General features: G+C 66.9%; 239 protein-coding genes, 3 tRNA genes and 2 pseudogenes (1 of these 244 running past the window's edge). 147 read left to right on the top strand and 97 right to left on the bottom strand.

The features are described 5' to 3' along the window. Together ACMGER_RS00250 and ACMGER_RS00255 are read left to right on the top strand one after the other, a co-directional pair. A partial coding sequence (locus ACMGER_RS00250; RefSeq protein WP_436810124.1) for a calcium-binding protein occupies positions 1–1,305 on the top strand: 1,305 nt, incomplete at its 5' end. A 488-nt stretch (positions 1,306–1,793) separates the two neighbouring features. Further along, entirely contained in the window at positions 1,794–1,970 is a 177-nt protein-coding gene (locus tag ACMGER_RS00255) for a Flp family type IVb pilin (protein ID WP_436810125.1), read from the top strand. Positions 1,971–2,198: 228 nt separating this feature from the next. Here ACMGER_RS00255 and traA read toward each other — a convergent pair whose 3' ends face one another. Next, positions 2,199–5,030 (bottom strand): Ti-type conjugative transfer relaxase TraA, encoded by a 2,832-nt coding sequence (traA, locus tag ACMGER_RS00260; protein WP_436810126.1) that lies wholly within the window; start codon positions 5,028–5,030, stop codon positions 2,199–2,201. Between the two features lie 171 nt (positions 5,031–5,201). Between traA and traD the strand changes: the two genes are divergently transcribed. The 11 genes from traD to ACMGER_RS00315 all read left to right on the top strand — a co-directional run bounded on the left by traD (position 5,202) and on the right by ACMGER_RS00315 (position 11,280). Further along, positions 5,202–5,507, top strand: coding sequence for a conjugal transfer protein TraD (gene traD, locus ACMGER_RS00265; protein ID WP_436810127.1), 306 nt, complete (start codon positions 5,202–5,204; stop codon positions 5,505–5,507). Between the two features lie 22 nt (positions 5,508–5,529). Next, positions 5,530–5,772: a conjugal transfer protein TraD gene (locus ACMGER_RS00270; protein ID WP_436810128.1), complete on the top strand. Its 243-nt coding sequence runs from the start codon at positions 5,530–5,532 to the stop codon at positions 5,770–5,772. An 81-nt stretch (positions 5,773–5,853) separates the two neighbouring features. Beyond that, the gene (locus tag ACMGER_RS00275) at positions 5,854–6,189 is read left to right on the top strand and encodes a ParB N-terminal domain-containing protein (RefSeq protein ID WP_436810129.1); all 336 of its coding nucleotides are present in this window, start codon (positions 5,854–5,856) and stop codon (positions 6,187–6,189) included. Between the two features lie 262 nt (positions 6,190–6,451). Next, positions 6,452–6,691: a helix-turn-helix transcriptional regulator gene (locus ACMGER_RS00280; RefSeq protein WP_436810130.1), complete on the top strand. Its 240-nt coding sequence runs from the start codon at positions 6,452–6,454 to the stop codon at positions 6,689–6,691. Positions 6,692–6,934: 243 nt separating this feature from the next. Continuing rightward, positions 6,935–7,204, top strand: coding sequence for a type II toxin-antitoxin system Phd/YefM family antitoxin (locus ACMGER_RS00285; protein WP_436810131.1), 270 nt, complete (start codon positions 6,935–6,937; stop codon positions 7,202–7,204). Continuing rightward, positions 7,201–7,635, top strand: a complete 435-nt coding sequence (locus tag ACMGER_RS00290) for a type II toxin-antitoxin system VapC family toxin (RefSeq protein WP_436810132.1) — start codon at positions 7,201–7,203, stop codon at positions 7,633–7,635. The genes ACMGER_RS00285 and ACMGER_RS00290 overlap by 4 nt, the downstream gene beginning before the upstream one ends. Continuing rightward, on the top strand, positions 7,632–8,996 hold the full coding sequence (locus ACMGER_RS00295) for a recombinase family protein (RefSeq protein WP_436810133.1): 1,365 nt from the start codon (positions 7,632–7,634) through the stop codon (positions 8,994–8,996). The genes ACMGER_RS00290 and ACMGER_RS00295 overlap by 4 nt, the downstream gene beginning before the upstream one ends. Positions 8,997–9,008: 12 nt before the next feature. Next, positions 9,009–9,266 carry a hypothetical protein gene (locus tag ACMGER_RS00300; RefSeq protein WP_436810134.1) on the top strand — a complete coding sequence of 86 codons (258 nt, stop codon included), beginning with the start codon at positions 9,009–9,011 and terminating at the stop codon, positions 9,264–9,266. A gap of 69 nt (positions 9,267–9,335) precedes the next feature. After that, a tRNA-Leu gene (locus ACMGER_RS00305) sits at positions 9,336–9,422 on the top strand. A gap of 80 nt (positions 9,423–9,502) precedes the next feature. Next, entirely contained in the window at positions 9,503–10,867 is a 1,365-nt protein-coding gene (locus ACMGER_RS00310; RefSeq protein ID WP_436810135.1) for an ABC transporter substrate-binding protein, read from the top strand. A 5-nt stretch (positions 10,868–10,872) separates the two neighbouring features. After that, entirely contained in the window at positions 10,873–11,280 is a 408-nt protein-coding gene (locus tag ACMGER_RS00315) for a DUF4112 domain-containing protein (protein ID WP_436810136.1), read from the top strand. A 57-nt stretch (positions 11,281–11,337) separates the two neighbouring features. On the opposite strand, the gene ACMGER_RS00320 is transcribed toward ACMGER_RS00315, so the two are convergent. From ACMGER_RS00320 to nadC, 3 genes are read right to left on the bottom strand one after another with little or no spacing between them, the layout of a single operon-like run. After that, positions 11,338–12,048 carry a ribonuclease T2 family protein gene (locus tag ACMGER_RS00320; RefSeq protein ID WP_436811632.1) on the bottom strand — a complete coding sequence of 237 codons (711 nt, stop codon included), beginning with the start codon at positions 12,046–12,048 and terminating at the stop codon, positions 11,338–11,340. Beyond that, positions 12,048–12,494, bottom strand: coding sequence for a hypothetical protein (locus ACMGER_RS00325; protein ID WP_436810137.1), 447 nt, complete (start codon positions 12,492–12,494; stop codon positions 12,048–12,050). The genes ACMGER_RS00320 and ACMGER_RS00325 overlap by 1 nt, the downstream gene beginning before the upstream one ends. Positions 12,495–12,531: 37 nt before the next feature. After that, the gene (gene nadC / locus ACMGER_RS00330; RefSeq protein WP_436810138.1) at positions 12,532–13,386 is read right to left on the bottom strand and encodes a carboxylating nicotinate-nucleotide diphosphorylase; all 855 of its coding nucleotides are present in this window, start codon (positions 13,384–13,386) and stop codon (positions 12,532–12,534) included. A gap of 82 nt (positions 13,387–13,468) precedes the next feature. On the opposite strand from nadC, the gene ppk2 reads away from it, so the two are divergent. Together ppk2 and ACMGER_RS00340 are read left to right on the top strand one after the other, a co-directional pair. Beyond that, positions 13,469–14,233: a polyphosphate kinase 2 gene (gene ppk2 / locus ACMGER_RS00335; RefSeq protein WP_436810139.1), complete on the top strand. Its 765-nt coding sequence runs from the start codon at positions 13,469–13,471 to the stop codon at positions 14,231–14,233. A 245-nt stretch (positions 14,234–14,478) separates the two neighbouring features. Beyond that, positions 14,479–15,717 (top strand): DUF2853 family protein, encoded by a 1,239-nt coding sequence (locus tag ACMGER_RS00340; protein ID WP_436810140.1) that lies wholly within the window; start codon positions 14,479–14,481, stop codon positions 15,715–15,717. A gap of 60 nt (positions 15,718–15,777) precedes the next feature. On the opposite strand, the gene nadA is transcribed toward ACMGER_RS00340, so the two are convergent. From nadA to ACMGER_RS00385, 9 genes are all read right to left on the bottom strand, one after another. Continuing rightward, positions 15,778–16,788: a quinolinate synthase NadA gene (gene nadA, locus ACMGER_RS00345; RefSeq protein ID WP_436810141.1), complete on the bottom strand. Its 1,011-nt coding sequence runs from the start codon at positions 16,786–16,788 to the stop codon at positions 15,778–15,780. A 205-nt stretch (positions 16,789–16,993) separates the two neighbouring features. Continuing rightward, the gene (locus tag ACMGER_RS00350; RefSeq protein WP_436810142.1) at positions 16,994–17,581 is read right to left on the bottom strand and encodes a F0F1 ATP synthase subunit B family protein; all 588 of its coding nucleotides are present in this window, start codon (positions 17,579–17,581) and stop codon (positions 16,994–16,996) included. Further along, positions 17,574–18,065: a F0F1 ATP synthase subunit B family protein gene (locus tag ACMGER_RS00355; protein ID WP_436810143.1), complete on the bottom strand. Its 492-nt coding sequence runs from the start codon at positions 18,063–18,065 to the stop codon at positions 17,574–17,576. Before ACMGER_RS00355 ends, ACMGER_RS00350 begins: the two co-directional genes overlap by 8 nt. A 52-nt stretch (positions 18,066–18,117) precedes the next feature. Continuing rightward, the gene (locus ACMGER_RS00360) at positions 18,118–18,345 is read right to left on the bottom strand and encodes a F0F1 ATP synthase subunit C (RefSeq protein WP_055984318.1); all 228 of its coding nucleotides are present in this window, start codon (positions 18,343–18,345) and stop codon (positions 18,118–18,120) included. Positions 18,346–18,394: 49 nt separating this feature from the next. Next, positions 18,395–19,177, bottom strand: coding sequence for a F0F1 ATP synthase subunit A (locus ACMGER_RS00365; RefSeq protein ID WP_496047865.1), 783 nt, complete (start codon positions 19,175–19,177; stop codon positions 18,395–18,397). 39 nt (positions 19,178–19,216) lie between these two features. Further along, the gene (locus ACMGER_RS00370; protein WP_436810145.1) at positions 19,217–19,534 is read right to left on the bottom strand and encodes an AtpZ/AtpI family protein; all 318 of its coding nucleotides are present in this window, start codon (positions 19,532–19,534) and stop codon (positions 19,217–19,219) included. A gap of 502 nt (positions 19,535–20,036) precedes the next feature. After that, the gene (locus tag ACMGER_RS00375; protein ID WP_233783568.1) at positions 20,037–20,405 is read right to left on the bottom strand and encodes a YdbL family probable chaperone protein; all 369 of its coding nucleotides are present in this window, start codon (positions 20,403–20,405) and stop codon (positions 20,037–20,039) included. After that, entirely contained in the window at positions 20,405–20,590 is a 186-nt protein-coding gene (locus ACMGER_RS00380) for a YnbE family lipoprotein (protein ID WP_436810146.1), read from the bottom strand. The genes ACMGER_RS00375 and ACMGER_RS00380 overlap by 1 nt, the downstream gene beginning before the upstream one ends. Positions 20,591–20,637: 47 nt before the next feature. Beyond that, the gene (locus ACMGER_RS00385; protein WP_436810147.1) at positions 20,638–23,766 is read right to left on the bottom strand and encodes an intermembrane phospholipid transport YdbH family protein; all 3,129 of its coding nucleotides are present in this window, start codon (positions 23,764–23,766) and stop codon (positions 20,638–20,640) included. 57 nt (positions 23,767–23,823) lie between these two features. Between ACMGER_RS00385 and radC the strand changes: the two genes are divergently transcribed. Then, positions 23,824–24,534: a RadC family protein gene (gene radC / locus ACMGER_RS00390; protein WP_436810148.1), complete on the top strand. Its 711-nt coding sequence runs from the start codon at positions 23,824–23,826 to the stop codon at positions 24,532–24,534. On the opposite strand, the gene ACMGER_RS00395 is transcribed toward radC, so the two are convergent. The 3 genes from ACMGER_RS00395 to ACMGER_RS00405 form a co-directional block, all read right to left on the bottom strand. Next, complete coding sequence (locus ACMGER_RS00395) at positions 24,531–25,346, bottom strand: phytanoyl-CoA dioxygenase family protein (protein ID WP_436810149.1); 816 nt, start codon at positions 25,344–25,346, stop codon at positions 24,531–24,533. The genes radC and ACMGER_RS00395 overlap by 4 nt on opposite strands. Positions 25,347–25,527: 181 nt before the next feature. Next, positions 25,528–26,097 carry a septal ring lytic transglycosylase RlpA family protein gene (locus ACMGER_RS00400; protein ID WP_436810150.1) on the bottom strand — a complete coding sequence of 190 codons (570 nt, stop codon included), beginning with the start codon at positions 26,095–26,097 and terminating at the stop codon, positions 25,528–25,530. Between the two features lie 130 nt (positions 26,098–26,227). Next, on the bottom strand, positions 26,228–26,719 hold the full coding sequence (locus ACMGER_RS00405; protein WP_436810151.1) for an EF-hand domain-containing protein: 492 nt from the start codon (positions 26,717–26,719) through the stop codon (positions 26,228–26,230). Positions 26,720–26,928: 209 nt separating this feature from the next. Between ACMGER_RS00405 and purB the strand changes: the two genes are divergently transcribed. Further along, on the top strand, positions 26,929–28,242 hold the full coding sequence (gene purB, locus ACMGER_RS00410; RefSeq protein ID WP_436810152.1) for an adenylosuccinate lyase: 1,314 nt from the start codon (positions 26,929–26,931) through the stop codon (positions 28,240–28,242). 142 nt (positions 28,243–28,384) lie between these two features. On the opposite strand, the gene ACMGER_RS00415 is transcribed toward purB, so the two are convergent. After that, positions 28,385–28,759: a winged helix-turn-helix transcriptional regulator gene (locus tag ACMGER_RS00415; RefSeq protein ID WP_436810153.1), complete on the bottom strand. Its 375-nt coding sequence runs from the start codon at positions 28,757–28,759 to the stop codon at positions 28,385–28,387. Positions 28,760–28,839: 80 nt separating this feature from the next. On the opposite strand from ACMGER_RS00415, the gene ACMGER_RS00420 reads away from it, so the two are divergent. After that, positions 28,840–29,415 (top strand): NADPH-dependent FMN reductase, encoded by a 576-nt coding sequence (locus tag ACMGER_RS00420; RefSeq protein WP_436810154.1) that lies wholly within the window; start codon positions 28,840–28,842, stop codon positions 29,413–29,415. 602 nt (positions 29,416–30,017) lie between these two features. Here ACMGER_RS00420 and dnaJ read toward each other — a convergent pair. Next, the gene (dnaJ, locus tag ACMGER_RS00425; protein ID WP_436810155.1) at positions 30,018–31,127 is read right to left on the bottom strand and encodes a molecular chaperone DnaJ; all 1,110 of its coding nucleotides are present in this window, start codon (positions 31,125–31,127) and stop codon (positions 30,018–30,020) included. Positions 31,128–31,254: 127 nt separating this feature from the next. Beyond that, positions 31,255–33,159 carry a molecular chaperone DnaK gene (dnaK, locus tag ACMGER_RS00430; protein WP_436810156.1) on the bottom strand — a complete coding sequence of 635 codons (1,905 nt, stop codon included), beginning with the start codon at positions 33,157–33,159 and terminating at the stop codon, positions 31,255–31,257. A gap of 166 nt (positions 33,160–33,325) precedes the next feature. Here dnaK and ACMGER_RS00435 point away from each other — a divergent pair, with 166 nt between their 5' ends. From ACMGER_RS00435 to ACMGER_RS00445, 3 genes are all read left to right on the top strand, one after another. Continuing rightward, on the top strand, positions 33,326–33,757 hold the full coding sequence (locus ACMGER_RS00435) for a copper chaperone PCu(A)C (protein WP_436810157.1): 432 nt from the start codon (positions 33,326–33,328) through the stop codon (positions 33,755–33,757). 12 nt (positions 33,758–33,769) lie between these two features. Continuing rightward, a complete protein-coding gene (locus tag ACMGER_RS00440) occupies positions 33,770–34,288 on the top strand; it encodes a PH domain-containing protein (RefSeq protein ID WP_436810158.1) in 519 nt (172 codons plus the stop codon). Between the two features lie 146 nt (positions 34,289–34,434). Beyond that, entirely contained in the window at positions 34,435–34,911 is a 477-nt protein-coding gene (locus tag ACMGER_RS00445; protein ID WP_436810159.1) for a vgr related protein, read from the top strand. A gap of 3 nt (positions 34,912–34,914) precedes the next feature. Here ACMGER_RS00445 and ACMGER_RS00450 read toward each other — a convergent pair whose 3' ends face one another. From ACMGER_RS00450 to ACMGER_RS00465, 4 genes are all read right to left on the bottom strand, one after another. Beyond that, positions 34,915–35,436 (bottom strand): homogentisate 1,2-dioxygenase, encoded by a 522-nt coding sequence (locus ACMGER_RS00450; protein WP_436810160.1) that lies wholly within the window; start codon positions 35,434–35,436, stop codon positions 34,915–34,917. A 76-nt stretch (positions 35,437–35,512) separates the two neighbouring features. Next, the gene (locus tag ACMGER_RS00455) at positions 35,513–35,734 is read right to left on the bottom strand and encodes a hypothetical protein (protein WP_436810161.1); all 222 of its coding nucleotides are present in this window, start codon (positions 35,732–35,734) and stop codon (positions 35,513–35,515) included. Positions 35,735–35,809: 75 nt separating this feature from the next. Next, positions 35,810–36,022: a cold-shock protein gene (locus ACMGER_RS00460; RefSeq protein ID WP_436810162.1), complete on the bottom strand. Its 213-nt coding sequence runs from the start codon at positions 36,020–36,022 to the stop codon at positions 35,810–35,812. A 104-nt stretch (positions 36,023–36,126) separates the two neighbouring features. Beyond that, complete coding sequence (locus ACMGER_RS00465) at positions 36,127–37,464, bottom strand: hypothetical protein (RefSeq protein ID WP_436810163.1); 1,338 nt, start codon at positions 37,462–37,464, stop codon at positions 36,127–36,129. Between the two features lie 153 nt (positions 37,465–37,617). On the opposite strand from ACMGER_RS00465, the gene ACMGER_RS00470 reads away from it, so the two are divergent. From ACMGER_RS00470 to ACMGER_RS00485, 4 genes are all read left to right on the top strand, one after another. Then, positions 37,618–37,851: a DUF433 domain-containing protein gene (locus ACMGER_RS00470; protein WP_436810164.1), complete on the top strand. Its 234-nt coding sequence runs from the start codon at positions 37,618–37,620 to the stop codon at positions 37,849–37,851. Further along, a complete protein-coding gene (locus ACMGER_RS00475; RefSeq protein ID WP_436810165.1) occupies positions 37,848–37,967 on the top strand; it encodes a DUF5615 family PIN-like protein in 120 nt (39 codons plus the stop codon). The genes ACMGER_RS00470 and ACMGER_RS00475 overlap by 4 nt, the downstream gene beginning before the upstream one ends. Positions 37,968–38,060: 93 nt before the next feature. Beyond that, positions 38,061–38,300 carry a helix-turn-helix domain-containing protein gene (locus ACMGER_RS00480; protein ID WP_436810166.1) on the top strand — a complete coding sequence of 80 codons (240 nt, stop codon included), beginning with the start codon at positions 38,061–38,063 and terminating at the stop codon, positions 38,298–38,300. After that, positions 38,293–39,036, top strand: a complete 744-nt coding sequence (locus tag ACMGER_RS00485) for a helix-turn-helix domain-containing protein (RefSeq protein WP_436810167.1) — start codon at positions 38,293–38,295, stop codon at positions 39,034–39,036. The genes ACMGER_RS00480 and ACMGER_RS00485 overlap by 8 nt, the downstream gene beginning before the upstream one ends. Here ACMGER_RS00485 and ACMGER_RS00490 read toward each other — a convergent pair. The 6 genes from ACMGER_RS00490 to ACMGER_RS00515 all read right to left on the bottom strand — a co-directional run bounded on the left by ACMGER_RS00490 (position 39,025) and on the right by ACMGER_RS00515 (position 45,239). Further along, positions 39,025–39,930: a DNA adenine methylase gene (locus ACMGER_RS00490; RefSeq protein ID WP_436810168.1), complete on the bottom strand. Its 906-nt coding sequence runs from the start codon at positions 39,928–39,930 to the stop codon at positions 39,025–39,027. The two genes, ACMGER_RS00485 and ACMGER_RS00490, sit on opposite strands and share 12 nt — an antisense overlap. Before the next feature lie 135 nt (positions 39,931–40,065). Next, on the bottom strand, positions 40,066–40,263 hold the full coding sequence (locus tag ACMGER_RS00495) for a hypothetical protein (RefSeq protein ID WP_436810169.1): 198 nt from the start codon (positions 40,261–40,263) through the stop codon (positions 40,066–40,068). Next, entirely contained in the window at positions 40,235–40,390 is a 156-nt protein-coding gene (locus ACMGER_RS00500) for a hypothetical protein (protein WP_436810170.1), read from the bottom strand. Before ACMGER_RS00500 ends, ACMGER_RS00495 begins: the two co-directional genes overlap by 29 nt. Before the next feature lie 11 nt (positions 40,391–40,401). After that, complete coding sequence (locus ACMGER_RS00505; RefSeq protein WP_436810171.1) at positions 40,402–40,788, bottom strand: hypothetical protein; 387 nt, start codon at positions 40,786–40,788, stop codon at positions 40,402–40,404. Between the two features lie 67 nt (positions 40,789–40,855). Further along, positions 40,856–43,876, bottom strand: a complete 3,021-nt coding sequence (gene uvrA, locus ACMGER_RS00510) for an excinuclease ABC subunit UvrA (protein WP_436810172.1) — start codon at positions 43,874–43,876, stop codon at positions 40,856–40,858. Between the two features lie 250 nt (positions 43,877–44,126). After that, positions 44,127–45,239 carry a Gfo/Idh/MocA family protein gene (locus tag ACMGER_RS00515; protein ID WP_436810173.1) on the bottom strand — a complete coding sequence of 371 codons (1,113 nt, stop codon included), beginning with the start codon at positions 45,237–45,239 and terminating at the stop codon, positions 44,127–44,129. Between the two features lie 475 nt (positions 45,240–45,714). Here ACMGER_RS00515 and ACMGER_RS00520 point away from each other — a divergent pair, with 475 nt between their 5' ends. Continuing rightward, positions 45,715–46,902 (top strand): Fic family protein, encoded by a 1,188-nt coding sequence (locus ACMGER_RS00520; protein ID WP_436810174.1) that lies wholly within the window; start codon positions 45,715–45,717, stop codon positions 46,900–46,902. Between the two features lie 78 nt (positions 46,903–46,980). On the opposite strand, the gene ACMGER_RS00525 is transcribed toward ACMGER_RS00520, so the two are convergent. Genes ACMGER_RS00525 through yghU form a run of 4 tightly spaced genes read right to left on the bottom strand, consistent with a single transcriptional unit; the run spans position 46,981 to position 50,369 of the window. Next, positions 46,981–47,781: a MetQ/NlpA family ABC transporter substrate-binding protein gene (locus tag ACMGER_RS00525; protein ID WP_436810175.1), complete on the bottom strand. Its 801-nt coding sequence runs from the start codon at positions 47,779–47,781 to the stop codon at positions 46,981–46,983. A gap of 16 nt (positions 47,782–47,797) precedes the next feature. Further along, positions 47,798–48,463 (bottom strand): methionine ABC transporter permease, encoded by a 666-nt coding sequence (locus ACMGER_RS00530; RefSeq protein ID WP_436810176.1) that lies wholly within the window; start codon positions 48,461–48,463, stop codon positions 47,798–47,800. Next, positions 48,460–49,458: a methionine ABC transporter ATP-binding protein gene (locus tag ACMGER_RS00535; protein WP_436810177.1), complete on the bottom strand. Its 999-nt coding sequence runs from the start codon at positions 49,456–49,458 to the stop codon at positions 48,460–48,462. The genes ACMGER_RS00530 and ACMGER_RS00535 overlap by 4 nt, the downstream gene beginning before the upstream one ends. An 8-nt stretch (positions 49,459–49,466) precedes the next feature. Further along, the gene (gene yghU, locus ACMGER_RS00540) at positions 49,467–50,369 is read right to left on the bottom strand and encodes a glutathione-dependent disulfide-bond oxidoreductase (protein ID WP_436810178.1); all 903 of its coding nucleotides are present in this window, start codon (positions 50,367–50,369) and stop codon (positions 49,467–49,469) included. A 339-nt stretch (positions 50,370–50,708) separates the two neighbouring features. On the opposite strand from yghU, the gene ACMGER_RS00545 reads away from it, so the two are divergent. From ACMGER_RS00545 to ACMGER_RS00590, 10 genes are all read left to right on the top strand, one after another. Continuing rightward, entirely contained in the window at positions 50,709–50,963 is a 255-nt protein-coding gene (locus tag ACMGER_RS00545; protein WP_436810179.1) for a YdeI/OmpD-associated family protein, read from the top strand. Further along, positions 50,944–51,618: an imm11 family protein gene (locus tag ACMGER_RS00550; protein ID WP_436810180.1), complete on the top strand. Its 675-nt coding sequence runs from the start codon at positions 50,944–50,946 to the stop codon at positions 51,616–51,618. The genes ACMGER_RS00545 and ACMGER_RS00550 overlap by 20 nt, the downstream gene beginning before the upstream one ends. A gap of 141 nt (positions 51,619–51,759) precedes the next feature. Next, a complete protein-coding gene (locus ACMGER_RS00555; protein ID WP_436810181.1) occupies positions 51,760–52,209 on the top strand; it encodes a nuclear transport factor 2 family protein in 450 nt (149 codons plus the stop codon). Between the two features lie 658 nt (positions 52,210–52,867). After that, a complete protein-coding gene (locus ACMGER_RS00560) occupies positions 52,868–53,242 on the top strand; it encodes a nuclear transport factor 2 family protein (RefSeq protein ID WP_436810182.1) in 375 nt (124 codons plus the stop codon). Between the two features lie 347 nt (positions 53,243–53,589). Further along, positions 53,590–54,441, top strand: a complete 852-nt coding sequence (locus ACMGER_RS00565) for a hypothetical protein (protein ID WP_436810183.1) — start codon at positions 53,590–53,592, stop codon at positions 54,439–54,441. Between the two features lie 39 nt (positions 54,442–54,480). Then, on the top strand, positions 54,481–55,131 hold the full coding sequence (locus ACMGER_RS00570; protein ID WP_436810184.1) for a DJ-1/PfpI family protein: 651 nt from the start codon (positions 54,481–54,483) through the stop codon (positions 55,129–55,131). A gap of 216 nt (positions 55,132–55,347) precedes the next feature. Beyond that, positions 55,348–55,803 carry an alpha/beta fold hydrolase gene (locus ACMGER_RS00575; RefSeq protein WP_436810185.1) on the top strand — a complete coding sequence of 152 codons (456 nt, stop codon included), beginning with the start codon at positions 55,348–55,350 and terminating at the stop codon, positions 55,801–55,803. 170 nt (positions 55,804–55,973) lie between these two features. Next, positions 55,974–56,729, top strand: coding sequence for a DUF899 family protein (locus tag ACMGER_RS00580; RefSeq protein ID WP_436810186.1), 756 nt, complete (start codon positions 55,974–55,976; stop codon positions 56,727–56,729). Between the two features lie 49 nt (positions 56,730–56,778). Next, entirely contained in the window at positions 56,779–57,510 is a 732-nt protein-coding gene (locus tag ACMGER_RS00585) for a DUF899 domain-containing protein (protein ID WP_436810187.1), read from the top strand. Between the two features lie 73 nt (positions 57,511–57,583). Beyond that, the gene (locus tag ACMGER_RS00590) at positions 57,584–57,892 is read left to right on the top strand and encodes a hypothetical protein (RefSeq protein WP_436810188.1); all 309 of its coding nucleotides are present in this window, start codon (positions 57,584–57,586) and stop codon (positions 57,890–57,892) included. Positions 57,893–57,898: 6 nt separating this feature from the next. Here ACMGER_RS00590 and ACMGER_RS00595 read toward each other — a convergent pair whose 3' ends face one another. After that, a complete protein-coding gene (locus ACMGER_RS00595) occupies positions 57,899–58,813 on the bottom strand; it encodes a LysR substrate-binding domain-containing protein (protein ID WP_436810189.1) in 915 nt (304 codons plus the stop codon). A gap of 65 nt (positions 58,814–58,878) precedes the next feature. On the opposite strand from ACMGER_RS00595, the gene ACMGER_RS00600 reads away from it, so the two are divergent. Together ACMGER_RS00600 and ACMGER_RS00605 are read left to right on the top strand one after the other, a co-directional pair. Beyond that, positions 58,879–60,795: a TonB-dependent receptor domain-containing protein gene (locus tag ACMGER_RS00600; protein WP_436810190.1), complete on the top strand. Its 1,917-nt coding sequence runs from the start codon at positions 58,879–58,881 to the stop codon at positions 60,793–60,795. A gap of 512 nt (positions 60,796–61,307) precedes the next feature. Continuing rightward, a complete protein-coding gene (locus tag ACMGER_RS00605; RefSeq protein ID WP_436810191.1) occupies positions 61,308–62,630 on the top strand; it encodes a hypothetical protein in 1,323 nt (440 codons plus the stop codon). 354 nt (positions 62,631–62,984) lie between these two features. Here ACMGER_RS00605 and ACMGER_RS00610 read toward each other — a convergent pair whose 3' ends face one another. Next, positions 62,985–64,367: a glycoside hydrolase family 43 protein gene (locus ACMGER_RS00610; protein WP_436810192.1), complete on the bottom strand. Its 1,383-nt coding sequence runs from the start codon at positions 64,365–64,367 to the stop codon at positions 62,985–62,987. A 484-nt stretch (positions 64,368–64,851) separates the two neighbouring features. Between ACMGER_RS00610 and ACMGER_RS00615 the strand changes: the two genes are divergently transcribed. Next, positions 64,852–65,865, top strand: a complete 1,014-nt coding sequence (locus tag ACMGER_RS00615; RefSeq protein ID WP_436810193.1) for a glycoside hydrolase family 43 protein — start codon at positions 64,852–64,854, stop codon at positions 65,863–65,865. 124 nt (positions 65,866–65,989) lie between these two features. On the opposite strand, the gene ACMGER_RS00620 is transcribed toward ACMGER_RS00615, so the two are convergent. From ACMGER_RS00620 to ACMGER_RS00660, 9 genes and pseudogenes are all read right to left on the bottom strand, one after another. Next, a complete protein-coding gene (locus ACMGER_RS00620) occupies positions 65,990–68,251 on the bottom strand; it encodes a xanthine dehydrogenase family protein molybdopterin-binding subunit (RefSeq protein WP_436810194.1) in 2,262 nt (753 codons plus the stop codon). 1 nt (position 68,252) lies between these two features. Beyond that, positions 68,253–69,188 (bottom strand): FAD binding domain-containing protein, encoded by a 936-nt coding sequence (locus ACMGER_RS00625; RefSeq protein ID WP_436810195.1) that lies wholly within the window; start codon positions 69,186–69,188, stop codon positions 68,253–68,255. Then, positions 69,185–69,805, bottom strand: a complete 621-nt coding sequence (locus ACMGER_RS00630; protein WP_436811633.1) for a 2Fe-2S iron-sulfur cluster-binding protein — start codon at positions 69,803–69,805, stop codon at positions 69,185–69,187. Before ACMGER_RS00630 ends, ACMGER_RS00625 begins: the two co-directional genes overlap by 4 nt. 147 nt (positions 69,806–69,952) lie before the next feature. Beyond that, positions 69,953–70,072 (bottom strand): annotated as a pseudogene (locus tag ACMGER_RS00635) (IS110 family transposase); the annotation flags it as partial. Positions 70,073–70,148: 76 nt separating this feature from the next. Continuing rightward, positions 70,149–70,469, bottom strand: coding sequence for a hypothetical protein (locus ACMGER_RS00640; protein WP_436810196.1), 321 nt, complete (start codon positions 70,467–70,469; stop codon positions 70,149–70,151). A 488-nt stretch (positions 70,470–70,957) separates the two neighbouring features. Continuing rightward, positions 70,958–71,848 (bottom strand): alpha/beta fold hydrolase, encoded by an 891-nt coding sequence (locus ACMGER_RS00645; RefSeq protein ID WP_436810197.1) that lies wholly within the window; start codon positions 71,846–71,848, stop codon positions 70,958–70,960. Positions 71,849–71,911: 63 nt separating this feature from the next. Continuing rightward, positions 71,912–72,226 carry a hypothetical protein gene (locus ACMGER_RS00650; RefSeq protein ID WP_436810198.1) on the bottom strand — a complete coding sequence of 105 codons (315 nt, stop codon included), beginning with the start codon at positions 72,224–72,226 and terminating at the stop codon, positions 71,912–71,914. Further along, entirely contained in the window at positions 72,226–72,738 is a 513-nt protein-coding gene (locus tag ACMGER_RS00655; protein WP_436810199.1) for an RNA polymerase sigma factor, read from the bottom strand. Before ACMGER_RS00655 ends, ACMGER_RS00650 begins: the two co-directional genes overlap by 1 nt. Further along, complete coding sequence (locus tag ACMGER_RS00660) at positions 72,731–73,120, bottom strand: hypothetical protein (protein WP_436810200.1); 390 nt, start codon at positions 73,118–73,120, stop codon at positions 72,731–72,733. The genes ACMGER_RS00655 and ACMGER_RS00660 overlap by 8 nt, the downstream gene beginning before the upstream one ends. A gap of 571 nt (positions 73,121–73,691) precedes the next feature. Between ACMGER_RS00660 and ACMGER_RS00665 the strand changes: the two genes are divergently transcribed. The 4 genes and pseudogenes from ACMGER_RS00665 to ACMGER_RS00680 all read left to right on the top strand — a co-directional run. Beyond that, the gene (locus tag ACMGER_RS00665; RefSeq protein ID WP_436810201.1) at positions 73,692–74,858 is read left to right on the top strand and encodes a GmrSD restriction endonuclease domain-containing protein; all 1,167 of its coding nucleotides are present in this window, start codon (positions 73,692–73,694) and stop codon (positions 74,856–74,858) included. Then, positions 74,851–75,966, top strand: coding sequence for a DUF3696 domain-containing protein (locus ACMGER_RS00670; protein ID WP_436810202.1), 1,116 nt, complete (start codon positions 74,851–74,853; stop codon positions 75,964–75,966). Before ACMGER_RS00665 ends, ACMGER_RS00670 begins: the two co-directional genes overlap by 8 nt. A gap of 6 nt (positions 75,967–75,972) precedes the next feature. Continuing rightward, positions 75,973–76,926 carry a hypothetical protein gene (locus tag ACMGER_RS00675; RefSeq protein WP_436810203.1) on the top strand — a complete coding sequence of 318 codons (954 nt, stop codon included), beginning with the start codon at positions 75,973–75,975 and terminating at the stop codon, positions 76,924–76,926. 484 nt (positions 76,927–77,410) lie between these two features. After that, positions 77,411–77,524 (top strand): annotated as a pseudogene (locus ACMGER_RS00680) (biopolymer transporter ExbD); the annotation flags it as partial. Between the two features lie 306 nt (positions 77,525–77,830). Here ACMGER_RS00680 and ACMGER_RS00685 read toward each other — a convergent pair. Next, the gene (locus tag ACMGER_RS00685) at positions 77,831–78,307 is read right to left on the bottom strand and encodes a hypothetical protein (RefSeq protein WP_436810204.1); all 477 of its coding nucleotides are present in this window, start codon (positions 78,305–78,307) and stop codon (positions 77,831–77,833) included. A gap of 147 nt (positions 78,308–78,454) precedes the next feature. Between ACMGER_RS00685 and ACMGER_RS00690 the strand changes: the two genes are divergently transcribed. The 3 genes from ACMGER_RS00690 (at position 78,455) to ACMGER_RS00700 (ending at position 84,021) form a co-directional block, all read left to right on the top strand. Then, positions 78,455–79,411 (top strand): toll/interleukin-1 receptor domain-containing protein, encoded by a 957-nt coding sequence (locus ACMGER_RS00690; protein ID WP_436810205.1) that lies wholly within the window; start codon positions 78,455–78,457, stop codon positions 79,409–79,411. 374 nt (positions 79,412–79,785) lie between these two features. Beyond that, positions 79,786–82,053 (top strand): AAA family ATPase, encoded by a 2,268-nt coding sequence (locus ACMGER_RS00695; RefSeq protein WP_436810206.1) that lies wholly within the window; start codon positions 79,786–79,788, stop codon positions 82,051–82,053. A gap of 621 nt (positions 82,054–82,674) precedes the next feature. Beyond that, positions 82,675–84,021, top strand: coding sequence for an MFS transporter (locus ACMGER_RS00700; protein WP_436810207.1), 1,347 nt, complete (start codon positions 82,675–82,677; stop codon positions 84,019–84,021). On the opposite strand, the gene ACMGER_RS00705 is transcribed toward ACMGER_RS00700, so the two are convergent. Both ACMGER_RS00705 and ACMGER_RS00710 read right to left on the bottom strand, forming a co-directional pair. Then, positions 83,994–84,752, bottom strand: a complete 759-nt coding sequence (locus tag ACMGER_RS00705) for a DeoR/GlpR family DNA-binding transcription regulator (RefSeq protein ID WP_436811634.1) — start codon at positions 84,750–84,752, stop codon at positions 83,994–83,996. The genes ACMGER_RS00700 and ACMGER_RS00705 overlap by 28 nt on opposite strands. A gap of 106 nt (positions 84,753–84,858) precedes the next feature. Then, complete coding sequence (locus tag ACMGER_RS00710) at positions 84,859–87,870, bottom strand: TonB-dependent receptor (protein ID WP_436810208.1); 3,012 nt, start codon at positions 87,868–87,870, stop codon at positions 84,859–84,861. Positions 87,871–88,268: 398 nt separating this feature from the next. Here ACMGER_RS00710 and ACMGER_RS00715 point away from each other — a divergent pair, with 398 nt between their 5' ends. Next, positions 88,269–90,305: a calcineurin-like phosphoesterase C-terminal domain-containing protein gene (locus ACMGER_RS00715; protein ID WP_436810209.1), complete on the top strand. Its 2,037-nt coding sequence runs from the start codon at positions 88,269–88,271 to the stop codon at positions 90,303–90,305. 322 nt (positions 90,306–90,627) lie between these two features. Here the strand turns inward: ACMGER_RS00715 and ACMGER_RS00720 are convergent, their stop codons facing one another. The 3 genes from ACMGER_RS00720 to ACMGER_RS00730 are packed head-to-tail and all read right to left on the bottom strand — an operon-like array spanning position 90,628 to position 93,535. Beyond that, the gene (locus ACMGER_RS00720) at positions 90,628–91,632 is read right to left on the bottom strand and encodes a zinc-dependent alcohol dehydrogenase family protein (RefSeq protein ID WP_436810210.1); all 1,005 of its coding nucleotides are present in this window, start codon (positions 91,630–91,632) and stop codon (positions 90,628–90,630) included. A gap of 59 nt (positions 91,633–91,691) precedes the next feature. Then, complete coding sequence (locus ACMGER_RS00725) at positions 91,692–92,648, bottom strand: zinc-binding dehydrogenase (RefSeq protein WP_436810211.1); 957 nt, start codon at positions 92,646–92,648, stop codon at positions 91,692–91,694. Between the two features lie 26 nt (positions 92,649–92,674). Continuing rightward, the gene (locus tag ACMGER_RS00730; RefSeq protein WP_436810212.1) at positions 92,675–93,535 is read right to left on the bottom strand and encodes a pirin family protein; all 861 of its coding nucleotides are present in this window, start codon (positions 93,533–93,535) and stop codon (positions 92,675–92,677) included. Positions 93,536–93,752: 217 nt separating this feature from the next. On the opposite strand from ACMGER_RS00730, the gene ACMGER_RS00735 reads away from it, so the two are divergent. Beyond that, positions 93,753–95,393, top strand: coding sequence for an MFS transporter (locus tag ACMGER_RS00735; protein ID WP_436810213.1), 1,641 nt, complete (start codon positions 93,753–93,755; stop codon positions 95,391–95,393). 8 nt (positions 95,394–95,401) lie between these two features. On the opposite strand, the gene ACMGER_RS00740 is transcribed toward ACMGER_RS00735, so the two are convergent. Further along, positions 95,402–96,301: a LysR family transcriptional regulator gene (locus tag ACMGER_RS00740; RefSeq protein WP_436810214.1), complete on the bottom strand. Its 900-nt coding sequence runs from the start codon at positions 96,299–96,301 to the stop codon at positions 95,402–95,404. Between the two features lie 105 nt (positions 96,302–96,406). Here ACMGER_RS00740 and ACMGER_RS00745 point away from each other — a divergent pair, with 105 nt between their 5' ends. From ACMGER_RS00745 to ACMGER_RS00780, 8 genes are all read left to right on the top strand, one after another. After that, positions 96,407–97,567: an NAD(P)-dependent alcohol dehydrogenase gene (locus ACMGER_RS00745; RefSeq protein ID WP_436810215.1), complete on the top strand. Its 1,161-nt coding sequence runs from the start codon at positions 96,407–96,409 to the stop codon at positions 97,565–97,567. Positions 97,568–97,594: 27 nt separating this feature from the next. Beyond that, positions 97,595–98,674 (top strand): MBL fold metallo-hydrolase, encoded by a 1,080-nt coding sequence (locus ACMGER_RS00750; RefSeq protein ID WP_436810216.1) that lies wholly within the window; start codon positions 97,595–97,597, stop codon positions 98,672–98,674. A 116-nt stretch (positions 98,675–98,790) separates the two neighbouring features. Beyond that, entirely contained in the window at positions 98,791–100,263 is a 1,473-nt protein-coding gene (locus tag ACMGER_RS00755) for an aldehyde dehydrogenase family protein (protein WP_436810217.1), read from the top strand. A 427-nt stretch (positions 100,264–100,690) separates the two neighbouring features. Further along, entirely contained in the window at positions 100,691–100,999 is a 309-nt protein-coding gene (locus ACMGER_RS00760; protein ID WP_436810218.1) for a hypothetical protein, read from the top strand. 2 nt (positions 101,000–101,001) lie between these two features. Then, positions 101,002–101,322 (top strand): MFS transporter, encoded by a 321-nt coding sequence (locus tag ACMGER_RS00765; RefSeq protein WP_436810219.1) that lies wholly within the window; start codon positions 101,002–101,004, stop codon positions 101,320–101,322. A gap of 24 nt (positions 101,323–101,346) precedes the next feature. Next, the gene (locus ACMGER_RS00770) at positions 101,347–102,021 is read left to right on the top strand and encodes a response regulator transcription factor (RefSeq protein WP_436810220.1); all 675 of its coding nucleotides are present in this window, start codon (positions 101,347–101,349) and stop codon (positions 102,019–102,021) included. Then, positions 102,018–103,334 (top strand): sensor histidine kinase, encoded by a 1,317-nt coding sequence (locus tag ACMGER_RS00775; protein ID WP_436810221.1) that lies wholly within the window; start codon positions 102,018–102,020, stop codon positions 103,332–103,334. Before ACMGER_RS00770 ends, ACMGER_RS00775 begins: the two co-directional genes overlap by 4 nt. A gap of 135 nt (positions 103,335–103,469) precedes the next feature. Then, positions 103,470–103,811 carry a hypothetical protein gene (locus ACMGER_RS00780; RefSeq protein ID WP_436810222.1) on the top strand — a complete coding sequence of 114 codons (342 nt, stop codon included), beginning with the start codon at positions 103,470–103,472 and terminating at the stop codon, positions 103,809–103,811. A gap of 116 nt (positions 103,812–103,927) precedes the next feature. Here ACMGER_RS00780 and ACMGER_RS00785 read toward each other — a convergent pair whose 3' ends face one another. After that, complete coding sequence (locus tag ACMGER_RS00785; RefSeq protein ID WP_436810223.1) at positions 103,928–104,608, bottom strand: CPBP family intramembrane glutamic endopeptidase; 681 nt, start codon at positions 104,606–104,608, stop codon at positions 103,928–103,930. 312 nt (positions 104,609–104,920) lie between these two features. Here ACMGER_RS00785 and ACMGER_RS00790 point away from each other — a divergent pair, with 312 nt between their 5' ends. From ACMGER_RS00790 to ACMGER_RS00810, 5 genes are all read left to right on the top strand, one after another. Next, a complete protein-coding gene (locus ACMGER_RS00790; RefSeq protein ID WP_436810224.1) occupies positions 104,921–105,877 on the top strand; it encodes a LysR family transcriptional regulator in 957 nt (318 codons plus the stop codon). Positions 105,878–105,962: 85 nt separating this feature from the next. Beyond that, complete coding sequence (locus ACMGER_RS00795; RefSeq protein ID WP_436810225.1) at positions 105,963–107,111, top strand: Gfo/Idh/MocA family protein; 1,149 nt, start codon at positions 105,963–105,965, stop codon at positions 107,109–107,111. 16 nt (positions 107,112–107,127) lie between these two features. Beyond that, entirely contained in the window at positions 107,128–108,144 is a 1,017-nt protein-coding gene (locus tag ACMGER_RS00800) for an aldo/keto reductase (RefSeq protein ID WP_436810226.1), read from the top strand. Between the two features lie 136 nt (positions 108,145–108,280). Then, a complete protein-coding gene (locus tag ACMGER_RS00805) occupies positions 108,281–109,003 on the top strand; it encodes an alpha/beta fold hydrolase (RefSeq protein ID WP_436810227.1) in 723 nt (240 codons plus the stop codon). A 162-nt stretch (positions 109,004–109,165) separates the two neighbouring features. After that, positions 109,166–110,290: a Gfo/Idh/MocA family protein gene (locus ACMGER_RS00810; protein WP_436810228.1), complete on the top strand. Its 1,125-nt coding sequence runs from the start codon at positions 109,166–109,168 to the stop codon at positions 110,288–110,290. 191 nt (positions 110,291–110,481) lie between these two features. On the opposite strand, the gene ACMGER_RS00815 is transcribed toward ACMGER_RS00810, so the two are convergent. Continuing rightward, positions 110,482–111,093, bottom strand: a complete 612-nt coding sequence (locus tag ACMGER_RS00815; protein ID WP_436810229.1) for an NADPH-dependent F420 reductase — start codon at positions 111,091–111,093, stop codon at positions 110,482–110,484. Between the two features lie 100 nt (positions 111,094–111,193). On the opposite strand from ACMGER_RS00815, the gene ACMGER_RS00820 reads away from it, so the two are divergent. Further along, the gene (locus ACMGER_RS00820; RefSeq protein WP_436810230.1) at positions 111,194–112,123 is read left to right on the top strand and encodes a LysR family transcriptional regulator; all 930 of its coding nucleotides are present in this window, start codon (positions 111,194–111,196) and stop codon (positions 112,121–112,123) included. Between the two features lie 297 nt (positions 112,124–112,420). Here the strand turns inward: ACMGER_RS00820 and ACMGER_RS00825 are convergent, their stop codons facing one another. Next, positions 112,421–113,158: an SDR family NAD(P)-dependent oxidoreductase gene (locus tag ACMGER_RS00825; RefSeq protein ID WP_436810231.1), complete on the bottom strand. Its 738-nt coding sequence runs from the start codon at positions 113,156–113,158 to the stop codon at positions 112,421–112,423. 408 nt (positions 113,159–113,566) lie between these two features. Between ACMGER_RS00825 and ACMGER_RS00830 the strand changes: the two genes are divergently transcribed. The 4 genes from ACMGER_RS00830 (at position 113,567) to ACMGER_RS00845 (ending at position 115,764) form a co-directional block, all read left to right on the top strand. After that, positions 113,567–113,950, top strand: coding sequence for a hypothetical protein (locus tag ACMGER_RS00830; RefSeq protein WP_436810232.1), 384 nt, complete (start codon positions 113,567–113,569; stop codon positions 113,948–113,950). 221 nt (positions 113,951–114,171) lie between these two features. Continuing rightward, complete coding sequence (locus ACMGER_RS00835) at positions 114,172–114,639, top strand: hypothetical protein (protein WP_436810233.1); 468 nt, start codon at positions 114,172–114,174, stop codon at positions 114,637–114,639. Between the two features lie 353 nt (positions 114,640–114,992). Then, entirely contained in the window at positions 114,993–115,436 is a 444-nt protein-coding gene (locus ACMGER_RS00840; protein ID WP_436810234.1) for an SRPBCC family protein, read from the top strand. Continuing rightward, on the top strand, positions 115,423–115,764 hold the full coding sequence (locus ACMGER_RS00845) for an ArsR/SmtB family transcription factor (protein ID WP_436810235.1): 342 nt from the start codon (positions 115,423–115,425) through the stop codon (positions 115,762–115,764). The genes ACMGER_RS00840 and ACMGER_RS00845 overlap by 14 nt, the downstream gene beginning before the upstream one ends. A 405-nt stretch (positions 115,765–116,169) precedes the next feature. On the opposite strand, the gene ACMGER_RS00850 is transcribed toward ACMGER_RS00845, so the two are convergent. Then, positions 116,170–116,245, bottom strand: a tRNA-Thr gene (locus ACMGER_RS00850). A gap of 171 nt (positions 116,246–116,416) precedes the next feature. Between ACMGER_RS00850 and ACMGER_RS00855 the strand changes: the two genes are divergently transcribed. Both ACMGER_RS00855 and ACMGER_RS00860 read left to right on the top strand, forming a co-directional pair. Next, entirely contained in the window at positions 116,417–117,694 is a 1,278-nt protein-coding gene (locus ACMGER_RS00855; RefSeq protein ID WP_436810236.1) for a PAS domain-containing protein, read from the top strand. Between the two features lie 56 nt (positions 117,695–117,750). Beyond that, positions 117,751–122,376, top strand: coding sequence for an NAD-glutamate dehydrogenase (locus ACMGER_RS00860; protein WP_436810237.1), 4,626 nt, complete (start codon positions 117,751–117,753; stop codon positions 122,374–122,376). 120 nt (positions 122,377–122,496) lie between these two features. Here the strand turns inward: ACMGER_RS00860 and ACMGER_RS00865 are convergent, their stop codons facing one another. The 6 genes from ACMGER_RS00865 to ACMGER_RS00890 form a co-directional block, all read right to left on the bottom strand. Then, on the bottom strand, positions 122,497–122,757 hold the full coding sequence (locus tag ACMGER_RS00865) for a ribbon-helix-helix domain-containing protein (RefSeq protein ID WP_436810238.1): 261 nt from the start codon (positions 122,755–122,757) through the stop codon (positions 122,497–122,499). A gap of 121 nt (positions 122,758–122,878) precedes the next feature. Next, the gene (cobT, locus tag ACMGER_RS00870) at positions 122,879–124,708 is read right to left on the bottom strand and encodes a cobaltochelatase subunit CobT (protein WP_436810239.1); all 1,830 of its coding nucleotides are present in this window, start codon (positions 124,706–124,708) and stop codon (positions 122,879–122,881) included. After that, positions 124,708–125,094 carry a type II toxin-antitoxin system VapC family toxin gene (locus tag ACMGER_RS00875; RefSeq protein ID WP_436810240.1) on the bottom strand — a complete coding sequence of 129 codons (387 nt, stop codon included), beginning with the start codon at positions 125,092–125,094 and terminating at the stop codon, positions 124,708–124,710. The genes cobT and ACMGER_RS00875 overlap by 1 nt, the downstream gene beginning before the upstream one ends. A 4-nt stretch (positions 125,095–125,098) precedes the next feature. Further along, entirely contained in the window at positions 125,099–125,377 is a 279-nt protein-coding gene (locus ACMGER_RS00880) for a type II toxin-antitoxin system Phd/YefM family antitoxin (RefSeq protein ID WP_436810241.1), read from the bottom strand. A gap of 43 nt (positions 125,378–125,420) precedes the next feature. Further along, a complete protein-coding gene (gene cobS, locus ACMGER_RS00885) occupies positions 125,421–126,425 on the bottom strand; it encodes a cobaltochelatase subunit CobS (protein ID WP_436810242.1) in 1,005 nt (334 codons plus the stop codon). Positions 126,426–126,531: 106 nt separating this feature from the next. Further along, positions 126,532–127,224 (bottom strand): winged helix-turn-helix transcriptional regulator, encoded by a 693-nt coding sequence (locus ACMGER_RS00890; RefSeq protein ID WP_436810243.1) that lies wholly within the window; start codon positions 127,222–127,224, stop codon positions 126,532–126,534. An 81-nt stretch (positions 127,225–127,305) separates the two neighbouring features. Here ACMGER_RS00890 and ACMGER_RS00895 point away from each other — a divergent pair, with 81 nt between their 5' ends. From ACMGER_RS00895 to ACMGER_RS00915, 5 genes are all read left to right on the top strand, one after another. Then, positions 127,306–127,737, top strand: a complete 432-nt coding sequence (locus tag ACMGER_RS00895) for a VOC family protein (protein WP_436810244.1) — start codon at positions 127,306–127,308, stop codon at positions 127,735–127,737. Between the two features lie 194 nt (positions 127,738–127,931). Then, on the top strand, positions 127,932–128,648 hold the full coding sequence (locus tag ACMGER_RS00900) for a DUF1428 domain-containing protein (RefSeq protein ID WP_436810245.1): 717 nt from the start codon (positions 127,932–127,934) through the stop codon (positions 128,646–128,648). Between the two features lie 79 nt (positions 128,649–128,727). Then, the gene (locus tag ACMGER_RS00905) at positions 128,728–129,486 is read left to right on the top strand and encodes a VOC family protein (RefSeq protein ID WP_436810246.1); all 759 of its coding nucleotides are present in this window, start codon (positions 128,728–128,730) and stop codon (positions 129,484–129,486) included. A gap of 24 nt (positions 129,487–129,510) precedes the next feature. Next, positions 129,511–130,011, top strand: coding sequence for a VOC family protein (locus ACMGER_RS00910; protein ID WP_436810247.1), 501 nt, complete (start codon positions 129,511–129,513; stop codon positions 130,009–130,011). 81 nt (positions 130,012–130,092) lie between these two features. Beyond that, a complete protein-coding gene (locus tag ACMGER_RS00915) occupies positions 130,093–130,764 on the top strand; it encodes a dihydrofolate reductase family protein (RefSeq protein ID WP_436810248.1) in 672 nt (223 codons plus the stop codon). 43 nt (positions 130,765–130,807) lie between these two features. Here ACMGER_RS00915 and ACMGER_RS00920 read toward each other — a convergent pair whose 3' ends face one another. Continuing rightward, on the bottom strand, positions 130,808–131,350 hold the full coding sequence (locus tag ACMGER_RS00920) for a J domain-containing protein (RefSeq protein ID WP_436810249.1): 543 nt from the start codon (positions 131,348–131,350) through the stop codon (positions 130,808–130,810). A 106-nt stretch (positions 131,351–131,456) separates the two neighbouring features. On the opposite strand from ACMGER_RS00920, the gene ACMGER_RS00925 reads away from it, so the two are divergent. From ACMGER_RS00925 to ACMGER_RS00940, 4 genes are all read left to right on the top strand, one after another. Next, positions 131,457–131,744, top strand: coding sequence for a BolA family protein (locus tag ACMGER_RS00925; RefSeq protein WP_436810250.1), 288 nt, complete (start codon positions 131,457–131,459; stop codon positions 131,742–131,744). After that, complete coding sequence (locus ACMGER_RS00930; protein ID WP_436810251.1) at positions 131,744–132,454, top strand: glutathione S-transferase; 711 nt, start codon at positions 131,744–131,746, stop codon at positions 132,452–132,454. The genes ACMGER_RS00925 and ACMGER_RS00930 overlap by 1 nt, the downstream gene beginning before the upstream one ends. Then, on the top strand, positions 132,451–133,353 hold the full coding sequence (locus ACMGER_RS00935; protein ID WP_436810252.1) for a pirin family protein: 903 nt from the start codon (positions 132,451–132,453) through the stop codon (positions 133,351–133,353). The genes ACMGER_RS00930 and ACMGER_RS00935 overlap by 4 nt, the downstream gene beginning before the upstream one ends. Positions 133,354–133,474: 121 nt before the next feature. Further along, the gene (locus tag ACMGER_RS00940; RefSeq protein ID WP_436810253.1) at positions 133,475–134,359 is read left to right on the top strand and encodes an alpha/beta fold hydrolase; all 885 of its coding nucleotides are present in this window, start codon (positions 133,475–133,477) and stop codon (positions 134,357–134,359) included. Between the two features lie 118 nt (positions 134,360–134,477). Here the strand turns inward: ACMGER_RS00940 and ACMGER_RS00945 are convergent, their stop codons facing one another. Then, entirely contained in the window at positions 134,478–135,578 is a 1,101-nt protein-coding gene (locus tag ACMGER_RS00945; RefSeq protein ID WP_436810254.1) for a DUF2332 domain-containing protein, read from the bottom strand. A gap of 54 nt (positions 135,579–135,632) precedes the next feature. Here ACMGER_RS00945 and hisG point away from each other — a divergent pair, with 54 nt between their 5' ends. The 4 genes from hisG (at position 135,633) to ACMGER_RS00965 (ending at position 138,387) form a co-directional block, all read left to right on the top strand. Beyond that, positions 135,633–136,292 carry an ATP phosphoribosyltransferase gene (gene hisG / locus ACMGER_RS00950; protein ID WP_436810255.1) on the top strand — a complete coding sequence of 220 codons (660 nt, stop codon included), beginning with the start codon at positions 135,633–135,635 and terminating at the stop codon, positions 136,290–136,292. Beyond that, a complete protein-coding gene (hisD, locus tag ACMGER_RS00955; RefSeq protein ID WP_436810256.1) occupies positions 136,289–137,581 on the top strand; it encodes a histidinol dehydrogenase in 1,293 nt (430 codons plus the stop codon). The genes hisG and hisD overlap by 4 nt, the downstream gene beginning before the upstream one ends. 156 nt (positions 137,582–137,737) lie before the next feature. Beyond that, complete coding sequence (gene nusB / locus ACMGER_RS00960; protein WP_436810257.1) at positions 137,738–138,208, top strand: transcription antitermination factor NusB; 471 nt, start codon at positions 137,738–137,740, stop codon at positions 138,206–138,208. A 2-nt stretch (positions 138,209–138,210) separates the two neighbouring features. Next, positions 138,211–138,387 carry a DUF4169 family protein gene (locus tag ACMGER_RS00965; protein WP_436810258.1) on the top strand — a complete coding sequence of 59 codons (177 nt, stop codon included), beginning with the start codon at positions 138,211–138,213 and terminating at the stop codon, positions 138,385–138,387. A 2-nt stretch (positions 138,388–138,389) separates the two neighbouring features. Here the strand turns inward: ACMGER_RS00965 and ACMGER_RS00970 are convergent, their stop codons facing one another. Further along, positions 138,390–138,983, bottom strand: a complete 594-nt coding sequence (locus ACMGER_RS00970; RefSeq protein WP_436810259.1) for a DUF308 domain-containing protein — start codon at positions 138,981–138,983, stop codon at positions 138,390–138,392. Between the two features lie 91 nt (positions 138,984–139,074). Between ACMGER_RS00970 and ACMGER_RS00975 the strand changes: the two genes are divergently transcribed. The 3 genes from ACMGER_RS00975 to ACMGER_RS00985 all read left to right on the top strand — a co-directional run bounded on the left by ACMGER_RS00975 (position 139,075) and on the right by ACMGER_RS00985 (position 142,821). Further along, the gene (locus ACMGER_RS00975; protein WP_436810260.1) at positions 139,075–139,659 is read left to right on the top strand and encodes a TetR/AcrR family transcriptional regulator; all 585 of its coding nucleotides are present in this window, start codon (positions 139,075–139,077) and stop codon (positions 139,657–139,659) included. A gap of 11 nt (positions 139,660–139,670) precedes the next feature. Further along, positions 139,671–140,540: a thiamine-phosphate kinase gene (thiL, locus tag ACMGER_RS00980; RefSeq protein WP_436810261.1), complete on the top strand. Its 870-nt coding sequence runs from the start codon at positions 139,671–139,673 to the stop codon at positions 140,538–140,540. Between the two features lie 112 nt (positions 140,541–140,652). Beyond that, positions 140,653–142,821: a sodium-translocating pyrophosphatase gene (locus ACMGER_RS00985; RefSeq protein WP_436810262.1), complete on the top strand. Its 2,169-nt coding sequence runs from the start codon at positions 140,653–140,655 to the stop codon at positions 142,819–142,821. A 178-nt stretch (positions 142,822–142,999) separates the two neighbouring features. Here ACMGER_RS00985 and ACMGER_RS00990 read toward each other — a convergent pair whose 3' ends face one another. Continuing rightward, entirely contained in the window at positions 143,000–143,284 is a 285-nt protein-coding gene (locus ACMGER_RS00990; protein ID WP_436810263.1) for a hypothetical protein, read from the bottom strand. 292 nt (positions 143,285–143,576) lie between these two features. Between ACMGER_RS00990 and infA the strand changes: the two genes are divergently transcribed. From infA to ACMGER_RS01020, 6 genes are all read left to right on the top strand, one after another. Then, on the top strand, positions 143,577–143,825 hold the full coding sequence (gene infA / locus ACMGER_RS00995; protein ID WP_325489830.1) for a translation initiation factor IF-1: 249 nt from the start codon (positions 143,577–143,579) through the stop codon (positions 143,823–143,825). Between the two features lie 8 nt (positions 143,826–143,833). Beyond that, entirely contained in the window at positions 143,834–144,415 is a 582-nt protein-coding gene (locus tag ACMGER_RS01000) for a Maf family protein (RefSeq protein ID WP_436811635.1), read from the top strand. Then, positions 144,408–145,370, top strand: a complete 963-nt coding sequence (locus tag ACMGER_RS01005) for a ribonuclease (RefSeq protein ID WP_436810264.1) — start codon at positions 144,408–144,410, stop codon at positions 145,368–145,370. Before ACMGER_RS01000 ends, ACMGER_RS01005 begins: the two co-directional genes overlap by 8 nt. Then, positions 145,348–145,530, top strand: coding sequence for a DNA gyrase inhibitor YacG (locus ACMGER_RS01010; RefSeq protein ID WP_436810265.1), 183 nt, complete (start codon positions 145,348–145,350; stop codon positions 145,528–145,530). Before ACMGER_RS01005 ends, ACMGER_RS01010 begins: the two co-directional genes overlap by 23 nt. A 32-nt stretch (positions 145,531–145,562) precedes the next feature. Continuing rightward, a tRNA-Phe gene (locus ACMGER_RS01015) sits at positions 145,563–145,638 on the top strand. Between the two features lie 243 nt (positions 145,639–145,881). Beyond that, positions 145,882–146,697: a 3-keto-disaccharide hydrolase gene (locus tag ACMGER_RS01020; RefSeq protein ID WP_436810266.1), complete on the top strand. Its 816-nt coding sequence runs from the start codon at positions 145,882–145,884 to the stop codon at positions 146,695–146,697. Between the two features lie 199 nt (positions 146,698–146,896). Here ACMGER_RS01020 and ACMGER_RS01025 read toward each other — a convergent pair whose 3' ends face one another. The 9 genes from ACMGER_RS01025 to ACMGER_RS01065 form a co-directional block, all read right to left on the bottom strand. After that, on the bottom strand, positions 146,897–147,793 hold the full coding sequence (locus tag ACMGER_RS01025; protein ID WP_436810267.1) for a DUF6683 family protein: 897 nt from the start codon (positions 147,791–147,793) through the stop codon (positions 146,897–146,899). Positions 147,794–147,886: 93 nt separating this feature from the next. After that, positions 147,887–148,525, bottom strand: a complete 639-nt coding sequence (locus ACMGER_RS01030; RefSeq protein WP_436810268.1) for a hypothetical protein — start codon at positions 148,523–148,525, stop codon at positions 147,887–147,889. A gap of 154 nt (positions 148,526–148,679) precedes the next feature. Continuing rightward, positions 148,680–149,078: a helix-turn-helix transcriptional regulator gene (locus tag ACMGER_RS01035; RefSeq protein WP_436810269.1), complete on the bottom strand. Its 399-nt coding sequence runs from the start codon at positions 149,076–149,078 to the stop codon at positions 148,680–148,682. Then, positions 149,075–149,902: a type III secretion system export apparatus subunit SctT gene (gene sctT, locus ACMGER_RS01040; protein ID WP_436810270.1), complete on the bottom strand. Its 828-nt coding sequence runs from the start codon at positions 149,900–149,902 to the stop codon at positions 149,075–149,077. Before sctT ends, ACMGER_RS01035 begins: the two co-directional genes overlap by 4 nt. Next, positions 149,899–150,165: a type III secretion system export apparatus subunit SctS gene (sctS, locus tag ACMGER_RS01045; RefSeq protein ID WP_436810271.1), complete on the bottom strand. Its 267-nt coding sequence runs from the start codon at positions 150,163–150,165 to the stop codon at positions 149,899–149,901. Before sctS ends, sctT begins: the two co-directional genes overlap by 4 nt. A gap of 216 nt (positions 150,166–150,381) precedes the next feature. Continuing rightward, complete coding sequence (gene sctR / locus ACMGER_RS01050; protein ID WP_436810272.1) at positions 150,382–151,080, bottom strand: type III secretion system export apparatus subunit SctR; 699 nt, start codon at positions 151,078–151,080, stop codon at positions 150,382–150,384. Next, complete coding sequence (locus tag ACMGER_RS01055; RefSeq protein ID WP_436810273.1) at positions 151,077–152,021, bottom strand: FliM/FliN family flagellar motor switch protein; 945 nt, start codon at positions 152,019–152,021, stop codon at positions 151,077–151,079. Before ACMGER_RS01055 ends, sctR begins: the two co-directional genes overlap by 4 nt. After that, positions 152,021–152,332: a flagellar biosynthetic protein FliO gene (gene fliO / locus ACMGER_RS01060; RefSeq protein WP_436810274.1), complete on the bottom strand. Its 312-nt coding sequence runs from the start codon at positions 152,330–152,332 to the stop codon at positions 152,021–152,023. Before fliO ends, ACMGER_RS01055 begins: the two co-directional genes overlap by 1 nt. 35 nt (positions 152,333–152,367) lie before the next feature. Next, a complete protein-coding gene (locus ACMGER_RS01065; RefSeq protein WP_436810275.1) occupies positions 152,368–153,531 on the bottom strand; it encodes an EscU/YscU/HrcU family type III secretion system export apparatus switch protein in 1,164 nt (387 codons plus the stop codon). Between the two features lie 550 nt (positions 153,532–154,081). Between ACMGER_RS01065 and ACMGER_RS01070 the strand changes: the two genes are divergently transcribed. From ACMGER_RS01070 to ACMGER_RS01125, 12 genes are all read left to right on the top strand, one after another. After that, complete coding sequence (locus ACMGER_RS01070) at positions 154,082–154,927, top strand: lytic transglycosylase domain-containing protein (protein WP_436810276.1); 846 nt, start codon at positions 154,082–154,084, stop codon at positions 154,925–154,927. A gap of 1 nt (position 154,928) precedes the next feature. Next, on the top strand, positions 154,929–156,896 hold the full coding sequence (locus ACMGER_RS01075; RefSeq protein ID WP_436810277.1) for an FHIPEP family type III secretion protein: 1,968 nt from the start codon (positions 154,929–154,931) through the stop codon (positions 156,894–156,896). 41 nt (positions 156,897–156,937) lie between these two features. Further along, positions 156,938–158,737, top strand: a complete 1,800-nt coding sequence (sctC, locus tag ACMGER_RS01080) for a type III secretion system outer membrane ring subunit SctC (RefSeq protein WP_436810278.1) — start codon at positions 156,938–156,940, stop codon at positions 158,735–158,737. Further along, positions 158,734–159,954 carry a SctD/MshK family protein gene (locus ACMGER_RS01085; protein ID WP_436810279.1) on the top strand — a complete coding sequence of 407 codons (1,221 nt, stop codon included), beginning with the start codon at positions 158,734–158,736 and terminating at the stop codon, positions 159,952–159,954. Before sctC ends, ACMGER_RS01085 begins: the two co-directional genes overlap by 4 nt. Continuing rightward, a complete protein-coding gene (locus ACMGER_RS01090; RefSeq protein WP_436810280.1) occupies positions 159,951–160,262 on the top strand; it encodes a hypothetical protein in 312 nt (103 codons plus the stop codon). Before ACMGER_RS01085 ends, ACMGER_RS01090 begins: the two co-directional genes overlap by 4 nt. 2 nt (positions 160,263–160,264) lie before the next feature. Further along, positions 160,265–160,684: a hypothetical protein gene (locus tag ACMGER_RS01095; protein ID WP_436810281.1), complete on the top strand. Its 420-nt coding sequence runs from the start codon at positions 160,265–160,267 to the stop codon at positions 160,682–160,684. Then, positions 160,681–161,421, top strand: a complete 741-nt coding sequence (gene sctJ / locus ACMGER_RS01100) for a type III secretion system inner membrane ring lipoprotein SctJ (protein ID WP_436810282.1) — start codon at positions 160,681–160,683, stop codon at positions 161,419–161,421. Before ACMGER_RS01095 ends, sctJ begins: the two co-directional genes overlap by 4 nt. Beyond that, positions 161,418–161,894 (top strand): hypothetical protein, encoded by a 477-nt coding sequence (locus tag ACMGER_RS01105; RefSeq protein WP_436810283.1) that lies wholly within the window; start codon positions 161,418–161,420, stop codon positions 161,892–161,894. Before sctJ ends, ACMGER_RS01105 begins: the two co-directional genes overlap by 4 nt. A 118-nt stretch (positions 161,895–162,012) precedes the next feature. After that, a complete protein-coding gene (locus tag ACMGER_RS01110; RefSeq protein ID WP_436810284.1) occupies positions 162,013–162,606 on the top strand; it encodes a FliH/SctL family protein in 594 nt (197 codons plus the stop codon). Continuing rightward, positions 162,603–163,931 (top strand): FliI/YscN family ATPase, encoded by a 1,329-nt coding sequence (locus ACMGER_RS01115; RefSeq protein ID WP_436810285.1) that lies wholly within the window; start codon positions 162,603–162,605, stop codon positions 163,929–163,931. Before ACMGER_RS01110 ends, ACMGER_RS01115 begins: the two co-directional genes overlap by 4 nt. Then, entirely contained in the window at positions 163,921–164,376 is a 456-nt protein-coding gene (locus tag ACMGER_RS01120) for a hypothetical protein (protein WP_436810286.1), read from the top strand. Before ACMGER_RS01115 ends, ACMGER_RS01120 begins: the two co-directional genes overlap by 11 nt. Next, the gene (locus ACMGER_RS01125) at positions 164,373–164,927 is read left to right on the top strand and encodes a hypothetical protein (RefSeq protein WP_436810287.1); all 555 of its coding nucleotides are present in this window, start codon (positions 164,373–164,375) and stop codon (positions 164,925–164,927) included. The genes ACMGER_RS01120 and ACMGER_RS01125 overlap by 4 nt, the downstream gene beginning before the upstream one ends. Here ACMGER_RS01125 and ACMGER_RS01130 read toward each other — a convergent pair. Both ACMGER_RS01130 and ACMGER_RS01135 read right to left on the bottom strand, forming a co-directional pair. Further along, a complete protein-coding gene (locus ACMGER_RS01130; protein WP_436810288.1) occupies positions 164,891–165,784 on the bottom strand; it encodes a DUF1521 domain-containing protein in 894 nt (297 codons plus the stop codon). The genes ACMGER_RS01125 and ACMGER_RS01130 overlap by 37 nt on opposite strands. After that, a complete protein-coding gene (locus ACMGER_RS01135) occupies positions 165,781–166,239 on the bottom strand; it encodes a hypothetical protein (RefSeq protein ID WP_436810289.1) in 459 nt (152 codons plus the stop codon). The genes ACMGER_RS01130 and ACMGER_RS01135 overlap by 4 nt, the downstream gene beginning before the upstream one ends. A gap of 102 nt (positions 166,240–166,341) precedes the next feature. Between ACMGER_RS01135 and ACMGER_RS01140 the strand changes: the two genes are divergently transcribed. Continuing rightward, complete coding sequence (locus ACMGER_RS01140) at positions 166,342–166,737, top strand: hypothetical protein (RefSeq protein ID WP_436810290.1); 396 nt, start codon at positions 166,342–166,344, stop codon at positions 166,735–166,737. A gap of 9 nt (positions 166,738–166,746) precedes the next feature. Here the strand turns inward: ACMGER_RS01140 and ACMGER_RS01145 are convergent, their stop codons facing one another. Both ACMGER_RS01145 and ACMGER_RS01150 read right to left on the bottom strand, forming a co-directional pair. Continuing rightward, entirely contained in the window at positions 166,747–167,079 is a 333-nt protein-coding gene (locus tag ACMGER_RS01145) for a hypothetical protein (protein ID WP_436810291.1), read from the bottom strand. Between the two features lie 5 nt (positions 167,080–167,084). Further along, on the bottom strand, positions 167,085–168,404 hold the full coding sequence (locus ACMGER_RS01150; protein ID WP_436810292.1) for a phage tail tip lysozyme: 1,320 nt from the start codon (positions 168,402–168,404) through the stop codon (positions 167,085–167,087). 117 nt (positions 168,405–168,521) lie between these two features. On the opposite strand from ACMGER_RS01150, the gene ACMGER_RS01155 reads away from it, so the two are divergent. Next, positions 168,522–169,844, top strand: a complete 1,323-nt coding sequence (locus tag ACMGER_RS01155; RefSeq protein ID WP_436810293.1) for a pentapeptide repeat-containing protein — start codon at positions 168,522–168,524, stop codon at positions 169,842–169,844. Here ACMGER_RS01155 and ACMGER_RS01160 read toward each other — a convergent pair. Both ACMGER_RS01160 and ACMGER_RS01165 read right to left on the bottom strand, forming a co-directional pair. Further along, positions 169,841–170,764: an ankyrin repeat domain-containing protein gene (locus ACMGER_RS01160; RefSeq protein ID WP_436810294.1), complete on the bottom strand. Its 924-nt coding sequence runs from the start codon at positions 170,762–170,764 to the stop codon at positions 169,841–169,843. The two genes, ACMGER_RS01155 and ACMGER_RS01160, sit on opposite strands and share 4 nt — an antisense overlap. Before the next feature lie 31 nt (positions 170,765–170,795). Next, positions 170,796–171,731: a Tle-like phospholipase domain-containing protein gene (locus ACMGER_RS01165; RefSeq protein WP_436810295.1), complete on the bottom strand. Its 936-nt coding sequence runs from the start codon at positions 171,729–171,731 to the stop codon at positions 170,796–170,798. 186 nt (positions 171,732–171,917) lie between these two features. Between ACMGER_RS01165 and ACMGER_RS01170 the strand changes: the two genes are divergently transcribed. The 3 genes from ACMGER_RS01170 to ACMGER_RS01180 are packed head-to-tail and all read left to right on the top strand — an operon-like array spanning position 171,918 to position 174,478. Beyond that, positions 171,918–172,790, top strand: a complete 873-nt coding sequence (locus ACMGER_RS01170; RefSeq protein ID WP_436810296.1) for a DUF1521 domain-containing protein — start codon at positions 171,918–171,920, stop codon at positions 172,788–172,790. Between the two features lie 39 nt (positions 172,791–172,829). Further along, positions 172,830–174,050, top strand: coding sequence for a DNA/RNA non-specific endonuclease (locus ACMGER_RS01175; protein WP_436810297.1), 1,221 nt, complete (start codon positions 172,830–172,832; stop codon positions 174,048–174,050). Continuing rightward, positions 174,047–174,478 carry a hypothetical protein gene (locus ACMGER_RS01180; RefSeq protein ID WP_436810298.1) on the top strand — a complete coding sequence of 144 codons (432 nt, stop codon included), beginning with the start codon at positions 174,047–174,049 and terminating at the stop codon, positions 174,476–174,478. Before ACMGER_RS01175 ends, ACMGER_RS01180 begins: the two co-directional genes overlap by 4 nt. A 124-nt stretch (positions 174,479–174,602) precedes the next feature. Here ACMGER_RS01180 and ACMGER_RS01185 read toward each other — a convergent pair whose 3' ends face one another. From ACMGER_RS01185 to ACMGER_RS01195, 3 genes are all read right to left on the bottom strand, one after another. Then, positions 174,603–175,628 (bottom strand): glycosyltransferase family 4 protein, encoded by a 1,026-nt coding sequence (locus ACMGER_RS01185; protein WP_436810299.1) that lies wholly within the window; start codon positions 175,626–175,628, stop codon positions 174,603–174,605. Positions 175,629–175,633: 5 nt separating this feature from the next. Next, positions 175,634–176,512, bottom strand: a complete 879-nt coding sequence (locus ACMGER_RS01190; protein WP_436810300.1) for a UDP-2,3-diacylglucosamine diphosphatase — start codon at positions 176,510–176,512, stop codon at positions 175,634–175,636. 103 nt (positions 176,513–176,615) lie between these two features. Then, the gene (locus tag ACMGER_RS01195; protein WP_436810301.1) at positions 176,616–177,236 is read right to left on the bottom strand and encodes a glutathione S-transferase family protein; all 621 of its coding nucleotides are present in this window, start codon (positions 177,234–177,236) and stop codon (positions 176,616–176,618) included. A gap of 252 nt (positions 177,237–177,488) precedes the next feature. Here ACMGER_RS01195 and yjbE point away from each other — a divergent pair, with 252 nt between their 5' ends. Then, entirely contained in the window at positions 177,489–177,746 is a 258-nt protein-coding gene (gene yjbE, locus ACMGER_RS01200) for an exopolysaccharide production protein YjbE (RefSeq protein ID WP_436810302.1), read from the top strand. A 61-nt stretch (positions 177,747–177,807) separates the two neighbouring features. Here the strand turns inward: yjbE and ACMGER_RS01205 are convergent, their stop codons facing one another. Next, on the bottom strand, positions 177,808–178,806 hold the full coding sequence (locus tag ACMGER_RS01205) for an NAD(P)H-quinone oxidoreductase (RefSeq protein WP_436811636.1): 999 nt from the start codon (positions 178,804–178,806) through the stop codon (positions 177,808–177,810). 94 nt (positions 178,807–178,900) lie between these two features. Here ACMGER_RS01205 and ACMGER_RS01210 point away from each other — a divergent pair, with 94 nt between their 5' ends. The 15 genes from ACMGER_RS01210 (at position 178,901) to ACMGER_RS01280 (ending at position 192,070) form a co-directional block, all read left to right on the top strand. Next, positions 178,901–179,098, top strand: a complete 198-nt coding sequence (locus ACMGER_RS01210) for a DUF1192 domain-containing protein (RefSeq protein ID WP_436810303.1) — start codon at positions 178,901–178,903, stop codon at positions 179,096–179,098. 129 nt (positions 179,099–179,227) lie between these two features. Then, on the top strand, positions 179,228–181,540 hold the full coding sequence (gene clpA, locus ACMGER_RS01215; RefSeq protein WP_436810304.1) for an ATP-dependent Clp protease ATP-binding subunit ClpA: 2,313 nt from the start codon (positions 179,228–179,230) through the stop codon (positions 181,538–181,540). A gap of 2 nt (positions 181,541–181,542) precedes the next feature. Then, a complete protein-coding gene (locus ACMGER_RS01220; protein ID WP_436810305.1) occupies positions 181,543–181,764 on the top strand; it encodes a hypothetical protein in 222 nt (73 codons plus the stop codon). Further along, the gene (locus ACMGER_RS01225; protein WP_436810306.1) at positions 181,752–182,018 is read left to right on the top strand and encodes a type II toxin-antitoxin system RelE/ParE family toxin; all 267 of its coding nucleotides are present in this window, start codon (positions 181,752–181,754) and stop codon (positions 182,016–182,018) included. The genes ACMGER_RS01220 and ACMGER_RS01225 overlap by 13 nt, the downstream gene beginning before the upstream one ends. A 169-nt stretch (positions 182,019–182,187) precedes the next feature. Beyond that, on the top strand, positions 182,188–183,888 hold the full coding sequence (locus ACMGER_RS01230; RefSeq protein WP_436810307.1) for a GGDEF domain-containing protein: 1,701 nt from the start codon (positions 182,188–182,190) through the stop codon (positions 183,886–183,888). A gap of 38 nt (positions 183,889–183,926) precedes the next feature. Continuing rightward, positions 183,927–184,127, top strand: coding sequence for a hypothetical protein (locus ACMGER_RS01235; protein WP_436810308.1), 201 nt, complete (start codon positions 183,927–183,929; stop codon positions 184,125–184,127). Positions 184,128–184,215: 88 nt separating this feature from the next. Beyond that, positions 184,216–185,943: a long-chain-fatty-acid--CoA ligase gene (locus ACMGER_RS01240; protein ID WP_436810309.1), complete on the top strand. Its 1,728-nt coding sequence runs from the start codon at positions 184,216–184,218 to the stop codon at positions 185,941–185,943. Between the two features lie 145 nt (positions 185,944–186,088). Further along, positions 186,089–186,334, top strand: a complete 246-nt coding sequence (locus ACMGER_RS01245) for an exodeoxyribonuclease VII small subunit (protein WP_436810310.1) — start codon at positions 186,089–186,091, stop codon at positions 186,332–186,334. An 8-nt stretch (positions 186,335–186,342) separates the two neighbouring features. Then, the gene (locus ACMGER_RS01250) at positions 186,343–187,242 is read left to right on the top strand and encodes a polyprenyl synthetase family protein (protein ID WP_436810311.1); all 900 of its coding nucleotides are present in this window, start codon (positions 186,343–186,345) and stop codon (positions 187,240–187,242) included. After that, a complete protein-coding gene (gene coaD, locus ACMGER_RS01255) occupies positions 187,243–187,752 on the top strand; it encodes a pantetheine-phosphate adenylyltransferase (RefSeq protein ID WP_436810312.1) in 510 nt (169 codons plus the stop codon). A 233-nt stretch (positions 187,753–187,985) separates the two neighbouring features. Continuing rightward, the gene (locus ACMGER_RS01260) at positions 187,986–188,672 is read left to right on the top strand and encodes a peptidylprolyl isomerase (RefSeq protein ID WP_436810313.1); all 687 of its coding nucleotides are present in this window, start codon (positions 187,986–187,988) and stop codon (positions 188,670–188,672) included. Between the two features lie 26 nt (positions 188,673–188,698). After that, on the top strand, positions 188,699–189,724 hold the full coding sequence (queA, locus tag ACMGER_RS01265; protein ID WP_436810314.1) for a tRNA preQ1(34) S-adenosylmethionine ribosyltransferase-isomerase QueA: 1,026 nt from the start codon (positions 188,699–188,701) through the stop codon (positions 189,722–189,724). Positions 189,725–189,737: 13 nt separating this feature from the next. Further along, positions 189,738–190,250 (top strand): EF-hand domain-containing protein, encoded by a 513-nt coding sequence (locus ACMGER_RS01270; RefSeq protein WP_436810315.1) that lies wholly within the window; start codon positions 189,738–189,740, stop codon positions 190,248–190,250. Between the two features lie 232 nt (positions 190,251–190,482). After that, positions 190,483–191,424: a cation diffusion facilitator family transporter gene (locus tag ACMGER_RS01275; protein ID WP_436810316.1), complete on the top strand. Its 942-nt coding sequence runs from the start codon at positions 190,483–190,485 to the stop codon at positions 191,422–191,424. Further along, the gene (locus ACMGER_RS01280; protein WP_436810317.1) at positions 191,417–192,070 is read left to right on the top strand and encodes an HAD hydrolase-like protein; all 654 of its coding nucleotides are present in this window, start codon (positions 191,417–191,419) and stop codon (positions 192,068–192,070) included. Before ACMGER_RS01275 ends, ACMGER_RS01280 begins: the two co-directional genes overlap by 8 nt. A 129-nt stretch (positions 192,071–192,199) precedes the next feature. Here ACMGER_RS01280 and ACMGER_RS01285 read toward each other — a convergent pair whose 3' ends face one another. Then, on the bottom strand, positions 192,200–192,814 hold the full coding sequence (locus ACMGER_RS01285; protein WP_436810318.1) for a cupin domain-containing protein: 615 nt from the start codon (positions 192,812–192,814) through the stop codon (positions 192,200–192,202). Between the two features lie 229 nt (positions 192,815–193,043). On the opposite strand from ACMGER_RS01285, the gene tgt reads away from it, so the two are divergent. The 3 genes from tgt to ACMGER_RS01300 all read left to right on the top strand — a co-directional run bounded on the left by tgt (position 193,044) and on the right by ACMGER_RS01300 (position 195,468). Then, the gene (tgt, locus tag ACMGER_RS01290; RefSeq protein WP_436810319.1) at positions 193,044–194,180 is read left to right on the top strand and encodes a tRNA guanosine(34) transglycosylase Tgt; all 1,137 of its coding nucleotides are present in this window, start codon (positions 193,044–193,046) and stop codon (positions 194,178–194,180) included. Between the two features lie 2 nt (positions 194,181–194,182). Continuing rightward, positions 194,183–194,389 (top strand): hypothetical protein, encoded by a 207-nt coding sequence (locus ACMGER_RS01295; protein WP_436810320.1) that lies wholly within the window; start codon positions 194,183–194,185, stop codon positions 194,387–194,389. A gap of 95 nt (positions 194,390–194,484) precedes the next feature. Continuing rightward, on the top strand, positions 194,485–195,468 hold the full coding sequence (locus tag ACMGER_RS01300) for a cell wall hydrolase (protein WP_436810321.1): 984 nt from the start codon (positions 194,485–194,487) through the stop codon (positions 195,466–195,468). An 87-nt stretch (positions 195,469–195,555) separates the two neighbouring features. Here ACMGER_RS01300 and ACMGER_RS01305 read toward each other — a convergent pair whose 3' ends face one another. The 4 genes from ACMGER_RS01305 to ACMGER_RS01320 form a co-directional block, all read right to left on the bottom strand. Continuing rightward, entirely contained in the window at positions 195,556–195,882 is a 327-nt protein-coding gene (locus ACMGER_RS01305; protein ID WP_436810322.1) for a hypothetical protein, read from the bottom strand. A 124-nt stretch (positions 195,883–196,006) separates the two neighbouring features. Continuing rightward, entirely contained in the window at positions 196,007–196,420 is a 414-nt protein-coding gene (locus ACMGER_RS01310) for a hypothetical protein (protein ID WP_436810323.1), read from the bottom strand. 6 nt (positions 196,421–196,426) lie between these two features. Beyond that, positions 196,427–198,085, bottom strand: coding sequence for a DNA repair protein RecN (recN, locus tag ACMGER_RS01315; RefSeq protein ID WP_436810324.1), 1,659 nt, complete (start codon positions 198,083–198,085; stop codon positions 196,427–196,429). 37 nt (positions 198,086–198,122) lie between these two features. Continuing rightward, the gene (locus tag ACMGER_RS01320; RefSeq protein WP_436810325.1) at positions 198,123–198,983 is read right to left on the bottom strand and encodes an outer membrane protein assembly factor BamD; all 861 of its coding nucleotides are present in this window, start codon (positions 198,981–198,983) and stop codon (positions 198,123–198,125) included. Positions 198,984–199,108: 125 nt separating this feature from the next. Between ACMGER_RS01320 and ACMGER_RS01325 the strand changes: the two genes are divergently transcribed. Together ACMGER_RS01325 and ACMGER_RS01330 are read left to right on the top strand one after the other, a co-directional pair. Then, complete coding sequence (locus tag ACMGER_RS01325; RefSeq protein ID WP_436810326.1) at positions 199,109–199,948, top strand: class I mannose-6-phosphate isomerase; 840 nt, start codon at positions 199,109–199,111, stop codon at positions 199,946–199,948. Positions 199,949–200,028: 80 nt separating this feature from the next. Continuing rightward, positions 200,029–200,538 carry a glycine zipper 2TM domain-containing protein gene (locus tag ACMGER_RS01330; protein WP_436810327.1) on the top strand — a complete coding sequence of 170 codons (510 nt, stop codon included), beginning with the start codon at positions 200,029–200,031 and terminating at the stop codon, positions 200,536–200,538. 243 nt (positions 200,539–200,781) lie between these two features. On the opposite strand, the gene ACMGER_RS01335 is transcribed toward ACMGER_RS01330, so the two are convergent. Then, on the bottom strand, positions 200,782–201,003 hold the full coding sequence (locus tag ACMGER_RS01335; RefSeq protein ID WP_436810328.1) for a hypothetical protein: 222 nt from the start codon (positions 201,001–201,003) through the stop codon (positions 200,782–200,784). A gap of 94 nt (positions 201,004–201,097) precedes the next feature. Between ACMGER_RS01335 and ACMGER_RS01340 the strand changes: the two genes are divergently transcribed. The 6 genes from ACMGER_RS01340 (at position 201,098) to ACMGER_RS01365 (ending at position 205,279) form a co-directional block, all read left to right on the top strand. Then, positions 201,098–201,841 carry a hypothetical protein gene (locus tag ACMGER_RS01340; protein WP_436810329.1) on the top strand — a complete coding sequence of 248 codons (744 nt, stop codon included), beginning with the start codon at positions 201,098–201,100 and terminating at the stop codon, positions 201,839–201,841. 89 nt (positions 201,842–201,930) lie between these two features. Further along, positions 201,931–202,302: a fluoride efflux transporter CrcB gene (crcB, locus tag ACMGER_RS01345; protein WP_436810330.1), complete on the top strand. Its 372-nt coding sequence runs from the start codon at positions 201,931–201,933 to the stop codon at positions 202,300–202,302. Next, complete coding sequence (locus tag ACMGER_RS01350) at positions 202,299–203,387, top strand: RluA family pseudouridine synthase (RefSeq protein WP_436810331.1); 1,089 nt, start codon at positions 202,299–202,301, stop codon at positions 203,385–203,387. Before crcB ends, ACMGER_RS01350 begins: the two co-directional genes overlap by 4 nt. A 301-nt stretch (positions 203,388–203,688) precedes the next feature. Beyond that, entirely contained in the window at positions 203,689–204,375 is a 687-nt protein-coding gene (locus tag ACMGER_RS01355) for an HAD-IA family hydrolase (RefSeq protein WP_436811637.1), read from the top strand. Then, positions 204,372–204,590 (top strand): hypothetical protein, encoded by a 219-nt coding sequence (locus ACMGER_RS01360; RefSeq protein ID WP_436810332.1) that lies wholly within the window; start codon positions 204,372–204,374, stop codon positions 204,588–204,590. The genes ACMGER_RS01355 and ACMGER_RS01360 overlap by 4 nt, the downstream gene beginning before the upstream one ends. Then, positions 204,587–205,279 (top strand): ATP12 family chaperone protein, encoded by a 693-nt coding sequence (locus ACMGER_RS01365; RefSeq protein ID WP_436810333.1) that lies wholly within the window; start codon positions 204,587–204,589, stop codon positions 205,277–205,279. Before ACMGER_RS01360 ends, ACMGER_RS01365 begins: the two co-directional genes overlap by 4 nt. Here ACMGER_RS01365 and ACMGER_RS01370 read toward each other — a convergent pair. The 5 genes from ACMGER_RS01370 to ACMGER_RS01390 all read right to left on the bottom strand — a co-directional run bounded on the left by ACMGER_RS01370 (position 205,268) and on the right by ACMGER_RS01390 (position 208,780). Further along, entirely contained in the window at positions 205,268–205,834 is a 567-nt protein-coding gene (locus ACMGER_RS01370) for a hypothetical protein (RefSeq protein WP_436810334.1), read from the bottom strand. The two genes, ACMGER_RS01365 and ACMGER_RS01370, sit on opposite strands and share 12 nt — an antisense overlap. 15 nt (positions 205,835–205,849) lie before the next feature. Further along, positions 205,850–206,506 (bottom strand): guanylate kinase, encoded by a 657-nt coding sequence (gmk, locus tag ACMGER_RS01375; RefSeq protein ID WP_436810335.1) that lies wholly within the window; start codon positions 206,504–206,506, stop codon positions 205,850–205,852. 31 nt (positions 206,507–206,537) lie between these two features. Then, positions 206,538–206,753 carry a hypothetical protein gene (locus tag ACMGER_RS01380; protein ID WP_436810336.1) on the bottom strand — a complete coding sequence of 72 codons (216 nt, stop codon included), beginning with the start codon at positions 206,751–206,753 and terminating at the stop codon, positions 206,538–206,540. A 50-nt stretch (positions 206,754–206,803) separates the two neighbouring features. Then, a complete protein-coding gene (gene fumC, locus ACMGER_RS01385; protein ID WP_436810337.1) occupies positions 206,804–208,195 on the bottom strand; it encodes a class II fumarate hydratase in 1,392 nt (463 codons plus the stop codon). Positions 208,196–208,300: 105 nt separating this feature from the next. Further along, the gene (locus ACMGER_RS01390) at positions 208,301–208,780 is read right to left on the bottom strand and encodes an SspB family protein (RefSeq protein WP_436811638.1); all 480 of its coding nucleotides are present in this window, start codon (positions 208,778–208,780) and stop codon (positions 208,301–208,303) included. Between the two features lie 73 nt (positions 208,781–208,853). Between ACMGER_RS01390 and hisB the strand changes: the two genes are divergently transcribed. From hisB to ACMGER_RS01435, 9 genes are all read left to right on the top strand, one after another. Then, positions 208,854–209,441, top strand: a complete 588-nt coding sequence (gene hisB / locus ACMGER_RS01395; protein WP_436811639.1) for an imidazoleglycerol-phosphate dehydratase HisB — start codon at positions 208,854–208,856, stop codon at positions 209,439–209,441. A gap of 2 nt (positions 209,442–209,443) precedes the next feature. Beyond that, positions 209,444–209,752 (top strand): YciI family protein, encoded by a 309-nt coding sequence (locus ACMGER_RS01400; RefSeq protein ID WP_436810338.1) that lies wholly within the window; start codon positions 209,444–209,446, stop codon positions 209,750–209,752. After that, positions 209,749–210,351 carry an imidazole glycerol phosphate synthase subunit HisH gene (gene hisH / locus ACMGER_RS01405; protein ID WP_436810339.1) on the top strand — a complete coding sequence of 201 codons (603 nt, stop codon included), beginning with the start codon at positions 209,749–209,751 and terminating at the stop codon, positions 210,349–210,351. Before ACMGER_RS01400 ends, hisH begins: the two co-directional genes overlap by 4 nt. Continuing rightward, the gene (gene hisA / locus ACMGER_RS01410; RefSeq protein WP_436810340.1) at positions 210,348–211,067 is read left to right on the top strand and encodes a 1-(5-phosphoribosyl)-5-[(5-phosphoribosylamino)methylideneamino]imidazole-4-carboxamide isomerase; all 720 of its coding nucleotides are present in this window, start codon (positions 210,348–210,350) and stop codon (positions 211,065–211,067) included. Before hisH ends, hisA begins: the two co-directional genes overlap by 4 nt. Then, entirely contained in the window at positions 211,064–211,822 is a 759-nt protein-coding gene (gene hisF / locus ACMGER_RS01415; protein ID WP_436810341.1) for an imidazole glycerol phosphate synthase subunit HisF, read from the top strand. The genes hisA and hisF overlap by 4 nt, the downstream gene beginning before the upstream one ends. A 112-nt stretch (positions 211,823–211,934) precedes the next feature. Beyond that, positions 211,935–212,126, top strand: coding sequence for a hypothetical protein (locus ACMGER_RS01420; protein WP_436810342.1), 192 nt, complete (start codon positions 211,935–211,937; stop codon positions 212,124–212,126). 33 nt (positions 212,127–212,159) lie between these two features. After that, complete coding sequence (locus ACMGER_RS01425) at positions 212,160–212,474, top strand: phosphoribosyl-ATP diphosphatase (protein WP_436810343.1); 315 nt, start codon at positions 212,160–212,162, stop codon at positions 212,472–212,474. Between the two features lie 110 nt (positions 212,475–212,584). Next, positions 212,585–212,962, top strand: coding sequence for a histidine triad nucleotide-binding protein (locus ACMGER_RS01430; protein ID WP_436811640.1), 378 nt, complete (start codon positions 212,585–212,587; stop codon positions 212,960–212,962). Positions 212,963–213,070: 108 nt separating this feature from the next. Continuing rightward, positions 213,071–214,624, top strand: a complete 1,554-nt coding sequence (locus ACMGER_RS01435; protein WP_436810344.1) for an amino acid permease — start codon at positions 213,071–213,073, stop codon at positions 214,622–214,624. A gap of 67 nt (positions 214,625–214,691) precedes the next feature. Here ACMGER_RS01435 and ACMGER_RS01440 read toward each other — a convergent pair whose 3' ends face one another. After that, the gene (locus ACMGER_RS01440) at positions 214,692–215,690 is read right to left on the bottom strand and encodes an adenosine kinase (protein ID WP_436810345.1); all 999 of its coding nucleotides are present in this window, start codon (positions 215,688–215,690) and stop codon (positions 214,692–214,694) included. A 99-nt stretch (positions 215,691–215,789) separates the two neighbouring features. Here ACMGER_RS01440 and ACMGER_RS01445 point away from each other — a divergent pair, with 99 nt between their 5' ends. Further along, positions 215,790–216,467 (top strand): EI24 domain-containing protein, encoded by a 678-nt coding sequence (locus tag ACMGER_RS01445; RefSeq protein WP_436810346.1) that lies wholly within the window; start codon positions 215,790–215,792, stop codon positions 216,465–216,467. Beyond that, positions 216,464–216,835, top strand: coding sequence for a hypothetical protein (locus tag ACMGER_RS01450; RefSeq protein WP_436810347.1), 372 nt, complete (start codon positions 216,464–216,466; stop codon positions 216,833–216,835). Before ACMGER_RS01445 ends, ACMGER_RS01450 begins: the two co-directional genes overlap by 4 nt. On the opposite strand, the gene queG is transcribed toward ACMGER_RS01450, so the two are convergent. Next, positions 216,810–217,877 (bottom strand): tRNA epoxyqueuosine(34) reductase QueG, encoded by a 1,068-nt coding sequence (gene queG, locus ACMGER_RS01455; RefSeq protein ID WP_436810348.1) that lies wholly within the window; start codon positions 217,875–217,877, stop codon positions 216,810–216,812. The genes ACMGER_RS01450 and queG overlap by 26 nt on opposite strands. A gap of 43 nt (positions 217,878–217,920) precedes the next feature. Between queG and ACMGER_RS01460 the strand changes: the two genes are divergently transcribed. Together ACMGER_RS01460 and ACMGER_RS01465 are read left to right on the top strand one after the other, a co-directional pair. Further along, positions 217,921–218,838: an ABC transporter ATP-binding protein gene (locus ACMGER_RS01460; protein WP_436810349.1), complete on the top strand. Its 918-nt coding sequence runs from the start codon at positions 217,921–217,923 to the stop codon at positions 218,836–218,838. After that, positions 218,835–219,135, top strand: partial view of an ABC transporter permease gene (locus ACMGER_RS01465; protein WP_436810350.1) — the 5' portion only. It continues 935 nt past the right edge of the window; 301 of the gene's 1,236 nt are visible here — the first part of the coding sequence; its start codon is at positions 218,835–218,837; the stop codon falls past the right edge of the window. Before ACMGER_RS01460 ends, ACMGER_RS01465 begins: the two co-directional genes overlap by 4 nt.

Consider the following 219,135-nt stretch of genomic DNA (forward strand, 5'->3'; position numbering starts at 1 on the left):
CAGGAAGCCTGGTTCCGCGGCAGTGCCGGCTACGACAATATCCGGGCGACAGGCCTTGACGACACGATTGTCGGCAATGGCGGTGACGATTATCTGCAGGGTTACGGGGGCAGTGACACGTACCGATATGCATCGGGTGACGGCGCCGACGAGATCGTCGACAATGGCAACGCCAGCGACGTTGACCTACTGAAGCTGACGAACCTCAACGCGGCTGACGTGGCGCTGCGCCGCGACGGAGATTCCCTGCTCATCAAGGACAATACGACCGGCCAGGAAATTCGGGTCACTTCCCAATTTGCCTCCGACGAGTCGGTGGGTATCGAGCAGATTGCCTTCACCGACGGCACCACCTGGGATCGCGATCGGATTCGGCAGGAAGCCTGGTTCCGCGGCAGTGCCGGCTACGACAATATCCGGGCGACAGGCCTTGACGACACGATTGTCGGCAACGGCGGTGACGATTATCTGCAGGGTTACGGGGGCACCGACACCTATCTCTATGCATCGGGTGACGGCGCCGATCAGATCGTCGACCAGGGCAATTCCAGCGATATCGATGTACTGAAGCTGACGAACCTCAACGCGGCCGACGTGGCGCTGCGCCGCGACGGAGATTCCCTGTTCGTGAAGGACAATACGACCGGCCAGGAGATCTGGGTCGCTTCCCAGTTCGCCTCCGACGGGACCTTCGGCGTCGAACAGATTGCCTTCGCCGACGGCACCACCTGGGATCGCGCTCAGATGTGGCAGGAGGCTTGGATTCAAGGCAGCGCCGGCTACGACAATATCCGGGGGACGGGCTTGGACGACACGATTGTCGGCAACGGCGGTGACGATTATCTGCAGGGTTACGGGGGCAGCGACACCTATCGCTATGCATCGGGTGACGGCGCCGATCAGATCGTCGACCAAGGCAACGCCAGCGACATCGACGTACTGAAGCTGACAAACCTCAATGCGACCGACGTGGCGTTGCGCCGTGAGGGCGAGTCCCTGTTCGTGAAGGACAATGCGACCGGTCAGGAGATCTGGGTCGCTTCCCAGTTTGCTTCCGACGGGACCTTCGGTATCGAGCAGATTGCCTTCGCCGACGGCACCGTCTGGGATGGATCCGATATAGCGGTACGGGTCTCGTCTCCGGGAACATTTTCCCAAGAGCAGTATGAGGCGCTAATTAGTGCCGATCGCCTGATCCAAGCCAGTTCGGCCTTTGGCACGCAGGCGAGCAGTGAGATTACTCTCTCGAGCGACGCGAACAGAGCATCTGAACTTCATCAATGGGCGTTTGTTTCGCACGGATAAATAAGCGGAGAAGGTAAGTTTGCCTCCGTCAGCGACGGAGGCAAAAGATTAGAAATTATGTCGGGCAAGGCAGATCGTCTATTGAACCTCTGTCTGGCAGCTGTCTTTATGTTATCCATCTATCACTGCTAAACACCCATTGCCTCTCGTCATTTAACGACGCGAGGCTAAGATCGAGGCGTGGTGGATGGACTTCAACGAGAGCCGCCCTCACACGCTCCGGGGCAGATGCCAGCCGAATTTTACTTCATCGGCCGGGGTTAACCTAGGCCGATAAAGCGCCAGATTTCCTTCTAGCCGGGCACAATCGGGACCAGGATCGCCCTTTGGCTCCCCGGTATACTACAACCAGATCGACACCGGAGAACGAGGCGCGCAGCGTGCTCCGACGCAAACTTCTTATTAACCATGCACGACTACGTAGATTTAAGTCGGTGCGATTTAGAAAACTAGTCGCCGCTCGGGGCAAATGGATTCGGAGACATCCAATGACTGCCATTCGTAAGTTTCTGCGCAACAAGCGCGGCGCGACCGCCATCGAATATGGCCTGATTGCCGCCCTCATCGCCGTCGCCGCCATTGCCGCGATGCAGGGTCTGGGCAACTCGCTCAACAAGACTTTCAACAATGTCGCGGGCACGCTGAACAGCAAGACCGGCTCGTAGCCGGGGACGGACCATCCCTAAGAGTTGAACCCAAGGTACCCCTTGGTGCTTCAGGCGGGCGGAGTCGGCTTGACTCCGCCCGTCACCCGTTTCAGCCGTTTTCTCTCAGTAAGCCACTGAGATATGACCGTTTTTGGCTATAAGTCCGATACGGAGTGAACTGTACTCCATTTCTGGACTATGTAGTCAGCTGCCATCCAGTCTCTGTTGGGCAGGGGCGAACGTCACCTACATGCCGATATTTAGTCCCCTACCGCGCCCGAGCCCCAGCATATCGGTGAGGCTCTGGCCGAGGCTCTTCTCGCGCATCGGCGGCAGTCCGAGTTGCTGCTTGCGATTGCGCAGGATCGATTCGAGCTGCGGATCGCGTTCCAGGCTCTTGACCATGCCCGCCATAATATCGGCAACGCGTCCAGCACGAGTGTCCTCATGATCGCACAGCAGCAACCGGCGCTGGCGATCTAGCGCCTGCCAGCGCTGGATGAACACATCGGCGCGCAGCTGCGGGTCGACATGCATCTGCGTTTCCAGCTGCATGGCGCGGATCGCCGCCTGGGTACGGCCTTCGGCTGCTTCGCGGATCAGCCCAAGATCAGCTGCAAAGGCGGATTCAAGATCTCGCGCTCCATGAGGCTGCATTGCGTTCAGCGCAGCGCGGCTGCTCGCTACCTCAGCACGTTGCTCCGGTGTGTAGAGCTCACTGACCGAGCGATAGAACCGCACTTCCTTGACGATCTTTGCATGACGGATCACCGCCGCCGGGAGATCGGGCACCTGGCGTGACGTGCGCACGAAGGCGGTGTCGGCAATCGATCTATCCCGGCCTGGCGGCGCCTCCGGCATGATGATCGCCCGCCGATCGGCAAAATCGCGGGCATAATCGGACGCCATGTCCTTTACTCGTTCGCGCGAGAGCGTGCGCGTCAATCTATCCCGATCGGCAAAATCTTCACGAGCATAGTGGAGCTGGACACTTGCCCGATGGCGCGACAGCGCCACGTAAGTCGCGTGCCGGTCGAGCCCTGGCGTCGCCAGCACATGCGCCCGATCCACCGACACGCCCTGTGCCTTGTGAATGGTCGCGGCATAGCCGTGATCGAGGTCGGCATAATCCTTGGCGTCAAATGCGACTTGCCGTCCACCGTCGAGCATCACCGTCATACATGCCGATGTGACGGTCTCGGCCTTGCCCAATGATCCGTTCTTGACGCCCAATCCGCGTTCGTTGCGCAAGAACATGATCCGATCGCCGGCAGCGAACATGCGGTTGCCGCGAGTGGTCGCAATGTTCACATCCTCGCCAAGCTCGCCGCCTTCGCGCACGCGCTCGCGTGCCAGCTCATTGAGCTGCTTCACCTCGTCACGGGTGTGGGCGAGGATGATCCGGCTGGCCTGCGGATCGGCCAGGCGCCCCTCATCCCAGCGATCGATCAGCTCGTCACGGGCGATATCGCGCAGCAGCGAGGCATGGACCATGCCGTGCTCGCAATAGGCGGCAAGCGCTTCACCGATCCTACCGGTGGCAAGTTGGCGTGTGGCATCACGCTGCCAGCCTTCCCGCTGACGGCGGATATCGGTGATCTCCACGCAGCTGTGCCGTTCGGCAATCGAGCGGAATGCGGCGCCGGCCTCGATTGCCTGGAGTTGCTCGGGATCGCCGACCAACACTACCTTGGCGCCGCGCTTCTCCGCTTCGGCAATCATCCGCTCCATCTGACGCGTGCCGATCATCCCAGCTTCGTCGATCACCAGCACATCATTGGCGGAGAGCAGTTCGCGTCCCTGCGCCCATTGATGCTCCAGGCTGGCGATGGTGCGCGAGGCAATGCCTGAGCCTACCTCAAGGTTCTCGGCGGCGATGCCCGAGAGCGCTGCGCCCTGGACATGATAGCCGCCGCGCTCCCATGCATCGCGGGCAACCTTCAGCATAGCTGATTTGCCGGTGCCGGCGTAGCCGGCGACTAGCGCCAGATCACCAGCCTGGGTTACACGCTCGAACGCCGCCTGCTGCTCGCCCGTGAGCACCAGACGGCCTCTCTCGGCGGCGGCAACAGCAGCCCTCGTTGCTGCCGCCGAGAGACCATGGCTGCTCCGTCCTGCCAATATATTGCTTGCCTGCTCCAGCCGCTGCTCGGTTACTAGCATATCGCGAGAGGTGAACCGCTCGCTGCCGCGGCCGTCACGCCCCAGCCTCACCAGCTCGGGTGATGCCTTCACCGCCGCCATCACCCGATCGAACTGGTCCTTGCCGTCGCTATGCCGGTGCACGAACATGGCGAGATCGCGATTGGTGAACGTTGCCTGCCCATGCGTGATCGCATCCAGTGCCAGTGCAGGATTGGCGAGCAGCTTCTCGCCGTTGGCGCGGGCGATCGCACGATGCTCGTCGACGCGCTCTAGCTCCAGGCCCTGCGACGCCACGCGCGCGGTAGCAGGGCCGATCTTGTGCTGCGGCTCGAGATCGATGCCCTGCGCTTCCAGCGAACGGTGATCGACCCGAACGTCAATATCGAGTTCGGCGAGGCGCCGGTTGACGTGCTCGGCCCAGGCCTCGCGCCAGTGCTCCAGCAGCTCGGTATGGTTCCAGTCGCGCACCTTGGCGCCGAACCCGTCCTCGCCGACTTCGCGCATCGTCAGCATGACATGCACGTGCGGCTTGCGCTGCCCATCGGCGCCGATATCCCAATGCACATTGAGATCGGCGATCATGCCGCGGCGGACGAACTCGCGTTCGACAAACTCATGCGCGAGCCGGATACCCTCAGCCTGGTCCAGCTCGCGCGGGAGCGCGAACTCGATCTCACGCGCCAACTGCGCGTCCTTGCGCAGTTCGGCCGCCTCGATCGCATTCCAGAGCTTTTCGCGGTCGGCGAGATGCTCGGGCGCACCGTCCGGCAGCATCACCTCGGAGTGGATGACACCGGCCTTGTTGGAGAAGTCGTGATGGCGATCGAGGCGCTGGTCGTAGAGCCGGGACGCCGAGCGGTACGCAGCCGCCGCTACGGCGCTGCGTCCGGCAGCACGGCTGATGACCTTCGCGGAGAAATGGTAGATCGCCATAGCGATCACGCCATCTACACTGCAAAGCGCACGTCGGCACGACGTATAAGCGCGCCCTCACACGAAAAATTCCTGTGATGGACCGAGTAGTATCAGCCGGTCTCGGCGGCACTACAGAATTACGGTCGCCGTTCTATTATCATGCCCGCATTCCCAGCAATGGAGACTGTGATGCGCAAGCCACGCGACTTCGATTCGGAACTTAAGGCGCTCGCCGACAAAGCGAAGCAACTCAAGGAACGCCGCGTGCGCCAACTCGGCGAATTGGTCGCGGCAACCGGCGCCGACGCGCTCGATGCCGATCTGCTCGCCGGCGCGCTGCTCGATGCGACCGGCACGAAGGACGCAGGCGTGAAGGAGGGCTGGCGCAAACGCGGTACGGCCTTCTTTCAGAGCAAAGAGCGCAAACCTGCACAAGGAACTGAACGCCAGCCGGGCAGCGCTCCGTCGCGCGACGACGGCACGGCATCGGGTTGAGGCACGAAAGGCGCGAACCGACATGCGCGAGTGGGTCGTGAAGCGCCGCGAGCGCACGCGGCATCTGATTGAGCTGGGCGGGCTCGTTGTGAAAGCAGGACTCGTCGAATTGGCCGACGATGATCGCGCGGTTCTATACGGCGCGTTTCTCGATGCGGCGACCAAGCTGCGCGACGACGAGCGCGAGCAAACGCTTACCCTCTGGCGCAGGCGTGGCAAGCGAGCATTCGAAACCAAGCATCTTGCTCCATCGGAGATCACATAGCGCGCCAGCGCCTGATCCTCGGAAAGCCCTTCTTGCGATACGGAAAACGCCCCTATACTTGTTCGGCCGGAGGGGGATAAGATGCAACCGACCTTTCGGCCCGCGGCCGTTCTCGATCTCCTGCTCAATCGCGACAACCCGCGGCATGTGAGCAAGGAAAACCAGGAGCAGGTTATCGAATATCTGCTCGCCGATGAAGAGGTATATAACCTCGCGCGGCACATGAGCCAGAATGGCATCAACCCTCTGGAGGTTGTGGCCGTCTTCCCCGACGAAGATGGCAATCTCATCGTTGCCGAAGGCAATCGCCGCATTTGCGCGGCTCAACTGCTCACTGATCCCCAAGCGCAGCTTGGGGTTGCGGCGCACCGCGGCGGGACCAGGATGGACGACGCTCGCCCAAACCTGCTGCGTTGACTGCGAATCACCCCACAAGAGTCACCTCTGAATTTTGGGACGAGATGGCCACACCTGCGGCCTCAGGCAGCCAATCGCTCTCTCCCGAGACCGCATGAGAAAAATTGTTCTCGTACCTTTTGGACGCCTACGGCCGACAGGGGACGACATAGGCCGCCACAGCATACCGGCACTGTTTTCGGCACTCTTGCGCAGCGCATCGTGACCGCCATTCTGCGCTCAGGGGAGCACATCAACCACCAGACGATCGAAGAGTGTCCCCATGTCCAACCCTGAAAGGATCATCCGCCTCAAGACCGTGCTCGACCGTACCGGGCTTTCACGAGCCACCCTCTACCGCAAGATCGGCGAGGGCACCTTCCCGCGCCAGGTGCGGATCAGCATTCACGGCGCCGGCTGGTATGAGTCCGCCGTCAACCGCTGGATTGCCGATCCCCGCTCATACCGGGAGAATAACGACAGCACCTCGTCTCACGGGAAGATCGGCCGTGAACAAGGATGATGACGCTCCTCGGTCCGATCGCCTGACCGCTGCCAACGATAACGGGCCTTCCGACAATCCCGCCTATGTGGACGCGGCGCTAATTCGTATTGCCGAGGCGATCGGCCGCCATATCGCGCGCAAGCACATTCGGGCGCGAAGAGCGGCAAACGACAATGGGTCAGACGGAAATTCGTCGCCGGCTGATTCTTGACTTCTGGAATAAAATTGACCATAATAACCATTGAAACTGGAGATATGGTTATGACGGTCGAAGCGCAGTCGGATAGCTGGACCGTGGCGCAGGCCAAGGCTCGGCTTAGCGAGGTGATCGAGAAGGCGCGGCGCGAGCCCCAGGCGATTACACGTCACGGCAAGAGCGCCGTCGTCGTGGTCGATGCGGAGCTATGGGAGCACGTCAAGCGCCGTGAGCAGCGCGGCAGCTTCGCCGATTTCCTGCTGACCTCGCCGCTGCGCGGCTCGGGTCTGGAGGTCGAGCGCCTCAAGGGCGGCATTCGCGAGATCGAACTGTGAGCTTCCTCCTCGATACCAATGTTATCTCCGAAGGCGCCAAGCCTCGGCCCGATCCAGGCGTGATGGACTGGCTGGCATCGATGGATGAAGAGCAACTGTTCCTCAGCGTCATATCGCTGGCTGAACTGCGCCACGGGATCGATCGCTTGGAAAACGGTCGCCGCAAAGCAGCACTCGATGTGTGGCTGACAGAACAACTGACCCCTCGCTTTGAGGATCGCTTGTTGCTGGTCGATCCGGGCACGGCCGACCAATGGGGCCGGATCGTCGCCCGGACACAAGCCGCTGGCCGGTCAGTCGGCGCGATGGATGCTTTTCTCGCCGCGCACGCGCAACAGCACCAGCTTACGCTGGTGACGCGTAACGTCTCCGACTTCGATGCGACCGGTGTTCACCTCTTCAATCCCTGGACCGAAGGGAAGGAACCATGATCCGCGTTGCACTCTATGCTCGCTACTCTTCCGACAATCAGAGCGTCGCGTCGATCGAGGATCAGCTCCGCGTCTGCCGCGAGCGCGCCGAACGAGAAGGCTGGCATGTCGTCCGCACCTATGAGGATGCCGCCATTTCTGGCTCTAGTATGATCATGCGTCCCGACGTGCAGGCCATGGTGCAGGACGCCAGGGCGGGTGAGTTCGACTTGGTGCTGGCTGAAGCATTGGATCGCGTGTCGCGCGATCAAGCTGATACGGCGACACTCTACAAGCATTTACAGTTCGCGCGCGTGCCGCTGGTGACGCTCGCCGAGGGGGAGATCACTGAGCTGCACGTCGGCCTCAAGGGCACGATGAACGCGCTGTTCCTGAAAGACCTTGCGAAGAAGACCCATCGCGGCCTGCGCGGAAGGGTCGAGAAGGGTTTCTCGGCTGGCGCGGTTGGCTACGGCTACCGCATGGCCCGGCGCCTCACCAGCGAAGGCGAGCTGGTGCGCGGCGAGCGGGAGATCGATCAAGCAGAGGCGCTGATCGTCAATCGCATCTTCCGTGAGTTCGCTGCCGGCAAGAGTCCGCGCGCAATCGCACGTGACCTCAACGCCGATGGGATTGCCGGTCCTTCTGGGAAGGCGTGGCGCGACACTACCATTCGCGGCGACGCGCGTCGCGGCATCGGCATCCTCAACAATGAACTTTATATCGGCGTGCGTGTCTGGAACCACAAGCACTCGGTCAAGGACCCACGCACCGGCCGAACGGTGAGCCGCGCCAATCCCGAGTCCGAATGGGTTCGGGCCGAGGTGCCGCATCTACGCATCGTCAGCGACAATCTGTGGCAGGCGGTGAAGCAGCGGCAGGACGAGCTTGCCGAGCAATATAAGCCGACTATCGATGGCGTTCATGCCGCTCAGGCGAGCCGAATGCACCTGGCTCGCCGCCCGGTCCATCTGCTGTCCGGCCTCGTCGAATGCGGCGTATGCGGCGGCAAGGTCGGGGTGGTCGTCCATGATCGCTATGGCTGCCTCAACCATCATCGCCGCCATATCTGCGACAACAGCAAGACCATCCGCCGCGAGATACTGGAGCATCGGGCGTTGGCCGGCCTTAGCGAACGCCTCGTGTCGCCAGAAAAGGTGCAGGCAGCCGTTGCCGCCTATGCAGAATATATCAATCGCGAGAACGAGCAGCGAGCGCAACTAGAAGCCGATCGCCTTGCCCTGGAGAAGATCGGACGTGCCATTGCGGGGATTATGACAGCGATCGAGGACGGGTTGTATCAGCCGACGATGAAAGCCCGCATGGCGGAGCTGGAGCGGCAGAAAGCCGAAATCGTCGTCCGTATGGCGCGGGCGCCGTAGGCGATCCCTGATGTGCATTCCGGCATTGCCGAAATTTACCGACGCGAGATGGAGCGGCTCACCGAAGCACTCGAAGACCCGGAAACCCGGCTCGACGCATCGGAAGCCATCCGCTCACTCATCGATCGGATCGTCCTGCATCCTGGCAACAAACGCGGCGAAATCCATGCCACGCTCCACGGTGCCCTCATGGGCATCCTTGACTTCGTTCAGGACACCTCTCGACCCGCCGTTGTTACGACAAAGGTGGTCTCGGGTTCGCGGGAATGACGATGCGATCTGAGGGACCCCAATCCGGGTTGACGCGGGCGCCGCCACGCGCTCCGGTCATCGACATGCGCGGACGTGGCGAAATTGGTAGACGCACGGGACTTAAAATCCCTTTCCGGTCACGGAGTGCGGGTTCGAGTCCCGCCGTCCGCACCATTGCCGGTGCGCTGGCGCTGGCGCTGACGCTCACCGGCTGCGGGTCGCGGCGCAGCGACGACCAGCCGGTCGAGGTGAGCGTGATCGGCGGTCCCGCCGCGCTCGGCAATCCGAACCGTGAGCTGCTCAGCCCCGCCAGCCGGATGCTGCTCGATTCGACTGCGCAGGGCTTGGTCCGCTTCGATGCCACGGGCGGGATCGAGCCGGGGCTCGCCGAGCGCTGGATCGTGATCGACGACGGCAAGAGCGTGATCTTCCGCCTGCGCGACGCCGAGTGGCCGAACGGGGAGACGGTCACCGCCGACGACGTCGTGACAATCCTCCGCCGCACGATCGCGCGCGGCAGCCGCAATCCCCTCCTCCCCTATCTCACCGCGATCGACGAGATCGTCGCGATGACGCCGCAGGTGATCGAGGTGCGGCTGTCACGGCCTAGGCCCGACATCCTCAAGCTGTTCGCACAGCCGGAGCTCGCGATCCTCGCGCGGCGCCGCGGCGGCAGCGGTCCGTTCCGCATCGAGCGCAACCAGGGGCCCGGCATCCTGCTCCGTCCCGCCTTCGATCCTGTGCGCAGCCCCGATGAGGAGCCAGAAGAGCCCAAGCCGGAAGAGCTCGTGCGGCTGCGCGGCGAGCGCGCGGCGCTGGCAATCGCCCGCTTCGCGGCCAGGCGGCTCGACCTGGTCGAGGGCGGCACCATCGCCGACTGGCCGATCCTGGCTCAGGCGCCGGTCGAGCCGATCAATCTGCGCATCGATTCGCCAAGCGGCCTGTTCGGGCTGGCGGTGGCGAACCGCACCGGCTTCCTCGCCGACCCCTTGGGCCGCGGCGCGGTGGCGATGGCGATCGACCGGGCGGCGGTGACCGCGGCGTTCCGGGAGAATTGGCCGGCGGCCGAGGCGGTGCTGCCCGCGCAACTCGATTCGGCCACGCCGCCGACGGTGCCTGGCTGGGCGACCGTGGCGCCCCAGGACCGCCTGACCACCGCTCGGGTGCGGGTGGCGCTCCATCAGCAAGCGCACGGTCCTATCATGCTCCGCATCGCCGTGCCGCAAGGCCCCGGCGGCACGCTGCTCTACCGGGCGCTGGCGTTGTCGCTGAGGCGCATCGGCATCGACGCCGTGCGAGTCGGGATGCGCGATCCGGCGGATCTGCGCCTCGTCGATGCGGTTGCACCCTATGACAGCGCGCGCTGGTATCTGCGCACCGCCTGCCAGCCCTGCGCCGAGGATACGGCGACGCTGATCGAGGCCGCGCGCGACGCCCCCACGCTGCGCGCGCGCGCCGACCGGCTCGCGGAGGCCGACGCGGCGCTCGCGGCCGACGTCGCCTTCATCCCGCTCGCCCAGCCGCTGCGCTGGTCGCTGGTGGCGGAGCGGCTGCGCGCCTGGACGCCCAACGCACGCGCCTTCCATCCATTGAACCATCTGCGCGGCGTTCCCAACTGAAGGTGATGGCCAAGCCGACTCGCATGACACCGACCTTCCCGCTCGGCACCGATCCCGCCTCGGTGCGCCAGCGCGTGGAGGCGCTCGAGAAGCTGCTCGAACGCAGCATCCGGATTCCGGGCCTCAAGGCGACGTTCGGGCTCGACGTGATCCTGGACCTGCTGCCGTTCGGCGGCACAACCATCGCGGCGGCGATGGGTGCCTATATGGTGTGGGAAGCGCGCAACCTCGGCATGTCCAAGGGGCAGATCGCGCGCATGGCGGGGAACATCGGCTTCGACTGGGCGCTCGGAATGATCCCCTGGGTCGGCGCGATCCCCGACTTCTTCTTCCGCTCGAACACGCGCAACCTCAGGATCATCCGCAAGCACCTCGACCGGCATTATCCGTCAAGCGTCGTGATCGACGGGTAGAGCGGACGGCAATCCCCGCCGTCATCCCGGACTCGTTCCGAGGGTGACGATCGCTGGTCAGGCTCCGCCACCCCGCCAGATCCTGAGCCGCGCCGACGGCTTGAGACCACCTTGATGCGCCGGACAGGCGGTGAAGGCGAAGCGCTTGTCGAGGCACAGCCACACTTCCTCGAGCCAGCCCTGCCGGTTTGCGGTGATCCGCATCATGTTCGCGCGCAACCCGCGATTGGCACGGGCGAAGGTCGTCGCGAACTGGCCTGCGGTGAGGTTTCGTCGCCGCGACAGCGCGCTCATGTCGGGATAGCGCAGCCGCCCGTAGAGGCCGGTCGAGCGCGCGAAATATTGCGCCGGCGGCAACCCCATGCAGGTGCCGTGCTTGGCATATTCATGCTGGAGAAGCTGGACGGACGGCGTCGCGCACAGGCTCCGGCGCAGCACATCCTCGCCAAGCAGCGGCGCCGGTCGGCAATATTGCGGCCATTTGGCGCCGGTGCCGTCCGGCCACAGCCCGTGCAACGTGAAGCCGAAGCGATTGCCGCTCGCGCATTGGAAGCGCGCCGCCGCCTCGCGCGCATTGTCGTGACAATATTGCGCCGCCCAGGTGATCGCGAGCGTATAGCCACCGATCGGCACCACACGCCTCGGCTCGCGCGCATCCGGCCCATCGGCGCGCGGGCGGGGCAGATCGCCGGGGATGGCGCAGCGATAGGCCTGCGCCGCAGCGGCGACCGGCGTCAGCAGCGCGATCGCTGCGAGCGTCAGGCGGATCACGCGTCGGCCTCGGGTTCGCGCTCTTCCGCCTCGGAATCGCTATCGCCGAACCAGGTGCGGGTGTCCGGCCGGAACAGCATCGCGACCGCGGCCGCCTGCAGCACCAACGCGATCAGCGCCAGCGCGCCGGAAAAGCCGGTCGGGAACCGCCCGCCCATGAAGGTGAACAGGAGCGCGACCAACCCGATCGCGAACAGCACCACCAGAATCCATTTGGCGATCGTACTCCCGCGCCGCGCGATGAAGAACCACAGCAGCGCCGGAATCGCCAGGCCCACCGCGGTGGTGGCGTAAAGGAATCCCGGCCCCATCGCGGCCACCGCAGGACTGCGCATCGCGACGCTCAGCGAACGATCCCAGGACATTACGGTGTTGACGAGGCCGACGAGCCAATAGGCGATATAGAATTGCTCGAAGCGCACGATCGAAAGCGGTCGCGACATCTCTCTTCCCCCTCTGCTGTGCCGACGATAGCGCCCCTTACGCGGCGGGCAAGCGCGGCGCGAAGTCGAGGCCGATGTCGGCAGCGGGCGCCGACTGGGTGAGGCGGCCGACGCTGACGTAGGTGACGCCGGTCTCGGCGATCGTACGGATCGTTTCCAGCCTTACGCCGCCGGACGCCTCCGTCGGCACCCGCCCCCTCACCAGCGTCACCGCGCCGCGCAGGGTCGGCGGGTCCATGTTGTCGAGCAGGAGGTGCGTCGCACCGGCGCCGAGCGCAGGCTCGATCTGGTCGATGCGGTCGACCTCGACGATGATCTCGCCGATGCCGGCGGCGACGGCGCGGCGCACCGCCTCCTCTACCGATCCCGCGACGGCGACGTGATTGTCCTTGATCATCGCCGCGTCCCACAATCCCATGCGATGGTTCTGCGCGCCGCCCATGCGGGTCGCATATTTCTCGAGGAGGCGGAGGCCCGGGATGGTCTTGCGCGTGTCGAGCAGCACCGCGCCGGTGCCGGCGATGCGATCGACATAGCTGCGGGTGAGCGTGGCGATACCCGACAGATGCTGGACGGTGTTGAGCGCTGATCGCTCGGCGGTGAGCAGCGCGCGCGCCTTGCCGGAAAGGCGCATGAGGTCGGTGCCGGCGGCAACCCTGTCGCCATCGGCGACGAGCGGTTGCACGGTGACGTCGGGGTCCAGCGCGCGGAAGAAGGCGGCGGCGATCTCCAGCCCGGCGACGACGATCGCATCGCGGCTGTCCATCACGCCGTCGAACAGCGCCCCCTCCGGGATCACCGCGGCGGAGGTGATGTCGCCCCGCTCGCCGAGGTCCTCGGCCAGCGTCGCGCGCACGAAGGCGTCGACATCGAAGTCCGCCAGCCCCGTCATTGCCTGCCCTCCCCGCCCGTTGCTGGTCAGCCGGCGCGCTTGTGGCATAAACGCGTCGTCAGAACAGCAGGAATCCGATCGCATGACCAAGCATCACGACGACGATCTCGACGAGCTGGAGACGCTGCAGCTCGGGCTGGTGAGGATGCAGCAGGCGGCGGCCGAGAGCGGCGACCGCGTGGTGATCGTGATGGAAGGGCGCGACACCGCGGGCAAGGACGGCTCGATCAAGCGGATCATCGAGCATCTCTCGATCCGCAACACGCGCGTGGTGGCGCTGCCCAAGCCGAGCGACCGCGAGCGCAGCCAATGGTATTTCCAGCGTTACGCGGCGCAGCTCCCCGCCGCGGGCGAGCTCGTGATCTTCAACCGCAGCTGGTACAACCGCGCCGGGGTCGAGGTGGTCAATGGCTTCTCGACCCCCGAGGAACAGGCGCAGTTCCTGCGCGACGCCCCCGATTTCGAGCGGATGCTGGTCGAGAGCGGGATCCGGCTGATCAAGTTCTGGCTCGACATCGGCAAGGACGAGCAGGCCCGGCGCCTCAAGGAGCGGCGCAGCGATCCGCTGAAGGCGCTCAAGGTCTCGTCGCTCGATGCGGTCGCGCAGAAGAAATGGGCCGAATATTCGGCGGCGCGCGACGCGATGCTGCTGCACACCCACACGCCGGTCGCGCCTTGGACCTGCGTGCTCGCCGACGACAAGAAGGCGGCGCGCAAGGCGATCATCCGCCATATCCTGCGCACCGCCGCGCCGGCGAAGGTCGCGAAAAAGGTGGCGGCGCCCGACCCGAAGCTGCTGTTCGCGTTCGAACCGGCGGCGATCGAGGACGGGCGGCTGGCGCGATAACTGCTATCATCACCGAAACATCGCCAAGCACCGACAGTTTCCCTGCCTGCGCCTGTCGCAGAATCGGGCAGAATTTCTACTCCGTTGCAGGCTCAGCCCCCGAAATGGATCGATCCGGGAAACCAACGATTCATGACAATCGCAGCAATGACTTGATTCCGTCATAAGATGTTTTCGGCAATCGATTGCCAGCGAGCAGCAGGTGTATTACGATCCACTTTCTCCGAGCGTGAGAGGAGGTCGTAATGGCGGAAGAATGGATTGCAGACGTCAGACGATATGTTGCCGATCTTGACGAGGCGGCCGCCGCCGGAATCATCCGATACTGCGGCATCGCCCTACGCAATCGTGATTCGTCGCTGGTATCGTTCGGCGACGCGGTCGAGACGGCGCGGGTACGCGAGAATTTCCTCAGGAAGAAGCTCGCGCTGACCGATCCGGACGACGTGCTCGACAATGCGATCGCCGCCGTCGGCGACCGGATGAAAGAGGATCGGACCAAGAACCGCGTCACCGTCTATTATCTGCTCGCCGAGCACTTCGGTAAGCTCGGCCTGTTCGGCGGCGGTGCGACGAACAGTATCGGAAGCGGCGCGGGCACTGCAGCCGCTGGTGCGGCGGGCCTGGCGACGCCGCCGGCGGCAAGCAACGATACGGCCGGCGCGAGCGACATCGGCCGCGACGCAACCGGTGCGGCCGCTGCGGGCGCCGCCGGACTCGCGGCACTTGGCGGCGGCGTCGCCTCGGCGGCGACCGGTGGCGGCGCTTCGGGCGGAGGCAGTGGGGCCTCCATCGGCGGAGGATCGGGCAGCGGTGGCGGCAGCCAGCCGGCCAGCGATCCGTCCGACGGCGGCGGCAGCGGCTCCTGGCTCGGCAAATGGTGGCCCTGGCTGTTGCTGGCGCTGGCCCTGATCCTGCTCGTCCTGCTGCTCCGGTCCTGCCAGAACAACGAATCCGGCCTTGTGGCCTCGAATGCATCGCTCGAGAACGTGACTGGCAACGACGCCGGGATCGTCTCCGACGCCGACCTCGCCAATGTCACCGACGAGAGCCTGGGCAACGCCACCGGCGAAGACCTTGGCAATGTCAGCGGCAACGCGGCCGGCGCGGCTGCAGCGGCGGCGGTACCTGCGGGCGCCGCGGTCGTGACGGAGACGCGCAACGACCTGCCCGCGCTGACCGTCTATTTCGACACGGGCAAGTCGAACGTCGCGAGCGGCTTCGCGGAGAAGGCGGCGGACGTGAAGGCTTATGTCACCGCGCATCCGGGCACCAAGCTGGCGGTATCCGGCTTCAACGATGCCACCGGCAACGCCGCGCTGAACGCCGAGCTTTCCAAGACCCGCGCGCAAGCAGTCGCGGCCGCGCTCAAGGCGGCAGGCATTCCCGACGAGGCGGTCGTGCTCGAGAAGCCGGCCGAGACGACCGCCGCCGCCGGCAGCAGCGCCGCTGCCCGCCGGGTCGAGGTGACGGTCAAGCAATAAGTGTGAACGACGGCTGCGAGGACCCATGTCCTCGCAGCCGCCCTTTCGACCGTACCGGCCTCAGTCGCCGGTCACCGGGACCGGCCCGAGATCGCCCATCCCCACCGTGCCGCTCGCCAGCGCGAGCATACGGTCGAGGCTTGTCTTGGCGCGGATGCGCAGGCCTTCCTCGATCTCGATGCGCGGCTCGAGGTCGCGCAGCGCCACGTAGAGCTTCTCCATCGTGTTGAGCGCCATGTACGGGCAGATGTTGCAGTTGCAGTTGCCGTCCGCACCGGGCGCGCCGATGAAGCTCTTCTCCGGCACCGCCTTTTCCATCTGGTGGATGATGTGCGGCTCGGTGGCGACGATCAGCATGTCGCCGGGAAAGGTCTTGGCGAAATTGAGGATGCCGCTGGTCGAGCCGACGTAATCGGCATGGTCGAGCACGTGCGGCGGGCATTCCGGATGCGCCGCCACCGGGGCGCCCGGGTACTGCGCCTTGAGCTTCAGCAGCTCGGTCTCGCTGAACGCCTCGTGCACGATGCACACGCCGGGCCACAGCAGCATGTCGCGCCCGCTCTTGCGGTTCATGTAGCCGCCGAGGTGCTTGTCGGGCCCGAAGATGATCTTCTGATCCGCAGGGAGCTGCGCGAGGATCTTCTCGGCCGAAGACGAGGTGACGATGATGTCGCTGAGCGCCTTCACCTCGATCGAGCTGTTGATGTAGGTGAGCGCGATATGGTCCGGGTGCTGGGCGCGGAACGCCGCGAACTGCTCGGGCGGGCAGCTGTCCTCCAGACTGCAGCCGGCGTCCATGTCGGGCAGCACCACGATCTTGTCCGGCGACAGGATCTTGGCGACTTCGGCCATGAAGCGCACGCCGCAGAAGGCGATGACGTCGGCATCGGTCTCCGCCGCCTTCTTCGACAGATCGAGGCTGTCGCCGACGAAGTCCGCCAGGTCCTGAAGCTCCGGCTTCTGATAGTAATGCGCGAGGATGACGGCGTTGCGCTCCTTGCGCAGACGATCGATCTCGGCGCGCAGGTCGACCCCCGTCAGCGTGCCGCCGATGCCGTTCCTTGCGTCCATCATCCGTTCCCGTGCCGTTCGGCCGTCACATGGCCCGGCGGAGCGCTTCGTTCAAGGGAGCGGCGGCATCGTCGGGTAGGCGAAAGGCGCGATCGCCCCCGCCCACGGGATCATGAACGGCAGCGCAGCAGCCCCAACGCCGGCTCCATCAGCACCGACATGCCGCAAGAGTGGCGCCGCCGGTGCCACACGGAGGGGACAAGCTTCAGTTGAGCCGGCCGATGCCCGCGATCGTCTTGTCGACCAGCGTCTTGTCGGCCTCGGCGCCATGCTTGTCGGCGATCAGCGCGCGTGCGGCCTGCGCGGCGGCATCGGCCGCCTTGGCGCGGACCTCGGCCAGTGCCGCGCGCTCGGCGGCGGCGATCTTGTCCTCGGCCATCTTGGCGCGGCGCTTGACGAGCTCCGCCGCGTCCGCCTCGGCCTTGGCGACCAGCGCCTTGGCCTCGTCCTCGGCATGGGCGACGATCGCCCTGGTCTGGTTCTCGACGTCGGCGATCTTGCGCGCATATTCGTCGCGCAGCGCCTCGGCCTCGGCGCGGAGCTGCTTGGCCTCTTCGAGCCGCTGGCGGATCGCCGCGATCTGCTTGTCGAGCCCGGCGGCCAGCAGCGCCGGCACCTTCTTCCACAGCAGGATCGCGAGGAAGGCGAGCATCGCGATCGATACCCACACCGTCGCGTCGAGCACGCCGAACAGCGCCGGCTCGGCGTGATGCGCGGGAGCGCCGCCATGCGCCTCGGTCGTGGCGGGGCCGGCGTCGTGGCCTTCCGCGGGCGTGCTGTGCGAATTAGCCATGGAGCGCCGCCTTCACTGCCTTCTTGGCGTCGGTCTTGGTCACCTTCGCGCCGGACAGCCGCTGGACGATGTCCTGCGCGGCCTCGGCGGCGACCTCCTCGATTTCCTTCATCGCCTCGGCGCTGACTGCCGCGATGCGCGCCTCCGCCTCGGCGATCCGGGCGTTGGATGCCTCGCCCGCCTTGGCAAGCGTCGCCTCGGTCGAGGCCGACGCCTTGGCGCGCGCCTCTGCGAGGGTGCGCTGGGCACGCTCGCGCGCGGCATTCTCCTCGGCGCGCCAGCGTTCCTCCTGGGCGTCGGCTTCGGCGCGGGCCGCCTCCGCTGCCTTGAGGTCGGCCGCGACCGACGCGTCGCGCGCGTCGATCGTCGCCTGCACCTTGGGCACCATGCCGCGGCCGACGACCACGAACACGATGCCGAAGGTGACGATCAGCCAGAAGAGCTGCGAGGCCCAGGTGGCCCCCAATTGCGCGATCTGAGGCATTTCGGTCTCCAGACGGGCGCGCGACGAACGCGCCCGCCCGAACTCCCAATCGTTACGCGACGAAGATCAGGATCATCGCCACGACGAACGCGAGCAGACCCAGCAGCTCGGCCGCGGCGAAGCCGATGAACAGGCGGCCCTGCTGGCCGTCGGCGGCACCCGGGTTGCGCAGCGCGCCCTCGAGGAACGAGCCGAACACGTTGCCCACACCGATCGCGGCCATGCCCGCACCGATGGCGGCGAGACCGGCACCGACGAGCTTTGCTGCTTCTGCGTCCATTTGAAAAACTCCTGCGTGAAACTTTTTGGGTTGGATACGAACGGAAAACTCAGTGCAGATGCTCGGCGTCGTTGATGTACAGCGACGTGAGCAGCGCGAACACATAGGCCTGGATGCCGGCGACCAGCAGCTCCAGCGCCGAGATGCCGACCATCAGCGCGAAGCTGGGCAGTCCGACGAGCACGCCGTAGCCGATGCCGGCATTGGCCGAGTTGATCACGAAGCCCGCCAGCACCTTCAGCAGGACATGCCCCGCGGTCATCGCCACGAACAGTCGCAGGCCCAAGCTGAACGGGCGCACCATGAACGACACGAACTCGATCGGCGCGATGATCGGGATCATCACCAGCGGCGTGCCGTGCGGCACGAACAGGCTGAAGAAATGCAGGCCGTGCTTCCAGAAGCCGACCACCAGCACGATCGAGAAGGACAGGATCGCGAGGATGCCGGTGATGGTGAAATGGCTGGTGAACGTGAAGGGGTGGATGCCGAACACGCCGAGCGGCAGCAGGCCGAGGATGTTGGCGAACAGGATGAACATGAACAGCGAGAAGACGTAGGGCAGGTACTTCCGCCCCGCCTTGCCGATGTTCTGCGCCAGCATCGAATCGATGAAGCCGACGAAATTCTCGACCAGCATCTGGCTGCGCCCCGGCACCAGCTGGCGCCGCATCCCCATCAGCATGAACGCCCACAGCGCCACCACCGCCACGCACATCCATGCGGCCGAATTGGTGAAGGCGATCTGGTGTCCGCCGATGGTGAAGCCGTCCCAGATCGTCTGCACCTCGAACTGGTGCATCGGATCGATCCTGCCAGAACCTGCCGCCACGCCTTTTGAGCCCCAATCGTTACGACAAGCGCTCGAAAATCACTTCGAGCGCCTGGATGAAATCCGAATGATGTTCCTGAACGCCGCCGCGATCCCGAGGAACAGGAGGCCGAGCAGGAACCATGGGGAGGTGCCGAGCAACCGATCGAGCACCCAGCCGATCAGCGCCCCTCCGACCATTCCGCCGATCAGCTCGGCGAGCACGCGATTGCCGAGGCGATAGCCGTCCTCGCCCGTCTCGCGTCCTTCGCCGGACCTGATCGCCTCCTCGGATTTCGCCTTCGCCAACCGCTCATCGAGCGATGTCAGGCGCGCGTCCTCTGGGAGGGGGTCCAGTCCGGGCTCGTTCTCCGCCAATGCGTTACTCCGTTTCCAACGGGCAGCACAAAAGCCGAGCGGCGAGCCCGCCAAGGCAAGCGCGCTTTAGGAAGGGGGGCGGCCCGAGTCAACAATTGCAGACTCTGCAAGCTCCGACCGCTCGCGAACCGGGGATCGGCGAAGGTCAAATTACAAATTTGAAAATGGTAGGCGCTCGGCGGTCATAGCTATCCTCCCGCCGCCCACGGCATTCGGACTTCGGGTGCAAATCAATGGGCAGAGGGAGGTGACGCTATGTGAACAATGATACCGCCGTGGTCATCATCGGCGCCGGTGCGCTGATGGTGGCCTTTGCCACCTTGGTGTTGAAGATCATCGAGGTGGCCCGCTCCAAATAGCGGCGGGATGGGGTCGAGCTGGCACTCGGCCCCTGAACGTGAAGACCCCGGCCGCTGGCACGACCGGTCTGGAGGTGATCTATGTGAATATCTTCAACCGCCACAGCCAGTATAGCGTGGAACTGCCCGAAATTCAATTCCGCTCACACGCAGCGCGGGTCGCGCTCCGGCGGGCCGGCGTCGCGTTTCTTCCATGCGCCCGAGGGGGTCTGGTACATCTCCCCCGGCTTGGTCTGGGCGATCAGGTTGCAGCCCGAGACGAAGGCGAACTGCTCCACCGTCGCGCCGTTGGCTGCGCCCTTGGTATAGGCGGCCTTGCGCTGGATGTTGATGTTGTTGACCAGCGCGCGCAGCTCCGGCGTCGCCGCGCCGACCACGCCGATATAGCCGTCGGGCTGCTCGCCTACCTTGCCCGCCGCGCGGGCGGCGGCATAGGCCGGATCGCGCTGCGCCAGCGCCGTGCCCGACACGGCGCCGAGCGCCACTGCCGCCAGGATGATCGTTCGTTTCATCAGAAAATCCCCGGATTCTGCTGGATCAGCGACTTCGCCTCGCCGTCGAGGCGATAGACCACTTCCTGCGTGATCGAGATGTTGAGATTGATGACGATCGGCTTGTCCGGCGCGGTCACGTTCACGCAACCGCCCGTCATCATCACCGTCGCCGCAGCCGCGCCTGCCATCATCCGTCTCGTCATCGTTCCCATGCTCGCGCGGAAAGTCCGCGCACTCAATCTTATTTCGCTCATGGCGCTTTCCCGCTTTCGGAGGGCTGAATGGGTGGAGGCACTTGTTGCTGCCCCTGCCGCCGCCGCTGCTCCTCCAGCAGCGCGGGCAGGTTGCGCTGGATAAGCAGCGACGGATCGTAATAGGACCGCACCGAATCGACGAGCTGGCGGAAGGGCGCGCGCACCGTCACGTTGAACACCAAAGGCAGCCGCGCCAGCCGGCGGATCAGGAAGTTGCTCTTCGTCCCTTTGCCCTGGCCGAGGCCGGCGAAGCGGATCTCGGTGATCATCTCGCCCGCCAGCGGCCCGTTCATCGTCAGCTCGAGATTGCGGTAATCGAGCGACTTCAGCGCCTGGAAGGCGAGGTTGCCCCAGGTGCCGAGGTCCTTCTGGCTGACCTCCCCGACATAGGCGAGGTTCCCACCCGTGCGGGCTGCCAAATGACCGTTCTCGATCCGGCCGCCGCTTTCGTCGAACACCATCGGCAGGACGCCATCGAAGACACCGGTAGCGTTCAAATTCTTGAACTCGAACTGCTGGAGGAACTGCCCGGCATCGATGCCGGTCACGCGGAAGGTCATCCGCCGCACCTGCCTAGCGGAGAAGTCGAGCACGGTCGGCTCCAGCACCAGCTCGCCGCCCGCGAAGGGCCAGCGCCCGCCCTCGATCGCCACCTTCGCTGGGCCGAGGAGATGGTAGCGCACCGTGCCGTTCTCGACCGCCACGCCGGGGTTGACGGTGGCGATCGTCGCCACCTGACCCGGCGGCGTTACCATGCCGAGCAGGTCTCTGAACGCGACCTCTCCCTTGAGCCCCGTCACCGGCCCGAATGCGGCGGCGAGGTCGGTCCCGTCGGTCGCGAACCGTCCGCTGCTGGTCACGCCCTCGCCGCTCCAGGCGATGTCGCCACGCCCGGAGACGCGGCCGTTCACCGCGGCGATCACGCCGAAGGTGAGCGCCGTGAGGTCGTCGGGCTGCAGCCCCTTCTCCGCGAAGGCGATCCCCGGCACCACCAGTGCCGCCTGCCCCGTTCCGCCCGACAGATCGTGGCCGAGCGTCACGTCGGCGACCTTGCTGCCGTCCTTCGGCGTGTAGAGCGAGCCGGCGGCTTCGATCCGGCCGTCGACCAGCGTGAGCGCGACGTCGTCGCTCCGCAGCGGCTTGAACCGCGGCTGCGGCGCGGCGTCGGCGACCTGGAGTCCGCCGCCGAGCGTCAGCCGGCCGCCCGCCAGCCGCCATGTGCCCGCTCCGTCGGACAGCAGCAGCGGCACGTTCCCGATCTGCCCGCTCGCGCCCTCGAAGCGGCCGGCGACGTCGGTGCCCTCGAGACGGCCGGTGAGCCGCGCCGCATCGATCCGTGTCAGCCGCTCCGGCGTGCCGAGCCGCGCCGCGACATCGGCGAGCACGAAGTCGCGCTCTCCGAACGCCAGGTCTGCGCCGGCGGCAGCGAGGGTCAGCGGCGTACCTCCGATCCGGCCGGCGAGCCGCGGCGCGGCGATGCGCGTCGCCCCGCCGATCCGGCCGCCTGCGACGGTCAGCAGCGCCGGCCCGCGCGGGCATAATGTCAGCCGCGCCGGATCGAGCGCCAGCCCCGCCACCGCGAACCGCTCCCACGACAAGGGCACGCAGTGCGGGTTGAGCGCGAGCGCGCTCCCGCGCCAGCGTACCTCGATCGGCAGCCGCAGACCGTCGACGCGGCCATCGCCGAGCGGCCCGGACAGCGTCGCGACGGTCGCTACTTCGGTCACACCTGCGCTCCCTGCGCGAAAAGTGACCGGCGCCAGCGCCAGCCGGGCGCCGAGCGCCTCATAGGGCGCGGCGACCACCCGGCCGGCGAGGGCGCCGCCTTCCTGCCGGAGCGCGGCGTCGAGCGTGGGCAGGCCGCCGCCGCGCACCGCCAGGCTGCCGCCGAGCGAGATCGTGCCGAACCGCAACGCGTTGCCGCTCAACGTCGCCTGCGCACCGCTTGCGGAGGTGGCGCCGAGACGTTCGACCGCCACTTCGCGGCCCCGGACACGCACCTGCGCCACGACGTCGAAGTTCCGCCCCGCCGCGCCGAGTGCCGAGGCCAGCCGCGCCACGAGCGGGCCGATCGGCGTTCCCGCTCCGGCATCGCGATAGCCGGCGATCACCCCCAGTATTCGCCGGTCCGCGGCAGCGCCGGCGGCGCGGAGCGTCCCCGCGAACCGCAGCCCCGCCCCGCCCAGCTCGTAGCGCCCGCTCGCCCGCGCCTCCCGGCCGGCTATGCCGGGAACGGCGAAGCCGCCGCTGCCGATGTCGAGTGTCCCCGCGGTCCGCCGCGCGTCGCCCGCGAACCTGACCGTACCGCGCAGTTGCTCGACGCCCTGCCCCGGCGCGCCCACCGTCGCAGCGCCGATCGCCTTCGCCTCGCCCTGCCAGCGATCGAGCCGCTCGCCTAGCGTCACCGCCACGTCCGCGCCGGGCGCCATCACCTTCGGCATCCCGTTGCAAGCCAGCGCATCGGCGGCGACCGGTCCGGTCAGCGTCGGCTTGCCGCCACGGATGCGGACCGCCGCCGCCATATGCGGCCGCACCGCTCGGCATCCGCCGCCGCCGAGAGCATAAGCGAAAGCGGCGACGCGCCCGTCGAACCCGTCGTCGAGCCGCCCGCGCCCGGCGATCTTGAATCCGACCTGCCCGTAATCGGTGGTGAGCCGCACACGCAGATCGTCGATCCGCGCGCCGAGCCGCGGCAGCGCGAAGGGCTTGCCGGAGGGCGGCGGCAGCAGCCGGTCGATCGCGCCGAGCGACACGCTTCCGCCCAGCAGCCGCGCCTTGAGGAAGGCATGGCCGACCGCGATCCCCGTCACCTCGGGGCCGCCGAGACCGACGCGGGTAAAGACCTCGACCCAATCAGCGGTGAGATCGGGATCGCGCGGATCGCCGATCACGATATCGGTGAGCCGTTGCATACCGAATCCCACGTCGGCGACGCGGTAGCGGGCGGGGACGCCGCGCTTCGCCAGCTCGCGCGTCACCAGATCCTCGGCGATCCCGCGCCGCTGCCACCAGGCGAGCGCCGCCGCGACCGCGACCACCGCCAGCACCACGCCGAACCCGCGCAGCCGCCGGCGCCAGCGCAGCCGCCGCTTCGTCCCCGTCGCCGCCTCTTCGTCCTCGCTCACCCACGCTCCCGCGCCCGCATTGCGCGGGGCTCATGCTCCCCCTAACCTTGCCCGGCGATGGACGTTCCCGCAACCGAGCCGACCCCGATCCCGCCGAACGGCGACGCCACCGGCCATCGCGCGCGGCTGAGGCGCCGGCTGTTCGAGGGGGGCGGCGACGCGCTGCTCGATCACGAGCTGATCGAATATCTCCTCGCCCTCGCCATCCCGCGCCGCGACACCAAGCCGCTCGCCAAGGCGCTGCTGCGCGAGTTCGGCGGCATCGGCGGCCTGCTCGCCGCCGACGGCGAGGCGCTGGCGCGCGTGCCCGGCATGGGCGAGACCTCCGCCGCCGCGATCAAGATCGCCCATGCCGCAGCGCTCCGCCTGCTCCGTGCCGAGGTGATGGAGCGGCCGGTGCTGTCCAACTGGCAGGCGCTGCTCGACTATCTGCGCGCCGACATGGCCCACCACGGCGTCGAGCGGGTGCGCGTGCTGCATCTCGACAGCCGCAACCGGCTGCTGCGCGACGAGCTGATGAGCGAAGGCACGATCGACGAGGCCGCACTCTACGCCCGCGAGGTGATCCGCCGCGCGATCGACCTCAAGTCGACCGGCATCATCCTGGTGCACAACCACCCCTCCGGCGACGCCAGCCCCAGCCGCGCCGACATCGACGTGACCCGCGCCATCGCCGATGCCGGCAGGCGGCTCGGCATCGCGCTCCACGACCACATCATCATCGCCGCCGACGGGCATACGAGCCTTAGGGCGCAGGGGCTGATCTAGGACGTGCTGGCCTCGACCGTGCCTTCGATCGCGATCCGGATCGCCTGCTCGACCGGGGAATAGTCGCCATCCGGCCGATCGATGCGGACGGGCTCGCGCGGGAGCAACGGAGGCTGCGCGAGGAATCGTGGCTCCATCCCCCGGTGCCGCTGCGCCGCGTGCACGAGAAAGGGATGACAGAGATACACCGTACCCGCCTCGCCCACCGCAAGCACCTCCGGCCGATAGGCCGATCCCGCGAAGCCGTCGGCCGCCAGTTCCCGCAGGGTCAGCCCCGCTTCGCCGGCCGGCGCGAGCCGGCGCGCGATGTCGATGTGCGACCCCGCCCGGATGCGCGTCGGCGCGTCGTCGGGTCCGACGTCGGAGAACAGGAACAGCATCAGCAGTGCGCGACCCTTGCTGACGACGTTGGCGCGCCATTCCATGAAATCCGGATCGTCGTCGCCGAAGCTCACGTCGATGTGCCAGCCGTCATCGCCCGGATCGGCGGACGAGGGGAAACGAACCGGAAAGGTGCCGAGCGCGCCGGGCGGCAACCACCGTCCAGACCCGACGAGCTGGTCGATGGCGGCGTGAAGCAACGGCCCGTTCGCCGCTGCCCGGAAGGGCGGCTGGCCATAGTGTCCGAGCCGTACGACCGGGCGGTTCCAGCTCGAGGGGTCGTGCGGGTCGCAGCCGGTGTCGCGCCACAGGATCGCGCGCGCTTCCTCGGCCAGCGTCCTCGGAAAGGCTTCGTCGATACGGACGAAGCCGTCGTTGATGAATGACGTGATGGCGGCAGCGTCCAGCGTGCGCCCGGTTTCAGGTCCCATGATCTGCTCCAATCGAACGTGCAGGCGTTCACGGCAGCACGCGAAGCGCCGCCGTCCCAAGCTTTTCGTCATCCGCTCAGGTGAGCGGGAACGCTGCCGCGCGATTGAAAGCGATGAACGTCATGGTGCCGCCAGCATAGGAACGGCTTCCGTCGATGCAAGCGGTTGAAGCCTCCGCTGCCTAATATCCCGCCGCCGCGAGCTGGCCCCTGAGGTTCTGCAGCACCGGCTCCGGCACCGGCGGCAGGTCGCGGGCCGGCTTGCCGTGGCGCAGGCGTTCGCGATCCTTCTCCGAGGGTTCGACCCGCCGCACCCGCACCGCTGCATGGCCTTGCGCCCTGATGCCGAGCTGCTCGGCCGCACCGCGCGACAGGTCGATGATGCGCGCCCCGCGCACGAACGGACCCCGGTCGTTGACCCTGACGATGATCCGCCGGCCGGTCGCCAGCGCCGTCACCTCGACATAGGTCGGCAACGGCAAGGTGGTGTGCGCCGCGGTGATCCAGCCGGGACGGAAGCGCTCGCCGCGCGCGGTGCGGTTGCCGGATTCGCTCCCGTACCAGCTCGCATAGCCCAGCATGTCGTAGGTCGGATCGGCGGCCGGCACATAGGTCGTGCCGCGGATCGTATAAGGCCGTCCGATCACCACCGGCGCGTCGCTCACCGGCCGGAAATCGCCGCCCGCACATGCGGACAGCCCCAGAATCGCCGCCGCCGCGCCGCCGATCCGCGCCCTTGCCAGTCCCCGCATGGCGAAACCCTAGACGCAGCCCGCGGCGGCATAAAGTCCTATCGCATCGCCCAGGCGACCGCACAAAAAACAACCGCCGGGTTCCCGAGGAGCCCGGCGGCCGCTCCAGGGAGGAGCTGGTGAGGTCGGCTTAGCCCGACACGCTCTTCGACAGATAGGTCGTGAGCTCGTCCTTCGAGACCAGCGCCGACTTGTCGGTGTCGGCCGAGGCGAAGGCACCGCTCACCCAGCTCCGGGTAGCGGGATCGTCCGCCTTGGTGGCCGGATCGCTCGCGGTCTTGAGCGCGACCATCCAGCTGCCGAACTCGGTCTTGTCGAGGTTGCCGTCCGCATTCTTGTCGTAGCTCGGGAACTCCTGGTTCACGATCTGGGCGACCTGCGCGGCGGCACTGGCAGGCTGACCCGCCGCCGGCTGCGCCGGTGCGGTCTGCGCCTGATCCGCGGTGGTCGGCTGCTGCGTCTGCGCGGCGGCCGGATCCTGCGCGTCAGGCGTGGCCGTCTGCGGCGTCGAGCTATCCTGCGACAGGGCAGGCCGCTGGACGCTCTGCTCGGTCGGCGGGGTCGTCTGCTGAGTGCTGGTTGAAGGCACCTGATCCTGGGCCAGCGCAGGCACAGAAATCATCACCACACTCGCAAGCAAAACACTCTTCAACACTATGAATCTCCTTAAGATAGATCAGCACTCTTCTTCTGAATAAGAGATAGGAATGCTTCCCTGGACAGCAAATGAACAACGAAGAATTTCGTCTTGCAGTTCCTTCGCTTCGCCGTTTGGCGCAGGCATTCGCCGATGCTAGGAGCCGATTCGTCGCTTGTCCTGAAAGGAGTCCCATGGTCCCCCGCTACTCGCGGCCTGAAATGGCTGCGATCTGGTCCCCCGAGGCCCGCTACCGCATCTGGTTCGAGATCGAGGCGCACGCCACCGACGCGCTCGCCGATCTGGGCGTGGTGCCGAAGTCGGCCGCCAAGGCTCTGTGGGACTGGTGGGCGACCAACCCGGCGATCGACGTCGCCGCGATCGACGCGATCGAGGCGGTGACCAAGCACGACGTCATCGCCTTCCTGACCTGGGTCGCCGAGAATGTCGGCGAGGACGCCCGCTTCATGCACCAGGGCATGACCAGCTCGGACGTGCTCGACACCTGCCTCGCCGTCCAGCTCGCGCGGGCGAGCGACATCCTGCTCGCGGACCTGGATGCGCTGCTCGCGGTGCTGAAGCGCCGCGCCGAGGAGCACAAGCTCACCCCCACCATCGGCCGCAGCCACGGCATCCATGCCGAGCCGGTCACCTTCGGCCTCAAGCTCGCCGAGGCCTATGCCGAGTTCTCCCGCGCCAGGACCCGCCTCCAAGCGGCGCGCGCGGACATCGCGACCTGCGCCATCTCGGGTGCGGTCGGCACCTTCGCCAACATCGACCCGCGCGTGGAGGAGCATGTCGCGGCCAGGCTCGGCCTCACGGTCGAGCCGGTGTCGACCCAGGTGATCCCGCGCGACCGCCACGCGATGTTCTTCGCGACGCTCGGCGTGATCGCCAGCTCGATCGAGCGGCTCGCGACCGAGGTCCGCCACCTCCAGCGTACCGAGGTGCTGGAGGCCGAGGAATATTTCTCGCCGGGCCAGAAGGGCTCGTCGGCGATGCCGCACAAGCGCAACCCGGTGCTGACCGAGAACCTGACCGGCCTCGCCCGCATGGTCCGCTCGGCGGCGATCCCGGCGATGGAGAATGTCGCGCTGTGGCACGAGCGCGACATCTCGCATTCCTCGGTCGAGCGCTTCATCGGCCCCGACGCGACCATCACGCTCGACTTCGCGCTGGCGCGGCTCACCGGCGTGATCGACAAGCTACTGGTCTATCCCGAGCGGATGCGGAAGAACCTCGACCGCATGGGCGGGCTGATCCACTCGCAGCGCGTGCTGCTGGCGCTGACCCAGGCCGCCGTCAGCCGCGAGGACGCCTATCGCCTCGTCCAGCGCAACGCGATGAAGGTGTGGGAATCGGACGGCCAGCTCTCGCTGATCGAGCTGCTCAAGGCCGACCCGGAGGTGACCGCGGCGCTGTCGGCGGAGGAGATCGAGGACAGGTTCGACCTCGGCTACCACCTCAAGCACGTCGACACGATCTTCGCCCGGGTGTTCGGGGACTAAACCCCTCTCCCGTTGGGAGAGGGAGGGGCCCGCTCGGCGATAGCCGAGTGGGAGGGTGAGGGTGGCTACGGCCAGCGAGGTCACCCTCATCCTCCCGCAGCTTCGCTGCTCCTTCCCTCTCCCGATGGGAGAGGGACTGTCGCTAGGTCTCCCCCTCCTGCATCGCATCGAACCGGCGCCGCGCCGCGTCGATCTCGGCGACGTTCGCCTGCACCCATTGGCCGAGCGCGGTGACCGGCTCGCACAGCGACCGCCCGAGCGGCGTCAGCGCATATTCCACCTTGGGCGGGATCGTGGGGTAAACGGTGCGCGTGACGAAGCCGTCGCGCTCCAGGCCGCGCAGCGTCAGCGTCAGCATCCGCTGCGAGATGCCCTCGATCGACCGCTGCAGCTCGCTGAACCGCCTGGTCCCGTCGCGCAGCAGCATCACGGTGAGGATGCTCCACTTGTCCCCCACCCGCGCCAGGATCTGGCGCACGGGGGTGCAGCGCTCATGCGTGTGCGTCGGTTCCGTCAATGTGCCTTCTTGTGTCGCCATCGCCACCACACCATTGCAGCCCTTGTTACTCAACGTAACCATGAAAGGCTGAACATTCCATGCTCGACATCGCCCTCATCATCGGCAGCACGCGCCCCAACCGTTTCGCCGACACGCCGGCCAACTGGATCGTCGAAGGCGCCAAGGACCGGAACGATCTCAAGCTGACGGTGCTCGACCTGCGCGACCAGGGCCTGCCGCTGTTCGAGGAGCCCGCCTCGCCGCTGTTCACCGGCGGCGCCTATTCCAACCCCGCCGCCGAGGCATGGCGGCACCGGATCGGCCGGTTCGACGGCTATATCGCCACCGCCGCCGAATATAACCACGGCCCCACCGGCGCGCTCAAGAACGCGCTCGATTCCGCCTTCCTTGAATGGCGGCGCAAGCCGATCGCCTTCGTCGGCTACGGCGGCGTCGGCGGCGTGCGCGCGATCGAGCAGCTCCGCACCGTCGCGATCGAGCTGCACATGGCGCCGATCAAGGCCGAGGTGAACATCACCATGGAGCCCTTCGTCGGTGTGATGGTGCACGGCAAGACGCTCGACGACTACGACCATCTCCTCACCGCCCGCGCCACGCTGTTCGACGAGCTCGCCTGGTGGGGCAATGCGCTGAAGACGGCGCGCGAGAAGTAACGCCTCCGCACGCGGCGATTGCGTTTCATGCAATCGTAATAATCCTGTTTGCCATTGAAATTTTGTTACGGAGGCGTATTTATGCTGCACCGCAACAAAGCGGTTACCGGGCCACTTCCCGCGGCCCGGCGCAAAACAGGAGACCCACCATGCGCAACTTCGAAGCGTCGGCGTTCGGCGCCGCCGTGATGGTTGCCCAGGCGTTGGTCGTCGCCGCGATCTTCGTGGCCTAAGTCAGCCCTGGGCGATCCCGCCTGTCCCGCCCATGAGGGGCGCGGACGGGCGGAACGATCGGGGTCCTGCATTCGGGTTTTAGCGACGGCATCCGGTGGTACGGCAAGCCACGCCGCTTGCCGGCTCAGGTTGACCAAAAAGTTGACTAAATTGACTCTGCTGCGCCTGTGCAAGCCGACGCGACACGGAGGAAATCGACGGGATCAAAGAGCGGGCCGATGCCTGCACATCGAGCCATACGAGCCAAGCAAACGAAATCCTACATTGCAAGGGCGCTGGGTCGTCGACATTCGAGGGTTTCACGCGAGCCTGTTTTAAAGCCCCTCCCCTGAAGGGGAGGGGCTTAATGTGCCGAACGTCGATCCGCCCTACCCCCCCACAACCTTGCGCACCTTGGCGAAGAAGCCGGTCGCTTCCGGGCATTCCTCGCCAGTCTCGGTCTCGCGGAACGCCTCCAGCAATTCCCGCTGGCGCGCGGTGAGCTTGGTCGGCGTCTCGACCTCGATGCGCACTACCAGGTCGCCGCGGCCACGCCCTTGCAGCACCGGCATACCGGCGCCGCGCTGGCGGACCTCGCGGCCCCACTGCGTGCCGGGCTGGATGCGGATCGCGTGCGCGACGCCGTCCGGCCCCGGAATCTCGATCGTCCCGCCGAGCGCCGCGGTGGTGAAGCTGATCGGCGCGCGGGCATAGAGCGTGGTGCCCTCGCGCTCGAAGATCGGGTGCTGGCGCACGTGGAGGAAGATGTAGAGGTCGCCGGCCGGCGCGCCGCGCGGCCCCGCCTCGCCCTCGCCGGCCAGGCGGATGCGCGTGCCGTCGTCGACGCCGGGCGGCACGTTCACTGCCAGCGTCTTGGTCTTCTCGATCCGGCCCTCGCCGCGGCAGCGGCTGCACGGATCGGAGATGACCTGCCCGGCGCCGTCGCAGCTCGGGCAGGTGCGCTCGAACACGAACGGCCCCTGCTGCGCACGCACCTTGCCGATGCCGTGGCAAAGCGAGCAGGCGCGGCTGCCGGTGCCGGGCGAGGCGCCCGAGCCGTGGCAATGGTCGCAGGGCGCGGAGACGTCGACGGTGATCTCGGTCGCCTTGCCGTGGAACGCATCCTCGAGCGTGATCTCCATGTCGTAGCGCAGGTCCGCGCCGCGGCGCGGCTGGCGCGTGCGCGCGCCGCCCATGAACTCGCCGAACACGCTCTCGAAGATGTCGGAGAAGCCCGCGAAATCCGCGCCCGGCCCCGCGCCGCCGCCGTTCCGGAACGCGGCATGGCCGAAGCGGTCGTAGGCGGCGCGCTTCTGCGGGTCCTTGAGGCAGTCATAGGCCTCGCTGACCGCCTTGAACTTGGCCTCGTGGTCCTTGCAGCCCCCGTTCTTGTCGGGGTGGTATTTCATCGCGAGCTTGCGATACGCCGATTTCAGCGTCGCCTCGTCGGCGGTGCGATCGACCCCCAGCAGCTCGTAATAGTCGACTTCGGTGCTCATTCGGACCTCTTAGCCCTCTCCCCTCCGGGGAGAGGGTTGGGAGAGGGGTGGAGTCTCATCGAGACCGTCGCCTGCTGCACTGCCCCTCTCCCCAGCCCTCTCCCCGGAGGGGAGAGGGAGCAAGATGTTACGCCTTCTGGTTGTCGTCCACTTCCGAGAATTCGGCGTCGACGACGTCCTCCTGCGGGCCCTCGGCAGCGTCGGCCGACGGCGAAGCCTCGGCCTGCTGCTGCTTCTCGTAGATCGCCTGGCCGAGCTTCATCGCGACCTGCGCCAGCGCCTGCGCCTTGGCGGTCATCGCCTCGGCGTCGCCGCTCTCGACCGCCGACTTGGCCTCGGCGATCGCACCCTCGATCTCCGACTTGAGGCTCGCATCGACCTTGTCGCCATTCTCCGCGAGCTGGCGCTCGGTGGTGTGGATCAGGCTCTCGGCGTTGTTCTTGGCCTCGGCCGCCTCGCGCCGCTTCTTGTCCTCGTCGGCGAAGCGCTCGGCGTCCTTGACCATCTGCTCGATGTCGTTGTCGCTGAGCCCGCCCGAGGCCTGGATGCGGATCTGCTGCTCCTTGCCGGTGCCCTTGTCCTTGGCCGACACGTTGACGATGCCGTTGGCGTCGATGTCGAAGGTGACCTCGATCTGCGGCACGCCGCGCGGCGCCGGAGGGATGCCGACCAGGTCGAACTGGCCGAGCAGCTTGTTGTCCGCCGCCATCTCGCGCTCGCCCTGGAACACGCGGATCGTCACCGCCTGCTGATTGTCGTCGGCGGTCGAATAGGTCTGCGACTTCTTGGTCGGAATCGTGGTGTTGCGGTCGATCATGCGGGTGAACACCCCGCCCAGCGTCTCGATGCCGAGGCTCAGCGGCGTGACGTCGAGCAGCAGCACGTCCTTGACGTCGCCCTGCAGCACGCCTGCCTGGATCGCCGCACCGATCGCCACCACCTCGTCGGGGTTGACGCCGGTATGCGGGTCCTTGCCGAAGAACGACTTCACGACCTCGCGCACCTTGGGCATCCGGGTCATGCCGCCGACCAGCACCACCTCGTCGATCGCGCTCGCCTTGACGCCGGCGTCGGCCAGCGCCTTCCTGCACGGCTCCAGCGTGCGCTGGATGAGGTCCTCGACCAGCCGCTCGAGATCGGCGCGGGTGATCGACTTGACCAGGTGCTTGGGCCCGTTCTGGTCGGCGGTGATGAAGGGCAGGTTGACCTCGGTGGTCGCGGCCGAGCTGAGCTCGATCTTGGCCTTCTCGGCGGCCTCCTTGAGCCGCTGGAGGGCCAGCTTGTCCTTGGTGAGGTCGATCCCTTCCGCCTTCTTGAAGTCGTCGGCCAGGAACTGCACGATCTTGGCGTCGAAGTCCTCGCCGCCCAAGAAGGTGTCGCCGTTGGTCGCCTTCACCTCGAACACGCCGTCGCCGATCTCGAGGATCGAGATGTCGAAGGTGCCGCCGCCGAGGTCGTAGACCGCGATCGTCTTGTTGTTGTCCTTGTCCAGGCCATAGGCGAGCGCCGCGGCGGTCGGCTCGTTGATGATGCGCAGCACCTCGAGCCCGGCGATCTTGCCGGCATCCTTGGTCGCCTGGCGCTGGGCGTCGTTGAAATAGGCCGGCACGGTGATCACCGCCTGCGTCACCGTCTCGCCGAGATACGCTTCCGCCGTCTCCTTCATCTTCTGCAGGATGAAGGCGCTGATCTGCGACGGCGAATAATCCTCGCCACCCGCCTTGACCCACGCATCGCCGTTCGAGCCGCGCACGATCGTGTAGGGCACCAGCTCGGTGTCCTTCTTGGTCACGGGGTCGTCGAAGCGGCGGCCGATCAGGCGCTTCACCGCGAAGATGGTGTTGTCCGGGTTGGTCACCGCCTGCCGCTTCGCCGGCTGACCGATCAGTCGCTCCCCATCCTTGGCGAAGGCGACGATCGACGGCGTGGTGCGCGCGCCTTCCGCATTCTCGATCACCTTGGGCTTGCCGCCTTCCATCACTGCGACGCAGCTGTTGGTGGTGCCGAGGTCGATGCCGATCACTTTAGCCATAGTCTTTGCCTGTACCCCCAGGTCTCAGAAATGAACGCTCCGCCGCACCCCACAAGCGGCGATGCGGCGTCTTGCAACCTTGGCGATATAGGTGGGCCTTCTATTGCCGCAAGATTGCTGGGCACGCTAAGGCACGCTTGATTATCTCGCTTCGGGAGTGGGTTGCATGAGGCCACTGATCGCGATCGGCCTGGCGCTGGCACTGGCGGCGTGCGGCCGGCCGCCCGAGCTCCATGCCGACAAGGCCTGGATCCGCCTCCCCGCCGTGCCGGGGAGGCCCGCAGCCGCCTATTTCACGCTGACCGGCGGCACGTCCAAGGCAACGCTGCTCGCCGTCTCGACCCCGGCGGCGCTCAAGGCCGAGCTTCATGAGAGCATGGAGCACCAGGGCATGATGCAGATGGCGCCCCTGCGGCAGGTCGATGTCGGCCCCGGCGCGACGGTCAGCTTCGCGCCGGGCGGCAGGCACGCCATGCTGTTCGGCGTCAATCCTAAGCTCAAGCCGGGCGACGTCACGCCGATGACGCTCCAGTTCGCCGAGGGCCGCAACCTCGAGGTCGAGGCCAAGGTGGTCGGCGCGGCCGACCCCGCACCATGAGAGGGCCCGCAGATGCCGCAGATGATCGACCGTTTCCGCTCCTCGACCGTCGGCTGGCTCAAGGGCTCGCTCGCGGGCTGGGGGACGGTGCTGCTCGCGCTGGCGGGGCTGGTCGGCATGGTGCTGGCCGGTGGCGGCGTGCTGCCGGTGCCGCCCGCCGCTCCGCTGCTGCTGACCGTCCTCGCGGCGGGGATCGTGCTGGTCAAGTGGGTCGGCAACGCCGCCGCCACCTACGAGGTCACCGCCGACCGGCTGATCCTGCACCGCGGCATCCTCAACAAGTCGATCGACGAGATCGAGCTCTACCGCGTCAAGGACGTCCGTATCCAGTTCAGCATCGTCAACCAGCTCGCCGATCTCGGCACCATCACTATCGGCTCGTCGGACGAGACCACCCGCGCCACCCCGCTGGTGATGCGCGACATCGAACATGCCCGCGCCCGCCGCGAGAAGCTGCGCGAGCTGGTCAACGCCGCCCGCCTCAGCCGCGGCGTGCGCGAGATCGACGTGGCGCCGGAGACGTTCGTTTAGGGTCCGTCCGGATGGAATGGACTCGTGCTCCTGCGAAGGCAGGAGCCCCGGATCATAGGGGCGTCGCTTGCGGCCAAGGCTCCTGCCCTCGCAGGAGCACTGACGCAGCTTCGATCTGAACAGGACAGACTCTAGGTCAGCCATTCATGAGCCTCAACGTCACCCGTCCCCTCACCCCCGGCGAGATCGACCTCGCCCGCAGCGTGTTCGGCGACGCCATCGACTATGCCCGCGCCGCGGTCGCCAACCGGAAATGGGCGTTCTTCCAGCCCAGGAAGATCGCCATGGCGCCGACCGGCTGCATCCACTTCAACCCCAAGGGCGACCTCTACCACGACGACTTCGCCTGCGCCGACCTCGGCCACCAGGCGCTGTTCATCCATGAGATGACGCACGTCTGGCAATATCAGTCCGGCATCTTCCTGCCGCTGCGCCGCCATCCCTTCTGCCGCTATGGCTACACCATCCAGCCGGGGCGGCGGTTCGAGCGCTACGGCATCGAGCAGCAGGCCGAGATCGCCCGCCATGCCTTCCTGCTCCGCCGCGGCGCGATCGTGCCAGGAGCACCGAGCCTGGGGCAGTATGAGACGATCCTGCCGTTCCGGCCTTCTTCCTCCTCCTGACCTTTACCGCGGGCCCGCTACCATCAGCACGACCTCTGCCGCCGGCGCTCCCGACAGCTGGAGGACGTGGCGGCCGGGCTGGAGGTCGAAGTCGACGATCTTGCGGATGCCGGTGCAGGCCGGGCCGTGGCCGTGGGCGACCGATTTCTCGACGCCGCCGTCGCGGACCAGGTCGATCCAGGCGGGCGCGCCGAGGGCGACGCGGTAGCGGCCCGCCTTCGCCACGTCGAGCGCGACCAGGCCCGCATAGCCGCCGGGCTGGGCGGCCTTCTCGGGCGGGTGGGCGAAGCCGACCTTGTCGGCGGCCGCCAGCTCGAGCCGCGCCGCCTGCCCCACCGCGACCGGCGCCACCGTGTCGAGCGACGCCGCCGCGTTCGCCGCCGCCGGAGCGGCCCAGCCGGCGAACTCGGCGGGCGGCGGTGCCGGGGTGGCGGGGCAGGCCGGTCGGCTCTGCGCCGCGGCGGCGGGGGGCACCGTCGCAACTGCGGCCGCCACGGCCGCAAGGATCCTGCTCAGGTCACGCATCGGGCTTCTCCCTCCAGCGAAAAGGCTCCGGGCGGTGGATTATCCGATCGAGGGGCGAACGCAATCGCCGCGGGCGCTAGCTCTCGCGCTCGCGGGTGAACGAAGGGCGCAGCGAAACCCCGCCGTTCGCCTCGCGCTCGGCGCGGCGGCGGGCGACGCGCTCGAGATTGGCGGCCATCGTCTCGAAGGCGGCGACCGAGCGAAGCGCGCGCTCGCGGACGTTGGCGAGCGTCGCGGCGTCGGCCTCGGCCTGCGCGCGGGCTGCCTGACCACGATAGTAGGCGGCGTCATAGGCCATGGCTCGGCCCTTTCGCTGGAGGAACGGGGAAGCGCGGACGAGGCAGGGGGACCGCCCCGCCCGCGCCCACGCCGGTCAGTCCTGCAGCTGCAGGTTGACCGCGCTCGTCTTGCCGCGCCGATCCTGTTCCAGCTCGTAGCTGACGCGCTGGTTCTGGGTGAGGGTGCGCAGGCCCGCGCGCTCGACGGCGGTGATGTGGACGAATGCGTCCTGACCGCCGCTCTCGGGCGCGATGAAGCCATAGCCCTTGTCGGCGTTGAAGAACTTGACGGTACCGGTGATGCTCATGCGAGCCATTCCTTCTGTTGTCGGGATCCCGGACGTCGGGAGCCCTCGAGTTGCTCAAGGGGCAGGGAAAGAAGGAATGAGGAGCCGCAAAGCGCCAAACACCGTCAATTTGCGACTGTAGCCCGGCCATTATGGGCGTCCGGGGGCGAAATTGCAACCGATGGCCCCGGCGCGGCACCGGCCGCCGCATCCCGATCCGCCTCCGCGTCCGGGGCCGGAATGGGAGAGTCCGCACCATCCGCGACACGCTCCGGCATGGCCGACGCGCCCGCGTGCGCGTCGGGGGCATCGCCGCGATCCTCCTCGCCTTCCGCGGGCAGCGGCACGGCGCAGGCGGCGAACCAGGCGTCGCGCTCGCACGCCTCCCGGCTGCGGCGGGCCTCGGTCTCGGCGCGCCAGCTCAGCTCGATCGCCGCGACCTCGTCCTCGTCGAGCGTGCGGCTGTAGCCCTCCTCGCCATATTCGCCGTCCTCCTCGCCGTAGAAGCCTTCGGGCGGCGGGAAGCGGGTGCGCCATTGCTCCTCGACGTCGTCCCACCACACGGGCTCGGCCCGATCCTCCGGCGCGGCGAAGGGAGAGCCGCAAAAATGTTGACCAAATTGACTCGACTCGTCGTGCGCGTCCGCCGCCTCCCCCTCCGCAAGCCCGGCCTCGGGCGCAGCCGGCGGCGTCGGGGCGAGCTGGACCAGCCCGGCGGCCTCGGCGCGGGCCCATTGCTCGCCGGTCCAGCCGGCGCGGGCGGCGGGATCGAGATCGGCGGTGTCGACACCCTCGGCGAGGTCGGTGTGGGTCCGGAGCCAGCGGTCGGCGCGGGCGAGCACGCGGATCGGGGCGAGATCGTCCTCGGTGGCGGGCTCGGCTCCTGCCCCTCCCAGCCGCGCACCCAGGAACAGGCCGGCGCGGGCCGGGCCGCCGTCGCGCCCGACGAGGTCGAGATACTGATCGAACTCGGCCGCGATCAGCCGCGCGGCGGCCTGGCCGGCCGCGCCGGTGGCGCTGTCGGCCATGCGGTCGAGGCGGTTCAGGAGCTGCATGGCGAGGCGGTTGTCGAAGCGCTCGCGCTCGATCGTCACCGTCGTGTCGCCGTTGGAGCGGGTGACGACCTCGACGGTGCCCTCGATCACGCGCTCCATCAGCGTCTCGGCGAGCGTGTCGCGCGCGAGCAGCGCCGCCGCCTGCCAGCCGAGCGCGAACCCGGCCCCGCGCGCCGAGGTGCGGAAGGCATAGGCGGATTGTTTGGTGAGGCCCACCGAACGGGCGGCGTCGGTGACCGTGGCGCCCTCGGCGATCGCCTGGAGGAAGGTGCGCTGGCGCTCGGCCGTCCAGCCGGCGGTGCGCTGGGATTGCGGGGCGGAATAGTGCTTGAGGTTGACCGGGATGTAGGTGGCGGGGTCCGCCGGGGTTTCCTCCTCGGGCGGGGTGATGGTGGTGGGTGCCGACATGGACAGGATTCCTCTCGTGTGAACAAAAGAGGAACGACCAGTTATACGGATTTGGTGATGTAGGAAAGGGTTTTGTTCCTATTTGGTTTGTTTAGTCGTGCGGGTCGCCGTGCTCGCCTTGATCTATAAGCTCGTAGGACACATCCTACCCACATGACGCTCGCTGGATTCCCTCGCATCTCGGTTGATCCGGCGGTTTGTGGTGGCCGGCCGGTCGTGGCCGGTACACGGGTGCGTGTCACCGACGTGCTGGAGATGCTGGCCGGCGGCGCCAGTCCGGCCGAGATCGCGGCTGGCTTTCCCTATCTCAGCGAGGACGATGTTCGCGCCGTGCTGGCCTATGCGGCAGCGCAGGCGGATCATCCCGTGGTGCTCGCCGCCGAATGAGATTCCTCATTGACGCGCAATTGCCGCCTGCCCTGTGCGGATGGCTGCGGGAGCGTGGGCATGAGGCGATCCATGTTTCGAGATCGGCATGGTGGGCGCCAGCGATGCAGAGATAGCCGCACGCGCCGAAACGATCCCTGATAGTGCACCCGCAGAACTCTACTCAAAGTGTGTAGACCCAAAGTGTTCAAAGCCGGACACAGGCGGATGTGAGCGGGGACAAGTCCAAGCCTTATGCATTGCAGGCCATAGTCGCGGCGAATGTCAGGGACAGGCGTTTGCGGCTTGGTTGGTCGCAAGAGCAGCTCGCAGATCTCAGCGGCTTTCATCGCACCTATGTCGGATCGGTGGAGCGTGGCGAACGCAATATCACCCTGACCACGCTCGAAGCCTTGGCGAGGGTGCTGGAGACTACGCCGGAAGCCCTTCTGAAGGCGAAGGATGGCTGACTTCGCCCATATCAGGCGGACGCCCGCCGCGTCGCTGGACGAAGCCATGCTCGCCTTGTGCCGCAGCGTGGAAGCCAAACGCGCTCGTACGGTGATCGACCATATCCTGAAGCACGGGATCATCACGAACGAGGAATTGAGCGAGCTTTACGGCTATGATCACCCGCCTCGCGCCATCCGCGATGTGCGAGAGAACGGGATTCCGCTCATCACCCACAGCGTCACCAGTCCCAGGACCGGCCGTCGCATGGGCGCCTATACCTTCGATGACATTTCAAGGATCAAGGCGGGGCGCGTTGGAGGTCGAAAAGCCTTCTCCAAACCGTTCAAGCAGCAGCTGATCGCCCTGTATGGAGCGCGCGACACGATCACGGGCGAGGCGCTCGACGAGCGATATTTGCAGATCGATCACCGCGTCCCCTATGAGGTTGCAGGCGATGACGGCGGCCCGCTCGACCCCCAAGACTTCATGCTGCTGGACGCGTCGTCGAACCGCGCGAAGAGCTGGTCGTGCGAGCATTGCGACAACTTTCGCGCGAAGCGCGACCCGGCCATCTGCACGACCTGTTTTTGGGCCTCCCCGGAGAGCTATTCGCACATTGCCGAAACGCCGTCCCGTCGCATCGAACTGGTCTGGACCGGTGAGGAGGTCGCAAGTTTCGAGCGTGTGAAGCGACAGGCCGAGATGAGGGGTATCGATCTTGCGGCCTATATCAAGCTGCGCTTAGGCGAATAGCCGTTCCTGCATCGGCCGGCGCAAATAGATGTTGGCGTCACGCGCGTTCAAGGATCGCGAAACATACAGGCTTTCGATCGTCACGGCGTCGCGTCCGCTTATCGTCGCTTGCGACGATCGGCCGGCGTGGATGGCCAGATGATCTGCGTCTATCGTACCGGGCAGCGGCTCGCCGTAGATTTTCTCGCCCGTCTGCCCGTCATAGGATAATATGTAAGGTACGGCCCCTTCGTCGAGGCCATGGAGGGCCTCGACCAGTCGTCCGCGGTCAAGCCCTTCTGCATATCGCTTGTCTGTTCCGTATGTCGTGCCCTGATAGGGCGGGTCCATGTAGACCAGATCATCAGGCGTGGCGTCCCGGACGCATTCCCGGAAATCGCCACGGAAGAGCCGGACGCGTCCTTTGAGCAGGCGGCTAACCGCATGAGCCGTGCGCGTGACGCGATCCGGCTTCATGCCGTTGCGGCGCTTGTCGACGGATTGCGTGAATTGGCCGTGCCGGTTGAAGCGCACGGCGTTCTTGACGCAGCGGGCAATCAGATAGAGTAGCAAAACGGGGTCGTTGCTCTCGTTGAACTCGGCACGCACGTCGTTGAAGTGCGATGCGCCGCGGGCGAATTGCGCATGCCACACGGCGGCGTAGCGATCGGATAGCGCGCCAGGGTCGTCGACGATCAGCGCCCACAGATCAACCAGCGGCGCATATATGTCCCCGATCACGAACCGCTCGGCCAAATCGTGCGTTGCCGCAAAGAGCGTGACCGCTGCCGAGCCCGCAAATGGTTCGTAGAGCGTGGTGACCTCTCTGGGGAACAGGCTGCAGATGCGGGGCGCCAGCGCTCGTTTGCTGCCCTGATAAGGGATCGGCTGAATCGATAGCGGCTCGCTGTTCATAGTAACGATGTGCTACTTTTAGTCATCATCGGTCAAGCCCTGCATCGCGTGTTGCCGGTGGCGCAGTGGCTCGGCTCCTTCACCGGCTCGACGCGCTGCGTCTCGCCGCCCGGCGTCGCCGCCTGCCGGACGATGCTACCACTTCCCTCCAGCCGCCTCGATCGCCGCGAGCAGCGCCTTCTTGGCGGGAGTCCGACGCTTCCCGCTATTCCGCGGCATCTCCGGTTCACCCGCAGCGACGCGCCGTTCGGCGAGCGTGGCGGCAAAGGCGTCGTGGCGCAGTACGCGGCCGGGCCAGCGGCGATCATCGTCCGTCGAGCGCTTCGATGCCATGGTCGCCTCCAGTCTCCTCGCGAATGCGGCGCTCAAGATAGGGCATGTCGAGGTCGGGATGAAGGCGGAACAGGACTTGCGCCTGTCCCAGCATCTCCGGCGCGGTGTCCGAGGCGTATTGGCCCATGCGGTCGGCGATCAGGTCCTCGATCGGGATGACGGCGAAGGCGGCGGCGCCAGGCCCTCGACCAGCAGCAGGCGCTGCGGATCGACCGTGCCGTCCAGCGGCGTCGACGCCACCACCTCGAAGCCGAGGCGCAGGTCCGGGTGGACCCAGCCCAGCGGCGTGTGGCCGAGTCCCTCCGGCTTCTCGAAGCCGAGGCGGGCGAGTTCCTGCTCCAGTTCCGGCTGGACGGGCGAGGTGATGTCGACGTCGCCGGTCATCACCGCGCTGCCGGAGAAATACTCGGCCGCGGCGCCGCCGACCAGGATCGGGCGCGGCAGGCCGCGGCGGTGCATTGCCTCGCTGACTTGGGCGAGGAGCGTGAGGGCATTCAGCAGTTCCGGTCGGTGTGTGCTTGCCATCCCCCTCACCCTTCCCACCGCCTCCGGCGGCGGGCCCCTTCCCTCTCCCAAAGGGAGAGGGAGATTCTTACTCCGCCGCTACCGCTTCGGCCTTCCCCTTCTCCAGCAGCGGCGCGAGATAGCGCCCCGTGAAGCTCCGCGGTTCCCGCGCCACCTCTTCCGGGGTGCCCTCGGCGACCACTTCGCCGCCCTTCACGCCGCCTTCGGGCCCCAGGTCCAGCACCCAGTCCGCGGTCTTGATGACGTCGAGGTTGTGCTCGATCACCACCACCGTGTTGCCCTGCTCGACCAGCGCGTGGAGCACCTCGAGCAGCTTGCGGACGTCCTCGAAGTGGAGGCCGGTCGTCGGCTCGTCCAGGATGTAGAGCGTGTTGCCCGTTGCGCGGCGGCTCAGCTCCTTCGCCAGCTTGACGCGCTGCGCCTCGCCGCCCGACAGCGTCGTCGCCTGCTGGCCGACCTTGACGTAGCCGAGGCCGACCTCCGCCAGCATCGCCATCTTCTCGCGGATCGGCGGCACCGCCTTGAAGAACTCGACCGCGTCCTCGACCGTCATGTCGAGCACGTCGGCGATGCTGCGCCCCTTGAACTTCACCTCCAGCGTCTCGCGGTTGTAGCGGGCGCCGTGGCAGACGTCGCAGGTGACGTAGACGTCGGGGAGGAAGTGCATCTCGATCTTGAGCACGCCGTCGCCCTGGCACGCCTCGCACCGGCCGCCCTTGACGTTGAAGCTGAAGCGGCCGGGCTTGTAGCCGCGGGCCTGGCTCTCCGGCAGGCCGGCGAACCAGTCGCGGATCTGGGTGAAGGCGCCGGTGTAGGTCGCCGGGTTCGAGCGGGGGGTGCGGCCGATCGGCGACTGGTCGATGTCGATCACCTTGTCGAGGTGCTGGAGGCCGGTGATCCTGTCATGCCTGCCGGCGAGCAGGCGGGCGCCGTTCAGCTGACGCGCGGCGGCGGCGTAGAGCGTGTCGATGGTGAAGCTCGACTTGCCCGAGCCGGAGACGCCGGTGACGCAGGTGAAGGTGCCGAGCGGGATGCTCGCGGTGACGCCCCGCAGGTTGTTGGCGGTGGCGTTGTGAACGGTCAGCTTCTTGCCCGAACCCTTGCGGCGGCGGGCGGGGACCGGGACCTCGCGCGTGCCGTTGAGATAGTCGGCGGTGATGCTGCCGGGGGTGGCGAGCACCTCGTCGAGCGTGCCGTGCGCGACCACCTCGCCGCCATGGACGCCGGCGCCGGGGCCCATGTCGATGACATAGTCGGCGGTGCGGATCGCGTCCTCGTCATGCTCGACGACGAGGACGGTGTTGCCGAGGTCGCGCAGGCGCCTGAGCGTGGCGAGCAGCATGTCGTTGTCGCGCTGGTGGAGGCCGATCGACGGCTCGTCGAGGACGTAAAGCACGCCCGACAGGCCGCTGCCGATCTGCGACGCGAGACGGATGCGCTGGCTCTCGCCGCCCGACAGGGTGCCGGAGGTGCGGTCGAGGTTGAGATAGTCGAGGCCGACGTTGTTGAGGAAGCCGAGGCGCTCGAGGATCTCCTTGAGGATGCGCTCGGCGATCTGGCGCTGCTGGTCGGTGAGCGCGGTGGGGAGCGCGGCGAACCAGGCGAGCGCGTCGACCACCGACAGGCGGGTGGCGTGGCTGATGTCCTCGCCGGCGATCTTGACCGCCAGCGCCTCGGGCTTGAGGCGGGCGCCGTGGCAGACCTCGCAGGGCTGGCTGCTCTGATACTTGGACAACTCCTCGCGCATCCAGGCGCTCTCGGTGGAGAGCATCCGGCGGTTGAGGTTGCCGATCACGCCTTCGAAGGGCTTCCTGACGTCGTAGCTCTTGCGGCCGTCGACGAAGGTGAGGGTGACGGGCCTGCCCTGGGTGCCGTGGAGGATGACGTCGCGGTGCTCCTCCGCCAGCGCCTCCCAAGGGGTGTCGAGGCTGAAGCCGAACTCGCGGGCGAGGCTGCCCAGCACCTGCATGTAATAGGGTGACGGCGGATTGGACTTGGCCCAGGGGACGATCGCGCCCTTCTTGATGCTGAGCGCGTGGTTGGGGACGACGAGGTCCTCGTCGAACACCAGCTTCTCGCCCAAGCCGTCGCACGCCGGGCAGGCGCCCTGGGGGGCGTTGAAGCTGAACAGGCGGGGCTCGATCTCCGGGATGGTGAAGCCGCTGACGGGGCAGGCGAACTTCTCGCTGAAGACGATGCGGTTGGGGGGGATGCCGGCGCCTTTCATGCCGCCTTTAAGCCCCTCCCCTTCAGGGGAGGGGTTGGGGTGGGGCGTATCGGCAATGAACTGCTGTCGGGATTCGCGGACAGGCCCCACCCCCAACCCCTCCCCTGAAGGGGAGGGGCTTTGGAGAGCCTCGACCGTCGTATCCACCAGGTCGACATAGGCCAGCCCCTCCGCCAACTTGAGCGCCGTCTCGAAGCTGTCGGCCAGGCGCGAGGCGATCTCCGCGTTCACCACCAGGCGGTCGACCACCACCTCGATGTCGTGCTTGTACTTCTTGTCGAGCGCGGGCGCGTCCTCGATCGCGTAGAGCTCGCCGTCGATGCGGACGCGCTGGAAGCCGGCCTTCTGCCATTCGGCCAGCTCCTTGCGGTACTCGCCCTTGCGGCCGCGGACGACGGGGGCGAGGAGGAGCAGGCGGGTGCCCTCGGGCAGCGCCATCACGCGGTCGACCATCTGGCTGACGGTCTGCGCGGCGATCGGCAGGCCGGTCGCGGGCGAATAAGGCACACCGACGCGCGCCCACAGCAGGCGCATGTAATCATAGATCTCGGTGACCGTCGCCACCGTCGAGCGCGGGTTGCGGCTGGTGGTCTTCTGCTCGATCGAGATCGCGGGGGAGAGGCCCTCGATATGGTCGACGTCGGGCTTCTGCATCAGCTCGAGGAACTGGCGGGCATAGGCCGACAGCGACTCGACGTAGCGGCGCTGGCCCTCGGCATAGATGGTGTCGAAGGCGAGGCTCGACTTGCCCGAGCCCGACAGGCCGGTGATCACCGTCAGCGTGTCCCGGGGAATGTCGACCGAGACGTCCTTGAGATTGTGCTCGCGCGCGCCGCGGACGGAGATCGTGGTGAGGGCCATGCTCTACGTTCTATCTTCGTTCTGGAGGGGATTCCACCCCGGAGATAGGAAGCGGCGCGGGATGTTGCCAGGATGGTGTCAGCAGTGGGGTCCTGGAACGGATCGACGTTCAGTAATTTAGCCCCTCCCCTTCAGGGGAGGGGTTGGGGTGGGGATTCGCCCCAAGCGAGCCGCCCGCTGCACTGCCCCACCCCCAACCCCTCCCCTGAAGGGGAGGGGCTTAGGGCATAACCGTGCGACATGCCCGACCCTACGCCGCCCCCATCCGCACGGTGCGCCCTTCGCGTGCGGCGCGGTAGATCGCCTCGATCAGGCGCATGTCGCGCAGGCCCTCCTCGCCGGGGACGATCGGGTCGCGGCCGGTCAGCACGCATTCGGCGAAATGGTCGAGCTGGCCCACGAACTGGTTCTTGGCCGGCGCCGGCAGCACGCGCGGCTCCATCTTGCCGCCCTTGCGCACCCACATCTGCTGGCCCTCGTAGACGGTGGCGGGCTCCATCCACACCCAGCCCTCGGTGCCGGTCACGCGATGGGCATTGTGGTTGGAGCTGTAGCTCGACACGCAGTTCGCGATCAGGCCGGAGGGGAATTTGAGCTGGAAGTCGATGCGGTCCTCGACCGTCTTGAAGCGCGGGTCGCTGCGGTCGGTCGATTCCATCGCGTTGACCTCGACCGGCTCCTCGCCCGAGAGGTAGCGCGCCGCCTGGAGGCTGTAGATGCCGATGTCCATCAGCGACCCGCCGCCCGACAGCGGCTTGTCGAGCCGCCATTGGTTGGGCTGGATGCTGAAGCCCGATTCGGCGGTGATCAGCCGCGGCTTGCCGACGAAGCCCGAGCGGACCAGCTCGATCGCGTGGCGGTTGTAGGGCTCGAAGCGCGAGCGGTAGCCGATCATCAGCTTCTTGCCGGCCTTGCGGCTGGCGGCGACCATCGCCTCGGCCTCGGCGGCGGAGACCGCCATCGGCTTCTCACAGAGGACATGCTTGCCCGCCTGGGCCGCACGGATCGTGTATTCCGCGTGCAGCGCGTTGGGCAGGATGACGTAGACGATGTCGATGTCGGGATTGTCGCGGATGCTGTCGTAGTTGGCGTAGCTGTAGCGGTGCGTCCTGGGGATGCCGTATTCGGTGCCGTAGCGCTCGAGCTTCTCCGGCGTACCGCTGACCAGCGCCGTCAGCCTGGCGAACTCGCAGTCGCGCAGCCGCGGCATGATCTGGCGCGTGGCGTAGCTGCCGAGCCCGACGACGGCGTAGCCGAGCTTGCGACCAGGTGTTCCCTGCCGCAGCGTGACCGCGGCGGCGGCGCCCGCCACCAGCGCTCCGCCCATGCCGACGAGGAGTCCGCGACGCGTGCCGTCCAACATCCCCTCTCTCCCGCAACGCCCGCCGATGTGCGGGTCCGGAAACTGGTAGCGCTATCGGTAGCGGGAAAGTGGGGCTCGCAAAAGGTGGATTTTTGCCATTAACGGAATGGCAGCTTCAGGCGAAAAGCTTGGAAAGCTCTGTTTCAAGCCGATCAACCATCGAACCAACCACTCATCGCGACGACACGTCCCGCGGCGATCGCCACCTTGATCTGCTCGGCAATAGACCGGCTTCATCGCTAATGCGCATACGCAAGCCGCGGCGTGCGCTTTGCTCCCCGATCGAGAGGTTTTGTAACGCAAAACGCCGCCTGCTTCTCAAAGGAGGCTTTGCGTAACGCCCGGCTTTCGATTCCCGATTCGTGGAAAGTCATCCGCTGAATCAGGAATCAATAGGAGCTCAGTGTAAAGTTCGCTTTTCACAAAGTCGATTATGAAAGGCAATTTGGCTCTTCGCTTTTCATAAGCGATAAAAATGCCTAAGCCTACCCGTCCTGACTACCTTGAGGCGGACATGGCGAAGCAACCTTGCATACCACATGATCTACCCATCGCCGATCTCAAGTGGCGTGAGATACTACCCTTTGTAGGCAAGGCGAATGCGGCGCTCGCCCGATATGATGGCATGTTGCAGACGCTGCCCAACCCCGCCGTGCTGCTGTCGCCGATTACGGCCAACGAAGCGGTGCTGTCATCGCGCATCGAGGGAACGCAGGCCACCCTCGACGAAGTCCTGGAAGCCGATGCCGGTCTGATGACCTCGGAAACGCGCCGCGAGGACATCGAGGAGATTACCAATTATCGTGTAGCAGTAGGCATTGCCGAAGCCGCACTAGATGATCGGGGCATCAGCCTGTCTCTCGTTCGTGAAGTTCACCAGCGGCTACTTGATGGCGTGCGCGGCAGAGACAAGGCGCCGGGCCGTTTCAGAGAAGATCAAAACTGGATCGGGCGTCGGGGTGACCCAATCGAACGCGCTCGCTTCATTCCCCCCAGTCCCATGATTCTCCCCACCGAACTTGAGAAATGGGAAGCCTACATCGCTTCGACCGATGAAGACCCAACGCTACAGACAGCGGTCGCACATGCTCAGTTCGAGATCCTGCATCCGTTCAAAGATGGCAATGGACGCATCGGTCGAATGCTCATTCCACTCATCCTCTACCGCCGCCAAGCCTTGTCACGGCCAATGTTCTATATGTCAGAGTTCCTGGAGACGAACCGGACCGAATACTACGACCGCCTGCTGGCAATCACCGACAAGAATGATTGGCACGGTTGGCTAGAATTTTTCCTCAATGCGATGATCAACCAAGCTGAATCTAACCTGCGCAAGGTGAAAGGGATTCGCGACCTCTACGAAGCCACGAAAACGCGCGTGGTCGACATAACCCATTCGCAATATGCGATGGCCGCTGTCGACGCGTTCTTCAAACGACCGGTGCTATCAGGAACTACGTTCGCGAAGGTCGCGGGGTTCAATAATCGAGTAACGGCGAACAACATGCTACGTCAGCTCGAAATGGAAGGTGTCATCACTCGCCTTCGTGAAGGTGGTGGCCGCACTCCGTCGATCTATGCGCTGCCGACACTCATCAATATCGCCGAAGGGAAAACGGTGTTCACCGAAGGGCCTGTCGATGAAGAAAACCCGCTGATCTAGGCCGGCAGGGGCACGTAGTTGTCGCAGCGCGAAAACAACAACTTAGGTCATTCCCGACCTCCGCTTACGAGCAGTCCCCTAAAACACCGGAACCACCGCCCCGCCGTACTTCCGCGCCATGAACCCCTTCACCTCCGGACTGCGCAGCGCCGTGACAAGCTTCGTCACCCGCGGATCGTTCCGCTCGCTCTCCAGCCCCACCACATAGTTCACGTAAGGACTGTCCTTCCCCTCGATCGCGAGCGCGTCGCGGGTCGGGTTGAGGCCGGCGTCGAGCGCATAGTTGGTGTTGATCAGCGCCAGGTCGACCTGGTCGAGCACGCGGGGCAGCGTCGCCGCCTCGATCTCGCGGAACTTGAGCTGCTTGCGGTTCCGAACGACGTCCTTGGGCGTGGCGGTGATGTCGTCCGGGTCGCGCAGCGTGATCAGCCCCTCCCCGGCGAGCAGCCGCAGCGCGCGGCCGCTGTTGCTCGGCTCGTTGGGGATGGCGACGGTGGCGCCGTCGGGCAGCTCGCCGAGCGCCTTCCACTTGCGCGAATAGGCGCCGAGCGGCTCGATGTGGACGCCGGCGATCTTCACCAGATGCGTGCCCTTGGCCTTGTTGAACTCGTCGAGATAGGGGCCGGTCTGGAAATAGTTGACCGCGATCCGGCCCTCGGAGACCTGGACGTTGGGCTGGACATAGTCGTTGAACACCCGGACGTCGAGCTTGACGCCCTCGCGCGCCAGCATCGGCTTCACGAACTCGAGGATCTCGGCATGGGGAACCGCGGTCGCGGCGACGGTGAGCGTGTCGTGGTCGCCCGCGCCGGGCTTGCCGCCGCCGCAGCCGGCGAGCGCAAGGGCGCCGAGCGCCGCCAGCAGGATGCGTCGGTTCATGGGAGCGGGCTTTCTCTTATCGATGGCTGACATGGCGGACGAACCGGTCGCCCGCCATCTGGAGAAGCTGGACGATGACCAGCAGCAGCACGACGGTGACGAGCATCACGTCGGTCTGGAAACGCTGATAGCCGAAGCGGATGGCGAGGTCGCCGAGCCCGCCCGCGCCGACCGCGCCGGCCATCGCGGTGAAGGAGACCAGGGCGATCGCGGTGACGGTGATGCCGGCGACGATCCCCGGCAGCGCCTCCGGCAGCAGCGCGCGGAGCACGAGGTCGCGGGTGGTCGCCCCCATCGCCTGCACCGCCTCGACCGTGTTGCGGTCGACCTCGCGCAGCGCCGTCTCGACCAGCCGGGCGAAGAAGGGCGCGGCGCCGACCACCAGCGGCGGGATCGCGCCGACCACGCCGAGCGAGGTGCCGACGAGCAGCACCGTGAGCGGGATCATCACGATCAGCAGGATGATGAAGGGCACCGAGCGCAGCAGGTTGACGGCGAGCGCGAGCACGCCGTTGCCGAGCCGGCTCTCCCAGACCTGGCCGGGCCCGGTCAGGAACAGCGCGATGCCGAGCGGCAGGCCGAGCAGCACCGTCAGCACCAGCGAGCCGCCGAGCATCGCCAGCGTGTCGAGGCTGGCCTGGCCGATGTCGGCCCAATCGATGTTGACGAACCAGTCGTTCATGCCGCCCCTTCGCCCCCGGCGCGGAGCGCGTCAACGTCGCCGTGCGCGCGCAAGGCGTCGATCGCCGCGGCGACGTCGCCGCCGGTGAGGCCCAGCGTGAGCTGGCCGAAGCTCAGGTCCTTGAGCCGGCCGATGCGGCCGTCGAGGATCGCGAAGTCGGTGCCGGTCTCGCGCGCGATCCGCGTCAGCACCGGCTGCCACACCGCCTCGCCGCGCAGGGTGAGCCGGATCACCTGGCCGGTGACGCCGGTCGGCTCGGGATGGTCGTCGGTCTCGGCGAGCAGCGCGCGCGTCTCGGGCGCCTGGGGATCGAGGAAGACGTCGGCGACGCTGCCGCTCTCGACGACGCGGCCGGCGTGGAGCACCGCGACGCGGTCGCAGACCTGGCGCACCACCTCCATCTCGTGGGTGATCAGCACGATCGTCAGGCCGAGCTCGCGGTTGAGGTCGGCGATCAGGGCGAGGATGCTGCGCGTCGTCTCGGGATCGAGCGCGCTGGTCGCCTCGTCGCACAGCAGGATGTCGGGGCCGGTGGCGAGCGCACGGGCGACGCCGACGCGCTGCTTCTGCCCGCCGGACAGCTGCGCGGGATATTTGTCGCCGTGGTCGGCGAGGCCGACGCGGGCGAGCAGCTCGGGCACGCGCGCGGCGATGGTGGCGGCGTCGGCGCCGGCGATCCTGAGCGGCAGCGCGACGTTGGCGGACACGGTGCGCGAGGCGAGCAGGCCGAAGTTCTGGAAGATCATGCCGACGCGGCGGCGCAGCGTGCGGATCCCCTCCCCGTCCAGCGCGGCGACGTCGGTGCCGTCGATCGACACCGTACCCGCGCTCGGCCGCTCGAGGCCGTTGAGCAGCCGCACCAGCGTCGACTTGCCCGCGCCCGAGCGGCCGATGATGCCGAACACCTCGCCGCGCGCGACCTCGAGGTCGACGGCCGCCAGGGCTGCATGGCGGCCGCCGGCGAAGGTCTTGTGGATGGCTTCCAGCCGGATCACGGGCGCGGTCAGACCCGCTCGCCCGCGGACGCGCCGATCCGGTCGAAGTCGCTCGCGGCGTGGCGCTCGCGCAGCTTGCCCTCGGCGGTGCGGTTGACGACGCGGCCGCGCTGCACCGCCTCGCGCGACGCGACCCGCTCGGCCCAGCGCTGGACGTTTTCGTATTCGCCAGCGTTGAGGAACCGCTGCGCGTCATAGCCGTCGCCGCGATAGGCGTCGCCACGGACGAGCCCGCCGTACCAGGGCCAGATCGCGATGTCGGCGATCGTATAGTCGTCGCCGGCGACATATTCGTGGTCCGCGAGCTGGGTGTCGAGGACGTGGAGCTGGCGCTTGGCCTCCATCGCGTACCGGTTGATGGCATATTCGATCTTGAACGGCGCATAGGCGTAGAAATGCCCGAAGCCGCCGCCGACGAAGGGCGCCGAGCCCATCTGCCACATCAGCCAGTTCATCGTCTCGGCGCGCCTGTGGTGCTCGGTCGGCAGGAAGGCGCCGAACTTCTCGGCGAGGTAGAAGAGGATCGAGCCGCTCTCGAACAGGCGCGTCGGCGGGGTGGTGGAATGGTCCATCAGCGCCGGGATCTTGGAGTTGGGATTGACCGCGACGAAGCCGCTGCCGAACTGGTCGCCCTCGTTGATGTCGATCAGCCAGGCGTCGTACTCCGCGCCCGCATGGCCGGCGGCGAGCAGCTCCTCGAGCATGATGGTGACCTTCTGCCCGTTGGGCGTGCCCATCGAGTAGAGCTGGATCGGATGGCTGCCGACCGGCAGCTCCGCCTCGTGCGTCGCGCCGGAGATCGGGCGGTTGATGCTGGCCCACTGGCCGCCGCTCGGCTGGTCCCAGGTCCAGACGCGGGGCGGGACATAGCCCGCCGGCTGGTTGTTCGCGCTGTCGGCGGCGTCGGTCATGCTGTCCCTCCGGTCATGGTGATGGCGGCAGCTGATTTAGGGCCGAAAACCGGATGCGCCAGCGCGCCGGCGCGTCTTTCTTCCCGTCGCTGGACGCAAAGGGACGATCGCGATCCGTGAAGCCGCAGGGCCTTGCCGAAACACCGAGGATCGGAAATGGTGCCCCACACGGGATAAACATAACGAATAGTGTCGCCGTTTGCGCTACTATAGAACCGCACGGATGGTGGACATTGATCGACCCGGCAAGCAAAGTCGGAAGTCACCCCACCTTGCAACGGCAGCCAACTCGGCTGCCCGGAGGCTTCGTGACGAACGCTTTTCCGCAAGGCACTGCCCATGAGGCATGGCGAAGACCTTGAGGCAGCGGTGCGAGCAAATCCTGAGACCCTGACCCTATGGGAAAACCTCACTCCGCTCGGCCGAGATGAATTCATTTGCTGGGTCGAAGACCCCAAGCAGCCGGCCACACGCCAACGTCGCATTGGCCGAACCTGTGAGGAACTGCTGGAGGGAAAGAAGCGACCTTGCTGCTGGTCGGTTGCATCCACCGCATCGATAAGGCGCCTAGTCGATGGCAGCAGGCCGTCCTGATCGATACGAAGGGAAAGAAGCGCTGATAGGCCGGCGTGTCACGAACGTCGACATTCCCCCTCGCCCCTTGAATAATTCCCGCTGCACAAAGGAAGAGTCCTTGGCGATCGAGATATTCGTTTTTGCGGTGCCGGGCGGTTTTGAATGGATTCTCCCGACAAGAGACGCCGCCTTCGAGACCTTCTTCTCTCTCGATGGGCGGCGACAATCCGGTTGGCAGCCGCCAGAGATGAAGATCCTAAGCGTCGGCGACGACGGCCAGCCGCTGCACTATTCAGATTTCCCGTGGCTTGGGTCGGACACGCCTATTCTGAGAGAGCGCGCGGTAGAGCTCCTCAAGTCCGACCTCGAGCGATATGGCGAGCTCCTGCCGCTCGACTGCACCGAACCCGTCTGGCTTTTCAACGTCACCGAAGTTGTAGACGCGCTCGATCTAGATAAATCCACAATTGTACCGTTCGATGACGGAACAATCATGACAATCGAACAGCATGTGTTCAATCCGCACGCGATTGGCGATATCGAGATCTTCAAACTGCCGATCCGAGCTTCGTCCGTCTATGTCAGCCGACGTATTGTTGACCGTATCCGCGAATTGGGTCTGGAAGGTGTGGATTTCGAACCGGTTTGGCCCGGTCTTCGGGGCGTATATTAGGGCAGGGAAATGGCGTCAGACGTATCCGAGGCAGGCCAAATCCTCCGCGCTTGGACGCGCCGTGGGGCGGTTGTCCTGCTAGGTTCCGTGGCGTGCGCCACAGGTTTCGCCGGTCGAAGGCTGGAAGAGAGAGGTCGTGGTATGTCGATGTCGCTCCAGGAAATTTCCGACCGGCTTGAGATCGAGGACCTTCTGGCCCGATACTGCTACGCAGTCGACGATCGCGACTGGGCAGCCTACCGGCGCGTCTTCACGCCGGACGCGACCATTGATGATACGGTGACCGGCGGTGTCCGCGGCGGTGTCGAAGATCATATTGTCTATCTTCAGAAGGCCCTCGCCAGGATTGCTATCTCGCAACATGCCATCTCCACAATTCTGATAGAGGTGGACGGTGACACGGCTCGGGCCCGCGTCCATTGCTCATGTCCCATGGTAGTGGACCTTGGCGGCGGGAAGACTCACGTGTTTTTTCAAGGGCTTTGGTATCGCAACGGCCTCGTCCGTACTGCAGGCGGCTGGCGCATTTCCGAACTGCTGGAGGAGGGATATTGGACTCACAACCTTCCTGAAGGCTTCAGTTTTCAGTGACAGACAGTGCGTCGCGTACTGAACAGGAAGATCGTTGAGCGCCGGATGAAACATTCCGCCGACCCGCAGGAGGCGAAATCCGACCTGCGGCACGCCAAAGGTTGGGGCTCGTCGTCAATGTCCGCAATGGGGAGCTGAGTTGTCGTAGACGGCGGCGGGTGGCGATATTTGGCACTCCAAGCTGGATAAACGTAATGTACTACCGAAGGCCGCCGTCACGGCCATCAGCGCTATGCTTACCAGCGCGGATATCGGCAGCGCTAGTGAACGAGCCAGCTTCAGCCGCTGCGAACAGTTCGTTTAGACTATCTAGCGGCAGCAACTCGGAGTTGTGCATCATATGCACAGGAGCAAACCGAATGGTGCTCTATGCCAAGAGCGTGCGCTGTGGCATCCGGCGCGGCATAGCCTGTTTTACACACTTCAAGTCGCCGCCTGCTGACCTAAGTCGGCCCAGTTGGCATTCCCGCAACCAAGTCGAATACTCCGACAGGCCGCGGATCGTGTGGCTCAGCGCGGACTGTGTGGGCCCGAGCCGCGCCGCAATCTGTATGGCACCCGGGCGAGAATGCCCCAGTGCCAAAGAGTGGATGTGCGACCCGCGCTCTTGCAGCAATCTCCGACACCACCCAGAGTAATAAGACTATGAGTAAAGACTATGGAAGACGCTGAACATTCCTTGCGAGCTTTGGCTCAAGTTTATTTCGATGCCGCGTACAATATGGATGCGGAGCAGTTCCAGACGATATTTCACCCCCTCAGTGCTGTAACCAGAATCGGCGATGACGGCGACGTCAGCGTGATGCCAATCGAGGCTTGGCTGGCCGGCGTGCGCGATGCGACCGCGCCGCGTAAGCTCAAACTCGAGCGCAGGGACGAGGTCGCTGCGATCGATGTTTCGGACAATCTCGCCCTGGTAAAGCTGAGGCTTCAGATGCCGCCGCGTTACTTCACCGACCTCCTGTCATGCCTGAAGGTGCGAGGTAACTGGAAGATCGTTCAAAAGGTGATGTCAGTCGACGTCCGCCAATAAGTTCGCCTAGTCGATCGTGGTACAGTCGTCCTGCGAGCCCCATTGCGCCGTTGCTGATCGTAGGGGCCCAATGAAACACTTTCAGCAGAGCGCCCTTCGCTTGAGCTTGACCTCGCCGTGGACGACTCCGACTGGCGCGCGTTTGCGGCGGAGCTCCACACGAAGACGGTCACGGGGCGTTACGTGCCGAAAGCGAACGCGTTTCAAGCAAGGAACAGCTGTGCGCCGAATGCACAGAACTTCGCCGAACAACGCACATGTCAACGATTTGACGGGTGGTATCCTGAAGGGGTGAAGGCGGGAGGCTCGTTAGAAGATCGACGCGGCGGAGGAGAAAGGCGTGCAACATGAAATCGACGACATCCCACGAGATGCGCGTTTCGGCACTGATGTCGGCCATGATCGTGCTCGCGGCCTGTCTGCCGCAGACAGCTCGGGAGGAAAACGCACGCGAGAATAAGGAGGCAACGGAAATGACATCAGCCCAGCCGCGATCCGGCACGCCAATCGATTCATTTCACCTGCCCCGGGATTTGGAAATTGAGTTGGCCATGAGCGCCTTGCCGCCGCACCTGAGAGAACAGGCGACGATCTACCTCAATCCAGCGAAGGGGTTCGAGGTCGAACGGCAGGGGACCAATGGTTTTCATGCGTTTGTCACCCGCACCGGTGACGACGCGATGCGAGGATCCTGGCCCCTGACAGAATATCCGACCGATCTTCTTTATCCGATTTCGTTCGATGCCGCCGGCGCCAAGGCCCACATGCGCGTTTTCTTTGATATCGCCGAGATGCAGGCCAAGAGCATGCCTGCGCCCGAACTCAAGCCGCTCATCCAGGAGCGCTACCGATCCGGATATTACAAGCCTCCGGAACGTGCCGGGCTCTCGTACATGCTGTCGCCCATTCTGAGGACTTACGACAATCCCGAAAAAAGCGATCGGGTGTCAACGGGCAACATGCCGCACGTGATGCATTACGCGCCGAATATATCCAGCGAAGACATTGGCGGTGTGGACCCGGAGGTCGGACCGTACCCCATGCTTACCATTCAGGGCCCGCATGGCTTTGTCGTTCAGCATCTCGGCACGCGTGAAGTCAAAGCGATAACCAAGGAATACGCGCCCATGCTGAAGAGGCTGTGTGAACTGAACCCAGTTTGGTGCTTGCCCAAATCCGCCAACGGCCACTCGATGTAATTTTCGCCTGGAGGGAGCGGTGAATACTAGGAGAGCGCCATGAAAGTACTATCCATGGTTTATCCGGGCATGACTCTGTTGGATTTAGTGGGTCCAATTCAAGCGTGGAGTCTCTTGCCAGACTACGAAGTGCAATATGTTTGGCATCGCCCCGGTACGGTGCTTACGGACTGCGGCCTTGGCGTACAAGCCACGCATGGCTTTGAGGAGGCTTGGACGGAACCAGACGTCCTCATTGTTGGCGGCGGCGCGAAACCCACGATGGATCTTATGAATGATTCTGCCGCAATCGGTTTCTTGGCTGATCGCGGGGCGCGAGCGGGTTGGGTGTGCAGTGTTTGCACCGGTTCGCTGTTATTGGGGGCCGCCGGACTGCTGCGAGGCTACCGCGCTGCAGGGCGTTGGGGAGCGCGAGAAACTCTAAGCCAATTTGGCGCGGAGCCCAGCAGTGAACGGGTTTGCATTGACCGCAATCGGGCCACTGGTGGCGGCGTGACGGCGGGACTCGACTTCGGTATCGCATTGGCCGGACGTTGGGCCGGAGACGATTTAGGCGGACAGATCGAACTCCTACTGGAGTATGCGCCGCAGCCCCCGTACGGATCGGGTCGCCCTGAACTGGCAGATCCGCAGATTCTTGCGGCGGCGCGGGCGAAACTGCAGCAGGCCATGACCGGGGCAGGCGCATAGGTGCGCCCTGATGGCTTCCTCGCGTGGCTACGCCCATGAATTTCAGGGCAAAGTCTCTTCTCTGCCATCGAGGCCTCGAGGCCTCGAGGTTCACTGATTACGTGCTGGCCGACGATCCTGAAGCGGTCGCGGAGCTCATCGAGCGCAGCGCCGGGAATTAGCCCGAGCAGCAGCGGCACGCGGATATTGCGGGCGGACGTCGATAGGAGACGGATCATGAGCCAACAGAACCGTGTCTGGCCAACGGATCAGCGTCTCGCAGGTGGTTTCTCTCGTCGGCAAGCGATCCTTTCGGGAGCTGCTGCAGCGACGATGTCTACGCTGAGCGTCGGCAATGTCAGAGCGCAAGTCGCATCCGCGACCACCATCGCTCCTTTCCGCGTTGCTGTGCCTCAGCTCCGCGCCGCGTTCGAAATCTACCGCGCCTTCCCGCAGGATGCCCGGTGGAACGCTGCGCAGACGGCACCGAATTCCACCCCGCTCGTGGTCACTGTCGGCGAGAAATCCTTCTCTACTGCCCTCCTGTCCACCTTCGTCGAAGGCTACCGCGCCAGGGGTATGAGCCGTGTCAAAAGCGCGCAGATACCGGACGCCGGTCATTATCTGCTCGCCGACAATCCTGAGGCGGTTGCGCGGCTCATCGAGGAGCACGCCGGGAGCGACGCGCGATGAGCCGACGTCCACTCCCTGCAGGAAGATTGAAACCCGCCATTGGACCGGCCGCCCGCGGGCAAAGAAGTTTGAAAATGCAGAACAAGACCCGCTCGCTCGAGGAGAGACCGAAGGCGCGGGTCGTGCTTCGGTCGATCGAACACCGGCAAGCCGACTAAGGGAGAAGAACGATGAAAGACCTCGCGAACAACGAACTTGCAGCGCCCAGGCTCGCCGATCGGGCGACGTTCCAGGCCGAGCTGGACGCCCTTCGGGTTCGTGAAAAGGCTCACACGAGGGAAGGCGACGCCATCGCCGCTGCCCGCCGGCGGCTGCCGATGGTCGCGGTGGACGGCGCGACACCGCTCATCGGAGAACATGGGCCGACAACGCTCCTGGACGCGTTCGAGGGGCGGCGGATGCTCATCGCCTATTACCACATGTGGTTCGGGGGCCGCCCGGCGCCGAGGCAGTGCGAGGGCTGCACGTTCTTTACGACGCAGGTCCGCGATCTGGCCATTATCCATTCGCGTGACGTTACCTATGCCACGTTCTGCCAAGGCTCATACGAGGAGAGCGTCCGCTACCGCGCGTTCATGGGCTGGACGATGCCGTGGTATTCCGCCGAGGGTTCGCTCGACGGGCTCCTGATTGGACGGCGGATCGGGATGATGCACCTCGTCTGCTATCTGCGGCAGGGATCCGATGTGTTCGAGACCTACTGGACCTGGACGCGCGGCGTCGAGGCAATGGACAACAGCTACCGGCTGCTCGACCTGACCGCCTATGGGCGTCAGGAACCGTGGGAGGACTCGCCCGCCGGCTGGCCGCAGGGTTGGCGCAATGACGACGGCGAGCACCCGTTTCGCATCGGTGGCCGTCCGATCGCGCAGTGGCCTCGCCTCGCTGCCGGCCATTCGGATGACTTGAGCACTGGCGGCGGCTGACTTCGGCTCCGCATCCCGACCCGCAAATAGCGATGGAGGCCTGAGAGCCATGACCACATCATCTGAAAGCAACCCGAAAAGCGAACTGCTCGGAATGCAGACGCCGCCGATCGTCTCGGCGGAGGAGTGGAAAGCCGCGTCGAAACGGTTTCTCGCGAAGGAAAAAGCGCACAGCAAGGCCCGCGATGCGTTGGTCGCCGAGCGCCGGCGGTTACCTTGGATGGAGATCGAGAAGGACTATGCGTTCATCGGCCCCCAAGGCAATCTGAGCCTGCTCGATCTGTTCCAAGGCCGCCGTCAACTGATCCTGTACCGTGCCTTCTTCGAGCCCGGCGTATCCGGCTGGCCGGAACGTGCCTGCATCGGCTGCTCCATGGTCGCCGATCAGGTTGCGCATCCCGCCCATCTGAACGCCCGCGACACAAGCCTCGCGTTCGTCTCGCGCGCGCCTCAGTCGGACATTCATCGCCTGAAGGCCCAGATGGTCTGGGAGCATATCCCCTGGTACACGCTGACCGATGATTTCGACGCCAACTTCGGCGTGGATGAATGGCACGCCACACTCGCCTTCATTCGTGACGGCAACCGCGTGTTCCTAACCTACTCGACCAACGGCGGCCGTGGCGACGAGCAAATGGGGAACACCTGGAACTACCTCGATATCACCGCACTCGGACGCCAGGAGGAGTGGGAGGACTCTCCAAAGGGCTATCCTCAGACCCCGCCGTACGAGTGGTGGGTCTGGCATAATGACGGGGCGACGGATCCTGATCGAGACTAAATCGGTCGAGGTGTCGGATGTCGGAGCGGACGCGCTCCGGACCCGCGTCGACGCGTAAGTGGAGAATAATGACATGAGCGAGGCTCGTGACGACGGATCCACCTCCGGCGCGATCCGTCGCGAATCTGTTGGCGCCGCCGCACTCGGCGCAGCCGACTGGCTGAGCCTGGCGGCTGCGCCCGCCTTCGCGATCATGGCGCTGCTGACCGCGGCTCACGGCGGCCCGGCGGACATTCTCTGCTCGGCCGCGCATGGGGGGTCGCCGCTGAGCGGAATGACGCTGATGTACGTGTTGATGAGCGTTTTCCACTCGGCGCCTTGGCTCAAGCTGATCGCCAGCGTACGCTCGGCGGGATCGCGGCGATCAGCTTCCGAGAGGTAACGGTGATCAGGATTTGCCGCCAGCGGTCAGCATCGCTGCTTCCGCGCCGCACAGGCGTCGCAGCCGGTCCGCGACCTCCAAGACCGCTGCGCGGCTTTCGTTCTCCCGAGTGCAGATGAAGTGCTTCGCGGGGTTCACGGTGCTCCGCGTGCTAATCGGACGAAGTCCACCCTGATCTACCACCTCCTGGACCAGCGGCAGACGCAGCAGCGCAACTCCAAGACCCGCCTGTGCAGCGACGACGACTGTGTCATAGTCTTCGAAACGGCGATCCTGCCAGCGCGGTCGATATCGGATATTCGCAGCGGCTAACCATGCGCGCCATTGGCTGGTGTCGGAATCATGAATGAGCGGTGCCGATAGCAAGGTCTTGACGGGGACATCTCCTCCCAGTTGGTCGGCGAGCGCGGGCGCCGCTGCTGGTACGAGCGTTTCCGCGAACAGCTCAGAAACATGGACCCCTTCCCAGTTGCCGAGACCATAGCGGACCGCCAGGTCAGCCTCACGCGCATCCAGATCGCTTGGCCGATGATCCAAGATCAGTTCGATACGGATGTCGGCCAATTCGATCTGTGCGAGACGCGGCAACATCCATAGCCGTGCAAAAGACGGCACCACGCTCAATCGAACCGTCTGGCGGCCCTGCCATGGCCGCCATTGCTCCGTGCTGCGGTGCAGCCCACCCAACGCTGCTCTCGCGTCGTTTGTGAAACGCTGACCTGCCGGCGTCAGCCGCACTCCGCGCCCATGCCTTTCGAACAAGCGGGTGCCGAGCCAGGCTTCGAGGACGCTGATCCGACGGCTGACTGACCCGTGGGTGAGGCCGAGCATCTGGGCGGCTGCAGTAAAGGACCCGCCGTCCGCAGCGGCGAGGAGGGCACTGAGACCATCGAGCGGTGGTAAGTCCGGCGACGCGTGCATAGCACGCACACCTCTTCGCCGAACGGCGCTCTATGTCAATATCGTTCGCGCCTTATCTGGAGAGAATGAGCATCGAGTATGTCGCACTGGCCTGCGGAGTTTCTCTTTGTGCGGTATCTCCGGCATGCGCCCAAAGGGTTGACGACAATGCGGTTGCGGACGCCGAAGATGCCTTCGGTTCCAATGACGGAGGTGAGGATCTGGGCGTCTATGGACCCGGCGATGTTCGTGGCTTCTCGCCGATCGATGCCGGCAATGTGCGGATCGAAGGATTGTTCATTGATCGGCAGGCAGATCTCTCGCCGCGACTGGTAGAGGGCAATCGGATTCGCGTTGGACCTTCGGCAATTGGCTACGCGTTTCCCGCACCGTCGGGCATCGTTGATTATCGGTTGCGTAAACCCGGTGCGGAAGCCGTTTTGAGTCTGGTGTCTCAAGCGAATAGCTTTGGAGGTATGCTCATCGAGGTCGATGCCATGATGCCGATCGCTGGGCGGACTCTGGGAATTGGTGCCGCTGCAAGCTTCAGTCGGAGTGAATATGCATCGGGCAACAACGCCGATGTCTTCAGCATGATGGCGACGGCGGCGTGGCGGCCAAACGATTTAACCGAGATACAGCCCTTCTGGAGCCGGGTCCGCATCACGGATGAGGATATTTTTCCCATCATCATAGGGAACGGACAGGGGGTTCCGCCCCGGATGACACGGCGCCAATTTGTCGGCCAGCGCTGGGCTGATGTCGAGACCGAGCGATTCAACTATGGCGCTATCAGCCGGACCCGGTTGGGCGGGTTCGGCATTCGTGCGGGAGCCTTCCGTTCGGTCAATGTCGTGCGTGAGGGGCATAGCGTTCTCCTCGACGCCGCAGAACCCGGTGTCTTGGCCGGGCGCACGGTGATCGCCCGGCCGCGCCGCTCGAACGTCTCGACCAGCGGTGAGATCGGCATCAGCCGCCAGTTCGGCCAAGGGGGTGTTCGGCACGAGTTTCAATTGATCGCGCGGGCCCGATCACAGAATCGCATTTACGGCGGGGCCGACAGTATCTCGCTACGTCCGGCCCCTTTCGACGAGCCGGATTACGTTGCCAGGCCGGACTTTGTCTTTTCCGCCAAAAGCGATGATCGCGTGCGTCAGTGGACCGCCGGGTTGGCTTATCAAGGACGCGTTGCGGGCGTTGGTCAGATCAATCTCGGAGTCCAACGGAGCGATTATACCAAGACCGTGCGAACGCCCGCTGGCGCCCTCCCCGCCTCCCGCGACAAGCCGTGGCTATTCAATGCGGGAGCAACGCTCGACGTTACGCGATCGCTCGCACTCTATGGGAGCATAACGCGAGGCCTGGAAGAGAGCGAGGTCGCACCCGAGATCGCTCTTAACCGCGATGAAGCGCCCTCGGCGATCCGAACGAAACAGATCGACGCCGGGTTGCGCCTGCGTGTCGGCCCTATGGCTGTGATCGCTGGGGGGTTCGAAATCGAGAAGCCCTACTATGGGCTCGACACTGGCAATATCTTCCGCACGCTGGGTACAATCCGGCATCGCGGCCTCGAAGGGTCGCTGGCGGGCTCACCTGTCAACGGGTGGACCCTGGTCGCCGGTGGAGTCTTACTAGACGCAAGATTGGCGGGGGATGAGGTAGCCTCGGGGGCAATCGGACGGCGCCCGGTGGGAACGCCATCGCACACGCTCAGCGGCAACATCGAATGGCGTCCGCCGCAATGGGACGCCTTCTCAGCGGATCTGGCGGCCGAGCACCGTGGGCCAACTTATTCCGACGTCGCAAATGCCCTCCGCGTAGGCAGCTATACGACGATAGACTTAGGTGTTCGCTATCGCTTTGCACTTCAGGGCGCGCCCGCCGTCCTGCGGCTTCAAGCGACGAACCTGTTCAACACTTATGGCTGGGAAGTGTTCGGCAACAATGCCTTTACCTACATCCAGTCGCGCCAGCTGATTGCGAGACTCACCGTTGACCTGTGAAAGGCGGCAAATGCCGTATGAAGCGCCGTTACCCGGAGCGACTCGAACGATCAGCTGGACCATGCGATCGAGCTGTTCCGGCTGCGCGGCGGCGGCGACCGGCAGGCGGCGGCGCAAGGCATCATCAGAGGGCGCCGCGTGCGCGCCTCGCCATCCTTCCCGCCACGTCGCATTTCGGCCTCACGTCCGAAGCACAGCTGATCGCCGACCTGGCCGTGCCTTTCCTCGACGATCGCGCGCCGCCCGCCTCACCGGCTTCGTCGAGGGAATGGACGCGCCGCCGGCGCGGGCGCCGGGCGAAACCAACCGGCAGTAGGCGGCGGCCACGCCAGGCGTCGCCGGCGGCGCGCGACCTACAGCGAGGCCCTGCCCCAACCTACGGCTCCTCGGCAGGGATTTGATCGTCCACTCAGTTATGTGAGCAACTTTGAGTACACCATGAAAGCGCTGTCGCCCGGCCTGTTAACGAACTTAAGTATCGCGCCAAAGCCGCGCGTGCTTAGACTGATCGCATGATCACACGGCGTGATTTCTCCCTTCTGCTGTCCGGCAGCCTGGCGGCCCCGGCAGCGCTGGCGGCGGCTCCGGTCCCTGCACTCCGCCGCGCGGAGGCTCGTCGATTGCAAAAGTACGCCGAGACGACCCACCCGCGCGGTTGGGAAGCCGCCGCGGATCCGGCGTGGCGGTCGGGTTGGGACCGGCTCGCCGCCGAAGCGGATGACCTGACGACGGAGGTCTGGGTCATGGGCCTCATGGCTCGGTTGGCTTGGTTCCGCGACGGGCACACGACCATCTACACGTATATGGTCAAGCTCCCCGGCTTCGACCTTGACCTGCCGATCACAGCCAGCCCTTTCTTCGACGGCCTCTACGTCACCGCCGCCAAGGCGGAGGGCACGCCGTTGCTGGGCGGCCGGATTGTGCGGGTCGACGGGGTCGCTGTCGAGCAGGTCCTGCGCGCCTTCGCAGCCGTATGGCCTGCCAACAACGCCGCCTGGGCCTATCACGACGCGGGCCTCGCCCTGAAGCCTGCGGTCCTGCGCGGGGCGCGACTGGCCGGGCCGGCTGCCGTGTCAGCGCCAGTCACCCTCGAAGCGGAGGTCGACGGGTCAGCCGTCGAGGTCGCGCTGACGCCGCGTCCGGGTGGCGGCGACGCGCTGGTCGCACTGTCACGCAAGCCCTGGCCGGTCGAGACCTGGCGGCCGGGCGCCCAGGCCAACTTCGTCCATACGGACGGCAAGGTGCTGGTCATCGCCTTCGATCGCCTGAGCGACAAGCGCGACTCGATCCTGGCTTTCGTCCGCGACGCCTTTGCGGCAATGGAAACCCCCGAAATCGAACGTGTCGTGCTGGACCTGCGCCGCAACGACGGCGGCAGCAACCTCATGGGCGAGGGTCTGAGGAGGTACCTCGAGCGGTCCCGGTTCAACCGGCCCGGCGGCCTTTACGTGCTCACCAGCGGGAAGACCTTTTCCGCAGCCCAGAACCTGACCTCGCGGATTGAGCGGGAGACCTGGGCGGTATTCGTGGGCGAACCCAGCGGCGGCGCGCCTAACCACTACGGCGATGCCATGCCGTTCCAGGCCGACGGGTTTCCGGCGTATGTCTCGACCCTCCCCTGGTTCGATTCCCACCCCTTGGACAAGCGCATCTGGACCATGCCCGACCTCCTGGTCCCGCTCCGATTCGCCGACTGGGCGGCAGGCCGGGATGCGGCGATGGAGGCCGCATTCGCCCATGTCGACAATCGGACGCTTGATGACCTGAGCGAAGCCCGCACCATGTATTCCGACCGCCCCAGCCAGAAGGTTGAGTGGAAGCCATTCTGGATGTGAACCTCCGGCCCTTGCCGGTGCAAAAGCGCCAACGGCGTTTCACGACGCGGCAAGCCGAAATGGTACCTGGCGGCCGATAATTCCGTCTCCAGGGTCAGGCACTTGCTGCCGACCTCGCGGTGATGGCAGCCGACTTCCGCAAGGCGGCGCGTTTCCTATCCTGGCGGTGCCGCAGCTGCGCTGGGCGTGGTAGGCCGGGCAACCAACGGCGGAACGTGAGTTCGAATCATCCGACGCGGCCGCCGCATCGCGCTCACTCTCGGTCGGTCGACCGCTTCTGGCAAATGGCCACAAGCGGATACGACCGCCTCGCCGCCGTCTCGGAGCGTCCATCTCGCCGCTGCCATCCTTTGGTTATAAAGCCCCACCCTGGTCCGACAACGCGGGCGCGCGCGTGAAGCGCCAATAGTCGACATTGACCAGCGATGGCTCCCAGCCGCCCTTGAACAGGAGGTAGAGGTCGCGGGTGCCGGTCGCGCCGGATACGGGCGTGCTTACCTCCCGCCACTGCTTGCCCGTCGCGGCGCCGTCCAGCTGCAACGTGCCGATGACCGGACCGTCGACACGGTCGAGGCGAAGCTCGATCCGCGATTTCGGCAGCGCGTTGGCGACGCTTGCGACGAAGCTGCTCGCACCGGCCTTGCCGAAATCGACGCCGGCGACCTTGATATAGCTGCGGTCGCCGGTGCGGGTCACATAGACGCCGGTTTGCGCGTCGCTGGCCGTCGTTACCCCGGGCGCCCAATCGTACGGGCGATCGCGGTCCCGCTTGGTCCGCGACGTCCAGGCGATCGTCTCGGCCTCGACCCGCTGGAACGGGTCAATGGGCTTCAGCTGTTGGACGCCCTTGTCGTCCCACCATGGCTGCTTCGGGATGGTGCCGTCGGGATTGTAGCTGATGCGGGTGACGGTGATCGACCGCCGCTCGTGATGGATCGGCGTGATCCCGAAATTGAGCCGATAGTTGAAGCCGAAGAGGTAGGTCGCGCCCATATAGTCGACGATGCCGGGGTGGTTGCCGGTCGACCCTTGGTTGGGATCCATGATCTTGCCCTTGTGCACCCAGGGGCCCGTGGGCTTGTCGCTCATCGCATAACCGATGCCTTCCGGGCAGCACGTCGAGGCGTAGGCCATGTAGTATCGCTTGTTCCGCTTATAGAACCAGGGACCTTCCTGGTAATCGGCCGGCTTGGAATCGACCTTCACGATCGGCCCGGAATAGGAAACCATGTCCGGATTGAGCTTCACGTACCAAAGATGCGGGTTGCCCCAGTAGAGATAGGCCTGCCCATCGTCATCGACCCACACGGTGGGATCGAAGAAGCCGTCCTGGGGCCCTAGCAACGGCTTGCCCAGGGCGTCCCTGAACGGCCCCTCCGGCTTGTCGGCCACGGCGACTGCGATGACGTTCTTGGGCGAGCCGGCAATGCTAACCGGCGCATAAAGGTAGAACTTGCCTCCGCGTTCGACCACCTGGGGCGCCCAGGCGTCGTTGTCCTGAACCGCCCACGGGAAGGTCTTCAGCGAAGCCACGACCCCGCGATCGGTCCAGTTGACCATGTCGGTCGAACTGTAGAGCCGCCAATCGAGCATCTTGAAGCCTTCGGCGTCATCCTCGTCATGACCGGCATAAAGATAGACGACGCCATCGTGCACCAGCGGCGACGGGTCCGCGGTGAAGCGGGTCTGGATGACGGGATTGTCCGCGCCGGCCGCGGCAGGCCATGCGATCGCCATCGAGCACGCAATCCGAAAACCCGATGAAGCCCTGTGACGCATTCGGTCCTCCCGCAAATCGACTTACCCGTGTCGCACGATCAATGCTGCCGCCAAGCCTGACAAGCCGCCTCATTCCCCTCCCGCTCCCGCTGGCAACATTTTCCTGTTGCGGCCGCCGGTCCGCTTGCCAAGCGGAGCCTTGCGATATGATAACGCTACTATAGTCGCGGGATCGCTCTGCCCGGAGGGCGCCGCCTTGCGTGGGTCCCGGGAAGCGCGCGGGGGCAATGACGGGCCGGTTCTCTACCGCCTCGCGATTCTCGGCATGACCGAAGAGACAATGGCTCAATCTGGCCTGCGCAGTACAGAGCGGGCACCGCAAGCCGCTGTTCGTCCGATGCGGGCGGTCCGCGTGCCACATGCGTCCAGCGGCCGACCAGCTGAAATATTGACCAACATATTAGTCTGACTAATCTACACGCTGAACAGCCTGGAGAGCGATGTGGTGAATGGCATTCAGCGGGCGCTGCTCGCACCGCTGATTATGGTAGCGATACCAATTTCTCCGGCGGTGGGGCAGACGCCACCCCGGTCGCCGGCTGGCGCCAATCCGGTTGTGCGCGACAAGTTCACCGCAGATCCTGCCCCGCTCGTCGTCGGCGATCGTCTGTATCTCTACGTGGGACACGACGAGGCGCAGCGCGACGAGATGTTCGATATGCGCGAGTGGCTCGTCTATTCCACCACCGACATGAAGCATTGGACCGATCATGGTCCAATCATGAAGGTCGCCGATTTCAAATGGGCGAAGCAGGATGCCTGGGCAGCGCAAGCGATCCGGAAGAACGGGAAGTTCTGGTTCTATGCCACGGTCGAGCACGACGACACACATCCCGGCAAGGCTATCGCCGTCGCGGTGTCGGATTCGCCCACCGGCCCGTTCGTCGACGCCAAGGGCTCTGCGCTCATCACCAATGACATGACGCCCAAGGGTACGCACAGCTGGGAAGACATCGATCCGACGGTGTTCACCGACGATGACGGAACCACGTGGATCGCGTGGGGCAACCGCCAATGCTACATCGCCAAGCTCAAGCCCAACATGATCGAGATCGAGGGTCCGATCACCGAGATCACCCCTCCGCATTTCGAGGAAGGGCCCTGGCTGCACAAGCGCGGCGGGCTCTACTATCTGACCTATGCCTCACTCGACCGGTCGAAGCACCGCGACGAGAAGATTTCATACGCGACTGCAACCTCGCTCAACGGGCCCTGGACATATCGCGGCGAGCTGACCGGCTCCGGTAGAAACAGCTTCACGATCCACGCGGGCATCGCCGAGTTCAAGGGGAACTGGTACCTGTTCCTGCACAACGCCGCGCTGACGATCGGCAACCTCAACGGCGCGGTCGGGCGGCGGGCAGTGACCGTCGAATATCTCCGGTACAATTCCGACGGCACGATGAAGCCGGTCGTGCAAACCGACGCCGGGGTGTCGGTCCCCCCGGCCCGCTGAGCCTTGCGGCGGCTTTGAAGCGTCAGCCCAGAATGCTGGAACGGCCGATATGCGGGCGCAAAGCTGACGCGCAGACTCGCGCGTTGCTATTTGTCGACTCTCAGATCAAACACGCTGGTTGGACCTAGGTTTCCTTCAGCCCTGACAACAGTTTGTCGAGCGTGATCGGCGCTTCGCGTACGCGCGTTCCCGTTGCGTTGAACACCGCATTTGCGATCGCTGCCGACACCCCCACGATGCCGATCTCGCCCAGGCCTTTGGTGCCCAAGGGATTCAGCACCTCCTCGCGTTCGGGAATGAACAGCACGTCGAGGTTCCGGATGTCGGCATGGACGGGTATGTGATATTCGGCCAGATCGCGGTTGACGAACTGGCCGTGGCGCGGATCGACCACCGATTCCTCGTGCAGCCCCGATCCGATTCCCATGATCATCCCGCCGAGCAGCTGCGAACGCGCGAGCCGCTCGTTGATGATCCGTCCCGCGGCGAACGCGCCGAGCGCGCGGCGGATGCGCAGCTCGAAGGTGACGCGGTGCACTCCGATCTCGATGAACTGCGCGCCATAGCTATGCGCCGAAACCGGCAGCTTCTCGGGCGGCGGCAGCCCGCCCTGCCTTCCCTGCGCCGACAGACCCTTCGGTGCGTATCGCCGCATGAACTCGGCGAGTGGCTGCGACTGGCCGTCCCAGTGCACGCGCCCCTCCGCCAGCCTCACCGCGCCGCCGGCGCCGGCGAGTTTCCCCATTTCCGCGCGCAGGTTCTCGCACGCGCGGTGGACGCCAGCGCCTGCGCTGGTCATGCCGAACGACCCGCCTGAGCCGGCCGTGCGGGGAAAGCGCGAGTCACCGATCTCGAACTTGACGCGGTTGACCGGCAGCCCGGTTTCCTGCGCCAGGATCTGCGCCATGCTCGTCCAGCTTCCCGTGCCAAGATCGGTGAAGTCGGCCCGGCCGATCGCGGTGCCGTCGGGCGTCAGCTCGACCATCGCCGATGCGGGGCGCACAAAGGCGGGGAAGGTCGCTGCCGCCACGCCGAAGCCGACCAGCCAGTCGCCCTGCCGCAGCGATCCGGGCGCGCTCGGCCGCTGGACCCAGCCGAACTTGGCTGCGCCCTCCTTCAGGCACGCCACTAGGCTGCGGCTCGAGAAGGGCTTGTCGCCCTCGGGATCGCGTGCCGGCTCGTTGAGCAGGCGCAGCTCTATCGGGTCCATCTTCAGCACGTGCGCCAGCTCGTCTATCGCGCTTTCGAGCGCGAAGCTGCCCGGCTGCTCGCCCGGCGCGCGCATGATGTCGCCGCTCGGCATGTCGAGCATCACTCCCCGGCTGGTCGTCAGCCGGTTGGGCGCCTGGTACATGCCACGCCCGAAGGTCGCGGTCTGTTCGATGAACTCGTCATAGGGCGTCGTTTGCTGGATCACGTCATGCGCGAAGGCGGTGAGCCGCCCGTCGCGCTCCGCGCCCAGCCGCACCCGCTGGTGATTGAGCGGCCGGTGGGCGGTGTTGGCGAACATCTGCTGGCGGGTCTGCGCGATCTTGACCGGGCGGGCGAGCCGCTTCGCCGCCATCGCCGCGAGGATCGCATTGGGCGTCACCGGCACCTTGGAGCCGAAACCGCCGCCGATGAACGGGCTCAGCACGTGGATATTCTCGGGCGGTATCAGCAACGTCTTGGCGATCGTGCCGACGGCGGTGCCCAGATTCTGCTGCGCCGACCAGAGCGTCAGCCGATCGCCCTGCCACTCGGCGATCGCGGCATGGGGCTCCATCGGCATGTTGTGTTCGTACGAGGTCACATAGATCGCATCGACCTTGACCGGAGCCACCGCGAACGCGTCGGCGAAGTCGCCTTCGCTGGTATCGGGTTGCGCAAAGGCATTGATGCGGTTGGCGGGCTTGTAGGCCTTGTCCCGGTTGCGCTCGAAATCGACCGCAGCGCGCTCGGGAGCATAACGAACCGCGACCAGCGCTGCTGCGGCGCGCGCTGCCTCGAGCGTTTCGGCGACTACCAGCGCCACCGGCTCACCATGATAGCGCACCGTCGGCTGGAACAGCACCGGCATCGGCCGATCGAAGCGATTGGGCTGGGTCGGGCGCGGAGGTGGACCGCCCTGCCTCGGCGCATTGGCATGAGTCATCACCATAAGCACGCCAGGCGCGCGCTCGGCGGCCTTCGTATCGATCGCGACAATCCGGCCCCTGGCGATCGTCGCCTCCACGATCCAGCCATAGGCCGCGGCGCCGGCGCCGCGATACTCATAGGCATATTTCGCCTGGCCGCGCACCTTGGCCGGCCCGTCGAGCCGGTGGACGGGATCGCCCACCATCTTGGCGTCGCGCCAGGTATCGGAAAGCGGAATGACCTCGGGCGTCGGCTGCTGCTGAGTCATCTCAGACCTCCTCGCCCAGGGCCGAGGCGATCACCCGCTTCGCGAGCGGCACCTTGAAGGCGTTATGCGGATAGGTCCGTGCCGGCGCGAGCTCGGCATCGATCGCCTGCGCGACCGGCGCTCCCCCGGCGGTCGCGGCTTCCAGCCGGCTCGCCCGCCAGGGCTTGTGCGCGACGCCGCCGAGCGCCACCGCCCGCCCCGCTACCGCCACCGAGACCAATGCGAAGGCGTAGGAGGCGCGGTCGCGCACCTTCACATATTTCTGCCGCCCCGGCGGCGCGGGCGGCAAGGTCACGTGGGTGATCAGTTCGCCGCGGTCGATCACCGTCTCGACCTCGGGCGTGCTGCCGGGCAGGCGATGGAACTCGCCGATCGGGATACGTCGCGTGCCGCCGTCGGGCTTCACCGTCTCGACTGTTGCGTCGAGGGCGGCCATGGCCACCGCCATGTCGGAAGGATGGGTGGCGATGCAGTGCGCACTCGCGCCGAGGATCGCATGGATGCGGTTGAACCCGCCGATCGCCGAGCAGCCTGAGCCCGGCTCGCGCTTGTTGCAAGGCTTGGAAGGGTCGTAGAAATAATAGCATCGCGTCCGCTGGAGCAGGTTGCCGCCCGTAGTCGCCCGATTGCGGAGCTGTCCCGAGGCGCCCGCGAGCAGCGCCTCGGCGAGCACCGGATAGCGTTCGCGCACCGTCCGGTTGGCGGCGAGGTCGCTGTTACGCACCTCGGCGCCGATGCGCAGCCCGCCGTCCACCCGTTCGATCCGGTCAAGGTCGAGCCGACTGACATCGACCAGATGCCCAGGCGCCTCGATCTGCAGCTTCATCAGGTCAAGAAGATTGGTTCCGCCGGCGATGAACTTGGCGTCGGGCCGCGCCGCGACTGCGCGCGCAGCGGAGACCGGATCGGGAGCGCGCTCGTAGGTGAAGGATTTCATGCCACGCCTCCAGCGTCCCTGATCGCGGCGACGATGCCGATATAGCAAGAGCAGCGGCAGAGATTGCCGCTCATCCGCTCGCGGATCTCGTCATCATCGAGTCTGGGCCGAGAGGCGACGTCAGCGGTGACATGGCTCGGCCAGCCCGCCTTCGCTTCCTCGAGCATCGCGATCGCCGAGCAAATCTGCCCCGGCGTGCAATAACCACACTGGAAGCCGTCATGCTTGATGAAGGCCTCCTGCATCGGATGGAGCCGGTCGTCGCTGCCGAGCCCTTCGATCGTGGTGACCTCGTCGCCATCGGCCATTACCGCCAATGTCAGACAGGCATTCGCGCGACGGCCGTTGAGGATCACCGTGCACGCGCCGCACTGACCATGGTCGCAGCCTTTCTTGCTGCCGGTCAGCCCAAGATGCTCGCGCAGGAAATCGAGCACCGTAGTTCGCGTGTCGACATCGCGCGTTTCGCGTCGGCCGTTGACCGTGAGCGTCACGCTCGCCGTCGAAACTCCCGCGTCTCGCGCTTGCGCGGCCCCTTCGCTCGCCGCCAACAGTGCGGGAGCGACCGCGCCCGCTTCGATCAGCTCACGACGCGTAATCCTGATTTCGTCTGTCATGGCTGGAAACCTGCTCCGCCGGGATCCCAAGGGGACCGAACCACTGCCATCGGCTTCCGTTCCAAATGACGTCGGTTGTGAACCGAAGGCCGTATTTTGGGCATGGTTGATCGCTCAGCAAGTCGAAGGTCATGAAGGTGTCCCGACCGGTAGCAGCTTGGCCCGGCTCAGCCGCTGGCGCAGCACCACCTGGCCCTGCGCATCGATCCCGTGAACCTGAAACACCGACTTCGCCAGATCGACGCCGATTACAGAAACATCCTCCATCGTGTCCTGCTCTCCACACTAACCAGCAAATCTGCCGGTCGGGTGGAGCGCCGTCCACGACATCAATTGCGGTCGTCTAAGTGGTGCGGGTCAGGACGGTAAAGTCCGGCATCTCACCCACAGTGACGACGGGCAGCTCACTCGCATGCGCCAGAATATTTGGGTCAGTCTCGATCCAATGAGCGAAATTCCCGTCCACCCATGAATAGGCGTCCTTGTCAGCGCGTTCGAACAAGAACGATACGAAACTCTCGGCAACTGATCGCCCCCAAGTCAGTACCGCTTCGTCTGACGCCGCTTTGATCCAGACGGCGGCGCTATCCTCGTCGCTCCAACCTTGTCTGGCGTTGTTCTCGAACTGTGTTGGGGTTTCATATCCAAAACAGAAGAGGCGCATTTTCAATATCGACGACAAGCTAACGTCGGCGGAATTGGCGTCAAGGGCAGCTAACCACTCGATAGCGGACGCGACTGTCGGCTGAACGAACGGCAGATTTCGGGATTATCTGTTCGGCGGCCGAACGGCTGGAATGAGGGCGCGAAGCCGCCGTCCCAGATGAGGAACAGAGTGTTGCAAACGCCCGCATTCCGCCGCTGCGTACCGCCGGGCCTGCGATTTTGAAATTTGGTGCCCCAAGCAGGACCAAGCTGACGAATACGAGCTGCCGTTAGCACTACGCTAAAGCTGCAAGCAAACGCCGACTGCTACGCACCCGCCGTCTCGCATCGACTCTAGTGATACGACTCTGGACCGCTCCTGGGCCGATTGCGGAACGGCGGCTTTTCGGTGCAGATCCCCGGGGAAAGCGGACGCTCGAGCCGGCGTTCCAAGAGCCTAATGCACAAAGCGGCGAGCGGCGCTGAAGCAGTTCGTCGAGACGATCGCTACGGCCGAACAGGGGTGCTGCGGACGAGCGCAACGCCCTGCATGATGTTTTCGACAACGAAGGCAGGATCCTCATGGGGGAGTCCATGCCCGGCAGTCGCCGCGACGTTCTGCCTCGCATTCGATGAGAGAGCGAGGAACTGCTTCTGCAGTTGTTGGGTCGCCGTCTCCAGCTTGATCGCCATCGGCTCGGACAAGCCGGGCACCATGCGATAGCGCGAACTGTGCGAGGCAACGACCACCGGCCTAGCGCCGAGTGTCGTCAGACGGCGCGCCTGCGCCGCGCTCGGCATGAAGGCGAGCATCTCTTCGTTCTTCGTCGGATCCTCAGCCATGCCAGTCAGGAGGGCGCGTGTTTCGGTAATTGCCTTCTCCTCGTCGGGCGCGGCGGGCGGCAGCAGTGTCAGCCAGGCCCTGATCTGGTCGGGATGTGTCGAGGAGATCAGAACCAGGCCGGCGGTATCGGCGGGATAGCGCGTGGCGAAGACCTGCGCGTGCAGCCCGCCGATCGAATGGCCGACGAGCAGATAGGGACCCGCGACACCGGCTTTGCGCAGCGCGCTATGCAGGTCGGCCGCAGCGTCCATGCTGGTGCGCGGCCCTTTGGGGGCAGGATCGCTGCCGCCCAGCCCGGCCCGGTCATAGAGGCAGATGCGGGTGCTTGCTGCGATCCGGCTGGCGATACGTCGCCACCCTTCATCTTCCGCGGGGGCCGTTCCCAAACCCGCGTCGACAACGACCGTCGGATAGCCCTCCCCCTGGCATGCGACGCGAATGGACCGGCCACCGATGTCAAATCTGTCGGTGCCGGAGGCTGCGGCACTGGTTCCAGACGCCGACAACGCGAGCGTCACGACAAAGGATAGCGGACCGGACATAAGGCAGCGCATTCTCCATCTCCTTGGCTGAGCGAGATTCTGAAACTTGACTGAGGCTTGTGCGGACCGGGCCGATCAGGTGGGTGCAGTCGCAGATCGGGCGAGCAGCCAGAGGACCGGAACGGCAGTCGCTGCCAGCAAGGGAGCGGAGAACATCATCGATAGTGCTCCAAGTTCGGCGGGAGCGTTGTTGGCCAGGACGTAGGCGACACATCCCACGGCACCGGCAGAGCCGAGGTCGACCGCCCACCGCCGGAGTGTCGACCGGCGCCGACGTTCGAAGGCAAGGTCGAGTTCGATCAGCCATTCCACGTCGCTGACAAATGCGTCGTCGGCCGGTCGCTCCTCTTCGCGGAGCAGTGCGACCAGGTCGGAAAGATCTTCGTCCATCATTTTGCGTCCAGCATCGCACGGCATTTCGCCGTTGCACGGGCAACCCGGGATTTCAGCGTGCCGAGCGGGATTCCAAGGATCTCGGCAGCCTCGCCGTGTGACCACCCCTGCCCGAGGCACAGCGCGAGGCTGGCGCGCTCTTCGGGTTGGAGGGCTGCCATCAGTTTTTCGACATCCATTTTGGCCGACAAGTCCGCGAATGACTGATCTTGAGATGAAGCGACCTCGTTGCGCCGGTCGAGCTCGAGGCGTTGCCGCTTGCTGGCGTCGAGGAACACCCGCCATCCAATAGCGAGGAGCCAGCCTGCATAGCTGCCGGTACCGCGGTATTTTCCGGCGTTTCGCCAGGCGCGCAGGAACGTCTCCTGCGCAAGATCATCAGCCGCCTGTGCGCCCGCCGTGCGGGTGAGGAAAGCCCGCACTCTCGCCTCATGTCGACGGACCAGAGCAGAGAATGCGCGCCTGTCGCCCTGAGCTGCCTTCGAGGAGAGCTCGAAGTCATCAGTCACCGCCGACATTCTTCTTCGCGGTCGCGCGCTTGTGCGCCGCATGGCGCAGCAGAAGCGCCGCACCGACGAATAGCGGAAACAGCGCAGCGCCCAGCATCGTCCTGATCGACGCGTCGTCCAGGATCAACCCGTATCCCGCCGTCGCCAGTCCGATCGCCACGAGCACCAGGCCAGCCCGATCATCACCACGCGGCTCCGTCCGTTGCCCGACAATGTCGAGCTTGGCCGCAAGATCCTCGGCCAGTTTGCGATCCGTGGCCATCGCCGCTCTCAGCGACTTGTGGATCATCCGCGCCTGAATGATCCGGCCCAGATTCATCGCCGTCACGGCAACGCCCAGGATGAAGAGGATCACGATCGAAAGCATCACAGCGGGCGGCATCAACGTCCTCCAAAGCAGTTCTACAACCACTAGACCGATGCTGGACGACGTTTGGATGATGAGGCGATAAATTTTTGTCGGCCGGGCCCAAAGTGAGGGGCAGCTTGTTCGGCTTGGCTGGCTGCGCGGCGGCTTCGGGTTTCATCGACAATGTCAGCACTAACAGCATAGATCCCCTATTGGGCCGTTTGAAGGCGGACTGCTTCTAGAGCGCCGAAGCCGAATAGCGGCCGTTTATCCGGTGCTCTCGGGCGCGTTTAGGATCGGTGCGCTTAGGCATGACCCAGACGGGAAGATCCATAGCCAGTCATTCGGCGGTAGAGGATTTCTTGCTGGACCGAGTCGGCAAAGACCGGGATCTCGCGCGTGTCGAGCAGTTCGGCCAGGCGCAGGGAGGCGATAGAACATTAGGTTGTCGAAGACCGAGAAGGGGTAGGCAACCACGTCAAGCGCAGCGTCATTTGGGCGATATGCGCTGAAAATCGCGGCGGTTGTGCGCCGCGTAGCCCTTTCTCTCGTGATCGCATATGGTGAGCCCGACCGGAGCTTGAGAGGCGTTTGGGATCGAATGATGGAGGGAGCGTCGGCGATCGTCGAGCAACTTGATATGTTGGGTTACGCCACTGGCGTTGAAGTCGAACAATCATCCTCGGACGAAGGGGAAAAGATCGCCGAACCGTTCGATCCGGACGACATCGACGTCGTCACACGGTCGATGACGGTCGACCTTCTTTTGTCTCGCACCGAATCAGAGATGATCGATCTCCAGCCTGACTTTCAGCGACGCTGGGGCGTGTGGGACGCGCGGCGCCAAAGCCGCTTGATCGAGTCATTGTTGCTTCGAATCCCTTTGCCAGTCCTGTACGCTGCCGAGGACGAAGACGAACGTTGGGAAATCGTCGACGGGATTCAACGGCTCTCTACGATTGCTCGCTTCATCAAGCCCCAGATCATCGGGGGTCAACCACTCATCCTTACTGGGCTCGAATACCTCCACGATTATGAGGGCAAGGACTTCGAGGGGCTCAGTTCGCGGCTCAAGATGCGGCTCCGCGAAACCGAGCTGATCATCCACTTGATCCGCAAGGGCACGCCACCCGAAGTCAAATTTAACATCTTCGCCCGGATCAACACCGGCGGTATGGCGCTGTCCGCGCAGGAACTGCGGCACGCCATCACCCCGGGCAAGGCGCGCGATCTTCTGGAGACCTGGGCAAGCCTGCCCTCGTTCATCCGCGCTACCGATGGTAGCGTTCAGCCCATTCGCATGGACGATCGCGAACTCGTGCTGCGCTTCGCCGCTTTCTACCTACTCGGACTGGAAAGCTACAAACAACCGGACATGGACGGCTTCCTGATCACGGCGATGAAGACGATCAACGAAACCGACGACAATGACCTCGCGGTCATGCAGTTCAACTTCGTCAGCGCGATGGAGAACGCCTATAAAATTTTCGGCCGCGACGCCTTCCGTAAGCGGTTCGACAAGGAGGCCGGCCGGCTGCCGATCAACAAAGCGATCTTCGAAGCGCTCTCGGTTAATCTGGCGCGGCTCACTCACGCGCAGCTCGCGATCCTCGGCCAGCGCGCCGAGGTGCTTCGGGAGGGCTTCATGGCGCTCTGCCATGATCGCTCCTTCGAGAGCGCGATCTCGCAAGGCACGGGCGATATCCGAAAAGTCAACCGGCGCTTTTCCGCAATCAGCGAGCTGATCACCGGGGTTCTCGCTGATGCTTGACTATATCGGTCTCGAAAACTTCAAGGCGTTCGACGACATCGAACTAAGCCTTGGCAACTTAACTCTCCTGTCAGGGCTCAACGGCAGCGGCAAGAGCACCGTCCTGCAGGCGATAGGCGTGCTGCGCCAATCGTTCGACGGGAGTTTTCTGCTCAATGGCGATCTCGCGCTCAATGGCGAGCTGGTCGACATCGGCACCGGCCGCGACGTCCTGTACCAAGGCTTCGACGCCGCCGAGATTGCAATCTCGCTCGGCGAAACAAGGCAGGGTCAGTCCGTCTCCTACCGCTGGCAGGCAGCGGCCGATCCCGATGCCGACGTGCTCACCTGCTCGGCAAAGCCAGCTCCGGGCGAACTTCCGCTGCTCGACGTGTTCGCTCAAGGCTTTCAGTTCCTGCGGGCTGACCGGATCACCCCGTCGGTGACTTCGCCGAAATCGCAGAACGCGGTTCGGCAGCACCGGTTTCTTGGACCCAAAGGCGAATATACCGCGCACTTCCTGCTCGAGTTCGGCGAGCAGATCACCACTGCGGAGATCGTCCGGTCGCCCCACGAGCAGCGCGCAGGCAGCCTCATTGCGCAGGTCAACGCCTGGATGCAGGAATTCAGTCCAGGCGTCCGGGTCGAACCGGTCCCGGTCCCGATGACCGATCTCGTTCGTCTGGTTTTCTCCTACAAAGGCGAGGGCGCCGCGTACGGCGAGCCGCTGCGCCCGACCAATGTGGGTTTCGGTCTCACCCACGCGCTTCCCGTCGTCGTCGCCTGCCTCGCCGCAGCACCCAACACGCTGCTGGTCGTCGAAAATCCTGAGGCGCAGCTCCATCCGCGTGGACAGGCGTCGATCGGACGATTGCTTGCGCTAACGGCGGCCAACAACGTGCAGGTGATCATCGAAAGCCATAGCGACCACGTGCTTAACGGCGTTCGCCTCGCTGTGAAGGAGGGTTTGCTCGCGCCGCGCCAGGCCAAGCTGCATTTCTTCACGCGCAATCCCGGCGAAGCGAGCAGCTACGAAACCCCCGCGTTGAGTTCGGAGGGCCGGTTGTCCTATTGGCCCGCCGGCTTCTTCGACCAATGGGAGAAGAGCCTGGACCGGTTACTCGATTAAGCCGCAATGCCGCTCCAGCTCTTCCTCAATGACCTGTCAGCGCCGGTCGCCGGCGTGCCGCGTGCAGAATCGATTGCCTACCTCAAAGGGATGATCAAAACGATCCGCGCAGCGCGTGGCATAGACGATCGTCTTATCTTGAATTGCGATCAGCCGCTCAACGAACTGGTGCTCGGTCCCGGCCTTACGATCGCAACGATCCGCAACGATGGAGAATGCGTCGAAGAGAGCCAGTATCTAAAGACGCTCAACAATCGCGCGCCGCTCAGTCGGGTGCTGGCGGAGGCCGATGGCCCGGATCCTGAGGGCTTCGAATACAGGATGCCAGCCGCTGCTCCAATCTCAGCCGGTAGCCCAGCCAAGGCGCTCGGCCTTGCCCATCTGCTCAAAGGTCTCGGCGTCAGCCTTGCCTCCGACGCGCTCTGGCAGTCTCGCGAACTGGCGCTCGATCTGCTCGAACTCGATGCCAATGGCGACATTGCCGAATCCTCGGTTGTCGCTCGCAATGCGAGTGCCGCCGACGACGTCGCAGCGCACGAAGCCGGCCTGCGCGACGATCTGCGGCCGCCGATCCATAATGGCGCCGATCTCTGGGCGCATCGGGCCGAGCTCTTGCCCAATCTTGAATTCATTCCGAGGACGCGCGTGCAAATCGAAGGAATCCTCGCCGGCGACCCGTTGCTCGATCAAGTCTGGATCAAGCTGTCGGGGCTCGACCAAGCGATCGCGACGTGGCGCGTCGCGCAGACGGCGCATCCGATGTTTCCCTTCAACGTCAGGCCAGAAAGCCGCCGGCGTATGCATCTCGTCAGGTTCAACGATGCCGATGGCGTCGAGCGCACCTTCAGCGACCATACCGATCTCGCGCCCATTGAGGGGCGCGTGCATTTTATCGTCGAGAGCGAACCGCATCGTCACGCCCTGGTCGGGCATGTCGGCCGCAAGCTCGGTATTGGCTGACGCTGGAGGCAGGCTCCAGCTCAGTCGATGAGAAGCGTCGGGCTGTCGCTCACGCCCCGAGCTTCCGCCGTCGGCAGCCAGTGCTAATCGGCATCTAGCAAAATCCTCGATTTTTGGAGATCCAACTCTTGCTCGAAGCAAAATGTACGAACGGCAGGTTCCAGGATCGAGCCTGCTTAGGCTGAACGGCTGAATTGAGGGCGCGTTGCAGCCGACCAGTGTCAGGTCGAATTGCCAGTTCACGCCGCCTCGCAGACCATTGCCGTCGCTCATTGGCTGAGGCACTCTGATGACTATGAAAGCAGTGGCATTGATGTTCGTGATTGTCGCTGGCTGCAGCTCGACGACACAGGGGGCACCCTTCCTAGTCAGCGTCAAGGGCCCGGCTAAACCGTGCTCACTCGCAGTAGGCGGGCAGGTTATGACCACCGACCAACTTCTCGATATTGCCCGGCGTGAAGTTTCGAAAAGAAGAGCTGCGCAGATAATAGGCGACAACGAAACGCCCTACCGGTGCATTGGAGGCGTTATATACACCTTGCAAAGAGCGGGATTTACCAAGGTTGAGTTCGTGTCTGATGCGCCCGCGACGCGCTAGTGCCGGCTCCAACGCTTAGTCTGGGTCCATCAGTGCGGATGCCAAACTATGCCAAAACAGACGGCTGGTTTCGAGAGCGCGCCCGAGTCCGCTGAACGTCCAGATTGCGGGCGCGTAGCTGCCTAGCCGCTATTGCAAGACCGGCCCATCAGTTTGCGGGCCGATTGCGGCCAAGCGGCTTTCAGGCTGAGGTAGTGCGAAAGCGGACGATCTATCCGTTCGATCAGGGATGGGCCATGAGCTGACTCACGGCTTTCGGGCGCAACGATATAGCACTCGAAACCGATGATCATGCTCGCCAGCCAGCTATGCTGTTGAAGGCGCGATCTCGAACAGCGTGCGTTTGTCGCGTCCAAGGCCCAAGGTCACCGACCATGCGCGAAATGCGACCTCCATTCCTTCGGCGCAGCTGCTCAAGCCGTCAACGACGGTGAGCCGGTCGTAGCCGCCATAGGAATAACGCTCTTGCTTTAGGGCGGTCAACACAAGCCGGGTATCGCGCCGGACAAGGCATCCTTCAGATAAATTGCCTTCTTCAGGATTGAACATGCTGGCTTGGTCCACTTCGATGGCAACGTTCGGGACAATCACCCCCTTCCAGTGCGTGTTACCGGCGCACGGCATGGCGTGGAAGCGATGCTCGGTGCCGATAAATACCGCCATTGCCTCTTCCTCCCGCCGGACAATTAGGAAAGGCTGTTCGTATTTTCCGCGCGGCAGCATCAAGCTCAGTGGCCGGGCGTCGGCCACAAAGCCGACGGAAAATTCAGACGCTTGAAGCATGCGTCCTCCCCTCAGCGTATCCGCAAAGACCCATTTAGCATTTCCCCTCAGCGCGAAGGCAGAGCCTTTCTCCGAGGTTGGGAGCACGATTGCGGGTCTCGATTGTTCCCGGTATGATCCGGGAATATAGCTAGCAAAGAGGCCGTTTTGGACGCCTTCATTTCGTACTCGCACCACGATACCTCGGCGCTGGAGCGCCTTCACGTGCATCTCGCAGTCCTGCGGCGTGACGGTCTGATCCGCGAGTGGTTCGACCGCGACATTCTCGCAGGCGACGATTTGGACGGCCGGATCGCCGATAGGCTGGAGTCCAGCTCCCTCTTCCTGCTGATCATCACGCCCGACTTTCTTAACTCCGACTACTGTGTCGAGCGGGAAATGGCCCGGGCGCTGGAGAGGCAAAAGGCTGGCGAGGCCCGCGTCATCGGCATCATCGTCGAACCCTGCGACTGGCAGTCAACGCCCCTACGCGCCATCAAGGTACTTCCGCGCGACGGCAAGCCCGTTGCGGAGTGGACCAATGCGAACAGTGCATGGCTAAACGTCGTCCAAGAGATCAGGCGCGCGATCCAAGAGGACCGCCAGGTTGGTTCGGCGGCACAGGCAAGGGATGCCGCGTCCGCCTCGGTCTCTCGGCCACCCGCGACCGCCAGCCGATATCGAGCGAAGCGCGACTTCGACGACATCGACAGAAGCGAGTTCCGAGAGCGGGCCTTTGAAGAGATCAAGGGATATTTCAAGGAGGCTTCGTCGGAACTCGACTCCCTCGACGATTTCCGAGCACGCGTGGTCGACATCTCACCCACTGCGTTCGGCTGCACAATCGTCAACCGCGCGCTGAACCGCGGCACTGCCCACCTGACGGTCCATCGCCAAACCAGCAGCCGCTCCGGGATGGGCGATATCTACTGGTCGTTCGAGGAGAATGCGGCTTCTAATACGGCCAACGGTTGGCTTTCGATAGAAAACGACGAGTTCGAACTCTTCCTGAAGGCGCAGTCCTTCAGCTTCGGCTCGGACGAGGGTCGGAAGATGAGCTGGCGGGAAGCCGCTTCCTCTATGTGGAACGACATGCTCCAAAGGGCTGGGATCGCACATGACTGAGCGGGTTCGTCTCAGGTGCCTGAACTGCGGGCACCGGTTCGAACAGGACGTGCTCACGCAGGAGGAGAGGCTGAAAGCGCGTCGCGAGGACCGTCCCACATCTCCGATCGCGTGTCCGATGTGCCGCCGGACCGACACGCGGCGAGGTTGGGACTAGCGAGCTTTCTAGACACACACCTTCGACGAAACCGTTGCTGGCGAGAAACTGACACTTGCCAACTCCTACAGAAAAGAGGGCGTTAGCAGACTGGTAGGTATCGAGACCGAAAACTGGTAGCGCGGTCTTAGTTACCCTTGCCGATCAATACATTCTGAAGGTATTCCCATTATTGCTACCAAACCAAATCATTGACGCGGCAAAGAGGGGGGCAGCGTTGATTGAAGGACTAAAAATCGCGGGATGCGCTAGCTACAGCGCGGAAGGCCAGAATCTTACCGAGCTCCGAAAGATCAACTTCATTTACGGCGCGAACGGTTCGGGCAAGACCAGCATCTCGCGCGTGATCGCCGCTCCGGCCGATCACCCCGCCTGCGCGATCCGCTGGGCCAACCAACGGCCTCTTGAGTGCCTCGTTTACAACGCCGATTTCGTGGAGCGGAATTTCCGATCCAGCCTCCCCGGTATCTTCACTCTGGGCGAGCATGATGCTGCGGTGCTTGACCAGATCGAGCAGGCACGGAAGGACGTTGCGGACATCGAGCGTGATATCAGCGCGCGCAATATCGTGTTGAACGGGAAGGATGGCGCTCCCGGCAAGCTGGGTGAGCGTGCCGCTCTGCGCGAGAATATCGAGAACGAATGCTGGAAACTCAAGAACCACCACGACGCTGATTTCCAGTCCGCCTTCACAGGCGCGCGCGGCTCCAAGGCGAACTTCTGCGATAAAATCCTCAGCGAGTGGGCTTCCAACCAGGCCGCGATTCATCCGCTCGATGATCTGAAAAAGCGTGCGGCCGTCATCTTCGAAAAGGGCCTGACGCGAGAAAGCACGGTCCGGGTGCCCGACAGTGCCGAGCTGACGCAGCTAGAAGCGTCGCCGATCCTCGCAAAAAAGGTCGTCGGTCAAGGCGATGTCGATATTGCCGGTCTAATCGATCGGCTCGGCAACAGTGACTGGGTGAAGCAGGGCATCGGCTACTTCGCGCAGAGCACACCGCAATGCCCGTTCTGCCAGCAGAATGTCGAAGCCGATCTCGCCAAGCGCATCGGCGATTATTTCGATGAAGCCTATGATCGCGACATCGCGGATATCGCGCGTCTCGTTGCCGGATACGAGGCGGCGGGCGCAGCTTACCTTCAGTCCCTCGCCGGCATCTCGCAGGCCGGCTCACGCTATATCGAAGCGGACGAGTTGACCGGACTGATCGAGCGCGTGACCGCGCGGCTGGCCCTCAACGGACAGCACATCGCGCAGAAGCAGAAGGAGCCGAGCGCCGTCGTTATGCTCGAGGACAACACCGAGTTGTTCACGGAGGTGCGGGATTTCCTCACGGCTGCGAACGCGGCCGTGGCCGAACACAACGGGGCCGTTGACGATATAGGCAATCAGCGAGCGAACCTTACGGCCGAAATCTGGAAGTGCCTGCTGGAAGAGGCCAAAGGCATCCTTGATGCCTACCATACCAGCAAGATAGCGGTGGACGCCGCAATCAGCAGCATTGAGGCAGGTCTGGCGACAAAGCGGGGCGACCTCAGCACGGCGCAGCAGACGCTACGCGATCTTGAGAAGGGCATCACGAGCGTTCAGCCCACCGTGACCGAGATCAATGCGCTGCTCGCCTCATTCGGCTTTCGCGGCTTCAAGCTCGCAACGGCGGGCGATCAGGGCAATCTGTATGAGATCGTCCGCCTCGATGGGAGCAATGCTGTCAGGAGTTTGAGCGAGGGTGAGAAGACGTTCGTCACCTTCCTGTATTTCTACCACCTGATCCGTGGCAGCGTTTCTGAGTCTGGCATGACAGCCAACCGTGTCATCGTGTTCGACGATCCGGTTTCGAGCCTCGACAGCGATATCCTGTTCATCGTTTCCAGCCTGATCAAACGCGTGTTCGAGCTGAGCCACGCGCAGAACAGCCTGATCCGGCAGGTGTTCGTGCTCACCCACAACATCTATTTCCACAAGGAGGTGTCATTCGACCCTGACCGGAAAAGGGAACTTCGCGCGCACGAGACGTTCTGGATCGTGAAGAAGATCGACGATGTCTCGACACTGGAATCCTTCGATCACAACCCGATCAGGACATCCTACGAACTACTCTGGTCCGAGGTGCGTAACGAGAACCGATCCAACCTTACCATCCAGAACACGCTGCGTCGCATTCTGGAGAACTATTTCAAAATCCTTGGTAACATGGACAAGGACAAGATCACCGCGAAATTCGAGGGCCGCGAGAAGGTGATCTGCGCCTCGCTCTTTTCATGGGTGAACGACGGCTCGCACAGCGCGCATGACGATCTCTATGTCTCCAGCGATGCCGCCACGGTGGGAGCCTATCTTGGGGTCTTCAGGCGCATTTTCGAGGAAACTGGGCACACCCAGCATTATCACATGATGATGGGCACAGAGGCTGTGCCCACAGCCGGTGTGGCCCCGATGGAGATTGCATCTCCGATGCCGGATAATGGCCAAGATGCGGCATGAACGAATGGCCGCTTTCGAGATCGCCGGGATTGTTCTCGAATGGCCGAAATTGAGGCGCTAAGCGGCCTTACCACCGCATAGGACTCGAACACTCTATGCCGAATTGGGCCGCCGCACCTACGACTCTGAAATCGCACGAACTTTTCTAAACGGCTGAAATGCGCCGTTCGGGCCGTGGCGTAGTAGCCACGGCGGTGCTGGTGCCCCAAGCAGGACGAAAGCGATGAATATGAATTGCCGCTTTTGCTACTCTAGCGCCGCATTCCGCCGCATCCGATCCTCGAATTCCGCCATTGAGCACTTAGGGCGCTATGACTTGAACTGGGCCGATTGCTGGCGGGTTCTGGGACTACTATCTTCCGAAGCGGACATTCTGTTCGCCAGCACCGAGCCGTGTCCGGTGTTGCAGCCTGATCGGAATGAGAGGCGTCTTCGTGCTGCCCTTTAGCGGCCGCCGCAACCGCCTCAGGCAGTCACATCAGCAACAGCCTCCGGAACATTCTCAAGGCATTTATGTCCCATTCCCGCAGTCTATCGCGGGAGCGATCGCGTCCGAGCTGTCATCAGGCTGTTAACAACCTCCCTATGATCCGCGGCCGGCGCAGGAGGCAGGGCGGGACGATGGGCGAGGCGGAGGGCTCGAAACGGCCCTGGAGCGGCTTGCCGCGCGGGTTCCTGCCGCTCGCCCTCACCGAATATTGGGAGCGTCTCTCGCTCGCCGGGCTCAAGTCCCTGCTGACGCTCGTGCTGATCGACCATATCCTTGCGCAGGACCGCGCCAATGTCGCCGGCGCCGGTGCGATCGAGCGCACGCTCGAGACGCTGTTCGGCCCGCTCAGCACGATCGGTCTCGCCTCGCAGATCTACGGGCTCACCAACGCGCTGCTGTACCTCTCGATACCGCTCGGCGGGTTGCTCGGCGACCGGATCTCCGGGCGGCGCGGCGCGGTCTATATCGGCGGCGGCGCGATGTTCGTGGCGCTGGCGCTGATGATCGGAGAGCGATATTTCCTCCTCGCGTTGCCGCTGTTCGCCTTCGGCGCGGGCACGATCAAAGGCAATCTTTCGGTAGTCGTCGGACGTCTTTTCGTCGACGATGCCGAACGGCGTCGTGGTTTCGCCGTCTATCTCGGTTTCCTCAATGCGGGGGTGATCTGCGGACCGCTGCTGTGCGGCGCGCTTGCTCTATGGGGCGGATGGCGGTTCGGGCTGGGCGCAGCGGCGGCGGCGATCGCGCTGGGTGTGGTCGGATTCCATATCGCTATGACGCGATCCTTGCCCGCGATAACGGCCGCCGTTCCAGCATCGGGCAACCCGGGCACTCAAGAGAAGACTGAGGGCGATATCGTGCTGATCGTCGCGACCCTGCTCGCGCTCTATCTGTGCTTCGCCGCCTATGAGCAGGTCGGCAACATCTTCCTCGTCTGGGCGCGCGCTAGGGCAGCGCTGGATTTTCCCGTGGCGTGGCTGGTGTCGCTCGACGGACTGTTCACGCTGGCGCTGATCCCCTTGTCGCAACTCGGCCTCAAGCTGCTCGCGCGCCGCGGCATCGCGATCGGCGCGCCGGCGCAGATAGCGCTTGGCTGCTGCGCCTGCGTGCTCGGCAATCTGGTGCTGGCGGCGGCCGATTGGATCTACGGCGATCAGGTGCCGCTCGCCGCGCCGCTGGCCTATCTGCTGCTGGTCGACTTCGCGATCGTGCTGACCTGGCCGGCGGGACTCAGCCTCATCATGGACGCCGCGCCGGCGCGGCTGACCGGCTTCTGGGTCGGGCTGTTCTACCTGCACGGCTTCTTCGCCAACCTATGGGTCGGCTTCGGCGGTGCGCTGTACGAGCGGATGGCGCCCGCCAGCTTCTGGTCGCTCCATGCCGCGCTCGCCGCCGCTGGCGCGCTCGTCGCCGCGGCGAGCGGGGCGCTGCGGACGCGCGACCGCTTGCCTCAGGCGGCGATCACCACCTCGGCATGAGCAAAGGCGCGGGCATATTCCTCCTCGAGCGGTGATTCGGTGACGAGGATGTCGACGTCGGCGAGCGCCGCGGTCTGCATCAGCCCGTAGCGGCCGAATTTGGAAGAATCGGCGCCGAGCAGCACTTTCTCCGCAGTCGCATAGGCGATCCGGCTCATCGCCGCCTCACCCGGATGGAAGTCCATCAGCCCGCGATCGCTGCTGATCGCCCCCACCGAGAGGATTGCGAGATGCGGCGTGAAGCCGGCGACATATTGCTGGGCGACATGATCGGAAAAGGCGCGATAGTCATAGTCCATCTGCCCAGCGGCGAGGAACAGCCGGTTGTTGTTGATCCCGCCGAGATCGCTGGCGACCTGCAGCGAGTTGGTGATCACCGTGAGCGAGCGCCGCTCGACCAGCTGGCGCGCCACGAAGCACGAGGTTGTGCCCGAATCGATGAACACGATCGCCCCATCGGCGACGAATTCCGCCGCGGCGCGCGCGATGCGCAGCTTGGCGTCGGCATGCTCCTCCATCCGCTGGACCAGCGGCCCTTCGAACACCTGCGTCGCCAGCCGCGCCCCGCCATGCTCGCGAATGATCGCGCCCTGCTCCTCGAGCGCGCGCAGCTCGCGCCGGATCGTCTCGTCGGAAACGTTGAGGTCGGCGGCCAGCCCCATCACCGACAGGGTCATGCCGCCGCGCAGCCGCGCAACGATCTCGCGCTGACGTGCCGATCGCTTGAAGATGGTCGTCCTCCCCTGTTCCTTGTCGTGCGACGGTGCAGTCGCCCGGCCGTCGGGTCAACCGCCTCGAGGCGCGGGCCGGCCGCGAACGGCCGGCCCGCGCCCGTGATCAGAAGCCGAGGCGGAACTGCAACCGCACATAGCGCGGCGACTGATAAGTGGTCGGCGTGCGGTACAGCGGATTGGCCGAGCCGTCGCTCAGCTCGCCCGCCTGGTTGTACACGGTCACCGCCTTCATGTTGAACAAGTTGAACACGTCGAAGCGCAGCGAGCCTTCCAGCCCTGCGGGCAGCGGCAGCCGTGCCACCGCGCTCGCGTCGATCTGGGTGAGCCAGTCCCCCTTGAACGCCGTGCCGCGCGGGATCAGCTCGCCGCGGCAATAATAGCTGTAGCCGTGATAGCCGTAGGCGGCCTCGTCGACCGACTGCGGCACGGTGCCGATGCAGCTGTAGTTCTGCGGCGACTGGACCAGCGTGTTGGCGCCGAGATCGAGGAACTCGAACGGACGCCAGCTGCCGAACAGCTTGAGCGTATGGCGGCGGTCGTTGGGCAGATAGCCATAGGATCCGTTGGTGAAGCCGGGCGAGTCGAAGTCGGCCGAGCGGTTGACCGCGAGCTGGCCGTTTTCCGAGCGGACGCCGCCCTCATAATTGCCCTTGTCCATTGCCCAGGTGTACGAGCCAGAAAGCCCCCAGACGCCGTCGAACTTGCGATCGAAGGTAAAGGTGAGCGAATTGTAGTTCCGCTTCGGCGTCGGGTAGCGGAGATCCTCGGCGCGCAGCGTGACCACCGGCGTGGTACCATCGGGCAGCGGGTTGATGCGCAGCACCACGTCTCGGCCCGGATTGGCGATCGTCCAGTTGCTGCCGCCGCGATAGGCCGCGGTGCACGCCGCCTCGGTGAAGCCAGCGCTGATGCAATAAGCGCGCGCACCATAGTCGACCGAGATGTCCTCGATCGCGTTCTTGAGCTCGCGATGCGTGAAATAGGCGCCGACGCTGATGTTGTCGCTGAACTTGTGCTCGCCGCCGAGGATGAACTCGTTCACCGATTGCGGCTTGAGGTTGTGCGCGATCGCGCCCGAATAGTCAGCGGGCGTGCCGTCGGCCGAGACTTCGCAATTGACGATCCCCGTGTCCGGGCAGGCGCGGAAATTCGACGGGCCGAGGATCGCCGCGCCGGCGACCGGCGTGTTGTCTCCCGCATTCAACCCGTTGAACAGGTTGTAGCGCGTATAAGTGATGAGACCGCCGGCGATGTTGAGGTTGATGTCGCCTGCCATCGGCAGCGCATATTTACCGAAGAAGCCATAGGCCTTGGTGCGCCCGTCGCCGAACACGTCGACCGAGGCGCCGATGCGCGGCGCCCATTGGTTGCCCGATTCATAGTAGGACTTGCCGTCGACACCCTGGTTGCTGAAGCGATCGTTGCGCAGGCCGAGCTGCAGCTTCACCCGATCGTCGAGCAACGACCAATCGTCCTCGATATAGAAGGCTTCGTTCTTGACCGTGGTCTCGCCGTTGTTCCGGTAGACGCGGGTCGTGTAGTAATCGGTGCCCACCGGGATGCCGAGCCGCGTCGCGGTCTCCGCATTGGCGGTGAAGATCTTGTAGAAGCCGTCGCCCATCGTCTGGTGGATCTGGGACGACAGGTTGGTCTCGTGATCATAACCAATGCGCAGATGGTGCGCGCCGAACAGCTGGAAGTTGAAGTCGAGATCGGCGCGATAGAAGTCGCGCTTGTCGTCGGTCTGGCCCCAGGCGTCGCTGACGCGGTTCAGGCCGATATCGGTGCCCGCCGGGTTCTGGCGATAATCGAGCACCTTTTCGTTGGTGATGTCGAGGGGCAGCGAGCCGTCGCGGAGCTTGTTGACGCCGTATGCCGCCGAGACGGTCAGCCATGGGGCGAAGGTGCCGGTGTAGCGGCCGACATAGTTGATGCCGCCCGCGCGCTGGTTGGTACCGCCCACCACGTCGCCGCGCTCGCCGCTGCCGCGGTCATAGTACATGCTGCGCGTGCGGGTGTCATTGGTGCTGTCGAAATAAGTGAACTCGATGTGATGATCGTCGGTGATGTAGCCGTCGATCTTGACGCCCCAGAAAGGGCTGCGGTTCTTGACCTCGGTGGCGTTGTCCTGATCGGCGTCGGGGGTGAATGAGGTGAAATCGCGGAAATTGTAGAGGCCGTAAAAGAACAGCCGATCCTTGATGATCGGGCCGCTCGCCTGGAGGATCAGTTCGCGCCGCGTCGCGGTGGCGTCTTCATTGTCGGTCTCGATCGTACCTGGCGAGGTCGAGCGCAGGCCGTTCGGCTCCCAGGTGCCGAGCACGCTGGCGTGGAACTCGTTGCTGCCCGATTTGGTCACTGCGTTGATCACGCCGCCCGTCGCGCGGCCGAACTCGGCCGCGAAACCGCCTGTCTTGACCTCGACGGTCTTGTAGAAGTCGTACGGCACCTCGACCGGTGTCAGCCCCATGCGGAAATTGGTGATGTTGAGGCCGTTAACGAAAAAGGCGTTCTCGGTGATCGACGAACCGCTGATCGCGACCGAATTGGCGAAGGCGCCGTTGCCCGAGGAACCGCGCACCACGCCCGGCGAGAGCAGCACCACGTCCTGCAGCGAGCGCGCGACCGGCACGCGCTGATCGATATCGGCGAGCTCGATCACCGCGCCGGTGGTGGTGTCGTTGAAGTCGGCGGTGCGCACGCGCGAGCCGCGCACCACGATCTCCTCGCCGGCGCCTTCGGCGGCGAGGCGGAAGCTGTTGCTCGCGCCGGTGGGCGCGGTCAGTTCGACGCGCGCTTCCTGATAGGGCGCGCGACCTTCGGCGGTGATACGGAAGTCGTACGCGCCGGGCGCGAGCTGGGCGATGCTGTACGCGCCGGCCTCGTTGGTCTGCACCGATCGCGAGACGCCGCGATCCGACGAGGTGATCGTCACCGTCGCGCCTGCGATCGGCGCGCCGGCCTCGTCGGTCACACGGCCCGAGGCGGTGATGTTGGTATAGTCCTGCGCATGTGCGACGGGGGCGACGATCGCCGCCGCCGGGATCGCCGCGCCAAGCAGCAACGCAGCACGGATCAGCGCGGCAGGCCGCGCGGTTCGCGAAAAGCACTTCACGATAAGTCCCCCTAGGATCGGATTGAGCCTTGTGTCCGCGAGACCGGGTTTGCGACTGGAGCGCCTCCGGCTTCGAGGTGGCGCCTAGATATGCTGCGTGGAAGATTTGTGACAAACGGTCAGAAAAACAACATTTCATCACAAAAGCAGAAAAGCCGCGAGACTGTCACGACAACGCAACATACCGCGGCTTGATGGCGCGCAGCAGCAATTTGCGTGTTGCTTCGTATCATTGTCAGAGTGTTATAGTTGCACTGGCAAGGGTTTGCCGAGACATTCTCAGACAATCCAGGCCCAAATCGCCGCATCGGGCCTTGAGGAGAAGCATGGGAGATTGTGTGGATTTTATGTTGAATTTTCCTCGTCCCGGATCGGGCGAAGAGCGGAAGGGTCTATCGATGACGAAATGGGTTTGGCTCGCAGCGGCAGCCGCTGCCATGCTGACGGGTGCGCCGGCGCGGGCGCAGGTCCCCGAGCCGATCGACGCGCCGTGGTTCGCTGGAATCGAAGTGGTGCGAAGCGGCGCCGCGCGGACGGACCAGCTCGGCGGCACGGTGTTCGATGACCGCAATCGCAACGGCCGCCTCGATGCGGGCGAACGCGGCATCGCCGGAGCCAAGGTCTCGAACGGCCGCGAAGTGGTGAAGACCGGCAGCGACGGGCGCTACACGCTGCCCGTGCGCAGCGACATGAGCGTCTTTGTGATCCAGCCCGGTGGTTGGCGCGTGCCCACCAACCGCAACTTCGTCCCCCAGTTCGCCTACACCCACAAGCCCGCCGGCTCGCCGCGCAAGATGCGCTTTGGCGGCCTGCAGCCCACCGGGCCGCTGCCGGCTGCGATCAATTTCCCGCTCGCGCCGAGCAAGGTGGCGGGCGACTTCAATTGCGCCGTGCTCGGCGACGTCCAGGTCTATTCGGGCGACGAGATCGGCTATGCGCGTGATTCGCTGGTGCGCGAGCTCGCCGATCGTGGCGGCACGCCGCCCGCCTGCCTGTTCGCGCTGGGCGACCTCGTCGGCGACGACCTCGGGCTGATCCCGCGGCTCGCGGAGGTGCTCGGCGCGCTCAAGGTCCCGCAATGGTGGGTGCAGGGCAATCATGATTATGATTCGGACGCCGACCGCGACGCCGACAGCTCGGACACATGGCGCCGCGACTACGGGCCTGCGACCTATGCGTTCGAGATCGGCGATGTGCTGTTCATCGGCCTCGACAACGTCTCCTATCCGTGCGGTGAGGCCGACAACCGCGCGGGCACTCGCCCCTTCTGCGTCGAATATCCGCGGAAGAGCTACAATGGCCGCTTCACCGACGATCAGATGGTGTTCTTGGCAAATCTGATCGCGGCGACCGATCCGGCGAAACTGATCGTGCTCGGGCATCACATCCCCCTGGTCGGCTTCGACAACCGCAAGGAATGGGCACACCAGACCCAAAACGCGCCCGAGGTCCATGCGATGCTGCATGGCCGCAAGGCGCTCGACCTGTCGGGGCACAGCCACACGCTCGAGAACCTCGCTCCTGGCGATTCGTTCGAAGGGTGGAAGGCGGCGGTCGGTGTCACCGCGATCCCGTTCCGTCACGTCGTCGCCGGTGCGGTGGCGGGCGACTGGTGGGGCGGCGACTATGACGTCGCTGGGATCCCGATGAGCCTGCAGGGCGATGGCTCGCCGCGCGGCTATATCGACATGCGCGTCCGCGGCACCGACTACGTGCTCGATTATCGCGCGATCGACGAGCGCCCGGAAAAGGCGATGTGGCTGTCGGTCAACACCCCGGCCTTTCGCGATTGGGCGGACAAGCTGCTCGAATGGCGCAACGCCGATCGCAAGACCCGGTCGCCGGTGCCGCCGCTCAGCGTCCAGGACCTGCCCGACGAGAAGCTGCTCACCCCCGCCGATCTCGCCGCGGGCAGCTTCCTCACCGCCAATATCTGGCTCGGCGACACCCAGACCAGCGCCACCGTGTCGATCGACGGCGGCGCGCCCGCGCCGATGACTCGCACGCAGGAGGCGCGCGGCGAGGCGAGCCGCAACGGGCCCGACTATGCCGATCCCTTTGCGCTTCAGCGCCAGCTCACCGTTGCGCGCACGGCGATCGCGAGCGGCTCGGGCATTGCCGAGAACCAAGGCTTCATTCAGGGCCGGCAGGAGCGACATCCGCCCGCGCCGCCGCAGCCGCAGGGCTCGGTCGCCGATCACAACTCGCATCTCTGGCGCTATCGCCTGCCGGACACGCTCGCGCCCGGGCTTCACACCGCGACCGTCAGCGTGCGCCGCCCGCAGGGTTCGCCATCACGAGAAACGCTGATCTTCGAGGTACGCACCGCACGCCCGGCGCGCACCTTCCGCTTCGATGTCTGGAACGGTTATGAGGATGGACCACGAGTCGCGGAACGGTCGGACGCGCGGCGACCATCCGCGCCCTCGAGGTGAATCCTGCCTCAAGCAGATTCGTTCGACCTCGTACGTCCCACCTTGCAGCCTCGACTAGAGCTCCACTGACGACCGGCTTTGGGCCGCTAGTGGCCAGTCCGCTTCGCGCCAACGACACGCGATAGCTGCCACTGTCGCGTCATATACTCAAACTTCGGTTCACGACCAATTGTCATATCAACACCTTACCGATGACGTCCACGCGCCGATGCGGCAGCGTTATCGCTGACGCATCGGACACTTGGCCGCACACGAGAACACCGTGAAGGTTGCGCGAACGTTGCGATCATCGTCCAAGAAATGGCAGCCGAGCCGACGGCGGTCAGCGGCGCGGCGGAAGTGAAACCGTGTCCCCCACCACGTCGATCGCCACCTTTCCGCGAAGCGCGTACGCGCTTCTGCCCTCCAGGAGCCCGTGCGCTTCTCCCATCCGGGCCAGCGGCAGGATCGCACCGACGACAGGCCGGACGAGGCTGCGCTCCACGAGGTCGGTGAGCAGGTCGAGCTTGCCTCGGTTCTGCCGTGTGAAGACGAAGTGATATGCGGCGTTTTTGCCCCATGCCTCGATAAGGTTTTGCGGCTGTGGAATGTCAACGATGCTGACGACACGTCCCATGTCCGCGAGCGCCAACGGACTGCGCGTCAGCGTATCGCCGCCGATCGTGTCGAACACGACGTCGACGCCGCGACCGCCCGTCAGCCGCGTTGCGGCGCCGACATAATCCTCCGTGCTATGGTCGATGGCCTCGTCGGCGCCGAGCGACCGCACGAACTCGTGATCCGCAGCACGCGCGGTGGTCAGCACGCGGGCACCGATCGCCTTGGCGACCTGGATCGCGATCGTTCCTACGCCGCCGGCACCGCCGTGTATGAGGACGGTTTCGCCCAAGGCAAGACGCGCGCGCGTCACGAATGCCTCCACGACGGTGCCCCCGACCAGCGTCAGGCTGGCTGCCTCGATATGGCTAAGGTTCGCGGGCTTGCGGCCCACCAGATCGACATCGACGACGTGCCGTTCCGCATAGGATCCGGGGCCCCCGAAGATCCGGGGCGTGTAATAGACCTCGTCGCCTGCGGCGAACTCCGTCACGTCTTCGCCCGTTTCCTCGACGACGCCGGAGACATCGTGCCCGATGATTGCAGGCAAGGTTACCAGATCTGCATAGTCGCCGCGACGGATCTGATAGTCGAGCGGATTGACAGCCGACGCATGCACCCGGACGCGTAGCTGCCGGGGGCCGACCGGCGGCACGGGAACGTCGCGCAATTCGAATGCGTCACGCCCACCAAAGCGAGTTAAAACGACGGCCTTCATGGTCTCGGTCATTGGATTATCCTAGAAGAGCGATATTGGGCGCGCACCAAGCGCGCATCCCGGCATGGGGGTCAGACGGTGATGACTGGAAGGCCGGCGAGGCGCCGCGCCTCCATGTCCTCGTGCGCCACGGCAATCCGGTCGAACGGATAACGGGCGATGGGGAGGTCGCCGAACAGGCCGGCTCGAATCGCGTCCCAGAGCTGGGCAGTAGCCGAGACCACGGTTTCGCCCCGGACATATTGCGGCGTGCCGCCGCCCCGGAGTTGGACGGCGCGGGAGCGGAGCTGATCGGCCGCGGGAGGCGCCTGTCCCGACGCGGCCCCGATCGTGGCGATCACGCCGCCATCCCGCACACAAGCGACCGCCAACGGAAAGGTCGCACGTCCGACGAAGTCGTAGACCACGTCCACGCCGGCGGGTGCGAGCGCCCGAATCTTGTCAGAAAGCGCGGGATCGTCGGCGACGAATGCATGGTCGGCGCCGGCCGCGACCGACGCCAGTTTGCCGGCCGATCCTGCCACACCGATCACCGTTGCTCCAAGCGATCGCGCCCAGCGTGACATGATCGACCCGACACTACCCGATGCTCCGAGCACGAGGGCGACCTCACCCGCCTTCAACGGGTGCAGGGCGTACAATCCCATCCAGGCCGTCAGTCCCTTCGCAAGGAAGGTCGCCGCCACCTCGTCGGAAATGTCGTCCGGCAGACGAACGAGCGCCTCGGAAGGGACGAGCAAGGCGGTGGCGTATGCTCCCTCGACGAAGAAATAGGCGACGCGGTCTCCCGGTGCAAAGCCGATCACCCCCGGGCCGACGGCGTCGACCACACCCGCCGCCTCGAAGCCCGGCGTGGCGGGAAGACGCATCGGATATAGGCCCTTGCGGACCATGACATCGACATAGTTGATGCCGATCGCTGTTTGCACCAGCCGTACCTGCCCGGCGCCAGGCAATCCGACCTCCGTCTCCACCACTCTCAGGACCGCAGGCGTGCCGGTCGTCCGTATCTCGATTTTCCTGGCCATGCTCGGCTCCTCCGGATTTGACCGCGTCATGCGAGGGCGACCGGCCGCATCGTGCCGGCGTGCGGGAACCTGCCGTGGCGATAAGCGGCGTAATATTCCGCCAGCTCGTCGCGGGAGCCGGCGATGAACGGCCCCTGCGCCACGACCTCAATGTTCTGGGGCTGTCCGGCGTACAGCAATATCCGGGCGCCTTTCGCGCCGGCTCGTAGTGCAAGCGTGCTGGAACCGCCGCCTGCGGGACCGGTCCACCCGACCATGTTTTCCGACAGCACTTCGTCGCCGGCACCGGCCGCCGCCTCACCATCGATCACCACCGTGAAGGCGTTGTAGGCGGCGGGCAGTTCCGGCGCGAAGGTAGCACCCGGCTCCAGCCGGATGTCCGCCAGCGTGACGGGCACCGCATTCTTCGTCGGCGCCGCCGCGTCACCCAACCGGCCGCTGTAGACCGTCGCCTCGACCCCTGGTTCGACATGGACCGGCATCGCCGCGCGCTGCAGGATCTGCACCCGCGGCGGCATGTTGCGCTGTTCCTCGGGCAGGATCAGCCACAGCTGGAACAGTCGCATACCGGTTGACACCACCGCATCCTCCGAGTGGACGATGCCGCTGCCCGCCGTCATCCATTCGACGTCGCCTTCCGCCAGCCGGCCGCCGGTATCCTCCATCGTGCCGTTCAGCATGAAGGTTACGGTTTCCAGCCCGGCATGGGGATGCGCCTCGCCGAAGCGCCCTTCCAGCGTGATGTGGTCGTCCGCCATCAGGAAGAACGGGTCGGTGGCATGGAAATTTCCCGGAGCCACCACCAGCGCCGCCTTGTGACGCTCGCCATCGAAGCCGGGTCCGAGCGGCGGTATGACGGTGACGCGATCGATCGATCTCTGAAGCATGTTCCATCCCTTCGGGGTGAGGCCCGACTATCGCCGACACAGTCATCGTGTCGATTTGTGCCCCATCATCTCGAAATGCCCTCGCCACAATCAAGACGGGGATCGAAGCAACTCAGCGTTGCTGGACGCGCAACCCGAACATGGAAGAAGTTTCGCCATCGATCCTCTACTGAGGAGCGATGCCGGAACACTTGGCTGGCGCAGCAGGAGCAAAGCCGTGACGTCGCTGCGTGCGTTCTTCGATGACGAAGCCCACGACTTTCCAGCGCACGAGCGGCCAGCGGCCGTCGGCTCGCCCGCGTCCCCATCGCACAAGGCCAGGACCCGATTGGCCCACATGGCGGTGGGCGTACTGGTCGGAACGACGGCAGGTCTCGGCGGAGCGCTGGTGAGCGCCGATCTGGTGCATGTGCGACAAGTGTTGGGCTTGAGCCCGTCCCAGACGGCATGGCTATCGACCAGCTATGTCGCCGCTGCCGTCCCGGCGAACCTGCTGCTGATCAAGGTACGGCAGCAATATGGCCTGCGGCGCTTCGCGCTGGTAGCCCTCGGCCTCTACGCCGCCGCGGCGCTCGCGACGGCTTGGGTGACCGACATCGCGGAGATGCTGCTGCTGCGTGCGATCGCCGGCTTCGTTTCCGTGACGTTGATCCCGCTGTGCCTGTTCCACACGATGCAGGCGTTTCCGACAAAGTGGCGCCTTCGAGGGCTGGTTCTGGGGATCGGCATAACGCAATGCGCCGTGCCGATGGCGCGGCTCCTGTCACCCTCGCTGCTTGGCATCGATGGGTGGCGTTCGCTGTTCCTGCTCGAAGCCGGCCTTGCGCTGCTGTCTCTCGCCGCGGTCGGCGTGCTGCGCCTTCCACCCGCCGAGCGAGCGCGCGTGTTCGAGCCGCTGGATCTCTTGACGTTCGCCCTCCTAGGCGGCGCTCTGGCCGCGATCGCCGCCGCGTTGGGCCTGGGGCGTTTTGAAGGGTGGCTGCACACCCGATGGATCGTCGTGACGCTGCTCGCCGCTCCGCCGGCTCTGCTGGCGGCCGGCGTCATCGAGCTGCGCCGCGCGACACCGCTGATCGACCTGCGCTGGCTGACCCACGGAGACGTCTGGCGCTTCGCTGCGGCGGTGTTCCTGATCCGGCTGGTGCTGGCCGAACAGGAGATGGCGCTGGGCGCAGTGCGCGGGCTCGGCGCACGTCCGTACGAATTTGAATCGCTAGCGGCGGTGATGCTCGCAAGCGCGGTCACCGGCGTTCTCGCCAGCACGATGTGCGTAAACGTCGAGAAGATCGCACGACCGATGATGCTGGCCATCGGCATCGTTGCCGTCGCGGCGTTGGTCGACAGTGCCGCGACGGAACCGCATCATCTAGCGCGCCTCTACGCGTCTCAAGCCGCGATCGCGTTCGCCGGCACCTTTTTCCTGGGGCCGGCGCTGCTGCTCGGCATCACGAGCGCCTTAGGGCATGGCGGCGGCGCACTCATCAGCTTCATCGTCCTGTTTGGGGTCGTCAATGCGTTGGGGGCGCTTGCCGGCCCGGCGCTGCTCGGCAGTTACATGGATTGGCGGCTCGCGGCGGGCGCGGCCGAGCAGGCGGCTCGATCCGACACGATGCGGCTCGCAGCGGCGCTTGGCCTTGCCACGACCCTGTACCTGGCGGTGCTCCTCCTGTTGCGCGTACGGCGGCGCCTCGCCGAGCTACGGACCGAAGTGGGTGCCGGTGCGGCAAGTAAGGAGGAAGCGCCTGCCGCCGGTTCGGGATGGACACAGCCGCGTGTCGTTCCGGCGATCGGAGCGATCATGGCGGCGCTGGCGATCGGGGGCGTCATGCTGATTTTGGCAGCGTTCGGACGGGTCTGACGCGTACATCAGATTTCGCGGTCGAACTTCTCGTGCAGAAAGTCGACGAGTGCCCGCACCCGTGCGATACCGGCGCGTGCCGGCGGCATGAAAATCTGCAGGTCGCCGCCCTCGTGCGGGAAGTCCGGCAGCACCGCCTCGAACTCGCCGCGTGCCAGCGGCTCCTCAACCATGAACATGGGGACGAGCACGATGCCGAGACCCGCGCGCGCCGCGGCCAACAGCATCTGCCCGTTGTCCGTGCAGAAGCGCGACTTCATCCGCACTTGCTCCCAGCCGTTTGGCCCCCGAAACCGCCACCGGCCGGGATCTAGGGCATACAGGACGGTATCATGATCGGCCATGTCCGCCGGCCGGGCGGGACGCCCCCGCGCATCGAGATAGGCCGGGCTCGCCACCATCGCCCATCGCACCTTGGCCAGTTTGCGCGTGATGAGGATCGAGTCCGGCACGGCGCCCGGCCAGATCGCCAGATCATAGGCCTCCGCGATCATGTCCACCTGGCGATCGGTGAACCGGACGTCGAACTCGATGCGCGGATAGCGCGCCGCGAACTCGGCAAGGATCGGTGCCAGCAGGAACTCGCCGAAGGCGGCGGGCACCTGGATGCGAAGCTGCCCGAAGACCTCGCTGGTCGACTTGGTGACCACCTCGCGTGCCGATTCCAGCTCCAACAGGCCGGCGGCGGCCCGCTCGTGATACTCGCGGCCGATATCGGTCAGCGTCGTACCGCGCGGGGTGCGCGTCAGCAACTGGGCACCGAGCACCCCCTCCAGGCGGCTCACGCGGCGGCTGACGATCGACTTGGCGATGCCCAGGCGCGTCGCGGCATTGGCGATGCTCCCCGTCTCCACCACGCGGACGAACGCAATGACATCGAGCAGATCGACCGGCGCGGGTTCCGGCATGCGCAACTCCAGGTTCCTGCCTTGGCGGCTATTGCAACAGGGTACGAGGGGTAAACCAGACGGCGACGCAGCGGAAGACCGCTTACGAACCTCATGGAGGCCCCGATGAAACAGCCAGCACTTTCCAGTGCCGCACAGCAAGAAGCCACGATCACCCATGCCCGCGCGGCCGTGGTCGAGCAAAAGGATGGACCGTTCATCATGCAGGACATCGCTCTCGAAGCGCCGCGAGCCGACGAAGTTCTAATTCGCATGGTCGCGACCGGCATCTGCGCAACCGACTCGCATGTCCGCCAACAACTGATGCCGTCGCCGTTGCCCGCAATTCTCGGTCACGAAGGCGCCGGCGTCGTCATGCGGACCGGCGCATCGGTCACCCATCTAAAGCCGGGCGACCATGTCGTGCTGTCCTATCATTCCTGCGGGCAGTGCAAGCCGTGCCTGTCCTCTCACGCCGCCTATTGCGAGAAGGTCTGGGAGGCGAACTTTGCGGGGGCGCGGCTGGACGGCACCATCGGCGTCGAGCGACACGGCGCCGACGACCTCCACGCGCATTTCTTCGGACAGTCGTCCTTCGCGACCTATGCGCTGGCACACCAGCGCAACACCATCAAAGTGCCGGATGATCTCCCGCTGGAGATTATGGGGCCACTCGGCTGCGGCTTCCAGACGGGCGCGGGTGCGATCCTCAAGGCGATGAAGGTGCCAGTGGGCGCGAGCGTCGCAGTCTTCGGCGTCGGCGCGGTCGGCCTGGCCGCCATAATGGCGGCGAAGGTCGCGGATGCTGCGACCGTCATCGCTATCGACGTGAATGCCGAACGACTCGAGCTCGCAAGAGAACTCGGCGCGACACACACCGTGAACGTCTCCGACGAGCCGGATGTGACGGCCGCGATCCGCGCGATCTCGCCACGCGGGGTCGAATTCGTCCTCGATACCAGCGGGCGGGCCGCCAACCTCAATGCCGGGATCGGCGCGCTGGCGCCGATGGGGCATTTCGGCTTCGTTGCCTTCAACGCACATTCGGGCGCGTTCGTCGACGCATCGCGCCTGACCGTAGGGCAGACGCTGCAGGGCATCATCCAGGGCGACGCAATTTCCGCGTTGATGATCCCCGAGCTGATCGGCCTCTACCGCACCGGTCGCTTCCCCTTCGACCGGCTCATCACCTTCTACGGCTTCGCGGACATCAACCGGGCATTCGACGACGTAGCCGCCGGCCGCGTCATCAAGGCGGTTCTGCGGTTCGATGCCGCGCACGCCTGAACCACTCAGCAGAAAGGAAACAGACCCATGTGCAACAATCATCAAAAGCACATCACCGCCAGCGATACGCCGGCATTCTTCGCGATCGACAATTACGGCTTCCCCGAAGCCGGCGAGCATCCGGCCGATCCGCCGCACTACTATCCACCCTATTTCAGCAGCGAGAAATTTCGGACCCTCGGCTATCATGTCGAGGAGCTTCGCGACGGCTTCTACTGGGTGACCAGCGGCGGGTACGACGCGGCCTTCGTCGTGACGAACGATGGCGTAATCGCAATCGACGCACCTCCGACGATCGGCGAAAACATGCTGGCGGCGATCGAGGAGGTCACCGACAAGCCTGTCACGCACGTCATCTACAGCCATTGGCACACCGACCATATCGGCGCCGCATCGGTGTTCGGCTCCGGCGTGGAGATCGTCGCGCACGCGATCACCAAGGAATTGCTCGAACGCTTTCCCGACCCGAACCGCCCGATTCCGACTTTGACGTTCGACAAGGATTACACGCTGAATGTCGGCGGCGTGACTCTGGAGTTGTCGTACAAGGGCGAGAACCATTGCCCCGGCAACATCTTCATCTATGCGCCGGCCCAACGAGTGCTGACCGTCATCGACATCATCAGCCCCGGCAGCGCCACCTTCATGCATTGCGATGCGTCGCAGAACATCATGGGCTGGTATCAGGCGCAACAGCAGCTGACTGAGTTCGACTTCGACTTCCTGGTCGCCGGTCACCACATGTCTTACGGCACACCTGAGACGGTGAAAGCCTCCATCGAATACTTCGCCGATGTCCTCGACGGCGCACAGGCCGCGGTCGACCGCTTCTCCCGCTCCGACGCGCTGATCGGCATCCTCGACGGTGCGGGCTGGGACAAAGTATTCGTGGGAACAGAGAACTGGATCAACTCGATGGCGAACTACGCCACGAAGTATGTGCTCGAGAAGCGCAGCAGCAACGGGCAGCTGTGGTCGGAACGGCTGGCCGGGGTGACCACCCAGACGAAGTATCACGCCTACACGGTGCTGGAGTCGATCAGGCTCGAGCGCCCGCGGCCGAACTATCGCCTGCGCGGTGAGAACGCGCCGCCCTTCCTGACCTGATCCCCCGCGGTCTCGCGGCAGCCGAAACCACCGCAGGCCGTCTCCTTCCGGACACGCGCCATGGCGCGCGTGCCACGGATCGGCACGCCCGCTCCCCCTTCGCAAAGGACGATGCGATGACGAACTCTCCGGCCCGAAACTGGATCAACGGCGCCTTCGCCGCGCCTATGGCGCTCTCCCCGTCGATCAACCCGGCGACCTACGAGACCATCGGCAGCTATGCCGACGACGGGGCTACCGCCGCGCGCGATGCGGTCAACGCGGCCGCGACGGCATTCCGCCGGACGCCATGGGCGCATGATGCCGAGTTGCGCGCCCGAGTGCTCGACCAGATGGCGGACGCGATGGAACGCCATCGCGAGCGGCTGATCGCCGTCCTCTCGCTCGAGAACGGCAAGATCGGGAGCGAGGCAGCGCTCGAAGCCAACGGTTCGCCAAGCAAGCTGCGCTACTGGGCGGCAATGGCCCGTACCGAGGCTGGGCGCGCCCTGCAGCCACGGCCGGGAAGCATCTCGATCGTGCTCCGCCAACCGATAGGGGTGGCGGGAGTCATCGTACCTTGGAACTCCCCGGTCATCCTCGCAGTCCGGTCGTTCGCACCGGCGCTGGCCGCCGGTTGTACGGTGGTCGTCAAGTTGCCGGGTCAGGCGGCGCAGGTCGCCTCTGTGATGTCCGAGATACTTGCCGAAGCGCCCGACCTGCCCGCAGGCGTCGTCAACATCTTTGCCGAGAGCGGCTCGGAGGGCGCCGCGCACCTCGTCGAGAGCGAGGGTGTGCCAACGATCAGCTTCACCGGCAGCACGAGGACCGGCGCGGCGATCGGCGCGGTCGGGGCGCGGCGAATGAAGCGCTTCGGCCTCGAACTCGGCGGAAAGGCGCCGATGATGGTGTTCGACGACGCCGATGTCGCATCCATGATCCCCGTCCTCGAAAAGGCGCTGACGGTGTTCGCCGGTCAGTTCTGCATGACCGGATCGCGCCTCCTGGTGCAGGACAACCTCTACGAGGGCGTGCGCGACCGCCTCGCCGATCGGCTGCGTAACGTCAGGGTCGGTCCGGCAGCCGATCCTGCGAGCGACATGGGACCGCTGATCGACAAGGCCAATGTCGCACGGGTCGACAAGGTCGTGACAGACGCGATCGCGGCCGGCGCAAGGACGATCGTGCGCGGCGGCCCCGTAACCGACGGCCCCCTCGCCGCGGGGGCGTTCTTCCGACCTGCGATGCTCGAGGTCGACAACAACCGGCTCGCGATCGTGCAGGAGGAAACGTTCGGACCGGTCATCACCATCCAGCGCTTCAGCGACGAAACACAGGCAGTCGCACTCGCCAACGACAGCGAATTCGGGTTGTCCGCCAGCGTCTGGACTCGCGACCTCGACCGTGCGCTGCGCGTCGCGCAGGCGCTGGAGGTGGGCAGCGTTTTCGTCAACGACTGGGCCAAGGTCTATGACAGCACGGAAGAAGGCGGGTTCAAGCTTTCGGGTCTCGGCAGGCTGAACGGCGTCGCGGCGATCGAGGATTTTGTCGAGTACAAGCATATCGCGCTGCGCCCCGGGCAAACAACCATGACCGGAGCCACCCAATGACATCCCCCGGTTGCCGGGCAGCGACGCCGGTGCAGGTCCGGGATTATGTCAGGACTTTCCTCCTCGATCTAATCGATGACCACAGCGGGCCTGCGTCCGCAGATGGTCTTCCCGCTCGGACGCGGTTGGAGGCCCGTTTGCGCGATGCGATGCTCGCGGAAGAATTGCCTGGGCTTGCAGATGTCGTAGGACTCGCCATGTGGGCGGACACTCTCAGGCTCGGTCTGTCGTCGCTCGTGAACGACGGGATGACACCGGCGGATGCGGCAGCCGTAATCGACATTGCGATCCGCTGCCTTGATCAAAGCAACTGCTCGCCCGTCTATTCGCGCCATCCCGTGCGAACGACCACGCTGCGATCGGTCCAGGCTCCTACACTGTCGTCCATTTGGCGTACGCACACAGTCCTCGGTGGGGAGTACGCACGTTGACCGGAGAACCTCTCCTCGCGTGTGACACGGGGGCTCACCAGGCGATCCGTCAGCAGCAGCCGAACGCAGCTTGGCTGGCGATCTTCTCGCTCGCCTTCGGCGTATTCGGACTAGTGACGGCGGAACTTCTGCCTGTGAGTATCCTGACGCCCATGGCGAACGATTTGGGCGCGTCCAAGGGGGCGGTCGGACAGGCGGTGACGACGACGGGGCTCGTCGCGGCCATCTCGGGTCCGATCATTGTGACCGGTATGGGCACGCTCGACCGCCGCTCCTCCTCACCACCCTCGCTGGGACCATTCTGATCATGTTCGGCCGCTCGACCGGCGGCGCCTTAGCGGCGACGGCGTTGTGGGGCTTCGCCTTTGGTGGCGTACCCGTCGCAGCGTCGCTCTGGAATGCCCGCGTCGCATCCGACATCGCGGAGCCGGCAGGCGCCCTGCTCGCGAGTGCGTTTCAGATCGCCATCGCCGGCGGCGCGCTCGTCGGCGGTATTTTGATCGACACCGTTGAACCGAGCGGTCCGGTCGCCTTCGCAGCCGCCGCTACACTCGTCGGCGGCATCTTCATGCTCGTAAACGGCCGTGCGCTTGAGACGTCCCACACCCTCGAGGAGGACACCGTCTGACGGCATGCAAAGGACGAAGCCATCATGAGAATACTCCTGATTGAGGACGAGCCAGAACTTGCCGGTGCTCTCCGCACCGCGCTTGAGCGGGAACGGTTCGTTGTGGATCATCTCGACCGGCTGGCAGATGCGGTGGAGGGAGCGCGGATGAACGCTTTCGACCTGGTGCTTCTGGACCGGACCTTGCCGGACGGCGACGGACTTTCGATCGTGCCGCAATTGCGTGCCAGCCGGCCCGGCCTTTCGATCATCGTGCTAAGTGCGCGCGGCGAAATCGCCGACCGGATCGCCGGACTGGACGAAGGCGCTGACGACTACCTCATCAAGCCGTTTTCGATCGACGAGATGCTGGCGCGTATCCGTGCGGTACGCCGACGCCCCGTCGAGCTGGCGGACGAGCAGATCCACGCCGGCTCTCTGATATATGACGTCTCCAACGACAACATATCGGTCGGTGACCTGCGGCTCGATCTGCCGCGCCGCGAACTGCGCGTGCTGGAGACGCTGATCCGGCGGCGGGGGCGGACGGTGCTACGGGAGACCTTGGAACAGGCGGTCTACGGCTTCGACGACGAGGTGCAGTCCAACGCGCTAGACTCTCATGTTTCCCGCCTGCGCCGTAAGTTGGCCGAGGCGGATGCGGGCGTCGAAATCCATGCGATTCGCGGCATCGGCTACCTGCTGCGCGAGGCCCCGTGATCCGATATCGCTCGCTCAAACGGCCGCTGATCGTCTTCCCGTTGCTGTTCAATCTATTGATGCTGCTCGTGGCGTTCACCGTCCTGATATCGGTGGCGGTGCGCGTCGACAGCGGCGGCCCGTATGCGGACGAGCAAATCACGCGCGTCATCGCAGCCGCCGTCATCCGCCATGACGATGGCAGCCTAACGATCCGACAAACGCCGCAGCTGATGGCGTTGCGCGCCGAGACAGCCGATCTGTGGTTCGTCGTCGAGGACGATGCGGGCCGTGGCGTATCCCTCGGGCAGGTGCCCGAACCCTATCGCGCGTTCGCGGGCCGGCTTGCGGACCTGTCCTACGCGCAACTTCGCGACCGGCGTGCACCCTATGACCTTGCGGCCGTCGTCCGGCGCGAGACCGGCCCCGCAGGACCGCTCACCATCCTGGCACACGGCAAGCTGACGGAGCTGGGCTTCATCGTCCTGATGGGGTCCAACCTCATGGTAGCCCCAACCTTCCTGCTGCTGGTACTGACCTCGCTGATCGTGACGCCGTGGATCGTCCGCCGGTCGCTGGCCGGCGTTTCCCGCATCGCCCAGGAAGCCGAGCAAATCGACGCCCACCGGCGCGGGCGGCGGCTGAACGAGACGCACGTTCCTAAGGAGATCGTACCACTGGTCAGCGCCGTGAACGATGCGCTGCGCCGTCTGGACGAAGGCTATGAGCGGCAGCGCCGCTTCATCGCGTCTGCGGCGCACGAATTGAGGACGCCGATCGCCATCCTCGCAACCAAGGTCGAAGTCGACTCCAGCGCAGCGGTGCGCAACCTGGGCGGCGATGTGCAGCGGTTGGCGACGCTGGCGGAGCAGCTGCTCGACATCCAGCGGCTCGACACTGACCGGCATGATGAGAAATTGGATCTCGGCGCGCTGGTGCGAGGGGTCGTCGCCGAACTCGTGCCGCTGCTGATCGCCGCCGGGCGAACGATCGAGGTGGAGGTGCAGCAGGGCGCGTGTTGCCGCGGCGACGCCGCCGCACTCGAGCGGGTGGTGACGAACCTGATCCAGAACGCGGTCGAACATGGCGGGCACCACATCCTCGTGCGGGTCGCAGGTGCAGCGTTTGAAGTGGAGGACGACGGTCCCGGCATCCCACCGGAAGAACGCGAGCGTGTCTTCGAGCCATTCCACCGCCTGCGTCCACGCTCCACGGGAAGCGGACTGGGCCTCAATCTGGTCCAACAGGTTGTGGAGCGGCACGGCGGCCGCGCCACCATCCTGGCCGGGGATCACCGCGGCACGATCGCGCGGGTCGAATTGCGCAGTTGTTGAGTGCTCGGATGGGTTCGCCTTCGGTGCCGGGGCCATGTTCACGCAATCTTCGGCGGCGATTCAGCGCTCCATGGGCTCAGGCGATGCGCCGGCCCCGCAGGAAATCCCGCTTGGTCGGGGAAAGGAAGACACGATATGATCCGCTACGGTTTTACCCGCATCCGCCCGGCGCTGCTGTCGGTTTGTGCGGTTGCCGTCGTCACGATTGGCATGGCCGGTGCCGAGGCGAACGCGCAGAGCCGCCGGCAGCAACGTGACGATGCACGCACCTGCGCCGGCTTCGGCAACAGCTACGGCACGCGTGCCTACAGCGAGTGCATGCTCGACCAGCAACGCCGGCGCGACTTCAAGGAACGCGATACGCTAGAGAAGATGGCGCTTACCTCGCAGATCGCGAAGGACGGCCAGATCATGGCGGAGCGCGCTCGCCGGCAACGTTGTGACCGGAACCCGGATCGCCGGGAGTGTCGGCGCTAAGCCTCAACACGGTGATACGTCATTGGTCGCCGCCCCTTTCTTTGTGTTCAGCCGAACTGCGGGCGGCGATCGGCCATCACTGCCCGATCTAACGGGCGGTGATGCGCGGCCGGACGTCACATCGGCGTCACGTGGAGAGCAGATGCGACACTGTTCGCGCCGTTGTAGACGCCATGAAGGACGACGCACGGCCAGATGGACCCGGTGCGATGGAACATGACCGCGCTGAAGATGCCTACCATGATCGCAATCGGCAGGATGATGCTGATGCCGTGTGCGATGCCGAACACCACGGAACTGGCGCCGACCGATGCCCAAGCACCGTAACGGCGCCATGCGTTGGCGACAACGCCGCGGAAGAGCACCTCTTCTCCGAACGGCGTGAGAACCGCCCCGCCGGCGAGCGATGCCAGGAAGGGGATTACACCGCCACGGGCGGCTGCATGGAGGATCGATTGCGGATCGCCATGCCCGAACCACATTCCGTGGATGGTCTGAATGAGGTAGGTGATACCGTAGGCAGCTACGCCCAGCATCGCAGCGATCAGCAGCCATCGTGACGGCACCGGCCGAAAGCCAAACGGGCGCAGCGCGCGTATCCGGATGGCGGTTGCTGCCGCAAAGGCCCCGGTGCCGGCGATGCCCCCGGCAGTGGATCCTACGACACCCTGGAGAACTGGTTGATCGGCCGGGAGCAAGCTAAATCCAAGCGCAAAAACAAGCATGAGCACGGCGAACGTCGAAAGGCCGGTGAGGACCTCGGGCCATGCCGGCTGCGGCGGGCTGATGGACACCATCGTTTTTCTCCAGTTTGATTCAGAAGCAGCCCTACGGCCGTCCTGGCAGCGATTCTCTTCCTGCCAAACGTTGCGTGAGCCTGACCCCGAGCGACACACTTCAATCAGCTTGCGCCTCCCGCATCCGCTGGCTCGATGTGGGGGTAGCGAAAGCGGTGCAGTCGATCGGTCCGGATGCGCGGGCGCCTGACGAAGATATGGAGATGGACGCATGTTAAATCTTACGCTCGGTCGCCGCGATCTCACTCTAGGTCTTGGGGCGGTGCGGCGGTCGCTTGCCGGCGTTGGCTTCTGCGACGATAGGGTCGCGTGATGGACTTGCATGGCATCGACCTGAACTTGCTGGTGGCATTCGACGCGTTGATTGCCGAACGAAACGTCACGCGCGCCGGCCTGCGAATTGGCCGCACCCAGCCGGCGATGAGCGCGGCGTTGGGTCGCCTGCGCGATCTGCTTCGGGACGAACTGTTCGTCCGGGGACCCAAAGGCCTGCAACCTACGCCGCGTGCGCTCGAGCTGGCGGAACCGATTTCGCGCGCGCTACGCGATATCCAGCGCACGCTGGTCTTCACGCAGGCGTTCGAGCCGAGCGCGGCGTCGATGACTTTCTCGCTCGGCTTGTCGGGCCACGCCGAGAGCGTCGTGTTGCCGCGGCTGCTGCAGATTCTCGCGGCCCGTGCGCCGCTCATCGACCTCCGCGTCCGCGACTATGCAACGCGGGACGAGGCAACGCGGATGCTCGATGCCGGCGAGGTCGACGTGGCGGTCGGCCTGCCGCCCGTCGATTGGGGGCGTATCTTGTCCGCCCGCCTGTTTCAGGAACGGTTCGTCTGTATCCTGCGGAGGGACCATCCCGCCGCGAACCGGGCACCCGACCTCGAACGTTTCCTGTCGCTCCCGCACATCCTCGTCTCGCCGGAGAACGAAGGGCTGGACGTGGCCGACGCGGCGCTCGCCAGCAAGGGTTTGAAGCGTCGGGTGGCGCTGACCATACAGCATATGGCGAGCGCGCCCGCACTGGTCGCCGCCTCCGACATGGTCGCCACGGTTCTTGAAAGTGTCGTGCGACGGTCGGGCTGCGCAGAGCAGCTGAATGTCAGCGACTTCCCGCTGCGCCTGAACCCCGTACCCTTCGTCCTCAACTGGCACCGCCGGAACGACCAACACCCCGCCCAGCGTTGGTTCCGCGCCTGCCTGTCCGGCGCTTTTCCCCAGGTTTGGCAGAGCTCGGAGCAGGTCTGTGCGGATCTCCGACAGCAATATTATTGATTGGGCGCAAGCGGCGCCACCATCCATGCGGTGGATGATGATGCATACTGGATATCGATTTAGATTGATCATCCCTGTCACCTAAATGTCCGGCAACGGCGCGACTTCATGCGCCAATGGCTGGAGCATCATCATCATGACGGACGGTAAGTTTCGGGTCGGCATTATCGGCGCGGACACACAGGCAAGCTGGGCGGGCGCATCCCACATTCCTGCCCTCGCGGCGCAACCCTCGCTCGTCCTCGCTGGCGTTGCCACACGTCGCGAGGAAAGCGCCAAGGCAGCCGCCGAGGCGTTCGGTGCCGAACGCTGGTATGCCGACCCTTTCAAGCTCATCGAGGACGAGGGGATCGACGTCGTCACCGTCGCCGTGAAGGTGCCGGCGCACCACGATCTGGTGATGGCTGCGCTGGCTGCGGGCAAGGCGGTCTACGCAGAGTCTCCCCTAGGAGTGACGCTCGCAGAAACCGAGGCGATGGCGGCAGCGGGCAGATCTCTTCACACCGCGATCGGATTGCAAGGCCGGCACAATCCCGCGGTCCGCCGCGCGGCCGAACTGGTCGCCTCGGGCAAGCTCGGCCGCCTGTTGTCGGCGCGCGTCGATGCGACGACGTTCGGCTATGGACCGCAAGTGACGAGCAACTACGACTATTTCAACAAGGCCGCGAGCGGCGCCAGCTTCATGACGATCACCGTCGGCCACGTCCTCGACGTGATCGAAACCGTGCTGGGCGACATCACGCAGGTGGATGCGCGCACCGCGTTGCACTGGCCGCAGATCGAGGTGGTCGACACCGGCGAAACTTCCACTCGCGAGATCCCGGACCATCTGGACCTGATCGCCGCGACGGCGACAGGCACCTCGGTATCGGTCCAGGTGCTGGCCGGCGTGCCCGCCGACGAAGCGCGGTTCCGCTTGGACATCCGCGGCACGGAAGGACGCCTGACGCTGACCGGCGACCACCTCGCAGGCGTGCAGGTCGGCGATCTCCGCCTGACGGCCTCCGTCGATTTTGCCGCTCCCGACGCGCCGATCGCAACCGGCGTCGGCCCTACCGCGGCCGCCTTCTGGGCCGGCGCGGCGATCAATGTCGGCGAGCTCTATGCCTCGCTCGCGCGCGATCTGGTGGCAGGCACTTACCACACGCCCGGCTTCGACCACGCGCTCCATAACAGCCGCCTCGTCGCTGCCGTCGAGCGTGCGGCGCAATCGGGCGAGCGGCAGTCAATCTGATCCGAGGAGGCATGTCATGCGCTTGCGCAAACTTGGCAGCAGTGGATTGTTCGTGTCCGAACTTTGCTTTGGTGCGATGACCTTCGGCGGCACGGACGGCCTGTGGGGACAGGTCGGCAAACTGGGACAGGAGGATGCCGATGCGCTGGTCGGCGCTGCGCTCGACGCGGGCGTGAACCTGTTCGACACGGCGAATGTCTACGCGCACGGCCGGAGCGAGGAGATTCTCGGCCGCTCGCTGAGGAACATCGGCGTCGCCCGGGATCACGTGATCGTTGCCACGAAGGTTGCCTCGTCGATGGGCGAAGGGCCGAACCAGGGCGGCGCATCGCGCCGACACATCCTGAGCGAATGCCATGCCAGCCTGCGCCGGTTAGCGCTCGACCATATCGACCTCTACCAGGTTCACGCCTTCGATCCCGCGACTCCGATCGAGGAGACGCTGGAGGCGCTCGACACACTCGTGCGTGCCGGTGACGTTCGATACATCGGGCTTTCGAACTGGGCTGCCTGGCAGATCATGAAGGCGATCGGCATCGCGCGGGTGCGTAACCTGGCGCCGATCACCTCGCTCCAGGCCTATTACACGCTCGTCGGCCGGGACGTGGAGCGCGAGATCGTGCCGCTGCTGACCGCCGAACAGGTCGGCATGATGGTCTGGAGCCCGCTTGCCGGTGGTTATCTCAGCGGCAAATATGCCGATGGCGGCAATCTTGAGGCGGCGCGCCAGACCACGCTCGACTTTCCACCGATCGATCGCGTCCGTGGAGAACCGCTGATCGGCGTGTTGAAGGAAGTCGCGATCAAGCATGGCCGCCGGCTCGCGCAGATCGCTATAGCATGGCTGCTAGAACAGCCCGTGGTGTCCACCGTCATCATAGGGGCAAAGCGCGTCGAGCAGTTGCACGAGAATCTACAGGCAGCGGAGGTCGATCTCGATACGGACGCCATGCGCCGCCTGGGCGCAGCCAGCCGCCTTCCGATAGAGTATCCGGGCTGGCTGCTGAACCGGGCGGCAGAGCAAGATATGTAGTCTAGTTGCCAGCGTTCGCACAGAGCGCACGGCGGCGAGGGTTCCACTAATGGCAACGCCGGGTTTCTCCAACGCCGGCTTCCGCAACGCTCCCACCTCCCTATTCTCCTGATAACAATCATCAGGAGATAGCGACATGCCTGCAGTCCTCGTCCACGGCGTACCCGACACCCACCGGCTCTGGGACACCGTCCGCTCTCATCTTGAGCGCAATGACATTATCACGGTCGATCTCCCCGGCTTTGGCAATCCGTTGCCGTCGGACTTCAGGTCAACAAAGGAAGAGTATCTCGAGTGGCTCATCAACCGGATCGCTGAGATCGGCGAACCCGTAGATCTCGTCGGTCATGACTGGGGCTGCCTGCTCACGGGTCGCCTCGCGTCGATCCGACCGGATCTGGTGCGGACCTGGACCGGCATCAGCGGTCCGATCGATCCGGAATATCCGTGGCACTATCTCGCCAAGATCTGGCAGACGCCAGGTGAGGGCGAGCAATGGATGAAGGATCTCGACCTCGAGGAATTTGCGGCGAAACTCGTCGAGGCACAGATGCCGAAAGATGCGGCGGATGAATCGGTTCGGCATCTCGATGCCACTATGCGGGCAAGTATTCTCGCACTTTACCGCTCCGCAATCGAGGTCGGTGCGGAGTGGAAACCGGGTTTGAGCAGCATGACCGCGCCAGCGCTGGTGATCTGGGGCCTGGACGATCCGTTTCTGCCGCACCGCTTCGCCGATGAGCTGGGCAATGCCACACACGCACGCGCCGTCGTGAAGCTGCGCGCCTCGCATTGGCCGATGATCGAGCGTCCGGCCGATGTCGCGCGCGAACTCGAGGCCCATTGGGCTCACGTTTAACTCCCTGCGCTTGCGTCACTTGGGCTCAAACCCACGCAGCCGCAACGCGAACGGCAATGCTTGGTCACTCGCTATGCGCCCCAGCACTCGTCCGGAAACGAACCATGGTGAAGCAGCACGGGCGAGCATTGCCTGGGCTGCACCAGACAGGAGCGCGCCTACATGACCAATTCAGCAAACACCCGGATCGGCGTCGGCATCGTCGGCGCCAGCGCCGATCGAGGCTGGGGCGGAACTGCTCACGTCCCGGCGCTGCGGGCGCTCGAGGCGTTCCAGATCCGCGCCGTCAGCACGACCCGTATGGAGAGTGCGAACGCAACCGCTAGCCGACTGGGCGCCGATCTCGCCTTTGACACACATCAGGCGCTGGTCCTGCGGCCGGAGGTCGACTTGGTGGTGGTTGCGGTCAAGGTGCCGGATCACAAGCAGATCGTTTCTGACGCGCTCGCCGCGGGCAAGATGGTCTATTGCGAATGGCCGCTCGCGCGAAACCTATCGGAAGCCGAAGCTCTGGAGGGGTTTGCCCGCGAACGTCGGCTGAAGACGGTTATTGGGTTGCAGGGCGGCCTGCACCCGCCGATCCGCTACCTTCGCGACCTCATTCAGCAGGGCGTGATCGGCATGCCGCTCAGCACGAGCATCCGAGCGCATCTGAACGAAGACATGTGGGTCGGCCGATATGACCCGCCGTTCGAGTACATGGCTCGCGCAGAGAATGGCGCCACGCTTCAAAGCATCATGCTCGGCCACGCGCTCCAACCGCTCGCGCACGTACTCGGCGCATTCAAGAGCCTGTCCGCCATCGTCGCCAATCAGCGCGGCGACGGCGTCCGCCTCTCGGATGGCACGTCCCTCCCGAAGGACGCACCGGACGAGATCGTCGTCGCCGGCGTTCTCGAAGGCGGGATTGTCACTTCGCTGCACTACAGTGCCAGCCAGCCCGCCGGCTCGGCGATGGTGTGGGAGATCCAGGGCACCGAAGGCAGCCTCCACGTGGAGACGGCGTCGGGCTACATCCACTTCGGCGATGTCAATATCACGTTGCGCAGCGGCAGCGAGCCTGTCCAGCGGCTACAGGTCCCACCCGCATATGCGGCTCCCGACCTGCAACTCGACGCGCCCGCGGCGGGTGTCGCCCGCCTCTACGCCCAGCTCGCCGCCGACCTCCGCGACGGAACCGCAGATGCGCCGGACTTCGCGGTCGCGCTCGATCGTCACCGGGTGCTCGAGGCGATCACACATGCCGCTGAAACGGGTCATCGCCAGCATCTGTCCCCCTCGGCGTAGTCAACTCCGATCCCTGAAACCCGGGAAGCGCCCTGATCCGCCCCGCCGTCGCCTATCTCTACGCGCCCGACCGAAAGGCTGAGCGACCGTGTAAGCAGCTGGCCGGCTTTCGCGGTAAAGTCTTCGAAAGGGAAAGCGCTTCGTGAGATGCTACTGCGCATCCTTGATGAAGGTCTTGGTCAGAAGGCGAGTCAGCCGAACTTGACGAGATTCAGCGCCGGCAGGGGGCCACCGGGGAATTGTACGAGTTGACCGCCGATTGAAATCGAGCCGAGATCGATGCCGAAAAAGCCGATCTGGTCGATCATGGCGGCGACCTCTGCCTTGGCCCGCCGATCGTCACCCGAATAAAAGAGGACGCGCTTGCCGCCTTCCGATTGCGGATCGCCCGACAATTGGGCCGGGGTAAGATGGTTGAACGCCTTCACGACCCGCGCACCGGGAACGAGGTCCGCAAATACATCCGACGAGATGCGGCCACCCAGATCGATCGGGCGATAGAGCGGCGCCTCAATGGGGTTATTGGCATCGATCACGACCTTGCCGCCGAAATCCAGATCCGCGAGCGCGCCGGGAATTTTCGACCACTGGACAGCCACAAGAACGATGTCCTGTGCTGCCGCTTCCTTGACCGTCCCAGCCCGAATTGGCCCTCCGAACGTGGAGACGAGCTCCGCAATGCTGTCAGGTCCGCGGCTGTTCGCGATGACAGCCTCGATGCCCGCCTTGCCTAACGCCTTCGCGAACGCACCGCCGATGTTGCCTGCGCCGATAATACCAATCGTCACGAGCCAGTCCTTCAACCACGTGGTTCCGTTGACCAGAAAATGGACCGCAGATAGGCATATCAAAAGTCGTAGATGGATTGTTTGAGTTTCAATTCTTGCTTGAAGGTTGATTCACATGGAGACACTCGCCAACTTGGAAGCGTTCGTCCGTAGCGCGGAGGCAAACAGCTTCTCAGGCGCGGCTCGCCGACTTTCCCTCACGCCGGCGGCAATCAGCCGGAACGTCGGCATGCTCGAACGAAATCTGGGCGTGCGGCTATTCCATCGCTCGACACGCAAGTTGGCCCTGACGGAAGAGGGTGAAGCCTTCTTGCAAAGCATCGGCGACAGCCTTGCCGATCTTCAAAGCGCGATCGACGGCGCCTCGCAGATCAAGGGCGAGCCAGTCGGCGTCCTGAAAGTGAGCATGAGCCTCTCCTTCGCCATGGGCTACGTCCTTCCCGCGCTGCCAGAATTTCTCAGCAGGTATCCGGGCATCCGGCCCGATTGGCATTTCGACAGCCGCCAGGTCGACTTGGTTGCGGAGGGCTTCGACGTCGCGATCGGCGGAGGCTTTGATCTAAATCCCGGAATTGTCGCCAAGGCACTAGCGCCCGTTCACGTCGTCGCCGTCTGCGCGCCGAGCTATTTCGGCAGAAAAGCTCTACCGACGAGCCCGGCCGATCTCGCTGAATACGATGGGATTCTCATGCGCTTCTCGACATCGGGCCGTATCCGACAATGGATGATGCGGAATGCTCAGGGTGATGAGGAGCGCGCGCTGTTGAAGGAGACAATCGTTATGAGCGATTCCGCCCCCATGATCCAAGCGGCCCTTGCGGGGCTTGGTATCGCAATGGTGGCTATGCCGGACGCGCTTCCGCATTTGGAGAGCGGCGCGCTGAAACGCATCCTACCGAAATGGTATGCCGATGCGGGATCGATATCGCTCTACTACTCAGGTCGCTCCTTACAACCGCTCAAGACCAGAGCATTCATCGACTTCTACACGGAGCACTTTCGTCGAGAGCGCATCAGCGCACGGTTCGCTGGAAGCCTCAAATAAGCCGGCGCAATCCATCCCCCCTGACGATTGTCTCAGAAAAAATGATGGGCACCTGCATTGCCTCCTTCCAATCAGGCGTTGAAAGGTCCGATGCCGCCGGAGCGGAGCGAGGTGCCCCATAGGGATATATGCGCGGGTTCTGTTAGCCCATAGCTCGTCGGGTGCCCGGGATCATACTTTGGCATCAGCCTTTGGGCGGACCACAGGAGATTTTGACCGAGGTGGCTGCGAGCGCCGGGAATCTCACCCAGTTTCGCGATAGAACGATCGCAGCCCCTCCCTGTAATGGGCCAGGTTTTAGGTAAGCGTACCTCCATCAACCGTCAGGATGGTGCCCGTGATCTGGCGCGCGGCATTCGACGCGAGAAATGCGACCGCAGCTGCCACGTCCTCCGGCTCGCCATACCGCCCCAGTGGGATCAACGCCCGCTGGAAATCACCGAACTCGCCTTCGGCGGGGTTCATTTCCGTGTTCGTTGAACCAGGCTGCACCAGATTGACGGTGATATCACGAGGACCCAGTTCGCGCGCCAAACCCCGCGTAAATGATTGGAGGGCGGATTTCGTCATCGAGTAAACCGTCGATGGCCCAACAATTCGTTCGGCGCCGGCGGACCCGATCGTGATTACGCGCCCCCCGGCAGTGAGGTGGGGCATGACCGCCTGAGATGCCAGGATCGGAGACCGCGCATTGACGGCAAAGAGCGCGTCGATCTCGTCGACTGTGAAGTCCGCAACGTCCTTGTAGGTAGCGATCGCGGCGTTGTTGACGAGGATATCAAGACCCCCAAGGGCTTTCACTGCCTCGTCCACCGAGCGCTTGATTGCAATCGGATCTGCGCTATCGGCTTGGATTGCAACGGCGGCACGGCCCTTCCTCTTTATCAATTCCACCACCTCTGCCGCACGGCCGGCGGAATGCGCGTAGGTGATGGCAACGTCTGCGCCTTTTTCCGCCAGCGCAACCGCAATGGCCGCACCAATCCCGCGTGACCCTCCGGTCACAAGTGCGCGTTTTCCAGTCAGCTCAGTCATCAAATATTCCTTCCTCAGTGTTTGCGCGACGGGTGCGCTGCATGGCGATGTTCGCCGTTCATCACGCGATCGATGTTGGCGCCGCACCCTGAAGATGGAGGGGATGCCGCTTCACAATAAGCGGGAAATCAGTTGATTTATCTTCAACGGATCGTTTGCAATGAGTAGGAGCGATGCTCCCGCATCGCTCGCTGAGCAGGCTCCCACTGCGCTGCATCTATCGCCTTCAATGGCCGGGGTCCTTGGCAGCCTTCGGGATTAAAGCGGGCCAACCGGCGCTCACCGACATCACGAGAGGGGAAAGCCTTCCCCTGCGGCCGAGCCCACGGTCTCGGCCGACCCCTTCTGCGGGGAGACCCCGCAACGCCCCCCGAGAGCGAGAGTGCGGAGGAATTTTTCCGTGACAGGTTGAAGGTTGGAGAAGAGGTCTCCGGCGCCCGTCATGGAGATTGGTCCCATGACCCAGGTTTCAGTCTTGATGCCCGCCGCGACTCCAGCGGTGGCTACAAGGTCGATGTCGGCCGCGGCCAGCGGATCGGCCGCGTTTCGTCGGAATGGTTTTCCCGGCCAGCGGATGAGCGTTATCTGTCGCTGTCCGAGCTGGCGCATTCCGTTCGCGACCGGGCCGACCGCAGCCGGACGCTTGTCGTGGAGAGTGCGCTCATCCATGTGGAGGCGAACCGCAGCGACCCGGAGCGGTTGTTCATTGACGCCGTCGCCACATGGGTGAGGGGCGACCTGGCTGAGAGGGAGCGCGCGCTGCCAGGCGCGCCGCCGCGCAACGGCGGCTAATGCACCCTTCTCCTGAAAGCGGTCGGACCGTTCACTATCCTGTCCCCGATCGGCTCAACCTACGGCCGCTTTCGGGATCGCCGACGGGCGGGCGGAATGGCGGCAATTGGGGCGCAATGCCGTCAGTGAAGCCCTGGGCGAAGGGAGCGTCCGCTCACGACGCATTTGCGGGCAAATGGGTTTCGTGCGATGTTTTCGCGAGCTGACGTTCGGAGGTTTCCATGCTGCCGTTCTTGCTCGTCCTGTCAGGGAGTGACCTTCAGCCCGAATTGCCCCGAAGGTGGGCGCAATTTAGTCGATCCGGGGCACTGAGTCATGTCAGAGAGACCGTCGAGATCGCAACAGGCGACAGGGGTGATAAGGCGGAATTTCGATACAAGCTGCGCTTCACCAAACGCTCGCTTAGAGGAAAGCCTGAAATCAAATGGGCTGACAGTGCAACCTGCCCCGCTGTCCGTTCCGTGATCATCGGCATGCGCAATATAAAGATGCCCTCGCCAGCACCCTATGGTCTGCCGGATCAATCGATGTCGATTACGTTAGACGGCATTGGATATTCCCTCACCGCTCCGTCCTCGGATAACATGGGCAACTTGACGATCAGCTCGAACACCGGCTCGCCACTTGCGGCCTGGGTAGATGCTTCGTTCAAACAGCTGGAGACGTGTTGGACAACGGCGGCTTCCTAGCCCCGCCACCCAAAAACCCGCCCGGCACCTAACCACCCGTTAGAAGCCATTCGCCGGTGGCGAAGCCACGCTAGCAGCGGACAGGCGGCAAACGCCCAGTTATTGCCGTTCAACATGCGCCTCGATCTTCTCGAATGCGGTCGTTTATTCATGCCTTGGCTTGCGGCCGGGCCGGGCCGATATCTGCCCGGTCTGCTTTGCAGCAGTTTTTGTGCCAGAGCAGGCGTTGTTGGCCATGCGGGCCTCCGAACCGATGAGCGCATCCGTGTTCGATTAGCGGTGCGGTGATGGGCAACCTTTCGGTTGCGTTTTGCGTTCCCTCGGGCTACTGATGAGCAACCTGGAGGTTGCCCATGTCTGACAGCATTCATAAGACCATCTTCCTGAGAGCCCCGATAGAGCGGGTCTGGCGGGCAATCACTGATCACCGGGAGTTCGGTGCTTGGTTCCGCGTCGCTCTCGATAGTCCATTCATCGTAGGCGAGGTTACGACCGGCAAGATGACGTACCCTGGCCATGAGGGCGCACCCTGGTCGTCGACAACTACTCGTATGGAGAGGCCCAACCATTTCGCGTTCACCTGGCCATATGCTGATGGCGGCGAGGTGAATCTTCCGGAGGCTCCTACAATGCTGGTTGAATTTCATCTCGAGCCTGCCGGGGAGGGTACGAAGCTGACCATCACCGAGAGCGGCTTCGACGCTCTCCCGCCCGACCGACGCGCAAGTGTGATGCGAGGGAACGAAACGGGATGGGACATCCAGTCCGGACACATCGCGGCGCATGTCGAAGGCTGAGGCACTACGCCGGCAAGCTGACGTCTTTTCGGCACTCGGTGATCCCACGCGACTGTCGCTGCTTTTGATGTTGGCGGCCGGTCATCCGCACTCCATTATCAGGCTCACCGGCGACACTGGCCTGAGCCGACAAGCCGTGGCCAAGCACCTGCACGTCTTGGAGCATGCAGGCTTGGTCAGCAGCGTACGGACGGGGCGCGAAAATCGCTACACCTGCAGATCTGGAGCGCTACGGGAAGCGCGTAACTTTCTCGATGAAGTATCCAGCCTGTGGGAAGACGCTCTTGGGCGTTTGAAAGGCGTCGTTGAAGACGATCGTGTCGCGTAGCCGAGGATCAAGAGTCCACAATGGACGTAGCTCATCAGGCTGAACGAATGTCTGGTTGTGGGAAGCATATCCAATCCTGAGTGACTGGAACCGGGGCGCCGAGCTGTCGTCTGCTAGTGCTCAGATGAAAGTCTGCATCGGTGGCTTGCCACCCTGAAAGCTGCCCGACAGCAAACCACCCCATTCTCGGCCGTTGGTCCGTGCTGAACATACGACCGCTTTTAGGATCAGGCAGACTGAACCGGAACGTCGAAGTTTAGGGCGCTAAGCGGCCTTACCACCGCATAGGACTCGAACACTCTATGCCGAATTGGGCCGCCGCACCTACGACTCTGAAATCGCACGAACTTTTCTAAACGGCTGAAATGCGCCGTTCGGGCCGTGGCGTAGTAGCCACGGCGGTGCTGGTGCCGCCTACAGGACTCGAACCTGTGACCCCCGCATTACGAATGCGATGCTCTACCAACTGAGCTAAGGCGGCCCGCGGCCGGCGCCGCTCGGGCCGGTCGAGGCGGCGGCGCTTAGCAGCGCGGGGGCGCTCGCGCAAGCGGCGTTGCGGCCCCGCCGCGGCTTTACGTCCTGTTTACCACATCCGGTGCAGACCTGCTCACGAATGGGGGCGGCACCGCCGCGTCCGGCGAAGGACAGGTGCATGGATAGTTCGCTTGGCATCGACGATCGGTTCGACACCGACGAGACCCCGGATCGGGACGGCACGGTGAGCGAGGCCACGCTCGACGTCGGCGGCGACGAGCGGCGGATGCACGTGCGCGCCTATAATCACTGGGTGTCGCTGCTGCGCGGGCGCGCCTATCCGTCGATCGAGGAGCTGGAGCCCGCCTCGATCGCCGACTTCGGGCCGCACAGCGTGCTGCTCGACTTCACCGAGAGCGTCGAGGATCCCAGGATCCAGTTCCTCGGCAAGGCGCTGCGCGAGGAATGCGGAATCGACGCCGGCATCGGCCGCATCGCCGAGGTGCCCGGCCGTTCGCTGCTGTCGCGCCTTACCGACCATTATCTCCAGATCATCGCCAATCAGGCGCCGATCGGCTTCGAGGCCGAGTTCGTCGGCACGCGCGGGCACAATACGCTCTACCGCGGCATCCTGATGCCCTTCTCGTCCGACGCAGGTTCGGACGGGGACACGATCGATTTCATCTACGGCGTGATCAACTGGAAGGAGATGGTCGACGCCGATACCCAGGCGAAGCTGACCGCCGACCTTGCCGCCGCCCATCGCGCCGCGCCGGCCGCGCCCGCCGCCACGCCGGTGTGGGCCGACGGGCCGAGCTCGGGCGTTGCCGGCGAGGCGGGCGCGCTTCCGGGGGACGAGCCGCTGCCGGCCGATGCCGCGCTCGCCGACCGACTGACCGCCGCCCGCGAATGGGCGGTCGCCGCCACCTCGACCGAGACGCGCAGCCGCGCGGCGCTCTACCGCGCGCTCGCCCGCGCCTATGAGTTCGCCCGCGCCGCTGACGATGACCCGGAGGGCTATGCCGCGCTGCTGGGCGAAGCCGGGATCAAGGCGCAGGCCCGCGCGCCGATGACGCCGATCGTCAAGCTCGTGTTCGGCGCCGATTACGACAAGACGCGCCTCACCGAGTTCGCCACCGTGCTGACCCATGCCGGGCGCTGCCAGGTCGAGCCCGCCGCGCTGGTGGCGTTCCTCGAGAGCTTTCGGGGCGGCATCAAGGGCGTGGTCGCCGCCGAGCGCGCCGCGCGCCGGCCGGCGGAGAAGGCCGGCGGCTGGGACGCGATCGCCGCGGAGCTGCGCCGCCGCCCGCCGCTCGCGCGCATCGAGCTGGGCGAGGTCGACGGCGAGTTCGTCGTGCTGCTCGCGCGCAAGGCCGCCGACGGCGCGCTCGACGTGGTCGCGATCGACGAGGACCGGGCGCTGACCGACCGCGCCGCCCGCCGCGCTGCAGCATAACATTCGCACCCGCAACAAGCCTTGAGCCGGTCACATCCCCGGCGTAGGCGGCGGCCATGGCAAGACAAACGATCAAGTCGCTGTCGCAGGCGCTCGCCGCCCGACTGACCGAAGGTGCGCTCCCGGGAGAGATCGAAGGACTGAGCAAGGCGGACCGGGCCGAAGCCGCCGGCTTCGTCGCCGGGGCAGGCGCGACCCGCCCGCCCGGCCGGCCGGCGATCGCGCTGGAGCCGATCGAGGCGGAGGGGCGCGAGCGCCGGATGCGGCTCGCCGTCGTCAACGACGACATGCCGTTCCTGGTCGATTCGATCGCGGCGACGATCGCCGCCCATGACATCCAGATCGACCGCATCATCCACCCCGTCCTCCCCGTCACGCGCGATGCCAAGGGCACGCTGACCGCGATCGGCGAGGGCGGGCGCGAATCGATGATCTACATCGAGCTGCGCCGCGCCGAGGCGCGCACGCGCAACGCGCTGATCGCCGAGCTGGAGCGCAACCTCGGCCATGTCCGCAGCGCCGTCGACGACTGGCCGGCGCTGCAGGCGGCGATGCGCCTCGATGCCGAGCGGCTGACGGCGACCGACAACGTCGAGGGCGCGCAGCTGCTCCAATGGTTCCACGACAAGAACATGACGCTGCTCGGCCACGAGCAATGGCAGCGGGACGGCAAGGCCAACAACCGGCTCGGCCTCGCCCGCCACGAGCTGGCGGTGCCGCTGCTCGCCGACGCCTCGCGCAAGCTCGCGCTCGAATGGTTCGAGAAGGGCGGCGCGGCGCCGCTGCTGCTCAAGTCGAACTGCATCTCGACCGTGCACCGCCGCGTGCCGCTCGACCTGGTGCTGCTGCCGCTGATCGAGGCGGGCAAGGCCGTCGGCCTGTCGCTCCACGCCGGGCTGTGGACCAGCGCGGCGCTGCACAGCCCGCCCGAGGCGGTGCCGGTGCTGCGCCAGCGGCTGTGCGCGCTGGAGGCGAAGTTCGGCTTCGACCCCAAGGGCCATACCGGCAAGGCGATGGCGCACGCGCTGAGCGCGCTGCCGCACGACCTCACCACCGCCTTCCAGGAAGCGGAGCTGGAGCGGCTGACGCTCACCGCCATGTCGCTCGCCGACCGGCCGCGGCCCAAGCTGGAGCTGGTGCGATCGACGCTGGGACGGCACATCTTCGCCTTCGTCTGGCTGCCGCGCGACGACGTCACCACCGCGCGCCGGATCGGCATCGGCGAGATGCTGGCCGAGGCGGCGGACGCGACCGTGCTCAACTGGTCGATCGCGCTGGAGGACGGCGTGGTCGCGCTGATCCGCTACACGCTCGACGTGCGCGGCAGCGGGCGGACGCCCGACGTGGCGAAGCTCGATGCCGAGCTCGTGCGGATGGTGCGCGGCTGGGCGCCGGCGGTGGAAGCGGCGCTGGCGGCGCTGGCCGGCGATGCCCGCGCGGCGCGGCTGACCTTGCGCTACGCCAATGCCTTTCCCAACGGCTATCGCCTCGCCTATTCGCCCGAGGAGGCGGCGCGCGACATCCTGCGCCTCGCCGAGCTCACCGACGCCGGGTCGCGCGCGGTGCGCATCGTCGCCGATCCCGCGCAGCCCGACGTGCTGCGCGTGCGGCTCTATCGGCTGGGCGGGCCGCTGCCGCTGTCGGACGCGGTGCCGGTGTTCGAGAACTTCGGCTTCCGCGTGATCGAGGAGATCCCGACCCAGCTTGCGGGCGAGGACCGGGCCTATATCCATGATTTCGGCGTGGCGCTGCCGGGCGGCGCGCTGCGCTGCGACATCGCGACGATCGAAGGCGCGGTCGACGCGGTGCTCGAGGGCCGCGCCGAGAACGACGCCTTCAACCGGCTGATCGTCGAGGCGGGGATGAAGCCCGCCTCGGTCGTGCTGTTCCGGGCGTGGTTTCGCTATCTGCGCCAGACGGGCCTGCCCTATGGCCTCGCCACCGTGGTCGACGCGCTGCGGCGGGCGCCCAAGGTCGCCACCGCGCTGATCGAGCGGTTCGAGGCGGCACACGACCCGGCGCAGGCGAAGGGGGCGGAAGCGAAGATCGAGGCGGCGGACCGTGCGATCGAGGTCGGGCTCGACGCGGTGTCGGCGATCGACGACGACCGTATCCTGCGCACCATCCGCGGGGTGGTCGACGCGACGCTCAGGACCAACGCCTTCGCGCCGGCGGCCGCCGAGGCGCTCGCCTTCAAGCTCGACAGCGCCAGGGTGCCGGGCCTGCCGGCGCCGCTGCCGTGGCGCGAGATCTGGGTCTACAGCCCGCGCGTCGAGGGCATCCACCTGCGCGCCGGCCCGGTCGCGCGCGGCGGGCTCAGGTGGTCCGACCGGCGCGACGACTTCCGCACCGAGATCCTCGGCCTGATGAAGGCGCAGCGCGTCAAGAACGCGGTGATCGTGCCGACGGGGGCCAAGGGCGGCTTCTACCCCAAGCTGCTGCCGGCGCCGTCGAACCGCGACGCCTGGCTGGCGGAAGGGACCGAGAGCTACCGCATCTTCATCCGCACCCTCTTGTCGGTCACCGACAACATCGTCGAGGGCAAGGTGGCGCACCCCGACAAGGTGCGCGTGCTCGACGGCGAGGACCCCTATTTCGTCGTCGCCGCCGACAAGGGCACCGCGACCTTCAGCGACGTCGCCAACGAGATCGCGATCGGCCGCAACTTCTGGCTGGGCGACGCCTTCGCCTCGGGCGGCGGGCACGGCTATGACCACAAGGCGATGGGGATCACCGCCAAGGGCGGCTGGATCTCGGTCCAGCGCCACTTCCGCGAGATGGGGATCGACGTCCAGAGCCAGCCGGTCAGCGTGGTCGGCTGCGGCGACATGTCGGGCGACGTTTTCGGCAACGGGATGCTGCTGTCGAAGGCGATCAGGCTGGTCGCGGCGTTCGACCACCGCCACATCTTCATCGACCCCTCGCCCGATCCGGAGGCGAGCTGGCAGGAGCGCGCGCGCATGTTCGCGCTGCCGCGGTCGAGCTGGGCCGACTACGACCCCAAGCTCATCTCCAAGGGCGGCGGCGTGTTCGCGCGCACCGAGAAGACGATCAAGCTTTCCAAGCAGGCAGCCGAGGTGCTGGGCCTCGCCCCCGGCAGCTACGAGCCCGGCGCGCTGATCTCGGCGATCCTCAAGGCGCCGGTCGACCTGATCTGGTTCGGCGGCATCGGCACCTATGTGAAGGCGGCGGCGGAGAACAACGTGGCCGTCGGCGATCCCGCCAACGATCGCCTCCGCGTCGATGCCGAGCAGGTGCGCGCGAAGGTGATCGGCGAGGGCGCGAACCTGGGCGTGACGCAGGCCGCCCGCATCGCCTTCGCCACGCTCGGCGGGCGGATCAACACCGACTTCATCGACAATTCGGCCGGCGTCGACTGCTCGGACAACGAGGTCAACATCAAGATCGCGCTCAACCGCGAGATGAACGAGGGACGCCTGAGCTTCGCCAATCGCAACAAGCTGCTGGCGAGCATGACCGACGACGTCGCGCATCTGGTGCTGGAGGACAATCGCCTGCAGACGCTGGCGCTCTCCACCATGGAGAACGACGGCGCGATCGCGGTGCCGAGCTATGTCCGCGTGATCGAGATGCTCGAGGCGTCGGGCCGGCTCGACCGCAGGGTCGAGGGGCTCGGCACCAACGAGGACCTGCTGCGCCGCGCGCAGGAGGGCCGCGGCATGACCCGGCCCGAGCTGGCGGTGCTGCTCGCCACCGCCAAGCTCGCGCTGCAGGATGCGGTCGAGGAGCGCGGGCTCGGGCTCGATCCCGAGCTGGCGCCCGACCTCCACGCCGCTTTCCCAGCGGCGATGCGCAAGAAGTTCGGCAAGGCGATCGACGAGCATCGCCTGCGGGGACAGATCGTCGCGACCAAGCTCGCCAACCGGCTGGTCAACCGGATGGGCGTGCTCCACCCGTTCGAGCTCGCCGAGGAGGAAGGCGCGTCGATGGGCGACATCGCGGCGATGTTCGTCGCCGCCGAGCGCATCTTCGGGCTGCCCGGCCTGTGGGAGGACATCGAGACCGCCGCGATCGGCGAAGGCGCGCGCATCGCGCTGTTCGACGAGGCGGCGACGGCGGTGCGCAGCCACATCGCCGACCTGCTCCGCGCCCAGCGCCCCGGCGAAGGGCCGGGCGAGGTGGTCAAGCGGCTGAAGCCCGGAGTCGATTCGCTCGACCGCCAGGTCAAGACGCTGCTCAAGGCCGAGGCGCGCGCCGGCAGCGAGCGTATCGCCGCGCTGCTGGAAGAGGCCGGCGCGCCCAGGCCGCTCGCGCGCAAGATCGTCCGCCTGTTCGAGCTCGACGGGGCGATCGGCCTCGCCGCGCTGGGGGCGGCGCGGGGGATCGACGAGATTCGGCTGACCCATGCCTTCACCCATCTCGGGCAGGCGCTGGGGCTCGACTGGGCGCAGACGGTGTCGGCGCGGATCACCACCGGCGATCCGTGGGAACGGCTGCTGATCGCGGGTCTCGCGCGCGACTTCCAGCAGCTTCGCCTGGAGTTCCTGAGCCGCGTCGAGGGCAAGGACCCGGAGGCGGCGGTCGAGGCGTGGCTCACGGCGAACGCGGCGCGGGTGCGCCAGTTCGCCGAGCTGGTCCGGCGGGCGAAGCTGGCCGCCGCGCCCAACGCGGCGATGCTGGCGCAGATCGCGGGCCAGGCGCGGGTGCTGCTGGGGCGGTAGGAGGCGTTTCGCAAAGCCCGTCTGGATAAGTGGAATCGTGCTCCTGCGAAGGCAGGAGCTTTGGATCGCAGGGATGTCGCTTGTGGCCTGAGCTCCTGCCTTCGCAGGAGCACGGCTGTTTCAAACCCGCGTTGACGTGCCGGCCTCGTGGAACAGCCAGCTGCGGATCGCGCTGGCAAGATTGGGCGGATCGGCTGCCTCGATCCGCGCCGCGTCGATCGCCGCGACCAGCGCGGACAGCGGCAATGCGCGGTCGGCGGCGGCTGTTTCCAGCGCTTGCCAGAAGAGCGGCTCCAGGCTGATCGAGGTCTCGTGTCCGGCGATCGTGATCGAGCGTTTCACCGGGCCGACGAAGCCACCGGGGGGAGACGTGACCTTCATAGCCCCTCCCCTTTAGGGGAGGGGTAGGGGGTGGGGCAGTGCGGCAGGCCATATCGCTTGGGGCGAGGCCCCACCCCAACCCCTCCCCTGAAGGGGAGGGGCTTAGCCGGCGGCGCGACCCTCACGCCTCCTCGAACAGCCCGGCGAGCTGCTCGATCATCGTGCCGGCGAGCTGGTCGGCGTCCATGATCGTCACCGCCTTCTGGTAATAGCGCGTCACGTCGTGGCCGATGCCGATCGCGACCAGCTCGACCGGCGAGCGCGCCTCGATCCAGCCGATCACCTGCCGCAGGTGCCGCTCCAGATAGCTGCCCGAATTGACCGACAGCGTCGAATCGTCGACCGGCGCGCCGTCGGAGATCACCATCAGGATCTTGCGGTCCTCACCCCGCGCGATCAGCCGCTGGTGCGCCCACAGCAGCGCCTCGCCGTCGATATTCTCCTTGAGCAGCCCCTCGCGCATCATCAGCCCGAGGCTGCGCTTGGCGCGCCGCCACGGCTCGTCGGCCTGCTTGTAGACGATGTGGCGGATGTCGTTGAGCCGCCCCGGCTGCGGCGGCCGGCCCGCCGCCAGCCATGCCTCGCGCGCCTGCCCGCCCTTCCACGCGCGGGTGGTGAAGCCGAGGATCTCGGTCTTGACCCCGACCCGCTCCAGCGTGCGCGCGAGGATGTCGGCGCTGATCGCCGCGATCGAGATCGGGCGGCCGCGCATCGATCCCGAATTGTCGATCAGGATGGTGACGACGGTGTCCTTGAACTCGGTGTCGCGCTCGATCTTGTAGCTCAAGGACTGCATCGGGTTGACCACCACCCGCGCCAGCCGCGCCGCGTCGAGCAAGCCCTCCTCTTGGTCGAAATCCCACGAGCGTGCCTGCTGCGCCATCAGCCGGCGCTGGAGGCGGTTGGCGAGCTTGGTCACCACGCCCTGCAGGTGGACGAGCTGCTGGTCGAGATAGGCGCGCAGGCGATCGAGCTCGTCGTCGTCGCACAGCTCGGTCGCGGCCACCACCTCGTCGAAGCGGGTGGTGAACGCCTTGTACTCGAACTGCGGCGGCATGTCCGACCAGGGGCGGTTCGGACGCACCGGCATCATGCCCTCGTCGCCCTCGTCGCCGGGCTCGCCCTCGGCATCGTCGAGGCTGTCGTCGGCCTCTTCGCTGCCCTCGCCGTCGTCGGCGTCGGCGTCGCGCTGCTCGCCGCGCGCCTCGACCTGGCCCTCGCCGGCGGCGCCCTCCTCCTCGCCCTGGTCGCCCTCGTCCTGCTCCTGCTCCTCGGTGCCCTCGTCGTCGCTGCCGCCCTCGTCGCTCTCCTCGGGCTTCATGTCGCCTTCGGTGAGCTCGAGGTCCTCGAGCAGGCGTGACACCAGCTCGGCGAACGCCCGCTGGTCGTCGATCGCGAGGCCGAGCGCATCGAGCTCGGCGCCGGCCTTCTCCTCGACCCACTCCGCCACCAACGCCAGGCCCGCGGCCGCGCTCTCCGGCGCCGCGCGCCCGGTCAGGCGCTCGCGCACCATCAGGCCGATCGCAGTCGACAGCGGCACTTCCTCGGCCGAGCGGGCGCGGGCGATCGGGTCGGACCTCATCCGCATCGCCAGCGCCTGGTCGAGGTTGTCGGCGATGCCGGCATAGCCCTTCGCTCCCAGCGCCTCGACCCGCGCGGTCTCGACCGCGTCGAACACCGCGCGCGCCACCGCCTCCTGCGGGGCGCCGCGCGCGTGGAGGGCCGAGTCGTGGTGGCGCAGGCGCAGCGCGAAGCTGTCGGCGAAGCCGCGCGCCTCCGCCACCTGGTCGGCCGGCAGGGTGCGCGCCGGCATCGGCACCTTGAGGTGCCGTCCGGCCTGGCTCGGCGCGTCGGCGGTGAAGGCGAGCTCGACGTCCTCCTTGCCCGACAGGGCGCGGGCAGTGCCGGCGAGGACGGACTTGAAGCGGTCGAGAGGGGTTTCGGTGGCCATTACCAGAGCGTCTCGCAGCCGAAAGTCGTGAACTGAGGGTCCCGGGTAATCACGGTCAATCTTTCGATACGCCCTTGTGCCGCAATCAGTCGATCGAAAGGATCGCGGTGCTCGCCGGGCATCAAACCCGCTTCGCAAGCATGGGCATAGGTGACGGGCAGATGGGTGAAGGCGTCACGACGAACCAGCTCATCGAACTGCAGCAGCGAATCCCGCATCGCCGGAAGCTTGCCGTTCCGAACCTTGATCGCGATCTCCACCGCGGACACCGGACTGACGAAGATCGGCTCGCCCCGCTGTCTCATCGCCTCTTCAGCGGTGGTCGAGAGCGCCTCGTCGTCGAGCCACCACCAGAGCAGCGCATGGGTATCGAGCAGGAAGGACAAGAGCTCAATCGTCCTCGTACTTGCCTTCGAAGCGATCCAGCTCCTCGTCGGTGTATTCAGGTTCGAACCAGATCTCGGTTGGTATCTGACCGCGCAGATGGGCAAGCCGACCCGGCTTGCGCGGCGGCAGGTCGACCGGGTCGATCGGCACGAGCTTCGCATAGGGCACCCCCGCCTTCGCAAGGATGATCTCCTCACCGGCGTGGGCGCGATCCATCAGCCGCGACAGATGGGTCTTGGCGTCGTGGACGTTGAACGTCTTCTGCGGATCGGCTTCGGCCATCGCGCACCTCCTGTGGACTAAGTAGGTTAGTCCACCCGATTCCTCAAGCTTTCCCCACCACGCTCTCCGGCAGGTCCGTCCCGAACACGCGCTGGTAATATTCGGCGACCAGCGGCCGCTCGGCGTCGTCGCACTTGTTGAGGAACGACAGGCGGAAGGCGAAGCCGACGTCGCCGAAGATCAGCGCGTTCTGCGCCCAGGTGATGACGGTCCGCGGGCTCATCACGGTCGAGATGTCGCCGCTGATGAAGCCGCGGCGGGTGAGGTCCGCCACGCGCACCATGTTGTCGACCGTCTCCTTGCCGCCCGGCTTGTCGTACTCGCCCGACTTGGCGAGCACGATCTGCGCCTCGGTCGCGGCGGGCAGGTAGTTCAGCGTCACCACGATGTTCCAGCGGTCCATCTGGCCCTGGTTGATCTGCTGGGTGCCGTGATAGAGCCCGCTGGTGTCGCCGAGGCCGATCGTGTTGGCGGTGGCGAACAGGCGGAAGAAGGGATTGGGCCGGATCACCCGGTTCTGGTCGAGCAGGGTCAGCTTGCCCTCGGTCTCCAGCACGCGCTGGATCACGAACATCACGTCGGGGCGGCCGGCGTCGTACTCGTCGAACACCAGCGCGGTCGGCGTCTGCAGCGCCCAGGGCAGCAGGCCCTCGCGGAACTCGGTGACCTGCTGGCCGTCGCGCAGCACGATCGCGTCGCGGCCGATCAGGTCGATACGGCTGATGTGCGCGTCGAGGTTGATGCGGATGCACGGCCAGTTGAGCCGCGCCGCCACCTGCTCGATGTGGGTCGACTTGCCGGTGCCGTGATAGCCCTGCACCATCACGCGGCGGTTGTGCGCGAAGCCGGCGAGGATCGCGAGCGTGGTGTCGGGATCGAACACATAGGCCGGGTCGAGGTCCGGCACGCGCTCGTCCGCCTCGCTGAAGGCGGGGACCTCCATGTCCGAGTCGATGCCGAACAGCTCGCGCACCTTCACCGCCTTGTCGGGGGCGTCGAGGATCGTGGTCTCGCGGCTGTCGGGCTGGGTGTTGGGGATGTCGGTCATGATGCGCTACCGTTCGGACTGAGCTCGAAGCCCCTGTCCTCCCCTCAACGCACGAGTCAGAGGAACGGCACTTCGACAGGCTCAGTGCGAACGGAAGGCGCGAAGGTCAAGCCGCAGCGGCTTCGATTTCGATCTTCGGCGGCAGCGGGAACAGGGTCACGAACCGCTCGGCGAGCGCGCGGTCGCCCTTCAACGCCAGCATGTCGTTGGCCTCGGCGGCGGCGATCGGAAGACCGCCGTAGACGATCGCCGCCATGCCCATCGGCGTGGTCTCGAACACCGCATCGCCCTCCGGCTCGGCGCGGCGGACCTTGATCTCCGCGTCGGTCAGCACGCCGACGAAGCCTTCGTCGCCGAAGCGGAAACCGATGGCCGCATCGATTCCCTTCGCCCGCTCGCGGTCGTACATGGTGCGGAACGACAGCATGATCGAAGCGGCCGATACCGGCAGCGACGGGTCGTGCGCCGGCGAGCGGGTCGCCCAGCGGCCGAGCTCCTGGATCGCCGTCTCGCTCTCATAGCCCCATGGCGTCAGCTCATAGACCTGAACGGAGGCCGGCGGCGGCAGCTTGCGGCGCCTGAGGATACCGGCGCGCTCCAGCCCCTCGAGCCGCTGCGTCAGCACATTGGCGCTGATCCCCGGCAGGCCCTGACGCAGCTCGCCGAAGCGGCGCGGCCCGAACATCAGCTCGCGCACGATGAGCAGCGACCAGCGCTCCCCCACCAGCTCCATGGCGAAGGCGGTGCCGCACGCATCGTCGTACCACCGATTTTCCGTGCCGCTTCCTCGTTTAGTCATTTTTTCTAACTTCATAGTTGCTTTTGATAACTGAGTCGTGCAGATACGCCTTCGTCGATTCGTTTTCAAGGGAGAGCCGCCATGACCAAGATGATCTTCGTGAACCTGCCGGTCGCCGACGTGGAGAAGTCGGCCGCCTTCTACGAGGCGCTCGGCTTCGTCCGGGACATGCGCTTCAGCCAGGAGGGCACCGCCGCGTCGATGCAATGGTCGGACACGATCGTCGTCATGCTGCTGAGCCGCGACTATTTCGGCACCTTCACTCCGCGGCCGGTCGCCGACGCTCGCGAGGCGACCGGCGCGCTGATCGCGCTCTCCCGCGGCAGCCGCAAGGAGGTCGACGCGATCGTCGAGGCGGCGGCGAAGGCCGGCGGCAAGGCCGACGTCCGCGCGCCGCAGGACATGGGCTTCATGTACGGCCGCAGCTTCGAGGACCTCGACGGCCATATCTTCGAGCCGATGTACATGGACCTCGAGGCGGCGACGGCGGCCTTCGCCGCCGAGCCGGCCTGAGCGATCGGATCGAGGGAGGCCGGCGATGAGGCTCAGGGACAGCATCGCGATCGGCGTCACGGCCTTCGCGACCACCGTGCTGGCGATTCTGGGCCACGCGCTGGTCGCCGGCACCGGCCCTTTCGCGTAGTATCGCGCCACCGGCGGCAGCGCGAAACGATATGCCGCCACAGACAAGACGCAGGAGAGATACGATGACCTATATCGAGGGGTTCGTGCTGGCCGTGCCCGCCGCGAACAAGGAAGCCTATCGCAAGCACGCCGCCGACGCGGCGCCGCTGTTCAGGGAGTTCGGCGCGATCCGCTTCGTCGAGAACTGGGGTGACGACGTGCCGGACGGCAAGGTCAACGACCTGAAGGGCGCGGTGAAGGCCAAGGACGACGAGGTCGTGGTCTTCTCGTGGCTCGAATATCCCGACAAGGCGACGCGCGACGCCGCCAACCAGAAGATGATGAGCGACCCGCGCATGGAGGAGATGGGCAAGACCATGCCCTTCGACGGCCAACGCATGATCTTCGCCGGCTTCGAGCCGATCGTCGAGGAAGGCGACGGCCGGGGCGCGGGGTACACAGACGGCTTCCTGGTGCCGGTGATGCCCGAGAACCGTGAGGCCTATCGCCAGATGGCGGCCAAGGCCGCGGGCATCTTCCGCGAACACGGCGCCGTCCGCGTGGTCGAGGCCTGGGGCGACGACGTGCCCGACGGCAAGGTCACCGACTATAAGGGCGCGGTGCTCGCCGAGAATGGCGAGAACGTCGTCTACTCCTGGATCGAATGGCCGTCCAAGGAGGCGCGCAACGCCGGCTGGGAGAAGGTGATGGCCGACGAGCGGATGAAGCCGCCCGCGGAGATGCCGTTCGACGGCAAGCGCATGATCTGGGGCGGCTTCGAGCCGATCGTCCAGGCCTGACCGGACGCACATAGTCATCCGTTCGCCCTGAGCTTGTCGAAGGGCGAACGGAAAGGCTTCAACTAAAGGAGAGAGTGCCATGGCCAATCCGCAGGGCACGCATATCTGGTACGAGCTGCTGACCACCGATCGCGACGCGGCCGTCCACTTCTACGAGGACGTGATCGGCTGGACCACCGCCGAGTTCCCCGGCGGCCACGGCGGCTACATCGTCGCCAGCGCGGGTGAGGACGGCGCCGCCGGGATCATGACCAATCCGGCCCCCACCCCGCCGGTCTGGCTCGGCTACGTCGCTGTCGACGACGTCGATGCCTCGGCCGAGAAGATCAGGTCGCTCGGCGGCGCGATCCACTTCGGCCCCGCCGACATCCCCGACGTCGGCCGCTTCGCGCTGGTTGAGGATCCGCAGGGCGTGAAGTTCAACATCATGCGCGGGTCCAGCCCCGAGGACAGCAGGGCATGGGACCGCACCGGCCTCGGCCATTGCTGCTGGAACGAGCTCACCACCACCGACCAGGCCGCCGCGCTCGACTTCTACAGCGAGATGTTCGGCTGGCGGAAGGACGGCGCGATGCCGATGGGCGAGCAGGGCGACTATGCCTTCCTCAGCGACGGCGAGGGCATGATCGGCGCGGTGATGAACCGCCAGGGACGCGAGCAGCCGACGATGTGGAACTATTATTTCCGCGTCCCCGGCCTCGACGCCGCGCTGGCCAAGGTCCGCGCCCGCGGCGGCAAGGTCCATTACGAGCCGATGGAGGTCCCCGGCGGCGAGCGCGTGTCGTTCTGCCAGGACCCCCAGGGCGCCGCCTTCGGGCTGGTCGAGCCCGCACGTTGACCACGATCCCCAAGGAGAAGCGAGATGACTGACGGTAAGCTGGTGACCTGCCTGTGGTTCGATCACGGCGAGGCGCGCAAGGCGGCCGAATTCTACGCCGCCACTTTCCCGGACAGCAGCGTCGGGCCGACCCACCAGGCGGCGACCGACTATCCCGGCGGCAAGCAAGGCGACGAGCTGACGGTCGAGTTCACCGTGCTGGGGCAGAAGTTCGTCGGCCTCAACGGCGGGCCCAACTTCAAGGCCAATGAATCGGTCAGCTTCATGGTCCTGACCGACGACCAGGCCGAGACCGACCGCTATTGGAACGCGATCGTCGGCAACGGCGGCCAGGAGAGCGCGTGCGGCTGGTGCAGGGACCGCTGGGGCTTCTCGTGGCAGATCACGCCGCGTGTGCTGTTGGAAGCGACGACCGATCCCGACCGCGCCGCCGCCAAGCGGGCGATGGATGCGATGATGACGATGCGCAAGATCGACATCGCCGCGATCGAGGCCGCGCGCCGGGGCGAGCAGGTGCCCGCATGACCGCGGCGCATGAGCTCAAGATCGAGCGCGTCCTCGATGCGCCGGTCGAGGCGGTGGCGCAGCGCCTGCGGGAGACCGTCGATGCGTAGCATCATCGGCGGCGCCTTCCTCTCGCTCGACGGGGTGATGCAGGCGCCGGGCGGCCCCAGCGAGGACCCGACCGGCGGCTTCGCGCTCGGCGGCTGGTCCACGACCTTCTGGGACGAGGCGATGGGCGAGGCGATGGGCGGGCTGTTCTCGCAGCCCTACGACCTGCTGCTCGGCCGCAAGACCTATGAGATATTCGCCGCGCACTGGCCCTATGCCACCGAGGGGCCGGACAAGGAGATCGCGGACCAGTTCAATGCGGTCGCCAAATATGTCGTCACCTCGTCGGCCGCGCCGCTGGAGTGGAACAACAGCCATGTCGTCGGCGGCGACGTCGTGGCGCGGCTGGCCGAGCTCAAGGCCGGCGACGGACCCGACCTGCTCATCCAGGGCAGCACGACGCTCTATCCGCAGCTCTTCGCGGCGGGGCTGATCGACCGGCTGTTCGTGATGACCTTCCCGGTCGTGCTCGGCGGCGGCAAGCGGCTGTTCGGACCGGGCACGCCGCCGTTCGCGCTGAGGCTCGTCGACCACAAGGTCGCGACCACCGGCGTGGCGATCGCGACCTACGAGCCGGCCGGACCGGTGCCGATCGGATCGTTTGCCCTCGCCGAACCGAGCGCGGCGGAAGTGGCGCGGCAGGAGCGGATGAGGATCGAGCGCTAGGGTTCTTCCAAATCCTCCCCGAGCAAGCTCGGGGAGGACTGGGTCACGCGAACGCCGGCGCCTTCCTCAGCCGCTGATAGGCCTCGACCACCTTCTGCAGCGCCGCCTCATGGGTGCGGTCGCCGCCGTTGCGGTCGGGGTGGAACTTGCGGACCAGCTCCGAATAGCGGGCGCGCAGCGCCTTGCGGTCGGCATCGACGCCGAGCCCGAGCACGCGCAGCGCCGCGCGGTCCTCGGGCAAGAGCGGCTTGCCGTCGGCGCGCGCCTTCTCCGCCGCCATCCGCTCGCGGAAGCGCGCGCCGATCGCGTCGAGCGGGTCGCTGAAGTCGGCCCAGCGCGGCGGACGGTCGGCGCCGGCGGTGGCGAAGGCGCGGGTTTCGCGCTCCCAGCCGGCATAGGGACGCTGCGCCTCGTGGATTTCCTCCGGCGTCATGCCGTTGAAGAAATTGTACCTGGCATTGAACGCGCGGACATGCTCGAGGCACAGCCAGCGGTAGCGTACCGGCCCCTCGCCGCGCGCGCCCGGGCCCTCCAGCGGCGGCGCGCGGAACTCGCCGGGTTCGTCGCAGCCCGGTTCCTCGCACAACCGGCCTTCCGCTTCCACGCGGCCGTGGAAGCGAGCGTTGGGACGATCCTTTCCAGGTATTCCGCGCGCCACTCAAACCTCTCGCAAAACCATCTATATAGACGCGATGACCGCTCCCGCCACCGGCCCAATCGCCGCCGAAATCACCGTTCGCCTCCGCGAGGCGCTCCACCCGACGCACCTCGAGGTGGTCGACGACAGCGCCAGTCATCGCGGCCATGCCGGCCATAATCCGGCGGGCGAATCGCATTTCACCGTCATCGTGGAAAGCCCCGCCTTCGCCGGATTGAACCGCGTCGCGCGCCAGCGGTTGGTGAATGCGGCGCTGGCCGACCTGCTCCGCGAGCGCGTTCACGCGCTCGCGATCCGGGCGCGTGCTCCCGGAGAGACATGATGATCTACAACCTCTGGTACTGGACCGGCATCCAGGGACGCGGCGAGTTCGTCCGGCTGGCGATGGAGGCGGCGGGCATCGCCTACCGCGACTGCGCGCGCGAGCTGGGCGACCGGGCGATGATCGAAGACATGAAGGCACGCAGCAAGGGCGGCGGGCCGTTCGCGCCGCCCTATCTCGAGGTCGACGGCTCGGTGATCGCGCACGTCGCCACCATCCTGCTCTATCTCGGCGAACGGCATGGCCTTGCGCCGTCGACGGTGGCCGACCGCTATTGGCTGCATCAGCTCCAGCTCACGATCACGGACTTCGTCGCCGAGGTGCACAACGTGCATCACCCGGTAGGCACCGGCCTCTATTACGAGGACCAGAAGGCCGAGGCGGCACGCGCCGCCCGGGAGTTCCGCGAGGAGCGCATCCCCAAGTTCCTCCGTCATTTCGAGACCGCCGCCAACGCCAATGCCGGCGACTGGCTGATCGACGACCGCTGGACCTATGCCGACTGCTCGCTGTTCCAGGTCGTCGAAGGGCTGCGTTACATGTTCCCGAGGCGGATGGCGGCGATCGAGGGCGACTGTCCCGCGCTCGTCCGCATCCGCGATCGGGTTGCCGAGCTTCCCGGCATCCGATCCTATTTGCAGAGCGACCGCAGGATCGCGTTCAACACCGACGGTATCTTCCGCCACTATCCGGAGCTCGATGCGGCATGACCAACGAGGACCTATTCATCCACACGATCGCTCCGGTCACGCACGACCTCGGCGGGTTCAAGGTCCACCGCACCTTGCCGTCGAAGCCGCGGACGATGGTCGGGCCCTTCATCTTCTTCGACCAGATGGGGCCGGCGATCCTCGACGCCGGTACGGGCATCGACGTGCGACCGCATCCGCACATCAATCTCGCCACCGTCACCTACCTCTTCGCTGGCGCGATCGATCATCGCGATTCGCTCGGCACCAGCGCACGGATCGCGCCGGGCGCGGTCAACCTGATGACGGCGGGCCACGGCATCGTCCATTCCGAGCGCTCGCCGGCCGACGAGCGCGCGCACGGGCCGGAGCTGTCGGGCATCCAGACCTGGCTCGCGCTGCCCGAGGCGGTCGAAGACATGGCCCCGGCCTTCGAGCACGTCACCCGCGACGACCTGCCGGTGGTCGAGGACGAATGCGCCAAGGCGCGCGTGATCATGGGATCGCTGTGGGGCCGCCGGGCGCCGACCACCACCTATGCCGACACCATCTACGCCGACATCCAGCTCGCCGCGGGCGGAGCGATCCCGATCGATGCCGATGCCGAGGAGCGTGCGGTCTATGTCGGGGTCGGCGAAGCGACGCTCGACGGGCTGACGCTGGAGCCGATGACGCTCTACGTCCTGCGGCCGGGTACCGCGGCGACGCTGCGTTCGGCAAGCGGCGCGCGCGTGATGCTGTGCGGCGGCGAGGCGTTCGCGACCCCGCGCCACGTCTGGTGGAACTTCGTCTCGTCGAGCCGCGATCGCATCAACCAGGCCAAGAAGGACTGGCAGGCCGGCCGCTTCCCCAAGGTGCCCGGCGACGACAAAGAGTTCATCCCGATCCCGGAGGTGCCGAAGACGGTGAGTTATCCGTGACAATCGCCGTCATTCCCGCGAAGGCGGAAATCCATTATCGCTGAAGCCGGTGAGGCTCACCACAGCCAGCCAGAATGGATCCCCGCCTTCGCGGGGATGACAAATTGAGCGGGAGAGGATGATGACCGAACAGCTGCAGCGCATCACCCTTCCCACCGGCGTCGAGCTCGACGTCCAGGTCGCGGGCGATCCCGCGCATCCCGCGATCATCCTGCTCCACGGCTTTCCCGAATCGCATCGCACCTGGCGCCATCAGGTGCCGGCGCTGGCGGCGGATCATTTCGTCCTCGCTCCCGACCAGCGCGGCTATGCGCGCTCCTCCAAGCCCGAGGGGGTGGAGAACTACACGCCCGACAAACCGGTCGCCGACCTGATCGCGCTCGCCGATCATTTCGGGATCGAGCGCTTCACCCTGGTCGGCCACGACTGGGGCGGCGCGATCGCGTGGATGGCGGCGCTGCAGAACCCCACCCGGATCGAGCGGCTGATCATCGTCAACGCGCCGCATCCCTTCGTCTTCCAGAAGCTGATGTTCGACGACCCCGCCCAGCGCGAGGCGAGCCAGTATATCCGCGCCTTCCGCAACCCGGAGCTGGAGAAGCATATCGACGCGATCGGCCTGTCGGCGTTCTTCGACGGCAGCTTCATGCGCCACACCGACTTCGACAAGGTGAGGGACGAGAAGCCGGTCTACCTTGCGCAATGGGCCGAGCCGGGCGCGATGACGGCGATGCTCAACTGGTATCGCGCCTCCAGCATCGTCGTTCCCGCGATGGACGAGACGCCGGAGCGCCCCGCCTTCCTCGACGCGCCCTTCCCGCCGATCCAGCAGCCGACGCTGGTGATCTGGGGCACCGGCGACAAGGCGCTGCTGCCGTCGAACCTCGACGGCCTCGATGCGCTGGTGCCGAAGCTGACGCTGGCGAAGGTGGACGCCGGGCATTTCGTGCCGTGGGAAGCGCCCGAAGCGGTGACGAGCGTGATGCGGGCGTGGTTGGCTCGATAATTTTCAGACGGCGGTCACCCTCACCCTTCCCACTCGGCTATGCCGAGCGGGCCCCTTCCCTCTCCCGGCGGGAGAGGGAGGGAGGCGCGAAGCGCCGGAAGGGTGAGGATGACCACCGTCAAATCGTGATCCGCGCCGCCGTCTCGAGCTGAATCTCCGGCTCGCGCCCGTCCGGCTTGCCCGGCTTGACCCATGCCGCATGGGCGTGGGCGGTCGCCACCACCTCCCATTCCCCCGAGCCGGGCCAGCCGCGCACGCTCACCACCTGCTCGGCGAGCGCGCGGTCGGGCTCCATCGCCACCCAGGCGAGCGGCGACGTCGCCGTGGCGCGAGCGCCCGCCGCCGCCATCGCGGTACGGATACGCTCGGCGCTCGCCTCCGGCAGATATTGCCACACCACCGAATGCATCAGCACGCGGGTCACGCCCGGCGCCGGCGGCTCGGCGAGCCGCGCCTCGACCCAATCCGCCGCATCGCCGGCATCGAGCCGCACGCCCCGCTCGCGCACCATCGCGATCGCCTTGGCGAGCCGTTCCAGCCGCTCCGGCTTCTCCGCCCAGACATAGGCGGCGAGCCGCGCCTCGACCGCCGGATCGGTGACGTCGAGCGGCGCGACGTCGCAGCCGCGCGTGCTCGCGATCTCGATCGGCGGCACCTCGGGCGCGGGCCCGCGCCATTCGGGCGCGATCGTCACCGGCGAGTCGGCCGGACCGAGCACCGCCCCGCCGAGGTCGAAGCGATAGCGGTCGATCAGCAGGTTGAGCCCGCCGCTCGATCCGATCTCGAGGACCTCCAGCCTCGGCCCCCAGCGCCGCGCGACCTCGATCAGCCCGACGATCAGCGCGCCCGAGCGGCCGGGTTCGTTGGTCTGCGGGGGGCCGTCGAGCCAGGGCAGCAGCGCCTGGTCATGGCGGGCGAGCACGCGGTTGATCACCGCCGCGATCTCCTCCGGCCCCTGCATCTCGCCCGCGAACACCGCCGCCAGCTCCTTGTCCGCCCCTGCGCGAACCAGCGCGTGCAGTCCGCCGATCAGCCTGAGCGGCAGCGCGTCCCGGGTCGGCTCTCCCGCCCAGTCGAGCACCCGCTTGGCCGTGAGGCTGCCACGCGTCAGCCCCTCCGCGATCGCCGCGCAGATCGCGGCATAGATCGGCGCACCCATCCGGGTGCAGTAATATTCCTGAATCCGGAACGCTCCGCGATTGTTCGTCTCGTTCGCCACTCGCCCGCTCCTTCTGTTGCGCCGCCCATAGCGCACGATTAAGGCCGGCGCACGATGGCCGATCCGATCATCATCGCCGTGCCCAAGGGGCGCATCCTGGAGGAAGCCGTGCCGCTGCTGCAGCGGGTCGGCATCGACCCCGAGGATGCCTTCGCCGACGAGGATTCGCGCGCGCTGCGATTCAAGACCGGCCGGGACGACATCGACCTCATCCGGGTGCGCGCGTTCGACGTCGCGACCTTCGTCGCGCATGGGGCGGCCTCGCTCGGCATCGTCGGCTCCGACGTGCTCGAGGAGTTCGCCTATTCGGAGATCTATGCGCCTGTCGACCTCGGCATCGGCCATTGCCGCCTGTCGGTCGCCGAGCCGGCGGCGATGGCGGCCCGGGACGACCCGCGCGGCTGGAGCCACATCCGGATCGCCACCAAATACCCGAACACCACCCGCCGCCATTTCGAGGCGCGCGGCGTCGGTGCCGAGTGCATCAAGTTGAACGGCGCGATGGAGCTGGCGCCGGTGCTGGGGCTCGCGCCGCGCATCGTCGACCTGGTCTCCTCGGGCCGCACGCTCAAGGAGAACGGGCTGGTCGAGGTCGAGACGATCGCCGAGGTCACCAGCCGCCTGATCGTCAATCGCGCCGCGTTCAAGACGCGCGCGGAGGTGGTGCCGCTGGTCGATGCCTTCCGCCGCGCGGTGGAACCGGTCGCGGCATGATCAAACTCTCCACTTCCGACCCCGACTTCGCCCAGGCGTTCGACGCGCTGGTCAACGCCCGGCGCGAGGCGGACGCCGACGTCGCGCGCGACGTGCGCACGATCGTCGCCTCGGTGCGTGACGAGGGCGACGCGGCGGTCGCGGCTTATACCAGGCGCTTCGACGGCCATGATCTCCACGAGACCGGCTGGCGGATCGAGCGCGCCGACATGCTCGCCGCCTGGGAGGGCCTGGCGCCGGACCTGCGCGCCGCGCTCGAGCTCGCCGCCGAGCGCATCGCCGCGTATCACGCCAAGCAGGTGCCGGCCGACCGCGACGAGATCGACGCGAGCGGCGTCCGGCTCGGCGCGCGCTGGCGGGCGGTCGACGCCGCCGGAGTCTATGTGCCGGGCGGCCGCGCAGCCTATCCGTCCTCGGTGCTGATGAACGCGCTTCCCGCCAAGGCGGCCGGGGTCGAGCGGCTCGTCATGGTCACCCCCGCGCCCAAGGGCGAGATCAACCCGCTGGTCCTCGCCGCCGCGCATCTCGCCGGCGTCGACGAGGCTTGGCGGATCGGCGGCGCGCAGGCGATCGCCGCCCTCGCCTACGGCACCGGCCGCATCGCCCCGGTCGACGTGATCACCGGCCCCGGCAATGCCTGGGTCGCCGAAGCCAAGCGCCAGCTCTACGGCGTGGTCGGGATCGACATGGTGGCGGGCCCGTCCGAGATCGTGGTGGTGGCGGACGGCAGGAACGATCCCGAATGGATCGCCGCCGACCTGCTCAGCCAGGCCGAGCACGACCCCACCAGCCAGTCGATCCTGTTCACCGACGACGCCGCGCTCGCCGCCGCGGTGGCGGATACGGTCGACCTCCAGATCGGCCAACTCGCCACGCGTGAGGTCGCCCGCGCGAGCTGGGACGCCAACGGTGCGATCATCGTCACCGCCAGCCTCGAGGAGGCGCTGCCGCTGGTCGACCGCCTCGCGCCCGAGCATCTCGAGCTCGCCTGCGACGACCCCGAGACGCTGTTCGACCGCGTCCGCCACGCCGGATCGGTGTTCCTGGGCCGCCACACGCCCGAAGCGGTGGGCGATTACGTCGCCGGTCCCAACCACGTCCTGCCGACCGGCCGCCGCGCCCGCTTCGCCTCGGGCCTGTCGGTGCTCGACTTCATGAAGCGCACCAGCTTCCTCGCCTGCGACCCGGCATCGCTGGCCGCGATCGGCCCGGCCGCGGTGACGCTGGCGGAGGCCGAGGGCCTGCCGGCGCACGCCAGGTCGGTGGCGATGCGACTCTCAAGCCGATAGCTCCTCCGTCACCCCGGCCTTGTGCCGGGGTCCACCGGGAGGCGAGCCTATGCCGTCACGCCTCTTGCCACAGTACTTGCGGCCACGTGGATGCCGGAACAAGTCCGGCATGACGAGGGGGGACAAACCACTCTCTCGCAGTTTATGGGCCACACGATGACGACTCATGCCAATTCCCGAACCCGCGCACGCAGCCAGGCGCGCGCCGCTGCGCGGCTCGCCGCGGTACAGGCGCTTTACCAGCGCGAGATGGAGGCGACGCCGCTCGCGCAACTCCTCCATGAGTTCCACCACCACCGGCTCGGCGCCACCATCGAGGATGTCGAATATGCCGACGCCGACGTCGATTTCTTCGATGATGTCGTGAAAGGCGTCGACGCCCGCGGCGAGGAGATCGACCGCCTCATCACCGCCAAGCTCTCGTCGGGCTGGAGCATCGACCGGCTCGACAAGCCGATGCGCGGCATCCTGCGCGCCGGCACCTACGAGCTGCTGGCCCGGAGCGACGTGCCGACCGCGACGGTGATCAGCGAGTATCTCGACGTCGCCGACGCCTTCTACGCCAAGCGCGAGAAGGGCTTCGTCAACGGTTTGCTCGACGCCGTGGCGAAGGACGTGCGCGGTTAGCGGTGGGCGAGATCGTCAACCTGGGCCGCGCCCGTAAGGCCAAGCGCCGCGCCGATGCGCAGGCCCAAGCCGCGACCAACCGCGTTGCCTTCGGCCGCACCAAGAGCGAGAAGGCAGCCGCCCGGCGCGAGGCCGAGCGGCGTGAGCATGAGCTGAACGGCGCCAGGCGGGACCGCTGACGCTAGGGGCGGCCCGACGCGTCGCGGCGGATGGTTAGCCACAGCGCCGAAACCAGGAAGTAGAAGGCGCCGAACGCGGCATAGGGTGCCACGTCAGTGATGCCCAGCGTGGCGCTTCCAAGCGATCGCTTGATGAAGAAGCCGCCGGCCAGCGCCGACTGCGCGCCGCTGAGGACCATTGCCCATTGCGCGCCATAGGACCGCCAGCGCCGCACGCCGGTGGCGAGTTGCAGGAGGCCGGCGAGGATCGCCCACACGCCGAACACGCCGACGACCACCCTCATGTCTCCGATCGCTGCCGCCACCGCGATCGTTGTCGTCGCGCTCACCAGCACGTTCAGTGCCTGGGTACGATTCGGTTTCAATCCGCCGTTCCGTGCGGCGTCGATCAGATTGGCGGCCGCGTCCCAGGCCGGATAGGCGATCAGCAGGACGGCGGCGGCGATCGGCGCCCCACTACCGAGCGAAAAGGCCGCGGCAACCCAGCCCGCTGCGACGACAGCGCGTATCCAGTAATAGTTCCGCAGCTCGGCAGCACCCGCTGCAGGTGCGCTCGCCGTCACAGAAACAGCGTTGTGTTCGACGACTCGACTCATGGAAATTCTCCATCTACCTATCAGTAGGTAGACGATAGGGCGATTGTCGTGCGCATTGCAAGCGATTACCTACCTATCGGAAGGTAGAAACATGGAACCAGCGCGATCCACAGCCGAGCAGATCGTCGATGAAGGCCGGCGCCTCATCATGACCCGAGGATACAACGGCTTCAGCTATGCCGACGTCGCCGCGGCGATCGGCATCCGAAAGGCGAGCATCCACCACCACTTCGCGGCCAAGAGCGACCTGGCGAAAGCAGTCGTGGAACAGTCGCGCGCCGTGATCCGCGCGCAGGTCGAACAGTTGGCGGACATCGAACCCGAAGCCAGTGAGCAGCTTCGCGCCTATGTGGCCTATTGGGAGCGCTGCATCGCCGATGATTCGGCGCCGTTCTGCGTGGCCGCGATGCTCGCTGCCGAGCTGCCGAGCCTGCCGGACGATCTCGTCGTCGTCGTCAGGGCGCATTTCGCCGAGCTGACGGGATGGCTGACGCGCATCCTGGCGCTGGGCGTCCGCCAGGGAAACGTATCGCTCGTCCGGCCGCCTGCGGAAGAGGCGGATGCCTTCATGTCGGCCGTCTATGGGGCGATGCTGTCGGCCCGCGCGTTCGACGATCCCGAGCGGTTCGCGGTGATCACCGAGACGTTGCTGTCGCGCATCGTTCGTCTCCGCTAGCGGAGTTCGGAATGACCGAAGCCCAGTTCCTTGCCGCCCTGCGCACCCTCCCGCTTCATCCTGGGGCGCTGGGCCTCGCCGATGATGCGGCGAGGCTCGGCGAGCTCGTCGTCACGACGGACCTGATCGCCGAGGGCGTCCATTTCCTGCCCGCCGATCCACCCGGCGACGTCGCCTGGAAGCTGGTAGCGGTGAACCTTTCCGATCTCGCCGCGAAGGGTGCCGTGCCGGAGGGCATCCTGCTCGGCTACCCCCTCGGCGACGAGGCCTGGGATCGCGCCTTCCTCGCCGGCCTGGGCGAAGCACTCGCCGCCTTTGCCTGCCCGCTTCTCGGCGGCGACACGGTGAAGGTCGCCGGGCCCCGTACCCTGGCGCTGACTGCGATCGGCCTGGCCGCCGTTTCTCCTACCCGATCCGGAGCGCGGCCGGGCGATGCGCTCTGGGTGACCGGTACGATCGGTGATGCAGGAATCGGCCTCGCAATCGCGCAGGGGGCCGCGGGGCCGCCCGAATTGCTCCAACGCTATCGTCGCCCCATCCCCCGCCTCACCGAGGGCCGCGCGCTCGCGCCGCTCGTCACCGCGATGATGGACGTGTCCGACGGGCTGCTGATCGATGCCGCACGCATGGCCGCCGCCAGCGGCTGCGCGGTCGCAGTCGACCTCGCGCGCGTCCCGCTTTCGCCGCACCATCCCGGCGACCGCCTCGCCGCCGTCACCGCGGGCGACGATTACGAGCTGCTGTTCGCCCTCCCCACCTGCACCGAGCCGCCCCTGCCAGCCACCCGCATCGGCACCTTCGCCGCCGGACAGGGCCTCAGCCTCACCGATGGCGGCACTCTCCTACCCCTCCCTCCGCGCCTCGGTTACGAGCACCGCTGACGGCACGCTTGCGCTCGGTCGGCTCGCCCTTATACCTTCCCCCCAACGCGCATCCGGCGTCAGACCGGGCAATCCAGGCGCGGCCTTTAGGAAGAGAAGGGGAAGTTCGCCTATGACGATCGTTTACGGCGCTATCCTGTGCGGCTTGATCGCCGTGCTCTATGGCCTTTTCACCAGTAGCCAGGTGCTGCGAGCGCCCGCGGGCGACGCCAGGATGCAGGACATCGCCTCCGCCATCCAGGAGGGGGCCAAGGCCTATCTCGGCCGGCAATACACCACCATCGCCATCGTCGGCGTGATCGTCGCGGTCGTCCTGTTCCTCACCCTCGGCATCCTCTCCACCATCGCCTTCCTGATCGGGGCGGTGCTGTCGGGCGTCGCCGGCTTCGTCGGCATGAACATCTCGGTGCGCGCCAACGTCCGCACCGCGGAGGCGGCGCGCAGCAGCCTGCAGGGCGGGCTCACCCTCGCCTTCCGCTCGGGCGCGATCACCGGGATGCTGGTGGCGGGGCTCGGCCTGCTCGCGATCGCCGGGCTGTTCTGGTATCTGATCGGTCCCGCCGGCCACGCGCCCAACGACCGGCCGATCATCGACGCATTGACCGCGCTCGCCTTCGGCGCCTCGCTGATCTCGATCTTCGCGCGTCTCGGCGGCGGCATCTTCACCAAGGCGGCCGACGTCGGCGCCGACCTGGTCGGCAAGGTCGAGGCCGGCATCCCCGAGGACGATCCCCGCAACCCCGCCGTGATCGCCGACAACGTCGGCGACAATGTCGGCGACTGCGCCGGCATGGCCGCCGACCTGTTCGAGACCTATGTCGTCACGCTCGGCCTCACCATGGTGTCGATCGCGCTGCTGGTGAAGGCGAGCTCCGCCGAGCTGCTCGCGCTGATGAGCCTGCCGCTGATCGTAGGCGGCGTGTGCATCATCACGTCGATCATCGGCACCTATGCGGTCCGGCTCGGCAAGGGCTCGATCATGGGCGCGCTCTACAAGGGCTTCTGGACGACGGTGATTCTCGCCGTCCCCGCGATCTATCTCGCCACCCGCTACACGCTCGGCGACATGAACGCGGTGATCGGCGGCGCCGGCTTCCTCGATCCCATGAGCGATGCGCTGACCACCGACGCCGCGCTCGGCGTCGAAGCGGGGGGCCCGAGCTTCACCGGCATGGACCTGTTCTGGTGCATGATGATCGGGCTCGGCGTCACCGGCCTGCTCGTGTGGATCACCGAATATTACACCGGCACCAACTATCGCCCGGTCAAGTCGATCGCCAAGGCGTCGGTCACCGGCCACGGCACCAACGTCATCCAGGGCCTCGCCGTCAGCCTCGAATCGACCGCGCTGCCGACGCTGGTGATCGTGGTCGCGGTGGTCGCCACCTACCAGCTCGCCGGCATCATCGGCGTCGCGTTCGCCGCGACCTCGCTGCTGGCGCTGGCCGGCATGGTGGTGGCGCTCGACGCCTATGGTCCGGTCACCGACAATGCCGGCGGCATCGCCGAGATGGCGGGCCTGCCCGACGAGGTCAGGCACAAGACCGACGCGCTCGACGCGGTCGGCAACACCACCAAGGCGGTGACCAAGGGCTATGCGATCGGCTCGGCCGCGCTCGCTGCGCTGGTGCTGTTCGGCGCCTACACCACCGACCTCAAGGAGTTCTTCCCGGACATCACGGTGGACTTCTCGCTGTCGAACCCGTTCGTGATCGTCGGCCTGCTGCTCGGCGCTCTGCTGCCCTATCTGTTCGGCGCGTTCGGCATGACCGCGGTCGGCCGCGCCGCCGGATCGGTGGTGGAGGACGTGCGCGAGCAGTTCCGCTCCAACCCCGGCATCATGGAGGGCACCAGCCGTCCCAACTATGCCCGCACCGTCGACATCGTCACCCGCGCCGCGATCAAGGAGATGATCGTGCCGTCGCTGCTGCCGGTGCTGAGCCCGATCCTGGTCTATTTCCTGATTACGGCGGTCGCCGGCCAGGGCCAGGGCTTCGCGGCGCTCGGCGCCATGCTGCTCGGCGTGATCGTCTCCGGCCTGTTCGTCGCCATCTCGATGACCTCGGGCGGCGGCGCCTGGGACAATGCGAAGAAGTACATCGAGGACGGCAACTACGGCGGCAAGGGCTCCGACGCGCACAAGGCGGCGGTGACCGGCGACACGGTGGGCGATCCCTACAAGGACACCGCCGGCCCGGCGGTCAACCCGATGATCAAGATCACCAACATCGTCGCGCTGCTGCTGCTTGCGGCGCTGGCGGCGGGGCAGGCCGGCGGCTGACCCGTCCGGCGAAAATTGAAAGGCCCGTCCGGAGCGATCCGGGCGGGCCTTTTCATAGGAAGATCGAAAGGCCGGTGGCGATCGCCTCGAATCTGTCCGGATGAACTGGATCGCGCTCCTGCGAAAACAGGAGCACTGGTGTCGCTTCATCTCGACCGGACGGACTCCAGACCCGACCTCATTTCACCGCGACCTTCGACGCTTCCGGACGGGCCGAGAACTTCACGCCCTCGGTCGCCCAGGCCTCTCGGGTCTTGCAGACGCGCGGCTTCATGATCGAGCCGGTCGTGACCTCCTTCGCGATCACGCAGATCTTGTCGCCTTCGGTCTTCACCTGGAAATTGGAGGATGCCGGCCCCTCCTTGTCGCGCGCCATTGCCGGCGCGGCCGCCGCGGCGAGACAGAGCGTGGCGGCGATCCCGGCGGCAAGGGCGGCACCGAACGGACGAAGTGAAGCAGACATGGAAACCTCCTCTGAACTGAACGTTCGGGCTCATCACCCGCGTCCAGTGAGATGCATTCCCCGTGCCAAATGCCTCCATTCACGCAGGATCAACTACTTAGCTGGAAGGGCCCGGCCATTCTTGCCAAGCCTTGGCGCTGGTCCCCGGTTTCTCGCACCCGGAACTGAACGAAAATGGACGAATGCTGTCCGGACCCGGACAGCCAAGTCATCCGCCGAGTCCCCTCTCCGCTTCCCTTTTTGCCGTTCAGGGAGTAAGGGGCGCCACCCATTTGCACCCAAGAGGTTTTGTTTGGCCAAGGAAGAACTGCTCGAAATGCGCGGCCAGGTGGTCGAGCTCCTGCCCAATGCGATGTTCCGCGTGCGGCTGGAGAACGATCACGAGATTCTCGGCCACACCGCCGGCAAGATGCGCAAGAACCGCATCCGCGTGCTCGTCGGGGACGAAGTGCTGGTCGAGCTCACTCCCTATGACCTGACCAAGGGCCGCATCACCTATCGCTTCATGCCGGGCCGCGGCGGGCCCGGCCCGCAGGGCTGACCCGCGTCCTGAGCGAACCGCCCGCACTCGTTCTCGCCTCCACCTCGCCGCGCCGGCTCGAGCTGCTCGCGCGGCTCGGCATCACGCCGGCCCGGCTCGCCGCGCCCGACATCGACGAGACACCGCTCACGGGCGAGCTGCCCAAGGCCTATGTCCTGCGCCTCGCCGAGGCCAAGGCCCGCGCCACCGAGCGCGCGCCGGGCGAGATCATCCTCGCCGGCGACACCACCATCGCGGTCGGCCGGCGCATCCTGGAGAAGCCGCATGACGAAGCCGACCTGCGCCGGATGCTCGGCCTGCTCTCCGGCCGGCGCCACGCCTGCCTCTCCGCGGTCTGCGTGATCGACCGCGACGGCCGCGCGCGGCTGCGCCTCTCCCAGACCGTCGTCGCCTTCAAGCGCCTCAGCGACGCCGAGATCGACTGGTACGTCGCCAGCGGCGAAGGCATGGGCAAGGCGGGGGGCTATGCCATCCAGGGCCGCGCCGAGGCGTTCGTGCGCTTCCTGTCCGGCAGCCATTCGGGCGTGGTCGGCCTGCCCGTCTACGAGACACGCGCGCTGCTCAGCGCCGCGGGCTTTCCGCTTGGCTGAGTGGCTGGTCGAGGCCGGCATCGGCGAGACCCGCGCGGCGCTGGTCGAGGGCGATCGCATCCTGGAGGCACGGATCATCCCCGACGGCGAGCTGGTCGCCGGAACGGTGGTGGAGGCGCGCCTCGTCGCCCGTGTCCCGGAGCGGGGTCAGGGCATCGTCGCCTGGGACGGGCACGAGGCGCTGGTGTCCCCCCTCCCCGCCGGCGTCACCGAGGGCGCGCTCGCCCGCGTCGAGATCGTCCGGCCGGCCATCCCCGAGCCCGGCAAGCCCAAGCGCGCCCGCGCCCGCCCCAGCGCCAGCGGTGCCGAACCCGTGCCACCGCCGCCTCTCGACGGGCATATGCTTCGCCATACGGACCCCGATCTGCTCGAGACGGCCGGATGGTCCGAGCTGCTCGAGGAGGCCGCCACCGGTAGGGTCGCCTTCCCCGGCGGCGAGCTCCGCATCGCGCTGACGCCGGCGATGACGCTGATCGACGTCGACGGTACGCTCGCACCCGCGCCGCTCGCGATCGCCGGCGCGCGCGCGGCGGCCGAGGCGGTCCGCCGCCTCGACATCGCCGGCTCGATCGGTATCGACCTTCCGGCTGGGGCCGACAAGGCCGTCCGCCACGCCGCCGCGGAAGCGATCGACGCCGCGCTGGCGCCGCCGTTCGAGCGCACCGCGGTCAACGGCTTCGGCTTCGTCCAGATCGTCCGCCCCCGCCGCCGCCGATCGCTCCCCGAAATCCATGCGATGGAGCCGGCGCTCGCCCACGCCCGCGCGCTCCTCCGCCGCGCCGAACGCACGCCCGGCGCGGGCGCGCGGACGCTTACGGCGCATCCGGCGGTGATCGCCGCGATCGCTCCCGGCTGGAGCATGGAGCTGGCCCGCCGCCTCGGCACCGAAATCGTCTTGCGCGAGGACCCGTCGCTCACCATGTCGGGCGGGCATGTCCAAGCCCAATTCGCGTGATCTCTGCCCGCTGTGCGGCAAGCCGACCGAAGCCGGATTCGCGCCCTTCTGCAGCCAGGGCTGTCGTGACCGCGATCTCCTGAACTGGCTCGGCGAAGGCTATCGCCTGCCCGGCCCGCCAGCCGATCCGGGGCTAGACAGCCCCGAAAGCCGCGACTAAAGGCGACGCTCTTTCGCGGCATGTCCGTGAATGCCCAGGTAGCTCAGTTGGTAGAGCATGCGACTGAAAATCGCAGTGTCGGCGGTTCGACTCCGTCCCTGGGCACCATGGCCCTGACCGCGGCCATTCGTGACGCCCGCACCTCCGAGAGGCTGTCGAACACCAGGCGCTTGGGTTCGCCCCGCTTCACCTCGGCCATGACCATCCGGACGGAGCGGTGCATCGCGCCACGCACCAAGCCCCGCGCCATCGCGACCGTTGCGGAAGGCGAGCGCCGACCCTAGAACCTACCCATGTTGGCAAGGACGGCCGCCTGCTTGGGAAGCGGCCGGACAGGGGAGAGCGCACGTCATGAAACCTGCCTTCGGAATCGCGCTCGCATCGCTGCTCGTTGTCCAGGGTTTCGCACCGCTGCAGCCAACCGCCGCCGCGCCGCGCTGGGAGCGGCTGTTCGATGGCCGAACGCTTGCCGGCTGGACGCCCAAGATCGTCGGCGAAGCTGCCGGCGAGGACGCGCGGCGAACCTTCGTCGTCAAGGATGGCAAGCTCCAGGTCTCCTATGCCGGATACGATAAGTTCGCGGGCAGGTTCGGCCATCTGTTCTACGATCGCCCGCTCCGCTTCTTCCGGCTGCGCCTGCGCTACCGCTTCCTCGATCCGGGCCTGCCCGACGCGCCGACATGGGCGCGCAGCAACAGCGGCGTGATGCTTCTGTCGGAGAACCCGCGCGACATCGGGCATGACCAGAGCTTTCCGGTATCGATCGAGTTCCAGCTGCTGGGACGCGACGGCGATAAGCCACGGCCTACGGGCGCGGTCTGCACGCCGGGAACCGACGTCGACATCGGCGGCAGGCGCGCGGCCGAGCATTGCACGCCGTCGAGCGGGCCGACGATACCCAACGGCACCTGGGTGCAGGCCGAGCTCGACGTGCTTCCTTCGGGCGAGATCGTCCATCGGATCAACGGCAAGGTCGTGCAGCGCTATACCAGAGCCAGGCTCGATCCGACCGACCCGGTTGCCAAGAGCGCCGTCGCCCGCGCCGGCAAGGACCTGCGCCTGACCCAAGGCTATATCGCGCTCCAGAGCGAGGGGCATCCGATCGAATTCGACGCCGTCGAACTGCAGGTTCTCGACAAGCAAGGCGGATCGACACCGGCTTCATGATCCGGCGGCGGTCGCGGCGAATCTTCGCGACGGGCGGTTTCGCGACGGTCAGCCTTGGGCGGGCGGCAGGAAACCGTTCAGCTGACGATTGGTCTCTTCGTGGTTCCGACCAACTCCGCGCAGCGTGCGTTTTGGACGCAGAGCCCGCGGCAGCCGCTTCGATATGTCCGTTGAACCTCCACGAACCGCAACCGCTGCGTCAGGCCCTACGACCCATCCTCCGCCCCAACAGGACCATGCCACCGAGCCCCGCCCCACCAGCGGCGGCGATCAGCGCGTAAGGCGGCCGGTCGCCGCCATTTGCCGGCGCGGCCTGCGCAAGTTCGACCGGCTGAGCGTCAGGTTTCGAGCCCGCTTCGCCTGCCTGATCGGCGGGAAGGAAGCCATCCTCGGTCAGCGTCATCGACGCCAGGTCGACCCCCATGCCCCGGGCGCCCTGAGCCGCGGCGCGGCTGACCGCGTTCAGCTGCTGGCGGTTGCCCTTCGCCTGCTCGACAGCCCCCGCCAGCAGCAGCGACTGGACGAGGAGCGATTCCGCCATCTCCTGCTTGGCGGCATCACCCGCATTGCGGAACTCGGGAGAAGAGCCCATCGACTGCATCACCTGCCGCCGCACCGAAGCGGTCGTGGCGTCGCTCACGTCGCCGGACAGGCCGCGGCTCGCCTGCCAGGCATTGATCCACCAGACGGTATAGGCGTCGGCGACGTTGTCGACGCTGAGGCCATATTTCGACAGCTCCGGACGCATCCGTTCGATAATGTCGCCCTGGGCGAACAACTGCGCGAGATCGTCCGCGCCCTTCGGATCGGCGGCGCGGCTCTTCTCGACGAAATGCGCGAGGTTCCGGGTTCGACGCTCGCGCGACGGGGTATAGCGGAAACTGGCGGGCCGCGGCGCTTCCAGAGCCGGCATGGCAGCGGACGGATCCTGCCGCGACATGCTGCGCAACGGCGCCGCCGAACGGGTTGTGTTGGCATGGGCCTGAAGCGCGATCCGCGGCCCTTCGTAAAGCATCGGGCTGATCATCTGGGCTTGGGCAACGCCCGGGACGGCAAGCAAGGCGAAGCAGATGGGTGCGATCATCTTAAGCGACATTGCACGTCTCCTGAACCCCCAAGACCCGAATAAGCAAAACGCCGGGCGAAGTCGATGCTTCGCCCGGCGAATTGCGACGAAATGCCGGCTTCCTTAGCCCTTGCGAGCCATGGTTGACAGACCTTCGCCGATCGTCTTGATCATGTTGGTGGTCGACTGCATGATATAGCTGAATTCCTGCGTCGCCACCTGAAGATCGGTCATCGTCTGGGTCGACTTGTTGTCCTTCGACTGCGAGTCGTAGGTCTGCGCCAGCGACTGCATTTCCTCGATCTTGTTGTCCATCGAGGACGCCATCACCTCGGCGATCGCGCGCAGCCAGTTGCCGCTGCCGACCTTGCCGTTGCGCGAGCCCTCGGTCTTGGCGCGGTCGCTGCCCTCACGCGAGGCGGTGAAGAGCTTCTCGGCGATGTTCTCCGCCTGGTTGGTCAGCTCGCGGGTGAGAGCGCCCTGCGCGGCGGCCGTCATGCCGTAGTTGCCGCCGATCTGCCCCACCGCATCACCGATGCTGAGCGGCGAGCCGCCCGCGGCGCTGCTGAAGGCCGTCTTCGCCATGTCGATGACGCCCTGCGGCAGCCCGAGCTTCTGGCCGAGGCTCTGAATGATCTGCTGGCCGACCGCCTGCATGACGACCCGCGCCGCCAGCGACGCCCAGCCAGCCGGCCCCATCGCGACCTGTGCCAGGCTGATCGGGTTGAACAGCGATCCCGTAAGTCCGCTCCAGAAGCTCATGACCGTTTCCTTTCCCTTCCCGAATTTCGCGCTCCGTGCGGGGGAGCGGGCCGGTTGCGGCCGATCACCGCTACGTCCTGGAGAATGGCGGATTTGCTCGAGGGATGCGCTCAGCGATTCGTTTAGATCGGCTAATCGATTCGTTTAGTTTTGTTCATTCCAGCGGCAGAAACAGCAATCCCGCCAGACTGTTGAGCTCGCGGACGCCGTCGAGCTCGAGCTTGCGGATCGCGTTGTTCATGTGCGTGCGCACCGTGTTCTCGGTCATGTTGAGCAAGGTCGCGATGTCGCCGTTGGCGCGCCCCCAGCCGAGGAAGCGCAGCACCGCCGCCTCGTTGCGGGTCAGCGTCTGGAGCGCGGCGACATGGTGGACGGGGACGCGCGCGCCGGAGACGGTGAACTCGCCGATCTGGAGCTCGCGCGCATGGGCCTCGCGCCGCGCCTCGGATTCGCGCAGCAGGCCGACGAGACGTTCGAGCTCGGCGGTATCGGTCACGCCCTCGCCGGGCATGGCCGGACCGGGTGCGGGATGCGGTGCGTGGCTCGTGTTCACCGCCCCTGCCCCGTGCGTCGGAGCACGCCGCCGGCGATCTCCGGACGGCTGGAGAGGTCGGCATAGATCGCCTCGGCCAGCAGCGGCAGCGTCAGGATCACCACGAAGCACGCCGCCACCGCCTTGATCGGCAGCGACAGCGAGAAGACGTTGAACGACTGAGCGAAACGGTTGAGGAAGCCCAGCCCCGCGTCGATCACGTACAGCACGGTGAGCGTCGGCGCGGCGAACAGGAAGGCGAGCGTGAAGAGGCGGCCGAACTCGCCCTCGAAATACTGGACGGCACGCAGGTCGAGCGCGATGCCGCCGGGGCCGAGCGGCCAGATCAGGTAGCTGCCCATCACCGTGCCGACCAGCAGCGTGAGCCCGCCAGCGGTGACGAACACGACCTCGGCGAAGCGGCTGAGCAGGATGCCGGTGAGCGAGGTGGTGTTGCCGCTCAAAGGATCGACGAGCTGGCCGATAGTGGCGCCGACCTTGGTGTCGATGATCTCGCCGGCCGCGGCCATCGCCCACATCACCGTGCCGAAGAACAGGCCGATGATGCCGCCGGCCGCCGCCTCCTTGAGCGCCATCGTCGCCCAGCCCATCGCGCTGAGGTTCGCCGGCGCGAAATCGGGCCGGAGCGCGAGCGCGACCAGGCCGAAGGTGACGATGATGCTGTTGCGGACGGTCGCCGGCATCACCTCGCGCGAGAACACCGGGACCAGCACGAAGGCGAAGGCGAAGCGGGTCGAGGCGACGCCGACCGTCAGCAGCTGATCGAGCCACGGGATCGACTTGAGCAGCGGGACGCCGACGCCGGGCGGCACCGCCTCGATCATCGCCCGACCCCCGCCAGGCCGGAGAAGATCGCGTCGGTATAGCCGTACAGCGTTCCCGCCATCAGGCCGGCCGTCACCAGGATGCTGATCACGATCGCGAAGAACTTCAGCGTATATTGCAGCGTCTGCTCCTGAAGCTGCGTCGCCGCCTGAAGGATCGCCACGAGCAGGCCCACCACCGACGCCGCGATGATCGGCGGCGCCGACAGGAGCAGCACCAGCCACAAGGCTTCGGTGGTCAGGCGGACGAGATCGTCGCTCATGGGGCGCGCCTCGAACGGATCGATATTTGAGGGGTTGGTTGACATCCACCCCCTTCCCCATTGCCACCCCGGACTTGTTCCGGGGTCCACTCATCGACTTCGCCAGGCGATAGAGCCTCTTGCACAGTGCAGACGGCACGACGGACCCCGGAACGAGTCCGGGGTGACGCTGGAAGAGACGCCCGGCCAGCCGACAGAGCAAAATATCGATCCACCCTAAGCATAGGACAACACCAGCCCGTGGCTGAGCTTCACCCAGCCGTCGACCAGCACGAACAGCAGGATCTTGAACGGCAGCGAGATGGTGACCGGCGACAGCATCATCATGCCCATCGCGAGCAGGATGTTGGAGATCACCATGTCGATCACCAGGAACGGCAGGAAGATGAGGAAGCCGATCTGGAAGGCGAGCTTCAGCTCCTTGACCACGAACGCCGGGATCACGATCACGAAGTCGCTTTCCCTGAGCGTCTGCGCGGTGCCGGGATCGCCCAGCCGCTGCTGGGTGCGCAGGAAGAAGGCGCGCTCGCGCGGATCGCTGTGCTTCATCAGGAATTCGCGCAGCGGCTCCTTGGCGCGGTCGGCGGTGGCGAAGATGTCGCCGGTGCTCTGGAGCGGATTCTCCTCCGCGCGCGGCTCGCCGGGCATGGTCGGCGCGGAGACGGGGCTCTCGACGTTGGCGGCCGCGTACATCTTGTCGAGCGTCGGATACATCACGAACACCGACAGGATCAGCGCGAGCCCGTTGAGCACGATGTTGGGCGGCACCTGCTGGAGGCCGAGCGCGTTGCGGACCAGGCTCAGCACCACCGCGATCTTGGTGAAGCTGGTCACCATCACCGCGAAGAACGGCGCGAGCGCGATCAGGACGACGGTGACGAGCGCCGAACCCGGCGTGAAGGCGGCGAGGTTCACGCGCCGGTCTCCGTCTCCGGCTCGGCGGGTTCGACGTCGACCAGGTCCGCCCGTTCCTCGATCAGCACGGCGAAACGATCGCCGAGCCGGACCAGCTCGCCCTTGGCGAGCAGGCGGTCCGCCACCAGCAGCTCGACCGCCAGCCCGTCGGTGAAGGGCCCGAGCGGCAGCGTGGTGCCGGGCCTCAGCGCCGCGAGCGTCGCCGCGCTGGTCATGCGGTCGGGCAGCCTTATGCTCAGCGGCACCGCGAAATCGGATGCCCTGCCGGGGCTCGGCGAGTCGGATTCGGACATCGATCCTCCGTGGACGTGAAGCGCGAACAAGCCCGAAGCGAGGTCGAGCTGGCCGGCGACGATGCCGCCGTCGCCGCGCTCGATCCTCGTGCAGGGGCGGGCGTCGACCAGCACCAGGTCGCCGCCGCCAAGCCCGCCGGCTTCGGCAACCGACAGGCGCGGTCCCTGGACGAGGCAGCGCAGCACGACCGGCAGCGCATCCGCCGGCGGGACGACGGCGCGGGCCCGCTCTTCCCAGCCGGCCCGCGCCGGGTGGTCGGGCGGGACGGCGACGAGGCCGCTCGTCCCCTCGCGCGCGAACGACACCAGCACCGCGCGCTCAGGCTGGTCGGGCGCGAGCGCCTCGGGTTCCAGCGGGAGCTCCAGCGCGGCCTCGAGCGCTGCCAGCACAGGTTCAGCCCTGTCGAGCAGCGCGACCGCATCGCCGACGCGCGCTTCGTCGAGCAGCGCACGGCGTCCCTCGCACCGCAGCAGCGTGAAGCGGAGCCCGTCCGCGGTGACGAACCAGTGCGCCGCCTGTGGCCGGCGGACGACGGCCGCATCCAGATCCGCGCTTCCGATCAGCGTGCAGAGCACTTGGCCGAGCGCCGCCGCGTCCGGATCGACCGCCGGCAGCTCCGTCAGCGCGTCGAGCGCGGCGCTCGCCATCATCCCTCCACCCGCGACCGGGGCGGCAGGGCGGTCTCGGGCCAGCGCGCCAGCAGCGTGATCGAGCCGGTGGTGACGCCGACCAGCATCGTCTCGCCGCGCGCCTCGATCAGCACCACCCGCTCGCGCTGGCCGAGCGGCATCGAGCGCAGGAAGCGGATCGGCAGCTCGCCTTCGCCGCCGCTGGTGACGCCGAGTTGGCGATCCTGGAGCTTCTTGAGCAGCCAGATGACGCCCCAGGCCATGCCGAGCACCACCGCCAGCGCGATGACGATCGCCAGGATCGACGAGACCACGGCTCCGATACCCATGTCGCTATGCTGGTCCTTTCATTCGGGATGGTCCGTCAGGATGCGGGGGCGAGCGCCGGGCGGCGCGGCTGGGCGGAGTCCATGTCCTGCCACATCGGCGCCTCGCCGCTCCTCGCCTTGCCCGCCCACAGGATGATCGCGGCAATCGCGTCGAACATGTCCTGCGGCACGATCTCGCCGATCTCGCCGCGCGCCCAGAGCTGGCGGGCCGCGGCGACGTTGCGGATGATCGGCACGCCCGCCGACTCCGCCTCGGTGCGCATCGCCGCGGCGAGCGCGCCCGCGCCCTTCGCCGCGATCACCGGCACCGGGCAGCTCTCCACGTCATAGTCGAGCGCGATCGCGATATGGGTCGGGTTGACCAGCAGCGCCGCCGATCCGCGCGTCGCGCCGATCGCGTTCTGGTTCGCCCATTCCTGGTGCATCTCGCGCCGCATCGACTTGATCTGCGGGTCGCCCTCGTCCTCCTTGTACTCCTGCTTGATGTCGCGGCGGCTCATCTTCATCTGCTTGATGAACTTGTTCTTGGCGTAGATCCGGTCGCCGACCGCGACGAACAGGAACACCGCCACCACCATCGCGAACATCTGCAGGGTCAGGCTGTAGCTCTGGCCGAGTACCGCCATCGCCGCGGCCGGCCCGCTCGCATCGACCGGCGACGCGCTCGCCAGGCGGATGAGCTGGCCCGATCCCGCCAGCGCGCTGCGGAACACCAGGTAGAAGATCGCGCAGATGAGGCCGACCTTGATCAGCGTCTTGACGAGCTCGAACAGCCCGTCCTTGCCGAACATGCGCTTCAGCCCCTCGATCGGGTTCAGCTTCTCCAGACCGAACTTCATCTTGTCGGTGGTCATGATGGGACCGACCTGGAGGAATTCGGCGACGGTCGCGAAAAAGGCCACCGGCACCAGCGTGATGAGCGACACGCGGACCAAAGTGGCGAACGCATCGCGCCCGACGATCGTCGCGGCCTGGTCGAACGGCACCGTGGTGGCGATGGCGAGCGTGTCGGTGGCGAGCCGCGCCAGCTCGCTCGCCACATAACCCGACGCGAGCACGAACAGCACCAGCCACGCCAGCGTCAGCAAGCCGGCGCTCAGGTCCTTCGACTTGGCGACGTCGCCTTTCTTGCGCGCATCCCGAAGCCGCTTGGGCGTCGGCATCTCATTCTTGTCGGCGCCGTCGTTCTTCTGGGCCATGCGCTCTTTTGTCTCCAGCAGCCGCCATCGATCGATCGGTGCTTCGCACCGCCGATCTCATCGACTCCTCCACTTCATCAGCCCGAGCAAGGCCGAGACATCGCGCACCAATACACGGCGCGTTACTGTCGATGTCGGTGAAACGCCGTTCGTGGGGCGGAACAGCGACTCACAGGACGAAACGATTCAGCAATAAACACCATCAAGTCAATCACGTTTGTACGACGATCTGACGGGTACTCATGTAACTCTTATGACAAAGAACAGAATCCCGCAGGATTCCGCACGACTCCTAATAGTATACTGATCCTCATTTCGGATGCGAAACGCTCCCTCCCCCCAGAAAGGTTCCACGCGACTCACACACTTCGTCGCGTACTTGCCTCGATTCGTCGTATCTCATTGAGAATGATCAAATTTGCACGCGATGACTTGAAACTGAAAAAATTCCCCCGCAGACTAGTTACTGCCGTCGAAACCGGAGCACCGGCGGCAGTGGGGCATCGTTGTGGCTTCTCCGATCACAGTCGGAGACTGCGGAGCGATGCAGATGAAGCTTGGTTTCGATATACGATCGGCGACGATTCTCGTCCTGGGTTTCGGTGCCGGTCTTCTTCCTTCGGTTGCCAGTTCCAGGGATAAGCCCCCGCCCCCGCCGCCCTGTCCGCTGACGGCGACGCTGCGCATCGCCGATGCGGGCTCGCTCGCCGGGGTGCAGTCGCTCGTCCAGTGCGGTCCGCAGCAGATCGTCACCGCGCCGGCGTCGCCGGCCGACTATGTCCCGCCGGCCAATCTGGAGATCGCGCCCGACCGGCCGGCGATCCGCCGCGCGGTCGTACCCGCGGCGACGCCGACTCCGTCGAGCGGCGTCCGAGTCGCGCACATCAGGCCGAAGCGGCAGGAGCCGGTCGACCTCGCCGCAGCGCCGCTGGTCAACGTGGGCCCGCTCGACGCCGAGTCGATCCTGTCGATGCGGCCGGCGAGCTACACCACGCCCTATGACGCGATGATCGGCCGCGTCGCGCAGCGCCACCGCGTCGATCCGCTGCTGCTGCACGCGGTGATCTCCCAGGAATCGCGCTATCGTGCCAACGCGACCAGCCCGGTCGGCGCGCGCGGGCTGATGCAGCTCATGCCGGGCACCGCGCGGGAGCTCGGCGTCCGCTCGGTTGCCGATGCGGAGAGCAACGTCGACGGCGGCGCGCGGCTGCTGCGCCGGCTGCACCAGCGCTACGGCGACTTCAACCTGACGCTCGCCGCCTACAACGCTGGCGAGGGCGCGGTGCGCAAATACGGCAATCAGGTGCCGCCCTACCCCGAGACGCAGAACTATGTCCGTGCGGTGATGACCAACTACAACCAGCTCGTGTCCGAGCAGGGCGTCGCGACCCGCTGACATGGCCAACGCGCTGCCCTTCCGGCGACTGCGCCTGCCGATTCGCACCTCCGACGTCCTGCTGGTCGGCGCGCTGGTGACGGTCGTCATGCTGATGATCCTGCCGATGCCGCCGCTGGCGCTCGACGTCTTCATCGCGATCAACATGACGGTCGGCATCCTGCTGCTCCTGAGCGCGGTCTACATCACCAAGCCGCTCGATTTCTCGACCTTCCCGACGGTGCTGCTGCTGTCGACGCTGTTCCGGCTCGCGATCAGCATCTCGACCACGCGCATGATCCTGACGACGATGGACGGCGGCGCGATCATCCAGCGCTTCGGCGAGATGGTGGCGGGCGGCAACCTGATCGTCGGGCTGGTGGTGTTCCTGATCATCACCGTCGTCCAGTTCATCGTCGTCTCCAAGGGCGCCGAGCGCGTCGCCGAGGTGGCGGCGCGCTTCAGCCTGGACGCGATGCCGGGCAAGCAGCTGTCGATCGACAGCGACTTGCGCTCCGGCATCCTCAGCAAGGACGAGGCGCGCGAGAAGCGGCGCACGCTCGAGCTGGAGAGCAAGCTCCACGGCAGCCTCGATGGCGCGATGAAGTTCGTGAAGGGCGACGCCATCGCCTCGATCGTGATCGTGCTGGTCAACCTGCTCGGCGGGCTGGCGGTCGGGATGCTCTACCACGGGCTGTCGGCATCGGAGGCGGCGGCCACCTTCTCGATCCTGACGATCGGCGACGGGCTGGTCGCGCAGGTGCCGGCGCTGTTCTCGGCGATGGCGGCGGGTCTGCTCGTCACCCGCACCACCGACGAGGACCGCGACCGCGACCTCGGTCCCGCCATCGCGCGGCAGATCTCGGGCAAGCCGCACGTCCTGCTGATCGCCGGCGCGCTCTCGATCCTGCTCGGTCTGGTGCCGGGCTTCCCGACGCTCGTGTTCTTCGCGCTCGCCGCCGCGCTGCTGATCGGCGGCACGCTCTCGCATCCGACCTCGGGCCGCTGGGTGCGCGCGCGACTCGGCATGGAGAGCAGCGGCACATCCGCGGCGATCGCCGGCGAGACGACGATCGAGGCGCAGGCGCTGCCGCGGCTCGATCCGCTGCGGCTGACGATCGGCACGCCGGCCGACTCGCCAGCATTCGCCGCGCTGGCGGACCGGGTCCGCACCGGCATCGCCGCGCTGCAGGAGCGCAGCGGCGTCGCCGTCCCGGACCTGCGCATCGTCGCCGACACCGGCCCGGCGATGCCGGCCGGCGGCTGGGCGCTGGTCGCGCATGACGCGCCGCTCGGCGGCGGCGTGGTCGAGGACGACGATTTCGCACCGCGCGTCGCCGGCCAGGTCGCGCGCCTCCTGGAGCGCAATCTCGGGCTGTTCCTCGGCCTCCAGGAGGTCACCGACCAGCTCAACCGGCTCGGCGAGAGCCATCCCGAGGTGGTCAAGGAAGCCGTGCGCGCGGTGCCGACCGGCCGCATCGGCGAGGTGCTGCGCCTGCTCGTCGAGGAGAAGGTGCCGCTCAGGAACTTCCGCGACGCGGTCGAGGCGATCGGCGAGGTCGGCCAGTACGAGCGCGAGGCGATCCCGATGGCGGAGCGCGTCCGCATCGCGATGCGCCGGCACCTGATCGCGCCACTGTGCGTCGCCGGGCGCCTGCGGGTGCTGATCGTCGGCAGCAACCTGGAGGAGATCATCCGCCACACGCTGACCCCGGTCGACGGGCAGATGCGCCTCGCGATCAACCCGCATCAGATGCGCGCGCTCAACGCCCTGCTCGCCGAGCAGGTCGAGGCGAGCGGCGCGCGCGCGATCCTGACCGCGCAGGACCTCCGGCGGCCGCTGCGGCTGCTGATCGCCGGCGACCTGTTCGACGTCCCCGTCATTTCGTTCAACGAGCTCAATCCCGCGGTGCCGCTCGACATCGTCGGCGAGCTCAATTCCGCACCAGAGAGCCTGGCCGACCAGGCGCAACGAGAGTTTGCCGAATGATGCGATTCCCGCGGCGTTCCCTGCTGCTTGTGGCCTCGGCCGTGCTGGCGTCGTCGACGCCCGCGCTGGCCGACACGCCTCCCTTCCCCGAGAAGACCGTCACCCTCACCGCGCGCAACCAGCGCGTCGATGCCGCCATCGCCGACCTGTTCGGCCAGGCCGGTTTGAGGGTGAAGACCAGCTCGGCGATCAACGGCAAGATCAACGGCGTGTTCGTCGGCACGCCGAGGACGATCTGGGCGCAGCTCTCCCGGGCGTTCAACCTCGTCGCCTATTACGACGGCGCGGTCGTGCGTGTGTACACGGGCGGCGAGATCCAGTCGAAGAGCTTCGCCGCCGCCGATCCGGCGACGGTGGTGCAGGATGCACAGCGGATGCGAATCGTCGACGGGGCGAACTCGGTCGCGGCGAGCACCAATGCGGTGAGCGCGACCGGCGTCCCCGCCTTTCTCGACCGGGTCGCGCAGCTGGCGGGATCGGGTGCGAAGCCGGCGATGATCCCCGCGTCCGCCACCGCCTCGACCGCGGGGGTCGTGTCGCCGCTGCTGAACGGCCCGGCGGCGATGGGCACCGTCACCGCGGCGCCGCTGCGTTCGCGCGTGCTGACCGCCGCCACCGCGCGCTCGCCCTACGAGGTGCGCATCTTCTACCTGCGCTACGCCCGCGCCGACGACACCATCCAGAAAAGCTACGACCGCACCGTCGTCATCCCCGGCGTCGCCTCGATCCTGCGCGGGATGATGGGCGACGGCCGTCCGTCCAACACCGTCTCGACCAGCGGCAATTTCGACATCCAGCGCCAGTCGATGCCGCGCCTCGGCGGGCGTGGGCTCAACGCCGTGCCGCCCGACGAAGCGCAGCGCAGCTTCGACCAGCAGGGCACGCCCGGCTTCGACACCGTCGTCGTCGAGAAGGCCGAGCCGCGCGACGTCAACGGCCCGCGCGTCGAGGTCGATCCGACCAACAACGCGGTGCTGGTCCGCGATCGCCCCGAATCGATGACCGTCTACGAGGACATCGTGAAGGCGCTCGACGTCGAGCCGCGCGGCGTCGAGATCGAGGCGACGATCATCGAGCTCGATACCAACCGGCTCAAGGACCTGGGGCTCGACTTCGGCCTTCGCACCGGCGGCTTCGCGGCCCTGTTCGGCGGGCGGCAGTCGAATCCCAGCGACAATTTCTCCGCCCCGAATTTCGGCGCGACCTATCTCACCGGGGGGCTCGACCTGTTCGCGGTACGCATCACCGCGCTGGAGAAGGCCGGCGTGCTGAGCGTGGTCTCGCGCCCGCGCCTGTCGACGCTCAACAACATCCCGGCGGTGTTCAACAACCAGGTGCAATATTACGTCCGCGTCGCCGGCGACCGCCAGGTCGACCTGTTCCCGGTCACCGCCGGCATGGTGATGCGGATCAACCCGTCGATCCTCTACGACGGCGGCGAGCTGCGTACGCGCCTGGCGATCGAGATCCTGGACGGGTCGCCGAGCGGAATGATCGTCGACGGCATCCCCGCGGTGAAGCAGTCGAGCATCAACACCAGCGCGGTGGTCAAGCAGGGCGAGAGCCTGCTGATCGGCGGCATGACCGTCGAGACCAACTACGACTACAAGTCGAAGGTGCCCGGCATCGGCGACATCCCGCTCGTCGGCCAGGCCTTCCGCAAGCGCAGCAAGGGCACGCAGCATATCGAGCGGCTGTTCCTGATCACGCCGCGCATCCTGTCGCAGCGCCAGACGGTCGCCGCGAACGGCGCCGCCTTCGAACCCACCGCCCAGACCCAGCCGATCCCGCTCGAGCAGCTCGAGGCGCTGGGCAAGAAGAAGCGGAGGGCGAAGCGATGAACGCGCCGTTCGCCCCGCTGAAGCTCGGTACGGTGGTGCTGCGCGTGCTGAACGGGCGCCTCGAAGGCGCCGAGCACCGCCTGCACCCGGGCAAGTTCGTGCGGGTCGGGCATGGCTTCGACCATGACATCGTGCTGCGCGACGCGTCGACGCGAGGGCTGTCGCTCGAGCTGCATCTCGGCAACGACGTGGCGACGGTGCGGGTGGCCGCCGGCCAGGTCGGGCTGCTCGGGCGTCCGGTCGGCGCGGGCGAGGAAGCGGCGCTGCCGGCCTATGTGCCGATGATGCTCGGCAGCTTCGCCGTCGCGATCGGCGATCCAGGCTCCGAACGCTGGGAGGAGACGGCGCGCCTCTCGACGACGATCGCGCCTGCGGGGGAGGCAGCCACGCCCGTCGAGTCGCAGCGCGCCGCGCTGACGGAGCGGGTGGCGACCCGCTTCTATCCGATGCGCGACGCGCTCTCGATCGAGCGGCGCTGGCCGGTCTATGCGATGGTCATCGCCGCCGCGCTGCTGCTGGTCGCGCTGGCGGGGCCGACCGCCCGCTGGATCGGCAGCCAGCTCCACAATCCCGATGCCGACCGCGCGGTCCTCGCCGCCTCCGGCTTCAGTGCGCTCAAGGTGAGCGAGAGCCCGAACGGGCCGATCATCACCGGCATCGTCAAGGACGACGCCGAGCTCGCGCGGCTGCGCATGGTGGTCGCCGAACGGATCGGCCGCGCGACGATCGACGTCGATTCGATGCAGGCGCTCGCCGCCTCCGCCACCGACCTGCTCCGTACGCAGGGCATCGACGGCGAGGCCAGGGCGATGCGCGGCAACAGCCTGCTCGTCACCGCCGAATATCTGCCCGGCGACCGCCAGGCGGAGCTGGCGAAGCTCATCAAGACCGACGTGCCCGGCATCACCCGCGTCGCCTTCACCACCGACAACGCGCGCGGCGACCGGGACCTGCAATATTTCTTCTCGGGCTCCGAATACGGCCTCGCGACCTTCGTCGACGGGTCGCCCGGTTACATCACCACCGCCGACGGCACGCGCTGGTTCGCCGGCGCGCAGGTGCCGACGGGGCACAAGATCATCGCCATCGGCAACGGCCGCGTCAGCTTCGAGCGCGACGGCCGCGTCGAGGAACTCATCCTGGGGAACGGGACGCCGCCCGCCCCGGGAGTGGCATCTGAGACGGGCGGCACAGCCAAGCAAGGGACGCAATCATGACGAACCCGATCAACAGCGCGATGTCGCGCTCCATCGCTTCGATGGGGCTGATGAACTCGAACGAGATCCACGAAGGCGGCCAGAGCAACTGGTTCGAGGCGTTCGCCAACGCCTGGGGCAAGGCGCTCGATACCCAGGCCGACGTGATCACCAACCAGGCCGACGTCGTCTCGCAGGGCGGCGACAAGCCGTCGGACATCACCGCGCTCACCACCGAATCGATGCGGATGAGCTTCATGGCGAACAGCTCGCACACCTCGCTCGACAGCGTCTCCAAGGCGCTCGAGACGATGGCGCGGAAGAGCTGATCATGAGCATCGAAGCAATCGCCGCCGCCGCTTCGGCGCTGGCCGGCGGCGGAGCCGAGGGTCAGCGCGCGATGGAGCTGCTGCCGCCCGGTAGCGGCGGGGCCGGCGCGATCAGTCCGCAGGCCGAGGCCCGCTTCCAGCAGGCGCTGGAGAAGCTCGGCGGGGTCGAGGGCACGGTGCCGGTCGGGTCGCTTCCGGGACCGCTCAAGGGCATGTTCGACGCGCTCGATCAGGTGAACGTCCAGGCACGATCGGTCTCCAACTATGCCGAGGCCGCCGAGGCGAGCGGCGGCCAACTCACGCCCGGCGAGATCGTGCAGCTCACCATGAAGTGCCAGGAGTTCATGTTCCAGGCGCAGCTCACCTCCAACATCGCCAACCGCAGCTCGGACGGCGTGCAGCAGTTGTTCAAGCAGCAATGAGCCGCGCGCTTCGCCTGGCCGCCCCCCTGCTGCTCGGCCTCGCCGTGCTCGGCGGGTGCAGCAGGCAGGAGGTCTACGGCAAACTGACCGAGCCGGCGGCCAACGAAATGATCGCGGTGCTGAACCAGGCCGGCATCACCGCGAGCAAGGTCCATGGCGAGAAGGACACGTGGAGCGTCGCCGTCGACCAGGCCGACTTCGCTCGCGCGGTCGAGACGCTGCGCGCCCATGGCCTGCCGCACGAGCAGTATGATTCGCTGGGCTCGGTGTTCAAGAAGGAGGGGTTCACCTCGACCCCGCTCGAGGAGCGCGCCCGGCTGATCTACGGCCTGTCGCAGGAGCTCAGCCGCACGATCAGCGACATCGACGGCGTGGTCCAGGCGCGCGTCCACCTGACCATGCCCGAGGCCGATCCGCTGTCGCGCGAGGCCAAGCCCTCGGCCGCGTCGGTGTTCGTCAAGTACCGCACCGGCTTCGATCTGCGCAGCCAGACCGGGGCGATCAAGTCGCTGGTCACCAACGCGATCGACGGTCTCACCTATGACCGGGTGTCGGTGGTGATGGTGCCGGCACAGACGCTGCCGGTGGTGCAGCCAAACGACGATATGATCTCGGTGACGACGCTGGTCCGCGTGCTCGCCGGGATCGTCGCGACGCTGCTGCTGGTCTTCGCCGGGCGCGCGCTGTGGCGGATGCGGCGACCCAAGGCCGGGTTGCCCGACACGGTGCGGCCGTGAACGGGACGGAGCGCCGCCGCCGCTACGCCCTGCTCGCCGAGGCGGCGAGCGACTGCCGCGGCGCGCGGTTCGCCCGGCGTCTCTCAGGCACGGAAGGGCCGCGCTTCGCCGATCTCGCCAAGGTCCCCGACTGGCTGACCGAACCGCCCGAACGGCAGGAGCGGATCGCCTGCCTCGCCGCGCTGCTGCGCCATCGTCGCGCGATCGATACCGAGCTTTCGGGCCCGCGGCTGGCGATGCTCGCGGCGACGGTGGGCGAGGACCTCCTCGACGCCGCCTGCGAGATGCCGCTGTCGCCGCCGCTCGACGACGCGCCCCTGCCCACGCCCGACCAGCTCGTCGCGGAGGGCCGCAGGCTGCTCCATGCCGGCTTGCCGGGCCCCTTCGCCGACCGCTTCCCCGGCGCGCGTGACGATGCGCAGGCGCGCGCGTTGACGATGAGCGCAGAGAGCATCGCGGCGGTGCTGGCGTGAGTTCCTGGTCACCCCACTTCCCGTGCTCCTGCGCAGGCGGGAGCGTTGGCATCGAGGCGCCGCCGCTTGTTACCCAGGGCTCCTGTCTGCGCAGGAGCACAGGGATGGAGGGGTGTCGATGAGCTTCCACCTCGTCCATAGCGACGATCGCGCGTTGCTCGGCAGCAGCCGCGCGGTGATCAAGCGGGCGGAGCGGATCGACTTCACCGATGCGGTCGCGCTGCTCCAGGCCGCCTCGGCGATCCGCGACCAGGCGGCCGCCGATGCCGAGCACGCCCGCGCCACCGGTCATGCCGAGGGGCTCGCCGAAGCCAGGGCGGCCGTCGAGGAGCAGCTCGCCGAACAGATCGCCGGCTTCGCCTCGGCGGTCGAGCAGCACGCCGAGACGCGTCGCGCCGACGTCGCCGAAGCCGCCCATGCCGCCGTCCGCGCCGTGATCGGCGAGCTCGACGACGAGACCCTCGTCACCCGCATGGTCGAGCGCACGCTCGCGCGGCTGCCCGGCGAGGGCCCGATCGCGATCGCCGTCGCTCCGACGATGGCCGATGCGCTCGCCACCCGCCTTCCTGAGCTCGATCATGTCACCGTCACCGCCGATCCCGCGCTCGGGCCCACCGACTGCCACATGCGGACCAGCACCGGTCAGGTGATCGCCAGCCTCTCGGTCCAGCTCGACGCGCTCGCCAAGCGCTGGGGAGTGGCCGAGCCATGAGGACCGGCGCCGACACGCTTTCGCTCGTCCGCGCGCTCGATGCCGCGCCGATGTTCGAGCAGCACGGCCGCATCGTCGGCGCGCTCGGGACGACGCTGCGCGTCACCGGCGTGCGCGCGCGGATCGGCGAGAGCTGCGAGATCGTCGATCCCGAGAGCGGCTTCTCGCTCTGGGCCGAGGTGATCGGCCTCGCCGACGGCGACGCGATCCTGACCCCGCTCGGCGACCTGCGCGGGCTCTCGCTCGCCAGCGACGTGATCCTGCGCAGCGGCGACGACCGCACGCCTTACGGCGCCGACATGTTCGGCCGCGTGCTCGACGCGCGCCTGCAGCCGCTCGACGAGTTGGGGCCGGTCAGGCGCTCGACCGACCGGCCGATCCACTCCCCCGCTCCCAACCCGATGAGCCGCCGCCCGGTCGACCAGGCGATGGAGACCGGCATCCGTGCGATCGACGGGCTGCTCACCATCGGCATCGGCCAGCGTGTCGGCATCTTCGCCAGCGCCGGCGTCGGCAAGTCGACGCTGCTCGCCAACCTCGCCCGTCAGGCGAAGGCCGATGCGATCGTCATCGCGATGATCGGCGAGCGCGGTCGCGAGGTGCGCGAATTCGTCGAGGAGACCCTCGGCGCCGAGGGGCTGGAACGGTCGGTGGTGATCGTCGCCACCTCCGACCGGCCGGCGATGGAGCGCGTTCGCGCCGCCCATGTCGCGACCGCCATCGCCGAGGGGTTGCGCGACGAGGGCAGGCATGTGCTCCTGCTGATGGACAGCGTCACCCGCTTCGCCCGCGCGCTGCGCGAGATCGGCCTCGCGGCCGGCGAGCCGGCGGTGCGGCGCGGCTTCCCGCCCTCGGTATTCGCCGAGCTGCCGCGATTGTTCGAGCGCACCGGCGCCGGCGCGGCGGGCGCGATCACCGCGCTCTACACGGTGCTGCTCGAGGACGAGGACGGCGATCCGATCGGCGAGGAGGTGCGCTCGCTGCTCGACGGCCATATCGTGCTGTCGCGCAAGCTCGCCGCGCGGGGCCATTATCCCGCGATCGACGTGCTCGGCAGCCTTTCGCGCCTGTTCACCAAGCTCGCTTCGCCCGCGCAGCAGCGTGCGGCCGAAGGGCTGCGCGCGATGCTGGCCAAGCTCGACGAGATCGAGCTGCTCGTCCAGATGGGCGAGTACGAACCCGGCCGCGACCGGCTCGCCGACCGCGCGCTCGCCGAGCGCAAGGCGATCGACGCCTTCCTCCGCCAGCGCCGCGACGATCATGCGAAGCTCGGCGAAACGGTGGTGCGGCTGCGCAATTTCGAGGAGATCGACCATGGCCGCTGACCTCGGCGGAGCGAAGCTGGTGCGGGTCGCGCAGGTCCGCGAGCTGCGCCTGACCCGCGCCGCCACCGAGGCGCGCGCCGCCGCCGATGAAGCGGCGCTCAAGCTCGCGGAGGCCCGGACCGCGCACGTCGCTGCCGAACACGCGCTCGCCGACGCCCGCCTCGCCTTCGCGGCGACGCCGGCATGTCGGCAGACACGGCTGTGGCTCGACCGTTGCATCGAGCATCTCGCCGGTGCCGGCGCAGCGCTCGGCGACGCACGGACGCGATGCGCCGTCGCCGAGCAAAACCATGCCGAGGCGATCCGCGCGGTCGCCCGCCATCAGATCCGAAGCGATGCGATCGCGAGCCATCGCCGGACGCTGGTCCGCGCCGACCGCCGCCGCGCCGAGGATCGCGCCGAAGCCGATGTTCCGATGACGATGCCCCGGATGAGCATTCGATGACCCAAGCCGCCGCACCGAAGCCTGCCCTCGCCCCGACGCCGCGACCTGCCGTCGGCGCCCATTCCGGGCCGCCGGAGCCGTTGCCGATGCAGAAGCGCGCCTTCGCGGACGCGCTTGCCCGCAGTTCGGTGAAGGACGGCAACGTCAGGAAGGAGCAGCTCGCCGACGCCGGCCCGTTCACGGCGATCATGCCGCGTGAGTTCGCCGGCATCCCGATGGCGGAGACGGCCAGCCCTGCCGGCGACGTCGATCCCGCCTTCCACGCCCAGCTCGACCGTATCGCGGCGGCGATCGCCGAGGTGGCGAAGACCGGCGCCGAGCCCGAGGTCCATCTCGCGCTGCCGCTCGGCAATTATCGCATCGAGGGCGCGGTGCTCGGCCGCGATCCCGCCGGGCAGGTCAACGTCGTGCTGATCTCGGGCGCCGCCGTGCCGCCGACGATCGCCGCGCAATGGAGCGAGCAGCTCGGCGAACGGCTGCTCCGGCGCGAGGTTAGGGTCGGTCGGATCGGGGTTCAGGCCTCAGGCAGGCGGCCGAACCCGGCGGCGTAGAGCGCGAGCGTGCGCCGGAGGTGGTTCTCGGAATCGCGTCCGCTCGGGTCGGCGGGAAGATTGCGGCTCGTCGTCAGCATCAGCGAGGAGACCTGACCGTAGGTCACCGCCCGGAAGAACATCGAAAAGATCTCGCCCAGGCTCAGGGTGGTCTTGCCGGGACCATAGAGCTCGCCGGGTCGCGTCTGGTCGAGGATGGCCTGGCTGAGCGCGTTGCCGTACTCGTCCTGCCAGCCGCCCCCTTCCCGCGCGATGACGAGCCCGTCGCGGGTTTCATCGTCGATCGTCTCGCCGTCGAAGCTCTGGTCGACCTTGAGATCGCCCAGCGTTTCTTCCGATATGCCGGTGATCACCATCGCCCGCTCGCCCTGCGTCACCGTCAGCTTGTCGAGCCGGTACAGGTCCGCGATCGCGGCATCCGCCCGGGTCTCGAGCGTGAGCTTGGTGCCGTTGGCGAGTTCGACGGTGGTGGTGCCCCAGAAGCGCGCGGCATCGGCGCCGTCGAGCGCGATGTTCCCGGCACCCCACACCAGCAGCGATTCCCCGGTCCCCGCGTTGAGGACGAACACCGCCGACCGGCTCTCGTCGATCGACAGCGAATAGCCGTCCGACAGATCGAACAGGATGCCGCCGATCGCGATCGCCTGCACCTCGAAGGCGGGCGGGCCGGACACGACCGGCAGGTCCGATGCGGGAGCGACGAAGACGGCGATGTCCGCCGTCGCCGGCACCACCGCGACGCTGTCGGCGGGCGCGGCGATCGGGTCGACGAGCATTACGCTCGCCACTATCGTGCTGTCTTCCGGCAGTGAGAGGCCGATGCTGCCGACTGCCGACAGTCCGACCGGCTCGCTCATGAATAGCCGTCCGGCCGCAGGCGGACGGTCGTCGCCTCGATCATCGCCAGCGCCTCTTCGGTCGTGGGCTTGTCGCCGTTGAGATCGACGCCCAGCGACGAGGTGAGGTTCGACACCGTGCTGCTCAGCGGGCGCGCGGCGATCAGCGTCGCCACTGTTTCCGCGAACGCGTGCAGTGCTCGGGAAAGGCGGCCCTGATCGGCGGGGCTGCCGCCGAGCGACTGGGAAAGCTCCGCCGCGATCTCCTCGACGCCATAGGCGTCGTTCGCCGAGCCGCCCGCGTAGCCGCCGCGCGGGTCGACCGGCGCCAGCTTCAGTTCGCGGGTCATCGTCTCGGCGATGCGCGTGCTGATCGTGTTCATCGCCGTCGCCGCCTGGGTGCCGCCGCTGCGCTTGCCGTCGATGCCGCGCAGCGAGACCGCATCGGCACGGCCGCCGTTGATGGGATTGATCATCGCTCTTACTCGTCCGGCAATTGCAACATGCTGTCGTAGATAGCGTGTCCGACGCCTTCGCGCTCTCAACGAATCGCTTAGGAGGTGATATGCAGGGCGATGATGTCCGGCGCCGACCTCCCGAGCTTCGCCGTCGCTTCCGCCCAGGCCGCAACGATCGCCGAGGCGGATCGTGCCGCCATTCTCGACATCGCCCGCCAGCCCGTCGCGCAGCATCTCGGCAAGCCGGTCAAGTTCAAGGTGCGCACCCTCCGCCGCGACGGCGACTGGGCGTTCCTGGTCGCCGAGATGCAGGACGCCGGCGGCCGGCCGATCTCCTATGCCGGCACGCCCCTCGCGTCGGCCGAAGCGGAGGGCATGGTGTCGAAGGACTACGCCGCGCTGCTCCGACGGACCGGCGGACATTGGCGCGTCGCCGATTACGCGATCGGCCCGACCGACGTCGCCTGGGCCGAATGGCCGGCGAAGCACAAGGCTCCGAGCGCGCTGTTTCCTTGAGCGGCGGCGTCAATAGCTGCCGTGCTCGTGGCCGGCGGTGTAGTATTGGAAGGTCCGATCGAGCGCGCGCGTGGCAAAGGTCACGTTGCCGCGGTTGAGCTCGTAACCCATCACCGCGGCGCCATCGAGCGTCCCCGCCCACCAGCCCGACTGCCGCCGGCCGATGAATACGGCCTGATGCCCTCCCTCGAGCGCCTTCGCCCGCAATTCGGTGGCGCCATCGGTGCGCACGATGAATGTCACCGTGCAGCGTTCCGAGGGCGCGGTGTCGAACACGCAGGTCGCCTGCTCGCTCGTCTGCGCCGTCGCGGCGGCGGCGAGCCAGACCAACGGCGCCGGCACGGGGATCAGTTCTGGAAGATCCGCGTGGCGAGCTGCGCGCGGTGGGCCGAATCCCCGGCGATGTCCGCCGGCCGCTCGTAATAGCGGCACACGATCGCTCCGGCATCGGCGGCGCTCGTCGCGTTGCGCAGCCGGTTGCCCGCGCTCCGCTCCGAGGTGGTCAGCTCGTGCTGCACGAAGCGGAGCTGCTCCTCGAAGGTCGAATTGCGGATGTCGTGCCCGGCCCAGGCGCGGAAATCCGCCTGGCGCGGCCCTTCCCATTGCGCGAGGCCATAGCCGGGCCCGCCGCCGTGCTGGCGGATGTTGGCCACCATGCCGCTCTCGGCGTCGAGGTTGGCGACGATCCCCGCCGCCTGGGCACGCGTCCAGCCCTGGCCCATGAAATAATTCATCGCCTGGTCGATGCGCCCCTGGCGGGTCGCCGCCGGTTGGCCGACATTGCCCGTTCCCTGCGTGCCGCCCGTCGCCTCGGTCTGCGGCTGCGCGCTCGCCGGGGCGCGCAGGATCTTCCCGCCATGCTGCAGCGCCCAGGACAGGTTGTTGTAGCTGACCTTCTGCGATCCGTCCGCGTTGACGTTGTTCGAACCGATCATCTTGCCGTTGCCGGCATAGATCTCGGTATGCGAGACGCCGCCGCCCTGGATGATGACGACGTCGCCGGGCCGCGCCTCCGCAGGACTCACCTCGGTCCAGCCGCGCGAGCGCAGCGTCGAGTTGAGCTGCGCCACCGAATCGGTGTGGAGATTGGCCGGAAGCTGCCCCGCCTCGGTCAGCACCGCCGACACGAAGTTCGCGCAGCACACGTTCGTCGGCACATTTGGGTTCATCGGCAGATTGTCGCCGCGGTCGCTGCGCAGGTCGCTCGCGTTGCGGCCGAGATACTGCTTGGCGACATCCGCGGCGTTGCGCCCGCCGGCGCTGCCGCCCGGCGCGTCGACCCCGCCGGTGCCGCCGGTCCCGCGGGTCGACGCCCCGTCGAGCCGGATCGTCTGCCCAGGGAAGATGAGGTTCGGATTGGCGAGCCCGTTGTCGAGCGCCAGGCTGTGCCAGTCGAGCCCGAACCGCTGGGCGATACCCGACAGCGTGTCGCCCGGCTGCACCGTATAGGTGCTGCCCGCGCCGCCGCCGGCCGGGATGGTCACCGACTGGCCTGCGAAGATCAGGTCCGGATTGCGGATCTGCGGATTGGCCGCGATCAGCGCGTTCAGCGAGACGCCGTGCGACGCCGCGATCTGGGACAGCGTGTCCCCGCGCTGCACGGTGTAGCGGGATGCGTCGCTGGTGCTCAGGGTCTGCGGGCGTGTCGCCGTAACGGATTCGACCATTTCCGCCTCCATGACTTACGCTGCGAACCTGTCACGACGGTCGCCAAGTGTCTCTAATCGAATCGTTTAGGGTATTGTTCGGTCCGTCGTGCAACGAGCACATGCGAGGGGAGAACCATGAGCGGACTGCCGATCATCGCCGTCTTGTCGCTGGCGCAGCAGCAGGTGCCGCCGTCGCGCGCGCCCGAGCCGGCACCGATCACCGCGATCGGCTGCGCGGCGCAGGCGGGCGAGGTCGACGGCACCGGCGCATCGCTGCCGCCGCCGATCGACGGAACGACACTCAAGAAGGTCAGCGCGATCAGGAAACTGCGGAGGCGCGCCAAGGACGGCCGCGTGAGCGTGATCGACGGCGGCGACTTCACCGGCTGGGATTTCCGCAAGGCCGGGCTGTCGTCGATCTGCTTTCGCGGCAGCAAGCTTGGCGGCAGCGACTGGCGCGGCGTCAACGCGCCGGGCATGGGCTTCATCGTCAGCGACCTGTCGAACGCCAAGCTCGCGGGCGCGGTGATGCCGGGCGCGCTGTTCCGCACGACCACGCTCGCAGGCGCCGACGCCACCCGCGCCGACTTCCGCGGCGGCCGGCTCGACGGCGGCTGGAACGCGAGCCTCGCCGGCTGGAAGATCGACGGCGCCAGCTTCGCGGGCTTCCGCTTCCAGTGCGGCGTGACCGAAGCCGACGGCTGCCCCTTCGACCGCAAAGGGATCAGCGCGGTCGGGACCGATTTCAGCAATGCGGTCTTCCAACGCTTCTCCTTCTGGGGCGCGACGCTGACCGGAGCGCGGTTCGACGGCGCGGACATCGCCGTCGACGATCTCGCGCAGCTCGACCCGGCGACGCTGCCGACCGCTCTGACCGTCCATCGGGGAACACGGCGCGCGGCGATCGCAGGCCAGATGATACCGCTCCTGGCCCGCGCCCTGGCCGCCGCTCCGGCCGAGGCGTCCGATCCGGAAGCCGGCAAGCCGGCACCAGCCGAGCGGCCGACCGGCAAAGCCCTGTTCATCAGCGACGCCATGCCGATCGCGATCAGTGCCGCCGCCGATCCGGCCTGGCCGCAGGTGCTGCCTGTCCTGCTCCGGCTCGCGCCGTCCTATCTGCTGGTGGACGTCGACCGCAGGCAACGCGCAGCCGTACGCGGCGTGGCGCAGTCGGATACCGGCGGAATGTGCGCGATCGACGCCGGTCCGCTGCCCCCCGGTCGCGGCGGCAGCTTCCTGATCGCGCCCCCGCCCGGCCGCCGCGCCCGCCCCGGCGTGCCGGCGATCGTCGTCAACGGCGACAAGGCGACGATCGCGCCCGAGCAGGCGACCGCGGTCGATTCGGTACGGGTGGTGAATTGCGCCGGCATCGCCGAGTTCGGAACGATGAAGCGCGTGCCGGTTCACGAGTTGACCTTCGACGCGCTCTGGTCCGCGGCCGGACAGCCGCCGCGCTAGCGATTCTCCCCGCGCAGCTTCGCGAGCACCTCCGGCGCCACCGTCATCCCGGCGCGCGCCATTTCGTCGGTCGGCCAAGCGCCGGAGGCGACCATGCGCCTGACCGTCGCGCGATCGGGCGGCGGCCAGCCGATCGGGCCGGCCTTGGCGCGCTCCACCAGCCGCGCCCGCGCCGCCCTGAGCTCGCCCGTCCGGAACGCCACCGGCTCGACGAGCAGCTCGTGCGCCGCCATGCTGCCGTCGCCGGCGACGCTCCACAGCGTCCCGCCCTTCTCGACCAGCAGCTCGGCGATGTCGGCCTGCTCGGCATCCATTGCCATCCGCACCCGGTCGATGCCGAACTGGTCGTGCCAGCGCGGATCGGCGCCGTGGCGGAGCAAGGTCATCACTCCGCCGATATGCGAGAAGGCGATCGCCTGCCGCATCGCATCCTCGCCGTCCGGCAGCCGCTGCGGATCAGGCGAGGCGCCTGCCTGGAGCAGCATCTCCGCCATCTCGGGCGTGTCGGCGAGCAGCGCCAGCGTCAGCGCATTGCCGGGGCGCACGCCGTCGGGCGGTATCCCGGCCTCGAGCAGCCTCGCGATCCCATCCGTGTCGCAGCGCGACACCGCCAGCGTCAGCAGGTCGCCGAACTGCCCGTCCGGCGGGGTCGTCATCCGCGGATCGTGGGTCACCACGGTGGTCAGCAGGCGCGGGTCGCGCGCGATGATCGCGCGGGCATCGTCGATCCGCCCGTCGAGCACCGCCTCGGCCAGGGTGCGGCCCGACGCGCCGTTGCTGACGTTGGCGAGCACTCGCGTGCGATCGGGCAGCACCACGGCCCGCTTGGTGAAACAGGCGCTCTTGGCGGCCATGCTGCATCCCCCGGTGAGCACGAGTCCCAGCATCGCCGCGATGCCGGTCAGACGACGGCTGGTCATGCCCTGCTGTAGCCCGGGGACGGGATGGCGATCAATTGGCCGGCAGGCTGCTCAGCACCCAGTCCATGCCGTGGCGCGCGACCGGATTGTCCTGATACCAATGCGTCCCCGCCGGCCGCACCGCGTCGAGCGGGTGGCGCGTGCCATAGGCCTCCGGCGCGTCGGCGAGGATGCCGCCGATCACGCCGCCGAAGATCGCCCCGACCACGCGGTCGCCGCCGTCCTGCACCGCCGACAGCACCTCGCCCTTGACGTAGAAGGCGGCGATCTCCGCCGCCCGGCCGATGTCGGCGGCGGTACGGATCTGCTCGGCCTCGCGGATCGTCGCCGAGCTGAGCCCGGCCGCATTGAACGTCGCCGCGTCGCGCCCGCTCGCCAATGCCGCCGCCGAGGCGAGCCCGCCGCCGAGCGAATGGCCGGTCAGCGTCACGTCGACGTCGGGATTCCGCGCCAGCGCCTTGGCGATCAGCAGCGCATGGGCATATTGGTCCGAAGGCAGGCCGACGCCCTGGCGCAGGTTCGCCTTCCAGTCGCTCGCGTCGGTGGTGCCGCGGAAGCTGACGACATAGCCGGCCGCATCCCCCTCGCCCGTCACATAGACGCGGGCGCGGAACGAGCTCTGCGGCGACGACAGATCCTGCGTCCTGAGGCCGAGCCGCGCGAGATCGGCATCGCTCGCGACGCGATAGCCGGGCGGCGGGCGGGCGACGTCGTGGTAGACGTCGGCGGCCATCAGCGCGAGTTCGCGCGGCGCGGGCGCGTTCGCGCCGGCGATGCCCTGCGGCGCCGGTGCGACCTGATCGAACTGGATCGGCGGCTGCGGCTGCTGGAACATCAGCCCCTCGCGCGGAGGGACGAGGTGCTGCGCCTGGAACTCGCGGCTCGCCGCCTCGCGCAGCCGCGCCGCCACCGCTTGCGACGGCGCGAGGCTCGGTGTGCGCATGACGCTGGTGGCAGGCTCCGGCATTCGACTCCTCGGGCCCGCACCTCGCGCGAGCTTCGACAGCTGGATGCCATTCGCCGGCGAGGCTGTCCCTAGACGATTCGTTTAGGCGATCTAAGCGATCCGTTGAGTGTTCGCCGCGACAGGCTGTGTCACTTCCTTCACCGTCAGACGGGCCGCCTTCGGCCCATGGAGATGGAGGATAGCGGCATGACCACGATCAATTCGGGCCAGAGCGCCCAGCTCGCCACCAACGCCAATCTCGCCGCGGACGGCGCCGGGCTGATTCTCGCCACCGGGGTGATGGGCAGCTACTTCCGGCCGCTGAATGCCGGTCCGCTCGCCTTCGCGTCGCTGCCGTCCGCCTTCGCGATCCGGCTCGGGATGCTCGCCCAGGGTTCGGCCGACCTCAGCGCGCTGCAACCGAGCGCCGGCTTCACCGCCCAGACCACCGGCCAGAGCACGGCCAAGGTCGACCTCGGCGACGGCTATCGCCTCGAGATCGACGAGCGCAACAGCGAGATGGTGATCGTCAACGAGAACACGGGGCAAAGCACCAAGGTCTGGGGCGACCCGCACGTCGACGTGAACGGCAAGCGCCAGTTCGACTTCTACGGCACCACCACCTTCCAGCTCGACAACGGCACCAAGATCACGATCAATACCGAGCCCTATGCCAAGAACCCCAACGAATATGTCGCCAGCCAGGTGGTGGTGACGAAGGGCGAGAATGCCGTGGTGATCGACGGCATCAGCCAGAACCAGCTCGGCGACCTCTCGGTCGGCGTCTCCACGAACGGCTATGCGCTCGACGCGGCGCACCGCGACGGCTTCACCGTCCACGAGGATGCGAAGGGCTGGCAGACCGAGCTCGGCTCGACCGTCACCCAGGCCGACGCCGACATCACCCGGCCCGGCCAGCTCTACGGCCCCGGCAGCGTGGCGCCGAGCCTCGCCGAGATCGGCGACATGATGGGCTCGTTCCTCCTCTTCGGTGCGCTCTCGTTCGCATACCAGGCCAGCCTGAGCGGCTCGGTCGACACCCGCAGCGCCGCCATGCACCGCCCGATCCTGCTCGTCTGAGCAGGATCGCACCGTCCCTGCCTTGAAAAGGATGCGGATATGGTCGGCGGAGTGAGCGGCGTCACCGACGCGACGACGAGGACCCTGGGCAACGCCACCGGCCTCGGCGAGGCGCTGGTGGTCGCAAACAGGACCGGCAAGGGCGTCGACGTCCGCGGCCTCGGCAAGGACCTGGCCGAACTGTCGCTCCGCGATCCCAAGGGCGCCGCCGACGCGATCGAGGCGGCGCGCAGCGGCCTGAACCCGGTGCAGCAGGGCGAGCTCGATCGCCTGCTGCCCGAGGCCATCTCCGCGCAGCAGCGTGCCGGCGGCACCGCGCCCGCCGGCCTCACCCCCGCGCAGAAGGAGCTCGCGCTCGATCTCACCCAGATGGGGCTCGACGTCGCCGGCCTGTTCGATCCGACGCCGATCTCCGATGGCGCCAACGGCATCATCTCGCTGTTCCGCGGCGACTGGCTGGGCGCCGGCATCTCGGCGGTCAGCATGATCCCGTACCTCGGCGACGCCGCCAAGCTCGGCAAGCTCGGCCATTGGGGCAAGACGGTGATGAACGCCGTCGAGATCGCCAAGACCGACAGCGCCTTCGCCCAGGCGATCCGTCCCGCGCTCAGCAGGATATCCGACGCGATCGGCGCCGCGCCGAGCGCGATCCTCGACCGGCTGCCGCAATCCGCGCGCGACACGCTGTCGGGCATGAAGCGCCAGATCGACGAGCTCTATTCGCCCGCGGCGAAGAAGGCCGACGACGTCGCCGCGGCCGGCGTCCACACCGCGCACGTCGGCAGGAACGAGGTCACCTGGACGATCGGCGCCAACGGCCGGCCCACGTCGGCCTCGGCGACTCTGTCGGAGGTCCAGCCCACCGGCACCAAGCGCAGCAGCGACGAGCTCTCCGCACAGGACCGCGTGCGCGAACGCGGCCTCGACGACGACGACGCCGGCCACATCATCGGCCACCGCTTCATGCCCGACCAGGGCGAGCGGAACATGTTCCCCCAGAACTTCAACTTCAATCGCTCCGCCTACAAGACGATGGAGAACGAATGGGCCGCCTGGATCGACGCCGGCGCCACGGTGAAGGTCAACGTCGCGCTGAAGGGCGGCACCGCCGACCGGCCGGCGCAGGTCGGGGTGGTCTACGAGGTGTTCAACGAGGCCGGCAAACGGGTCTTCAAGAACAGCGAACTGTTCGATAATGCGGCGGGGCAGACGTTCGACCGCGTCTCGACGGCGGACATCCGCAAGATGCTCGGCAAGTGATCGGCGCCCCGCCGGCGGCGCCCGTGGAGATGGTGGCGATGAGCAGCGTGGCATTCGATCAGGCACGTGCCGATGCGCTGGTCAATGAGATCGGACAGAAGATCGTCGCCGACGCCAACTATGCCGGCCGCGACTGGACGGGCGTGGCGCTGGTGATCGAGGTCGCCCAGCGCAAGCGGATGTACGGCTTCGTCTATCTTCCCGGCGACGACTGGGAAGCGGAGACTCCCGACGATTTCGACGTGATCAACCGCGCGGTCGAACTGGCCGACACCATGGCCGCCGGCGGTCACCGCTGGACCCGCTGCCTGGTCCAGCTCACCCGCCCCGGTCCCAAGGTCACGATCAACTTCGACTATGACGACACCGGCGAATGGGTGGTGACGCCGGCCAATCACGCCGAGATGGTCGAGAAACTGAAGCCCTGAGCCTTTCAGGTCTGCGCGACGCCCCGCCAACTCCAATATCCGATCCGCTTAGGGCTGATCGACATCTGAGGAGATTACCGACATCTCGCCATACCTCGGCGTCCGACCCTCGGGCGGGCGGCGGTCAGGCCGCCAGCGCCTCGCCGGGACCGAAAGGCACGAGCGCGGAGAGGAACTGGCGGGCGCTCGCCTCCCAGGTGAAGGTGCGGCCATAGGCGGCGCATCGGGCGCGGTCGCGGGTGAGCGCTTCGGCGATCGCGGCGTCGAGGTCGTCGGCCATCGCGCCGACCTCCTCCGTCAGCACGTCGACCGGGCCGGTGACCGGATAGGCCGCGACCGGCGTACCGCAGGCCAGCGCCTCGATCATCACCAGGCCGAAGGTGTCGGTCCTGCTCGGGAAGACGAACACGTCGGCGCCGGCATAGCATTGCGCCAGTTCCGCGCCGAACTTGGCGCCGAGGAAGTGCGCGTCCGGATGCTTCGTCTCCAGGCTGGCGCGCGCGGGGCCGTCGCCGACCACCACCCTCGTGCCGGGATGGCCGCTTTCGAGGAATGCCTCGATGTTCTTCTCGATCGCGACGCGGCCGACGTAGAGCTGGACCGGACGCGGCAGCCCGGCGAAGGTCGGGTGCGGCGCCGCGCCGGGATGGAAATTGGCGAGGTCGACGCCGCGGCCCCAGTGGCGCACGCGGGTCAGGCCATGCTCCACCAGCGTCTCGCGGATCGAGGGGGTCGAGGCGAGGATCGCCTGGCTCGGCCCGTGGAACCATTGGATATAACGCCACACCCATTCCGCCGGCACGCCCGAACGCGCCTCGACATAGTCGGGGAACTGCGTATGATAGGCGGTGGTGAAGGGAAAGCCGCGCCTCAGGCACCAGCGCCGCGCCGCGACGCACACCGGCCCCTCGGTGGCGAGATGGATCGCGTCGGGCCGGAACTCCTCGAGCAGGGCGCCCACCGCCGCGGTCCGTGCGAGCGCGAGACGGATCTCGGGATAGGTCGGGCACGGCAACGAGTAGAAGCGTTCGGGCGAGATCACGAGGACGTGGTGCCCCTGCCGCTCGAGCTCGCGGCGCACGGCCTGGAGCGTCCGGACCACGCCGTTGACCTGCGGCTCCCAGGCGTCGGTGACGATCGCGATACGCACGCCGGTCAGGCCGCTGCCAGCGTCTGAACCTTTGCGTCTGCGCGCGCCGCCATTTCCTCGGCCCAATGCAGGATCTCCATCCTTCCGTCGAAGTGCTCAACGAGCGCCGTGCAGCCTTCGACCCAATCGCCGTCGTTATAATAAGCGATTCCAGCGATTTCGCGAGTCTCGGCGGTATGGATGTGTCCGGCGACGACGCCGTCGACCCCGCGCTGGGCGGCGGCATGGGCGACGACCTCCTCGAAGTTGGAGATGAACTCGACGGATTTCTTGACCTTGTGCTTGGCGTGCTTCGACAGCGACCAATAGGGCAGGTTGAAGAAGCGGCGCCAGGCGTTCACCCAGCGGTTGAGCGCCATCATGAACTCATAGGCATAGTCGCCGAGGTAGGCGAGCCAGCGGTGCGACAGCGTGATCGCGTCGAACTCGTCGCCGTGGAGGATCAGCAGCCGGCGGCCGTCCGCGGTCTCGTGCACGCACTGGCGGACGATATGGACCCCGCCGAAGTGGAGCCCGGTGAACTGGCGGAACATCTCGTCATGGTTGCCGGGGATGTAGACGATCTTCGTGCCGCGCTTGGCACGCTTCAGGATGCGCCAGACGATGTCGTTGTGCGCGGCCGGCCAGTAGAATTTCTTCTTGAGCCGCCAGCCGTCGATGATGTCGCCGACCAGGTACATGGTGTCGCTGTCGACATGGTCGAGGAAGTCGATCAGCATGTCGGCGTTGCAGCCGCGCGTGCCGAGGTGGACGTCCGAGATCCAGATCGTGCGGTAGCGGCGGCGCTCCTCCACCGTCTTCTCCGGATAGACCGGCTTGGATGCGGCGAAATCGGCCAAGTCGGTGATGTCGGCCCCGACCGGCAGTCTGGTGATCGCGTCCATGAGCAGCGTCCCCGCTTAAGCCCTTGTTCGCGCTCCACTGCCCGAGAAATGTGACAGAACGAATCGTTGGCGAGTCATCGCCTCGTCATAAAACTCAGCAGAATCAATCATTCATGGCGATGTGCCCCGGCGCGGCTGCGACCCGCGCCAGCCAGGCTGCAACGTTCGGATGGCTGCGCACCGCGAAGCCGCCCTCCTCCCCGACATGGGTGTAGGCGTAGAGCGCGATGTCGGCGAGCGTCATCCCCCCGCCCACGAACCAGTCGCGGCCGGCGAGATGCTCGTCCATCAACGAGAGCGCCGCCTCGCCGGCGGCGAGCTTGGCGGGGAGCTGGACGCGCTGGAGCTCCGTCAGCGCCTCCTCGCCGATGAAACGGCGCCAGAAGCGGACGGTGCCGAGGTTGGGCTCGACATGATATTGCTCGAAGAACATCCAGTGCAGCATGTCGGCATGGTCGAACCGATCCGTCGGGATCAGCCGGGAGCCATGGGCGAGATAGACGATGGCGGCGTTGCTCTCGGGGAGAAAGCGCTCGCCGACCTGCAGCACGGGGATGCGGCCGTTGGCGTTGACCTTCGCCAGGAATTCCGACGTGCGCGTCTCGCCCTTCATGATGTCGTACTCGCGCCGCTCGAACGGGACGCCGAGATGCGCGGCGGTCAGCCAGATCTTGTAGCAGTTCGCCGACCGGGCATATTGGTGCAGCGTGAGCGTGGCGGTCATGGATCGTCCTTCCGCCGCGGCGTTTAGCCGCCAGCCGCGTCCACTGCCAATCGAAGACATGAGAGAATTGACAAGCCTGGCTGATATGCGCTGCAGCACTGTTGCGTCGAGGTAACGGGTGTCGGCAAAAGCGCGCCGGAATCCTCCAAGCTCAAGTGACGCTTGCCAACGTCATCACCTTGTCACACGACTGGGCTTACGGCCGCGGCGGGATCTGCGGCGCGGATTTGCGCCAGAGCAAAGGGGTAAGGCATGAAAATCATGTTCAAGCGGCTGGCGACGCTGGCGGCCATCGCCGCGCTGGCGGCGCCGTCGATCGCTCAGGCGGCCAATCCGGCGGCCAAGCTGTCGGTCGCAGGTCAGGTGCGGGGCGCGAGCCGCGCGTCGAACGCGAGCCATCTCAGCGAAGGCACCGCGACGCTGGTCAACATCGGCATCCTCGCCGCGCTGGTGGTCATCGTGCTCGTGGCGACCGGCGGCGATGACGACGATTCGTCCGACAGCAACTGATCGGACCATGGATTGACGGATCGGCGGGTCCGGCGCGGCGAGCGCCGGGCCCGTTTTCTCGTCAGGCGCCTGCTGCGGCGTCCTCGATCATCAGTACGATCTTGCCGACGTGCTCCCCCGACTCCATTCGTGCATGAGCGGCCGGCGCCTCGTCGAACGCGAAGGTGGAGTCGATCACCGGCTTCAGCCGCCCCGCCTCGACATGCGGCCAGACAGTGCGATGGAGCTCGTCGGCGACCATCGACTTGAACACCGTATCGCGCGGACGCAGCGTAGAGCCGGTCAAGGTCAGCCGGCGGCGCATGATCTCGAAGATCGGAACGGTCGCCTCCGCCCCGCCCTGCACCGCGATCGAGACATGGCGGCCGTCGTCCGCGAGGCACTGCAGGTTGCGCGCGACATAGCTGCCGCCGACCATGTCGAGCACCACCGCGACGCCTTTGCCGCCGGTGATCTCCTTCACGCGCGCAACGAAATCCTCGGCCTTGTAGTCGATCGCGTGATCGGCACCGATCCGGCGCGCCGCGGCCGCCTTCTCCGGCGATCCGACGGTGACGATGATAGTGATGCCGAACAGCTTGGCGAGGGCGATCGCCATCGTGCCGATGCCGCTGGTGCCGCCGTGGACGAGCACCGTGTCTCCCTCCGCCGCGAAGCCGCGCTCGAACAGGTTGGTCCAGACGGTGAACAATGTCTCCGGCATCGCCGCCGCCTCGACCATGGTCAGCGCGGGCGGCACCGGCAGGCACTGGCCGGCGGGCACGACGGCATATTGGGCATAGCCGCCGCCGGCGACGAGTGCGCAGACCGGCTGGCCGAGCAGTTCCTCCGGCCCATCAGGATCGGCCGCGACGACCTCGCCCGATACCTCCAGCCCCAGGATCGACGGCGCGCCCGGCGGCGGCGGGTAGAGCCCCTTGCGCTGGAGCACCTCCGGCCGGTTGATCCCGGCGGCGGCGACGCGGATCAGCACCTCGCCGGGCCCCGGCCGCGGCACCGGCCGCTCGACCGGCACCAGCACCTCCGGGCCGCCCGGCTCCGCCGGATCGATCGCCAGCATCGTCGTCGGAATCGCCACGCACCGTCCCCGTTTCATCGCAAGCCCCGCGCGTGCTTATTGACACCTGCCCTCGCCCGGTCAACGCTGCGCCGCGATGGACGTCGACGACAGCCTTCCGCGCAAGAGTCGCGACCTGGTCGCGGAGCTCGCCAGGCAGGACCTCGATCCTTTCTCGGTCGAGGAGCTCGCCGAGCGCATCGCCGCGCTCGAAGCGGAAATTGCCCGCGCCAAACAAAGAATTGAACGCGCCGTTAACCATCGCGCAAGCGCCGACGCGCTATTCAGGCGATGAGCGCGGCGGCACCGGCTCAGGACCAGAGTCCGAACCGGTGCGGGGGCGCCCTGCTTGATGCGCGGCCCCGGACTTCCGACATAATGGGCAAGGGGCGGGCATCTGCACCCGCCCGTCTGGAGTAATTTGATGCCGTCCTTCGCTTCCGCCCTCGAAACCACCCTGCACAAGGCGCTTGAGGCCGCGTCCTCCCGCCGGCACGAATATGCGACGCTCGAGCATCTGCTGCTCGCGCTGATCGACGACGAACACGCGTCGAAGGTGATGAGCGCCTGCGGCGTGGACCTGGGCGATCTCAAGACCACCGTCGCGCACTATCTCGACACCGAGCTGGAGGCGCTGAAGGTCGCCGCCGCGACCGATCCCAGCCCGACCAGCGGTTTTCAGCGCGTGGTCCAGCGCGCGATCCTGCATGTCCAATCCTCGGGCCGCGATGAAGTCACCGGCGCCAACGTATTGGTTGCCTTGTTCTCCGAGCGCGAGAGCTACGCGGTCTATTTCCTGCAGCAGCAGGACATGAGCCGGCTCGATGCGGTCAGCTACATCAGCCACGGCGTCGGCAAGGGCGGCCAGCCGATCGAGACCCGCGAGGTCAAGGGCGCCGAGGAGGAGAAGCCCAAGGACGCCAAGAAGGGCGGCGAGAGCGCGCTCAAGCAGTTCACCGTCGACCTCAACGAGAAGGCCAAGGCCGGCAAGGTCGACCCGCTGATCGGCCGCGGGCCGGAGGTCGACCGGACGATCCAGATCCTGTGCCGCCGCAGCAAGAACAACCCGCTCTACGTGGGCGATCCGGGCGTGGGCAAGACCGCGATCGCGGAAGGGCTCGCGCGCAAGATCGTCGAGGGCGAGGTGCCCGACGTGCTCAAGGAAGCCGTGATCTACTCGCTCGACATGGGCGCGCTGCTCGCCGGCACGCGCTATCGCGGCGACTTCGAGGAGCGGCTGAAGCAGGTCGTCGCGGAGCTGGAGAAGCTGCCGCACGCGATCCTGTTCATCGACGAGATCCACACGGTGATCGGCGCCGGCGCGACCAGCGGCGGGGCGATGGACGCCTCCAACCTGCTCAAGCCCGCGCTGTCGGGCGGGGCGATCCGCTGCATCGGCTCGACCACCTACAAGGAGTTCCGCAACCACTTCGAGAAGGACCGCGCGCTGCTCCGCCGCTTCCAGAAGATCGACGTCAACGAGCCGACGATCGAGGATACGGTGAAGATCCTCGCGGGCCTGCGCACCGCGTTCGAGGGGCACCACAACGTCAAATACACTCCCGACGCGATCAAGTCGGCGGTGGAATTGAGCGCGCGCTACATCAACGACCGCAAGCTGCCCGACAAGGCGATCGACGTGATCGACGAGGTCGGCGCGATGCAGATGCTGGTGCCGCCGTCGAAGCGCAAGAAGACGATCACCGTGAAGGAGATCGAGGCGGTGATCGCGACGATGGCGCGCATCCCGCCGAAGAGCGTGTCGACCGACGACACGCGGACGCTGGCGAACCTCGACACCGACTTGAAGCGCGTCGTGTTCGGGCAGGACAAGGCGATCGAGGTGCTGTCCAGCGCGATCAAGCTCAGCCGTGCGGGCCTGCGCGATCCCGACAAGCCGATCGGCAACTATCTGTTCTCCGGGCCCACCGGGGTCGGCAAGACCGAGGTCGCGCGCCAGCTCGCCAATATCCTCGGCATCCCGCTCCAGCGCTTCGACATGTCAGAGTATATGGAGCGCCACTCGGTGAGCCGCCTGATCGGCGCGCCTCCGGGCTATGTCGGCTACGACCAGGGCGGCCTGCTCACCGACGCGGTCGACCAGCAGCCGCATTCGGTGCTGCTGCTCGACGAGATCGAGAAGGCGCATCCGGACCTGTTCAACATCCTCCTCCAGGTGATGGACAACGGCAAGCTCACCGACCACCACGGCAAGACGGTCGATTTCAGGAACACCATCCTGATCATGACCACCAATGCCGGCGCGTCGGACATGGCGCGCGAATCGATCGGCTTCGGCGAATCGAGCCGCGAGGACGTGCAGGAGGAGGCGGTGAAGAAGCTCTTCACCCCCGAGTTCCGCAACCGGCTCGATGCGATCGTGCCGTTCGACTATCTGCCCCCGGCGGTGGTCGGCCGCGTGGTCGAGAAGTTCATCCTCCAGCTCGAGCTGCAGCTCGCCGACCGCGGCGTGCACATCAGCCTCGACGACGAGGCGAAGGCGTGGCTCACCGAGCGCGGCTACGACCGGCTCTATGGCGCGCGGCCGATGGGCAGGCTGATCCAGGAGAAGGTCAAGCAGCCGCTCGCCGAGGAGCTTCTGTTCGGCAAGCTCGTCCACGGCGGCGAGGTGACGGTGAAGCTCAAGGACGGCGCGCTCGCCTTCGAGATCGTCGGCGCCGCGCCCGGCAAGCCCAAGAAGGGCGGCAAGGCACCGGCCAAGGTCAAGGCGAAGTAGCCATGGCCGGCGACCGCAAGGTCGGCGAGGATCGCCAGGGGTTCGAGGCCGAACCCCTGGTGGGACTTCAGGAGGTCGGGCCGGACGACGAGCTCGACGGGGGCGAGCGCCAGGCGATCGCCGAGCTCGATGCCGGCAGGTTCGTGAGCCATGAGGCGGTGATGCGCTGGCTCGAGTCCTGGGGGACCGATAACGAGCTCCCGCCGCCCAAGTGCGGCGAATAATCTGGTCGGAACCGGCCATCCGCGACCTGGCCGAAATCCGCACTTATATCGCGCACGATAATCCGCTGGCTGCCGCGAAGACGGCCGAACGGCTTCTCGTTGCCGCTTCCAAGCTCGAAGCCTTTCCTCTTCGTGGACGAACGATCGGCCGCGGATTGCGGCAACTCTCCACCGTCTACCCCTATCTGATCCGATATCGGGTCCGTCCTGATTACGTCGAGATCATGTCCGTCCGCCATGGCGCCCGCCGCTGATCGGCCGAACGCGGGAGCGCTACGTCATCCCGGACTTGATCCGGGATCCAGGGTCGCTGGCGATATCGCTCGTGACTCTGGATGCCGGATCAAGTCCGGCATGACGAACGAGAGAAAGCGCTTCGGATATCCGGCAACGAAAACGCACTTAACGTCTTGTTCGGCATAGATGCTTACCAACGGCGCCATGCCGGGGGTCCGCATCGTCAGCTTGATCGGCGCGCTGCTGCTCGCGCTCGCCCTGCCGTTGGGCGCGAGCGCGGCTGCGCCTGCCGCGCCTGCGGTGCTTCAGCTCCCGGTCTGCATCGCCCCGGCCTCGCCCGGATCGACCGCCGCCGAGGCGCTGCGCGGCCGCCTCCCCTACGACTGCACTTCTACGCAGCATCGTCACGGCCCGGGCGACTATTGGGCATTGTCGGCGCGCGTTCCGCCCGCCGCAGGCACGGGCGAGGTCCGCGCGCGGGTGCTGAGCCTGTGGCAGCGGGCGCTGACATTGCACGCGCTCTATGCCGACGGCCATGTCGAGACGATCCCCGCCACCAGTGCCACCCTCTCGCGCCACCTCCAGCTCGGCGCGATCATCGAGTTCGCCCTGCCGGCGCGCCCGGCGCCGGTCACAAGGCTGCTCTGGCATGTCGAGGGGGCATCGAACGTCCGCGGCATCCTGCTCGGGCAGCGGATCGCGAATCCGGCGGCGTCGCAGCGCGCCAACCTGGCGATGGCGGCGATCTACGGCGGCTTCGGCGGGCTCGCCATCGCCCTGCTCGTCTACAATCTCGCGATCTGGGCCGCGCTCCGCCACCGGTTCCAGCTGGCCTATTGCGTCATGGTCGGGGCGATGCTGGCCTATATCTTCTCCTCCTCGGGCGCGCTCGCCTGGGCGTGGCCGGGGATCGACAACAATGTGCGTCTCCGGATCAACTATCTGCTGCTGGGCATCATCGCGGCCGCGGGGATGGCGTTCGCGCGATTCTTCTTCGAGCCGCGCGTGTTCGGCGCCCGCCTCAGGCGGCTGATCCGCGCGGCGATCGTCGTGCTGCTGTCGGTGGCGGTCCTGTTCTGGCCGCTGTCCTACGTCGCGATGCCGCTTGCGGACGCGATCTATTCCTGGAGCTTCCTCGCCGGCCTCGCGTTGGTCGCGCCGGTCCTGTGGTCGGCGTGGCGGCAGCGGAGCGATTATCTGTGGATGTTCGCGGTCGCCTGGGCGGCGCCGATCGCCTTCTCGATGGCACGCGTGCTGGCGGCGCTGCACGTCGTTCCGACCAGCTTCTGGCTCGACAATTCGACGGTGCTGTCGCTGGGGATCGAGGCGCTGCTCTCCAGCATCGCCATCGCCTATCGCATCTGGATGCTGAGCCGCGAGCGCGACGAGGCGCTGGCGGGCGAGACGCTCGCGCGGCGGCTGGCCGATACCGATCCGCTGACGGGCCTGCTCAACCGCCGCGCCTTCCTGTCCCAGGCGATCGGGCGGGAGGGCGTGCAGCAGCTCCACGTCCTGGACATCGACCATTTCAAGCGGATCAACGAGACGCTCGGCCACGACGGCGGCGACGAGGTGCTGCGCGTCTACGCCCGCGTGCTGCGGACATTGGTGCCGGCGGGCGCGCTGGTCGCGCGGATCGGCGGCGAGGAGTTCGCGATCGTCGCCGCCGCCGACCTGCCGATCGACGCCGAACGCATCCTCGCCAAGCTGAGGTCGGCGCGGATGCCGTTCGACCTGACGGTCACTTCGAGCATCGGCAGCTGTATCGGGCCGCTGCACGACGAGATCGACTGGAAGCGGCTCTACCACTCAGCCGACCGTGCGCTGTTCGACGCCAAGTCGGCCGGCCGCGACCGCGCACGACACGGCCGATCGCTCGCCGCCTGATCATTGTCGCCGTCGCGGAGCTCGGCTATGGCGGACCCATGCGGAATCGCCGTGCAGCGTTCGTCGTCGTCGCCGCCTTGCTGCTGGTCGCGGCGGTGCGGCATCCGACCGTCGACATCCGCATCCTCACCCACGACGCGACCGACCTCGCGCCGCGCCAGGTGCGGGCCGCCGTCGATACCGGCGTGGTCGCGATAAATCTGCTGGTGACCTGGTCCGGCGAGCACCTGATTCCGTAGGGTCAACCCGCAACCCCCTCCTGCGAAGCGCGGATTCGATCGGAGCGCCCCTAGATTTTCACCGCCGGGTCAGCTTACACTCATGTCAATGAGCGAGCCCGAGTCCGCCTGGCGAACCGCCTATCACCATCCCGTCGCCTGGGATCGTGACTTCCCGCCGACGACGATGGTGGCGCTGTTCGAGGAGACGGCGGCGCGGGTGCCGGAGGCGCCGCTGCTCGATTTCATGGGACGGCGCTACAGCTATGCCGAGACCCTCGACGGCGCCAACCGCGTCGCCTGCGGGCTCCGTGCGCTGGGCTATGGGCCGGGCGACCGCATCGGGCTGTTCCTGCCCAACGTGCCGCACTACGTCGCCGCCTATTACGGCATCCTCAAGCTCGGCGCGACGGTGGTCAACTTCTCGCCCCTCTACACCGTCGAGGAGCTTGCCGCGCAGGTCGCCGATTCGGGCACGCGCCTGCTGTTCACCCTCTCGGCCGCCGCGCTGCTGCCGAACGCGCTCAAGGTGCTGGAGGCGAGCAGCCTCGAGCGGCTGGTGGTGGGATCGGTCGCGGGCGCGCTGCCGCCGACCAAGTCGCTGCTCTACCGGCTGTTCCGCCGCCGCGAGGTGACGCCGCGTCCGCATGACGAGCGCATCCTCGCCTTCTCGAAGCTGATCGCCAATGACGGCGTCTGCCCGACCCCGACCCTCGATCCCGATCGCGACCTCGCGCTGATCCAATATACCGGCGGCACCACCGGCACCCCCAAGGGGGCGATGCTGAGCCACCAGAACCTGTCGGCCAACGCGCGGCAGGTGGCGCTGCTCGATCCGCATCCCGAGGAGGCGGACACGGTGCTGGGCGTGCTGCCCTTCTTCCACGTCTTCGCCAACACCTGCGTGCTCAACCGCACCGTCATCAAGGGCGGCGAGATCATCATGCTGCCGCGCTTCGATGCAGGTCAGGTCCTCGCCGCGATCGCCCGCACCCGGCCGCGGGCGATGCCGGGCGTGCCGACGATGTATCAGGCGCTGCTCGACAATCCGCATTTCGCCGGCACCGACTTCTCCTCGGTCAAATATTGCATCTCGGGCGGCGCCCCGCTCCCCGCCGAGCTCAAGACGCGATTCGAGGCGGCGACCGGATCGACGCTGATCGAGGGCTATGGCCTCTCGGAGAGCTCCGGGGTGGTCTCGGCCAACCCCTATGCCGGGCCGATGAAGCCCGGGATCGGCCAGCCGATCCCCGGCACGCGCGTGCACCTGGTCGACAAGGAGGACCCGACGCGCCCGCCGCCCGAGGGTGAGCCGGGCGAGATCGTCGCCGCGGGGCCGCAGATCATGAAGGGCTATTGGCAACGCCCCGACGCCGACGCCGAGGTGTTCGTCGACGATGCGGAGGGCACGCGCTGGCTGCGCACCGGCGACGTCGGCACGATCGACGAGGAAGGCTATGTCCGCATCGTCGACCGCCTCAAGGACATGATCGCGGTCAGCGGCTTCAAGGTGTTCCCGAGCCAGATCGAGGCGCTGCTGCATCATCATGCGGCGGTGAAGGAGGCGTTGGTGATCGGACTCCCCGACCCCTATCGCGGCGAGCATCCCCGCGCCTATGTGACGCTGCAGGACGGGGCGGCGGCGACCGGGGAGGAGCTGCGCGACTGGCTCAACCCGCAGCTCGGCAAGCACGAGCGGGTGGACGAGGTGGTGGTACGGCTGACGCTGCCCAAGACGATGATCGGGAAGCTGAGCCGCAAGGATCTGAAGGCGGAAGTGATGGGGGAATCCGTTACCCCTCTCCTGTTGGGAGAGGGAGGGGCCCGCTCGGCGTAGCCGAGTGGGAGGGTGAGGGTGACCATCGCTAGCCGTGGTCACCCTCACCCTCCCGCCGCCTTCGGCGGCTCCTTCTCCCAACGGGAGAGGGACAGTGGGAGGAGCTTCCTTGCAATCCCCCCCGCCCCTGCCGCATAGCGGCGCCATGACAGAGGAGACTGGGGTCGAGGCGCTTTCGTTCGAGGAGGCGCTGAGGGAATTGGAGGCGATCGTCGCGCGGCTGGAGAGCGGCGATGCCGCGCTCGACGAGGCGATCGCACTCTACGAGCGCGGCGACCGGCTGCGCCGGCAGTGCGCCGCGCGGCTCGATGCGGCGCAGGCACGGATCGAGGCGGTGCGGCTCGATGCGAGCGGGCAGCCCGCCGGCACCGCTCCGTTCAACGCCGGGTGAGCACGGCGGTGGCGCAGGCGTCGCTGGCGCTCGGCGCCGCGCTGCGCGAGGCGGCGGCGGAGGTCGATCGCCAGCTCGACCTGCTGCTCGCCGTTCCCGACGATCCGCGCGCCGATCTCTACCGGGCGATGCGCCACGCCGCGATCGGCGGCGGCAAGCGGCTGCGCCCGTTCCTGACGATGGCGACGGCGGGCATGTTCGGCGTCGACCGCGACTGCGCCGCCCGCGCCGCCACCGCGATCGAGTGCATCCACGTCTACAGCCTGATCCACGACGACCTGCCGGCGATGGACGACGACGACATGCGCCGCGGCAAGCCGACCGTCCACCGCGCGTTCGACGAGGCGACCGCGATCCTGGCCGGCGACAGCCTTCACGCGCTCGCCTTCGATATCGCCGCGCATGAGGCGACCCATCCCGACCCGTTCGTGCGGATCGAGCTGGTCGGCGAGATCGCCCGCGCCGCCGGCCCGGCGGGCATGGCCGGCGGGCAGATGATGGACCTCGAGGCGGAGAAGGCGAGCTTCGACCTCGCCACCGTCACCCGGCTGCAGGCGCTCAAGACCGGCGCGCTGATCGGCTGCGCGGTCGAGGCCGGCGCGATCCTGGGCCGCGTGCCGCCCGAGGCGCGCACGGGCCTGCGGGGCTATGCGCGGGACGTCGGCCTCGCCTTCCAGATCGCCGACGACATCCTCGACGTCGAAGGCAGCGAGGACGCCGCCGGCAAGCGGCTGCGCAAGGACGCGGCGGCGGGCAAGGAGACCTTCCTCACCCTGCTCGGCCTCGACCGCGCGCGGGCGCAGGCGGCGCTGCTCGTCGACCAGGCGGCGGAGCATCTGCGCAGCTACGGACCCGAAGCCGACCTGCTGCGCGACGTCGCGCGCTACGTTCTGGAGAGAGATCGCTAAATGACCCGAATCGGCGTCTACCCCGGCACCTTCGACCCGATCACGCTCGGGCACATGGACATCATCCGGCGCGGCGCGAAGCTGGTCGACCGGCTGGTGATCGGCGTCACCACCAATCCCGCCAAGTCGCCGATGTTCTCGGTCGAGGAGCGGATGGCGATGGTGCAACGCGAGGTGGCGGCGGTCGGCAACGGCGAGGTCCATGTCGTCGCGTTCGACTCGCTGCTGATGGACTTCGCCGAGCGCGAGGGTGCGAGCATCATCGTGCGCGGCCTGCGCGCCGTCGCCGACTTCGAATATGAATATCAGATGGCCGGCATGAACCAGCAGCTCAACAGCCGGGTCGAGACGGTGTTCCTGATGGCCGACGTCTCGCTGCAGCCGATCGCGAGCCGGCTCGTCAAGGAGATCGCGGTCTACGGCGGCGACATCGCCAAGTTCGTGACCCCGGCGGTGAAGGCGGAGGTCGATGCGCGCGTGGCCGAACTGGGGCGCAAGGGCGGGCACTGACGGGCTGTCGCGGCGATCGGCGTCTGTCAAATGAAGCGGAATCGTGCTCCTGCGAAGGCAGGAGCCCTGGATCACGGGCGTGTCGCTTGCGGCCAAAGCTCCTGCCTTCGCAGGAGCACCGACGCTGCTTCAATCTGAACAGGACTCCGGCGCCGGAATCTCCTCCCTCCAGACCGTTGCCCATTGTCGGCGCAGGCCGTAAACCGCCCGCCTACCGGGTTGGGGTTTCATCCATGCGTTTCCTGATTGCGTTCCTTGCCATGTTCGTCGCGCTGCCCGCCTCGGCGCAGATCATTCCGGTGCCGGGCCGCACCCCCGCGCCGCAGACGACGGATAAGGAGAACCTCTGGCTGCTCGACCTTTCGGACGGCGGCCGCGTGACGATCCTCCTGCGCCCGGACGTCGCGCCCAAGATGGTCGAGCGCATCAAGACGCTGACCCGCCGCCACTTCTACGACGGCCTCGCCTTCCATCGCGTGATCGAGGGCTTCATGGCCCAGGGCGGCGATCCCAAGGGCGACGGCACCGGCGGATCGGACCTTCCCGACCTGCCCAAGGAGTTCAACTACCTCCCCCATGTCCGCGGCGCCGTCTCCGCCGCACGCGAGGGCGCGCCCGAAGGCGCGACGCAGGAGCAGAAGGACAAGGCCGAGAACAGCGCCAACAGCCAGTTCTTCATCATGTTCGTGCCGCGGCTGTCGCTCGACCAGAAATACACCGTGTTCGGCCGCGTGATCGAAGGGATGCAGTGGGTCGACAAGATCGAGCGCGGCGAGCCGCCGGCCAACCCGACGCGCATCCTCCACGCCTATATCGCCGCGGACAATCCGCCGCCCTATGCCCCCGCCCCGGCAGCCGCGCCGCCGACGCTGGAGCCGGTGACGCTGCCGGGCGTCAAGCCCGCGCCAACGAAGCCGTAACCTCTCGTGACCAAGGGGGGTCGGCCATGAACGTCGATCTCTTCGATTTCGAGCTTCCGCCCGAGCGCGTCGCCCTTCGTCCCGCCGTCCCGCGCGATTCGGCGCGGATGCTGGTGGTGAACGACACCGGTCTGCGCGACCGCATCGTCCGCGATCTGCCCGCGACGCTGCGACCGGGCGACCTGCTCGTGTTCAACGACACGCGCGTCATCCCAGCGCAGCTCGAGGGGATGCGCGGCAACGCGCAGATCGGCGCGACGCTGCACAAGCGCGAGGGTCCGCGGCGCTGGCGCGCGTTCATCCGCAACGCCAAGCGGCTGCGCGACGGCGACATCGTCGATTTCGGCGGGGGGGTGGCCGCGATCGCCTCCGACCGGCAGGGCCGCGGCACCTTCGCGCTCGACTTCCTCGGCAGCGAGCCGGTCGAACTGCTGATCGAGCGCGCCGGGCGGATGCCGCTCCCGCCCTATATCGCCAGCCGCCGCCCCGCGGACGAGAAGGACGCGGAGGATTACCAGACGATGTTCGCCAACGAGCCCGGCGCCGTCGCCGCGCCGACCGCGGCGCTGCACTTCACGCCGGAGCTGATGGAAGCGCTGGCGGCGGCGGGGATCGCGCACACCACCCTCACCCTCCATGTCGGCGCCGGCACCTTCCTGCCGGTCAAGGTCGATGACACCGACGAGCACGAGATGCACGCCGAATGGGGCCGCATCGACGCCGCCACCGCCGACCGGCTCAACGCGACGCGCGCGGCCGGCGGGCGGGTGATCGCGGTCGGCACCACCAGCCTGCGCCTGATCGAGAGCGCCGCCGGCGAGGACGGCATCGTGCGCCCGTTCGAGGGCGACACCGCGATCTTCATCACCCCCGGCTATCGTTTCCGCGGCATCGACGGGCTCGTCACCAATTTCCACCTGCCGCGCTCGACCCTGTTCATGCTGGTGTCGGCGCTGATGGGACTGGATCGGATGCAGGCCGCCTATGCCCATGCGATCGCCGAGGGATACCGCTTCTACAGCTACGGCGACGCCAGCCTGCTCCTGCCTTGAAAGGTTTCCTCCGATGCCGCTTCCCCTCGCCCTCCTCCTCCTCGCCGCGCAGCAGGCCCCGCAGGGCGCCATGCCGATCCAGGCCGCACCCTATCGCCCAGCCACCGCGACGGTGGTGGTCGAACCGGTGGCGATGATGCTCGCCGGCTTCGATGCCGACGGCGACGGGCGTATCACCGAGGCGGAGGCGAGCGCGGGCGTCGCGCGGAGCTTCGAGACGGTCGCCAAGGGCGCCAAGGACATCGGCTACATCGCCTTCGCCGACTGGGCGGAACACTGGCTCGGCGACCGCAATGCCGTGCCGAGCCCGTTCGAGGTCGACCGCGACGGCGACAACCGCATCACCCTCGACGAGCTGCAGAACCGGATGAGCGCGATCTTCGCGCGGTTCGATACCGACAAGGATCATGTGCTGACCCACAAGGAGCTGCTGACGATCCGCGGCTCGGCGTTCGGCAGCGACCGGCCGTACGGCGAAGGCGGCAAGCGCCGCCGCGGGCGCGGTGGACGGCCGCCGGAGCAGTAATCTCAGATCCTCCCCGGCACGGGGAGGATTTTGAATGCTGCCAACAAATCGCTTTCCTAATAGGATTTGCTTTGCTTGGGTTCGCCGAGGCTGCCGGAACGCAGCCGGGGCAAAGTGGAGCAAAGTGAACGAATGAAGCGCGACTCCCTTCACTTTCGCGCCGATCGCGCGGCGCGTCCGACTGTCGATCGGTCCTAGTATCTCATGCCCCTGACCCGCTAAGCCTAGGCGAATGGGCGCGCACCACCACCATTCGCAAGGCCACGGCCATGCGCACGGACACGGCCATGCCCCGGCCAGCTTCGGCCATGCCTTCGCGATCGGTACCGCGCTCAACCTCGCCTTCGTCGTGGTCGAGGCGGCGTTCGGCATCGCTGCCGATTCGGTCGCGCTGCTCGCGGACGCGGGACACAATCTCTCCGACGTATTGGGGTTGCTGATCGCCTGGGCAGCGGCGGAGCTGTCCAAGCGGCCCGCGTCTAAGCGCTTCACCTATGGCCTCGGCAGTTCCTCGATCCTCGCGGCGCTCGCCAATGCGACCTTGCTGTTCGTCGCGGTCGGCGCGATCGCCTGGGAAGCGGTGCAGCGGCTGGGCGCGCCGCCGCAGGTCGATTCGCGCGCGCTGATCTGGGTCGCCGCGGCCGGGATCGTCGTCAACGGCGCGACCGCGCTGATGTTCGCGCGCGGGCGCCACGGCGACATCAACGTCAAGGGCGCCTTCCTCCACATGGCGGTCGACGCGATGGTCTCGGCGGGCGTGGTGGTCGCCGGGCTGCTGATCGCCTGGACGCAGCAATGGTGGATCGATCCCGCGGTCAGCCTGACGATCGTGGCGATCATCCTGTGGAGCACCTGGGGGCTGTTCCGCGATTCGCTCGGCATGGCGCTGCAGGCGGTGCCGCCGGGGATCGATTCGGATCGCGTCGCGACGATGATCGAGGGATTGCCGGGCGTGGAACGCATCCATGACCTTCACATCTGGCCGATGAGCACCACCCGGTCCGCGCTCACCGTCCATCTGTTCATGCCGGGCGGTCATCCCGGCGACGCCTTCCTCCACGACCTCCAGCACCGGCTCGAGCACGATTTCGGCATCGGCCATGCGACCGTGCAGATCGAGATCGACGACGGCAGCCCGTGCCATCTTCACAGCGAGCGGCTGGCGCATGGCTGAGGCGGGGCACGGGGCGATCAAGGCGGTCATCTTCGATTTCGACGGGACGCTGTCCAACAGCGGCGACTGGTTCCTGACCGTCGTCAACGATCTCGCGCGCCGCTTCCGCTTCCGCGAGGTCGACGACGACGAGATCGACATGCTGCGCCACCGCCCGTCGCGCGAGGTGATCGCCTATCTCGGCATCCCGCGCTGGAAGCTGCCGCTGATCTCGCGCCATGTGCGGCGGCTGGTGTCGCGGAACGTCGACCAGATCCCGCTGTTCCCCGGCACGGCGGACCTGCTTGCCGGGGTCGGCGCGCTGGGGTTCCGCATGGGCCTCGTCACCTCCAACGCCGCCAACAACGCCCGCGCGATCCTGGGCCCGGACAATGCGGCGTGGATCGACGCCTGGGCGGCGGGCAGCTCGCTGTTCGGCAAGGCGCCCAAGTTCCGCCGCGTCCTCAGGCAGATGGGCCTGAGGCCCGAGGAAGCGATCTCGATCGGCGACGAGACCCGCGACGTCGATGCCGCGCGCGAGGTGGGGATGCGCACCGGCGCGGTGCTGTGGGGCTATGCCAGCGAGGACGCGCTCGCGGCGACCCGGCCCGACGTGCTGTTCCGCACGCCCGAAGACATCCTGCGCTATCTGGCGGCGCGGCGCTGAGATAAATTCTGTTTGGCAATTGATGAACCGCTCGCCCTGAGCCTGTCGAAGGGCGACCGTGCCTCAAGCGGATCGCCTGCGGCTTTCGCCCTTCGACAGGCTCAGGGCGAACGGGGATGGGCGTTTCGCTCAACCAAGGTGCACCGCCAGCCACACGGTCGGCGGGTCCTCGCCGGTGCGCGTCACCCAATGCTCCTGCCCCCGCTCGATCAGCAGATGGTCGCCGGGACGGAGCGTCACCTCCTCCGAATTCCCGATCCGCATCGCCGCCTCGCCCTGGAGCAGCAGTACCCATTCGTCCTGCTCCTGCCGCATCGGCGCGTCGGCCGGCGTCGCCTGCCCGCGCGAGACGATGCGCTCGATGCGGATGCCGGGACGCGCGAGCAGTTCGGTGAAGGCTTCGTTGCGCCTGGCCGCCGGCAGTTTGGCAAACAGGCTGGCCAGCCTGACCTTGAGCTTCGGCGGCGGTGGCGGAGGCGGCGGCGGCTTGGGCGCGGCCTTGCGCTTCAGGCCCTTGGTCGAGCTCTTCCAGTCGGCGACCATCACGCCGCGCAGATACGCCTCGATGTCCTCGGCCGCGGCCGTGAGCGCCTTGCCCCTGAAGCCGAACACCGGCTTCCCGCCCGGATCGGTCAGCCCATATTTCCCGAAGTCGCCGCCGGGTTTGCGCCGCCGCGACTTGCGGAGCCTGAGCCCCCGATGCCGCGCCATCTCGCGCAGCGCTTCGTCCTGTTCGCCGGCCATCGAGGTGCAACGCCTAACCAGGGGAAGCGATGCCCCCGCCATGATTTTCGTGCGGCCGGAGGGAGAGCCAGGAAATTCTTTCCTACATCGATCATCCATTGTAACCATATAGGCACAAACATTTTCCAACTTTAAGGAAAGACAGGTTTCATGTCCGTTTGCCGGAACTTTCGGAACTTCGGCGGGTCCGGCTCGACAGCGCCTCGATCGCGCGGCACTAGGCAAGGCCATGCCCCCACGGTTCCAGTTCACCGTCCACGCCATCGACGGCCCCGCGCGCACCGGCGAGATCGCGATGCGGCGCGGCACGATCCGCACGCCCGCGTTCATGCCGGTCGGCACCGCCGCCACCGTCAAGGCGATGAAGCCGGCCGATGTGCGCGCGTCGGGCGCGGACATCATCCTCGGCAACACCTATCACCTGATGCTGCGCCCCGGCGCCGAGCGCGTGGCGAAGCTGGGCGGGCTGCACGGTTTCATGGGCTGGGACCGGCCGATCCTCACCGACTCCGGCGGCTATCAGGTGATGAGCCTCGCCGAGCTCACCACCCGCAACGAGGAAGGCGTCGCCTTCAAGTCGCACCTTGACGGGACCAGGCACCTGCTCAGCCCGGAGCGGTCGATCGAGATCCAGCGGCTGCTCGGCAGCTCGATCGTGATGGCGTTCGACGAGCTCGTCCCCACCACCGCGACGCGCGACGTGCAGGCGAAGGCGATGGAGCGATCGATGCGCTGGGCGAGGCGCAGCCGCGCCGCGTTCGACGCGGGGGGCGACCATGCCGAGAACAATGCCGTGTTCGGCATCCAGCAGGGCGCGCTCGACGAGGGGTTGCGCAAGGCCTCGGCCGAGGCGCTGACCGACATCGGCTTCGACGGCTATGCGGTCGGCGGCCTCGCCGTCGGCGAGGGGCAGGAGGCGATGTTCGGCGTGCTCGACTATGCGCCCGGCCAGCTGCCCGCCGACAAGCCCCGCTACCTGATGGGCGTCGGCAAGCCCGACGACATCGTCGGCGCGGTCGAGCGCGGCATCGACATGTTCGACTGCGTGCTGCCGACCCGCAGCGGGCGCACCGGCCAGGCCTTCACCCGATCGGGCCCGATCAACATCCGCAACGCCCGCTTCGCCGAGGACCTGCGACCGCTCGATCCGGAGTGCGCCTGCCCGGTCTGTCGTGGCTGGAGCCGCGCCTATCTCCACCATCTGGTGCGTGCCGGCGAAATTCTTGGCGCGATGCTGATGACCGAGCACAACCTCTTCTTCTATCAGGCGTTGATGGCGGACCTGCGCGCCGCGATCGCCGGGGCGCGCCTGGGTGAGTTTGCCAATGCCTTCCGCGCGCAATATCGCGGAGGAACGGGAGAGTGAGCGTGGCCGACAACGACGACGAACAGCAGAACGAGATCCTCGCCGCCGCCAAGGACGCCAAGGCACACAAGGAGCGCGCGCGGTCGGGCGACAGCAAGGGCAATGCCTGGACGATCGGCGCGATCGGACTGGGCGTCGGCATTGGATCGGCGGCGGTCGCGGCCGCGGTGCTCTATGCCGGGCGCAACCGCGGCAGGAAACGCGACTGATCGCGAATAAATTACGTTAACCATCAATTGTTTCGCGCAGGGACAGGTCGGAATCGGCCCGCGCGCGCCTGGACGGAATCGGCTATGTCGCGCGCGTGATCGGGCGATGGCTTTCCGGACAAAGGGCGCGCGGGACGCTGGCGGCGGTGCTGGTGTCGCTCGCAGGCGCCGGCTTTTCCGCACATGCCGGGCTGACCAGCGGCGACCGGGGCGCGATCCCAAGCGCGCCGCGCCCGACCGGCTATGAGGCCGACGACCATTTCCCCGGCGCCGCGCTGCTCTATGCGAACAATGACGAGATCGCTGCGCCGGTCGCCGGCGTCACCGGCACCACCGAGCTGCCCGACCTGCCGGTGCCGGCGAACGCCGTCGCCGACGCCTCGATCCGCCCGGCCGCGCCGTTCGTGCTCAAGGGCACGCCCGCCGACCAGGCGCGTGCGCTGCAATGCCTCACCACCGCGATCTATTATGAATCGGCGAACGAGCCCGACGACGGCCAGGCCGCGGTCGCCCAGGTGATCCTCAACCGCGTGCGTCATCCGGCTTTCCCGAACAGCGTGTGCGGCGTGGTCTATCAGGGATCGGAGCGCACCGGCTGCCAGTTCAGCTTCGCCTGCGACGGCGCGATGACACGCGCGCCGATGCGCGCCGCCTGGGAGCGGGCGCGGCGCGTGGCGGCGCTGGCGCTCGCCGGCCGCGTGTTCGCGCCGGTCGGCCTCGCGACCCATTATCATACCTATGCGGTGCGGCCGGCATGGCAGCGCAGCCTGGTGATGACCGGCGCGTTCGGCGCGCATTTCTTCCATCGCTGGAAGGGCTGGTGGGGCACGCCGGCCGCGTTCGGCCGGCCCTATTCCGGGCACGAGCCGGCCGCCGCGCCGCACCCCCGGACCGCGCCCGTCGCCCTTCCGACCCCGGTGATCGCAGCGATCGCGCCGCCCCTCCTTCCGGCGAGGCCCGCAACCGAGGTCACAGCGCCGCGCGCGCAAAGCGGCGACGTGCTGCCGCAATATGCCGCGACGGGCAGCGACTCGCAGATCCTCGACAAATGGAAGGATACGGGAAAGCCGCTGCGCTGACCCCTATGTTCGTTGCGAACACGGGCGGCATCCCAGCCCCTCCCCTTCGGGGGGAGGGGCTGGGATGGGGCTCCTCTCTTCCCGCACTTACCAGCGGTGATTGCGGTCGTGCTTCTGGACGCGGATCCGCGCCGACAGCGCGTCGAAGCGGCGGTCGAGATCGCGGCGCTCGGCAAGGCTCAGGCCATTGACGCGATAGCGCCTCTCCAGGCGAGCGAGCGCCCGGAAATCGGTGCGGAGGCGGGCAGCCTCCGCCCGGTTCAGCGCGCCCGAACGGATGCCCTGGTCGATCCGCGCGTCGAGTCTGGCCTGACGGGCATTGATGCTCTGCCACGCCTGCGCGCTGGCGACCGAAGGAACGGCAACGGCGGCGGCCAGGCTGAGGCCGGCGACGATCTTGGTGATCCGATTCATGATGAACACTCCTCTTTTCCGTCCGGTGGAGCGGACAGGTGGAGGTATCGGCGAAGCCTGTCGCCGAGGTGTGACGACGATTCGGGAAATTTGTCGCAGACGATGGCATCGCGATCGGCTTCGTTCATCGGCCGGGAAAGCGCACGACGGCATTGACCGGCGGGCGGTGGCCGCGCTCCATCGCGGGATCGTAGACGGCGACCCATGGGCCTCTCCGCAGCGGCGGTCCGAGTTCCGGGAGCGGCGTGCGGTCCACTGCGACCGCCGGCAGGTCGAGCCTCCGGGTCGTTCCGGCGATCGTGAAGGCCAGGCGATGATGCAGCGTCCGCGGCACCGTGGAAGTCGGCACATTGAGGTAGAGCGTCACCCGGGCGCCGGGAGCGGATGCCGGACCGGTCCGGCCGATCGCCGCGGCTAAGGCTTCTCCTGCGAACTCGACGACCGGCTGCGGCGCAACCGCGACGCGCGCGTCGAAGCTCTGAACGTCATCCGCGCCGCCCGCTCCGATCAGCAGCGCGAGCGGAGCGAAACGGAGCATCCGCCGCTACGCCGCCAGCAGCCGTTCGGCCTGGGCGCGGGCCTCGTCGGTGATCTCGGCGCCTGAGAGCATCCGTGCGATCTCCTCGCGGCGCTCCGCCGGATCGAGCGGGGTGACGCCGGTGCGGGTAACGGTGCCGTCGTGGCTCTTGGCGATCAGCAGGTGGCGGGCGCCGCGCGCGGCGACCTGGGGGCTGTGCGTCACCACCAGCACCTGCGCGCGCTCGGCGAGACGCGCGAGCCGCTCGCCGATCGCGCTCGCCACCGCGCCGCCGACGCCGCGGTCGATCTCGTCGAAGATCAGCGTGCGCGCCCCGCCTTCCTCGGCCAGCGCGACCTTGAGGGCGAGGATGAAGCGGGACAGCTCGCCACCGCTGGCGATCCGCACCAGCGGACCGAACGGCGCGCCGGGATTGGTCGAGACCAGGAACTCGACGCGGTCGGCGCCGTGCGTCCCCCATTGCTCGCGCGGCAGCGGCTCGACGGCGGTGCGGAAGCGGGCGGCGTCGAGCTTGAGCGGCGCCAGTTCGGTCATCATCGCCGCGTCGAGGCGTTCGGCGGCGGCGATACGGGCGGTCGAGAGGGCCTCGGATGCCTCCTCATAGGCCCTCGTCTTCTCCGCCAGCGCGGCTTCGAGTGCGGCGATCTCGTGCCCGCCGCTTTCCAGCCGGGCGAGACGTCCCGCCAGCTCCTCGGCAAGCAGGGCGAGATCGTCGGGCTGGACGCGATGCTTGCGGGCGAGCGCGCGCAGGTCGAACAGCCTCGCCTCGTCGGTCTCGAGCGCGGCCGGATCGAACGCCAGCGCCTCGGCGGCGGCATCGATCGAGGCCTGGGCGGCATCGCCCTCCGCCAGCGCCCGGTCGATCGCGGCGAGCGCCTCGGCCAATGCGGGATGGGCGTCACCGACGCGATCGAGAATGCGCCCGGCCTGGCGCAGCCGCGCGAGCGCGCCATCCGAATCGTCGAGCAGCGCCGCGACCGCCGCGAGCTCGCCCGCGACCTTCTCCCCACGCTGCATCGCCGCGCGGCGTTCGGCGAGCGTCGCCTCTTCGCCAGGATTGGGCGCGAAGCTTTGGAGCTCGGCGACGGCATGTTCGAGCCACTCGCGGTCGGCCTCGGCGGCACCCTGCTCGGCGCGGGCGACGGCGAGCGCGTCCTCCGCCTCGCGCCAGGCATGGTAGGCGACCGCGACCGGTCCCGTATCGCAGCGCCCGAACGCGTCGAGCAGCGTGCGATGACCGCGCGGGTTGAGCAGGCCCCGGTCGTCATGCTGGCCGTGGATCTCGACAAGCTGGCCGCCAAGCTCGCGCAGCAGGCCGGCCGAGGCGGGCTGGTCGTTGACGAAGGCGCGGCTGCCGCCGTCCGCCTTGAGGATGCGGCGGATGATGAGCGGCTCGCCCGGCTCCAGCTCCAGTCCGTTCTGCGCCATCAGCGAGGCGATCGCGCCATCGGGCGGCAGCTCGAAGGTGGCGGCGACGCTCGCCTGCTGCACGCCATGGCGGACCAGCCCACTGTCGGCCCGTGCCCCAAGGGCTAGCCCCAGCGCATCGAGCAGGATCGACTTGCCCGCTCCGGTCTCTCCCGTGAGCACGCCGAGGCCGGGTGCGAAATCGAGGTCGAGCGCCTCGATCAGCACGACGTCCCGGATGGCGAGCGCGGTCAGCATCGCCCTTGCTCTGCCATGCCGGCGCCCCGGGTGGAAGTCAGCGCGGGCGGCGCTTGCCCTTCCCGCCTTCCTGCTGCGGCGTCGTCTGCTGAACGTCGATCGCTTCCGGTGCCGCGGAACTCGGCGGGTGCTGCTCGACCAGCTTGTAGGCGTGCCGATACCAGTCGGTGCCGGGATAGTTGGCGCCGAGCACCGCCGCCGACTTCTCCGCCTCCTTGTGCAAGCCGAGCGCCAGATAGGTCTCGGTCAGCCGCATCAGCGCCTCGGGCGCGTGGGTGGTGGTCTGAAACTGGTCGATCACCGCGCGGAAGCGCATCGATGCCGCCAGCCACTGGCCGCGCCGCTCGTAGAAGCGGCCGATCTCCATCTCCTTGCCGGCGAGATGGTCGCGCACCAGGTCGATCTTGAGCCGCGCGTCGGCGGCGTAGCGGGTGTTGGGATAGCGCCGCGTGAGCTCGCCCATCGCGTCGAGCGCCTGCTGCGAGATCTTCTGGTCGCGCGTCACGTCGTTGATCTGCTCGTAGTAGCTGAGCGCGATCAGATAATAGGCATAGGGCGCGTCGCGATTGCCCGGGTGGACCGACAGGAAACGCTGCGCCGACTGGATCGCCTGGGTATAATCGCGCGCGAGATAATAGCTGAATGCGCCCATCAACTGCGCGCGGCGCGCCCAGATCGAGTAGGGATGCTGGCGCTCGACCTCGTCGAACAACGCGGCGGCGAGCTTATAGTCGCCCCGGTCGAGGCGCGCCTTGCCGGCCGAATAGAGCGTGCCGACGTCGCGGGCGACATAAGGCAGGTCGCCGCTGCCGCCTCCCCGACGTGCGCAGCCGGCGGCGGCGAGGACGCTGAGACTGACGAGCGCGAGTGCGGCGGCGCGGAACTTCGAAATACGCATGGGCCGGCTGTGTAGCCCAGGCCGCGGGACGCAGCCAATCCTTTTCGTATCGAGAGGGATCGACCGTGCAGCGAACGGTGTTATGGGCCGGAACGACCGTTCGGAACTCTCGGGAACCTTGACCCATGACCGCCACGCTGCTCGCCACCCATCGCGTCGAGAAACCCTGGGGCCGCCATCACCTGTGGCCCGGATTCGCCGACCCGGCACCGGACGGCGAGCCGATCGGCGAAGTGTGGTTCCAGACGCCCGGCGACGAGACGCCAGAGTTGCTGATCAAATATCTGTTCACCAGCGAGAAGCTGTCGGTCCAGGTCCACCCGGACGACGAGCAGGCGCACGCCCGCGGTCTCCCGCGCGGCAAGGACGAATGCTGGCTGATCCTCGCCGCCGAACCCGATTCGACGATCGCGATCGGCACGCATGAAAAAATCTCTCCCGAGGAACTGCGCGCCGCCGCGCTCGACGGCTCGATCGAACAGCTCGTCGACTGGAAGCCGGTGAAGGCGGGCGATTTTTTCTATTCGCCCTCGGGCACGATCCATGCGATCGGCGCCGGCCTTACCTTGATCGAAGTGCAGCAGAACTCCGACACCACCTACCGCCTCTACGACTATGGCCGCCCGCGCGAGCTGCATCTCGACGACGGCATCGCGGTGTCCGAGACCGGCCCCTATATGCCGCACCCGATGCCAGGGCGCGTGGCGGACGACCGCACCATCCTGGTCGAGGGGCCGAAGTTCGTGCTCGAGCGCTGGCCGGCGGGACGCCGCCGCTTCGCCCTGCCCCAAGGCGCCACCGGCTGGCTGATCCCGATCGCCGGCGAAGGCGCGGTCGACGGCGTCGGCTTCAAGGCCGGCGAATGCCTGACGCTGACCGGCGACTGCGAGCTGGTGGCGCAGGACGGCGCCGATCTGCTATTCGCCTATCCAGGCGAGCGGCGGATCGAGATGTCAGGGGAATGAACGCCCGGTAGTTCGCCGTACATGCAACCCCCTGTATGCTGCAGGCGTTCGGTTTTCGCCTGTCCGAAGAGGAGGACAACATGCGCAGCTCCATTCTCACCGCCGTGATCGCCGCGATCGCCTGCTCGACGGTTCCCGCCGCGGCGGCAACCACCTCCGCTCCTGCCTATCAGGACGGTGACCGGGGCCAGTTCAACCGTGACGTGCGCCGCGCCGTTCGGGACTATAACCGCGACCGTGGACGCGACTACCGCGACCAGCGCGATTGGCGGCGTTACCGCAACTACGACTACAACCGGCCGGAGCGCGGCCACCGCTATTATGACCCGTCGCGCTACTATCGCGACGGCCGCTATTACCGCGAGCGGCGCCTCACCCGCCGCGACCGCATCTATTACGGCAACGACGGCCGCTATTATTGCCGCCGCAACGACGGCACCACCGGCCTGATCATCGGCGGCGTCGCCGGCGGCGTGCTGGGCAACACCATGGCCGGGCGCCGCGATGCGCTGATCGGGACGCTGATCGGCGCGGCGGCAGGCGGCGCGCTCGGCAACGCGATCGACCGCGGCAACGTCCGCTGCCGCTGAGCGGGAGACGTTGCGTCGTGCTCCTGCGAAGGCAGGAGCCCTGGGTCACGGACGTGTCGCTTGCGGCCTGGGCTCCTGCCTTCGCAGGAGCACGGGTACCGCCTGCGTTTCGGTCTAGAGACTGTTTCAGCAAAGCTGAAACGGTAGCGGCGCCGGCGCCGATTCAGCGAAGCTGAAAACGACGCTAGGCCGAAACAGCTTCAAGGAAAGGCTCCGGCGGTCGCCCGCCGGAGCCTTTTCACGTCAGAAGATGAAGCCGCCCATCCACAGGCGCAGCACCGCCACCACCAGCACGAGCAGGTTGAAGTTGCGGCCGCTGTTGTGGCTCGACAGCACGCCGACGGCGGCGCCGATCACCGCGATCGGGATCGCGGCATAGTTGAGGATGCCGAGCAGCGGGATCAGCCCGGGGATCGCGAAGACCAGGGCGACGAGCCCGATCAGGATCGAGAGGAGATTGAGCATGGGTGCAATCTAGCCCCGTCGCGGTGTATTATCAAGATAGAACAGCCGGCATCGCCAACGCTTCCTTAACCACATCGGGTGCAGGGAAGCGGCGATGAGCCGCATTCCTCTCGCCCTGCTGCTGCCGATCGCGCTCGCCGCCTGCGGGGGCGGTGCGCCGCAGCAGCAGAACGTCGACACGCTCGACCAGGAGCTGGCCGAGGGCATCTCGAACAACGGCAGCGACCCGCTGCTGACCGGCGCGCTGCAGGATCAGATCATGGTCGACCCGCAGCTCGCGCAGAAATCCAACGCCGATTCGGTACGCCCGCCGAGCCAGCCCTATGCGGCGCCGGTGCCGGCGACCGACGTCGCCGCCGGTCCCGCGCCCGCCGCCGGCGAGGTCATGAGGACGCCGCCGCCGGTCGCCGGCGGCTGCCCGCAATGCAAGGCGGCGGACGAATCGCTGACGCTCGGCGCCCTCGCGGCGCGGCAGAAGGGCCGGGGCGCCCCCGGCTGCATCGCCAAGCTGCGCTATGCCGCCGGCTGGGCGAACCGGCTGCCCCGCGACATCCCGCTCTACGCCAACGCCCGCGTGATCGAGGCGGCGGGCGTGCAGGACGCGCAATGCTCGCTCCGCGTGGCGAGCTTCACCGTGCCGCAGCCGATGCAGGCGATGCTCGACTGGTACTATACCCGCGCCGTGAAGGCGGGCTTCACCGCCGAGCACCAGTCGGACGGCATCCAGCACGTCCTGGGCGGCACCCGCGACCGCGACGGCGGCGCCTATGTGCTCTACCTGACGCCGCGCGAAGGCGGCGGCACAGATGTCGACCTGATCGCAAACAACGGCGTTTGACGCTGTTTCGCGTCCCTTCACGTCTTTCCCGCGACGGTAGAGATTCCCCAGGGGATGACGGACGCAAGCGGGTCGGCTAGGCGTCGGAGATGAACCTGCTTCTCGTCATGCTCGGCGGCGCGGTCGGCGCCGGTGCGCGGCATCTGGTCGGGCGGCTGACGCTCGCGCTGTTCGGGCCCGGCTATCCATGGGGCACGCTGGCGGTGAACCTGATCGGCGGCCTCGCCATGGGGCTGCTCGCCGGCATCCTCGCGCGGGGGAGCTGGGGCGAGCCGATGCGGCTGCTGCTCGGCGTCGGCATCCTCGGCGGCTTCACCACCTTCTCCGCCTTCAGCCTCGACGTGGTGACGATGATCGAGCGCGGGCAGGCGGTCACGGCGATCGGCTATGTGCTGGTGTCGGTGATCGGATCGGTGCTGGCGCTGTTCGCGGGTCTCCAGGCGGTCCGGGCATTGGCGTGAGCGAGGTTCGCCAGTTCACCGTCGGTGCCGACGACGACGGCATCCGGCTCGATCGCTGGTTCAAACGGCACCTGCCGGAGACGAGCTTCAACCTGGTGTCGCGCTGGGCGCGTACCGGCCAGCTCCGCGTCGACGGCGCGCGCGCGACGCCGGGCGACCGTCTCGCCGAAGGCCAGACGATCCGCGTGCCGCCTGCCGAGCCGGCGCCCGCCGAACCGCGACCGAAACGCGAGCGCCCTCCCCTCGCCGACGAGCAGATCGAGTTCGCGCGGGGCCTGGTCATTCACCGCGATCCGCAGGCGATCGTCATCAACAAGCCGCCGGGCTTGGCGACGCAGGGCGGCACGCGCACCGAGGAACATGTCGACGGCCTGCTCGACGCGCTTCAGTTCGAAGCGGAGGGGCGGCCGAAGCTGGTCCACCGGCTCGACAAGGATACCTCGGGCGCGCTGCTGCTCGCCCGCACCGCCCGCGCCGCCGCCTTCTTCTCCAAGCATTTCTCGGGCCGATCGGCGCGCAAGGTCTATTGGGCGCTGGTGGTCGGCGTGCCCGAGATCGACGATGGCCTCATCGACCTGCCGATCGCCAAGCAGCCCGGCACCGGCGGCGAGAAGATGCACGTCAGCGAGCACGAGGGGCAGCCGTCGCGCAGCCGCTATCGCGTGATCGAGCGGGCGAGCAACCGCGCCGCCTGGGTCGAGCTCCAGCCGCTCACCGGACGCACGCATCAGTTGCGCGTCCATATGGCGGCGATCGGCCACCCGATCGTCGGGGACGGCAAGTACGGCGGCAAGGAGGCGTTCCTGACCGGCGGGGTCAGCCGCAAGATGCACCTCCACGCCCGCCGCATCCGCATCGACCATCCCGACGGCGGCAAGGTCGACGTGAGCGCCGAGCTGCCCGAGCATTTCGCCGAGAGCATGGCGATGCTGGGCTTCGACCTCAGCCTCGGCGACAGGCCGCTCGCCGAGGACGCGCCGCCGCCGAGCAAGGCGCAGCAGAAGGCGAAGGCCAAGGCGCACGCCAAGACGGTGCGCAAGGAACGCCGGGGGGAACGACGGAGCCGGGGAACGGCGAGACGCTGATCCCGCCCCCTCGCCCTGTTCGTCATCCCGGCTTCCACCGCGATGACGACGGGCTAACAAATCGCTTTCCTAATAGGATTCGCTTTGCTTGAAGCGTCCGACTCACCGACGGCCGCCTTGTCGCGGCCGGGGGATAAGTGGACCAAAGTGAACGAATGAAGCGCGACTCCCTTCACTTTCGCACCGGCCGCGACCGGTTCCGGGAGGGACCGGTGCAATGTCGCGGTCGAGTCCGAAAACACGGTGCAGCGGAGGGGCTGGCGGCCGCGCCGCGGCATCGCGCATCGACGCGGTCGATCGCATGAACCGGCTGGCGCTGTTCGACTGCGACGGGACGCTGGTCGATTCGGCCGCCAACATCTGCCGCGCGATGGAGGAGACCTTCGCCGGCCATCGGCTCGACGTGCCGTGCCGCGACGCGATCCGGCGCATCGTCGGGCTGAGCCTCAACGAGGCGATGGCGGCGCTGCATCCGGAGGGCGACAACCCCTTCCACCGGCGGCTGGCGGCGGACTACAAGCGCGTGTTTCAGGCGATGCGCGGCAATGGCGGGCTCGCGCCGGAGCCGCTCTATCCCGGCATCGCCGAGGCGGTCGCCGCCCTCGACGGCGCCGGCTGGCTGCTCGGCGTCGCGACCGGCAAGTCCGACCGCGGGCTCCTGCTGATCCTCGAGCATCATGGCCTCAGGCATCGTTTCGTCACGCTCCAGACCGCCGACCGCCACCCCTCCAAGCCCGACCCGGCGATGGCGGCCGCGGCGATCGCGGAGGCCGGCGCCGCACCCGAGACCACGGTGATGATCGGCGACACCAGCTTCGACATGATGATGGCGGTGAACGCCGGCGCCCATGCGGTGGGAGCGGGCTGGGGCTATCATCCGCCCGAGGAGCTCGCTGCGGCCGGCGCGCGGCAGGTGGTGGCCCACGCCGATCATCTGGCGGAGGCGCTGCTTGCCTGCCTCGACCGACCGGCTATGGCGGCGCGATGACCACGGAGCGCACCGCCCGCAACCGCTGGCTCGCCATCGTCGGAGTCCGCATCGCCGCGGCCGCCGGCGCGGTGCTGGGGATCATCCTCGCCGCCCGCGCGCCTGACTGGGCGAGCAAGGGGATCGGCATCGCGCTGGTGCTCGCCGCGCTCTATGTGATGGCGGTGGTGCCGCTCGCGCTGGCGCACCGTTGGCGCACGCCGCCGGACCAATGAAGCGGTTCTGGAAGGACGTGGCGGTCGTCCGGGAGGGCGACGGCTTCGGCATCGCGCTCGACGGCCGGCCGGTTCGGACGCCCGGCCGCGCGCCGCTGGCGGTGCCGAATGAGGCGCTGGCCGAGGCGATCGCGGAGGAATGGCGCAGCGTCGGCGAGACCATCGAGCCGAGCGCGATGCCGCTCACCGGCCTCGCCAACGCCGCCATCGACCGGATCGCGTCCGATCCGGCCACCTTCGCCGCCGGCCTGGCCCGGTACGGCGAGAGCGACCTGCTCTGCTACCGCGCCGAGTCGCCGGCGCCGCTGGTCGAACGGCAATACGCCGCCTGGGACCCGCTGCTCGACTGGGCACGCGGCCGCTACGACGTGCATTTCGAGACGACCGCGGGCGTGATCCACCGGCCTCAGCCCGAGGCGACGCTCGCACGGCTGCGGGAGGTGGTGGCGCATCTCGGCCCGTTCGAGCTCGCCGGCCTGTCGCCGCTCGTCACCGTCACCGGCTCGCTGATCGCCGCGCTGGCGCTGCTGGAGGGTGCGGCCGACCTCGAGACCATCTGGCGCGCAAGCCGCGTCGACGACGACTGGCAGGCCGAGCAATGGGGCGAGGACGAGCTCGCCCGCCAGGCGGCCGAGGCCCGCCGCACCGACTTCGAGGCCGGCGCGCGGTTCCTCAGGCTACTCGGTTAGCGGCGCCGCCGGCTTCGGCAGCATCCACGCGATCACCGCCCCCGCCGCCAGGAACGACAGCATGTCGCAGACGAAGCTGTAGATGAAATAGCCCGGCGGCGCATGGTTGAACACGATCTGGCCGAGGTGGATATGGGCCGGAATCGCGATGGCGAAGAGGCCCACCAGCGTCAGCCGCCGCCCGAAGCTCAGCGGCGCCGCGAGACGATAGACGGCGAAGGCGATCAACACCGCCGCGATGACCGCGAGGATCAGCCCGCCGATCAGCGCACCGCCGTCGACGACCGGGAAACCGCTCGCGTTGAACTGCACCAGCGCGACCGGCCCCTGCGCATAGAGGCCGCTCCCGATCTGCGTCCCCGGCCACGGCACGGTGTAGACGCCGGTCCCGGTCGGCCCGAGCTCACGCGCCAGCGTCGACTGGATCGCGGCGTTGGCGGCGTCGGGCGCGACGCTGAGCGCAAGCCGGTTGAGCGGCGTGCCCCAGAAGATGAAACCTACGACCCACATCGCGGCCCCGCCCAGGATGCCGCCCAGCAACGCTCGTCCCATCATCTTCCGTCTCCCCTGCTATGTCGCGGTGGTGAGCCCCCTGATGAAGCCGATCAGGCCCGTCTGCCGCGACCTCTTCAAACGCTCGGCCGCCAGAATGGTGCGCACGCACGCAAAGCAGCGCTCGACATCGTCGTTGACCAGGACATAGTCATAGCCGTCCCAGTGGCTGACCTCGGCCGCCGCGCGCGCCATCCGCGCCTCGATCACCTCCATCGTATCGGTGGCGCGATGCGTGAGCCGGCGGTGCAGCTCCTCCATCGAAGGCGGCAGCACGAACACGCGCACGACGTCGCCGCCCGCGATCTGGTAGAGCTGCTGCGCCCCCTGCCAGTCGATGTCGAACAGGACGTCCTGCCCGGACTTCAACATCGCCTCCACCGGCGCGCGCGGCGTACCGTAGCGATGGCCGAAGACGTGCGCCCATTCGAGGAACTCGTGGTTCGCGACCATCTCGCGGAAACGCTCGAGATCGACGAAATGATAGTCCCTGCCGTCGACTTCGCCCGGCCGCATCGGCCGCGTCGTCGCCGAGATCGACATGCCGAGGCTCGGTTCGGCGGCGAGCAGCTTGCGCGCGATCGTCGACTTGCCGGCACCCGAGGGCGAGGACAGCACGAACAATACGCCGCGGCGGCGGAACTTGTGGGGATCGTCTTCTCGGGCGTCGGCCATGCACGCTAGTGGCTTGGCCGGCGGGGTCGCGTCAAGCCGATCGCTCGGTCCCGGCGAGAGTTCGGCGCAGCTTCCCGAGCCCCTTCAGCACCAGCCAGCCGGTCGCGAAGGTCACGGCGACGGGCACCACCACCTTGAGCGCCGCACCGGTCACCCCGCCGATGATCGCGCCGTCGGCGATGCCGTCCTCGCCTTCCGCGCTGTCCAGAACCGCGCCGATCGCGGCGCCAATCGTAGCCAAACCCATCGAATGCTCCTTCGTCCGCGTGAGAGCGCTCGGAATGAGGAAGGGTTCCGCTACCCGACCATCGTCTCCGGCCGTACCACGCGATCGAACGTCGCCTCGTCGACCAGCCCGAGCGCCAGCCCCGCCTCCTTCAGCGTCAGCCCTTCGGCATGAGCGTGCTTGGCGATCCTGGCGGCATTGTCGTAGCCGATCTCGGGCGCAAGCGCCGTCACCAGCATCAGCGAGCGCCGGACCAGCTCGCCGATCCGCCGTTCGTCCGCCTCCATGCCCTCGACGCAGCGCTCGGCGAAGCTCTCCATTCCCACGGTGAGCAAATGAATCGAGCGCAGCACCGCGGCGCCGATCAGCGGCTTGAACACGTTGAGCTCGAGATGCCCCTGCAACCCGCCGACGGTGATGGCGGCGTGATTGCCGATCACCTGCGCGGCGACCATCGTCAGCATCTCGCACTGGGTCGGATTGACCTTGCCGGGCATAATCGAGCTGCCGGGCTCGTTGGTGGGCAGCACCAGCTCGCCGATCCCCGAGCGCGGGCCGGAGCCGAGCAGGCGGATGTCGTTGGCGATCTTGGTCAGCGCGACCGCGAGCGTGTTGAGCCGCCCCGAGAAATCGACCAGCGTGTCGTGCGTCGCCAGCGCCTCGAACTTGTTGGGCGCGGTCTCGAACGGCAGGCCGGTGATCCGCGCGAGCTCGGCGGCGATGGCCTCGGCGAAGCCCGGCGGGGCGTTGAGGCCGGTGCCGACCGCGGTGCCGCCCTGCGCGAGCTTGCTAAGGCCATGCTCGATCAACGGCGCCAGCCGCGTGCGGGCAAGCCGGACCTGGGCATGATAGCCGGAAAATTCCTGGCCGAGCGTGAGCGGCGTCGCGTCCTGCAGGTGGGTGCGGCCGATCTTGACGATCCCGTCCCACGCCTCGGCCTTGGCGAGCAGCGCCGCCTCGAGCCGCTCCAGCGCCGGCACCAGCCGCCGCGTCGCCGCGATCGCTGCCGCCACATGCATCGCGGTCGGGAAGCTGTCGTTCGACGACTGCGATTTGTTGACATGGTCGTTGGGATGGACTGGCGACTTGCCGCCCCGCGCACCGGTCAGGATCTCGTTCGCGCGTCCCGCGATCACCTCGTTGACGTTCATGTTGGACTGGGTGCCACTGCCGGTCTGCCAGATCACCAGCGGGAACTGGTCGTCGAGCTTGCCCGCCGCCACCTCGGCCGCCGCGGTCTCGATCGCGTCGGCGATTTCGGCGGGGAGGCCGTGCTTGCGGTTCACCCGCGCGGCCGCCTGCTTCACCAGCGCGAGGGCATGGACGATCCCGATCGGCATCCGCTCGGTCGGGCCGAACGGGAAGTTCTCCACGCTGCGCTGCGTCTGCGCGCCCCAATAGGCGTCGGCAGGCACCTCGATCGCGCCGATCGAGTCGGTTTCGGTACGGGTTGCGCTCGCCATCCATTCCTCCGTCATGCCGGGCTTGTTCCGGCATCCACGGTGCCGCAAACCTCGCGCCAACGAATGTGCGGATGGGTGGCCCCCGGAACAAGTCCGGGGCGACGGTCATTTCTTGCGCTTGAAATCCACCGCGACGACGTTCGACCCGTCCTCGACCGGCTTGGCGACAGGCTCGTCGTTGTCGGCCGGCTCGTGCGGCTCGTCGTCCTGCTCGTCGCCGGCCTGGAACCGGAGCTCGAAATTGACCGCCGGGTCGTGGAAGCCGGTGATCGCGGCGAAGGGGATCGCCAGCGTCGACGACACCTGGTTGAAGCTCAGGCCCACCGAGAAGCCCCGGTCGTCGACCTTGAGGTCCCAGAACCGGTGCTGGATGACGATCGTCATCTCGTCCGGGAAACGCTCGATCAGGCGCTTGGGGATGTCGACCCCGGCGGCCTGGGTCTTGAAGGTGATATAGAAATGATGCTCGCCGGGCAGGCCGCCCGCGTCCGCGATCGAGCCAAGCACGCGCCCCACCACCGCGCGCAAGGCTTCTTGCACGATCTCGTCGTACGGAATCAGGCTGTCGGGAACGGGCGTGCTCATCGCGCGCACGCTGGCCTCCTTTCCCGGCACGGTCAAGATTGCACAGACGCGTCACTACGCTATTGGGCGGGCGATGCGCACCGCCAGCCTTACCCGCGCCACCAGCGAGACCCGGATCGAAGTCGCCATCGACCTCGACGGCACCGGCCTCTACGAAGTCGCCACCGGGATCGGCTTCCTCGACCATATGCTCGAGCAGCTGTCGCGCCATTCGCTGATCGATCTCAGGCTCCAGGCGGAAGGCGACCTTCACATCGACCAGCACCATACCGTCGAGGATTCGGCGCTGGCGCTGGGCGCGGCGCTGGCCGAGGCGCTCGGCGACAAGAAGGGCATCCGCCGCTACGGCGACGCGCTCTCGCCGATGGACGAGACGCTGACCCGAGTCGCGCTCGACATCTCGGGCCGGCCCTATCTGGTGTGCAAGCTGCCCTTCACCCAGAAGAAGTTGGGCGAGATGGACACCGAGCTGTTCGAGCACTGGTTCCACAGCTTCGCGCAGACCGCGGGCATCACGCTGCACGTCGAGACGCTCTACGGATCGAACAACCATCATATCGCCGAGAGCGCCTACAAGGGCCTCGCCCGCGCGCTCCGCACCGCGATCGAGATCGATCCGCGCAAGGCCGACGCGGTGCCCTCGACCAAGGGCACGCTCTAGCCGTGGCGCGGGTCGACGGGGCACCGGTCTGCATCATCACGCTGACCTATCGCGTACCTCTCGAGGAGATCGACAGGCTCCTGCCCGCGCATGTCGCCTGGCTCGAGAAGGGGTTCGACGAGGGCCTGTTCCTGATCGCCGGCCGGCAGGTGCCGCGCGTCGGCGGCGTCATCCTGTGCCGGGGCCATCGCGCCGAGGTCGAGGCGCTGGCGGCCACCGATCCGTTCGTGACGGGCGGCGCCAGCGATTTCGCCGTCACCGAGGTCGCGGCAAGCATGGCTGCGTCCGCGATCGCCGCGTTGCTGCAATGAGCATCGCGCTGATCGACTATGGCGCGGGCAACCTCCATTCGGTCCACAACGCGCTGAAGGCGGCGGGCGCCGCGGACGTCGCCGTCACCGCTGATCCGGACGCCGTGCGCCGCGCCGAGCGGGTCGTGCTGCCCGGCGTCGGCGCGTTCGGCGCCTGCGCGAGTGGGCTGCGCGGCATTCCCGGCATGGTCGAGGCGCTGGACGAACGCGTGCTGCGCGGCGGGGCGCCGTTCCTCGGCGTGTGCGTCGGGATGCAGCTCATGGCGACGCGCGGGCTCGAGCGCGGCGAGCACGAGGGGCTTGGCTGGATCGCGGGCGAGGTCGCGCCGATCGTCCCGAAGGAAGGCGTGCGCGTGCCGCACATGGGCTGGAACGACGTGACACCGACCGTCCAGCACCCGCTGATCGAGGCGGGCGAGGCCTATTTCCTGCACGGCTTCGCCTTCACCGGCGAGAACGCGATCGCGACGACCGAGCACGGCGGGACGCTGACGGCGGCGATCGGACGCGGCAATCTGATCGGCGTACAGTTCCATCCCGAGAAGAGCCAGCGCTACGGGATCGAGTTGCTCGCGCGTTTCCTAGAGTGGCGCCCGTGATCGTCTTCCCCGCCATCGACCTCAAAGCCGGTCAGGTGGTGCGCCTCGCCGAGGGCGATATGGCCCGTGCGACCGTCTACGGCGACGATCCCGCCGCGCAGGCCGTCGCCTTCGCCGCGGCCGGGGCCGAGTGGCTGCACGTCGTCGACCTCGACGGGGCGTTCGCCGGCGATTCGGTCAACGGCGCCGCGGTCGCGCGCATCCTCGAGGCGTTTCCCGGCAAGGTCCAGCTCGGCGGCGGCGTCCGTAGCCGCGAGGCGATCGAGCGCTGGTTCGGTCTCGGCGTGACGCGCGTGGTGATCGGCACCGCCGCGCTGGAGAATCCCGAACTGGTGCGCGAGGCGGCGCGCGACTACCCCGGTGAAGTGGTCGTCGCGGTCGACGCGCGCGACGGCATGGTCGCGACCAGGGGCTGGGCCGAGGTCTCCGACGTGCCGGTCGTCGATCTCGCCCGCCGGTTCGAGGATGCGGGCGTCGGGGCGCTGCTGTTCACCGATGTGGGCCGCGACGGACTGCTCAAGGGCTGCAACGTCGAGGCGACGGTCGCGCTGGCCGAAGCCGTCGCGATTCCGGTGATCGCGAGCGGCGGCGTCGCCGGGATCGCCGATATCGACGCGCTGGCCGGCCGGCCGGGTATCGAAGGCGTCATTACCGGCCGTGCGCTCTACGACGGCCGGCTCGATCTCGGCGAAGCGATCCGGATGGCGGCGCGATGACCCTCCGCGCGCGCGTCATCCCCTGTCTCGACGTCGCCGGCGGGCGCGTGGTGAAAGGCGTCAATTTCGTTGACCTCAGGGACGCCGGCGATCCGGTCGAGCAGGCACGCGCCTATGACGCGGCAGGGGCGGACGAGCTCTGCTTCCTCGACATCGGCGCCAGCCACGAAGGACGCGAGACGATCGTCGACGTCGTCCGCCGCACCGCCGAGGTTTGCTTCATGCCGCTGACCGTCGGCGGCGGCGTGCGCTCGGTCGCGGATGCGCGCGCGCTGCTGCTTGCCGGCGCGGACAAGGTCGCGGTCAATTCCGCCGCGGTCGCGCGGCCGCAGGTGGTCGCCGAGATCGCCGAGCGGATGGGGAGCCAGTGCGTGGTCGCCTCGGTCGACGCGCGGCGGGTGGACGGGCATTGGGAGGTGTTCACCCACGGCGGCCGCCGCGCCACCGGCATCGACGCCGTCGCGCATGCGCTGCGGCTGGCCGAGCTCGGCGCGGGCGAGTTGCTCGTTACCTCGATGGACCGGGACGGCACCCGCGACGGCTATGACCTCGAGCTGACCCGCGCCATCGCCGATCAGGTGTCGGTGCCGGTGATCGCGAGCGGCGGTGTCGGCGGGCTGCAGCATCTCGTCGAGGGCATCCGCGACGGCCATGCCAGCGCGGTGCTCGCCGCCTCGATCTTCCACTTCGCCGAGGCGAGCATTGCCGACGCCCATGCCGCCTTGGCGGCGGCGGGGATTCCGGTGCGGCGTTAACCGGATCATTCTTGATCCTCCTTATCGTCCCGTTCGCCCTGAGCTTGTCGAAGGGCGGGCTCACGATCGCAAGGTCGCCCTTCGACAAGCTCAGGGCGAACGGGAGTGTTCGATGGTCCTTGCGGTCCTTTCCTTGTCGCTGGTTCTTCCCACAATCGCCCACGCCGCCGCTCCGCACAGCGGTCAGGTCGTCCGCAGCGGCTTCGCGCTCAGCGACGTCGCGCTGTTCGTGTTCGCCGCGATCGGCGTCTGGCTGGCGCAGCGAAGCATGAGGCGGCGGGCCGGCAAGCGCGCCAAGGATTGACTTGCGCGCGCCGCTCCGCCTGAACGGGCGGCGATGGACCAGCTCGACGCTCTCGAAGCCACGATTCGCCGGCGGCTGACCGCCGACCCCGCGACTTCCTATGTCGCGCGGCTCGCGTCGAAGGGACGCGCCAAGATCGCGCAGAAGCTCGGCGAGGAAGCGGTCGAGACGGTGATCGCGGCAATGGGCGACGACCGGGCGGCGCTCACCGGCGAGGCGGCGGACCTCACCTTCCACCTCCTCGTCCTGCTCGCCCACGCCGGCGTGAGCCTCGACGACGTCCGCGCCGAGCTGGCCCGGCGGGAAGGTGTCTCGGGATTGGACGAGAAGGCGGGCCGCCCGAGCTGATCGTCATGCCGGGCTTGTCCCGGCATCCACCGTGCAGCAAAGGCGGCCGCCGGAGGATTTGTGAAACGGTGGACCCCGGAACAAGTCCGGGGTGACGAGGGAGAATGACCGTGCCGATCGACGCCACCCGGCCCTATGACGACCAGAATGTCTTCGCGAAAATCCTGCGCGGCGAGATTCCCTCGAATCGTGTCTACGAGGACGAGTTCGCGCTCGCCTTCCACGACATCAACCCGCAGGCGCCGCACCATGTCCTGGTGATCCCCAAGGGACCCTATGTCTCGTGGGACGACTTCAGCGCCACGGCCTCGGAGGCGGAGATCGCCGGCTTCGTCCGCGCGGTCGGCCACGTCGCGCGCGAGGCAGGTCTCGTCGGGCCCGGCTATCGCCTGCTGGTTAATACCGGCATCGACGCGCACCAAGAGATACCGCATCTCCACGTCCACATCTTCGCCGGGCGACCGCTGGGGCCGATGCTCGCGCGTTAAGGGCGTTAAGGGATTGCACGGAACGGTTTTCGGTCTAGGCTCCCCGGCCATCCGTAAACCGCTGCGGCGCATATGCGTGCGCTGCTTCCCTGGGGGGATGTTGTTTTCATGATTTTCGGGCGTATCAAGCCACTCGACGCCATATTGGCGACGGCCGAGAAGAAATCGCTGCACCGATCGCTCGGCGCGTTCCAGCTCACCATGCTCGGGATCGGCGCCGTGATCGGCACCGGCATCTTCGTGCTCACCGCCGAGGCCGCGCAGAAGGCCGGCCCCGGCATGATGCTGTCCTTCGTCATCGCCGGCTTCGTCTGCGCGGTGGCGGCGCTCTGCTATGCCGAGATGGCGGCGATGGTGCCGGTCTCGGGATCGGCCTATACCTACAGCTATGCCGTGATGGGCGAGCTGGTCGCCTGGATGGTCGGCTGGGCGCTGATCCTCGAATATGCGATCGCGGCCGGCGCGGTCTCGGTCGGCTGGTCGGGCTATTTCATCGGTTGGCTCAACACCAGCTTCAATATCTCGATACCCCTTGCGCTGGTGCGCGGGCCGTTCGACGGCGGCATGATCAACCTGCCGGCGATGCTGATCGCCGCGGTGGTGACCGCGCTGCTCGTCAAGGGCACCAAGGAGAGCGCGACGGTCAACGCCGTGCTGGTCGCGATCAAGATCCTCGCGCTGTCGCTGTTCGTGATCCTGACGATCCCGGTCATCAGGACTGGCCAGTTCACGCCGTTCGCGCCGCTCGGCTTCGCCGGCATCTCTGGCGCGGCGGCCTCGATCTTCTTCGCCTATGTCGGCTTCGATGCGGTGTCGACCGCCGCCGAGGAGACCAAGAACCCGCAGCGCAACATGCCGATCGGCCTGATCGGCAGCCTCGCCATCTGCACCATCTTCTACATGCTCGTCGCCGCGGGGGTGATCGGTACGGTCGGCGCGCAGCCGGTGTTCGGTCCGGGGCATGAGGTGCTGTCGCCCGGCACGCCGGCGCTGTCGCAGGCGTGCGCTGCGATCCAGGAAAACGCCGTCGTCTGCTCCAAGGAGGCGCTGGCCTGGACGCTGAAGCAGATCGGCTGGCCGTTCATCGGATGGCTGGTGGGCGCCGCAGCGATCATCGCGCTGCCGTCGGTCATCCTGATGATGATGTTCGGCCAGACCCGGGTCTTCTTCGTGATGAGCCGCGACGGGCTGCTGCCCGAAATCTTCTCGAAGATTCACCCCAGGTTCCGCACCCCCTATGTCATCACGCTGCTGACCGGCCTGTTCGTCACCCTGTTCGCGGCCTTCTTCCCGGTCGGCCTGCTGGCGGATGTCTCGAATTCGGGTACGTTGTTCGCCTTCGCCGCGGTGTCGATCGCGGTGCTGGTGCTGCGCAGGACCGATCCCGGCCGTGCCCGTCCGTTCCGGACCCCGGCGATCATGCTGATCGCGCCGATCTCCATCATCGGCTGCGTCTACCTGTTCTTCAGCCTGTCCGGCCCGACGATCATGCTGTTCTTCGGCTGGGCGGTCATCGGCCTGATCGTCTACTTCACCTACAGCTACCGGCGCAGCCACGTCGGCCGCGGCATCGTCGAGGTGCATGAGGACGACCCCGACGTGCCGCCGCAGCCGGTGCCGCCGTTGCCCGATGCGCCGACGCCCGGCGGCCGGCAGGCCTGAGAAGACATCCAAGCAAAAGGCCGGGGAATTGGCCCCCCGGCCTTCTTCCTTGCCTGATGCGAGCGGATCAGGCGGCTGCCTTCTCCGCGATCAACGCCTTGAGGTCGGTGCGGGGACGTGCACCGAAATGGCTGATCACTTCCGCTGCGCACACCGCGCCGTAAACGAGGCTGCGGTCGAGCGGGATGCCGCGCGTGATCCCGTAGAGCACGCCGGCCGCGAACAGGTCGCCCGCGCCGGTGGTGTCGACCACTTGGTCGATCGGCTCGGCCGGCACCTCGAAACGCTGCCCGTCCTGGAACGCCAGCGCACCCTTTTCGCTGCGGGTGACGACCAGCATCTCGACGCGCGGCTGCACGCGCGCGATCGCCGCCTCGAGGTCTTCGGTCTGGGCGAGCGCCCTCAGCTCGTTCTCGTTGGCGAAGAGGATGTCGATCATTCCCTCTTCGATCAGCGCGCGGAAATCGTCGCCGTGGCGGTCGATGCAGAACACGTCGCTGAGCGTGAAGGCGATCCGCCGCCCCGCATCGTGCGCGACCTGCATCGCGCGCCGCATCGCCGCGCGCGGCTCTTCGGGATCCCACAGATAGCCTTCGAGGTAAAGGATCTTGCCGGCGCGGATCATCTCCTCGTCCAGCGCGGCGGCCGGCAGGAACTGCGAGGCGCCGAGGAAGGTGTTCATCGTCCGCTGGCCGTCGGGCGTCACCAGGATCAGGCAACGCGCGGTCGAAGGCTCGCCTTCGCGCGCCGCGGTGGTGAAGTCGACGCCGGACGCGCGGATGTCGTGCGCGAACACCTGGCCGAGCTGATCGTGCGCGACCTGGCCGATGAAGCCGGCCGTGCCGCCGAGCGCAGTGAGGCCGGCAACGGTGTTGGCGGCAGAACCCCCGCTCACTTCCTGGCCCGGGTTCATCCGGGCATAGAGCGCATCGGCCTGCTCGGGCGAGAGCATGAGCTGCATCGAGCCCTTGGTCATCCCCTCCTCGGCAATGAACGCATCGGTGGCGTCCGCGAGGATGTCGACGATCGCGTTGCCGATCGCGACCACGTCGTACTTGGTCTCCACATATTTCTCCCGAGAGTCGATTCGCCGCCCGTAGGGACTGGCGCCTTCATACGCAACGCTTCGACAGCGGCGATTCATGCCGGTAGATGATCGGTCGTGGTGCAGGCATTCCTCCTTTCGCTCGAGCAGCTTGGCGACCGTCGGGTGCTGCGCGTCCTGGTGAAGTCACTGCTCGTCACGCTGGCATTGCTGGCGACGCTCGGTGTCGGGCTGTGGCTGGGCGTCGGGGCGTTCGTCCAATGGCTGGGTGCAAGCGCCGGCTGGGCGGACTTTGCCGGCGCAGCGGCGGCGCTCGGCAGCATCGCGATCGGCTGGCTGCTGTTCCGCGCGATCGTGATCGCGGTGACCGGGGTGTTCGCCGACGAGGTGGTCGAGGCAGTCGAGGCGCGGCACTATCCTCGCGCGCTCGCCACCGCCCGGCCGGTGCCGCTCGCCCGCGGCGTGGCGATGGGGCTGCGCTCCGCCGTGCGGGCACTGGTCGTCAACCTGGCGGCAAGCCCGGTCTACGTCGTCCTGCTGGTGACCGGGATCGGCACCGCGATCGGCTTCTTCGTCGTCAACGCCTGGCTACTCGGCCGAGATCTTGGCGACATGGTGGCGGCACGGCACATGGATGCGCGCGCGATGGCGGGCTTCCGCAGCGCCACCACCGGCCGGCGCTTGTTGCTGGGTGCGGTCGGGACCGCGCTGCTGCTCGTACCGTTCGTCAATCTGCTCGCCCCCGTGCTCGGCGCGGCGATGGCGACGCATCTCTTCCATCGGAGGCTAGAAGCATGAAGATCAGGGTGGTCGTCGTGGGGCTGGCTCTGGGGGCCTGTACGGCAACGCCCGCACCGCGCCGCGCGGCGCCGATCCCGGTGCCGCCGCCGCGCATCTATCCCACTACGGGGCTCGAGCGCGTGATCGGCCAGACCGCTCCGGCGCTGACCAAGGCGTTCGGCAAGCCGGACGTCGAGATCACCGAGGGCAGCGCACGCAAGCTCCAGTTCACCAGCCAGATCTGCGTGCTCGACGCCTATCTCTACCCTCCCAAGGACGGCGGCGAGCCCGTCGTGACCCACATCGACACCCGCCAGCGCGACGGAAGCGCGATCGACCGCGCAAGCTGCGTGGCGGCGCTCAACCGGCGCGAGGGCGGGAAGTAGCCGAACCAAGCCGATCGAGCGCCCACTCAGCCGCCTCCGCGACTGCCGGATCGGGATCGTCCAGCAACCGCCGCACCGGCCCGACCAGCGCGGCATCGTCGCTGTTCCCTGCCGCGATCAGGCAGTTGCGCACCATCCGATCCCGCCCGATCCGCTTGATCGGCGAGCCCGCAAACACCTGGCGGAAACCCGCATCGTCGAGGGCAAGCAGGTCAGCGAGCGCCGGCACCGCCAACTCGGCGCGCGGCAGGAAGGCGCGATTGGCCGCAGCGGCCGAGGCGAACTTGTTCCACGGGCACACCGCCAGGCAATCATCGCAGCCGTAGATGCGGTTGCCGATCGCGGCGCGGAATTCCTCCGGGATCGACCCCTTGTGCTCGATGGTGAGGTAGGAGATGCAGCGCCGCGCATCGAGCCGATAGGGCGCGGGAAAGGCATCGGTCGGACAGGCGCGCCGGCAGGCGTCGCAGCTCCCGCACCGCCCCTTCCCCGCCGCGTCGGGAGCGAGGTCGAGCGTGGTGTAGATCGCGCCGAGGAACAGCCAGCTCCCATGCTCGCGACTGACGAGATTGGTGTGCTTGCCCTGCCAGCCGAGCCCGGCCGCCTCGGCGAGCGGCTTCTCCATCACCGGGGCGGTGTCGACGAACACCTTGATCCCCGCCGGCGCCTGTTCCACCAGCCAGCGTCCGAGCGCCTTGAGCTGGCGCTTCACCACGTCATGGTAATCGGCGCCCTGGGCATAGACCGAGATGCGGCCGACATCCCCCTCACCCGCCAGCGCCAGCGGATCGCGGCCGGGCGCGTAGCTCATGCCCAGCGCGATCACGCTCCGCACCTCCGGCCACAACCCGGCGGGCGAGGCCCGCTGCCCGGCGCGCTCCTCCATCCAGATCATCGAGCCGTGGCAGCCCTCCGCCAGCCATTGCCGCAGGCGCTCCCCCGCCGCCGGCGCCGCGTCGGCGCGCGCGATGCCGGCCGCGGCGAAGCCCAGCTCCGCGGCTTTATCCTTCAGCAACGCTTCCAACGGCTTGTCTTGTCGCACGATAGCCCGCTACCACGAGTCGAAGCGGAAGGGGGGCGTTTTGTTGTCGGGAAGCTGGGCCGTCACCGCCAAAGGGCTGGTCAAGCGCTTCGGCGAGCGCAACGTCGTCGACGGCGTCGACATCGCCGTGCCGAAGGGAGCGGTCTACGGCGTGCTCGGCCCCAACGGCGCGGGCAAGACCACCACGCTCAGGATGCTGCTCGGCATCATCGAGCCCGACGGTGGCGAACGCACGCTGCTCGGCACCGCCCACCCGCGCGAGGCGAGCGACCGGGTCGGCTATCTGCCCGAGGAGCGCGGGCTCTATCCCGGCATGAAGGCGGCGGAGGCGATCGCCTTCCTCGGTGCGCTGAGGGGCCTCGACTGGCGCACCGGCCGCAAGCGCGCGCGCGCCATGCTGGAAAGCGCCGGGCTCGGCCAGGCCGCCGACCAGAAGATCCGCAAGCTCTCCAAGGGCATGGCGCAGCTCGTCCAGCTCCTTGGATCGGTGGTGCACGAGCCCGAGCTGCTCGTGCTCGACGAACCTTTCTCCGGCCTCGATCCGGTCAACCAGGAGAAGCTCGAGAAGCTGATCCTGGCCGAGCGCGACCGCGGCGCCACCATCCTGTTCTCAACCCATGTCATGGCCCATGCCGAGCGGCTGTGCGACCGGCTCAGCATCATCGCCGGCGGCAAGGTGCGATTCGAGGGAACGGTGGCGGAAGCGCGCGCGACGCTGCCGATGAAGGCGCATTACGTGCCGCACCATCCGAACGACGCCATCCGCGCACTGCTGCCCGCCGATGCCGAGCGGGAAAACGGCGGATGGCAGTTCACCCTGCCAGAGGAGGGGATCGAGGCGACGCTGACGCGGCTGATCGAGGCGGGCTACGGCATTTCCGGCCTGTCGATCGAACGGCCGGGGCTGCACGATGCCTTCGTCAGGATCGTCGGCCGCGACGCGCTGGAGCAGGGGGCATGAGCACCACCCGCCATCTCTTCCGCCAGACGCTGACGGTCGCCCGGCGCGATTTCATCGCGACGGTGTTCACGCCGACCTTCCTCATCTTCCTGCTCGCGCCGATCCTCATGGCCAGCTTCGGCGTGATCGGCGGCCTCGGCGCGCACGGCATGGCCGACAGCTCGCTCGACAAGGAGCGGATCGTCGCGATCGCGTCGGAAACGGAAGGTCGCGCCCTGATCGCGGCCGATCGCGGCCTGCGGCCGCTGTTCCGCCGTGGAGAGGCGCCGCCAAGGCTGTTCATCGAACCGCCGGCAG

The sequence above is a fragment of the Sphingomonas astragali genome, assembly GCF_051400615.1.
GTDB lineage: Bacteria > Pseudomonadota > Alphaproteobacteria > Sphingomonadales > Sphingomonadaceae > Sphingomonas.

What these genes read in the sequence shown, in the direction of transcription:
- ACMGER_RS00715 (WP_436810209.1), top strand. Translation starts at nt 88,269, where the DNA reads ATGACGAAATGGGTTTGGCTCGCAGCGGCAGCCGCTGCCATGCTGACG.
- ACMGER_RS00625 (WP_436810195.1), bottom strand. Translation starts at nt 69,188, where the DNA reads ATGAAATCCTTCACCTACGAGCGCGCTCCCGATCCGGTCTCCGCTGCG.
- hisD (WP_436810256.1), top strand. Translation starts at nt 136,289, where the DNA reads ATGATCAAACTCTCCACTTCCGACCCCGACTTCGCCCAGGCGTTCGAC.
- nusB (WP_436810257.1), top strand. Translation starts at nt 137,738, where the DNA reads ATGACGACTCATGCCAATTCCCGAACCCGCGCACGCAGCCAGGCGCGC.
- ACMGER_RS00670 (WP_436810202.1), top strand. Translation starts at nt 74,851, where the DNA reads ATGCTTGACTATATCGGTCTCGAAAACTTCAAGGCGTTCGACGACATC.
- ACMGER_RS01335 (WP_436810328.1), bottom strand. Translation starts at nt 201,003, where the DNA reads ATGCTCAATCTCCTCTCGATCCTGATCGGGCTCGTCGCCCTGGTCTTC.
- ACMGER_RS00500 (WP_436810170.1), bottom strand. Translation starts at nt 40,390, where the DNA reads ATGGGCCAATACGCCTCGGACACCGCGCCGGAGATGCTGGGACAGGCG.
- ACMGER_RS00285 (WP_436810131.1), top strand. Translation starts at nt 6,935, where the DNA reads ATGACGGTCGAAGCGCAGTCGGATAGCTGGACCGTGGCGCAGGCCAAG.
- ACMGER_RS00665 (WP_436810201.1), top strand. Translation starts at nt 73,692, where the DNA reads ATGGAGGGAGCGTCGGCGATCGTCGAGCAACTTGATATGTTGGGTTAC.
- ACMGER_RS00865 (WP_436810238.1), bottom strand. Translation starts at nt 122,757, where the DNA reads ATGAAGGTCACGTCTCCCCCCGGTGGCTTCGTCGGCCCGGTGAAACGC.
- ACMGER_RS00825 (WP_436810231.1), bottom strand. Translation starts at nt 113,158, where the DNA reads ATGACTGAGCTGACTGGAAAACGCGCACTTGTGACCGGAGGGTCACGC.
- ACMGER_RS01285 (WP_436810318.1), bottom strand. Translation starts at nt 192,814, where the DNA reads ATGGCCGGCGAACAGGACGAAGCGCTGCGCGAGATGGCGCGGCATCGG.
- hisH (WP_436810339.1), top strand. Translation starts at nt 209,749, where the DNA reads ATGAGCATCGCGCTGATCGACTATGGCGCGGGCAACCTCCATTCGGTC.
- crcB (WP_436810330.1), top strand. Translation starts at nt 201,931, where the DNA reads ATGAACCTGCTTCTCGTCATGCTCGGCGGCGCGGTCGGCGCCGGTGCG.
- ACMGER_RS00745 (WP_436810215.1), top strand. Translation starts at nt 96,407, where the DNA reads ATGAAACAGCCAGCACTTTCCAGTGCCGCACAGCAAGAAGCCACGATC.
- ACMGER_RS00435 (WP_436810157.1), top strand. Translation starts at nt 33,326, where the DNA reads ATGAGGCCACTGATCGCGATCGGCCTGGCGCTGGCACTGGCGGCGTGC.
- purB (WP_436810152.1), top strand. Translation starts at nt 26,929, where the DNA reads ATGGTCCCCCGCTACTCGCGGCCTGAAATGGCTGCGATCTGGTCCCCC.
- ACMGER_RS00360 (WP_055984318.1), bottom strand. Translation starts at nt 18,345, where the DNA reads ATGGACGCAGAAGCAGCAAAGCTCGTCGGTGCCGGTCTCGCCGCCATC.
- ACMGER_RS00560 (WP_436810182.1), top strand. Translation starts at nt 52,868, where the DNA reads ATGGAAGACGCTGAACATTCCTTGCGAGCTTTGGCTCAAGTTTATTTC.
- yjbE (WP_436810302.1), top strand. Translation starts at nt 177,489, where the DNA reads ATGAAAATCATGTTCAAGCGGCTGGCGACGCTGGCGGCCATCGCCGCG.
- ACMGER_RS00555 (WP_436810181.1), top strand. Translation starts at nt 51,760, where the DNA reads ATGTCGATGTCGCTCCAGGAAATTTCCGACCGGCTTGAGATCGAGGAC.
- ACMGER_RS00295 (WP_436810133.1), top strand. Translation starts at nt 7,632, where the DNA reads ATGATCCGCGTTGCACTCTATGCTCGCTACTCTTCCGACAATCAGAGC.
- ACMGER_RS01190 (WP_436810300.1), bottom strand. Translation starts at nt 176,512, where the DNA reads ATGGACGCGATCACCAGACTGCCGGTCGGGGCCGACATCACCGACTTG.
- traD (WP_436810127.1), top strand. Translation starts at nt 5,202, where the DNA reads ATGCGCAAGCCACGCGACTTCGATTCGGAACTTAAGGCGCTCGCCGAC.
- ppk2 (WP_436810139.1), top strand. Translation starts at nt 13,469, where the DNA reads ATGACCAAGCATCACGACGACGATCTCGACGAGCTGGAGACGCTGCAG.
- ACMGER_RS01325 (WP_436810326.1), top strand. Translation starts at nt 199,109, where the DNA reads ATGACCGCCACGCTGCTCGCCACCCATCGCGTCGAGAAACCCTGGGGC.
- ACMGER_RS00545 (WP_436810179.1), top strand. Translation starts at nt 50,709, where the DNA reads ATGAGGCATGGCGAAGACCTTGAGGCAGCGGTGCGAGCAAATCCTGAG.
- ACMGER_RS00800 (WP_436810226.1), top strand. Translation starts at nt 107,128, where the DNA reads ATGCGCTTGCGCAAACTTGGCAGCAGTGGATTGTTCGTGTCCGAACTT.
- queA (WP_436810314.1), top strand. Translation starts at nt 188,699, where the DNA reads ATGAACGTCGATCTCTTCGATTTCGAGCTTCCGCCCGAGCGCGTCGCC.
- ACMGER_RS00905 (WP_436810246.1), top strand. Translation starts at nt 128,728, where the DNA reads ATGGCCAATCCGCAGGGCACGCATATCTGGTACGAGCTGCTGACCACC.
- ACMGER_RS00350 (WP_436810142.1), bottom strand. Translation starts at nt 17,581, where the DNA reads ATGGCTAATTCGCACAGCACGCCCGCGGAAGGCCACGACGCCGGCCCC.
- ACMGER_RS00910 (WP_436810247.1), top strand. Translation starts at nt 129,511, where the DNA reads ATGACTGACGGTAAGCTGGTGACCTGCCTGTGGTTCGATCACGGCGAG.
- ACMGER_RS00675 (WP_436810203.1), top strand. Translation starts at nt 75,973, where the DNA reads ATGCCGCTCCAGCTCTTCCTCAATGACCTGTCAGCGCCGGTCGCCGGC.
- ACMGER_RS00455 (WP_436810161.1), bottom strand. Translation starts at nt 35,734, where the DNA reads ATGGCCTATGACGCCGCCTACTATCGTGGTCAGGCAGCCCGCGCGCAG.
- ACMGER_RS01220 (WP_436810305.1), top strand. Translation starts at nt 181,543, where the DNA reads ATGGCCGGCGACCGCAAGGTCGGCGAGGATCGCCAGGGGTTCGAGGCC.
- fumC (WP_436810337.1), bottom strand. Translation starts at nt 208,195, where the DNA reads ATGGCGAGCGCAACCCGTACCGAAACCGACTCGATCGGCGCGATCGAG.
- ACMGER_RS00975 (WP_436810260.1), top strand. Translation starts at nt 139,075, where the DNA reads ATGGAACCAGCGCGATCCACAGCCGAGCAGATCGTCGATGAAGGCCGG.
- tgt (WP_436810319.1), top strand. Translation starts at nt 193,044, where the DNA reads ATGCCCCCACGGTTCCAGTTCACCGTCCACGCCATCGACGGCCCCGCG.
- ACMGER_RS01140 (WP_436810290.1), top strand. Translation starts at nt 166,342, where the DNA reads ATGTCCGGCGCCGACCTCCCGAGCTTCGCCGTCGCTTCCGCCCAGGCC.
- clpA (WP_436810304.1), top strand. Translation starts at nt 179,228, where the DNA reads ATGCCGTCCTTCGCTTCCGCCCTCGAAACCACCCTGCACAAGGCGCTT.
- ACMGER_RS01075 (WP_436810277.1), top strand. Translation starts at nt 154,929, where the DNA reads ATGGCCAACGCGCTGCCCTTCCGGCGACTGCGCCTGCCGATTCGCACC.
- ACMGER_RS01055 (WP_436810273.1), bottom strand. Translation starts at nt 152,021, where the DNA reads ATGGCGAGCGCCGCGCTCGACGCGCTGACGGAGCTGCCGGCGGTCGAT.
- ACMGER_RS00890 (WP_436810243.1), bottom strand. Translation starts at nt 127,224, where the DNA reads ATGACTAAACGAGGAAGCGGCACGGAAAATCGGTGGTACGACGATGCG.
- ACMGER_RS00525 (WP_436810175.1), bottom strand. Translation starts at nt 47,781, where the DNA reads ATGAACCGACGCATCCTGCTGGCGGCGCTCGGCGCCCTTGCGCTCGCC.
- ACMGER_RS01135 (WP_436810289.1), bottom strand. Translation starts at nt 166,239, where the DNA reads ATGATCAATCCCATCAACGGCGGCCGTGCCGATGCGGTCTCGCTGCGC.
- ACMGER_RS00395 (WP_436810149.1), bottom strand. Translation starts at nt 25,346, where the DNA reads ATGGGACCTGAAACCGGGCGCACGCTGGACGCTGCCGCCATCACGTCA.
- sctJ (WP_436810282.1), top strand. Translation starts at nt 160,681, where the DNA reads ATGAGCCGCGCGCTTCGCCTGGCCGCCCCCCTGCTGCTCGGCCTCGCC.
- ACMGER_RS00685 (WP_436810204.1), bottom strand. Translation starts at nt 78,307, where the DNA reads ATGCTTCAAGCGTCTGAATTTTCCGTCGGCTTTGTGGCCGACGCCCGG.
- ACMGER_RS00605 (WP_436810191.1), top strand. Translation starts at nt 61,308, where the DNA reads ATGATCACACGGCGTGATTTCTCCCTTCTGCTGTCCGGCAGCCTGGCG.
- ACMGER_RS00380 (WP_436810146.1), bottom strand. Translation starts at nt 20,590, where the DNA reads ATGACGAGACGGATGATGGCAGGCGCGGCTGCGGCGACGGTGATGATG.
- gmk (WP_436810335.1), bottom strand. Translation starts at nt 206,506, where the DNA reads ATGGCCGACGCCCGAGAAGACGATCCCCACAAGTTCCGCCGCCGCGGC.
- sctS (WP_436810271.1), bottom strand. Translation starts at nt 150,165, where the DNA reads ATGAGCGACGATCTCGTCCGCCTGACCACCGAAGCCTTGTGGCTGGTG.
- ACMGER_RS00785 (WP_436810223.1), bottom strand. Translation starts at nt 104,608, where the DNA reads ATGGTGTCCATCAGCCCGCCGCAGCCGGCATGGCCCGAGGTCCTCACC.
- ACMGER_RS00700 (WP_436810207.1), top strand. Translation starts at nt 82,675, where the DNA reads ATGGGCGAGGCGGAGGGCTCGAAACGGCCCTGGAGCGGCTTGCCGCGC.
- ACMGER_RS00900 (WP_436810245.1), top strand. Translation starts at nt 127,932, where the DNA reads ATGACCTATATCGAGGGGTTCGTGCTGGCCGTGCCCGCCGCGAACAAG.
- nadC (WP_436810138.1), bottom strand. Translation starts at nt 13,386, where the DNA reads ATGACGGGGCTGGCGGACTTCGATGTCGACGCCTTCGTGCGCGCGACG.
- ACMGER_RS00375 (WP_233783568.1), bottom strand. Translation starts at nt 20,405, where the DNA reads ATGAAACGAACGATCATCCTGGCGGCAGTGGCGCTCGGCGCCGTGTCG.
- ACMGER_RS01170 (WP_436810296.1), top strand. Translation starts at nt 171,918, where the DNA reads ATGACCACGATCAATTCGGGCCAGAGCGCCCAGCTCGCCACCAACGCC.
- ACMGER_RS00475 (WP_436810165.1), top strand. Translation starts at nt 37,848, where the DNA reads ATGAGATTCCTCATTGACGCGCAATTGCCGCCTGCCCTGTGCGGATGG.
- ACMGER_RS00840 (WP_436810234.1), top strand. Translation starts at nt 114,993, where the DNA reads ATGTCTGACAGCATTCATAAGACCATCTTCCTGAGAGCCCCGATAGAG.
- ACMGER_RS01130 (WP_436810288.1), bottom strand. Translation starts at nt 165,784, where the DNA reads ATGAGCGAGCCGGTCGGACTGTCGGCAGTCGGCAGCATCGGCCTCTCA.
- ACMGER_RS01205 (WP_436811636.1), bottom strand. Translation starts at nt 178,806, where the DNA reads ATGCTGGCGATCGATCCGGCGGAGCCGGGCGGCCCGGAGGTGCTGGTG.
- ACMGER_RS00315 (WP_436810136.1), top strand. Translation starts at nt 10,873, where the DNA reads ATGGCCAAGCCGACTCGCATGACACCGACCTTCCCGCTCGGCACCGAT.
- ACMGER_RS00400 (WP_436810150.1), bottom strand. Translation starts at nt 26,097, where the DNA reads ATGCGGGGACTGGCAAGGGCGCGGATCGGCGGCGCGGCGGCGGCGATT.
- ACMGER_RS01065 (WP_436810275.1), bottom strand. Translation starts at nt 153,531, where the DNA reads ATGGCCCAGAAGAACGACGGCGCCGACAAGAATGAGATGCCGACGCCC.
- ACMGER_RS01230 (WP_436810307.1), top strand. Translation starts at nt 182,188, where the DNA reads ATGCTTACCAACGGCGCCATGCCGGGGGTCCGCATCGTCAGCTTGATC.
- ACMGER_RS00895 (WP_436810244.1), top strand. Translation starts at nt 127,306, where the DNA reads ATGACCAAGATGATCTTCGTGAACCTGCCGGTCGCCGACGTGGAGAAG.
- ACMGER_RS00325 (WP_436810137.1), bottom strand. Translation starts at nt 12,494, where the DNA reads ATGTCGCGACCGCTTTCGATCGTGCGCTTCGAGCAATTCTATATCGCC.
- ACMGER_RS00520 (WP_436810174.1), top strand. Translation starts at nt 45,715, where the DNA reads ATGCCTAAGCCTACCCGTCCTGACTACCTTGAGGCGGACATGGCGAAG.
- cobT (WP_436810239.1), bottom strand. Translation starts at nt 124,708, where the DNA reads ATGGCCACCGAAACCCCTCTCGACCGCTTCAAGTCCGTCCTCGCCGGC.
- uvrA (WP_436810172.1), bottom strand. Translation starts at nt 43,876, where the DNA reads ATGGCCCTCACCACGATCTCCGTCCGCGGCGCGCGCGAGCACAATCTC.
- ACMGER_RS01020 (WP_436810266.1), top strand. Translation starts at nt 145,882, where the DNA reads ATGAAACCTGCCTTCGGAATCGCGCTCGCATCGCTGCTCGTTGTCCAG.
- ACMGER_RS00880 (WP_436810241.1), bottom strand. Translation starts at nt 125,377, where the DNA reads ATGGCCGAAGCCGATCCGCAGAAGACGTTCAACGTCCACGACGCCAAG.
- ACMGER_RS00740 (WP_436810214.1), bottom strand. Translation starts at nt 96,301, where the DNA reads ATGCCGGAACCCGCGCCGGTCGATCTGCTCGATGTCATTGCGTTCGTC.
- ACMGER_RS01355 (WP_436811637.1), top strand. Translation starts at nt 203,689, where the DNA reads ATGAACCGGCTGGCGCTGTTCGACTGCGACGGGACGCTGGTCGATTCG.
- hisG (WP_436810255.1), top strand. Translation starts at nt 135,633, where the DNA reads ATGGCCGATCCGATCATCATCGCCGTGCCCAAGGGGCGCATCCTGGAG.
- ACMGER_RS00795 (WP_436810225.1), top strand. Translation starts at nt 105,963, where the DNA reads ATGTCCGGCAACGGCGCGACTTCATGCGCCAATGGCTGGAGCATCATC.
- ACMGER_RS00405 (WP_436810151.1), bottom strand. Translation starts at nt 26,719, where the DNA reads ATGATTTCTGTGCCTGCGCTGGCCCAGGATCAGGTGCCTTCAACCAGC.
- ACMGER_RS00420 (WP_436810154.1), top strand. Translation starts at nt 28,840, where the DNA reads ATGCTCGACATCGCCCTCATCATCGGCAGCACGCGCCCCAACCGTTTC.
- ACMGER_RS01305 (WP_436810322.1), bottom strand. Translation starts at nt 195,882, where the DNA reads ATGAATCGGATCACCAAGATCGTCGCCGGCCTCAGCCTGGCCGCCGCC.
- hisF (WP_436810341.1), top strand. Translation starts at nt 211,064, where the DNA reads ATGACCCTCCGCGCGCGCGTCATCCCCTGTCTCGACGTCGCCGGCGGG.
- ACMGER_RS01235 (WP_436810308.1), top strand. Translation starts at nt 183,927, where the DNA reads ATGCGGAATCGCCGTGCAGCGTTCGTCGTCGTCGCCGCCTTGCTGCTG.
- ACMGER_RS00935 (WP_436810252.1), top strand. Translation starts at nt 132,451, where the DNA reads ATGACCAACGAGGACCTATTCATCCACACGATCGCTCCGGTCACGCAC.
- recN (WP_436810324.1), bottom strand. Translation starts at nt 198,085, where the DNA reads ATGCTGACCGCGCTCGCCATCCGGGACGTCGTGCTGATCGAGGCGCTC.
- ACMGER_RS00660 (WP_436810200.1), bottom strand. Translation starts at nt 73,120, where the DNA reads ATGCCGCCCGCTGTGATGCTTTCGATCGTGATCCTCTTCATCCTGGGC.
- ACMGER_RS00730 (WP_436810212.1), bottom strand. Translation starts at nt 93,535, where the DNA reads ATGCTTCAGAGATCGATCGATCGCGTCACCGTCATACCGCCGCTCGGA.
- ACMGER_RS01085 (WP_436810279.1), top strand. Translation starts at nt 158,734, where the DNA reads ATGAACGCGCCGTTCGCCCCGCTGAAGCTCGGTACGGTGGTGCTGCGC.
- ACMGER_RS00770 (WP_436810220.1), top strand. Translation starts at nt 101,347, where the DNA reads ATGAGAATACTCCTGATTGAGGACGAGCCAGAACTTGCCGGTGCTCTC.
- ACMGER_RS00470 (WP_436810164.1), top strand. Translation starts at nt 37,618, where the DNA reads ATGACGCTCGCTGGATTCCCTCGCATCTCGGTTGATCCGGCGGTTTGT.
- ACMGER_RS00530 (WP_436810176.1), bottom strand. Translation starts at nt 48,463, where the DNA reads ATGAACGACTGGTTCGTCAACATCGATTGGGCCGACATCGGCCAGGCC.
- ACMGER_RS01150 (WP_436810292.1), bottom strand. Translation starts at nt 168,404, where the DNA reads ATGGTCGAATCCGTTACGGCGACACGCCCGCAGACCCTGAGCACCAGC.
- thiL (WP_436810261.1), top strand. Translation starts at nt 139,671, where the DNA reads ATGACCGAAGCCCAGTTCCTTGCCGCCCTGCGCACCCTCCCGCTTCAT.
- ACMGER_RS00460 (WP_436810162.1), bottom strand. Translation starts at nt 36,022, where the DNA reads ATGAGCATCACCGGTACCGTCAAGTTCTTCAACGCCGACAAGGGCTAT.
- dnaK (WP_436810156.1), bottom strand. Translation starts at nt 33,159, where the DNA reads ATGGCTAAAGTGATCGGCATCGACCTCGGCACCACCAACAGCTGCGTC.
- ACMGER_RS01370 (WP_436810334.1), bottom strand. Translation starts at nt 205,834, where the DNA reads ATGATGGGACGAGCGTTGCTGGGCGGCATCCTGGGCGGGGCCGCGATG.
- ACMGER_RS00765 (WP_436810219.1), top strand. Translation starts at nt 101,002, where the DNA reads ATGTTCGGCCGCTCGACCGGCGGCGCCTTAGCGGCGACGGCGTTGTGG.
- ACMGER_RS01070 (WP_436810276.1), top strand. Translation starts at nt 154,082, where the DNA reads ATGAAGCTTGGTTTCGATATACGATCGGCGACGATTCTCGTCCTGGGT.
- ACMGER_RS00495 (WP_436810169.1), bottom strand. Translation starts at nt 40,263, where the DNA reads ATGGCATCGAAGCGCTCGACGGACGATGATCGCCGCTGGCCCGGCCGC.
- ACMGER_RS00355 (WP_436810143.1), bottom strand. Translation starts at nt 18,065, where the DNA reads ATGCCTCAGATCGCGCAATTGGGGGCCACCTGGGCCTCGCAGCTCTTC.
- ACMGER_RS00255 (WP_436810125.1), top strand. Translation starts at nt 1,794, where the DNA reads ATGACTGCCATTCGTAAGTTTCTGCGCAACAAGCGCGGCGCGACCGCC.
- ACMGER_RS01090 (WP_436810280.1), top strand. Translation starts at nt 159,951, where the DNA reads ATGACGAACCCGATCAACAGCGCGATGTCGCGCTCCATCGCTTCGATG.
- ACMGER_RS00630 (WP_436811633.1), bottom strand. Translation starts at nt 69,805, where the DNA reads ATGACAGACGAAATCAGGATTACGCGTCGTGAGCTGATCGAAGCGGGC.
- ACMGER_RS00280 (WP_436810130.1), top strand. Translation starts at nt 6,452, where the DNA reads ATGTCCAACCCTGAAAGGATCATCCGCCTCAAGACCGTGCTCGACCGT.
- ACMGER_RS00570 (WP_436810184.1), top strand. Translation starts at nt 54,481, where the DNA reads ATGAAAGTACTATCCATGGTTTATCCGGGCATGACTCTGTTGGATTTA.
- ACMGER_RS01010 (WP_436810265.1), top strand. Translation starts at nt 145,348, where the DNA reads ATGTCCAAGCCCAATTCGCGTGATCTCTGCCCGCTGTGCGGCAAGCCG.
- ACMGER_RS01425 (WP_436810343.1), top strand. Translation starts at nt 212,160, where the DNA reads ATGGACCAGCTCGACGCTCTCGAAGCCACGATTCGCCGGCGGCTGACC.
- ACMGER_RS00445 (WP_436810159.1), top strand. Translation starts at nt 34,435, where the DNA reads ATGAGCCTCAACGTCACCCGTCCCCTCACCCCCGGCGAGATCGACCTC.
- ACMGER_RS00440 (WP_436810158.1), top strand. Translation starts at nt 33,770, where the DNA reads ATGCCGCAGATGATCGACCGTTTCCGCTCCTCGACCGTCGGCTGGCTC.
- nadA (WP_436810141.1), bottom strand. Translation starts at nt 16,788, where the DNA reads ATGGACGCAAGGAACGGCATCGGCGGCACGCTGACGGGGGTCGACCTG.
- hisB (WP_436811639.1), top strand. Translation starts at nt 208,854, where the DNA reads ATGCGCACCGCCAGCCTTACCCGCGCCACCAGCGAGACCCGGATCGAA.
- ACMGER_RS00450 (WP_436810160.1), bottom strand. Translation starts at nt 35,436, where the DNA reads ATGCGTGACCTGAGCAGGATCCTTGCGGCCGTGGCGGCCGCAGTTGCG.
- ACMGER_RS00860 (WP_436810237.1), top strand. Translation starts at nt 117,751, where the DNA reads ATGGCAAGACAAACGATCAAGTCGCTGTCGCAGGCGCTCGCCGCCCGA.
- ACMGER_RS00990 (WP_436810263.1), bottom strand. Translation starts at nt 143,284, where the DNA reads ATGTCTGCTTCACTTCGTCCGTTCGGTGCCGCCCTTGCCGCCGGGATC.
- ACMGER_RS01095 (WP_436810281.1), top strand. Translation starts at nt 160,265, where the DNA reads ATGAGCATCGAAGCAATCGCCGCCGCCGCTTCGGCGCTGGCCGGCGGC.
- ACMGER_RS01260 (WP_436810313.1), top strand. Translation starts at nt 187,986, where the DNA reads ATGCGTTTCCTGATTGCGTTCCTTGCCATGTTCGTCGCGCTGCCCGCC.
- ACMGER_RS00340 (WP_436810140.1), top strand. Translation starts at nt 14,479, where the DNA reads ATGGCGGAAGAATGGATTGCAGACGTCAGACGATATGTTGCCGATCTT.
- ACMGER_RS00515 (WP_436810173.1), bottom strand. Translation starts at nt 45,239, where the DNA reads ATGTTGGACGGCACGCGTCGCGGACTCCTCGTCGGCATGGGCGGAGCG.
- ACMGER_RS01120 (WP_436810286.1), top strand. Translation starts at nt 163,921, where the DNA reads ATGGCCGCTGACCTCGGCGGAGCGAAGCTGGTGCGGGTCGCGCAGGTC.
- ACMGER_RS00985 (WP_436810262.1), top strand. Translation starts at nt 140,653, where the DNA reads ATGACGATCGTTTACGGCGCTATCCTGTGCGGCTTGATCGCCGTGCTC.
- ACMGER_RS00780 (WP_436810222.1), top strand. Translation starts at nt 103,470, where the DNA reads ATGATCCGCTACGGTTTTACCCGCATCCGCCCGGCGCTGCTGTCGGTT.
- ACMGER_RS00590 (WP_436810188.1), top strand. Translation starts at nt 57,584, where the DNA reads ATGAGCGAGGCTCGTGACGACGGATCCACCTCCGGCGCGATCCGTCGC.
- ACMGER_RS01125 (WP_436810287.1), top strand. Translation starts at nt 164,373, where the DNA reads ATGACCCAAGCCGCCGCACCGAAGCCTGCCCTCGCCCCGACGCCGCGA.
- ACMGER_RS00485 (WP_436810167.1), top strand. Translation starts at nt 38,293, where the DNA reads ATGGCTGACTTCGCCCATATCAGGCGGACGCCCGCCGCGTCGCTGGAC.
- ACMGER_RS01195 (WP_436810301.1), bottom strand. Translation starts at nt 177,236, where the DNA reads ATGACCGCCACGCTCACGCTGCACCAATATGCCCGGTCGGCGAACTGC.
- ACMGER_RS01275 (WP_436810316.1), top strand. Translation starts at nt 190,483, where the DNA reads ATGGGCGCGCACCACCACCATTCGCAAGGCCACGGCCATGCGCACGGA.
- ACMGER_RS01420 (WP_436810342.1), top strand. Translation starts at nt 211,935, where the DNA reads ATGGTCCTTGCGGTCCTTTCCTTGTCGCTGGTTCTTCCCACAATCGCC.
- ACMGER_RS00490 (WP_436810168.1), bottom strand. Translation starts at nt 39,930, where the DNA reads ATGAACAGCGAGCCGCTATCGATTCAGCCGATCCCTTATCAGGGCAGC.
- cobS (WP_436810242.1), bottom strand. Translation starts at nt 126,425, where the DNA reads ATGACCGACATCCCCAACACCCAGCCCGACAGCCGCGAGACCACGATC.
- ACMGER_RS00720 (WP_436810210.1), bottom strand. Translation starts at nt 91,632, where the DNA reads ATGACCGAGACCATGAAGGCCGTCGTTTTAACTCGCTTTGGTGGGCGT.
- ACMGER_RS01160 (WP_436810294.1), bottom strand. Translation starts at nt 170,764, where the DNA reads ATGACCAGCCGTCGTCTGACCGGCATCGCGGCGATGCTGGGACTCGTG.
- ACMGER_RS00650 (WP_436810198.1), bottom strand. Translation starts at nt 72,226, where the DNA reads ATGGACGAAGATCTTTCCGACCTGGTCGCACTGCTCCGCGAAGAGGAG.
- ACMGER_RS00845 (WP_436810235.1), top strand. Translation starts at nt 115,423, where the DNA reads ATGTCGAAGGCTGAGGCACTACGCCGGCAAGCTGACGTCTTTTCGGCA.
- ACMGER_RS00580 (WP_436810186.1), top strand. Translation starts at nt 55,974, where the DNA reads ATGAAAGACCTCGCGAACAACGAACTTGCAGCGCCCAGGCTCGCCGAT.
- ACMGER_RS01110 (WP_436810284.1), top strand. Translation starts at nt 162,013, where the DNA reads ATGAGCTTCCACCTCGTCCATAGCGACGATCGCGCGTTGCTCGGCAGC.
- ACMGER_RS00610 (WP_436810192.1), bottom strand. Translation starts at nt 64,367, where the DNA reads ATGGCGATCGCATGGCCTGCCGCGGCCGGCGCGGACAATCCCGTCATC.
- ACMGER_RS01030 (WP_436810268.1), bottom strand. Translation starts at nt 148,525, where the DNA reads ATGAGCTTCTGGAGCGGACTTACGGGATCGCTGTTCAACCCGATCAGC.
- ACMGER_RS01280 (WP_436810317.1), top strand. Translation starts at nt 191,417, where the DNA reads ATGGCTGAGGCGGGGCACGGGGCGATCAAGGCGGTCATCTTCGATTTC.
- ACMGER_RS01175 (WP_436810297.1), top strand. Translation starts at nt 172,830, where the DNA reads ATGGTCGGCGGAGTGAGCGGCGTCACCGACGCGACGACGAGGACCCTG.
- ACMGER_RS00970 (WP_436810259.1), bottom strand. Translation starts at nt 138,983, where the DNA reads ATGAGTCGAGTCGTCGAACACAACGCTGTTTCTGTGACGGCGAGCGCA.
- ACMGER_RS00725 (WP_436810211.1), bottom strand. Translation starts at nt 92,648, where the DNA reads ATGGCCAGGAAAATCGAGATACGGACGACCGGCACGCCTGCGGTCCTG.
- fliO (WP_436810274.1), bottom strand. Translation starts at nt 152,332, where the DNA reads ATGGGTATCGGAGCCGTGGTCTCGTCGATCCTGGCGATCGTCATCGCG.
- ACMGER_RS00270 (WP_436810128.1), top strand. Translation starts at nt 5,530, where the DNA reads ATGCGCGAGTGGGTCGTGAAGCGCCGCGAGCGCACGCGGCATCTGATT.
- ACMGER_RS01340 (WP_436810329.1), top strand. Translation starts at nt 201,098, where the DNA reads ATGAGCCGCATTCCTCTCGCCCTGCTGCTGCCGATCGCGCTCGCCGCC.
- ACMGER_RS00620 (WP_436810194.1), bottom strand. Translation starts at nt 68,251, where the DNA reads ATGACTCAGCAGCAGCCGACGCCCGAGGTCATTCCGCTTTCCGATACC.
- ACMGER_RS01025 (WP_436810267.1), bottom strand. Translation starts at nt 147,793, where the DNA reads ATGTCGCTTAAGATGATCGCACCCATCTGCTTCGCCTTGCTTGCCGTC.
- dnaJ (WP_436810155.1), bottom strand. Translation starts at nt 31,127, where the DNA reads ATGAGCACCGAAGTCGACTATTACGAGCTGCTGGGGGTCGATCGCACC.
- traA (WP_436810126.1), bottom strand. Translation starts at nt 5,030, where the DNA reads ATGGCGATCTACCATTTCTCCGCGAAGGTCATCAGCCGTGCTGCCGGA.
- ACMGER_RS01365 (WP_436810333.1), top strand. Translation starts at nt 204,587, where the DNA reads ATGAAGCGGTTCTGGAAGGACGTGGCGGTCGTCCGGGAGGGCGACGGC.
- ACMGER_RS00550 (WP_436810180.1), top strand. Translation starts at nt 50,944, where the DNA reads ATGGCAGCAGGCCGTCCTGATCGATACGAAGGGAAAGAAGCGCTGATA.
- ACMGER_RS01320 (WP_436810325.1), bottom strand. Translation starts at nt 198,983, where the DNA reads ATGCGTATTTCGAAGTTCCGCGCCGCCGCACTCGCGCTCGTCAGTCTC.
- ACMGER_RS01435 (WP_436810344.1), top strand. Translation starts at nt 213,071, where the DNA reads ATGATTTTCGGGCGTATCAAGCCACTCGACGCCATATTGGCGACGGCC.
- ACMGER_RS00595 (WP_436810189.1), bottom strand. Translation starts at nt 58,813, where the DNA reads ATGCACGCGTCGCCGGACTTACCACCGCTCGATGGTCTCAGTGCCCTC.
- ACMGER_RS01310 (WP_436810323.1), bottom strand. Translation starts at nt 196,420, where the DNA reads ATGCTCCGTTTCGCTCCGCTCGCGCTGCTGATCGGAGCGGGCGGCGCG.
- ACMGER_RS00940 (WP_436810253.1), top strand. Translation starts at nt 133,475, where the DNA reads ATGACCGAACAGCTGCAGCGCATCACCCTTCCCACCGGCGTCGAGCTC.
- ACMGER_RS00915 (WP_436810248.1), top strand. Translation starts at nt 130,093, where the DNA reads ATGCGTAGCATCATCGGCGGCGCCTTCCTCTCGCTCGACGGGGTGATG.
- ACMGER_RS01165 (WP_436810295.1), bottom strand. Translation starts at nt 171,731, where the DNA reads ATGCCGGAGCCTGCCACCAGCGTCATGCGCACACCGAGCCTCGCGCCG.
- ACMGER_RS00600 (WP_436810190.1), top strand. Translation starts at nt 58,879, where the DNA reads ATGAGCATCGAGTATGTCGCACTGGCCTGCGGAGTTTCTCTTTGTGCG.
- ACMGER_RS01245 (WP_436810310.1), top strand. Translation starts at nt 186,089, where the DNA reads ATGACAGAGGAGACTGGGGTCGAGGCGCTTTCGTTCGAGGAGGCGCTG.
- ACMGER_RS00275 (WP_436810129.1), top strand. Translation starts at nt 5,854, where the DNA reads ATGCAACCGACCTTTCGGCCCGCGGCCGTTCTCGATCTCCTGCTCAAT.
- ACMGER_RS00575 (WP_436810185.1), top strand. Translation starts at nt 55,348, where the DNA reads ATGAGCCAACAGAACCGTGTCTGGCCAACGGATCAGCGTCTCGCAGGT.
- ACMGER_RS01390 (WP_436811638.1), bottom strand. Translation starts at nt 208,780, where the DNA reads ATGAGCACGCCCGTTCCCGACAGCCTGATTCCGTACGACGAGATCGTG.
- ACMGER_RS01210 (WP_436810303.1), top strand. Translation starts at nt 178,901, where the DNA reads ATGGACGTCGACGACAGCCTTCCGCGCAAGAGTCGCGACCTGGTCGCG.
- ACMGER_RS00835 (WP_436810233.1), top strand. Translation starts at nt 114,172, where the DNA reads ATGCTGCCGTTCTTGCTCGTCCTGTCAGGGAGTGACCTTCAGCCCGAA.
- ACMGER_RS01270 (WP_436810315.1), top strand. Translation starts at nt 189,738, where the DNA reads ATGCCGCTTCCCCTCGCCCTCCTCCTCCTCGCCGCGCAGCAGGCCCCG.
- ACMGER_RS00505 (WP_436810171.1), bottom strand. Translation starts at nt 40,788, where the DNA reads ATGGCAAGCACACACCGACCGGAACTGCTGAATGCCCTCACGCTCCTC.
- ACMGER_RS00585 (WP_436810187.1), top strand. Translation starts at nt 56,779, where the DNA reads ATGACCACATCATCTGAAAGCAACCCGAAAAGCGAACTGCTCGGAATG.
- ACMGER_RS01380 (WP_436810336.1), bottom strand. Translation starts at nt 206,753, where the DNA reads ATGGGTTTGGCTACGATTGGCGCCGCGATCGGCGCGGTTCTGGACAGC.
- ACMGER_RS00930 (WP_436810251.1), top strand. Translation starts at nt 131,744, where the DNA reads ATGATCTACAACCTCTGGTACTGGACCGGCATCCAGGGACGCGGCGAG.
- ACMGER_RS00465 (WP_436810163.1), bottom strand. Translation starts at nt 37,464, where the DNA reads ATGTCGGCACCCACCACCATCACCCCGCCCGAGGAGGAAACCCCGGCG.
- ACMGER_RS00640 (WP_436810196.1), bottom strand. Translation starts at nt 70,469, where the DNA reads ATGCGCCTCTTCTGTTTTGGATATGAAACCCCAACACAGTTCGAGAAC.
- ACMGER_RS00755 (WP_436810217.1), top strand. Translation starts at nt 98,791, where the DNA reads ATGACGAACTCTCCGGCCCGAAACTGGATCAACGGCGCCTTCGCCGCG.
- ACMGER_RS00645 (WP_436810197.1), bottom strand. Translation starts at nt 71,848, where the DNA reads ATGCGCTGCCTTATGTCCGGTCCGCTATCCTTTGTCGTGACGCTCGCG.
- ACMGER_RS00925 (WP_436810250.1), top strand. Translation starts at nt 131,457, where the DNA reads ATGACCGCTCCCGCCACCGGCCCAATCGCCGCCGAAATCACCGTTCGC.
- ACMGER_RS00790 (WP_436810224.1), top strand. Translation starts at nt 104,921, where the DNA reads ATGGACTTGCATGGCATCGACCTGAACTTGCTGGTGGCATTCGACGCG.
- ACMGER_RS00855 (WP_436810236.1), top strand. Translation starts at nt 116,417, where the DNA reads ATGGATAGTTCGCTTGGCATCGACGATCGGTTCGACACCGACGAGACC.
- ACMGER_RS00750 (WP_436810216.1), top strand. Translation starts at nt 97,595, where the DNA reads ATGTGCAACAATCATCAAAAGCACATCACCGCCAGCGATACGCCGGCA.
- ACMGER_RS00805 (WP_436810227.1), top strand. Translation starts at nt 108,281, where the DNA reads ATGCCTGCAGTCCTCGTCCACGGCGTACCCGACACCCACCGGCTCTGG.
- ACMGER_RS00565 (WP_436810183.1), top strand. Translation starts at nt 53,590, where the DNA reads ATGAAATCGACGACATCCCACGAGATGCGCGTTTCGGCACTGATGTCG.
- yghU (WP_436810178.1), bottom strand. Translation starts at nt 50,369, where the DNA reads ATGACCGACGCCGCCGACAGCGCGAACAACCAGCCGGCGGGCTATGTC.
- sctT (WP_436810270.1), bottom strand. Translation starts at nt 149,902, where the DNA reads ATGATCGAGGCGGTGCCGCCCGGCGTCGGCGTCCCGCTGCTCAAGTCG.
- coaD (WP_436810312.1), top strand. Translation starts at nt 187,243, where the DNA reads ATGACCCGAATCGGCGTCTACCCCGGCACCTTCGACCCGATCACGCTC.
- ACMGER_RS01330 (WP_436810327.1), top strand. Translation starts at nt 200,029, where the DNA reads ATGCGCAGCTCCATTCTCACCGCCGTGATCGCCGCGATCGCCTGCTCG.
- ACMGER_RS01155 (WP_436810293.1), top strand. Translation starts at nt 168,522, where the DNA reads ATGAGCGGACTGCCGATCATCGCCGTCTTGTCGCTGGCGCAGCAGCAG.
- ACMGER_RS01450 (WP_436810347.1), top strand. Translation starts at nt 216,464, where the DNA reads ATGAAGATCAGGGTGGTCGTCGTGGGGCTGGCTCTGGGGGCCTGTACG.
- ACMGER_RS01115 (WP_436810285.1), top strand. Translation starts at nt 162,603, where the DNA reads ATGAGGACCGGCGCCGACACGCTTTCGCTCGTCCGCGCGCTCGATGCC.
- ACMGER_RS01360 (WP_436810332.1), top strand. Translation starts at nt 204,372, where the DNA reads ATGACCACGGAGCGCACCGCCCGCAACCGCTGGCTCGCCATCGTCGGA.
- radC (WP_436810148.1), top strand. Translation starts at nt 23,824, where the DNA reads ATGGACGTTCCCGCAACCGAGCCGACCCCGATCCCGCCGAACGGCGAC.
- ACMGER_RS01240 (WP_436810309.1), top strand. Translation starts at nt 184,216, where the DNA reads ATGAGCGAGCCCGAGTCCGCCTGGCGAACCGCCTATCACCATCCCGTC.
- ACMGER_RS00810 (WP_436810228.1), top strand. Translation starts at nt 109,166, where the DNA reads ATGACCAATTCAGCAAACACCCGGATCGGCGTCGGCATCGTCGGCGCC.
- ACMGER_RS00820 (WP_436810230.1), top strand. Translation starts at nt 111,194, where the DNA reads ATGGAGACACTCGCCAACTTGGAAGCGTTCGTCCGTAGCGCGGAGGCA.